Below are 228,895 nucleotides of genomic sequence, written 5' to 3' on the forward strand. Positions count from 1 at the left end.
CACCTCAATGCTCGGAACACCACATTCGTCTACGCATCCCTCGCATCGCAGCCCGAACTCGAACGGATGAAGGCGAAGATGGGCTGGCACCACATCCCTTGGTACACAATGACCGACGATTTCGCCAAGGACTTCGGCGTCGACGACTGGCACGGCACGACGGCGTTCATCCGCGACGGCGACCGGGTGTTCAAGACGTACTTCATCAACGGCCGCGGGGATGAGGTGTTTGTCAACACCTGGAACCTCCTGGACATGACGGCCCTTGGACGCCAGGAGGATTGGGAAGACTCACCGGAGGGTTATCCACAGACCCCGCCGTACGAATGGTGGAGCTGGCACGACACCTACGCCGAGCACACCCCGTGGCGGTGGTTCGGCGATCCCGACCCTAATGACCCCAACGATCAGCGCCCGCCGCGCAAGGACAGCTAGGTGACGACCGCGGCGATCCGCGCGGCCACGTCGGCGGCCACTTCCAGCACGTCGGGATCCTCCGCCGCCAGATAGCGATCGTGAGTGCGGTCATATACCGCGCCTGCGATCGCTCCGTGGTCGGCGGCCAGCTCGACATATTCGACCGGCCACTCGTTGTCGTCAAGCGTCGCCGCGAACGACCGACTCACCTCGGCAGGCACCACATCATCGGCGGTGCCATGCAGCAGGGTGAACGCCGAGGGCTCCGGCGGCAACTTCGTCGGCAGCGGGGCCCCGGTGATCGGATTACGTGCAATGAACGCGCCGGCAAGGCAGATGGTATGGGCGACAGGCACATCGAGTCGGCGCGCGGATATGGCCAATCCGGCCGCTGCGGCACCACCCAGCGACCACCCGACCAGAACTAGCCCGCTGGAGCCGAGGCCCTCCCGCGTGAAATCAACCGATGCGAGCAAGTCGCTGCGTCCGCCGTCGTCGGCGTGTGAGTTCCAGTCCGGCACCGCCACTGTGAGCCCGTGACCGGCGACCAATTCGGCGAGCGGTCGCATCGCACCGCGGGCGTCGGTCTGCGCGCCGTGCCACATCAAGACAGAAGGCGCTCCCTCGCCGAACACATCGACGGCTCGGCCCGGGGCGTAATTCAGCGTCTGCATAGCCGGAGTCTGCCCACGCGACGCCGCCGTTAACCCCGCCGGCGGGTCTCCTGTGTGTAGGCGGCCCATGTCTGCGCCTCGCTGGGCAGTGGCAGGTAGGTGTGGCCGCATTCCAGGAGCCAGGCGCCAGGGCCAGCCATCCGGGTCAACCGGAAGCGATTGCAGTATCGACAGTGCGCCATGATCCAACTCCTTTCGTTCGGCGACGTGCTCGTGTGAAACCACGGTATGGAGCCGAAGGACCCGTCGAAACGGGCGATGAACCCCTCCTGCACGGGCGCACCCGGGGCGTTCGCGTGGGCGCGACGTTGGGGGATTAGGGGATGTTATTTAGTGCCGAAGATGCGGTCCCCGGCGTCGCCGAGACCCGGAAGGATGTAGCCGTGCTCGTCGAGTTGGCGATCGATCGCGGCCGTGTAGATCGGCACGTCGGGATGGGCGGTCTGCATGGCGTCAAGGCCCTCGGGACAGGTGAGCAGGCAGACGAACTTGATCGACTTCGGGCCGCATTCCTTCAGGCGGTCCACCGCTGCCACGGCTGAGTTACCCGTTGCCAGCATCGGATCGACCACCACCACGTCACGTTCCTGGAGTTCACCGGGCATCTTGAAGTAATACTCAACGGCAACAAGTGTTTTGGGATCGCGATACAGGCCAATGTGCCCGACGCGGGCCCCGGGCACCACGGTCAGCATGCCGTCCAAAATTCCGCTGCCTGCCCGCAGGATCGAGACGAACACCAGCTTCTTACCGTCGATGACCATTCCGGTGGTGCTTTCCAGCGGAGTGTCGATCTCTATTTCGTGCATCGGCATGTCCCTGAGCACCTCGTAGGCCATCAAGGCCGACAGCTCGTGCAAAAGCAACCGAAAACTATTGGTGGAGGCGTCTTTACGACGCATCAGGGTGAGCTTGTGCTGAACCAGGGGATGGTCGATCAGATGAACGCCTGCCATGGCTTCAGAAAACCGTCCCGTCGCTTACGACCGACAGTGGGGGACGACCGTCCCGCAGGCGCGCGGCGATCGCGCGGCCCGCTGCCCATGTTCCGCCTTCGAGCACGCACGCCAGCGGCATCTGCTCAGCGTTCACGCCCAGGCGCTCGCGCACCAGCGGGGCCAGTTCGTCCAGAAGCGCCACCGTCAGGGCTCGCCACTCCACCACCAGTTCATCGCCGACATTCCAGGGCTGCTCCGCCCAGCCCGGGTCGCGCAGCCGCAACACACCGGTGTCGAGCAGCAGGCCGCCATTGCGGTACTCAGGCAGGCCGGTCAACGCGTCCAGATTCTCGACGCGGACGCCCGCCCATTCGAAGGGCTCCAGTAGCGAGTACGTCAGCCACTGTGACAGCTTGTGGAACGGCATCCAACCCTGCGTCAGCCCCGGCCCGGGCAGCGCGTCATGGCGCCAGCAGTCGCCGAGCGCCTGGTCGCCAATGCTGTTGTCCGCCAACCAGATCCCTGAGAGCGACGCGAGCACCCGACTGAGAATGTCGTGCGCGGCGATCCTGTTTCCTTCAGTGAGGTCGAACAGATCACTCGGCCGACCGTGTGGGCCCAGCGCATCGCCAAGCCTGTGCAACACCGACACCCGACCGTCCACACCGACCAGCGGATTCGTGGGTCGGCACTGGAAGGCCTCGGCCAGCCGCTCGGCCGTCACGCCGCGTAGGCCGGCGGCATCCGCCTGCGACGGCCGCGCCGCATCGGTGGAGAAAAGTCCGCTGCAGAACGCGTGCCAGCTCGCCACACCCAGCCCCTCGGATCGGCTGAAGCGCTGCCCGGTAGAGGTCTCCAGGTATGACCAATCCGGCCCGGCACCTGCGTCAAGCAGCACGCTGACGACGGTCAGATCGACCATGGCCGGGCCGTCCAGCTCGGCCTTGCGCTGCACGCCGCCGGCCTCGAAGTGCCGCCAGCGGCTGTGAAACGGGATGTGCAGATCCGGGTAGCGCGCCAGGGTCAGGTCGGCGACTTCGGCCGCCGCCCCGGCCAAAGAGCCGTCGTCGACCTCGAACCAGGGGGAGTCGCCTGCCCGCGCGCGGTGCAACAGGAACCGCGCGCGCTCACGGATCGCAACGGTGCTGCGCAACACCGCCGCCGCGCCTGCCGGCTTGCTTGTGTCGTGCTCGACGTCGACGCCCGCGAGGCTCATCCGTCGAGCTCCCGGCCCTTGACCTTGCGCAGTTCCTCGATGTCGGGCACCGGCCCGGGGGTGAAATAGCCGGCCGCCATCTTGGCGTCGATTTCCACCCGCGCGTCGGCGGGGATCAAGTCGTCGGGGATGTTCACCCGTTCACCAACCTCGATTCCGGAACCGGTGATCGCGTCGTACTTCATATTGCTCATCGAGACCAGGCGGTGAATCTTGCGGATGCCCAGCCAGTGCAGTACGTCGGGCATCAACTCCTGGAACCGCATGTCCTGGACACCCGCCACGCACTCGGTGCGCGCGAAGTAGGCCTCGGCGGTATCGCCGCCGACTTGGCGCTTGCGGGCGTTGTAGACGAGGAACTTGGTCACCTCGCCCAGCGCGCGGCCCTCCTTGCGGGAATAGGCCACCAACCCGACGCCGCCACGCTGGGCGCCCAGGATGCACTCCTCGATGGCATGCGTCAGGTACGGCCGGCAGGTGCAGATGTCCGATCCGAATACGTCCGAGCCGTTGCACTCGTCGTGCACGCGCGCGGTCAATTCCACAGTGGGGTCACCCAGGTCGCGGCCGTTGCCGAAGATGTAGATGGTCTGTCCGCCGATCGGCGGCAGGAACACCTCGAGGTCCGAGCGTGTGACGAGTTCGGGATACATGCCGCCGGTCTCTTCGAACAGCACTCGGCGCAGATCCGTTTCGCTGCAGCCGAATCGGTGGGCCACCCCGGGCAGGTACCACACGGGCTCGACAGCCGCCTTGGTGACCAGCGCGGCACCGGTGGGCAGCAAGATCCGGCCGTCGGGGACCAGGCGTCCCTTCTGAACGGCGTCGATGACCTCCGGCACGATCACATGTGCCTTGGTGATCGCGATGGTCGGGCGGATGTCGTAGCCCTCGGCCAAGGCCGGAGCGAATACGTCGGCCACCATCGCACCCCACGGATCGAGGCTGACGATCTTCTCCGGCTCACTCCACTGCGGGTACGGGCCGATGATGTCGGTGGGCGACGTGTCGGTGAGGTCCGCCTTGTGCTGACGCGACAACGCGCCTGAGGCCACCGCCAACGCCCGGTACACGCTGTAGGACCCGCTGTGCGTGCCGATCACATTGCGATGGGCACGCGTGGTGGTTGTGCCGATGAGCGGTCCGCGCTCGGCCGCGGTCGGCGCACCCCAGCGAATCGGTGGGGCGTCAAGACCGCCGCTGTGAGACGTCAGGCGGATATGGCCGGAGGCGCTGTTCGACTTGGCAGGCGACGGCGCGGCGGCGCCAGGTTCAGCAGACATAGTCGTCCTCCGTCAAGAAGGCGCAAGCATATCCACTCTGCCTGCTCGCCGCTGTTCTTGCAGATGCGCAACCGGCGGCAAACAATACGCGTACCATCGGCACATGCTGCGGGAGGACCTCTCCGGCCGGTTCGACTACCTGTTCGAGCCGCTGGAAGTCGACAAGTCGGCCGGTGACGGACTCGACGAGGATCCCAGCGCGCCCGCAACGAACGCCGACGAGGGTCGCTGGTCGCGCCGAATAGTGCTGACGGGCGTCGTCGTAGCAACTCTTGCGGCGGCCGCCGCCACGGCGGTCGTAATGCTTCAGCCGGCCCAGCCCGCCCCGCCGATCGTCACGCCGACCGACGCCACACCAATCTCGACACCGATGTCGACACCGACATCTCCGGTACTGCCCAGCCCCACGCCCGCCGCGACGGAACCGCCGGTTCCCGTCTTGCCTGCGACGGTCAGTACCTCCGCGGCGCAGGCGCCGACTGCGACTCCGACCGGTCAGCAGCCACCACCACCGCAGCCTGCGGAGCAGCCGACCACCATTGCCACCGAGCCTGCCGCCACGATGCCGCCCGCCCCGACGACGCGCGCCCCGATCAGCGTCAGCCCCGAAACGCGCACGCCGTTTCCGAATCAGCCGACGCCCGGCAACAACAACCAACGCGGCGGGCTACTCGGCGGACTGCTTTAGCTGACGGCCCGCGACACACCGGTTCGCAGGAATCGCACAGCATTCCGGTCGCGCGAATCGGGCGACCGCGCTGATATTCTGCCAAGCGCCGGTAGGTATAACTGCTGGCAGCCTGACCCGAAACTGCAGAGTCCCTCACGAAAAGAGTTTTGTGCGCACCGGAGAGATCAAAGCCCTATCCGGCTTGCGCATCGTTGCTGCAGTGTGGGTGGTGTTGTTCCACTTCCGGCCGTGGCTCGAGGTTTCGGCGCCCGGCTTTCGATCAGCGCTCGCCCCGGTCATCAACTGCGGCGCACAGGGCGTCGACCTGTTCTTCATGCTCAGCGGGTTCGTGTTGACGTGGAACTATCTCGACCGGATGGGCGAGTCGTTCTCGATCAAGGCCACGCTGCACTTCTTGTGGCTGCGGCTGGCCAGGGTGTGGCCCGTTTACGTGGTGACCCTTCACCTCGCATTGGCGTGGATCATCTTCACGCTCTATGTCGGTCATCTGCCCTCACCGGTCGCAGACCAGCTCAGCGCCGTCAGCTATGCCCGTCAGGTGTTGCTCGTCCAGTTGTGGTTCCAGCCATTCTTCGACGGGTCGAGCTGGGACGGACCCGCCTGGTCAATCAGCGCGGAGTGGTTGGCGTATCTGCTGTTCGGGGTGTTGATTCTCGCGGTTTTCCGCATCTCGAGGGCGACCAGGGTCAGAGGCTTGCTATGGCTGGCCGTCGCCGCGTGCCTGCCACCCGCACTGCTCCTGCTGGCGACCGGTCACTTCTACACGCCATGGAGCTGGCTCCCTCGGATCGTCATGCAGTTCACCGCCGGCGCGCTGGCCTGCGCGGCGGTCCGCAAGATGGAGCTCTCGGACGCGGGCCGACGTCGAGCCGGCTACGTGTCGCTGGCGCTGTCCGTCGGCATCATCGGGATCCTGTACTTCCTCGACGCGCATCCAATCCCCAAGGTGTCGGACTCCAGCGGGCTCGTCGACGTGCTCTTCGTGCCGCTGGTGGCCTCATTGGCGGTCGGCATGGGCAGTCTGCCGAGGCTCCTGTCGACCCGAGTGATGGTGTACGGCGGGTACATCTCATTCAGCCTGTACATGGTGCACGAGTTGGTGCACACCGCGTGGAACTGGTTCACGGCGCAATTCGAGATCGTCCTGACGCCCGGCTGGTCGGCCAAGCTGATCATGGTTGGCGTGTTCGCCGTCGCGCTCCTCGGTGCGGTACTTCTGTACCACTTCGTCGAAGAACCGGCCCGCATCTGGATGCGCAGGATGGTCAAGGAGCGGCATCTTCCAGTTGCCGATCCGCACTCAGAGGCGCTCGACCCGGCGCAGAGCAAGCTGCAAACCATCCATGGCCCACGACAAGTGGCTGCCAACGCCGTCACCGCGCGCGCGGGCTGAGTCATGATACAGAGCCCAATTCCGCTGTCCGCGATGACAATGCAGCAATTGAATAACGCCTTGCGCACGATTTCGTCCGCGCAGGCGTTTTTGGAAATTGGGCCGTAAGCTGTTCCGGTGAGTCGTCTGGTCACGTTCGCGGTCGCGATCGCTCTGCTCATCGGCCTTGTCAATGCCGGATCAACAACGGTGAGGCACAACGACATAGTGTCGTCGGACGCCTCGCTGAACCGCATCGCAGTGGTCGGGGACTCGTATACGACCGGTGGCGAACTCGGCGGGCTCGGCTCGAAAGGCTGGACCACTCGGGCCTGGCAGCTGTTGGCGCGCCAAGGCATAGCGGTTGCTCCCGACGTGGCCGCCGAGGGGGGAGCGGGGTACGGCACCCGCGGAAATCACGGCAGCGTGTTCGAGGACCTCACCGCCGACGTCGTCAAGCCCGACGATGCGCTGGTGGTGTTCTTCGGCTCCCGCAACGACCAAGGCGTCGACCCGACGCAGCTGTCGGTCCTGGCGTGGGGCACTTACCAATTGGCCCGTCGCACAGCGCCATCGGCTAAATTCCTGGTGATCGGACCGCCGTGGCCGACGGCTGACCCGCCTGACGCTGTACTGCGGATCCGCGATGCCCTCAAATACCAGGCCGGCGTCGCGGGCGCGACGTTCATCGACCCGATCGCCCAGGGTTGGTTCGTCGGCAGGCCCGAGTTGATCGGCAAGGACGGTGTGCACCCGACCGACGCGGGCCACGCCTACATGGCCGAGAAGATCGCGCCGCTGATCGGCGCACAGCTGGCCCGACAGATTTAGAAAGAACAACACCCCGCAAGCCGGATTGACTTGCGGGGTGCTGTCTTTGGTTGATCAGGCCAGGTCGAACCGGTCGTTGTTCATGACCTTGACCCACGCGGCGACGAAGTCCTCGACGAACTTGTCCTTGCTGTCGTCCTGCGCGTAGACCTCGGCGATGCCACGAAGCACGGAGTTCGAACCGAACACCAGGTCGTTGGCGGTGGCCGTCCACTTGATCGCACCCGACGAACGGTCCCGTCCCTCGTACACGTTCTCCGACGTTTCCGACGGCTTCCATTCGGTGCTCATGTCGAGCAGATTGAGGAAGAAGTCGTTGGACAGAACGCCCGGCCTGTCGGTGAACACGCCGTGCTTGCTACCGCCGTGGTTCACATTCAGCGCGCGCAATCCACCGATCAGCACGGCCAATTCAGGAGCCGTCAGGTTGAGCATGTAGGCCCGCTCGACCAAAAGCTGCTCCAGCGGCGCCTTCTCACCCGGCCGCGAGAAGTTGCGGAAGCCGTCCGCGCGCGGTTCGAGCACCGCGAACGAGTCCACGTCGGTCTGCTCCTGCGACGCGTCGGTGCGGCCTGGTGCGAAGTGCACGTCGATCTCGAAGCCGGCGTCGCGCGCCGCCTTCTCGACCGCCGCGGAGCCACCGAGCACGATCACGTCGGCCAGCGAAACCTTCTTGCCGCCAGTTGCCGAGCTGTTGAAGTCCTGCTGGATCCTCTCGAGCACAGGCAGCACCTGAGCCAGCTCCGAAGGCTCGTTGGCCTCCCAGTTCTTCTGCGGCTCAAGGCGAATCCGCGCACCGTTGGCGCCACCGCGCTTGTCCGTGCCGCGGAAACTGGAGGCCGACGACCACGCCGTCTTGACCAACTGCTGCACGGTCAGGCCGGAGTCGAGCAGCTTGGCCTTCAGCGACGCGACGTCAGACTCGTCGATCAGCTCATGATCGACGGCAGGCACCGGGTCCTGCCACAGTTGCGGCTCTGCGACCCAGGGACCGAGGTAGCGCTCGATCGGACCCATGTCGCGGTGCATCAGCTTGTACCACGCCTTGGCGAACGCCTCGTTGAGCTCCTCAGGATGCTCGAGCCAGCGCCGGGTGATCTCGCCGTAGATCGGGTCGACCCGCATCGAGATGTCGGTGACGAGCATCGTCGGCTTGCGGTTCGGACCGCCGAACGGGTCGGGAATCGTCGCCTCGGCGTCCTTGGCCTCGAACTGCCAGGCACCGGCCGGGCTCTTGGTCAGCTCCCACTCGTGGCCGTAGAGGATTTCGAGGTACGCGTTGCTCCACTTCGTCGGCGTGTTGGTCCACACCACCTCCAAGCCACTGGTGATCGTGTCACCGGCCTTGCCGGAGCCGAACGGGCACTTCCAGCCCAGGCCCTGCTGCTCGATGGGGGCGCCCTCGGGTTCGGGCCCCATGCCGTCGTCGGGGCCCGCGCCGTGCGTCTTGCCGAGAGTGTGGCCGCCGACGATCAGCGCCGCGGTCTCCTCGTCGTTCATCGCCATCCGGCCGAACGTCTCGCGGATGTCATGCGCGGCTGCCAGCGGATCCGGCTTGCCTTCCGGCCCTTCGGGATTGACGTAGATCAGGCCCATGGTGGTGGCGCCGAACGGCTCGGCCAGCTTGCGATCGCTGTCGTTGGTCCCGCCATAGCGCTGGTCGGTGCCGAGCCAGGTGTCTTCCTGGCCCCACAGCATCTCCTCGGGCTCCCAGATGTCCTCGCGGCCGAACGCGAACCCGAACGTCTTGAAGCCAGCCGACTCGAGCGCGGCGTTTCCGGCGTAGGCGATCAGGTCGGCCCAGGAGATCTTGTTGCCGTACTTCTGCTTCACCGGCCACAGGAGCCGACGCGCCTTGTCCAGGTTCGCGTTGTCGGGCCAGCTGTTGAGCGGGGCGAAGCGCTGCGCGCCCTGCCCGGCGCCGCCGCGGCCGTCGAAGATCCGGTAGGTGCCGGCCGCGTGCCAGCTCATCCGGATGAACAGGCCCGCGTAGCTGCCGTAGTCGGCAGGCCACCAGTCCTGCGAGGTGTTGACCACCTCGATGACGTCGCGCTTGAACGCCTCGACGTCGAGCTTCTTGAACTCCTCGGCGTAGTTGAAGTCCTCACCGAGCGGGTTGCCTTTCTCGTTCTGCTTGTGCAGCACGGAAACGTCGACCTGCTCCGGCCACCAATCCCTGTTGGTCAGCGGAGCGTGCGTCTTCGGCTTCGGCGAATCGATAGCCGGGTTCTCGCTCTCGCTATGACTAGCCGTCTTGGCGTCGTCGTGCGGTGGGCGAGCGTCAGATGTATCAGATGACACAGCATTCCTTCCGGGGGTGGGTGTTACGGGCTGTGATCACGGGTGTGATCGCGCTGTTTGGGAAGCCGAGCAGTCGGGGCACAGCCCCCAGTAGATGACTTCGGCCTCGTCGAGCACGAAGCCGTCCAACGCGCCTTCGTGGTCTGACGGAGTAAGGCACGGTGCCTCTCCGACCGCGCAGTCGACGTCGGCGATGACGCCGCACGACCGACAGACCACATGGTGGTGGTTGTCGCCGACGCGCGACTCGTATCGGGCGACGGAGCCCGACGGCTGGATTCGCCGGACCAACCCGGCTGCGGTCAACGCGGCGAGCACGTCATATACCGCCTGCCGCGACACGTCCGGCAAGCCCGACCGGACTGCGCCGAAGATCGACTCGGTGTCGGCATGCGGATGGGCGTGGACCGCTTCGAGCACCGCCAGGCGAGGGCGGGTCACCCGTAGATCAGCGGCACGTAGCTGATGCGCGTAATCGGGTGCCGGGGCCACGGCACCCAATATCGTCGCTTTTCTGGAACCAGTCAAGTCTTTCCGACGATGATTTCGCGAGTCGCGGCCAAGAAAGAATCGCGTCGATTCCATGGCTCCCACAGCGGACGTAGATACGGCATGGTGACCACAACATTTGCTGCACGCGAATCATACGGGCGCGCAAGGAATGACCGCGCGCCGACACATTCGACGTCCGTTTGGAAGGCATGCCATGGCCCTACTCGCCCCGCCGGCGCCCGTCGTCGCGCCGTCGCGTCCGCGCGACATATTTCTGCCTGGCGATGCCCGGCGACAGTCCCGGCTCGGTAGCCTGCGACGCCGACTGCGCTGGCCGCTGGGGATCTACACCACCCCGGTGGCAATCGTGTTTCTCTGGGAGATCCTCGCCCGGTCTGGTGTCCTCAAGCCGACGTACGCGCCCGCGCCATCCGACATCTTCAGCACGACCGTGGAACTGTGGCAGGACGGCGTACTCGGTCCCGATTTGACGATTTCATTGCAGCGGGCCGGGATTGGCCTCGGACTCGGCCTGGTCATCGGAATCGTGAGCGGCGTGCTCGGCGGCTTCCTGCGTACGGGCGAGTATCTGTTCAACGGTGTTGCACAGATACTCAACACGATCCCGCTGCTCGCGGTGTTACCGCTGTTTGTGGTGTGGTTCGGCATCGACGAACTGACGAAGGTCTTGTTGATTGCGTTCGGTGCCGGGGTGCCGATGTACCTGAACCTCTTCGCGGCGATCCGTGGCGTCGACCAACGCCTCATCGAAATGGCCCGCACCACCGGGGCGGGTCCATGGCGCATTGTCACCCGCGTGCTCGTACCCGGCGCGCTGCCCGGTTTCCTTGTCGGCCTACGCTTTTCACTGGCCTACAGCATCTTGGGCCTGGTCGCAGCGGAGACCGTCAACGCCGACGAGGGCCTCGGATTCTTGATCACTCAAGCCCAGACATATCTGCAGACCGACAAGGTTTTCGTCGGCCTGGTGATCTACTCGATTCTCGGCCTGCTGGCCGACCAGTTGGTCCGGATTCTCGAGCGGGTGCTGTTGCGGTGGCGGCCAAGCTATGAGGCGCGATGACCACCGCGCTGGGCACGCAGACGGGCGTCGTCGTCGAGCAGGTCGTCCGCAGATTCGGCGAACGCCTCGTCCTGGACCACCTCGACCTCGTCATCGACCACGACGAACTCGTCGTCCTCCTCGGGCCGTCCGGATGCGGTAAGAGCACCCTGCTTCGCCTGCTGGCGGGGTTGGACAAGCCAGACGGCGGTCGCATCGAGGTGCCCGTCAACCGTGCGATCGTGTTCCAGGGCGACCGACTACTGCCGTGGCAACGTGTGCTGCGCAACGTCACGTTGGGCCTGCGCGGCCCAGACGCCGACGAGCGGGCGCGCAAGGCACTCGCGGAAGTGAACCTTTCGGATCGTGAAAAGGCTTGGCCCAAGCAGCTTTCCGGCGGGGAAGCTCAGCGCGTCGCGTTGGCCCGCGCGCTGGTCACGCAGCCCGAGTTGGTGCTGCTCGACGAGCCGTTCGCAGCCCTTGACGCGATCACCCGGCTGAGAATGCATGATCTGGTGCGCGCGCTGCGCCGCCAGCACCACGCGTCCATGCTGCTCGTCACCCACGACGTCGACGAAGCCATCGCGCTTGCCGACCGCATCGTGGTGATGAGCAACGGACGTATCGGCGATGCGCATGCCGTCCACCTCTCAGCCGCCGAACGGGAGGCAAGCGTCGCTCGCGAAGAGTTACGCGCCGCGCTCTTGGTCGATCTCGGCCTCGCCAGCCGGCACTAATCCACTCACAGGAGAAGCTATGTCCCACAGATCTTTCCGTCTCACCGCCGCAGCTGCGCTGCTCACCGTGGCGAGTGTGCTTGCCGCCTGCTCTTCACCGAAAGGACCCGACGCACCACTGAGTAGCGCCGCGGGTTCGACGGCCGCCAACCACCCCGAGTGGAGCCAGTACACCTTCACCATCGGCGACAACGGCGGCGACGGTAACGAGGAACTGGCAAAGATCACGGGCGCGTTCAATGACGCGCCGTACAAGGTGAGGTTCGCTCGGTTCGACTACGGTCCACCACTCGTGCAGGCGGCGGCATCGGGCAATATCGACCTCGGGTCGGTGGGCGACGTTCCACCGATCACCGGCGCGGCAAAGCAATTCGGGTTCAAGATCATCGCCGTCCAGCGCGGTGCTGATGCCACCAAGGCGCCCGAGAACATCATCGTGCCGAAGGATTCGCCGATTCATACTCTCGCCGACTTGAAAGGCAATCGGATCGCGGTCCCGCAGGGCAGCTCCGCTCACGGCTTGGCGCTGCTTGCACTGAAGAGCGCAGGGCTGACGCCAAAAGATGTTGAGTTCGTCTACCTCAGCCCGGCCGCAGGCGGTACCGCCTTCAACACCGGCAAGGTGGACGCGTGGTCGATCTGGAACCCGCAATCCGCGCTCGCCGTCAAAGACGGCGCCCGGATCATCGCCAAGGGCGTGCCGCCTATCGACCAGGTCAACAACTACTACGTGGCCAGCGAGAAGTCGCTCAACGATCCAGTGCGGCGCGCTGCACTGGCCGACGTGCTCACCCGCGTCGCCCGCGAATTCAATTGGGCGCAGCAGAATCCGGACCAATACGCCAAGGCGATCGCCAAGGAGACCGGTGTTTCGCTCGAGGATGGGAGGGCGACCGTCGACGCGTATCCCTTCAAAATCACGCAGTTCCTACCCGAGGACCTGAAGGCTGAGCAGGCGCTGTCCGACGCGTTCTTCGAGGCCGGTGAACTCACGAAACAGGTCGACGTGAACACCATCGCCGACAACCTGCTGCCCGACGGCTTCGACAGCTCGAAGCTGACATGAGCGGACGTCGCGAGCTTCATCTCAACGCGTTCCTCATGGAGGCAGGCCATCATGAGGCGGCGTGGCGACTCCCGCAGAGCAATGCGCGCGCCGACTTCGACCTGAGGCACTGGATCGAATTGGCCCGACTGGCCGAAAATGCGAAGTTCGACTCGCTGTTCCTCGCCGACGGTCCGTCCTTGACGGGCACCGGTGCGTTCCGGCCACCAGGACAACTCGAGCCGCTGACCCTGCTGACCGCGCTGTCGCAACACACCAGCCGGATCGGTCTCATCGCCACGGTCTCGTCGACGTACAACGAGCCGTACAACCTGGCACGCAGGCTCGCATCCGTCGACCATGTCAGCGCCGGCCGGGCCGGCTGGAACATCGTCACCTCGGCTACGCCGGAGGAGGCTGCGAACTTCGGCCTCGATGACCGTCTCGATCATGCGTCCCGTTATGCGCGGGCTGATGAGTTCCTCACTGTTGCAAAAGCGTTGTGGGACAGCTGGGAACGCGACGCGGTCATCGGCGACAAAGCCTCGGGCCGGTATGCGGACGTGACGCGTTTGCATGCCATCGACCATCGCGGTGAATATTTCAAGGTCGCGGGCCCACTGAACGTGGAGCGGCCGCCGCAGGGTCATCCGCTGCTTGTGCAGGCGGGGTCCTCGGAGGATGGAAAGGGCTTCGCGGCGCGGCATGCGGAGGCGATCTTCACCGCACACCAAACCTACGAGCGGGCCGCCGACTTCTACGGCGACATCAAGGCACGCACGAAGGCCGCGGGTCGCGATCCCGATGGTGTGCTGGTGCTGCCGGGGATCGTCCCGATAATCGGTTCGACCGAGCGCGAAGCCCAGGAGTTGGCCCGGGAATTGGACGAGCTTCGGGTTCCAGAATACGGACTGTGGCAGTTGTCGAACATCCTCGAGGTCGACGCCTCGGAGTTCGACCTCGACAGTCCATTGCCCGCAACGGTTTTGGCGCGCCCGCACCTCGAAGGTGCACAGAGCCGGGCAGACCTGATCATCGAATTGGCGAACCGCGAAAGCCTGACTGTCCGCGAGACCCTGTCCCGGCTTGGGGGCGGACGCGGCCACTTCACCTTCGTCGGCACGCCAGACCAGGCCGTCGACACGATCGTCGCATGGTTCGAAGGTGGCGCGGCAGACGGATTCAACATCATGGCCGCCGCGCTACCGTCGGGACTGCAAACCTTCATCGACCACGTGCTGCCGATCCTGCGGCGAAAAGGACTGTTTCGCGAGGATTACGCGGGCACAACCCTGCGCGAGCACTACGGATTGCCGGTGCCCGTCAATCATTTTCACTGAGTAAGACGGCCGCTCGTTCGCGGAAGTAATGCCCTTCGTCCAAATCGTCGAGCAAGCCGACCTGCGTCGGCTGCCATCCCAACAATTCGCGCGTCTGCTCGCTCGACGCCGGGACGTCCAGCGAGAAGAACGTGCCAAGCCAACCGAAGTGATCGAGCGCCTTTTCCGCCGGAACCGAGGCGACGGGCACGCCGAGGTGCCGCCCGATGGCGGCCGCGATGTCGCGGACTGGAACCCCCTCGTCATCGATCGCGTGCAACCGAGCGCCCGAGGGTGCTGCCTCCAGTGCCAACCGAAACAGCCGAGCCGCATCGAGGCGATGCACGGAGGGCCAGCGGTTGGTGCCCTCACCGGGGTAGGCGGCGACGCCCTTCTCCCTGGCGATGTCGATCAAGCGCGGCACGAACCCGTGGTCGCCTTCACCATGCACCGAGGGTGGCAGTCGCAGCACTGAGACTCGCACCCCACGCGACGCGAACTCCAGCGCGGCGTGTTCGGAGAATCGGGGCGAGTCGGGCGAGGCAGCGTCGTCCTCCGTCATCGTCCGGCCAAGTCCGAAGCCGGCCAGCCCAGAGGTGACGACCAGCGGACGGTCCGATCCGGTCAGCACATCGCCGAGGGTGCCGATGGCGCGCCTGTCGAGTTCGGCGGCGCCGGCGTAGTCCGCGAAGTCGTGTTTGAAGGCCAGATGGATGACTCCGTCGGCGGACTGCGCACCCGCACGCAAACTCGCCATGTCCTCGAGATCGCCCAGGTGAACCTGCGCGCCCGCCGCCTCCAGCGCCCGAGCCGACGAGTCCGAGCGGGCCAGGCCGAGGACCTGATGACCTGCGGTGAGGAGCTCGGCAGTGACGGCCGAACCGACGAATCCGGACGCTCCTGTGACAAACACGCGCATTGCAACCTCCCATTGATGTCAGTAGCTGTCATCACGATAACGTCGATGACAGTCGCTGTCATTCCCATAAGATCGCGGAATGAGTCGGTGGGAGCCAAACGCCCGCGGTCGCCTCGAGGACGCGGCGCTGGATCTCTACACCGAGCGTGGGTTCGACCAGACGACGGTCGCGGAGATCGCCGAACGAGCGGGGTTGACCGAGCGAACGTACTTCCGACACTTCGCCGACAAACGGGAGGTGCTGTTCGGGGGGCAGGACGCGCTGATCCAGTTGATCACGACGCACATAGCCGAAGCCCCTGACTCGGCATCACCGATCGATATGGTGCGTGGCGCACTGCGTGGGGTCGGCGACATGCTTGCGGATCGCCGGGCGCACGCCCGTCGACGCCAAGCGGTCATCAACGCCAATCCCGGCCTGCAGGAGCGTGAGTTGATCAAGTTGGCTTCGCTCTCCGCTGCGATGGCGGAGGGTTTGCAACGCCGCGGCGTGGCGGAACGGACCGCAGCGCTCATTGCCGAAACGGCGATCGCGGTCTTCAAAGTGGCCTTCGCACGGTGGCTGGACGCCGGACGGGACAGCGACCTCAGCGAAGTCATCGGCGACTCGCTCGAAGACCTGAAGGCACTGACCGCCGGCGCATGACGACCGGCGTCGCTCACGTCTGAATTTGTCCCGGTTACACCAGTCCAAACCGGGGTGCCAAGAGCCGTCGGTGTTTGCCCATCATCGGAGACCGAATTCCGTTGACAACACAGGCAGTTCGCAGACTCGCTGAACTCTCCAAACGCGTCACCGCACAGTATTGTTCTCGGGGATGCAGGGACCCACGCGCGCCGCACGCGCCGAGTTCGACGACCTGGCGAGTTCGCTGGGCTCGTTCGGCCGGATCGGATGCTTCGTCGTGCGGCGGCCGCTTGCCGTCATCGGATTGTGGCTCGCGCTGGCCGTCGCGTTGTTCATCCTGCTGCCGCCGCTGGCGAAGATCGCGGGGGAGAAGCAGCCCGAGTTCCTCCCATCCGACGCGCCTGTCCTTGTCGCCAACAACGCGATGATCAAAGCCTTCGACGAATCGGACTCGCAGAACAGCCTGTTGGTCGTGCTGAGCAACGACAACGGCCTGGGTCCTGAACAGGAGGCCGTCTACCGCAAGCTCGTCGACAACCTTCGCGCCGACCATCAGTCCGTTGTCATGTTGCAGGACTTCATCACCACCCCGGCATTGCGCGACGTGGTCACGAGCAAGGACAACAAAGCGTGGTATCTACCGGTCGGGCTCGCAGGAGAACTCGCCACTCCACCCGCGGCTGAGGCGTACAAGAAAGCCGTCGAAATCGTCAAAGCGTCGACGGCGGGCACCACCCTCACCGCCCACCTGACCGGGCCGGCGGCAACGGTCGGTGACATGACAGCCGTCGGCGAACGCGACGTCCACGTGATCGAGATCGCCACCGCGCTCATGGTTTTGACGATTTTGTTGCTGGTCTACCGAAACCCACTCACCATGGCGCTGCCGCTGGTGATGATCGGCATATCACTTGTCGTGGCGCAACAGGTCATCGCGTGGCTGCTGGAGTTGGGCTTGACCATTTCGCCGCAGGCGATGGTGCTGGTCAGCGGAATGATGCTGGGAGCCGGCACGGATTATGCGGTCTTCCTCATCTCGCGCTACCACGAATATCTGCGGATGGGCGAGGAGTCGGACGCCGCGCTGGTACTGGCGCTTGGCTCGGTCGGCAAGGTGATCGCGGCGTCCGCGGGGACGGTCGCGATCACGTTCATGGGCATGACGTTTGCGAAGCTGGGCGTGTTCTCGACCATCGGGCCCGCGTTGGCCGTCACCATCCTTGTCGGGTTTCTCGCTTCGATCACGCTGTTGCCCGCGATGCTTGCGCTCGCCGGACGACGCGGGCTGTGCAAGCCCAGACGCGAACTGACCAGCCGGCTTTGGCGGCGCTCGGGAATTCGGATCGTGAAACATCCGGTCGGCCATCTGGTGGCCAGCCTCATCGTGTTGGCCGTGCTGGCCGGGTGCGTCGGCGCGATCAAGTTCAACTACGACGACCGCAAGAATCTGCCTGCCGACGTCGACAGCAATGTCGGCTACGCAGTGATGGCGCAACACTTTCCGGTCAACTCGAGCATCCAGCAGTTCATTCTGGTGCAGTCGCCCCGCGATCTGCGCAGCCCGAAGGCGCTGGCCGACCTGGAGCAGATGGCCCGCCGCGTCAGCCAGGTGCCAGGGATCGCCGCCGTCCGCGGTATCACGCGGCCCACCGGAGACACCCTCGAACAGGCCAAGGCCACTTTTCAGGCGGGCGCCGTCGGCGACAAACTCAGCGAGGCATCGACCGAGATCTCCAGCCGCGATGCCGATCTCGATCGGCTCACCGGCGGTGCGCACCAACTCGCTGACGCGCTCGGCGACGTCCGCAACGGTGTGCTGGACGCGATGACGTCCGTCAGCGGATTGACGAATGCGTTGGTCGAAATGCAGGCCCGCTACGGTCCCAACACGACGATCGCTGACATTGACCAGTCCGCGAGACTGGTCAAGAGCATGCGCGCGATGGGTGATGCGTTGGGCGTCAACCTCACTCAAGTCGACGACGTGTATCGGTGGGCGGTGCCCATGATGGCTGCACTCAACTTCAACCCGGTTTGCTCGATCGATCCGGCCTGCCAGAACTCGCGGGCGATACTGCAGCGCCTCATCACCGCGCACGACGACGGCTCGCTTCAGTCGCTGTCCGATCTGGCGCATCAGTTGCAGTCCGCCGATGGCACTCAGCCGGTGAGCACCACCGTCGGCGAGCTCCAACAAAAGCTCGAGGCCGCCACCGAGGCCGCGCAGAAGTTGGGACTCGACAAGCCCGACGGCATCAAACGCAAACTGGCCGAACTGCAGAACGGCGCCAACACGCTCGCCGACGCGAGTCGGCAACTCGCCGACGGGGTGCAGTTGCTGGTCGACCAGGTCCGCCAGATGGGACCCGGTCTCGGTGATGCCTCGTCGTTCCTGATGGCCATGCGCAACAACGCCCGAGAACCGTCGATGGCCGGCTTCTACATTCCGCCCCAGATCCTGACCAACAGCGAGTTCAAGACCGCGGCAACCATGTTCGTCTCGGCAGACGGCCACGCGGTGCGCTATCTCGTGCAGACCGACCTCGACCCATTCGGGACACAGGCGATGGACCAGGTCGGGCAAATCATGGACGCAGCGCGCAGCGCGCAGCCCAACACGGAACTGGCCGACGCAAAGATTTCGATCGCGGGCTTGCCCGCCGTGAACGCGGATATCCGCAACTACTACAACCACGACATGCAGTTCATCCTCACGATGACGATCCTCGTCGTGCTGTTGATCCTGATCGTGCTGCTGCGGGCCGTGGTCGCACCGCTCTATCTCATTGCCTCGGTGGCCATCTCGTTCATGTCGGCGCTTGGCATCGGCGTGGTCGTCTTCCAGTTCATCCTCGGCCAACACATCGCATGGAACGTGCCGGGTACGGCGTTCATTGTGCTGGTGGCAGTGGGAGCGGACTACAACCTGCTGTTGATATCCCGCATCCGCGACGAGGCCTCCCGCGGCATGCGTACGGCCGTGATCAGGACTGTCGGCGCGACCGGCGGGGTGATCACGTCCGCGGGCATCATCTTCGCCGCAAGCATGTTCGGCCTGACGTTCGGCAGCATCATGGGAATGGTCCAGGTGGGCTTCATCATCGGTGTCGGCTTGCTACTGGACACCTTCCTGGTCCGTACTGTGACCGTGCCCGCATTGGCGGTTCTGGTCGGCAAGGCGAACTGGTGGCCGTCTAAGAACCTCACCCCCCTGCACGGGGAGCTAAATCATTCTCGGCCCGCCAAAGCCGGGAACAGTGCCGATCGGGACGAGCGCAAGGACGATGACAAGACAGATGAAATGCCGCAGCGCTTTTGGCGTCGGCGGATGCTCGATCTCTGGTCTGCGCGCCGCAAAAACCAAATAGACGATCGCAACGTCATAGGAGATGACGACCAGCCAACGGGTCCAGTCGAAGCCGGTCAGGAACACCGGGACGACCAACAGCAGACCTGCGACCACCCATGCGAGACGGCCACGGAACTCGTCAACGAAGGCGCGCACCGGAACTCCTGACAGCGTGCTGATCCCGTAGACGGTGGTGAGAAGCGCCACTGCGCCGAACACCAGGGACATCGCGAGACCGACGACACCGATGTGCGCGACGATGCGCATCGCATCCACGATCCCGTAGTCGTAGATGGGCATGATGTTGCGGCACACCCAGTCGTGGTAGTCGGTCTGGCTCGGCTGTCCACCCATCACGTACTGCGCTAGCGTCGGCAGCGACGTAACCGACGCCAGCGGGTTCGGCATCGGGTGATGCGGTACCGCCGAACATAATTGGGAGGCGACGTCGTGACGGCCGAACGCCGCCACCACCACCGCCGTGAAAACGCCGGGCATGACGGCCAGCAGCACACCTCCACGCCGTGCGGACCCCAACGCACCACCTAGGACGACGATCGCCAGCACCGCGCCAAGCGCGAACTGCAGTCCGATCGCCTCGTGCACCAGCGTCAGAACCGCAATGACGACGCCGTAGGCCACACACCACGCCACCGCAATCGCCCGTGAGCGCGCGACCGCCACTGCCACGGTGAACACCGCCAGCGCGGCCGCACCGAACAGGTCAGGCCGCGCCGAGTACGCTGCGAACGGAATTCCGAAGGGCAGCAACGGAATCAGCATCGCGACCATCAGCCTGCGCTCGGACCGTCGCCGCGCGAACAGCACGACGCCTGTCACCAATGCCAGGCCGGCCAGGTATACGGCAGTCGACAGCCAGCGCAGTCCGAGCGAAACCGTGAAGTAGTGTCCGGGCGCCAGGCTGACCAGTTCGCCTGCGAGGCCGCGACGGACGAAGCCGAATGTGTAGTCGACGGCGTAATACGACATCCAATACACGTCGAGCGGAACGATATTGATCGCGAAGCACAACACTGCCGCCGACCAGATCGCGATCGTGACCGCGATGCCGACATACAGCAACGGATGCGCGCGCTGATTGGATTTGACGCTCAGGTTCACCATCACATTGCCCTAGTAGACGGTAGTTGCGGACAGATTCAGGTCGGCCAATGCGCCCTGCGCGAGCTCATGCGTCGATGGGGATGTGTTCGCCATGCCGCTGCCGTAGGCCACGACGGTCAGAAACCGGTTGCCGTTGATTGTTCCTGTGCCGCAGAACAACTGGCCGTGACTCTGCTCGATACGACTGCCAGTGATGCCCTGCTCGGCCAATCGCATGGACACCTCGCAGGCATCCTGTCCGTCGACCCGCCCAATCAGTACGTCGAGGCTACCCAGGTTGGAGCAGCCCGCGGGAAGCTGCCCGGACGCCATGGCGATGCCTTCGGTCTTGCGGACCAGCCATCGTGGTGTGAACGGGATGAGCGGAAGCGCGGCGAGCATTTCATTGGGTTGCTCGGCCAGCGACCTCAGCCGGGTCTTCACCTCTGCACGCACGTTGGCCATGTCGGCGGCCACCGTATGGCAGTCGACGTCGAGCGTGATCGAGGTCAACGCATTCGCACGGTCATCGTCACCACCGCGCTCGCTGACCGGGAGTACCACCGTCACGGTGCTGCCATCTGGGTGCACCCTGCCGACCCGGTGGGCGAGCCGAGCGGCGAACGCGACGAAAAGCGTGTTGCTGCTTCCGTTCAGTTCACCCGCGCGGGCATCCCACAACGCCGCGTCGGTCTGCATCGTCACCGATGGCAGCTCGAAATCGTCTCCAGCGACTTCGCGCGGCCGCGCCGCGGTAGAAGGGCTCGCAGGGGGACTGAGCCTCAGCAGGATCAGAAGAGTCGCGAGCAGGGCGCGAAGCACGGCAGGCAACGCCCGTACGGCATCGGCCAGGTCGTCTGACACCGCACGCCAGCGATCGCGTGAATTCGGCTGGGAATACGCGAAATCGCGGCGCTCACCTTTGACGGCTTCGGCGATCGCGGTTGCCAGGCCGAGTCCGTCGGCGACACAGTGTGACGCCACCAACGTGACCGCGCAGCCACCGTCACCAAGCGGCAGCAGGCCCAGGTGGAATGTCGGCCCCCACTCGGGGTCGACCTGCACCCGCGCGCGCTGCTCGAGCCATGCGCCGATCTCGGCCCGCGGCCGCTGCGTTGTGAGGGCGATGTCAGGTGATCGATCGTCGAGCACCCATCGATGCCTGCCGAACGGCAGTGGTGAACGCTCGATCCGGCGGCCAAGCAGTCCGTGTCCGAGATTACGGTTGAAAGCGCGCAATTCGTCGATATCGACGTCACGGTCGTATATCCAGGTGCACTGAACCACGCTGCCCTGACCCGTGGCCCGCAATCGGAGGTACGCGGCCTGATCGAGCAGCGCGAGCCTGCTCACCGGCAGCCCGCTTCTGCGGCAGCCCGATAGCCGCGGACCGCCGTCGGGCCGAAGACCGCGAGGAGCACCCCGGCCCATACCGTCGCCTGCGACAGCGGCCACAGCACCGGCCCGCCCTCTGCGAGCCCGCGCATCGCCTCGATCGTCGGCGACATCGGCTGAAGCCGTACCGCCGGCTGCAGCCACGAGGGGAACACTTCTGCGGGGGCCACCCCGGTGTTGAAGAACAACAGCACCACGCAACCCGCACCGAGCCACGTCACCATGGCCCGGCCGTCCGCACGGACGGCGATCGCGATGACTGCGGTCGCGACACCGACCGAGATCAGCACCGGCACAAGGACAAAGGGCACGGTAGCCTGCCAGCCGCCCGCGAAACGCAGACCAAGCGCGACACCGAATGCGGTGAGCACGACGGCCGAAGCGATGGTGCGGGTGGCCTCGGCGAGGAGTCGACCGGTCAACGGGCTGGCCCGATGAATCGGCAACACCCACAACCTCGTCAGCAGACCCGACTCCCGTTCGGCAGGCAATGCCAGGCCCGCGCCTAGCGTGCCGAAGACCGCACCGACCACGGCACACATCGGCACCAGGCCGTAGAGGCTGTCGCTTCCCGTCACGGCGAGCACGGCCTTGCCGACGAGCAGCTTGTAGATCACCAGTAGAAAAGTCGGGAACAACAATGCCTGCACCGCGACGATGGGGTCGCGTCGCCAGCGCCGTAGCAGCCGTCCCGCCTCCAGCGCGCTCTGCCGAATCATCATGCGCGCCTTTGCATGCGCAGGGCCAGGCTGCCGAAAACCGCCAACAGGGTCACGCACCACGCCGATGTCACCGCCAAGCCGACGGCCGTGATATGCCCGGCCGCGAGCCCGCGCAGAGTCTCGGTGACCTGCGATACCGGCTGATAGCGGACGAACGGACCGAGCCAAGCCGGAAACGATTCGGCAGGTGCGATGCCGGTGGAAAGCAGCACCAACACCAACTGGGGCAGTAGCAGCACTTGGCTGGAGGACTCCACCGAACCGATCCGTGAGCCAAGCGCGTCGGCACCAAGGCAGACCGCCATCGCGAACGCCAACACGATGAGCACGAACAGCACGGCACAGCCAAGACCGCCGACCATCCGGAAGCCGAATATCGACGCGACGACCACGCCGGCGACCAACGCGATCACCGCGCGGATCAAGCAGTAGAGCATCCGCGCGGCCAGCGGAATCATCGCGGAGATTGGAAGGGTGCGAAGCCGAACCCCGAATCCCGACAACCGATCCCGGGCGGCGCGATCGGCGGTTGTCATCGCGCCGAACAACATGGCCTGCACCACGACGACCGGAAGCACGTACTGCGGGTATGTGATGCCGCCGGTGTCGATGAGGTTGCCCAACGCCAGGGTGAACCCGAGGAAGCAACCGACGGGGGCCAGCACCGCGAACAGCAGGTCGGCGTCGCGCATGGTGCCCGACATCGTGCGCAGTGTGAGTGCCGCCAGAGCACTCATACGGTGACCGCCGGCGACGTCAGATTGAGGAACGCCTCGTCCAGAGACGGTCTGCGCAGCGAGATGTCGACCAGTTCGATGCCCAACCCATCGAGGCGGCGGAACACCTCTCCGAAGGTCACCACACCGTCGGGCGCAGGCACGGATACCGCTGCCGCCTGCTGATCGATCAGGGCATCGCAATCGGAGCCCGCGAAGTCGGCCAATGCCATTGCAATAGCGGACAAATGGACCGGATCAGCTGGAGTGACCTGGCAATAGCTGACGCCGACGCGGCACTTCAGATCATCGGCGGTGCCGCTGGCCACGATGCGACCGGAGTCCAGCACGATGATCGAGTCACTCAGGACGTCGGCCTCCTCGAGGTACTGCGTGGTGAGCAGCACGGTGACGTCCTGGTGACGCAAGGCCGATACCAAGTCCCAGACATCGCGGCGACTGCGCGGATCCAGACCGGTGGTCGGTTCGTCGAGGAACAGCACCCTGGGCGGAACGACCAGCGCGACGGCGATGTCGATGCGTCTGCGCATTCCGCCGGAGTACGTGGACACCCGTCGGTCGGCCGCGTGACCCATGCCAAACCGCTCGATGAGCTCGTCGGCCCGACGTCTGGCATGCCGGTGCCGCAGCCCGCGCAGCTTGCCGAACAGGGTCAGATTCTCACGGCCGGTGAGCAATTCGTCAAGCGCAGCGTACTGGCCCGTAACCCCGATGCACGCGCGAACCTCGCTTGACTGGCGCACCACATCGAATCCCGCAACGGCCGCGGACCCGGCAGTCGGCCGCAACAGCGTGGACAGGATGTTGATCGTTGTCGTCTTGCCTGCGCCGTTGTGACCGAGCAGCGCACAGACCGAGGCCCGCGGAACCGTGAAACTCACACCTTGCAGCGCCGATGAAGTCTTGCCGAATGACTTTGCCAGCTCACGGCATTCGATCGCAGCGTCAGGCATGCGCGAGCTGCTCGACGCCATCGGCCACCCGGGTGAACTCGGTTCGCATCGCCTCGACATAGCGCAGGACCGATTCACGGGCGACGTCGGTGCCGGGGTAGGCGACCACCAACTGCGTCTTGTCGCGCATGCGGTTCACCCACATGCACACCGCCTCTGACAGGCGGTTGTCTCCCCAGATCCCTATCCGCAGTCCGTCCCAATAATCACTGAACGGCAGCTTGCGAATGTCGATGTAGGACAGCATGGGAACCGGACGATCCGGCACTGCAAGCGGACCCGATGACGACGACTCCGGCATCTCGAGCAGATGGTAGTAGGGCACGGCGCCGAGAGTCGTGTTCAAGTCGAACGACGACTGCGCGGAGTTGACCACCTCTTCGAAGGGCGCGCCTGCCGTCGGAATCGCCAACGGCACGAAGCTCGCCAACCAGCCGACGGTGGTCGCGAATGCGGGGTCTCGCCGGTTGTCGAACGGGGTGAGTCCGAAGTACGTGCCTGCTCCGGTCAGTCGGTGTTCGGTGAGGGCCGCGCAGGCGAAAACGCCTCCGCTGAAGCGTGCGCCCGCGGCGCGGCAGGCCGCTTCGAAACGCCGTCCCTGGTCCTCGTCGATCAGGTCGAAGACGTCGATGGCTCCCGGTGTATCGGGAGTCGCCTCGCCGAGTTCCAGTGGAAAGGCCGGTAGCGCACCGCCGTTCGCGGCGACGAAATCTCGCCACGACCGGATCTGAGGTGACTGCTCGTCCAGAGCCGCGGTGTAGGCGCGCTGGTTGGTGCAGTAGTCGCGGTGGCTCGCCGCGGGCGTCAGCACGGCAGGTGCGCTCTGCAGGCTGGTGAAGTACGCCGTCTGGATGTCGAGGAAGATCACCCCTGCCGACATGCCGTCGGCTCGCAGGTGGTCGATCGCAATGTAGACGGTGAACCGGTCCTCGCCCTGGATGATGCCGAACGTGAAGCAGTCCCACTGCAGGGGATCGGGGGTGTCGAGCAGGAGCTTGCGGATCTGCGGGGGAGTCATCATGCCGTGATCGGTCGGGGCCAAGGTGATGGACTCGGGATCGTCGATGACGTAACGGTGAATCTCGTCGTTCTCGTCGAATGCGAACCGATCGTGGTAGGTGTCGTGCCGTCGCACATGAGTGTTGACGGCCTCGGTCATCGCGTGGATGTCACAGGTACCCGCGATCTCCCAGACACCGATGCACAACCGCGGGATGTCACGGCCAAGGCTCGTCTGTCGCCGGTAGTAGTGAAGGTGTTGCGATTGCTGATAGCTCGCGGGGGCCGGATGGCGTGCCGCCTGGGCGGCGCTCGCATAGCTCGCCGCGGTGGGGTACCAGGACACGACGGTGCCCTCGGCGGTCCAGTCGTCAACCGTGCCCAAGAACATGCGTTTTCCTTTCGTGTTCGTCAGCTCGTGACGACACTCCCGATGGCGTCGGCGTCACCGCAGAGGGTCTGCTGAATATCGTTGAGCGCCAGGGACAGTCGTTGTCCGCAAGGCAATGTCTGCCAGACCGCGCGAGCGAAGCCCGCCCGGCGATGCCACGCGGTGACCGTCAACCGGGCGCAGCCCCGCAATTGGCATGCGCGAGAAAATAGCAGGAATCAATCGCAATTGTGCAACTAGACATTGCAGATTCAGAGATCAAACATTACCGGCTAATACAGTGCCGTTTGCTGGATTTACGCCATTGCAGAATGGCCGGTTCACGCCAATTCTTGACGCGCCCGGCACTGCGATAACACGCGGCCGTCTGGTACGCAACAGCTATGCAGGCGAGATGTCGGAGGCGGTCAAAACCTTGCTGTCCAAGCAGATTTCAGCGACTTCATCAAGCTAGCGAGGCTAAGTTGACGCGCGTCACTATTGCCAACGACCGCGGTCGGCACTCCGGCGACCATGACATGCCCGGTTGTCGAATTCGTCCGCGATTGTAAACAGCATTATTGACGGTCAGCACAATTTTTGGAATGTGACCGTTATTTGCCGAATTGCGAGGCGCCCACGCGCGTCTCACCACACCCGAAAGATGCCAGTTGGGCACTTCAGCAAACTTTAGGAGATTTGTCTCCGCGTGCGCGGATCCGGCGTTTCGCGCGTGTGCGCGGGAGCCGCTGCGCCACAGTCGGATACGCGGTAGGCGACAGCCGTCGCCGATTCCTGCCTAGTCGAGCCGGACGTATCTCTCGGCGAACCGTCGCAGGATCGTCGGCGGATGCTCGACGCTCCGGTCGAGTGCTGCCAGCTTGAGTGACTCAGCGGTCTCCGGTGCGAAGTAGCCGTAGTCCTTGTAGACGTCGATGCGCGTGCAGATCCCGTCGGCGTCGAGTTCGGGGTGAAACTGCGTCGCATAGACGTTGTCACCGACGCGGAATGCCTGGATCGGACAGTCGGCCGAGTATGCGAGGGACGCCATATCCGACGGCAGCGCACTGGCACCTTCCTTATGGCCGCCGTAGGCGTCGAAGACGTCGGGCAGATCCGCGAACAGCGGGTCGTCTCGCCCCTGCTCGGTGAGTGTCACGGTCATGGCCCCGACCGGCTCGGGGTAGCTGCGGTCGACGGTCGCTCCGATGATCGAGCCGAGCGTGCCGACGCCATAGCAGCATCCGAGAAACGGGAAGTCGTGGTCGACGATCCGCGCGATCAGGGGGAGAAGTTCCGATTCGACCCGCAGCTGCGTCTGCGATTTCAACTCCGGTGGGTCGCTGACGTTGTACGGTCCGCCGCCGAGGATGATGCCGGACCAGTCGGCGAGGTCGATCTCGCCAAGGGGTCGATGTGTCAGCCGGATGCGCTGCATCCCGTCGGTGTCCAGACCCGCGAAGCGCATCATCGCCGCGTACTCGTCGTCGGCCGCTGCATCTTCGGCGCGAATCGACAACAGCAAGAACGGGGCGTGTCCGGCGTCGATTGACATGGTTCGCTAAATCTAGCGGCAGAAGTATGGGTGTTCATCGTTCTGACGGCGGGTACACCCTCATGTCGCGCATGCGAGCGATCACCGCTGTGCCGGTGATCCGCTGAGGCTGCCTCGGGCCCGTTCGGGGTTTGCTGAAAATTCTTAGTTGATCAGCAATACCGCCTTGCGCAGTGCTGCGGGGTTCCAAATATCGAAGACCGGCCAGTTTCTGCCAGCAGTTCTACACATCAGTTAATTAGCAAGCCGTTCTAGCCGCCACTTCTTAGAATTTGGTGTGATTTTGCTCTCGATGGTGGGTACCTCCGTCTCACAGGTAAAGAAGGGCTGACTCGGCGCCACGAGCACCGGGATCTGACGCAAGACGGAGACAGAGAAATGAGTCACGAAGGACTGACCCCCGACGAACTCCAAGCCGAGATGGGCATCGCACTGCCGGCCAAGGAGGTCGTATCGATCATCGATGTCAACGCCGACATCAACGTCGGCATCGACGCCGCGTCACCGATCGACTTGTCCGCGGCCGCCAACCTGAACGTGGCGGCGCCGATCCAGGCTGCCGCCGGCGCCAACGTGCTGACGTACGGCTCCGATGCCGATTCCACCGCAACACATTCGACGGGCGGCGGCATCGTCATCACGCAGACCATGGGCGATGTAACCGCCGACGCAACCTCGGTCCAGGACAGCGGCATCGATCAGTCCGGCGACACCAGCGACTCCGGTACTGGCACGGATACGGGCACCGGCACCGGCACCGACACTGGTACCGGCACCGATACGGGCACCGACACCGGGACCACCGTCGATACCAGTACGGCAGGGTTGACCGAGGGCGCTCTGCTGAACGTCGATGTGAACGTCGACCTCAACGCCGATCTCGCCGCGCCTATCGCCGGCGCAGTGGCTGCCAACGCGAACGTGGCGGCACCGATCAACGCCGGCGTCGCCGCCAACATCGGCTCGATCGACTCGACCGCCAACGCCGTGACCATCCAGGACGCCACCATCACGCAGACGATGACCGACGTCCATGCCACGGCGGATTCCGATCAGACATCGAACATCGCACAAGGCTCGGATACGACGGGCGGCAGCACCGCTGGTACGTCGAGCGCTGGCACCAGTGGTGGCACCTCGAGCACCGGCACTTCCGGCAGCGGCACGTCAGCCGGCTGACGCTGACACGAACCGTCCATGCTGCCAAACAAGACTGGGAGCACGAGCGTGACTGCGACGACCGAGCATGCCGGGCCATCGGGGGCGGTGCTGCGCCATGCCGACGGTGTCGAGCTGATTGGGGAAATGGCGGGATCTGGTTACAAGGTTCCGCCTTCCCTGGTCCGCCGCGCCGACGGGCAGACCATCCAATTGACCCCGCTGCTGTACGCGACGTTGCGGGAAATCGACGGCGAGCGCACCGCGGCCGAGGTGGCCGATTCGGTTTCCGAGTCAACCGGCCGAACGGTGACCGAGGACAACGTTCGGCACCTCGTCGACAAGCAACTGCGGCCGCTTGGCCTCTTGGTGGCCGAAGACGGCAGCCAACCGAAGACGAAGGTGCGAAACCCGTTGCTGGGCCTACGGTTTCGGTATGCCGTCACCGAACCCGAGCGCACGCGCCGGCTCACCGACCCGTTTCGATTCCTGTTCCGGCCGTGGATGGTCGTGCCCGTCCTCGCCGCGTTCGTCGGGGTGTGCTGGTGGGTGTTCTTCCGGAAAGGGTTGGCGCACGCCGCTTATGACGCCTTTGAGCGCCCCGGCCTGCTGATCCTCGTCTTCGCGGTCACGATCCTTTCGGCGGGCTTCCACGAATTTGGGCACGCCGCCGCGGCGCGCTACGGCGGTGCGACACCGGGAGTCATGGGCTTCGGTGTCTACCTCGTCTGGCCGGCGTTCTACACCGACGTCACCGACACGTATCGACTGGGGCGCGGGGGACGGGTACGCACCGACCTCGGTGGGCTCTACTTCAACGCAATCGTCGCGGTCGGCATCACCGGCTTGTGGTGGTGGTTGCAGTACGACGCCCTGCTCTTGGTCGTGGCAACGCAGATCCTCCAGATGGTCCGTCAACTCGGTCCGATGGTGCGGTTCGACGGCTATCACGTGCTGGCGGATCTCACCGGCGTGCCGGATCTCTACTCACGGATCAAGCCGACGCTGCTGGGCCTCCTACCGTGGCGGTGGGGCGACCCGCATGCGCGGATGCTCAAGCCATGGGCCCGCATCTTGGTGACCGTGTGGGTGATGCTCGTCGTGCCACTGCTGCTGTGCACGCTCGCGGGCGCCGTTCTTGCACTGCCTCGACTGATCGGCAGCGCGTGGTCGGCACTTGGCAGGCAAGCAGATGTGTTGACCACGGCATGGGCGGACGGCGACATGATTCAGGCCACCGCACGGGTGTTGGCGATCGTCGCGATCCTGATCCCGGTCGCCGGCGTCATCTACATGATCGTCCGGACAGCGCGACGAAGCGCGCTGTCCGCCTGGCAGGGCACGGCCGGCAAGCCTGTGATGCGCACTCTGGCAATGCTTCTCGGCGCGGTGGTGGTGACTGGTATCGCGTATGCGTGGTGGCCGGGTGAGGGCAATTACCGGCCTATTCAGCCGTGGGAGCGCGGCACGGTCGGAGACATCGCGTACGCGTTGGGCGTTGAGCGGCTGGGCCACCGGCAGGCCACGGCCACCCCGAGCCCTGCCGCGGCTTCTCGGCAACTCGTCAAGGGGCAGCGCGGCGTCATCTCGTCTGTGTGGGACACCCGTACCCCGCCGCCGACATTCACCCAGCCACAGCTTGCCGTCATCCTGATCCCCAAGGCGGTGCCTGGCGCTCAGGTCGGCGGCGGTGGCGGCAGCGTCGCGACCCCGACTACGACGGCCGACCCCGGCTGGGTCTTCCCGGTCAGCAAGCCCTTGGCTCCCGGGCCAGGTGACACTCAGGCATTGGCGGTCAACACGACCGATAACACCGTCGATTATGAGGCCGCCTTCGCCATGGTCTGGGTCGACGACAACGCCGACGCGATGAACGTCAACGAAGCGCAGGCCTACGCATCATGTGACTCGTGCGCGGCGGTTGCCGTTGCCTACCAAGTGGTCTTCGTCATCGAAAGCGACGAAACGGACAACAACGTGGCGGCGCCGGAAAACCTCGCCGGTGCACTCAACTACAACTGCGTCAACTGTCTGACCTACGCGCTCGCCGAGCAGGTGTTCATCACGCTCGACCGGCCTCTGACAGACGAGGAGATGGCAAGACTCGACGAAGTCTGGGCGAAGATCGACGACCTGGAGGCGCGAATCAACAACGATCAGTTGACTCTGGACCAGATCGACACGATCGATGACGAACTCGCGTCGTACACGACGCAGATCAAAGAGATCGTCGCGCCTGCGATGGCGACGTCGACCGCCCCGTCGACCGCGGTTCAAACAGCTGCACAGACGGCGGTCCAGTCTGCTCCGAGCACGGCGTCGACGGTGTCTGGAACCACGACGCAGCCGTCGACCGCCGTCACCACTGCGGCGCCCAGTCCATCGCCGACCGTGTCATCGACCGCTACCTCGAGCCCGTCGCCGACCTCGTCGACAAGCGCGCCGACATCGAGCGCGGTCTCGTCAGCGCCATCGAGCACGAGCGGCCCGACGGCGTCGACGGATCCGACGTCTGGTGCAACCTCTGGCTCCACCACCAACGGCACGACATCTGGCGGGTCCACATCTGGTGGGTCGACTTCTGGTGGAACGGCTTCGTCGCCGTAGCGGCAGAACTAATATTTTCGTTTGTGACAACCTCGTCACAGCACCTTCTGACGCACGATCGGGCACTGACCCGCGGGCAGGCCCGACGCATGAGCCGGCGCTTCGGGGATGTCGGCGTCGTGATTCCAGCGACACGACTGCGGCAGATATCCGCGGGGGCGCGTGCGGGCGAGGCTGAACTCACCGACGTCAGCTTTGCGATCGCGGCTACAGAGATACAGCGCGAGGAGCGGCAGGCCAAGCTGAAGCGCAACCAACGGCGGTTCGTGCGGTGGCTCATCGTCGCGGGCTTGGTGCTGCTCCTGCTCAACGCGCTGCTGTGCATGGCCTACGTGTTCTTCAGCATGGCCCTGAACGCCTATCCGTACTAGGGCGTTGAGGATCCACCAAGGGTGTCAGCGAATTCTGTGTGAGACACAGCAGCAGAAACTCTCATACGCAAGGAATTTCGGATGCCGACCACGACACCGCCGCGCCGGGCCGGTGCGAACTATGTCCATCTACGCGGTAGGCCCCTGGCGGCCATCACCACAGCCAGTCACTCGAGGTCCTGGATCAGTCACACTGGCAAATGGCTACCGGCACGGCTTCTGTTCGTCCTGACATTGTCGGGGATGCCGATACTGGCGATCTCGGTAGACGTATTCGGCGTTGTGCCACAACGTATTTCGGCGGTTGTTATCGTGGCGATGCTGGCAGGCGTGTTCGCGATCATGGCGATCTGGCCGCACCGCACCGACGTGATCGTTGGCCGGGCGCTCGTCGCAGGCATGGTGGCGTGCGCGGTGTACGACGCATTCCGGCTCTTCGCGGTGCACATCCTCGGTTGGATGGGCGACTTCATTCCAGCGATGGGCTCCTGGATCACCGGCGACGGGGACACGGCGGGCAGCGCCATTTTGGGTTACGTATGGCGCTACCTCGGTGACGGCGGCGGACTCGGCGTTGCGTTCTACCTCGTTGCGCTCGCAATTGGCCTTGACCGCTACCGTGCGCGCACCATCGTGCTGGCGGCCGTGGGCTACGCCGTGTTCCCGGTATGGGCCGGGCTGATCGCGACCGTGGCGCTCGCACCGCGCGGCGAGGAGCTGATGTTTCAGCTGACGCCGACCACGCTCACCACCACGCTCATCGGACATCTGATCTTCGGCGTCGTCCTCGGGTTTGCCTTCGTTCGCACGCAGCGCGATCGGCAGGCGGTCGGTTGGCCGTGGCCGCCGCTGCGCGAGCTGCTGGGCCGCTATCGGGCACGCCGTCTGCCGGTAGCATCACGCGGCCGACGGGCGACAACGAATTGAGAGATACCGCGCAAATCCTGCTCGATGTCGATGAGTCCGGCGGCAGTGAAAAACGTTGGGACAGTGCTGCGGTCGAAAACGCGGACCCCGCAGATGGTAGCGCCGAGTTCGAGTCCCTTGCGCAGCAGGAAGGATTCGCGGCCATAGGTTGTCATGACCGCGATGCGACCACCGGGGGAGAGTACCCGAACCATTTCATGAAGCACGGCGAGCGGCTCGGGCATCAGGTGCAGAGCGGCAAAGCAGCTGACCGCGTCGAATGCGTGGTCGTTGAACGGGAGATCGAGCGCATCACCGCGCATGTAGACAGCGCGCGAGCAGGCGTTGTCCCGCGCCGCGCGTTCCATCATCGGCACCGAGTTATCCAGGCCGACGACGAACCCGTCCCCGGCAAGTTGTTTCGCAAAGAACCCGGTGAAGTTGCCGGGACCGCAGGCGACGTCGAGAACTCGCTGCTGGCCTTTCAGACACAATGCAGCAGAGGCCCTTTCGCGCTCTGCGTCGATGGAGATCCCGTGCAAACTCAACGCCGCGACCATGATCGGGCGCCAGAGGTGTTGATAGATCGCGGCCACCGCCGGGCTGTTCATTGCGCGTTGCGCGAGGCTGCGCCCGGCGGGGGCGCTGCGCCCCAGCAGGTCGGTATAGCCGTCGCAATATCGCATCGACCGCAGCGCATCGTGGCGGATCAGTCCGCGCGCGAGCGCCGGTACCCATACTGCATCGGCTTCGGTTTCCGCCCCCGACCGTTCAACGGTCATAGTTGTGTCACGCAGCAGGTCGCCGAAAAGTTCACCGCATCGCGTCGTCGACTTTCGCAGGCCACCAAATTCGCGGGCCTATCACCGTGAACAGCGCCGGGATCAACACCGTGCGCACGACGAAGGTGTCGAGGAGGATGCCAAGTCCGACAATGACTCCCAGTTGTGTGAGCACTATCAACGGCAGCACCCCCAGCACGCAGAACACCGCTGCCATCACGATGCCTGCGCTGGTGATCACCGGCCCCGTGGCAGACACTGCCCGGATGATCCCGTCACGAGTCCCGTACTTGGGAGTCTCTTCCCGCGCACGGGTGACGAGAAAGATCGTGTAGTCCACACCGAGTGCGACGAGGAACAGCGCCGCGAAGAGAGGAGTGGTGTAGTCCAGCGCAGGCATGCCGAGCAGGTGCACACACGTCCAACCGCCTACTCCGAGAGCCGAAAGCGCGCTGAGCGCCATCACCGCGACCAACACCAATGGCGCCAAAGCCGCACGCAGTAGCGCATACAGCACGATCAGCACGACGGCGAGGATGGCCGGGATCAGCACGCGACGGTCGCGCAGGGCGGCGTCCCTGGCGTCAAGCGCCTGGGCGTCGGAGCCGCCGACCAGCGCTGTCGGTTCCACCGTTCTGACCGACTCCCGCAGCGCGGCAATCGTTTTGAATGCATCTGGCGACGCAGGGGCGGCGGCGACGATCACGTCCCATTGCGTCAGCCCCGCAATCGACGCCCCCGCCTCACTGACTGAGACCACTCCCGGCGACGTCGCGATGGCATGCGCAATCGCCTCGGCGCGATTACTGGCGCCGATCACCCGGGTTGGGTCGGTCAGGCCGCTTGGGAAGTGCGCCGAAAGCACTTCGTAGCCGGTGACCGATTCGGCCCGGACCCGGAATTGCTCGATCTGCGACAGACCGATCGGCAGACCGACCACACCCACGCCCAGCAACACGAGCACCGCAGAGGTCACCACCGAGACGCGACCGGCGTGATCTGCAACCCAGGCCGCGGTGCGGTGCCAGACGCCGGTGGTGGCAGCAGAAGGGTCTCCGCCGCGCGGGATGAACGGCCAGAACAGCCGACGACCGAAGACCCGTAACAACGGCGGCAACACCAGCAGCACGAACAACACGGCGATCAGGAGTCCGCACGCGGCATGCACTCCGAGGCTGCGTGTCGCCGGGGCGACACCGAAGACCAGAACGAGCAGAGCCAAGACGACCGTGGCGTTGCTGGCGACGATCGCGGGCCCGGCGCGGCTGACCGCGGCGCGCAGCGCATCGGCGTGATCATCGGTCTGCCTGAGTTCCTCGCGATAGCGCGAGATCAGCAGCAACGCGTAATTCGTGCCCGCGCCGAAGACCAGCACGCTGGTGATGCCGGACGTGGCTCCGTCGAACGGCAATTCGGTGAGGCGTGACACGACGGTGCCGACCGATGTCGACAATCCGTCGGCAAAACCTATGACGGCCAACGGAACAAGCCACAGAACCGGCGAGCGATAGGTGACGATCAGCAGCACCGCAACCACCGTCGCCGTGACAGCGAGCAGAGTGATGTTGGCATTGCTCATCGCGTTGGTGATGTCGGCGATGAACGCCGGGCCGCCGGTCAGGTGGACGGCGAGATCCCCCGGAGTGCCGGCCGCCGCGGCAGTACGAAGCGCGGTGATCATGTCGCGCAGCGCGAATCCGGAAAGCCCTGCAGCAAGGGGGACGGGCGTGACCGCGGCACTGCCGTCCTGCGACGTGGCCAGGGGCGGACCGACGGGGACCCCGGCACGCAACAGCACCCGCTGTCGGGCAGCTGCTGCGGCCGCCATGTCCGAAGCACTCAGTCGTGCACCATCGTGGCGAGATATCACCAGAATCGCCGGCTGTTGGTCTTGGCCGGGAAAGGCCGCCAACAATGCTGCCGCCCTGGCTGATTCGGCAGACGGCGGGAGTTGCAGCGGCGGCTTGTCGGCACCGGCGTTGGCCCCCGCGAGTGCGATGAAAACCCCGCCGCCGACCGCGATCAGCAGCGCGATCATCCAAGAGCGTCGGTGTGTGACGACTGCGGCCACGCGATCCCACCCGGCCATAAATGAACGGTAATGGACCGAGCTGCTCGCATCGGTGAACCTCGCGCCGGCGCCTGCCGTATCAGAGGTATGGACGCTTGCGACGCGACCGGCGCTGACGGACGCGCCAGCGTAACCGTCGACCGCAAAGGCATCATCCGGAAGTGGGGCGAGGCGGTCACCGATGTCGTCGGCTACTCAGCCGACGACGCGCTCGGCCAAAGCCTGGATGTCGTGATCCCACCGGCTCTTCGGCCCATGCACTGGTGGGGTTTCGACCAGGCCATGAAGTCAGGCCGGCTGAACAAGGAACTGTTCAAGGTCCCTGCCGTGTGCAAGGACGGACGCATCATCGTTGCGCACGCAACCATCGACTTGATCGCCGGCAAGGCCGGCACCGACGGCGCTGTGGTGACCTTCGTCGGCGTCGGGTCTCCCTGGCAGGGCAGGGCATGGCAAGCCGCCCTTGCGCCCGTCGATGCCGCACGCCGCCTCTGGCGCCGGGTGCGGCCCAGCCGCTAGTCCTCCTTGCGGATCAACCGGCCCAGCGCTTGGCGATCGGGCGCGAGCAGCTCGTCGATCCGTGGTTGGTTCACGTCGGCGACGATGATCTCGCCGACCTCCTGGTACACATCGCTGAAGATGCCGTGCGACTTCATCTTCTCGGTTTGGTAGATGTTGTCCTCGGTCGGCGTGACGTAGTAAACGATTTCCGGCTTGAAGCGGTGGATCAGCCACAGATGGATGACGTCCATCAGGCGCTTCTTGCGCAGCTTCTCGGCGAACGTGTTCTGGTCGCGCACAGTCAGAATGCTGCGACCGTGCCGGTCCTTGATGGGGTCGACGATCACGTTCGCGAGCTTCTCGTCCTCGCCGCCTTCGCGTTCTCCGAAGATGCCGAGTTCGAGGACGTCGGAACCGGGACGCGTCGGCCGCAACTGCACACGTAGCTTCTCGCCGATCTGGTTGTGCTCGCCCCACATCGCCAGCCACTCCTCGAGCAGCTTTTTGGGCACCTCGGTTTGCACCAGATGCTGATGCTGGGTTGAGCCCTTGCCCATCGCCTTGGTGGTCGCGGTGCGGCCGGACGACGCCGCCAGCGCGGCATCGCTGCGCGGCCCACCGACCAGGGTTTGCGGTGTCCGATAAGGCGATTCGACCAACCGCATCTTGCGCTGCAGACGCGCCAGCGCGAGCATGCCGTCCTGCCGCAGCGCGGTGGCGAACTCCTCGGAGGCGACACCGTCGACCTGGTGGCCGCCGTAGGTGATGAAGTTGAAGACGAAGCCCATCTTGCCGAGTTCCTCTGGGAACGCCCGCATTTCGTCGTCGGTCATACCGGTGGTGTCCCAGTTGAACGACGGGGATAGGTTGTACGCCAGCATCTGGTCGGGATACACGGCGTGGATCGCGTCGGCGAACTCGCGGGCATCCGCGAGATCGGCGGTCTTGGTCTCCATCCAGAGGATGTCGGCGAACGGCGCGGCCGCCAGCGATTTGGCGATGGCGTACGGGATGCCGCCGCGCACCTGGTAATAGCCCTCGGGCGTCTTGGCGAGCTCACAGTCCCAGCCCACCGCGGCGCCGAGTTCCCTCGCCTTTTCGCGGGCGGTGTACATCGGCGCCCGCTGTGCGAATTCTCGCCATTCGGCGACGCTCATCGCGGGCGGCTCGCCTTCACTCTCGCGGAACTCGAGCAGCTCGGCGACGGCCTCGCCGTAGGTCATCAGCCCGGCATCCACCTGCCAGGCGTCGACGAACTCCGACTCGACCTTGTCGAAGAGCGCATCGATCGAATTGTCGGCGCGGTCCTGGTAGGCCGAGGCGGCCTCGCTGACCGCGGCCGCGATGCCGTGGCGTTCCAGCCACGCGTCGGCGGCCGCGTATTCACCTTCGGGCAGCGCGTAGAGCAGGTGACCGTTGATCTCGCTGACACCCTGGTCGTAGAACCGCCGCACCATCGCCAGGAAGCAGGCCTTGTACGACGGAATCTTCAAGTTGGTGACACCCAGCAGGAAGGGCTGGTCGCGTTCATCGGCACGGCTGTCGGTGAGGTTGGCCGCCTCGGCGTCGGTGCGCGCAACGATGATGCCGGGCACCCTCATCACATCGAGCTGGAACCGAGCGGTGTTGAGCCGCTTGATCTGTTCGTCCGACGGAACCAGCACCTTGCCGCCCTGATGTCCGCACTTCTTGGTTCCTGGCCGCTGATCCTCGATGTGGTAACCGGGCACGCCCGCTTCTACGAAGCGACGAATCAGGTTGCGCACGTGAGGATCTCCGCCGTGGCCGGTGTCGGCATCGGCGATGATGAAGGGTCGGAAGTCGGTCGCGGGCGTGTTGGCACGCTGCTCGTCGGTCATCTGCAGGCGCAGGTACTGCTGATTGCGATCGGCGGTCAGAAGTGCGCGCACCAAGCCGGCTGCTTCCTCCGGTACCTGGCTCAACGGATAGCTGGCCAGATCGGGGCCCGGATCCTCGGTCGTCGACCCCTTTGCGGAGGTGGCCCAGCCGCCGAGGTAGATGCCCTCGATACCCATTCGCTTCATCGCCACTGCCTGGCCCGGCGAGTACGGGCCGAAGGTGGTGATGCTCTTCTTCTGGGCGAACAGTTCACGCAAGCGGGGATAGAAGGCTTCCGCGGCCTCCCGCGCCACCGTGTAGTCGGTGGGAATGGTGCCGCGTTGCTCGACTACCTGGCGTGCCGAATAGAGGCGAATGATCCCCTCGAACCGCGGGCTGTCGAAGTAGCGCTGCGTCTCGGCGACGGCGCGCTCGTAGGGTGTCTGCGGTGCTGCGTCCGCTTCGATGATGGCCATGGGTAAATGCTCCTCTTTGAGCCAATTCGCATCGCCGGCCCCCCGGTGGGCCGCTACAAGACCTGACGATACGGTGCGGCTTTCACCGGCGATGCGGTAATCAGCAAGCGCTGACTTCCGGCAAGATGGCAGACATGTACGGTCCGGCGCGGCGAGCGTCCTAGTGCAACGCGGCCAACTGCAGAATCTGCTGCTGACGCGCGTGCTCTCGCTGCGCATCATCGTCATCGTCGCGGCGCTGTCCGTCGTCGCCCTGGTCATCACGCTTGGCGCGTGGGTCTGGATCGGGGTGACCAACGACCAGTACAGCCAACTGGACCGGCGGCTCGACTCGGTGAGCAGTCTCGGCGACATCAGCAGCCTGCTGCGTAGCGCCCAGAACCAGACGCCCGACCAACTCACCCCGAACGGGGCTCTGGTGCGGACCGCACGCGTCGGGCGCGCCACGGTGTCGGTCCCGAGCGACATCGTGTTACCGCAGTTCGACAACGGCTACGCCAATACCACGATCAACGGCGTCGAGTACCGCGTCCGAACCTTCAACGCGGGGGTCGCCTCGATCGCCGTCGGTGCGCCGCTGGCCGAGACGCAGCACCGCATCGACGATCTTCACCGACGAGTCTTGTTGATCTGCAGCAGCGTGATCGTGGGCACCATCCTGGTTGGCTGGGTGATGTGGCTGATCATGATCAATCCGTTCCGGCTGCTGGCGCAGCAGGCGCGCGCCATCAACGCCCAGTCCAAACCCGACGAGGTGCAGGTGCGCGGCGTGCAGGAAGCAGTCGAGATCGCCGAGGCCGTCGAGGGAATGCTCGCCCGCATCGGTGACGAACAACAGCGCACCAGGGCTGCCCTTGAATCCGCCAGGGACTTCGCCGCGGTCGCCTCGCACGAGCTGCGCACGCCGCTGACGGCGATGCGCACGAACCTCGAGGTGTTGTCGACGCTTGACCTCAGCGATGAGCAACGCAAAGAGGTGGTTGGCGACATCATCCGGACGCAGAGCCGCATCGAAGCGACGCTCACGGCGCTCGAACGGCTGGCGCAAGGCGAGTTGACCACGGTTGACGACTTCGTCCCTGTCGACATCACCGAACTGCTCGATCGTGCCGCGCACGACGCGATGCGCAACTACCCGAATCTGCATGTGTCACTGGCCAGTTCCACCACGGTTCTCATGGTGGGGCTGCCCGCGGGCCTGCGGTTGGTGATCGACAACGCGATCACCAACGCCATCAAACACGGCGGGGCCACTGAAATCCGGCTGAGCGCTGAGAGTTCCAGCGACGGCGTCGAGATCGCCGTCGACGACAACGGCGACGGGGTGCCCGAAGATGAGCGAGCCGCGGTGTTCGAGCGGTTCTCGCGAGGGTCGACGGCGGCACGCTCGGGCTCCGGCCTCGGGCTCGCACTGGTGGCCCAGCAGGCCGAATTACACGGCGGCACTGCGGCATTGGAAGCCAGCGCGTTGGGCGGGGCGCGTCTCGTGCTGAGGTTGCCGGGTCCCAAGTAGCGACCTCAGGCCTGGAGCGCGTCCAGGTCACGCTCGGCATACAGTCGGTGGTGCCATTCCTCATTGAGCACGATGAGAAGGCATTCCTTCAGCGGGAAGTCCGCCAACCGCGGCCATCCGGGCTCCGAGCGGGTCACTTCGGTAGCAAGCTGCGCATCGGTCAGTGATTCCAGCAGCCGCCGGACCATGGCCTGGCGTTCGCGGCGGACGGTGAGGACTTCCTCGAGTGAGGGTTGTACGTCGCGGTCCCAAGGGATTCCGTCCCAGCCGGGTGCTTCGTCCCATGGCAGATCGAGCGGATGCCACGGCGAGGCGTTGCCGAGCGCCATCCGGCCTACCCAGGCCGCGCTGGCGAAGTTGAGGTGGCGCAACGTCTGAATGAAGGACCACTCGTCGTCGACGTTGTCGTGAAGCATGGCCGCCGGAAACGTCTTCGCCCGCGCCACGGTGCCCTTCCACAGTTGTTCGAGGATGGCCCACGCCTCGCGAAAGCCGTCGCTGTCGTCGGGGCGCATCTTCGCCCGCTGCGGCATCCGGCGATTCAGTTCGGCCTCGACGAGCGGGGCGATGTCGACGCCGTTGACGACGACGTTTTGCACCTCGCCGCTGATGTCGACGTCGACGAGCTCGACGCCACGCATCCGGCAGCCGCTGAAGTCGACTGCCCTCATCTCGGCGTTACGGAGACTGACGCGCTCGAATCGGGCTCCCGTCAGGTCCTGGTCGTGGAACGCGATCATGCACATCACGCTAGTGCGTGAAACAGCAACTACCTGAGCAATATTCGGCGATCGGTCACGGATCGTCACCGGGGTGGTCACGGTAGGGCAAAGAATCCCCGGCCGAGCTGGGAAGAAGCTGGGAGGTGGGAATCTTCTGTTGCAAGAGTGAATATAGTGACTGGTGTTAATTAGATAGTCGCCGCGGTCATGGATGCCCGCAAACCGCATATACGAGTTGGATGTGGCGGCCACGCCACAGGATGAAGGAAGCACGAATGAAACGCATCTGCGCCGTGATGATCGGGTTGGCATTGCTGATCGCGACGCCAGGTGTCGCGACTGCCGACGCAACGCATCAACAGGCGATCAACATCGTGATCCAGCGGGCACTTTCACAGCGGGGAGTGCCGTTCGCATATGGCGGAGGCAACGTCTCGGGCCCCAGCCTCGGCACTGTCGCGGTGGATGCCGCGGTCGATCCCGCCGCACCCGCCCTCGGGACCGCTCCGCTGACCGCGGCCACCCCGGCGCCCGCCACCGCGCCACTGCCCGCGAACGCCGGGGTCACGGGCCTCAGCCTTACCCCTGTGACGACTCCTGCACCTGCCGCTGAACAGCGGGTGAGCCGTGTCGGTTTCGATGCCTCCGGGCTGATCGTCTACGCATTCGCGGGCGCCGGAATCAAGATGCCGCGGTCCTCGGGCGAGCAGTACAAGGTCGGCCAGAAGGTGCTGCCGTCTCAGGCGCTTCCGGGCGACTTGCTGTTCTACGGACCCGACGGCAGCCAGAGTGTCGCGCTTTTCATTGGTAACGGTCAGATGGTCGAAGCGACTGACGCCGGGGTTGCGGTGTCGCCGGTCCGGACCAACAACATGGCTCCGTATCTGTCGCGGATCATCGCCTGAGGCGGGCGTTAACGCTTCTCTGTCTGCCCTGACGCAACGGCATCCGCCGCTTTCGTAGCAGCGGCGCCTGCGAGTCGGCCCGAGATCTCCGGCGCCATCATCGCGAGCCGTGCCAACAATCGCTGACGAAGCGGGGCCACTGAGATCTCTGACGTGTCGTGCTCGATCGCACGGACGACGGCGTCGGCGACCTGCTGCGGCGTTCCCGTTCCGAGGGCGGGTGGCGCTGCGGCACCGCTTTCGGCGAACATGCCTGCCTCGCGAATCAACCCCGGCGTGATGACCGAAACGCCAACACCGCTGCCGCGCAGGTCTTCTCGTAGATTCAGTGCGAAGCCACGCAGGCCGAACTTCGTGGCGGCGTATAGGGACGCCCGCGGCATGGCCGCGAAGCCCGAGATCGACGAGACGAACACGAAGTGCCCGCTGCCCCGCTCTTGCCAGCGGGGCAGCAACTCGCGTGTCATGCGCACCGGCGCCTCGAGGTTCACCCGAAGCGCGCGGCTGATGTCGTACTGACTGAAGCCATCAAGGCGCCCGGATGCGGGCAGTCCCGCATTGGCGACCAGCACGTCGATATCGCCGGCCTGCTCGAGCAACGACAACGACGCACCGTCGTCCGCGAGGTCAATCGCGATCGTGGTGTGCCCGCCTCCGGGCAGAGATCGCGCAAGCTTCACCAACTCCTCGGCCTTGCGAGAACTCAAGATGAGGCGTGCACCCCGCGCCGCCAACGCAGTTGCGATCGCCCTACCCAAACCGCCGGTCGCACCGGTCAGAAGTGCAGTTCTGCCCCCAAGGTCCATGTAGGTGAACCTACCTCCGGGCGACCGCGGATTCACAGGTTCAACAGCAGCACAATGGCTGTCGTCGCGAACACCAGTACCAGCGCGGCGACGGCGAGGAGGCCGACGACCGTCGCGGGCCGCAGCCGTCGCCGCGGTCGCGGCTCTGGCTCGGATAGACCCGACGTCTGCGCCGAATCCGGGGGAGTGGCACCGGGTGCGACGCCGCCGCCGGGCTCGAGACCGGGGGTTCGTGCCGGATCGGGGTCCGGGGGTTGGGCAGTCATACGACGACCGCATACCCCGTCGCACTTCCCCTACACCTGAGACCTCGTATTGCCTCTTACGCAAGGTGCGGCTCCAGTTCGGCAACCAGCTTCGCCTTACCGCCGAAGCCGATCACCCGGTGGATCTCCTTGCCGTCCTTGAACATGATCATGGCTGGGATGCCGCGGAAGTTGAATCGCTCCCAGATGCCGTCGAACTGGTCGACGTCGATCTTGCGTACCACGATCCGTCCGGCCCATTGTTCGGCGAGCGCGGCGAGCACCGGTGTCACCATGCGGCAAGGCCCGCACCACTCAGCCCAGAAGTCGACAAGCAACGGCACGCCGGTCGAGCTTTCTGCAGGGATGTCCTCGGGCGTGATGGGCGCCAACTGGTCACGGGCGACCAAGTACGCCTGCTTGTCCTTGGCCTCCTGCGCCCGAACGTCGGCCGGTACCGGCTCACCGTTCGAGCGCACCCAGCTCGTGATCTCTTCGAAGCGCGGGCCCGGTGCATCGGGCACCCCGCAGGCCTCGTTGATGGCGGTGTTGAGGTTTTGCAGTGCCTGGCCGAGTCGCTGACCGCTGCCTTCCAACCCGAAGGCGCGAACGGCGACGGTGTCGCCTGCCCGGTGCACCTCGGCATCCGCGAACAGCCGGATCATGTATTGCTCGTCGTCCGTCAGGGCCCACCGGATCGACATTTCGCGCAGTTGCGCCAACTCCCTGGCGGCGGCCTCGTCTTCCGACAGCCGTCTGCCATGCTCGCGCACGTACGCCGCAAACGGCTCGAATTCCGAAGACCCTGGACCCGCACCCAACTGCTCCCGCAGACCTCCGAGGAGCTGTTGGTAGATCTCGTCCTCGTTGGCGCCCTTTGCATCCAGGCTGAAGGCGGGCCAGTGGCCGACGACGACGCCGTCTCGTCGTTCGATCTGCACGCCCTCGAGCAGTTTGATCACGTACGAACCGTCACCGGTCAGTTGGACGGTGAACTCGTGATTGCTCTCCATGCGGACCTCCCCGAAGACAGTCCCACCCAGCGTGCCAGCCAATACCGATTTGGGCAAAGATCACATCGCCATGGGCACCGTTGCCGATCGGCGCCGCCAATATCGGCGCCTGGGTGCAAACCCTTGGGGCACAGTCGTTTCTAGTGAGAATCACTGCCCGCTGAAGATGAGCGCCAGGGCCTAACGACCTGTTAGCAGCTTCATCTCGGCCAGGTGCCGCGGCAGCGCGTCGATGTACTCGGCGAGCGCGGAGCGCTCCATCGAAACCACCGGCAACAGTGCATCGATGAGCGCATCGCGATCACGTGTGCCGTCCAGCAGCGGCAGCACGTGGCGGTCCAGCGGCGACAACAAATGTGTCTCGTGCCAAATGTTGAATGTCGAGGCCTGGGTCTCAGTGTCGCTCAGTTCCACCATCCGGCGCGCCGTCTCGTCGAGCCGCAGCGGTTCCGACGCCGGAGTCGGCGAGACCGGATCAAGCCGGTACCGCGACTGGCCCTGCAGGATCAGCACGCCCATCAGGTTCTCGACGACGTCAGACAGGCCGTCACTCGGGGTGAGGCCCGCGTCGACCAGTCGGCTGTGCACCGCATCGACGAGCTCTTGGCGTGACAACGTTGACGGCCACCGCTCGCTGAGCGCGTCGAGGGCAGCCTTGATGCCTGGGTCGTTGGTGAACAGCGTCGCACCGTCGGCTTCGCGGAACTCCTGTCGGGAGTTGTCGAGGCGAGTCGGCCCGTCGACGGGAGGAACCCACGCCGCGATGTGCAGGTCGCGGATGCGAGTTCGGTCGGGGTTGTACCGGATCTGCTGCTCACGTTCGGCGTGCACGAGCAGCGATTCCCGGAACATTCGGTTGACGACGAAATCGATGTACTGCTCCACCAGTACCTGCACCCCGCCGCACTTTTCGAGCAGGTGCTCTTCGACCTTGGGGCCGTAGTTGCCGGGAAACATCGCTTCGGGTCTGGCTTCTCCGAGGAACGCCAGGCCGTGCGCACGGGCACGCACCAGCATCTCGGAGAAGTAGCACGGCGAGTTGAACGTCTCGAGTTCTTCGTGCAACAGGTACGAATCTCCGAAACCCTCTGAGTGGGAACGGAATTCGGCAACAACTCGCGACAATACACCGTCGGAGGGCGCCACTTCCTCGAGGAAGTCGACCACGCCACGCGCCTCGCGCGCCTTCTCCGCGGGAGAAGTGGCGCCGCCGCTGGCCAGCAGCATGGCGTCGCGAAGGACCTCTTTGGTCTTCCATCCCGGATACACGTTGTAGCTCATGTAGGCCACTCCGTCGGGCGCCAGCAGCGTGCGGAAAGCGGCCAGCAGAGCTTCCTGCACGTCTTGGGGCACCCAGCTGTACACGCCGTGGGCGATGATGAAGTCGAATGGGCCCAAGGTCGTCAGGTCCATCTGCGCGATGTCACCCGCGACGAATTGCACATTGTCCAGGCCCAATGCGTCGACCTTCGCGCGGGCCAAGTCGACCTGCACCTGGGAGAGATCCAGCCCAACGACACGTGCTTGCGGATGCGCAGCGGCAAAGGGAACGATGTTTCCGCCTGTGGCACAGCCGATTTCGAGTACTCGGGCGGTGGATACGTCGGGTGTTGCCAAGCCGAAGAGATGCGCTACCGCGGCCAGCTGGCCCGGTGCGGACGGCGGAAACGAGACCGAGGTGTACGGCGTTGTGTCGTAGTCGGCCCGTAGCCGGTCGATAGCGTCGTCGACGTCGTCAGTTGGTTGAAGCACGCCAACATCGGATCACAGCCGTCTTAACAACAGGTGACGCGTCAGTACGCCCGGGCAACATACGCGAGGGCACCGGCATCGTTATCGGCGTCGGGTAGGGACCCATCGGCGCGCTGCAGGCATCGCACAGTGAGGCCGCTGGCGGCCAGGTCCTGCTCACCAGCCGTGCCGACCAGCTCCCACGGCAGCCGAGCGACGCCCGTCTGCGCGACCTCGCGCACCTCCTCGAGCGAGGCGCAGTCCGTGATTGCGGCTTCGCGGCGCGCCGTCGCCGCCGCGAACATGTCGTCCTGAATCTGGGACGTCAGCCGTTGTACCTCGTCTGCGACCTTGTCGATCCCGACCTTGACCTTCTCGCGGGTGTCGCGCCGGTAGCACAAGGCGGCGTTCTCGGCGACGTCGCGCGGCCCGATTTCCACCCGGATCGGTACACCTTGCAGGTCCCAGTCGGTGGCGCGCCACCCGAACGCCTGATCGGTGTTGTCATCCAACCGGGTGCGCACTCCGCGGCGGGTGAGCTCCTCGACCACGACGGAAGCGGCGCGACTGACGTCGCCATCGGTGTCCTTGACCACCACCACGACCGCCTGCACGGGTGCCAGCGCCGGCGGCAGCACCAACCCGTTGTCGTCGCCGTGGCACATGATCAGCCCGCCGAGCATCCGGGTGGACGCACCCCACGACGTGGTCCAGCACAACTGCGCCGCGCCTTCGGCATTGGAGTAGCTGATATTGAACGCGCGGCTGAACCTCTGGCCGAGCTCATGTGAGGTGGCCATCTGCAACGCCTTACCGTCGCGCATGATGCCCTCGCACGTCATCGTGTTCTCCGCGCCTGCGAAGCGCTCCTTGGCAGTCTTGCGGCCAACGATCACCGGCATCGCCAACACCCTGCGCAGGAAGTCCTGATACACGTCGTGCAGGATGCGGCGGGCATACTGCCGCGCATCGGCCTCCGTAGCGTGGGCGGTGTGGCCTTCCTGCCAGAGAAATTCGGTGGTGCGCAGGAAGATTCGGGGCCGCAGCTCCCATCGGACGACATTGGACCACTGGTTGAGAAGCAGCGGTAGATCGCGGTAGCTGTCCACCCATTTGGCCAGGTATTCGCCGATGACGGCCTCGCTTGTCGGGCGGATGGCCAGCGGTTCGGTCAGCTCCTTGCCGCCGCCGTGCGTGACGACCGCGAGCTCAGGGCTGAAGCCCTCGACATGCTCGGCCTCGCGCTCGAAGAAGTTCATCGGAATCAGCAGGGGGAAGTAGGCATTCAGCGCGCCCGCCGCCTTGATGCGCCCGTCGACCTCGGCCTGCATCCGCTCCCATATCGCGTAGCCAGTGGGCCGGATCACCATGGTCCCGCGGGCTGGGCCGTTCTCAGCCAGCTTCGCCTTGGTCAGCACCTCTTGGTACCAACGCGGGAAGTCGTCACGCTGAGGAGTCAGGACCGCCATACGCCAAGACTAAGGGCGGGGAAGAAGCGATATTTTCTGCCAGATCTTGTCGGAGAGCTCGGTCGTAAGGGTCTCGATGTAGGAGATGGTTTCGAGCACCACGCTGTCTGTGCTGTACTCACCGCACAGCGCGGCGGTTTTGGCGGTAAGGCTCAGCATTTCCGAGCAGTAACCCAGATAGTGGTAGAGCTGGTCGGCGTCGAGACCATGCACGATGCTCTGCTCGGTCGGCGTGTAGGTCGGACTGAGCTGCTCTGGATCCTTGGACAGCTGGTGCATGTCGATCACATGCGCCAGTGATCGCATCCGGTGCAGCAGCCGCAGCATCGTGCGCCGCTCCAAACGCTCGGGGAAGGCCCACAGGAAAACGACCGCGATCGCCGCGAACACCAGATCGTTGATGATGCTTTCGACGAGCGGCACCCAGTCCGCAGTGCGAGCCAGTCCGTCGATGACGACTGAGCGCAAGCTGTAAACGAGCGCCGCCAACGTGACCGCGACGATCGTGATGCTCACCCCGCGGGCCACCAGCGTGGTGCGTCGAAGTCGGTCGTGAGACTCTTCGGCCTGGCGCTGGACCGAAACGACCAAGTGTCCGAGGTCGCGGGCCGCCTTGGTCAAGCCACGCTCGCCGAACCGCGCTTGGATGCGGCGTTCCAGATGCCCGACGGTCGCAGCGACATGGTCAGCGGCTAGCTGGATCTCGTCGCCCGCCGGGCTCGTACGCGCCACGTCATGACTGTAAAGGGGCAGTAGCCTTCGTGACGTGAATCGTCGGCGGTGGTTCCCGTTCGCATTGGCGCTGATCGTTGCCACCGCGGGGGTGACCGCCGGACAGGCGGATGCCGATCCGAATGCACTGTGGACGATCGTTCACGACCAATGCGTCCCAGATCAGCAGGCCAGCGGCAACCCCGGCCCCTGCTCGCAGGTGAACATCGTCGCGGGGGAGCAGCGGGGGTATGCGGTACTCAAGGACCTCGTCGGTGCGACGCAATTCTTGCTGATCCCTACCGAGCGGATCCCCGGTATCGAGAGCCAAGTGCTTCTCGAGCCGGATGCGACGAACTATGTCGCATCTGCTTGGGACGCAAGGGGTTTCGTCGACGAGCGGGCAGGCGTCGACATTCCGCGCGACTGGATCAGCCTCGCGATCAACTCTGCGGTAGCGCGGTCGCAGAACCAGCTGCACATCCATATCGACTGTGTGCGCGCCGACATCCGGGACGCCGTGAAACGCCGGATCTCCGATGTCGGCCCGGATTGGGCGTCGTTTCCCGAACCACTGCGCGGACATCCATATCAGGCGATGGTCATTGACGGTGAGACGCTCGATTCAGCCAATCCGGTCCAGCTACTCGCGAAACACGCCGACGATATGGGACTCGAGACCCTTGTTGTGGTCGGCGCATATCTGCCCGATGGAAAACCGGGGTTCGTCCTGCTCGCAAGTCGCGCCGACCCGGCTGCGGGAAATCCAGGGGCAGGCGAGGAACTGCAGGATCACGCCGCCTGCCCGCCGCGCGGCCTATGGGGCAAGTAGCCGACGACGGTGACTGAACTGTGCGGCCCTGCCGAACGTGCCTTACGTGCAGGGTCCGCCACGACCGCGGACCCGGGACGGAGTTCACCGATGTCTTGGAAGATCGTCACGGCCGTCTGTTCGTCCGGCCTGATCATCGCCGGCGCCGCGGCGCTGGGAAGCGTGCCGGGAAATACGGGACCGCCGCTGTCGAACTCGACCACTACCACGAGCACAACGACCCCGCCGAGCACCATGCAACACTCGCCGGGATACATGGGCGGCTACTGACGGAGCCGCCAGTTGGACTACGCCAGCCGCGTGACGCGACCGGCGAAGCCCAGCGCGTGCTCATAGGTGTCGAGGTTGTCGCGTGAGATCTTCGCGTGGACAGGACGTTCCAGCAGGAACCGCAACACCGGGTTGTAGGCGTAGTACGTCTCGTGGAACGTGAGAATTGTTGTGCCGTCGGGTTGTTCCTCGAGTTCGTGATAACCCTCGGCTCGCGACCACAGCGGCTTGCCCACCGCGGTGTAACGCGACAGCCTGTTCAACTTCGCTTCGGTCACTGTTTCCCACGACCGGCCCTTGCCGCCGGACAGCAGATATTTGGGCACCTCGAAAATGCAGGTGCGCACCAAACCCTCACCCGCCTCGTCACCCTCGTTGAGGATCTCCATGCTGCCGGTGGGCCATTTGAGCACCCGCGGCTTCGGGGCGTTCGGCGGTACCGGGGGATGCAGTACCCGCCATACCCGTTTCGGGGGTGCGTCGATGTGAAATCGCACTGTGTAGGACTGCATTACGGTTCTCCCCAGGTATTCCAGAACGTGATGCTTTCCGCGGGCGGCCGCGCAGCCGGCCGGAAATCGGTGCCGATCGTGTAGGCAACCGGGAACAGCGCCGCCTGGGTCACGGTGTCGGGTATCCCGAGCAGATCGCCTACCTCGCGCTCCTTGGCCAAGTGCATTGTCGTCCACACCGATCCCAGACCGCGTGATCGCAGGGCCAGCAGGAAACTCCAGCCGGCAGGAATGATCGACGCCCATGCCGAGGCCGCCACAAGTTGGTTGGTTCCGTCGAAACGGGTTGTCAAACAAGGAATTACATGGACAGGTACCTTGGCCAGCGTCTCGGTCAGCCCGAACGCGCTCTCATACACGCGCCGGGTCTGGGCATCCGATGCGGTCGAGGCGGCCTGAGCCAGGTACTCGGCTCCGATGCTGCGGTAGATCTCGGCGATGGCGGCGCGCTTGTCCGCGTCGGTGACGATCACCCAGCGCCAGTCCTGCGCATTGCTCGCCGTAGGCGCCTGCATCGCGAGCCGCACGCACTCCAGGATCACGGCACGATCGACCGGCCGCGTCAGGTCGAGGCGCTTGCGCACCGACCGCGTGGTGGTGAGCAGTTCGTCGACCGAGGCGATGTCCACCGGTCAGACGTCGATCGGACAGGATTGGTCGACGCCGAGCACGGTCAGTGACCGCCCGAGGCCGAGGAACACGGCGATGCACAACGTCAGGTCGAGGATCTCTTCGTCGCTGAACGACTCCCGTACTCGCGCGAAGAAGGCGTCGTCAATCGAGGCGTGTGCGGTGGCGAACCGCTCGGCATACTCGATGGCCAGGCGCTGCCGCGACGTGTAGCTCGGATAGGTGGCGTAGTCGGCGACATTCTCGTAGAGATCGGGTGCGATGCCCGCGTCGAGCACGGAAGGCGCGCGGAAGTCCGAGCATGCGACGCAGTCGTTGATTTGGGCTATCCGCATCCTGGCGAGCTCGCGTTCATCGGCCGGAAGAATGCTTTCCTGGTACGCCCCGCGAATCATCCGCTCGACCATCGCGCCGAGCTGCGGCCGCAGGGTCCAGATCATCGCGGCTTCACCGCCGGGACCATCCGGCACATCAAGCCTTGCCATGAGCGAACTTCCTGCGCGTGAGGACCGTTACCCTTTTGAGGAAACCAGATTCTCAGCGTCGCTGTCCAGATGCAGCGGCTGCCCTTGGAGGTCTCGGCAGTGTTGTTCATGCATGAGGTGCACCACGTACGCGGGCGCACGGAAGACGCATTCGAGGCCGCTTACCGCGAGGGCTGGATGCCGCTGCTCGCCGCCGGGGAGGACGCCCGGCTGCTCTGGTACGCCAACCACGCCCACGGCAGCGGGCCCGCCTACACCGTCGTCACGGTGACCGCCGTCCGCGACGGCGCGTCATGGGAGCGTCTGGCCTTGCGGATCCAGCAGGGCGACCTTCGGCAATGGATGCGCGACCTCGACGAACTCCGCTACGACGTCGACGCGAAATTGCTTGTCCCGCTTGACTGGTCACCGATCAGGGACGTCGACTTCGACGAAGTACCGGTCGACGGCCGCGAACACGAGCTCACTTTGTACATGGAAGACACGATGTGGCCGTTTCCGAACAGGGTCGGCGAATACATCGAGCGCTGCGGCGAGGTGTACTCCAAGAGCCTGGATCGGCCCAACCCGCTGCTCACCATCGAGGCGGCGTTTCAGCCTGCCCTCGGCAGCCAGCGTCGCCGGGAAGTGTCCCTGATGCAACGAATCCACGACCCCCGGGCCCTTCTCCGGCTGCTGCAGACCGACATTCCACCCGAATACCGTGGACCGGGAACGTGGATGCACGACGCACTCGAATTGCGCGACCAGTGGACCAGCCGGCTGCTGCGGACATCGTCATGGTCACCCCTGCACTGAGGCACCCATGAACATCGGAACGATCATCGACGCGGCCGCAGCAGGCGATCCCGGTCGCAGCGCGCTGATCATCGACGAGCGCGTCATCAGTTACCGGGAACTGGCCACCGCCACCGAGAACTGTGCCGCGCGACTGGCCGACAAGGGATTGGCGGGCGAGCGCGTCGCCGTCGTCGACACCGGAAGCCTCCTGTCGATCGCGACGATGCTCGGCGCTGCGCGGATCGGCGCTGCTGCGGCACCGATGAACCCCGCCCTGACGCCGCCGGAATTACGCGCGCTGGTGTCGAACGCTGGTTGCGCCACGGTCGGCGTCGCGGGGGAACCATTTGCCGACCGACTCGTCGGGGCGGGCGTCTCCACGGTGTTCACCGACATTGATCTGCTGGGTGACGCCGACACGACACCGGTCGCCGTGGACGTTGATGACCTCGACGCGCTGGTCCTGTTCACCAGTGGCACGACGGGGCTGCCGAAATCCATCGCGATCTCGCAGCGACAGCTGAGCGCCCGAATCACCGGAATCACCACGCCTTTTCGCCCAGATGCGACACCCACTGTCAGCATGATGAGCGTCCCGTTCTTCCATGTCGGCGGTGCCATCGGGGTGCTCGGCAACTTGTATGCGGGCAACACCTATGTGATACAGCAGCGCTTCGACGCCGGACAGTGGCTGCGTCTGGCGCAGACACACCGGGTCACGACGACGTTCATGGTGCCGACGATGCTGCAGCGGATCCTCGACCATCCCGACTTCGACTCCACTGATCTGTCATCGTTGACCGCAATCGCATACGGAGCTGCCGCTGCACCTGTCACGCTGGTGCGCAGGGCGATGGCGGCGCTGCCGAATGTGGGGTTCGCCAACGTGTTTGGTCAGACTGAGACCTTGGGCGCCTACACGACGCTGCTGCCAGACGACCATCGCGACCCCAACCGGGTGGGGTCGGTGGGTCGGCCGTTGCCAGGCGTCGAGGTTCGCGTGGTTGACCCGGACACGGGAATCGACGTCGAAGCGGGTGGGGTCGGAGAGTTGTGGGTCAACACGACAGCACATATCGGTGAAGGTTGGCTACACACGGGCGATCTCGCGCGCCAGGACACGGATGGCTACATCTATCCCAGCGGCCGGTTGAAGGACACCATCAATCGTGGGGGAGAGAAGTTCGGGCCGATCGAGGTCGAAGAAGCCATTCGGACCCACCCCGCCGTCAGCGATGTTGCGGTCGCAGGAATCACCGATCACGAGATGGGCCAACGGGTAGGCGCCGCGGTGGTGACCGACTCCCCGCTGACGCTCGAGGAGCTGCGGTCGCATTGCCGCGAGTTGATCGCCTACTTCAAACTGCCGGAGCGGCTGAAGATCGTCGACCACATCCCGTACAACGACACCGGCAAGGTCAATCGCCGCCAACTCGCCGCGCTGATCGCCGACGAAACCTGAGGACCGGCAATGCTGTTCATTCATGAAACCCACAAGGTGGTCGGCACGCGCGAAGACGACTTCGAGGCCGCCTACCGCGACGGCTGGATGCCGACGCTCGCTCGCGACGACGATGCGCGACTTCTGTGGTACGCCAACCACGCTCACGGGTCCGGGCTGTCCTACAACGTCGTCACCATCACGGCAGTCACCGACGGCTCAGCCTGGGAGCGGCTAACTCACCGCGTTCAATCGGGAGATTTGCAACCGTGGATGCGCGAGCTGGACACCATGCGCCACGATGTCACCGGCAAGATCCTGCTGCCCGTTGAGTGGTCACCGCTGCAGGAGGTCGACTTCGAAAGCGTGCCAACGGATGGGTCGACTCATGCGTTGAGTCTGTTCATGGAGGACACCGGCTGGCCCGACGTCGCGCTGGACGATTACATCCGGTCGTGGGACGAGATCTACTACCGGCCGCTGTCCAAGACGTCGCAGATACTCGACATCCAAGCCTGCTTCCAGGTCGCGCATGGCAGCTACCGAAGGCGGGAAGCGATGCTGTGGCAGAAGATTTCGCCGGCCAATAACTACGCAACTCTCGTGCACCTGCTGACCTCTGACATCGCGCCCGAACACCGCGGCCCGGGCAGCTATATGTACGAGGCGCTCAAGTTCCGCGACCAGTGGGAGAGTCGGCTAATGCGGACCTCGGCATGGTCGCCTCTCTATTAGACGCAGAGGTTGAACAAGCAGACGCCGCCTGCGGGCTCCCACCCGCCGTTCCAGCCGCCTGGAATCGGGCCGCCCTGCCATGCGGGCGGCGCCCATCCGCCAGGACCCGGTCCGCCCCAGCCTGGTCCGTTCTGCCAGGGAGGCGGCGGTCCCTGGTGCCAGTCGACAGGCACCGCGCCCGGGCCGGGGTCAGCATTCGCGACACCCGCGCCGATTCCTACTGCGCCAGCGGCAAGTCCGCCCGCGATCGCCAGGCCGGCCACGATCTTTACATGTTTCATCGTCACTCCTAGTGCTTGTTCGGTTAGGACACAAAGACGATGTTCGTCAGCGAACTTAAGCTGCGACTGTGCGCGGATTCAGCATCTGCTATCTAATGCGGGCTGATCGTCGTAACATTGGTCGCGGTGACCTGAACTGCGCGAACCAACTATCGAGGTCCCCGACTTTCGGGGTATGCAGGCGCTCAACGCCTGGCTTGTCGGGCACGACCACGGGCTGCTACTGCAGGGCCCCGATCCCGACAGCGCCGAACCCATCATGCATGGCATCGTCGTCGACCAAGAGCCTGAGCCGAAAAGTCTTCTGCGCCGCTGGGATCCAGTGACGGTTTGGATCGAGCCGCCTCCCGATGACGACAGTGGTGTGCGCGAGCCCGTGCGGCCCGTGCCGCCGCTGCTGTCGAATCACGGCTATTTCGATGAGGATTCGTGATTTCGCCGTCATCCGAGAATGATCGGCAGCCTCACAGCGAGATCGCCGAGCGCAGCCGACTCTGCATCAGTTGGTGCACGACGACCGGTCCCGATCAACAGCGCATCGGTGTCGGAGAACGACGGCGGAAACACCGCAGTGGTGATCTTCTCCAGCATCTTCCGTGACCTCGCAAGGCCCTCCGCAGGTGGTCTGGGCGCATGGGGGAGGTAGGCGATCAGGTCGAGGTGATGCAGCGTCGACTCCATGACATAGGCGGAGAGGTAGTCGGCCGCGGTGAGAACTTGATCGCGGGTGAGGACACGACCGGCGGGATCGGCGAGGCCGGCAGCGCGCCCGGCAGCGGCGCCGACGTCGTCGAAATGGAACTTGAGCAGCCAGGGCTCCTGGTACGCGCCGGCCAACCGGACCGTGAGCGCATCGAGCGGGTCATCCCCGCGCGGCGGCTCGTCGGCGATGTCCCAGTAGGTCACTTCGTCGCGGGTGGGTTCGGCATCGGTCGGCGTCGCAAGTGTGATCAGCACATCCTGCGCGTCAATGATCAAGTGGCACACCAGGTCCCGTACCAGCCATCCGGTGCAGCCCGTCGGCTGCGTGAAGTCTTCGTCCGCGAGTCCGGCGACCACCGCGAGTAGCGCCGTCCATGACCGGGAGAAGTCGGTTACCTGTTGCATAGCGGGCAGCACCGGGCGTCGTCGACGTTGAGGTTGTGGAGATAAACCGCATGCCGTTGGCACATGGCGCGATCGGACCGCAGCCCGAGCGTCGACCACGCCGACCCCAACGGTTCCTGCGGACATGCCGAAGCGGGAAATCGTTCAATGAGTTGGCGGAATTCGGCGAGGCATGGCAGCAGGCGGTCGGGGCGCGGCTCGTAGTCGAGGACGTCCCAGCGCTGGCCTGCGATGGCACCGTCGACCGTCTTCAGAAGGAAGCGTTTGTGGTCATCGAACCGTTCGGCCGTCCACCCGAGGTCGGAAACGTCGAATCCGACGATGCCCAACCCGACTATGGACTGATCCCGTTCGGCGAGCGAGACAATGGTGGCGACTTCGGAGTCGGAGCGTGCCAGATCGGAGCCACTCAGCAGCAGGACGTCCAAGAACACTGAGGTCAGGCCGTTGCTCATCATCACGTCGCCGGCGACCGGGTCGTGATCGGCGCTGATGATGTTGCCCACGTCCACCATCCAACACGAATCCTCAACAGGCTCTCCAGTAACAACAGTGGCCAGTCGCCGATACTCCAGGGGAGGGCGAACCAGGTGACGTCGAACGCGGCGAGGCGCTAGCCTTGCTCGGAAGTCGGGTCCGGCGCTTCACGTGCTGCTCCTGAACGGGTGCGCGCAGGGCGCCACCAGAGAGGACTACCGGGTTATATGACCGAACGAATCCGCGTCACATCGGCGCCCAAAGTCTTGCGGACCGCCGTCGTGGGCGTATTCCTCGCCGGAGGAGCGCTGGCGATAGCCGGACCTGCCGCAGCCGATCCCGCGCCGCCCTGCTCGACGCCGACGCCATCTGGTCCGTGCACCCCGGCTCCCGGCCAACCGGTACTGACAACGGATGTACCGATCGCTGCTCCGCCACCCGCGCCCGCAGGCCCACCAACCGTGCCGGAGATCCAGAACCCGGTGTACGGCGCAGGTCAGACGCCCGGGCAGCTCGGATACCTGCGGGATATTTGGCACACCTTCCACAGCGGTAATCCGTTGGAGAACCTGACCGCCCCGGTCGAAGAGGCACCCGGGCCGCCGCCGGGCGCCGGTCCAGCGCCGCAGCTGCCGCCGGGATACATCTCGATTAATGCGCCGGAGTCGAATGGCCCACCGCCGCAGGGACCAGCGACCGGCGGGCCACCGCTGCCGCCGGGCTACTATCCGCTGAACGGGCCGCCGCCCCCGGGGTATCTCGACGCGCCGCCACCGGCCGATCCGGCCGCGCCGTCCACGATCCCGCCGGCTCCGCCGATCCCCTGACCGTGCAGGCGCGCTAGTCGCCCGTCCGCTCGAAGGTGTCTGTGAACGCGCCGCCGCCGGTGCATCCACCTCCAGCCGCGACGGTCTGATTGCCGCGCCCGGTCAGCACCGAGAGCGGATCGTCCAACTGTGCGGGCATCGGGTACTCCGCGGTGATGGTCACCTGTGCCGTACCGCCTGCCCCGCACATCGTGGTGCCCTGTTCGTCGCGAGTCCACTTGTCGTTTGCGAACATCAGCGTGACGGCGCCGTCGGGATTGTGAAACAGGCTCATGCACCGATCACCGGTGCGCAGGCAGTACGTGTTGGCGGTGAGAACGCTTCCGGGAGTGGCGTTGCCGTTCGCGAAGGTGGTCGTCTGCCGGTAGCTGCCGCGAAGTGCTTCGGCGGGGCTGACCGACCGCGGCGGTAGGACCCCCGGATCCGGAACCTTGTTGAGGTCAGGATCGCCGATCCGAGTGAATTTCACCGTCCGTTTGGCGGCACAGGCGCTGTTGGTGGACGCTCTGACCGACTCGCCGGACAGTGTCCCGTCGGGTTGCGGTTGCAACGTGAACACCACCCAGAGCTCAGCGGGTGCATCACCGCATTGTGCCGATGCCAGCCCTACGGCCACCCAAGTGCCGCCCACGCGATCGAAGGTGAGATTCGACAACAGCGCCATGCTGGCGCCGCTGACGTTGGCTGCGGTCGCCGTGCAACCGCTGGCGCCGCAGGCTGATCGGACGCTCCAATTACTGGTGGTTGCAGGTGCATTCGGGACCGGCTTGCCTTCAAGATCGCTGCCAGGTCCATAGTCGGCTCGATACGTTCCGGCGAAATCGTTGCCGTCCGTGGCTGCCGCCGGTGGTGCGGTGGTCTTGGGTTCGTTGTGTCCGGTGAGTGCGACGACGGCCACCACACCGCCCACAACGGCCAGCGTCACGATGAACACCAGCGCTCCGATCAGCACGCCATAGCGCCGGCCTGGCCGCTTCGCAGGTGGAACAGGCGGCGGCACATGCAGATTCGGGGCGCTCAACTGAGTCGGCATGAACCGCGACGGTCCGCTGTCGGGAGGCGGCGGGTATTGAGACCAACCGCCATGGCTCGGTGGAGCCGGCGGCATCGGGGGCGCGATGTTGGGCTGACTGGACGAAGCGATGACTTGTCTTGCGGCGGCGGCCATTTCAATCGCAGTCGGATAGCGGTCGGCGGGTTGCTTCGCGAGGCCGGTCGCGATCACCTGATCCAGAGCGGTCGGAACCGTTCGGCTCTTCTCCGAGGCTCTCGGCGGCGCGGTGAATATGTGGCCGCTGGCGACTTGTTCGAGGGTCTTGCCAGGGAAAGGTTGTTGTCCGGTGAGGCATTCGTAGAGCACGCACGCCAGCGCGTAAATGTCCGAGCTGGGGTGGATTTCGCCGGTGTTGAAGCGTTCGGGTGCCATGTAAGCCCATGTGCCGATCGCCGCACCGGTCACGGTCAGCCCGGTTTCCTCGGCGGTGCGGGCGATTCCGAAGTCGATGAGATAGGCGAAGTCGTTCTCGTCGATCAGGATGTTGGAGGGTTTGACGTCGCGGTGCACCAGCCCGGTTCGGTGCGCTCGTTGTAGCGCGGACGCGATCTGCTCGATGATCGCCACCGCGCGGCGCGGTTCGAGCGGGCCGGACTCGAGCAGGGTGTGCAGGTCGGTGCCTGCGATCAGCCGCATGGTCACATACAGCCGGCCGTCGATCTCGCCGACGTCGTATATGGGGACGACGTGCGGATCGTCGAGGCGTGCGGCCGCGCGGGCCTCGCGTCGGAACCGCTTTTCGTAGTCGGGGTCTTGGCTTATCTGAGGGAGCAGCATTTTCAGCGCGACGATGCGGTCGATTTCGCTGTCGTAGGCGCGCCATACCTCGCCCATCCCGCCGCGGCCCAGCAGTTCGATCAGCCGGTAGCGGCCAAATGGCGTCCCCTCCACGGGCTCACGATAACGGTCAGCGGGGTAGCTGTGGCGCGATAGGGATCGGTCAAGGGGCAGCCAGGTGCTGTCCTCGGACTCTCAGGAGCGACGCAGAATCCGGTCCTACCATCGCGGTAATGAAGATCGTTGGTCTGGAAGAACACTTCGCGATACCTGAGCTGATCGACGCCTGGCAGGCGCTGGAACCGCAATGGCAGGACGTCGGCATCCCCGATAGGGCTGACGACGAGCTCGGTCGGCGGCTGGTGGATCTCGACGGCGAACGGATCGCCGCGATGGACGACACGGGCCTCGACGTCTCTGTCGTCTCGATGACGACACCGGGATTGCAGAACCTCGAGCCGCGCGATGCCGTGGCGCTACAGGGCGTCTGCAATGACAGGCTCGCAGAAGCGATCCGTCGCCATCCCGATCGGCTGCAGGGTTTCGCGACGCTGGCGACGCCGACTCCGGATGCGGCGGCTGCCGAACTCGACAGGGCGGTACGCGAACTCGGGTTCAACGGCGCCATGTTGTATGGACGCACCAGAGAGCGCAATCTCGATCACCGCGACTTCTGGCCGATCTTCGAAGCGGCCGAAGCGCTCAAAGCGCCGTTGTATTTGCATCCGCAGCCGCCACCGCCTGGCGTGCGGGCGGCTTATTACAGCGGATTGGGCGACGAGGTCGACGCGGCGTTGGCCACACACGGGTACGGATGGCATTACGACGCCGGCCTGCAACTGCTTCGGCTCATCCTCGGCGGGGTGCTCGACCGGTTTCCCGGTCTGCAGCTCATCCTGGGGCACTGGGGCGAAGTGATGCTTTTCTATCTCGACCGCATCGACAGGATGACGGGCATCGCCGGCCTTGACCGGCCAGTGTCCGACTATGTCCGCGACAACGTCTTCGTCACGCCGGGAGGGGTGTTCAGCCAGCGCTACTTGCAGTGGACACTCGACGTCATCGGCGCCGACCGCATCCTGTTCGCCTCGGACTACCCCTATGTGATGGTGCCCGACGGGGGCAGCAGACGATTTCTCGATGAGGCCGCGATCAGCGAAACGGATCGAAAAATGATCGCTTCCGGCAACTGGGAGAAACTCTGCGCTGACATCCGACGGTGAGGACAAGCAGCCGGCACCAACGCAGGACGATCCGTTAGGTAAGGTGATTAAGTCGGCTAAGGATCCGTCTCAACCCTGGAGTCATGCTCATGACCTCGATCAAGACCACGCTGTCCGTCCTCGCGCTCGCGGGCGGGATCGCCGCAGCCGGCCTGGGCGGCGCTGCGCTCGCAGGCGCTGAGCCGCCCCCGCCGCCACCTGCGCCCGTCCTGGGTGAGGAGCCGCCTGCCTGGGCGCCGCCAAAGCCTGCTGAGGTTTGGGACGGTCAGCCCGTTGTGTGGTACTCGGGGTGGGGAGGTCGCTGGGGCGTGTGGATCAACGGTGGCTTCATCCCGCTGACGTCAAACCCCGTCACCGGCGGCGGCTAAGGGGCAGGGGAGGGCAGGTTAGATCTGCCAATCCTCGGTGCCGTCACCTTGCGTGGCCGGAACCGAGTTCGTGATCACGATCGGATCGCCGACGCCGAAGTTGTCGTAGAACCATTTCGCGTCCGTCGGGCTGATGTTGATGCAGCCGTGGCTGACATTGCGGATGCCCTGATCGGCCACCGACCACGGCGCACTGTGCACGTAGTTGCCACTGTTGTCGAACCGCACGGCGAGCTGAACATGAACCCGATACCCGTCCGGCGACGAGTTCGGGACTCCGTACGTTGCGGAGTCCATCACGACATCCAGGGACTTGTCCTGAACGTAGTAGGTGCCGTTGGGGGTATCGCGGCCAGGCTTGCCCATGGACATCGGGAATGTCTGTTCCACGATTCCGTCGCGGGTGACGGTCAATTGGTGAGTCTCGTTGTCGGCGACGGCCATTAGCGCATCCCCGGTGGCAAAACTCGACCGCGTACCACCGGCGTCGATGGTGACCGTCGTGTGGGCGGGCCAGAAATCGAAGGGCCGCCACCGCACTTGGGAGTCGTTCATCCAATAGAACTTGCCGGGCACAGGCGGATCCGAGGAAACGTGTATCGCTTGTTCGGCCATTGGACGGTCGGCGACGGGCGCATTGAAGCTGATCACGATCGGCTTGGCAATGCCGACGGTGGCGCCGTCGCTGGGCGAGACCGTCGGCGGCTCAAAAGGAGCCGCGCCGACGAACGGCGTCGGATCTTGCCCCTCGGGCGTCCCGAAGGGAATCGCGAACGGAATCGGGACAGGGGCCGCCTCGGGCTCATCCGATAACACCATGTGCTCGAGGACCTCAGGAGTGGGCATGGGATCGACCGGCGCAACATCGTCGGGATCTGCCAGCGCGCGCGGCATGGCGCCGGACGCGAGCAGCACCGCGACTGCGATCATCACAGTTGCGGTGCGGACACGAGGGGGCCCAATCGTCATAGACACTCCACACAGGGTTACGAACTTGTGCCACAGCGACGTCAAGGGCCGGTCTCGGTTCGGCAGCAAAGGTCGCCACTGACCACGAACCTGCCGCGGGAGTGCCTGCGCGCGTATGCGAACGGGCTTAGTCGGGCGCGAGAATTCGGATCAGAATCAAGTAGTGGAGTACTCGGTTCACAGCAGACGTCCAGAAGTACTGTTTCTTTGCACCGTCAAGAGCAACCAGCGCTACGCCCAACGGCGGTAAGGAGATTCGATGAGCGCGTCAGGTCAGCTCGGCCGCATCATTCATCACGACCCCAAGTCACGCGAGCACGCCTTCACCGCGGCCGCGGGGCGGCCGAAAAGCCATGTCCGGCATGCACTCAACGCGCCGCACGTCGACCAGTTCTTTCTGTCGGGCTGCGTCGGCTTCAGTGGTACGAACATGCTCAACACCACCGCGGGGATTCGCAGCCGTCGCAGGTTCAACGCCATCGTTCCGATCGGAAGGGCGGGCTCGAGCTACCTCGGCAACGACGACGGGATCCGCAACTACCACGAGGCCACGCTGCGTGATCCGTACCCCGGCCAGTACCCGCCCGACGACGAAGGCTCCAGCGCAATCGGATTGATGAAGTGGTGGAAAGCCGCCGGGATCATCTCGAGCTACGCCTGGACGTTCACATTCGACGCTTTCCTCGCGGCGCTGTCGCGGCAGCCGGTTCTGTGCGGAACCAATTGGTATGACGACATGATGTCCACCGGATCGGACGGCATCATCCACAGCACCGCGTCGGGCGAGAAGAGCGGCCATGAATACCTCGCCACCGAGATCATCCCGTCGAAGAAGCTGCTGGGCTTCGAGCAGAGCTGGGGCGAGCATCCGCACGGATTCGGCGACGGCGGAGGCCGTTTCTACATGTCGTATGACTTGGCGGAGGAACTCATAATTCATCAAGAAGGCGACGTCGCTGTACCGGAGCTGCTCTGAGGCCGGTGCTGCGCCGCCGTCAAGTGTCGCTTGACGGACTTGTAGTTGTCAAGTGATCATTGACACGTGCCTGATTCATTCACCGCGACGGGTCAGCAGCTTCATCGCCAACTCGGCCAAATGCTCGCCGCCCCCGTCCTGCGCGGCGACAACGATCCGCTCGAACGGGTCCGGGCAGCACACGAGGTTCAGGACCGGGCGGAGGCGTTGCTGGCCGCGGCCGTCCAGCACGCACGAGAGGCAGGCCGAACGTGGCAGGAGATCGGCGACGTGCTCGGGGTATCGCGTCAGGCCGTCTTCCAGCGTTACGGCAAACCCATCGATCCGCGAACCGGAGAAGTCATGAATACAAGCCCACTTCCTGGAGCCGACCAACTCGCGACGAGTGTCATCGATGATCTCGCTGCGGGCCGGTGGCCTGCTGTCAGCGCACGCTTCGACGCCACGATGCGCGAACGGCTCACCGACGAAGGGCTCGCCGAGGCATGGGCTCATATTGCGGGATTGGCTGGTGCCTACGAGAGCCACGGCGACACCGACGTCGTGCGCGCCGGCGACTTCACCATCACCAACACGCCATTGATGTTCGAGGCTGGTGATTTCGTCGCCCGCATCACTTTCCGTGACGATCGGACAATTGCCGGGCTGTACATTCTCAACCCCGATGTTGCCGGCGGCGCTGGTGGACCCGGCGCTAAGTGAGTCCGGGTGAGTCACTCAGTATTTCACTCGGAAGTTGCCGACCAGTTGGATCTTGTTGTTGTCGGGGTCGGTCACTGGGCAGAGTCGTACCCCTTTGTTGGCGGTGATGATTTCAGCCGCGTTGATCCCCAACTCGCGGAGTTCCCTAGCCCCGTCATCGATGTCGGACACGGCGAGGTTGAGCATTCCGTTGCCGGCACGCTGAGGATCCTCGGTGACCTGCACCCAGCCGCCGTTGGTGACCTGCCATTCGATGAGGTTTGGCATCGGATTGTTGTCAGGTTCGCGGCCGAATAGCTTTGTGTACCAGGATTTGCCGACCTCGATGTCGCTCACCGCGACGACTGCCAGCACGTAATCGACGTGAGCCATGATCAGTTCTCCTTAGCGGTTGTGGTGAACTCCGCGGCCAGGGCGTCCAGTTGCTCGGCGGTTCCGTGCTCACGCCATGCCGGTTGCTCTTGGTCGGGGAGGTAGATGCCGTGCTCGGTCAGCACGAGCAGAGTGCCGGCGTCTTCTTCTCGGAATTCGACGCTGGTGACCGAGACTGTGGACAGCCGGTCTCCGGTATGCAGGGTCGACGTCGTGAGAATCCGTTCATTGGTTGCGATCTCGGCGTAGCGCGCCTCGTAGATCAGCGGGCGGCCCTGCGGGTCGAATCCCTTGACGGTCTCGAGGCCGCCGACCGTGAAGTCTTGCGAGTGTTCTGCTCCTTGGGCCATCCATCGCTTGCGTGCCTCCGGATTTCCCCACGCTTCAAATACTTGCTCGATCGGGGCGGGGTAGCGGCGTTACAGCGTGAACGTCGAGTGCGTTACTTCCATGATCACTTTCCCTTCAGGTAGTCGTCGAGTTGATCAAGTTGCCGTTCCCATTCCGTGCGTTGACTGCTGAGCCAGCGTTCGGCGTCACGCAGCGCCTTCGGTTCGATCCGGCAACTGCGTACTCGGCCGACTTTCTCGGTGACGATGACGCCCGCGTCTTCCAGGACGTTGAGGTGCTGCATGACCGCAGGCAGGGACATCGCGAGGGGTTGGGCCAATGCCTTGACCGGCGCCGGCCGTTCGACAAGACGTTCCACGATCGCCCGACGGGTCGGGTCGGCAAGCGCATGAAAAATGCGGCCGACCTGGTCAAACCCGGATTGGTTAGGCACATGCTTAACTATTGTCGGCGATCGGAAGAAAGTCAAGCATTTACTTAACCATTCGGGCGAGGTTGGCCAACCACCCCGGCTGGCGCAATCGCGGCGGATCGTTGCATCCGGCGTGTTTGCCAGGTGCCGAGTGGGGGTACTTGGGAGCAGCGGCGAAAGCGGCAAAAGCCGACTTGTGCCAAAATCACGTCCGTGTAATTCATCCCCATTGTGGAGAACAGTTGGGGATAACCGCTGCGGTCGGTTGAGTAGCGGGCGGCAGCAGCCCGGAGCAGCGACGCCTTGCAACTGTCGGTGGGATAATTGCTGCGTGGCGCGCATGGAGAAATATGTGCCGGAGTCTGAGACCGGGACGGATGGCGTCGTACCCGGTGACCTCGATAAGGCCCTGCTTGGCGGAACGCCGCAGCGGGTGGGGCGGTTCGAATACCGGTATGACACCGACAGTTGGACCTGGTCAGACACGGTTGCCCGGATGCATGGCTACGAACCCGGCGAGGTTGTCCCGACGACCGAGCTAGTGCTGCGCCATAAGCATCCCGACGACCTCGTCAGGGTGAAGGCGTTGCTCAAACGCTCGTCGGCGCCATTCAGCAGCCGTCATCGCATCCGAACCGTCTCCGGCGAGGTCCGCAGCGTCGTAGTCGTGGGCGAGATCGTCACCGACACCAGCGGTGACGTAGTCGCCACTCGCGGGTTCTACATCGACGTCACAGAGTCGGTTGACGAGGAGTTGCAACGCGAACTCGGGGACAAGCTTGATGTGATTGTGGCCGATCGAGCCGTCATCGAGCAGGCCAAGGGCATGTTGATGGCCGTCTACAACGTGGATGCCAACGCGGCGTTCGACATTCTCCGTTGGCGGTCGCAAGAACTGAACATCAAACTGCACCACGTCGCCAGGGGAGTTGTTGAGAAAGTCCCCGCACTGCTGACTGACTCATCCCGCGGCCCGGTTGACCACTTTTTGATGACGATGAACTCCGACTGACTGATTTGAGTTTGACGCTGCAGTTGGTGGGGCAGGCTGTCCGCAGCGTCGGCGCTGTCGGTAGGTCACACCAAAGGTCCGGTGCGAGGCGTTCGGCGGGGTGACCCCTGGTTCAGCAGAGAGCCAGGCTTGTCGTCCGCCGACCTCGTTGACGATGGTTCCCGTGTTCACACTTTGTCGGCAGCAGCGCTGTTTAGGGGTTGGTCGCCCCACCCCACCAGATCGAAGAATGTGATGGGTGGAGAGCCGTTGATCAACTCGTGTAGGTGAGCAGGAAATGAGAAGGGAGGGGCCTTCATTGGGTTGGCTTGTGCATCTTGAGCGATCAGTCCGGCGATCGCGTAGCCAAGACTGTGACGTGGCCATGTTTGGTGGACCCGTGCTGCGAAGCCTGGTGGGAGTAGGTGCTTTTCCATCCCGTTGACATCCAGGCTGATGCCGAAATGTGCGACGGCTTGGTTGGGACCGAACCGGTCGGCCAATCCGACACTCGTGTGCAGAGCGATCGTTTCCCACACCGTGCGAGTTCGACCATCGGAAATCCCGCGCTCGCTGAGGAAGCGCGCCGCAACATCGGCTCCGTCGACCTCGAACCGCTGGTCGCCGCGACCGTAGTCGGTGACGCCGAGGTCATGCAGGATGCAGCCGAGGAACACCAGTTCGTCGTCATAGTCGACGTCTCTACGCAGGCCTTTAGCGGCTGCCAGTTCGCGGCCGAAAAGGTAACTGCGGACACAGTGGTTGGCGAGGAAATCGGGGGAGACGGCCGACACCAACTGCAGTGCTGCTGAACAGATTTCGGAGTCCGGGAGGTCCCAGCTGGACGGATTGCGGGGATCGCTTTGAATTGGGCCTTGCTTCAGGTTGCTCATACCGACACATTTCCGAAACGCGACCGGGTGGACTAGTGGCTAAATGGTCATCATGCGCACGATTTCGGACATACCGGGCAACTTCACCGACTCACTTAGCGTGACAGCGCAACGGGCGCCGGACCTCAGTTGTGGATGACATGGTTTCACACGATTGCGGAAACCTCGGCCCGCGTGGGTTGCTATGACGTTAATGCGGCGAGCGGCATGCGGTTTGGCTTCCGCGCGGCGGCCCGGCGCGGATCTGGTCGGGGCGGGATGACGCCGACTGCTGCTGTGGGTTGTTGAAGGGTGCGCGCCTACGGGAATTGAGCGACCGTGTCTTAATTGGGCGGAGCTAGGTCGAACGCGCGGCTCGTCCAACCGTGCGTCGGCTCGGAGACCTCGCGACCATCATCTGACAAGACAAACGTACGCACACGCCGATACCGTTGCGGCGGATCGTGAAAGGGCAACAGATCATCGCGGCGCGGGTCCGAGCTGCCGTAGGTAAGGAAGTTGGCGCGGCCCTGTGTCAGGCTCACGTCGTGGTTGGGTCCGCCGACTGTCTCGGCGTCGTCGTTGTCCGTGCCGTCGTCCTCCCACCAACAGACGTGGCATATGTCGCTGCACCCGCGCGCGTCCAGCGTCGCGTAGCCACAGCATGGGCACGCTTCGGCAGCCGGTGGCTCTCCGACGACCTCATCTACTGCGTCTACTGCGATTCCCAGTGTTCGCGCGTAGTCGCGCAGGAAGTCGTTGGTTGTGAGCCGATAGCGGGTGCGAAGCCACATCAGCAGCGCGCCGTCGTAGCGTGACGAGGAGGCCGGATGTTGCAACTCGCCCTCTTCGAGCTCTCGGCGAACGTCGTGGGACAGCGCAGACCAGGCGGAGTCCTCGCTCCAGTTCTCACCGCAGATCGTTTCGAGCTGCTCTTGGCGTTCGGCGGCGCTCAACCCGCCGAGCTCGATCTGGGCGATGTGCTCGATGATTGCATCCCTGGCGATGGTTCTCATATCTAGGCGACATCTGTTTCGGCTGATTCCCCCGGCGCGGTGGGTGTGATGTCAACTGGGCGTCCGAGGAGCTTGCCTTTGTGGAATATCGCACCGGCGCGGACCAGGGCGACCAGGTGCGGTGCGTTCACTGCACGCCACCGGGTTTGCGCAGTCTCAATCGGCTTGTAGGCCATAGCGATTCCCGCTGCACGGGCGTAACGCCGCTGCCAACATCGCCCTAGCGCCATCGCGGACGATCTCGTCAAGCAGCGACCGGCCGTCGTCAGTGTTGCCTTTGGACCGATCCACATCATGAACTACCGTATCGAGATCATCCTCGGGAAGGTGCGCCTCTTTCACATCATCCCACCCCGCGGGTCATCCACAACATCTGATCATTGCTCCGGACCTCATCGCCTAGCTCTGTCTTCGAGTTTCGAGGTCAGGCCGAAAGTCTCGACGAGTGTCAGCCAATCCGCGGCCGAGACCCAATATGCGGGTGGTTCTTGCCAATCCAGCGTTCCGACGCGCCATGCAAAGCGATCCGAACTCTCGCGCGGGACCCGCCCCCAACCCAGGCCGCGGGCAACGGGACATCCGATGCTCAGCATCTCCATATCTGGAATGCGCAGCACCAGCGCGACCCGGGGAAAGCGGCTACCCTTCTCGCCTTCTCGAAAGATCCAGTGTGCCGCTTGTGCCCTCACCTGGCCGAGCCGAGCCGAGCCGACAGAAGCACTGTTGTTGAGGTGAATCACCGAAATCGCATCTCTGCCGACGTCGACGGCAATTCTTGGGCTCGGTAGCGAGGCACTGAACCCGTACGCCGATCTTGGAATCAGCAGACACCTCGTGGGCACCTCGGGTTCAGGCGTTCGCGCATCCGGCCAATATCGCGGGCCGATCATCGCGAGAAGTGCTTCGAAATCTTCAGGCCACATCCATGCTTGGACACTGTTCGTGGGCGGGGCTTCGCGTCCTGTTCGCGCAGCCATGCGGTGATCCCGTCCGCCGAGAACAAAGCTCTGGGCGTCGCGCCACAGGTGAAGCGCGGTACCCGCCCTCATGCCGCTCCAGAAATCCCATGGGCCCAGCTGCGCATCGCCGAATGAGAGAACTTTTCCGCGATTGGGAGTGATGGTCAGTTGGTCCCCGGTCACCGAAATGACAATGTTCCGGCGAGGCGCTCGCCCGACGAGGTCGGGGAAGCCGAAATAGAGCACACACCCGCCGACCGCCCAGATGCCGATGGAGATTGCCAAGCTCGCATTCGCGTAGGTGTGGGGGACCACGGCATGCACAGCGACCGGCAACAACATCGACACCGCCCACATCCCGAAAACGAAAGCCACCATACGCCCGGAGCCCGCCGGGGCAGCGAATGCCAGGAACCGGGCGGACGTAGGCGCGACGTCGGGGCTAGCGGATGGCAGATCTGTACCGCGCCGCCCGTCAGCAAGCTGATGCTCGAGGTCGGCGATGCGTTTCTCGGAGTCGTCCGCGTCCATCAAAAAACGGTCCCCTCAACTCGTCCGCCCTGAACAAAATGGTGCTGGCCACGCATCGAGGGCGATCTAACCAACGCGCCAATCATGAAGATTCCCATGCAAATAACGCCAAGCGATGCCACGGCCGCGGTAATCCTTAACAAGGGCGAGGCATCAGGGCCCCTTGAGTTCGACGATGCGGTGGTTGCCGTCGTCGACGACATACACCTCGCCCGCTTCGGTCACCGCGACGCTGATCGGATGGCTCAGCCCGTCGAACGGCAGCACGGCGGGTTTGTCTGCGCCAGCCGACAGTCTCATTACTTGATTGCGTTGTCCGTCAACCACATACACATCGCCAGCGCTATCGACCGCGATATCGCTCACGCTCTGAAGGTCTGTGAAGGGTAGTTCCGTCGGACTGGTCGCCCCTATGGGCAACGCCAGCACGCGTTTGCGGTTGTTGTCACCCACATACAGCGTGCCCGCACTGTCGGTCGCCATGCCCCCGAGGCCGTCGATATCCTGAAATGGCAGTACGTGAGGCTGGGTCGACCCTGGTGCGTCCTTCACCACGTGAACGGGAATACAGCAGCCGCCGCCCGGCACCTCGCCACCGCCGATGACGCCGTATACATTCCCTGCGTCGTCCAGTGCCAGAATGTCGCCCCGAATACCGATATCGGGCATCGGCAGCACGGTCTGCTGGTCCGAAACGGGCGCCAACTTCACCAGACGACCGTGCAGCGGCCCGTCGCCGTTGACCCATACCGCGCCGGAGGGCCCAGCGAGCAGAGTGCTGCGCGTAAACGGCAGTGTCTTTTGGGTTTTCGATGCGGCCTCCCACTTGATCAGCCGGTTGCTCGTCGAGCCTTCGCCCGGCGAGATGTCGGTGACGTACACATTGCCCGCCGAGTCCACCACGACTTTGTCGGGCCGTTCCAGGCCCGTGAACGGGATCACGCTCTGCGCGGGTGCGGGATCGGGCGCAGGTGTGGGTGCCGAGGCGGACGCGGGTGTAGACGACACCGTCGACGGGGCGCTGCACGCTGTCGCGCCCAGAGTCCCAACGACGAACACCAAGACCGCCGTGATCACGCGGTGCATCAGCTTGTCGCCAACTTCACGACCTGACCGAAGCCGCTGTTGTCGACGACGTACACGTTGCCGGCGCCATCAACTGCCACATCTTCGGGTCCGTAGAGGACGGTGGACGGCACCGCGCTCTGGTCGTTCGATCCGGCCGCGACCTTCACCACTTGACTGTTCTTGCCGTCGATCACGTAGACGTCGCCTGCGGTGTCCACCGCGATACCGTCGGGGTATTCGAGGCCGGTCAACGGCAGGACAGTCTGAACGGTCGATCCAGCCGCCAACTTCACCACCCGATTGTTCGGGCCGTCGTTGACATAGACGCTGCCTGTGCTGTCCACCGCCACGGCGTTGGCCGACGTGGTACCGGTGAAGGGCACAGTCTGGTCGTTCGACCCAGCCGCCAACTTCACCACCTGGGTATCGCCGCCCCTGCTGTTGTTGGCGACGTACACGTTGCCGGCGGTATCGACCGCCACATCCTGAACGTGACTGAGGCCGGTGAACGGCAGCACCGTCTGCTCGTTCGATCCGACCGCCAACTTCACGACACGGCTGTCGGGGACGTTGAACTCGGTAGCGGCGGTGACATAGTCGGTGATGTAGACGTTCCCACCGGAGTCCACCGCAACAGCACCTGGGCTGTGCAGGCCGGTGAACGGCAGCACCGTCTGCTCGTTCGACCCGGCCGCCAGCTTCAGCACCCGGTCATTCCCGGTGTCGGTGAGATACACGTTGCCGGCCGCGTCCACTGCCACGCTGGTCGGATAGGTGAGGCCGGTGAACGGCAACACAGTTTGTCGGGCCGCAGGCGCATTCGAAGGAGTCGTTGCCTGCTTCGATACGGTAAAGGGCAGGTCCGCCTTGCCGATCTGAACAAGGTCATCGGGCACTACTGCGGTCGCCTGCACAGCGCCCTTGCCGTCGGTCATCGAAACGTCGAGCGCAACGCGGTATTTCAGCTTCACTTGCTTGCCCTTGGCCAGCGGCTGCATGTCGGTGAAGCCGCCGAGGTAGTCCGCGCCGGTGGTGATGACCGGATGCTCCAACGGGATCCAGCGCCCGGTGGCCGGGTCGTAGCGGTCGGCCGTGCCCTTGGGGAGCCCGCTTGGGTAGATCGCGCAGCTGCACTGCGTCAGCACGAAAACGACGCCGACCTTCGGGTAGTCCACCGGCGAGTTGTTGCACAACGTCACCTCGACCTCGGCCGGTTGGTCGCCGGGCTTGATGGTGCCCGACGGAATGCCGCTCAGCGATACAGGGATTCGGGCGTCCGGCGACACCGGGCGGTATTTCTCGGCGGTCGGCACCGGCTGCGTCTTCTGGTTGACCGTGCACTCACCGCCTCGCGCGGCTGAAGATGTGGTCGGGATGCTCGATGCTGCCTGTTCGTGACTCGTCGAGCATCCCGCGAGGGCAACGATCGCTGCGAGAGCAACGCTTAGCGCGAGCCGCGAACGGCCACTACTCATGGCCGCCTCGTTCACCGAGCAAGCCCGTGCCGGCGTTGACACCGACACTGCCGGCTGCGCAATGGCATCGAACATGCTGAGACGTCGACAATCGCCGCGCCCACAGCAGCGGTCACTCTGTTGTTCATGTACTTACTGTGCCCGACCGAGCCCGCCGCGGCCTATGGGGCGTTTGCCGCATATTTGCCTTGAGGTGCGGCCCGGTATTAGTCGCCCGAGCAAAACGATCCGAAGACGGCAGATAGCCAACCGTGTTCCTGGCGACGGCGGCCGGGCTGAGGTGTAATCAGCTGGGCCGAGCGGCCTGAATATCGGCGGCGGTCACGGAATGGCCTTTTCCGCAACGTATCTCGACGTCGATCGGCGCGCCGCACTCCTTGTGCGACAGCCTCACCCTGCCGCCGTCGGCACGCACCCACCTGTCACCCCAGCGCATCAAGGCGAGCAACGCCGGAAGGAAATCCTCGCCCTTGTCAGTGAGGTGGTAATCCTCTCTGCGGCGTTGACCGGGTTCGTGGTACGCCCGCTTCTCTAGAAGGCCCTCGTCCACGAGTTCCCGCAACCGCATGGCGGTGATCTTCTCGCTGAGCTTCGCCCGGCGCGAGAACTCCTCGAACCGGTGTGCCCCGTAGAACGCCTCCCGCAGTAACAACAGGCTGGCTCTGCGGCCGACGACATCGAGTGCCGCCGCCATGGAGCAGTCGTCCGCCTGCCAGGAGTCGCGGTCGCTGAGTCCGCCGGTGAGCGTCAAAGAGGTCATGTCGTCCATGCTGACATGCTGGCTTGCCTTAAGTAAAGTCAGCGGTCTAGTATCTGACTAGACAAAAGTATAGTCAGATGTGAGGAAATCGCGTGACCATTGAATTGCCGACGGACATCAACGGCGTTGATGCGCGTGACACCGAAGGGGAGGGCGGCGCCGCGGAGCGGGCCGCGTACCTGTTCGAGAACGACGCACAATTTCGTGCAGCCAGTCCACTTCGCGATGTGCTCGACGCGGCGCGGGAACCCGGTCTGCGACTGTCGCAGGTATTACAAACACTGGCCGAGGGCTATTCGGACCGTCCAGCGCTGGGCAGCCGGGTGGTCGAGACAATTCGGGACGACGCAACCGGCCGTACTGCCACGCGTCTTCTGCCGGCATTCGACACCATGTCCTATGGCGAGCTCTGGTCCAGAGTGCGGGCCGTCGCGAGCGCATGGCACCACGATTCGCAGGCTCCGATCGAGGCCGGTGATTTCGTCGCGACGATAGGCTTCTCCAGTGCCGACTACTTGACCATCGATCTGGTGTGCGGCTACCTCGGTCTGGTCGCAGTTCCGTTGCAACACAACACGTCCGCCTCGCGGTTGGTGCCCATCCTCGAAGAGACCACTCCGCGCGTTTTGGCAGTCAGCGCCGCCTATCTCGATTTGGCGGTGGAAGCAGTGCTGGGTGGCAAGTGGCTGTCACGGCTGGTCGTATTCGATTACCGGCCCGTCGATGACAATCACCGCGATCGCCTGAGGCAGGCTCGCGAAACTCTCGCTGGCGCAGGCATGGACGTCATCATCGAAACACTGCCCGACATCATCGCGCGCGGCGCTCAAGGCCCTGAAGCTCCGCTATACACCGGCGGACCCGACGACCGGCTCGCGATGATCCTGTACACCTCCGGCAGCACGGGCGCGCCCAAGGGAGCGATGTGGACCGAGCGGATGGTCGCAACACTCTGGACGATTCCCCTGAAATCCACCGAGTCGGTGGTCATCAATCTCAACTTCATGCCGCTGAACCACATGGGTGGGCGACTACCGCTGTCCGCGTCTTTCCAGACGGGCGGCACCAGCTACTTCGTCGCCGAAAGCGACCTGTCGACACTGTTCGAAGACTGGGCGCTGGTGCGTCCCACCGACCTCGGTCTCGTTCCTCGTGTTGTGGACATGCTCTACCAGCGTTATCAGCAGATCGTGGACGGGCTATCGGCTGATGGCTTCGATCGCGACACCGCCGACCAGGCGGCCAAGACCGAGATCCGCGAAACACTGCTCGGCGGAAGGGTTCTCGGCGGCTTTGTCAGCACCGCGCCGCTGGCCGCCGAGATGCGTGCGTTTCTGGAATCGTGCCTGCGGGCCGACATTGTCGATGCCTACGGTCTCACTGAGGTCGGCGCGGTGACCACCGATGGTCACGTCGTGCGGCCCCTTGTGCTGGACTACAAGTTGATCGATGTCCCCGAGCTGGGGTACTTCAGCACCGACCAACCCCATCCCCGCGGGGAACTTCTGGTCAAGAGCGCGGCTGCGATGCCCGGTTACTACAAACGCCCGGAGATCACTGCCGAGGTGTTCGACGCTGACGGCTATTACCGCACCGGCGATATCGTGGCCGAACTCGCACCCGATCGCCTGGCATATGTCGACCGCCGCAATAACGTCATCAAGCTCTCCCAAGGCGAATTCGTCGCGGTGGCCAACCTCGAAGCGGAGTTCGCGCGCACCCCGTTGATCCGGCAGATCTACGTCTACGGCAACAGTGAGCGCCCCTCACTGCTGGCGGTCGTCGTGCCCACCGAGGATGTGTTGGCAGCCCACAACGGCGCGGACGACGAGCTCAGGGCCGCAGTGCGCGCGGCGTTGTCGCAGACGGCGCGCGACGCCGACCTGCAACCCTATGAACTCCCGATCGACTTCCTGATCGAAACGAAACCGTTCAGCGCCGCGAACGGGCTGCTGTCGGGGGTGGGAAAGCTATTGCGCCCCAAGCTCAAAGAACGCTACGGAGCCGAGTTGGAAGCGCTCTACGACCGCGTCGATGCCGCGCGTGCCGATGAAGTGCGTGCTCTTAGAGACGCCGCGCAACACCAGCCGGTGGTCGATACCGTCATCCAGGCTGCGGCGGCCCTGCTCAGCGTTCCCACGACCGCGGTCACCCGCGATGACCACTTCATCGACCTCGGTGGTGATTCCCTTTCGGCGCTGACCTTTTCGAACCTGCTGCAGGAACTGTTCGGCATCGAAATGCCGGTGGGAACACTTGCCGGACCGACCACCAAGATCGGTGACATTGCGGCTTACCTTGAGCAGCAGGCGGGGGATGGGCCCGCCAGCCCGACCGCGGCAAGCGTGCATGACTCCGAGGCGGAAATCCGGGCAACTGATCTGAAACTGGACAAGTTCCTGCCCGAGCATCTCCTCGCCGAGGCGCGGGCGCTCCCACTACCTGACGATGCCGAACCCCAGACTGTGTTGTTGACCGGTGCCAACGGGTATCTGGGACGATTCCTGGCCTTGGAGTGGCTTCAGCGTCTTTCCGAGACCGGCGGAACGTTGATCTGCCTGCTTCGCGGTGCCGACGACGCATCCGCGCGGGCGCGCCTGGAGCAGATTTTCGACGATGGTGATGCTGAACTGAGTGCGCGCTTCCGCGCCTTGGCAGCTGAGCATCTCGAGGTCATCGCGGGCGATATCAGCTGGCCACAGCTCGGGTTGGGTACGCAAACATGGGAGGCTCTGGCCCAGCGTGTGGATCTCATCGTGCATCCCGCCGCTCTGGTGAATCACGTGCTGCCATATCGACAGTTGTTCGGCCCCAACGTTGTCGGAACCGCCGAGGTCATCGCGCTCGCGCTCAGCTCGCGCTTGAAACCGATCAACTACCTGTCCACAGTCTCGGTCGCGATGACCGTCGAGCCCGGACGCTTCGAGGAGGACGGTGACATTCGTGCCGTCAGCCCGATACGTTCAATCGACGACTCGTACGCCAACGGGTACGGCAACAGCAAGTGGGCAGGGGAGGTGCTGTTGCGGGAGGCTCACGACCTGTGCGGCCTTCCGGTCTCGGTGTTCCGGTCCGGGATGATCCTGGCTGACCGCCGGTACGACGGCCAACTCAACGTCTCCGATATGTTCACCCGGCTGATCTACAGTCTTGTCGTTACCGGGTTGGCCCCCGAATCCTTCTATCAGAGAACCGATTCAGGAGAGCGGCCCCGCTCGCACTATGACGGATTGCCTGTCGATTTCGTCGCCGAGTCGATCACGACGCTGGGTGCCGGTGCACGTCGCGGATTCCGTTCCTACGACGTGATGAACCCCCACGACGACGGCATCTCTCTGGATGTGTTCGTGGACTGGTTGATCGAGTCAGGGCATTCGATCAATCGGGTCGATGACTACGGAGATTGGCTCAACCGGTTCGGCACCGCGCTGCGATCGCTTCCCGACGCGCAGCGCCAGCACTCGGTGCTCCCGTTGCTGACAGCGTACAGCCGACCGGAGCACCCGTTGCTCGGCTCGCTGGCCCCAGCCGAGTCGTTCCGGAAAGCTGTGCAACAGAACAAGATCGGCGCAGAGCACGACATTCCGCACCTGTCCCGGCAACTGATCGCGAAGTACGTATCAGGCCTGCGCGGCCAGGGCCTGCTCCCGAACTGACTCGCACCACAACTACGACGTTAGGAAACAATTCGAATGGCAACTTCACGACCCGTCGCACTCGTCACCGGTGCCAACTCAGGTCTCGGCAAGTTCGCGGCCCGCGCGTTGATGGACGCGGGGTTCCAGGTGGTTGGGACAAGCCGTAAGACCTCGGGACTGGACCACAGCCAGGGGGTGACATTCATCGATCTCGACGTCACTCGTGACGAATCCGTCGCTGCAGCGGTCGAGGCGGTGATCGCACAGTTCGGGCGGATCGACGTGCTGGTCAACAACGCCGGCATGGGTCTGGCCGGAGCCAGTGAGGAGAACTCGATCGTCCAGACCCAAAAACTCTTCGACATCAACGTGTTTGGGGTCATCCGGATGACGAATGCCGTCCTGCCGCACATGCGCAGACAGGGCAGCGGACGCATCATCAACATCTCGTCGATCTTCGGATTGATGCCGGGGCCGTATATGGCCGCGTACAGTGCGACCAAGTACGCCGTCGAGGGCTACTCGGAGTCCGTCGATCACGAGGTGCGAGAGCACAACATCCGCGTGCTGCTGGTCGAGCCGCACGGCACCAGAACCGGTTTCGACGACAACACGACGGCACCGGATAATCCGCTGCCGGCCTATGAGCGCCAACGGGAAAGCTCCAAGCGGGCGGTTGCCGATCAGGTCAACAACGGCGATGACCCCCGCATCGTCGCCAAGGTGATCGTGGCCGCGGCAACGGATTCCACTCCCAAACTGCGTTATCCCGCGGGCAAGGCGCGCCAGCTCAGCGCGATGCGCCGCTTTGCTCCCCGCCGAATCTTCGACAAACAGTTGCGCAAGGCCCTCGGCGTTCGAGATGTGGCGGCCTAGAGCGTGTTCTCAGGCTCCTCTGTCGCGGTGCGGTCGTATTCCATCCTTGCGACCGCAACGTCGCGCGCATGTAGAAATGCCCATTCGCTCAGCTGGCCAAGGAGACGCTGCAGTCCGCGGCCGAGGTCTGTCAGCTCGTAATCCACCCGCGGCGGCACCACCGGATGCACGGTGCGGCTGATCAGTCCGTCGCGTTCCAGAGCGCGCAGTGTTCGGGTGAGCATTCGTTGGGAGACGAGACCGATGGACCGTTTGAGTTCCATGAAGCGCATGGGGCCGTCACCGAGCAGCGTGATGACCAACATCGACCATTTGTCGCCGATTCGGTCCAGCACATCCCGCACCGGGCAGGCCCCGAACTCCGTAACGGGCATCACTGACAGCCACTCGCTCAGGGGCCTTACCTGCGCGGTTACCGCGGTGTGACCGACGGACGCCGAAGTGCCTTCTTGCATGAGCTCTCCCAGTTCCTCACGATGAGGTCAGTATCCAACAGTAACCGATTGGGCTAAAGGAGCAAACCTTGACTGTCATTGGAATTACCGGCGCCTCAGGGACATTGGGCCGCCGCACAGCACAGTACGTCCTCGACGCACATCCGCCCCAGGATGTCGTGCTCTTCAGCCGCACACCGGCATCGCTGGCCGAGTACACGGCTGCCGGCGCGGAGGCGCGACAGGCGGACTTCAACCGACCAGACTCGCTGGTCGAATCGTTCAGCGGAGTCGATGTACTGCTGCTAATTTCCACCGATGCGGTGGGGCAGCGCCGTTCGCAACACGAAGCAGCTATAGCCGCGGCCGCCGCCGGCGGCGTCACACGCATCGCTTACACGTCACTTGCCAACGCGGACAAGGAGTTTCCTGCCAAGTTACGACCGCTGTCCGATGATCACGCCGCCACGGAGGAGGCGTTGCGCGCCGCCGGCCCGTCATGGACGCTACTGCGCAACGCGTTATATCTCGACGGTAGTGCCGATTCGTGGGCGCACGCTGTGACCACCGGAACGCTGATCACCAACAACGGGTCGGGTCGGCAGGCACCGATCACCCGCGAAGACTGCGCTGCGGCCGCGGCCGCCGTCCTGCTGACCGACGGACACGACGAGGCCGTCTACGAAATTGCCGGCCAGTGTCTGCTCGACGACGTAGCGATCGCCGCAGCGCTGACCGCGGTCCACGGCCGACCTGTCGAACCCGTCGGTGTGACCGACGACGACTACGAGAGCGGCCTCCTTGCGGCCGGGCTGCCCACCGAGATTGCGAGCATGCTGACCGGGTTCGGCCAAAGCATCCGCGCCGGTCTTCTCGAAACCCGGCTGGGCGACACCGAGAGACTGATCGGCCGCACTCCAACCAGCATCGAGCAGTTCCTCGCCGCACATCTGGAAAGCAACCCACAACGGCGGCAGTGACCGCACGTTGAAAATCCGATTGCCGATAAGCGGAGATGGCGAATTGCGTCGTACTCCAACGTGCACTATGGCGATTCAAGGACTGCAAGTGCTGCTAGGACCGATTTTTCGAGGACCTCGAGTTCGGCGTTGGAGACGGCGTGTCCCGTCGCGCGTTCCAGACGCCTCAACTCGAGCAACGGACCCAAGATGATTGCGGCGACCAGGTGGGCAGGCGCACCCTTCGCGAGTTGCTCGGAATCAAGCCAGCCGCGCAGTTCGGTGTTGAATCGTTCTGCAGCATCGCCCATCTCACCAAGTCGGCCAGTCGTTTCGATGAGAACGCCGAGCCCAGGATGGGCGCGACTCCATGCCCGGTCTGCCGCTGCTGCGGCCGCGTAGCCACGCTCGCGAAGCGCGGCAAGGAAGTCCGTGGACCAGGACCTCAACGCCTCGTCGGCGACAGCACCGCGCAGCTGATCCAGCGAGCCCAAGTGGTGGTAGATGCTGCCGACAGTCACACCGGACTGCTCGACGAGCGACCGTACAGTCAGCGCGTCAGGGCCGTCGCTGTCGATCATCAGCAACGCCGTCTGGAGCAGCCGCGTTGCCGTCGGATGGGGAGGCATCGTAGGGTAGCCTAACACTAATTAGAACGCTGCTCTAACAGAGGACTATCGATGGCCGCAACCGACGCGATGAAGTTCATGCCGTGGATCCAGTGGCTCGACCTTGACACAGAACTTGGCGACGACGGGTCCATGCGGTCGTCACTGCGGCGCCCCAAGCCCGAACACATCAACCACAACGGCCACGTCAACGCTGCAGTCGCCTATGGCGTCGCCGAGGTGGCCGGCGCCGGGGCAGCGGTCATGGCCGCCGGCGCCGCTGGTACCGGCGCCTATACCGTCATCCGCAGCGGCGCGATCGAGTACCGGCGGCCGGCGCGCGGAGGCATCACGGCCACCAGCAAGGTCGGTCCTGCAGTCGCTGCCGATGTTCAAAGAGCCCTGCAAGCCGGCGAAGGATGCGACATCGACGTCGATGTGTCACTCAACGACGCTGATGACACTGTGGTCGGGGTTTGCAAGTTCGTCGTCAGCCTTCGGCCACGCCGTCCCGATCGCTGAAAAGGACTGTGCTGCACCCAAAGACGAGGGAACCGGACGAGTGCCTAGGGGTTGGGAGTTCGGTTGCGAAACTTGGACCGCAACTTGACATAATGTGGCTTATCGGCGCTTGGGGTCTGAGGTGCGTTGAGTGAAAGTGCTGGCACCCCACCGATGAGCTGCATTGCCGCGGCGGGCCACGCAGATGTTCGGAATATCGGTCGCGCGTGGTTGCATGTATGCGCGCCAATGATTCGGCAGTTGGGTGAACCTTGAGCGTGCCGGCTGTCCATCGCCCTGAGATCCGCTTTCGACGACCGCTCCTCCCTCCGACGCATCCCCGTCGATACGTCACAGTGACGAATTACTTTGGGCCACAGTGCTATTGGTATCGGGCGCCGGTCGGATCCCGGATCGATCTCGACGACTGGGAGCACGCGCCATTCCTGGGCGGCGGCCGGCGCTCCGCCGGCCTTGCCCAATCGGGCTGCCGGAACTGCCCTACCGTCTGTTCCCCCGCATCGCCACCGATACGTCACGGTGACGAATTAACCTGAGGTGCAGGGCTTTTCAAACTCTGAGTGGACGGCACCACCGAGTCGTACCTTCTCGCTTGGTAGTTCGACGGTAGCGAAAACGTTACGGTGTTCAGATGCCGAGCAGCGATGAAACCCATCCGGACAATTGCCCGGGCGACCGCTACGCGGGCCTCGACGACGACGAACGTGCGCAAGCGATCGCCTATGAAGCCGAACGGCGCGATGGTCAGCGGCGCGGATGGCTGCTTTACGGTGAAGTGCCGACCCAACCCGGAACGGTTCTGACCTACCGTTCGATATGGGGCGCTGTGGCTGTCGTCGTAACGGCGTTCTTCGTGTTCGGTGCCGTCGTCCAGCATGCTCCGTTGATCGCCGCCGCCGGCGCCGTCTTAGGTATCGCGATGTTCGCCCGCGGCCGCGGACCGGCTCGACGTATCGAAGTGTCCGAACACGGCGATCTGATCATCTACGGCGGACTTTGGGGGCGAACGGTTCGCCTGACCGACTTCAACTGGGTGCGGGCCTACAAGACACTGCGCGGTGGGGCGACACCGTATAGGCCAGCATCAACGGTGGTGTTAGAGCACCGACCGGGACGCCATATGTTCAGCAAAACCATTGGGGTGTGGTTTCCAACGGTCTCCAGCCGCCGCGCCACCATAGTGCTGGCGTCGTTATGGCGTTGTCCCGCAATAGGACAACGAGTCAGTGACGACGCCCTGGTGGAGTTCATTCGGACCGCATGCCGCGACTCCGGCATGCGCGTCGCTGCGGGCAGCGGAGGGAAAATCTGGACCGCCGAAAGACCGGTATGAGCGGAGACTGGTTGTGCCGCGCCCATAATCATCGCTGTGCCCGCCGACGGGCGGACAACGTCATTACGCCTAAGGCGATACCGCCAAAGAGAAAGGGTGCGCCAAAGGCGCCGAAGGCGGTAGGCAGAAACCATATCTGCCAGTACTGGTCGATTCGCGCGTCCTGCGGGTTGGCCGGGTCGTAGCGGACCCGCACACGTTCTCCGACACTGAACGCCGGCGGGTTGGAGCCCAACTGGCTGGTGAACCGGGCGGGGGTACCGCTGGCTGGCCGGAATTCGACGATCGGAGCATAGCTTTTGCCGGTATCGGTGATGTCGACGACGGTGCCGTTTGCGTATCGGTCCGCCGAAATTGATTGGGCTATCACTGCAGCACTGATGCCACTGGCCAAGCCTGACGCCAGTCCGATCGAGGTGAACACGACAGCCAGAATCGCCGTGGCACTGCGGCGCTTTCGAACTCCCCTCTGCACGTCCCATTCCAGTTCCCGCAAGGAACTCGCCAATGATCCTCCGGCCGCTATGGGTTGGGCGCCGAAGGTACTGAGGCTTGCGATCCAGGCAGCATTGTCGCCGACGAAAAACCCGATATCGCCGGAAGACGTCTGGATGATCAGGTATTGCCGGCCGACCGTCCTGGTCGTCTTGAACACTTTGGCTTCCCGCACACCGGTGATGTCGGCGACTGGTACCTCGATCACCTTGCCGGTCAAGGTATGAAAGATCAGTCGCTTATCTGAGAGTGCGATCATCCCGTCGTTGTTCACGATCGGATAACCATCGATGGTCGCACCCCTGTAATTGCCCGGTTCAGGTGAACGGATCGTCGTCTCGCCCGCCATCTCGGACTCCAGCCGACTGGCAATGACCCGGCGGCGGTGCCGAACCCACACGAGGACCGAACTCGACACCATCATCAGCGCAGCCAGAACTCCAACGACCAGCACAACGACAAACACGCCTGTACTCATCTGTGCCACCTCTATCCGTTGTCCTCGCCATGACCAATCCCCACCATGCGACGACGGCCTTGGCAAATCCTAAAGAAGAGGACGAAGACGCTCTGCGACTTTGGGCTCACATGGAGGACGCTCTGACCGCAGCCGATGCGGACGATCTGTTTGGATTCCGCAGCTCTAATTTGAACTCCCCCGCCAATATGCCTGTCCCTCAATGTAATACGTCACAGTGACAGATTGGCCATGGCTAGAGCCCCAGCCTTCGCGCAGGATCAATTCGGTCAGGGCTCGCGATACCTCCGGGCTAGGCGCCCCCGAGAAATCGTCGTCGATGCGCGGCGAAACAAACGTTCCGGCGCGGATACTGCCTCCACTCCATAAAGAGGGCTGATCATCGCCAATTCGTCGTTTGATGAATTGGCGCCTCGCGCGACTTGACGCCAGGCTTTGGCGCAAATCTCAGACAGAACCCGCTGTGGGCGGCATGGTTAGTAAATGACGAGCCACAAGGTTCCGACCCCGAAAGAGATCAAGGCCGCCGCGCAGGCGGCAGCGGAGACCGCGCAGTCGGTCGCCAGCGGAGCCATGCGCATTCCGCCCGCGTCGATTCAACTAGCCAGCCAATTGCCGGACCTCATCGAGAACCTGGCGGTGGCTACCGAACGCCTCAACACGGCTATCGACCGCGCAGAACGATATCTGGCACTGGCCGACCCGATGATCCGAACGATGGATGCATTGCTGCCTCAGCTCGAAGCGCTTGTCGCGACGGGTAACGACGTCTACAACGCGGTGTCGTCACTGCCCGGCGCGTCAACCCTCAGTCGTTTTGCGACCGCAGGCACATCATCGGTAAGGAAAAAGCCGACGCGAGCTCGAACCACCGACAAGAAGGGTTGAGCCTGCCCCGTAAGAGGGCACCCCGTCAGCCTTCTCGTTGCGTCGAGCTCGCCCCGGCCAAGCCGTCAACTGCGTCGTAAAGGGCTGCGGCGAACCGTGTTTCGGTGAACTGCTCGGCGTGCTTGCGGATGGTGCCTGCGTCGAAATCCATTGTTTCAAATCGGTCGAGCGCCTCGGCAATCGCAGCCGGTTGCGGCTCGTCGAAATAGATTCCGGTGACAAGTTCGTCGACAGTGTCGAGGTAACCACCCCATCGCAGCGTTACCGACGGCTTTCCTTGGGCTGCGGCCTCGATCGGGGTCAGCCCGAAGTCTTCGTAGCTTGCCGCGATGAGGGCCTGGCACCGCCGGTAGAGCCAAGTGATTTGCGCATCGCGGAGTCCGGACAGCATCAACACATTCGGGGACGCGAGCGCGCCCAGGCGTTTTTCCTCTGGACCCGCCCCGACCACAACGAGCCGACGATCAGTCGCCGCGAACGCCCGAATCACGCGGTCGACGTTCTTGTACGGCAATAGCCGTGCTACACACAGATAGAACGTCCCATCGGGCTGCGACCAACGTCGAACGTCGTCGATTGGCTCCGCCGTGTCGCTCGCGTCTGCAACCGGTGAGTGCAGAATGTCGGCGCGGCGACCGTAGGCGCGTTCGATTCGGCGTTGTGTCAGAGTCGAATTCGCCAAGTAGACGTCCGCAGACAGCGCTGCGCGTCGATCCCATCGTTTGAGGTAGGGCGACATCGTCGTCAAGCCGATGCGTTCCGTCCAAGGCGCCGACTCGCCCAGATACTCTGCGGCCATGTAAAGCCAGTGCGCGGGCGTGTGGCAGAACACGAGCTTGTGACCCCGGGTCTGCATTCCGTGCGCCCAGCCGCTAGTGCTGATCACGACGACGTCGGCGTCGATGAACATCGATTGCGCGGCTGTCGCGAGGACTGGAAGCGCAACGCGGTGATGCCTGCGAAAGGGCGTAATCGAGTTCAGTCTCGACACCCGGATGTCGCGCTCGGCGAACTCGGGGTAGGTACGGGGCGGGTCGTAAAGCAACGTGTAAATCGGAGCGTCGGGGAAGGCGCGGCTCATGGACAAGACAACCCGCTCAGCACCGCCGCGCTGTGTCAGGTAGTCATGGGCGATCGCCACCCGCGGGCCGTCGGCCCCGTTGTAGCTGCGAGGTGAATTCACGCCTAATGCGAGACTCGATAGTCCGCCAGCGCCGGCGTCGTGCATCCGACGCGCCGCGCCTTCGGCGCGCCGAAACGGACAGCGGCCTTCTCGACGACAAACGCCTCGGCATACCTGCCGCGGCACTGGACCCCACGAAGCCTCAATATCGACAGGAACGCCATCTCGTCCCACCAGTCCCGGAAAGCCTGAGAGGGGTAGTGCTTTTCAAGCAATCGCACTTTGTCGTGGACGGTGGCGTCATCGAGCGTGTGGAACACCGTTGGCGCCGGAGTGTCGACATCGCACTTGACGATCTCGTATCCCATCACGAGGTGGTCGCGGAACTCCCCCGGTATCAGTTCGGCAAGTGTGCGGTGATCCGGGTGTGCGTCACGGCGTTGCGGAGCGAAGACGATGTCGGGCTCGCAACCCGCACGAAAACTCCCGACTGCGTTCTTCGTTCGGTCCCAGTGACCTTGCACCCGGGTATCGGGAAGGTCGAGCACTGATACCGAGACCGAAGCGCCGGGACAAAAGGCGGGCAGCGCCGAAAGCTCTTCGTCTTCGCGTTCCGTGCCTGCGCCCGTCAATACCAATGCGTGGACCGAGAGCCCGGGATTGGCTCTGGCCAATGTGAGCAGTGTGCCGCCCATGCCCAACGCAATGTCATCACAATGCGCGCCGAGCACGGCGATCTGACGTGTTTCACCCGTGAAGAGGTCTATCACTGGCAACGTTCCTGATCGAAGAAGGCTGTCTATCTGATGATTTCGGGTTTCTGTAGACAGACTTAGCACACTCTGTACCGCGCCGCGGCAACTTCGGCGAGCATGACGGCAACCCTGTGAGAAAGCTGCGAGCGGTCTTGCGGGCCCGGAAGCGTTCACTGTCAAGCGATTTGGTAAAACGAGACGCTGTCCTGGTGCGACAGCAAAATTAACGAAGAGGCTTCAAAACAATGCAGCAGGCTCTGCTCATGTTGAGGTACGGGTTGGCAAACACGGTGCCGTCAGCCGAAGTCGATTCGCACGATTGCACTGTCCGGCCAGACATTTCGATGGCGCATACGTCGTAGCTTCTCACCGAGCGTCAGATCTTCGTGAACGTTGGTGACGCCCGGGATCTTGAACATCGGGACGACGTTCCACTGCCAGCCATAGCGCCGATGCAGTGCCCGGTTGGCGGCTTCGGCCTCACCACCGGACAGAATCGTCGCCCGGCCTGCGAACGTCCTCGCGCCGCCGCGGACGCGACCGCGATGATCGCAAGCAGTCAGTTCGACGTCCGGACGCGCGGTCATCCGCTTGGTCTTCGGCCCGACCTTCGTTCGGAACACGACTGAACTTCCTTCGACCTCGAACCAGATCGGAGTGTCGATCGCCGTCCCGTCTCGCCGATAGGTCCGCAGCAGCGCATAGCGGGCGCCGGCCAACTCGCCAAGGACATCAACTTGATGAGGGTTCTTCTGCATGGTTCCAGTCAACGACTTAGAGTTGGCTCTAAGTCAAGCTCGATTCAAAGGAATAGCCATGACCGCCAGCCTGACGATCGGAGAACTCGCGCTTCAGGCCGACGTGGCAGCGACCACGCTGCGCTTCTACGAGAAGATCGGCCTCATCCACTCTCCCGCCCGCGTCGGCGGTCAACGCCGCTATGACGGCTCCATCGTCGCGCGCCTCGATGTCATTCGGCTGTGCAAGGCCGCCGGGTTCGCGCTCGACGAGATCCAGCTGTTGTTCGCCGACGACGCTCCCGGCCGGCCCGCCAGCCGGGCACTCGCCGAGACCAAGCTCGCCGAGATCGACGCACGAGTCGCCGAACTGAAACGCGCCAGGGAGATCATCGAATGGGGCATGCGATGCACATGCCCCTCGATTGACGACTGCACGTGCGGCATCCACGGCAACAAGGCCGTCAACGCTACGAGTTGACGCGGCGCAGGGCCAGTTCCTTGATCTCGTCGGGCAACGCATCGGCTTCGAGGACCAACGGCAATAACTCCGGTTCCAGTGTCAGCGCGCGGAATACCAGGCCGACCGTCACATCGTGATCCGGCCGATCGACCACCACGATGGGGTCTCCCGCCCGTACCGTTCCGCTTTCGATGACCCTGAGGTAGGCGCCTGGGGTCGCCGCCTTTGTGAACGTCTTGACCCACCCTCGAATCGACAACCAGGTTGCGAACGTCCGGCACGGGATACGCGGCCGCGTCACTTCGAGCACCAGGCCGTCGCTGCCGACCAGCCACCGCTCGCCGACGCGAGCACCGGTGACGTCGAGCCGTTGCGTGGTGAAGTTCTCGCCGAACTCACCGTTTTTGAGGTCGCGCTGTAGCTCTCGCTCCCAGGCGTCGAGATCCTCGCGGGCATACGCATAAACGGCTTGATCGTCACCGCCGTGGTATTGCTGGTCGCCGATGAAGTCGCCGAGCAGGCCACAGCCGAGGCCGCCGTGCATCGGTCCGGGGGCGCGGACGGTGATCGCGTCGTCGGTCGGCCGCTTGTCAATGCCGGTCCGCAATGACCCCTTGTCCGCATTCGGCCGCGGGTAGGCCAGATTGACCGTCAACACGTTCGCCACGGCTGGAGCCTACTTACCGACCCAGTCGCGCGCATATTCAATTTCGGCTACGGGCCGTTGTGAACCCAGTCGCGCGGACGTAGCCGCCATGTCGCTCGCGCATAATCGAGTTCCGAGTACGGCCATTGGGTGACGATCCGGCCGGTGGGCGAACGGTAATAGCTGTCGCACTGCGTCCAGATGGTGCGCTCCAGATCGGAGTTGACCTCTTCATTGAAGCGTTGCTCGGCTTCTGGACGCACGTCGATGAAGCCACCTCTGCGCGCAAGTCGGCTGACCGCACTGGCGACCAGGCGTGCGCCGGCCTCCAGGATGTAGATGATCGAATTCGCACCCTGGTTGGTGTTCGGGCCGTACAGCATGAAGAAGTTCGGAAATCCGCTCACCGCAACGCCCAGATACGCGCGAGGGTCCAAACCCCAGCGCTGGTGCAGCCGCTGGCCGCCGATGCCGATGACCTCGAGACCCGAGAGGTAGTTGCTCGTTTCGAACCCCGTCGCCAACACAATCGCGTCAACGTCGACCGCACCGCGGGATGTGATCACCGATGTGGCGGTGATCCGGTCGATCGGATTTGTCACAAGGTCCACGTGTGCGTGTTGCAGTGCCGTGTAATACTTTTCGCCGAGCAGCACGCGTTTGCACCGGAACGGATAGTGCGGTGTCAATGCCTCTCGCAGTGAGTCGTCCTCGACGTGGCGCCGCAGGAAGTTCTCCGAAATCTTCTGCACCGTGGCCAACCGCGGATGACCCGGTGTCAGCGCCGTGTTGTCGTGTTGCAGCTTCCACAGCCGCCAGCGTTCACGCAACGCCGCCCACGGGTGCCGGCGGAAGCGTGCCAGTTCCTCAACTGTGTACAGGCGGTCCTCCTTGGGCACCATCCACGGCGGAGTGCGCTGAAAGACTGTCAATTGCGCGGCCGTGGCGGCAAGTTCGGGAACCACCTGCACGCCGCTGGCGCCGGTGCCCACGACCGCCACGCGCTTGCCGGTCAGGTCGACGCTGGCGTCCCACTCAGCGGTGTGCATCAAGTCCCCGGCGAAATCGGCCAGCCCCTCGATATCGGGATACCGCACGGCACCGAACAATCCGACCGCGCTGACGACGACATCGGCGGCGATGGTTCTGCCGTCGGCCAGTTCGACTCCCCACCGTGACACCTGTTCGTCCCAGACCAATCTGTGCACGCGCGTGCCGAGCATCAAGTGCCGACGCAGATCGAAGTCGTCGGCGACTTTTTCCAGATAGGCGAGGATCTCCGGCTGGTAAGCGTAAGTGCGTGTCCAACCGCGGTTGGGGGCGAACGAGAATGAATACAGGTGGCTCTGGATATCGCAGGCCGCGCCGGGGTAAATGTTCTGCCTCCAGGTGCCGCCGACGCCGTCGGCGCGTTCAATGATCAGCAGATCGTCGATGCCCTTGCGCCGCAATGCGACTGCAGTCGCCAGTCCACCGAAACCCGCACCGATGATGACCACCTTCGGCGAACTGCGGTGGCGCAGCGCCCGCGCTCGACCGGCGAGGTATCGGCGGCGCGAACTCATCGAATCTCGAACCCCTCCGGCGTGCCGGTTGCCCTCGACGCCTCCAGGATGCTGGCGTACTCCGTCGGAGCACCGTAAAAGAAGCTGCCCTGGCGCGTCACGGCGTTCGCGTGGCCCTCCCGGTTGTAGTACCCGGGTGTGCAGGCCTTGGCCCGCCCGGCGCTGGCCGCCGAACGGTCGATCACCGTTTGGACCCAAGCATCCTCGGCGTCGGGCGAAGCCTCCATCTCGGTCACGTCGTGGCGCAGTGCCCAGGCGATCACCGCTGCGGTGTGACGCGCCTGCACGTCAAGCAGATACGGAAAGTTCACGGTGAAGCCGGCCTGAGCGATGCTGAGGATGAAACAGTTCGGGAAGCCGTTGACGCTCAGCCCGTGCAGCGTGCGAATCCCGTCGCGCCATTTGGCCGTGAGCGACAGGCGGTCTCGGCCGATGATCTCGAAACCGGTGCGTCGCGCGTAATCGGTGCCGACTTCGAAGCCGGTCGCGAAGATGAGGCAATCCACCGCGTGGTCGACGCCGTTGACGACGACACCATCGGGGGTGATCTTCTCAACACCCTTGCCCCGGGTGTCGACCAGTGTGACGTTGGCGCGGTTGAACGTGTGTAGATACGCATCGTGAAAGCACGGCCGTTTGCAGAAGTACCCGTACCACGGTTTGAGCGCTTCGGCGGTCGCACGGTCGGCGACGATCGAGTCGACTCGCGCCCTGATTTCCTCCATCTTGGCGAAGTCGGCCATTTCCACTGTGTGCAAACGCTGTTCGTCCGACATTCCTTCGATGCGGGTCTGCCGCATCACGAACAGCTTCTTGACGATGCTGGTCCATGCGTCGTCGACGAGATCCTCCTCGGCGGAACCGCCCGCCGTCAGCAGCTGGAAGTTCTCGATGCGTCGCTGCTGCCAGCCATCGCCCAGGCTCGCCGACCAGTTCGGATCGGTCGGCCGATTGCCACGGACGTCGACGGTAGACGGCGTGCGTTGAAACACCAGAAGGTGTTCCACCGCTTTGGCAAGGTGCGGCACGCACTGGATGGCGGTGGCGCCGGTCCCGATGATTCCTACGCGCTTATCCGACAGCTTCGCCAGATCGGCCCCGGTGTAGGAGTAGTCCCACCGACTGGTGTGAAACGCATGTCCGCTGAAGTCGGAGATGCCGTCGATGCCAGGAAGTTTCGGCTTCTGCAGGTACCCGTTGGCCATCGCCACAAAACGTGCCCGGATTGCGTCTCCGTGGTTGGTCGAGATGATCCAGCGGGAAAATTCTGCCTCCCAACGAATTTCATTGACCTCGGTCTGCAAGCAGATGTCCCGGTACAGATCGTAGTGTTCGGCGATGCGTCGACAGTGAGCGAAGATCTCCTCACCCTTGGCGTACTTCTCCGTCGGGATGTAGCCCAACTCCTCGAGCAGCGGCATGTACACATATGACTCGACGTCGCACGCGATGCCTGGATAACGGTTCCAGTACCAGGTGCCGCCGACGTCGGCGGCCTTGTCGATCAGCCTGATGCTCTGCACGCCCAATTCGCGCAGTCGAGCCCCGACAAGCAGCCCGCCGAACCCGGCGCCGACGATCGCGACGTCAACCTCATCGGACAACGGGTCGCGGGTGAAGTCCGGATCGCTCCAGGGGTCCTTCGCAAATCCGGCAAACGGGCCCGCGATCTCGACGTACTGCGCGATCCCGTCGGGCCGTAATCGCCGGTCCCGTTCAAAGGCGTATTTCTCCCGCAGAGCATCTGCATCGAATGCCACGCGGTGTCCTCCACCAAGGTCCAGCTAATTACCGTTCCTGCATCTTCAATCACATCGGCAGCCCTGGCAAGAGTCCTACCCTTGTTCTATGTCGCGTCGGCTGGTGGTGCTTGCGTTCGCGCTGCTGGTGCTCGGCGGACAGGGGCAGGCTTGGCGGCACCACCGGATCAGCCTGCCCCCACGATCCAGCTGCCCGCCGAGATCCCGACCGTCCAGCTTCCGGCGCCCATTCCCCCGGGCTGTTGTAGCGGTCAGGCCCCGACGTACTCCGCTAGGTGCTCGCCCGTGAGGGTGGAGCGGTCGGCGACGAGGTCGGCAGGGGTGCCCTCGAAGACGACGCGCCCGCCGTCGTGGCCGGCACCAGGGCCCAGGTCGATGATCCAGTCCGCGTGCGCCATCACCGCCTGATGATGTTCGATCACGATGACCGACTTACCTGAGTCCACGAGCCGATCGAGCAAGTCGAGCAGCTGCTCGACGTCGGCGAGGTGCAGGCCGCTGGTCGGCTCATCAAGGATGTACAGCTCCCCTTTATCGGCCATCTGCGCGGCGAGCTTGAGCCGCTGACGCTCGCCACCCGACAACGTGGTCAGCGGCTGGCCCAGTGACAGGTAGCCGAGGCCGACGTCGGCGAGTCGCTCGAGAACCTTCTGCGCGGCAGGCACTTTCGCGTCCGCCTCACCGAAGAAGGCCAGCGCGTCGGTCACCGACATCGCGAGCACCTCACTGATGTCGCGACCGCCCAGCTTGTACTCGAGCACGGATGCCTCAAACCTCTTGCCGTCACACACATCACATGGTGTCGCAACCCCGGCCATCATCGCCAGATCGGTGTAGACGACGCCTGCGCCGTTACAGTTCGGGCAGGCGCCCTCGGAGTTCGCGCTGAACAGTGCCGGCTTCACATCGTTTTGTTTGGCGAACGCCTTGCGGATGGGCTCGAGCAGTCCCGTGTACGTCGCCGGATTGCTGCGTCGGGAGCCGCGGATCGGCGTCTGATCCATCGCGACCACACCATCCAAGCCTGCGACAGATCCGTGGATCAGCGAACTCTTGCCCGAACCCGCAACGCCTGTCACGACGACCAGCACGCCCTGCGGGATGTCGACATCGACCTCCTGCAGGTTGTGGGCGCTCGCACCGCGGATCTTCAACGCGCCGTTGGGTTTCCGCACCGACTTCTTCAGCGTGGCGCGGTCGTCGAGGTGTCGTCCGGTGAGTGTGCCGCTGCGCCTCAGCCCCTCGACGGTGCCTTCGAAGACCACCTCGCCGCCCGCAGCGCCGGCCCCTGGGCCGAGGTCGACGACGTGGTCGGCGATCGCGATCGCCTCCGGCTTGTGCTCTACGACGAGCACGGTGTTGCCCTTGTCCCGTAACTGCAGCAGAAGGTCGTTCATCCGCTGAATGTCGTGCGGGTGCAGGCCGATCGTCGGCTCGTCGAAGACGTAAGTGATGTCGGTCAACGCCGACCCGAGGTGGCGAACCATCTTGACGCGCTGCGCCTCACCGCCCGACAGCGTTCCCGACGGCCGGTCGAGCGACAGGTAGCCGAGCCCGATTTCGACGAACGAGTCGAGGCTGTGTTGCAGCGCTGCCACCAGCGGCGCGACTCCGGGGTCATCGAGGCCCTTGACCCATTCGGCGAGGTCGCTGATTTGCATCGCGCAGGCCTCAGCGATGTTGGTGCCGTTGATCTTCGAAGACCGCGCCAGCTCGGAGAGCCGGGTGCCGTCACACTCCGGACAGGTGGTGAACGTGATCGCCCGGTCGACGAAGGCGCGGATGTGCGGCTGCATCGCGTCGACGTCCTTGGACAGCATCGATTTCTGGATCGTCGGGATCAAACCCGAATACGTCAGGTTGACGCCTTCGACCTTGATCTTCGTCGGCTCCTTGTACAGCAGGTCGTTCAATTCCTTTTTGGTGTACTTGCGGATCGGCTTGTCGGGATCGAAGAAGCCGCAGCCGCGAAAGATCCTGCCGTACCATCCCTCCATGCTGTAGCCGGGGATGGTCAGCGCGCCGTCGTTGAGCGACTTGCTGTCGTCATAGAGCGCCGACAAGTCGAAATCGTTGACCGCGCCCCGGCCCTCGCAGCGCGGGCACATGCCTCCGGTGATGGAGAAGCTTCGCCGCTCCTTCACGGTTTTGCCGCCCTTTTCCAGCGTGACGGCGCCTGCGCCGCTGATCGAGGCGACGTTGAACGAAAAGGCCTGGGGTGAACCGATGTGCGGCTTGCCCAGCCTGCTGTACAGGATGCGCAGCATCGCGTTCGCGTCGGTCGCGGTGCCGACAGTCGAACGAGGGTCAGTCCCCAGCCTGTCCTGGCCGACGATGATCGCTGTGGTCAGCCCGTCCAGGACGTCGACGTCGGGTCGCGCCAGCGTCGGCATGAAGCCCTGCACGAACGCGCTGTAGGTCTCATTGATCAGCCGCTGCGACTCCGCGGCGATCGTGTCGAATACCAACGAGCTCTTGCCCGACCCCGAGACGCCGGTGAATACCGTCAGGCGGCGTTTCGGGATCTCGATGCTGACGTCCTTGAGGTTGTTCTCGCGGGCGCCATGCACCCGGATCACTTCATGACTGTCAGCGGCATGCAGTGCAGGCGAGCGGGTGGACTTCGTTGCCATGCGTCAGCGCAGCTCCTGGATTCGGACCATGTTTCCGGCGGGGTCACGCAGCGCGCAGTCGCGAACGCCGTACGGCTGCTCCGTCGGCTCCTGGACCACCTCGACATCGCCGGCCTGCACGCGCTCGAATGTCGCGTCGAGGTCCTTGGTGGCCAGGTTGAGTTGGCCGTACGTGCCCTTGGCCATCATCTCTGCGATGAGGCGGCGCTCGTCGTCGGTGAGGCCCGGCGTGGCGGCGGGCGGGTAGAGCACGACATTCGTGTCGGGCTGGTTGGGCGGGCCGACGGTGATCCAGCGCATCTTGTCTCCTCCGACGTCGAGGCGGACCTCGAAGCCGAGGACGTCGCGATAGAACGCCAGGGATTCTTCCGGATCGTCGTGCGGCAACATGCTGGAGTGAATGGTGATGTCCATGTGCCTCACGGTAGATGCAGCCGAGCGGCGGGCGCTTCTCGATTCCTGATCGGTCTGGTGACCTGTTTCTCCACACATGACGGCATCCCGGGCGTCACGCCCGCGGTTTGTTCCCGATAAGCACTGGGCGGCATCCCGACCAACTCGGTGAAGCGGGTGCTGAACGTGCCCAACGACGAGCAGCCGACGGCGAAGCAAATCTCGGTCACGCTCATGTCGCTGCCTCGCAGCAGTGCCATCGCACGCTCGATGCGGCGCGTCATCAGATAGGAATACGGCGACTCCCCGTACGCGAGCTTGAACTGGCGCGACAGATGACCCGCCGACATGTTGACGCCGCGCGCCAATGCCTCGACATCCAATGGCTGTGCGTACTCGCGGTCCATCCGATCGCGGACGCGGCGCAGCAGTTTGAGGTCGCGTAGCCGCTGCGCATCCGGGGTCACACCCGGATCGTAACCTCGCGCGTCTACGTCCAGAATTCGTTCATGGGTTGCGCGTAACGGTCGTTGTCGGTCAGCGGCGGCAGTCCGAGTGAATCCTCGATGGTGCGCAGCAGGCTGTAATGGTCATAGCGGTCATCGGCGACGAACGCACCGTCGCGCATACCGCTAGCGACGGCGCCGGGCGACGGGATGACGACCGTGACGATGTGGTTGCCTTCGTTGCCGTTGCCCAGCGAAAGGTTGTTGTAGTCCTCGTCGAATGTGAGGAAGATGGCGCTCTTCTGCGTGGGGTCGTTCCACGTATCCGAATTCATGATGATGGGCAGCGTCTCCTGCAGCCATGCGTCGCCTGCCGCGACGTTGTACTGGTGTCCGCCAAGGAATTTCGGCGTGAGCTGGCTCAGCGCCCACTGGATGACTCCAGGCAGGGTGGTGGTTGGACCTTCCATGTTCGTCGCGTCGTCGGCGGCGAACCAGGCGAAATTGGGAGCCGAAGCGGGATAGGCGAGATCGGTTGCCATCTCTGACAGGTCGAACAGGTGGCTGTTCACTCGGGTCGGGTCGTCGTAGATGTCGTGGAAAGCGAGGAACGGCAGCCTGTCGGTGGGGGTGCTGTAGCCACCGCCACCCTCCATGTAACCGGCCCAGGTCTTGTGCGCCAACTCGATGTTGTCGGCCAGGTTCAGCGCGGGATCAAAGCAGTCGGCCGGGCAGTTGTAGTTGAGCCCGAAGTCCGAACCACCAATGATCGGATAGTAATTCGGGTCGCTCGGGTGAGTCAGCGCGTAGTAGTTCGACGCCAGCCCGTAGTTGCCAATCAGGGCGTTCAGGTACGGCGCGTTCGGGCTACCGACGATGTCGCTGAAGCCCTTGTTCTCCATGTAGACCATGAACACGTGATCGAGCGGGCCGACGTTCGAAGCCGGTCGTGTGAGTGGCGCCGGCGCCAGTCCCGCCGCACCGACTGTGAACGACAGGTTGTCGGCGTAGGCGTTGTTGTAGTTGCCCAGCACCGGGTTGCAGTCCTTCAGCGTCACCACCACACGGGCGGCGCGGGTGCCCACCGGGACGGTGCCTGCGGTATCGCGTTCGAGGAATCTGGTCAGGAACAAGCGATCGAGCACGCCGACGGGCCGGATCCCGCCGGTGCCGATCGTGTCTCCGTTGGCATTCAGGAACTCGACGCGGACAGAGGCCGCGGAGGGGTCGATGGTGAAGCCGCCGAGATCTCCGCTCAGCGTGTAAGGCACTGCGCCACCGTCGATCTCGGTTGCCGCGGCACTGAGGTTCACGGTCTGGCTGAGCGTGGACGTGGCAACGGGTCCACCGCCGAAGAATTGCTCACCGCTATCGGGTGGCGCGCAAGCCGCACTGGGGAATCCGAGAAATGCCGGGAACGTCGGCCCGGGAGAGGACGTCGGCCACGGGAAGCGGCGCGCAGTGCCGTATTCGATGACCGTCGGCGTGCCGGTCACCGTCCAGCCTGGCACGGTGACCGAGCTGTATCCGGACAACGAAGGGTCACCGAGTTCGGCGCCCGGATTCACCAGCAAGTTCGGGCCTACGACCGGTTGCACGGCGACGTGCTGGGCGGCTGTCGGCGAAAAGCCGAGCAGGGTCTGCTCGATCTCGCGTCGCGCGAACGCCAGCAGCGCCCACAGCGCCGGCTCATGAACGGGCGCAACGGGACCGGCGGTCATCGATGGCCCCAGCCCGGCCCACCCAAGCAGAGACGAGACGATATTCGTGACCACATTCAACGGCGCCAGCGGCCCGCTGAACGGTGCGGGATGCGGTTGCGGCGGAATCGTTGCGATTGAGTTGGCTGTCAACGTGATTGGCGATGCCACCGCGGCTGGTGCAGCGAGGCTCGAGGTGTGGACGTCGACGGTCGGCGCCGTGCTGGTGAGTCGAACTGCGCTCGGTGACTGCACTGTCGAGGTCGCTGCGACCGAGAGTTCTTTCGGCAGAGAGAATGTCGAGGCTGCCGTCGTCGTGCTTCGCGACGATGGCTTGACCGTCTTGCGGGTGCCACCTTTGGAGGACGTCGGGGGCGTGGTCGGGGCATCGTCGTCCCCGGCGGATGGGCTGCTCGTGGCCGCGGCGGGCTCGCCTTCGACCGTTGTCTGCGCCTCGGGCGTCGGTGCCTTCTCCGAAGACGTGGCATTCGACTCCGTCGACGAGGTCGACTCGACCGGCTTCGTCTTGTCCGTTGTCGAGGTGGACGAGGAATCGGCCGCACCAGTCGAGGCCGACGACGTGGTACTCGAGTCTGTTGGCGCTGCCAACGCCACCGCGGGCGTGGTGGCTACCGCCCAACCCACTCCCAGCGCGACAGCCAATGCGCCGACCCGGCCGACATAGGTGACGTGACCCATCACCGCTCCTTGTTCGATAGGGCAGTTCAGCGTCAAGAAATGTACGCCGCGGCCGATCAACGAGGGGCCGAACTGAAGCAATCGGAGGGCTTACCCGCCCGATCCCCTGGCGAAGATGCCGAATATCCGTCGGCAGGTCCGGCAAATATCGCTTTCATAGCCCGCGCACAGATGCCGTCCAGCGCAATTGTGGGGTGGCTCACTCGATCGATTCACCCACACGACATCGGTTCAAGATCACGTATGCTTCTGCGACCATGACGCAGCCGATCATCGAATATGGCGACCCACGCTTAATCGCCGAGCAGTTGGACGAATCCGGAGTGGTGTGTCTCGAGGATGCGGTTCCGCACGAATGGCTGGCTCAAGCGCGCGCCGACGTGCAGGATCGGCTGCTGAACCACGGCGTCCACGACCACTTCATTCGGTCGCCTCAAGGCGAAGAACACAGCGCCGCAGAGGCTTTCATCAACAGCTCTTCGGTGCTGTCGCTGCTGACGGACATTGTGCGCACCCGCTTCCCGGAAGGACCGGCCGAGCTGGAGCTGACCGGCTCGGCCCTGCGCGTGATCGCAGGCCCGCGCGGCGAAGGCGACGCGTATTGGTTTCATTACGACGCCAGTGTGGTCACGATGGTCGTCCCGATATTTCTGCCGAATGCCGAACAGGGCAACTCCGGGGAATTAGTGGGACTTTTCAATAAGCGCCCTTTCCGACGCTTTGTTCTCGCGAACATCATCGACAAAGCCGTCGGGCAAAGCCAGTTTTATCGCCGTCATATCTTGCGCCGTCTCGACGACAGCGACTATCTGCACAGAGTCGATATGGAAGTCGGCAATCTCTACCTGTTCTGGGGCTATCGCAGCCTACATGGCAACATGCCGTGCGAATCGGGCGCACTGCGCGCCACTCTGCTACTGCATTTCGGCCGCCCGCACGGCTCCAGCGACGCGTTGACGGCCGCGGTGCGGATCGGGCAGTCGCTGCGGACCCTCGGACAGAAGCGTGCAGGCACGGAGGTCACGGTCGGCGCGTACTGACCCCGATGAAAGCCGTTGACCTCGCGTGATTTGCCGCTGTCTCGCACGTGAGCGATAGCATCGAGGCGTGACTGAGCGCGAAGCCCCGCCGGATTGGGGCTTCGATCACCCGCAGGACCCGTACGACGCCGACGGGTGGTTCGGTGGTGGGCAGGTAGCCGAGCCAACTTTTGTGGACGACGTTCCCACCCCACCGCACGGTGAACCCGCAGTCCCGACCGTCGAAGCACCGTATGAAGCCCCGATCGAGGTCACTCCACCCCCTCCTCCGCAGCCACTGCGACGGGCTCCTTCCTCGACGGTCAACACGTGGACAGTGAACGGTCAGCTGCGCGCATCGGATACCAGCACCTTGACCTTCCGGGCTCCCCCGGAGCCGTGGTACCGCGCCAGACAGGCCAGGATCGCGCTGACCGTCGTCGCCGCCGCCGCAGTCCTTGCGCCCGTTGTCCTGCTCGCGTGGCCCGATAGCTCGTCGACGGCCCCCGGCCCGTCGACCTCGGTCGCACCTGCGCCATCAACCACTGCGCCTGCCCTCAGCAGTGCTGCACCCTCGCCGATCAACCTTCCGCCGCCACCACCACCCCCGCCTCCCCCGCCACCACCACCGCCGGAGCAAACCGGTTCGGCCCCGTCCTACAACGAGCCGTACTGGAGGCCGTCCGCTCCGGAGCCAACCAAGGGGCCGGACGTGGATGTGACCCGCGCACCGATCAGCGTGGCGCCAACGCCGCGACAATCACCGGGCACCAACTCGGCCAATCCCGGCGACGGCCGGAAGGGCTTCCACTGCGGCGGCTGGTGCTGACCGCCGGTCGCTATTCGTAGTTGAGACCCTTCAACAGCGTTCTCTGGGTCGAAAAGTCTATCTGCGCAGCGGGATTGGCTACTGCGGTGACCATGCCCGAGCCGAAGGCGCCTTGGGAGTCGAAAAGCGTCGCCGTGCCGACCGAAATCCCATCCGACGTCCAGTGCGAATCCGCTTGGATGGCGATCCAATCGTCAACAGGCAGCCGGGCGAGCGCAGCCGTCAGGTCACCGTTGATATAGCCGATGCCCTGCGTGCCGAGGTTGGTCACCAGACTCGTCGCTTCGGCGATCATCACGGCGCGGACGAACGGAGAATTCTCCTCTCCCGCAAGAACTTTGATGCCGTCGTTGAAGAAGCGCTTTCGGGAGTCGTTCTGATGGGCCGCCGGCGACCGTGTCCAGCCCGTTTCGTCGCTTCCGACAAAGGGAAGTACCGAATCGTCGGGCGGCGGCGGCGCTACGAGCGAGACGGGCGCCGTCCACTCACGACCGGGTGGCGCGGTTGAGCGTCGGTACTGCACCAGCGTGGCCCGAGTCACGGTGCGCCCCTCCTGCACTACATCGCATTCCGCGCTGCGCACCCGCCTTCCGTCGCGGACCACGCGCACGTCGATCGTCGTCGGCACATTGCGTGCCGCACGGAACAAATCTGCGGTGAATCGTGTCGGCATGAATTCCGGTGATCCGCAATTATTCTCGAGTTCGCGGGCGGCCAACCCGACGACGGCTGGCCCATTCAGATGGTCGTCGCCCCAGTGACTCTGCGCGAAGGGCGTTGGCACGTACGCGCCGCCCTCGGCCGATGTGAAGTGCGCCGGCTCGTTCGACATCCGAACATCGTCGCATAGCGCCTGATCGGCTACGTGTTGCGCCCGCCGTTGACGCCCAGAATCTGCCCTGTGATGTAACCGGCCTCATCAGAGATCAGGAAAGCGCATGCGGCAGCGATGTCTTCGGGTTTGCCCATCCGGCGGACTGGCGTTGCATCGATGGTCGCTTGGACATTGCCGAGCCTGCCGCGAGATTCCGCATTGCGCAGCATCGGCGTATCGATGAAGCCCGGCGGCACGGCATTCACCGTGACGCCCGCCGGTCCGTACTCCAGGGCCAGCGACTTGGTCAACCCGTTGACCGCCGACTTCGCTGCGACATAGTGCGACATGTACGCAGTGCCGGAATGGGTGCTCGACGACGAGATGTTGACGATCCGCCCCCAGCCCGCGTCGATCATGTCGGGCAGGACCGCCTGGATGCAGTGGAACACCCCGTTGAGGTTGACGTCCACCACCTTGCGCCACTCATCGAACGTGATGTCGGTGAAGCGCTTGAAACCGTCCAGGCCTGCCGCGTTGACCAGGATCGTGATCGGCCCAAGCTGCGCGCGGATGGCCGCCAACGCCTGATCGACCTGGGAGCGATCGGTCACGTCTGCGGTCTGCGCGAACTCGTCATCGGAGGCGGTCAGGTCGATCGTGGCCACGTGGTAGCCATCGGCCCGCAGCCGTTCCGCCACCGCCCGGCCGATACCCGAGCCGCCTCCTGTCACGACAGCCGTCTTCATCGATGTCTCTTCCTTCCCGAAATCGCTTGAATATCTTGGTAGTTGATGTCAACTGCGTCGTGGCGCCCGCAGGCCCAGCGTGCGACGGCCCGCATCCACCAGATGCTCTTGCAACGCCGCGTCATCGAAAGTGCCCCATGTCGGCCCCGCCGCACCGGCCATTCCGGCGAAGACCATGGCCGCCTTCACTTCGCCGGCGGGTCCCGGATCGACATCGGCCAGCAGGGCCAACTGTCGCTTGATCAGAACGCCCCATTCGGCACGCTCGATGAGCACTGCTGCGACGCTCGGGTCGGCCGCTAGCACCGCAACCAGTCCCCTGTTGCGCACCGTCAGCGCCGCGTAGCCGCTCAGCATGTGCTCCGCCCGTGAGTGCGCGGTACGCCTCGTCTCGGCAGAGTCCACGATGGTCCGCAACTCGGCGAGGATCGGTTCAAGGACAGCGGCCAGTAGTTGCTCACGGGTTCGAAAGTGGTGGTAGATAGCAGCTTTCGTGAATCCGAGTTCATCGGCGATCATCTGTAGCGAGGTGCCCGCGAAGCTGTGTCGGGTGAACAGGTCGACTGCGACCTCGATCAGTCGCGTCCGGGTGTCGGTGGTCTCCAACGCCGCTGTCGCCATCGCCAGCTCCTCAGGTTCGGCTTTACGATCGTATGGTACTGTACCGTCCATTCGTAAAGCTAGCTCCTTTACGATCGACTAGGCTCCACGAGCATCGCCCTATGAGCGACTTCCGGGCCTCGAACTCACCACTAGCCTGCGCGCCTGAGATGCCGGCCGAAGAACGGGCGCGCATCTTCGGTCGCGAAACTGGGTACCTGGCGATGCCCTCCCGGGAACGCACGCAACAGTTTCTCTTTCGAGGCGAAGGCGTCGAACAACGCCAGACCGTGTTCGCGGCCGATCTCCTGGTCATCCCACGGCAACAGGAACTCGATGGGCGCGGTGATCTGCTTCGCCGCTGCCCTCAGCGCGTCAGATTCGAACATCGCGCCGAAAACCGCAGCGGCGATGCGTGGTTCGGCTGCCGCCAACGGAATTCCGATGGCGGTCGCCAGCGTCATGCCGCAGTAGCCGACGCCGGATTCGGCGCCGATCTCTGGCAGAGTCAATAGGGCGTCGATGGTCGCCCGCCACTCCGGAACGGCACGTTCAGCCAGCGACGCGTTGAAGTCGATCAGGATCGGGCCGATTGGTTCTCCCGCCGAACGGGCCTGACGAAGCGCGGCGACCCACTGGTTGTCCTCGGCGTTTCGCGGCCGCTCACCGTGTCCGGGGGCATCGATTGCGGCCACCGCGAATCCACCGGTGGTTACCCAATAGTGAGCGCGGGACACTAGTCCGGGTGCCTTCTTGTGAAGACCCCCACCATGACCCATCAGGATCAAGGGCGCACCGTCGGATGACTCAGCGGGTGACCAGAGCACTCCGGTGACGTCGTCCAGGATGAAATCACGCTCGTCGATGCCGTTCGACGAAGTCTGTGAGTTGAAATGCATAGGTAGTTGCCTTTCGGGATTGCCTTGTTGTCCAGGCGCTCCCGGCGACCACCTACCTCAATCGCCTGACCGTGGAAAGACGAGGAGCACCCATTTCGGTACCGCATGCATGGGTTCTCACCTCCTCGATCGACGTCACGGTGTCCGAGAGGCTACCAACCGCTGTCCTTGCCCGCCAGTTCTTTTTCGGCTACGCAGCGACGGTGAGTACGCCGTCGGCCGTGGCCTCGACGCGCGTTCCGAAGCCGCTGCTCATCTCTACGATGCTGGCGTGCAACCACGCAGCGTCCCGCTCAGGCGCACGCTCGAGCCGCATCCTTCGCATTTTCACCGGCACCATACGCAGGACACTGTCCGACTTGTCGACAGAAGCGAAATGCAGCAGCCGCAACTCGTGGCGAAACGTTTCGTAGGTGGAGATGCCCTCGTAGTCGTCGATGGTGTCGCCACATCCGTACATGATCAGCTTTCCGCGGTATATCTCGATCGGCCTCGGATGGTGCGACGAATGGCCGTGCACCAGGTCGACGCCGGCGTCAATCAGCCTGTGCGCGAACCTGATCTGTGCGCTGTCGACGGCATAGCCCCAATTCGAGCCCCAGTGCAGCGAGACCACCGCGACGTCGTCGGGTCCCGTCAAGGCTGTCACTCGATCAGCGATCAGGTCGGCGCTGTCGTCGGTCATGTCCGGCACGTACGCAACTCCGGGCCGGTGTGCCGTCGCTGCCCATCCCGGTGGAATGCCGCTCGAACTCATGCCGCAGGATGCGATCACCACCCGCCCGACGGCAGCGGGGCGCTGCGCACTTTCGGCATCCAAACCCGCACCAGCACTGCGTATTCCGGCACGGTCGAGCGTTCGCAGCGTGTCCGTCAGCCCCTGATACCCGAAGTCGAGGATGTGGTTGTTGGCCAGCGCACAGACATCGGGCCGGATTGCCGTCAGACAGCCGATGTTGTCGGGATGCATCCGGTAATGCACCGCCTTTCCGCGGGCGAACTCACCGCCTGTGGTGATGCTCGTTTCCAGGTTCAGCAGTCGGACGTCGGGCGCGAACTGCTCGACGATTTCCAAAGCGTCGTCCCACGGCCATGAATACTCGATCGGCGCCGGGATCGGACCGTTTGTCCGCTCGGCAAGCGAAATATAGGTTCGCGCATCGGAAACCACGGATTCGCGCAGAGTCGGATCACCGGGATGCGGCAACAATTGATCGATCGCACGGCCGGTCATCACGTCGCCGGTGAGGAAGATGACCGTCACGACGACTCAGCGAGTGCCGGCCTGAGCGAGGTCGGCAACCGAGTTGATATTGGTCTCGTCGACGAACGACGGCCCCGTCAAAGTCGGCTGACCACCACCGATCACGTTCTTGTTGGTGAAGTACAGCCAAAGCGAGTCGACCGCGAGATATCCCTGCAGGAACGGCTGTTGGTCGATGGCCCACTCGATCCTGCCGTTCTTGATCGCGTCGACGACACCGGCGTTGGTGTCGAACGTCGCCACCTTGGCATAACTGTTCACTTCGGCGACAGCCTCCAAGGTGGCCAGCGCCACTGGGGCGCCGAGCGTGAGGACACGGTCGATGCTGAAGTCCTGCTGAAGCTTTGCCATCACCGCGCTCTTGACAGCGTCCTTGTCCACGCTGTCGACGTAGAGCTTCTGTGTCTTGCCCGCGAATCCGCTTGTCAGCCCGTCACATCGGGCTTCGAGCCCCACATGCCCCGGTTCGTGAATCACACAGAGCGCGTTCTGGGCGCCTTCGTGGGTGAAGCGTTCGCCCGCCGCCCGGCCGGCGATCGTCTCGTCTTGCCCGAAGTACTCCATCACGCCAAGCGCTTTCCAGTCGGCGATACCGGAGTTCACGACGACCAACGGAATGCCCGCGGCGATCGCGGCCTGGACCGCGGGCGTCATCACCACAGGGTCGGCCAGGGTGACCGCGATGCCTGCCACCTTTGCGCTCACCGCGGCCCGCACCAGGTTGGCCTGGGCCGCCGCGTCGGGATCGTGCGAGTACTGAAGTTCGACGTTGTCCTTGGCCGCTGCCGCCTCGGCGCCCCGACGGACCAGGTCCCAGAACGTGTCGCCCGGTGCCTGATGGGTGATGAGGGCGACGGTCATGCGGGCCGAGGTGCCGTTGTGAGCACTAGAGGTGGGTGGCGTCGAGCCATGTTCACCGCCGGAACAGGCCGCCACCGCAATCATCAGCACCGAGAGGATGTACGCAAACGACGTTCGGGCCATTGATTCGCCCCTCCCACGCGAGCCGGTGCGAGCCCGCCGCGCGACAGCAGGTCGCTCCCCAATCGTCGCAGCTAATCGGGCCGGCGTGGCGGGATTACCGAGAGCGATTCAGCTGCCAGATGCGGGTGGACAGCAGCGTCGCGAACGCACACCACGCTGGATAGGCGGCGAGAACACCGGCACGCGGACCACACGCTGCGACGGACCGTCGCGTGAGATCGGCACTGCTCACCGTCAGCGCGGCCGCCGCCACGGCCGACGTCCCGAGTTGGCGACGCGTGAAGAACAGCCACGTCCAACCGGCGTTGAGCGCGAGGTTGACGGCCAGCAGCCCGGCATAGGTGCGGGCCTGCCTGCGATTCGCGGCGCCGAGGTGGTCCAGCGTCGAGGCCGAAACGGCAGCGATGTCCGCGTAGAGCAACGGCCATACGACAGGAAAGGCCTGCCGCGGCGGCTGGAAGCTCGGCTTCTGCAGGCCGGCGTACCACGCTGACTCCGCGGGTCGGCTTGCCAACCCGCCTACCAGTGCCGTGACGAATGTAGCTGCAGCGGTGCTGACCAGTGTCTTCAAGCGCATGGCGAAATTTACCCCGAAGTCGATGTCACGAATCGCGGCGCTGCTCGCGTCTGGTGCATATCAACCGCCGACAAGAAAGGCAGAACGATGATCGAGATCCTGATTCTGGGCGCCGGTTACACCGGGATGGCCGCCACCGCAGGGCTGGTGGGGCGTCTGAAGGGTCGCGACGATGTTCACATCACGATCGTCAACCCGCAGACCCGGTTCACCGAACGCCTGCGCTTGCATCAGACCGCCTCCGGGCAGACCTTGGCCGATCTGCAGATTCCAGATCAGCTCGAGGGCACCGGCGTCGACTTCGTCCAGGGCTGGGTGACCGGCATCGACGCCGACGCGCAGAGCGTCCGCATCGATGACGCCTACCCGCTGCGCTACGACACGCTGATCTACGCCCTCGGCAGCGTCGCCGACACCGAAACGGTTCCCGGTGTTGACGAATTCGCCTACACCTTGAACAGCGCGCAGGACGCGATGCTGCTCGCCGACCATCTGCACCGCCTCACCGACGGCACCGTCGTCGTGGCAGGCGGCGGGCTCACCGGCATCGAGTCCGCGGCGGAGATCGCCGAACAGCATCCACAACTCGACGTCGTGCTGCTGAGCCGCCAGGTCCCCGGTTCGATGATGGGCGACAAGGCGCGGGCCCGACTGCACGCAGGCCTGGAGCGGCTTGGTGTGCGGGTGCGCGCCGGTGTCGACATCGTCAAGGTGATGTCCGACGGTGTGGCGCTGGACGACGGCGAGGTCGTCAATGCGCAGGCGGTGCTGTGGACGACGGGCGTGCGGGTGTCGCCGATCGCCGCGGCCGCCGGCTTCGACGTCGACGACCGTGGCCGCATCGTCACCGACGAGGCGCTGCGTTCGGTGTCACATCCCAACGTCTACGCCGTCGGGGACGCCGCCGCGATCCAGCAGGGCTACGGTGTCATCCACGGCACCTGCCAGAGCGGTATCCCGACCGCGCTGCATGCGGCGGCATCGATCGTCCGCGAGCTTAAAGGCAAGCAGCCCAAGAGGTTCCGCTTCGGTTACGTCCATCAGCCCGTCAGCCTGGGCCGCCACGACGGCGTCATCCAGTTCACCCACGCCGACGACACTCCGGGGCGGTTCTACTTGGCCGGCAGGTTCGCCGTCGCGTACAAAGAGACGGTGAGCTCCAACCCGTGGACCACATACCGCCTGCTCAAGGTGCTGCCAGCGCTAGGGGCGGCGACGTGGCGGCGCGGCGGCCGGATGACTCGATGAACGCCGACCAGCAGACGTTCGCCGACCACAGGACCTTGTTGTTCTCGATCGCCTACCGGATCCTCGGCTCGGCCGCGGATGCCGAGGACGTCGTCCAGGACGCCTGGTTCAAGTGGTCGGCGGACGACCGGTCACAGGTCTCCGATCCGAAGGCCTACCTTGCGCGCATCGTGTCGAACTTGTCGATGGAACGGCTGCGGTCCACCCGCCACCAACGTGAAACATACGTCGGCCCATGGCTTCCCGAGCCCATCCTCACCCAACCCGACGCCGCAGAGGACGTCGCCACCGCCGAATCCGTTTCGATGGCGATGCTCGTGGTGTTGGAGACACTGAGCCCGTTGGAGCGCGCGGTGTTCGTGCTCAAGGAAGTGTTCGCCTTCAGCTACGCCGAGATCGCTCACGCCGTCGAGCGGTCGGAATCTGCCGTGCGTCAGGCCGCCCATCGCGCCCGCGAACACGTGCAGGCACGCAGGCCCCGCTTTCAGGCCGACCGCGTCAAGAAACGCGAGGCCACCGAGCGGTTCTTCGCCGCCATCACCGGCGGTGACATCAACGAACTGATGGAGTTGCTCGCACCGGAGGTCACGCTGTGGACGGACGGCGGTGGCAAGGTCCGCCAGGCGATGCGACCGATCGTCGGTATCGACAACGTTGCGCGCTGGATCGCCGGTGCGAGTGCACGGCCCTATGAGGGGGTCGAAATCGCTGATATGGCAGCAGAAGTCGTCGAGATAAACGGCGGCCCCGGCATCCTGTTGACCGGTGCCGGTCGCGTCATCGCCACGCTGACCGTCGACCTGGACGCAGCCGGCCGCATCGTCACCGTGCACAACGTCGCCAACCCGGACAAGCTGCGTGCGGTCGCCGACGGGGTGAAGCACATCTACGTGGCGTCGTGACCGAATGGCAGGTGTGCACCGGAAGCGCCGCGGATTTGGACCTCGTGGGACCGCTGTGGGTGGCGGTTCATCATCAACACGCGCAGGTCATGCCGCACTTGGGGCCGTATGTCAGCGACGACGAAACCTGGCGCGTCAGGCGCGCGTTGTATGAGGAGTTGCTCGCCAAGCCCGACACCCTGCTGCTGCTCGCGTTGGACGGCGATACGGTCGTCGGCTACGGCCTCGCCCACGTGATGACGGTGGACGACAGCTGGATCGCGGACACCTGGGTCACCGGCACACGGATCGGTGAGATCGAATCCCTCAGTGTGCTACCGCAATACCGCGGCAGCGGGTTGGGTTCGGCGTTCCTGGAGCGGCTCGAGCAGCACCTGCAGGCGATCGGCGTCGAGGACATCATCCTGGGTGCACTGCCCGGCAACACCGATGCCATCCGACTCTACGAGCGACGCGGCTATCAGCCGACCTGGCTCTATCTGTCACGCTTCAAGGGCCGGAACTAACATGAGCCGGACAACGGCAGAGGGGGGAATCGGTGACCGCTGAACTCAAGTACCTGGAACTGCACGGCGACCGCATCGCATACCGGGATGCGGGCACCGGCGAGACCATCCTGTTGATCCACGGGATGGCGGGAAGTTCGGACACCTGGCGGGCGATGATCCCGCAGTTGGCCAAGAAGTACCGCGTCGTGGCGCCCGACCTGCTCGGTCACGGCCGATCGGACAAGCCGCGCGGGGACTACTCGCTTGGCGCGTTCGCGGTGTGGCTGCGGGATCTGCTCGACGAACTGGGTGTCACGCGCGCGACGATCGTCGGCCAGTCGCTCGGCGGCGGCGTGGCCATGCAGTTCGTGTATCAGCATCCGGACTACTGCCAACGGCTGGTGCTCATCAGCAGCGGCGGTCTCGGCCCCGACGTCGGATGGACGCTTCGGCTGTTGTCGGCCCCAGGCGCCGAACTGATCATGCCGATCATCGCGCCGCCGCCTGTGTTGAAGGCTGGGAACAAGCTGCGCTCCTGGTTCAGTTCGGTCGGTGTCCAGTCCCCGCGCGGCGCCGAAATATGGAGCGCCTACTCATCTTTCGCGGACTCACAGACGCGGCAAGCGTTCCTGCGAACGCTGCGGTCGGTGGTCGATTATCGCGGTCAGGCCGTGAGCGCGCTCAACCGGCTACACGTGGCGTCCGAGTTGCCCATCATGGCGATCTGGGGTGACAAAGACCAGATCATCCCGGTCTCTCATGCTTACGCGGCCCAGGAGGTGCGGCCGGAAAGCCGACTCGAGGTCCTCGAGGGCGTCGGCCACTTTCCCCAAGTCGAGCGGCCCGCCGAAGTGGTCGACCTGCTCGACGACTTCATCACCTCGACAAGCGAGACCGCGAACGGACCAATCGATAGCAGCCGTACAGCAGCGCAGCCACCGACAGATTGACGAAGTACGCGATGTCGGCGCCGTGCCACGCCTTGGCGATCGGCCCCTCGAACAGGGGCGCCGTGTCCATGAACGGGATCGCCACGGCGTAGGCGAGCACGAACGCGATCACCGCGGCCACCGCATCGCGGCGGTCGGTCGGTTCGGAAGCGGGGTCGACGGTGGCTCGTCCGCGTACCCGAAGCAGCCAGTCGATCACCACCACGGCGACGAACCCCGGAATCCAATAGCTGACCAACAACAGCACGTTCTGAAAGCGGGTGGCCGTGTCGGCGGCGTTCAGCCAGAGAATGAGCGGATAGGCCAGGGCCGCGACGATCACGGCCGACACTGGTCGCCGTACCCGCACACCGATCGTCTGCAGTGCCAGCGAGCCGCTGTAGTCGTTCATCACGCCCGAACCGATCGATGCCAGCGCGATGATCAGCAACGCCAGCCCGCCAAGTAGGCCGCCTCCCATCACCGTTCGGACACCCTCGGCCGTCTGCTCGGAAACGACGTTCCCCGCGGCGACGCCGATGCCCTGAATGAAGGTGTAGGCCAACACGATTCCGGCGAAGGTGAACCCGAACACCCTCGCACGCGACGAGTCGGCAGGCAGGTAGCGGCTGAAGTCGGCGGCGTAGCTGGCCCACGACACGGCCAGGCTGAAGGCGATGGTCACCTCGAACACGAACGCACCCGCCAGGTCTGCGCCTGCGACACTGGCAGGTGTGACGATCTGCTGCCCAGCAATGAGTTTCACTGCAAACACGACGAACGTAGTGAACAGCACGACGGTCAGCACCGCCTGCATCCGGTGGATGACCTCGTAGCCGAAGAACCCCGCAACGGCCTGCACGCCGAGCACGATCAACACCGCGAGCCAGAACGGGATGCCGAGCAGCAGCGACAGCGCCTGACCGCCGAACAGCCCCACGAGTGCGTCCCACGCGATGGTGCCCAGCCATTGCAGTACGGCGGGCAACACCACCCCGCCGCCGAATGCCATCCGTGAGTTCGGCAGCTGGCCGGTACCCGTGCGTGGGCCCCACGTCGACAGGTATCCGACGACGAGTGAACCGAGAACGGTCCCGATCACCATCGCGAGCAGACCGAGCCAGAAGCCGAGCCCCAGCACGATCGCCAGCGCGCCGGTGAACACGCCGGTCATGTTGACCTGCGGCGCGAACCACACCGTGAACAGCCGGGCGGGCGACCCGTAGCGCTGGTCTGCCGGGATGGGCGCGATGCCGTGCGTCTCGACGGACAGGTCCCCAGCCGCAGATGGTCGGTGGCCGGCGAACGTCGGCTCGGTCAAAGCACTGGAACTCATCCGTCCATTCGATCACGACCCACGTCGCGCTGACGCACTACTGTCGCCTGCATGCCGGAGCAGCGATCGATATGGGGTGGCGGCGTGGCTGGCTGGGGCGGCGGCGCCTACGACTTCGCCGTCGAACGCGAATGGCTTGCCAGGCCGGGCGGAGTGGTGCTGTGGGGCACCGACACCCGGATGCTCTACGACAGCTTCCACACGATCGGCGAGCTGGCTGACGGTGCCGCGGTTCTCGACGTCCCGTGTGGCGGCGGGGTCGCGCTGCGCGGGCTGCGACCAGACCAGGGCGTGCGCTACGTCGCCGCCGACATCTCCCCCGAGATGCTCGCGCGGGCTCGCGCCCGCGCCGCCGGCTTCGGGCATGACGACGTCGAGTTCGTGGAAGCCGATATCGAGCGAATGCCGTTCGACGACAACGAGTTCGACCTCTGCGTGTCGTTCAACGGTTTGCACTGCCTTCCCGACCCGGCAGCCGCAGTTCACGAAATCGCCCGCTGCCTGAAGCCGGGGGGTCGGCTGGTCGGCGACTCACTCGTACGCGGCGCCGGGTGGCGTCAGGACGTAGCGCTCAAGATCGGGCGACGGCTCGGGGTCTTCGGCGCCGGCGGCACGGTCGATGAACTGCGCGGTTGGCTCACCGACGCCGGCCTGAACGTCGACCGCCTCGATGTCTCCGGTGCGATCGCACATTTCACCGCGACGGCCGCATGACCACGCCCCAAACCCACACCACCGACGGCCGGCCGCGGGCTCGCGGGCTCGGCATCGACCTGCAAGGCCGGCCAGGACCGCTCAACGCGATCACCGACGTCCCCGGCATCGAGGTCGGCGTGACGACGTTGATCGAGGAATCGTCGGTGCGCACCGGAGTCACCGCGATCCTCCCCCGCGGCCGCGACGGTGTCGGGCAGCCCTGTGCGGCGGGCTGGTATTCGCTCAACGGCAACGGCGAGATGACCGGCACGACGTGGATTGACGAGGCCGGATCGTTCAATCTGCCTGTGGTGCTGTCGAATACGCATGCCGTCGGCGCCTGCCATACCGGCGTCATCAGCTGGGTCAACCGCGTCAACCCGCGGCTCGCCAAGCAATGGCTACTACCCGTCTGCGCGGAGACGTGGGACGGCTACCTCAACGACATCAACGGCGGCCACGTCCGCCCCGAACACGTCCAGGCGGCACTCGACACAGCGACCGCAGGCGCGGTGGCCGAGGGATCGGTCGGTGGCGGCACCGGGATGAACTGCTATGAGTTCAAGGGCGGCAACGGCACCGCGTCGCGACAGGTCACCTACGGGCGGCGAACGTTCACGGTCGGAGCATTTGTGCAGGCAAACTTCGGCTCCCGGTTCGAATTGACCGTTGCCGGAAGGCATTTGGGTCGCGACTTGCTCGACGACAATCCCCTGACTGACGACTGGTTCGAGGTCGACCTCGGCTTGAAGCCACCACCCGGTGCAGGGTCCGTCATCGCAATCGTTGCCACCGACGCCCCGCTACTGCCCGGCCAGTGCAAGGCCCTGGCGCGGCGCGTTCCGCTGGGCCTTGCCCGCACCGGGACAGCGGGCAGCCACTTCTCCGGTGACATCTTCCTGGCGTTCTCCACTGCGGAGGTGCCCGGCCTGGCCAGTGCGTTCCCGGTCGGGGCCGCCGGCTCCCCCGGCCAGGACGAGTTCGGCACGCTGAGGTTCGTACCGTGGGGCCGGATGGACGACCTCTACACCGCGGTGGTGCAGGCCGTCGAGGAAGCGGTGCTCAACGCGTTGGTGGTCAACCAGGACATGGTGGGCCGCGACGGACACCGCTCGCCGGCCCTTCCCCATGCTCGGCTGAAAGCGCTCTTGGCCCTCGGTCCATAATCGGAAGAACTGCTAACGATCGGAGCCGGGCGTGGTCGAGACCGACGCGAAACGCTCCGCCTTCGATCACCGGCTCGGGCGGCCCCGGCTACTGGTGGCGGGGCTCAGCGTCGTCGTTCTCACCGTCGCGGTCCTGCAGACCGCGGTCGTTCCGGTGCTCGGCATCATCGCCCATCAACTGAACGCGTCGACCGTTGCGGTCAGCTGGGCCGTCACCGCGAACCTTCTCGCCGCGGCCGCGGCCACCCCGCTGATCGGCCGGCTCGCTGACCTCCACAGCAAGAAGCGCGTGCTGCTGACCGTGCTCGTGATCGTGCTTGCGGGGTCGGTGCTGGCGGCGACGACGACGTCGCTGGCGCTGCTGATCGTCGCCCGGGTATTGCAGGCCGCGTCGTACGGGCTTTACCCGATCAGCATCGCGATCCTTCGTGAGGAGCTGCCCGAGGAGCGGATGGGCTCGGCGATGTCGGTGCTCTCCGGGACGCTGGGCTTCGGCGGCGGCACGGGCCTCGTGGTCGTCGGCCTGCTGATGAGCGGGCACGCCGGATATCACCGCGTGTTCTGGCTGACGACGGCGTTCACCGTCATCGTCATTGCGATCGCCGTGCTGGTCGTGCCCGCGCGGGACCGTAGTTCGACAGGAACCATCGACTGGCTCGGCGCTACTGGGCTGGCACTGGGTCTGTCGGTCGTGCTGCTGGCGATCACCCAGGGGCACTCGTGGGGCTGGACGTCGCCGGCCACGCTGGCGTGCGCGGTGTGCGGCGTCGTCGTGCTCGGCGCCTGGTGGTTCTGGGAGCGACGCGCCACGCAACCGCTGGTGTCGACCGAGATGATGACGCGGCGAGCGATCATGCTCACCAACCTCGCGACCGTTTTCGTCGGCATGGGGCTGTACTTCGCGTTCCTCGGGCTGACGCAATTCGTCCAAATCCCCCATGCCGCAGCGGGATACGGCTTTGGTGCCACCGTGCTCGAGGCCAGCGTCGTCTATCTGCTGCCGGGTGCGGTCACCGGCTTTCTGGTGGCCTTGGTCAGCGGCCGCTTCATCGACCGGTACGGGGCCCGGCCAGTGCTGATGACCGCGGCGGTGGCGGGCATCGCGGGCTTCCTGTTCATCGCGCTGGCTCACCATGCGCCGTGGCAGATCATCGTGGCCAGCATTCTGGCCAACGCCTACATCGCGCTCGGATACGGCGCGTTGCCCGCGCTCGTCGTCGCGGAGGTCGACGCCGGGGAGACAGGCGTTGCCACGAGCATGAACGCGATCGCAAGGACCGTCGGCAGCGCACTGGCCGCGGCCATGGTCGCGGTGCTGCTCGGCCGGACCTCTCACGGCGTGCCGATGGAGAGCAGCTTCGTCGCGATCTTCGTCGGCGGTGCGGTGACCGCAACCCTGGCGATGGTGTTGATCGCGTTCACGCGTCCGCGGCGCAGAGCTATCGAATCAGTTGAGGCGCGCTACGAATCTCGTGCCATGAACCACGAGTGGGGTTAACCGAGTGCCGCGAGATTCTCGACGGACTTGCGCACATCGGATTCCAGCACCTTAGCGACGAGTCGGCCGACGGGCGTGCTGAGCAGACCGCCGGATAGATCGGCGACGACTTGGAATGTCGACCCCGGCTTGTTGTCGCGCACGCAGAGCGTCAGCGCGATGCGGATACCGGGCCTGCCCCGGCCCACAATCTCGATCAACTTCGGTTCGTCGTACCGCGTGACGCGCCAGTGCACGGTGTTGCGGAAACCCTTGACTTTGATGCACGAGGATACGCAGGTACCTACCTCGATCTGCGGAGGAACCTCGCTGCGCCAGCCCGCGAAGATGGTGAGCCATTCATCGAAGCGACTCAGATCGGACGCCAAGGCCCATGCCTTTTCCGGACTGACAGCCGACGAGACCGAGACATCAACCTTTGCCATCTCACAGCACTACCCGAAGACGCGGGCCGGGTAAACGGCGTCGTCGGTTTCCACTGATCGCGGCCGCGCGGGCTGGGAGACTGGAGGCAATCGTCCCAGCGCATGTCCAGCCTCCTGTCAGTAGCCAGGCGGTGGCGGACGACGCCCGATTCAGCGGATTTTCTCAGTCTCAAGCACCGATGACGAAGGATTCCATTGTAAAAATGTAAATTCGTTGCGGAATCGCTTGCGCAGGACCGCCCGATCCGCGATTGTTTACCCACAGCTTCCCAGCTGTGTCTTGAGGAGGATTCGCCCTGACCGGCATACACACCACACCCGTCGAGCAAGCGGCGGGATCTGACGGGACCACCCGCCCCAAGGGCGGCCCAGTCATCGAGATCGACCACGTCACCAAGCGCTTCGGCGATTACGTCGCGGTGGCCGAAGCCGACTTCTCCATCGCATCGGGTGAGTTCTTCTCGATGCTGGGCCCCTCGGGCTGCGGGAAGACGACCACGCTGCGGATGATCGCGGGGTTCGAGACGCCCACCGAGGGTGCCATCCGGCTGGAAGGCGCCGACGTATCGCGGGTGCCGCCGCACAAGCGCAACGTCAACACGGTCTTCCAGCACTACGCGCTGTTCCCCCACATGACGGTGTGGGACAACGTCGCGTACGGACCGCGCAGTAAGAAGAAGGACAAAGCCGAAGTCAAAAAGCGGGTCGATGAGCTGCTGGAGATCGTGCGGCTGACCGACTTCGCCCAGCGCAAGCCCGCCCAGCTCTCCGGTGGCCAGCAGCAGCGCGTCGCGCTGGCCAGAGCGTTGGTGAACTACCCCAGCGCGCTTCTGCTCGACGAACCGCTGGGCGCCCTTGACCTCAAGTTGCGCCAGGTCATGCAGTTCGAGCTCAAACGCATCCAGCGCGAGGTCGGAATCACGTTCATCTACGTGACCCACGATCAAGAGGAAGCGCTGACCATGAGCGACCGGATCGCGGTGATGAACGCCGGCAACGTCGATCAGATCGGCACGCCGACCGAGATCTACGACCGCCCGTCGACGGTGTTCGTCGCCAGCTTCATCGGACAGGCCAACCTGTGGGCCGGTAAGCAAACCGGGCGCACCAACCGTGACTTCGTCGAAGTCGAGGTGCTCGGAACCACGCTCAAGGCCCGCCCCGGCGACACCACCATCGAACCCGGTGGGCAGGCGACGTTGATGGTCCGGCCGGAGCGGGTGCGGGTCTCGATGGATGCGCCCACCGGTGATGTCGCCACTGTGCGTGCGACGGTGAGCGATTTGACGTTCCAGGGCCCGGTGGTGCGGCTGTCGCTGACCGCGCCCGACGAGTCGACGATTCTCGCGCACATCGGCGCCGAGCAGGATTTGCCGATGCTGCGACCCGGCGACGAGGTGCATGTCAGTTGGGCGCCCGAGGCGTCGCTGGTGCTTCCAGCGGCCGACATCCCGACCACCGAGGATCTCGAGGAGATGCTCGACGACTCGTAAGCCTTGGCTGTAGTCAGTCCCCCTCCCCCCTTCATCGAAAGGCACAGTCGCCATGCCCCCCAACGAGTTTGATCCCCAGGTCCTCAATCGCCTTGTCGCCAACCGGACTTCGCGCCGGCGCTTCATCGGCGGCGGTGCCGCGGCCGCTGCCGCGCTGGCCGTCGGCGGCTCGTTCCTGGCCGCGTGTAGCTCGGACAACAAGTCCGCCACCGGCACCACGTCGACGCAATCGGGTCCGGCAAGCGGCACGCTGCGGATCTCCAACTGGCCGCTGTACATGGCCGACGGCTTCGTCGCCGAGTTCCAGAAGGCCACCGGCATCACGGTGGACTACAAGGAAGACTTGAACGACAACGAGCAGTGGTTCGCGAAGGTGAAGGAACCGTTGTCGCGTAAGCAGGACATCGGCGCCGATCTGGCGGTGCCGACGACGTTCATGGCCGTGCGCCTGCATGGCCTCGGCTGGCTCAACGACCTCGGTGACATTCCGAACAAGAAGAACATTCGCCAAGACCTTCTCGAGGCGAGCGTGGATCCGGGCCGCAAGTTCAGCGCGCCATACATGTCGGGCATGGTCGGGCTGGCCTACAACAGGGCCGCCACCAAACGCGACATCACCAAGATCGAGGACCTGTGGGATCCCGCATTCAAGGGTCGGGTCAGCCTGTTCTCCGACGCCCAGGACGGCCTCGGCATGATCATGATGTCGCAGGGCAACTCCATCGAGAACTCGAGCATGGAGACCGTCCAGAAGGCGATCGACCTGGTCAAGGAGCAGAAGGAGAAAGGCCAGATCCGCCGGTTCACCGGCAACGACTACGCCGACGACCTGGCTTCGGGCAATGTCGCTATCGCCCAAGCGTATTCGGGCGACGTGGTCCAACTGCAGGCCGACAATCCCGACCTTCACTTCGTCGTTCCGGAGGCGGGCGGGACCACGTTCGTCGACACGATGGTGATTCCCTACACCACGCAGAACCAGAAGGCTGCCGAGGCGTGGATCAACTACGTCTACGACCGGCCGAACTACGCCAAGCTCGTCGCTCACACCCAGTACGTGCCCGTGCTGTCTGACATGACCGACGAGCTGAACAAGATAGATCCGAAGCTGGCATCCAATCCGCTGATCAACCCGTCGAAGGAGACGCTGGCCAAGCTGAAGGGCTGGCCCGCACTCACCGACGAGCAGACCAAGCAGTACAACGACGCCTACGCCGCGGTCACCGGCGGCTGATCGATGGCAGGTGCAGCAACCAGCAATAGACAGCGGAGCAAGCTCGCCCCGTACTTGATGATCCTGCCCGCGCTGGTGTACCTCGGGATCTTCTTCGTGGTGCCGTTCTATTCGCTGGCGCGCACCTCGCTGTCGTCCTCGGGCGGCTCGGTGTATCTGCCGACGCTGGAGTTCAATTGGGACTTCGGCAACTACCTGCAGGCGTTCAGCCACTACCAGGATCAGATCATCCGGTCGTTCGTGTATGCGACAACCGCGACTCTGCTCTGTCTGCTGTTGGCGTTTCCGCTGGCGTACGTGATCGCATTCAAGGCGGGCCGCTACAAGAACCTGATCCTCGGATTGGTGATTCTGCCGTTCTTCGTGACCTTCCTGATCCGCACCATCGCGTGGAAAACCATTCTGGCCGACGACGGTTGGGTGGTTCAGGCGCTCGGGTCAGTGGGGTTGCTGCCCAGTGAGGGACGGCTGCTGTCGACGAGTTGGGCGGTCATCGGCGGCCTGACCTACAACTGGATCATCTTCATGATCCTGCCGCTGTATGTCAGCTTGGAGAAGATCGACCCGCGGCTGATCGAGGCGTCCAAAGACCTGTACTCGACGAACCGGCGCAGTTTCACGAAAGTGATCCTGCCGTTGGCCATGCCCGGTGTGCTGGCGGGCAGCCTGTTGGTGTTCATTCCCGCCTCGGGCGACTTCATCAACGCCGACTATCTCGGCAGTACCCAAACCACGATGATCGGCAACGTCATTCAGAAACAGTTCCTTGTCGTCAAGGACTACCCTGCCGCTGCCGCGCTCAGCATGGTCCTGATGTTGATCATCCTGGTCGGTGTGCTGCTTTACACCCGGGCTCTCGGCACCGAGGACCTGGTATGACAACCCAGGCAATGGCCGAGGTCGGCACCGCCGAGCCGAAAAAGGTCAAAGGCAGCCCCAAGTGGGGCGACCTGCTGTTGCGAATACTCGCGGGCCTGGTGCTGCTTTATCTGTTCCTGCCGATCTTCGTGATCGTGCTGTTCTCGTTCAACGACCCGAAAGGCAAGTTCAACTACTCCTGGCAGGGCTTCACGCTCAAGAACTGGGCTGATCCATTCAAGTACCCGCCGTTGACCGACGCGTTGAAGCTGTCGTTGAACGTGGCGGCGGTTTCGACGGCGGTCGCGTTGGTGCTCGGCTCACTGGTGGCCATCGCGCTTGTGCGCCAACGCTTCCGGGGCCAGACCGCGGTGGACACATTCTTGGTGATCCCGCTCACCGCTCCCGAGGTCGTGATGGGCGCGGCGCTGCTGACCCTGTTCCTCGACTTCGGCTGGGAAGCCGGATACACCACCATCGTCATCTCGCACATCGCCTTCGAGATCAGCTTCATCGCGATGACGGTGCGCGCGCGGATGCGCGGGTTCGACTGGACACTCGAGGACGCGTCCATGGACCTCGGCGCGAGCCCCGGCCGCACCTTCTTCAAAGTGACTCTGCCGCTGATCGTTCCGGGCATTGTGGCCGCAGGCATGCTGTCGTTCGCGTTGTCGCTCGACGACTTCATCATCACCTACTTCGTCAGCGGCTCGACGGTGACCTACCCGCTGTACGTCAACGCCGCCGTCAAGGCCGCGGTGCCCCCGCAGATCAACGTGCTGGCAACCGCGATCCTTGGCATCAGCCTGCTCCTGCTGGCCGTCGGAACGCTCTACCGACGCAAGCGAATCGAGGGTTGACCCTTCGAATAGCGCTGCGCGAGAACATATATTGCGACCAGCACTGTGGCAGACTCGGCGAGGACCGCGACCACGCCGAGGGGTTCAAACCAGTTGCCGACGTCGTCGGCCAGGCCCGGGAATCCGACCGCTCTGGTCGCGATATAGGCGGCCACCGCCAAACCACAAGTGATGGCGGCGACGGCATACAGCGCGGTGCTGTCCCAGGCCGGGGCCGCGATCGCGATGAGTAGGCACGCGACGATAAGCACGATGAATTCCACCCCGATATAGGGCACCTCGTGCAAGTGTTCGCTCAACACGGGCAGGTGGGCGGCTGCGCTGATCACCGATAGCCCGGCAAGCGGCCACCGCAGCGAGGACCGCAAAGGGACCCAGAGGAATTCGTCGGTCACATTCCCTCCATATGCAACGCGAACGCGTGCGCCAGATCGTTGTCGGGGACGAAGAACACGTGCATCATCAACGCCTGGCCGAGAAGCTTGTCGTGATAGTGCCAACGCATGATCGGGCCGCCGGGATCCGGCGGCGCCTGCGGATAGACCTCGTTTGCCGTGAACATCACGCCGACGACCTTCCACGCATTGTGGCCCTGGTACTCGTACATCAGCACCTCGGGTGCGGACGGATCGAGCACCTTGCCATCGTGGAGGTTGGCCTTGTTGGCGACGTGCACCATCGGCATCCGTTTCGGCTGCTGCCCCGCATCAACCGCCTGGATGAGCGCCGCGAGCCGGGGCTGCATCTGTTCAGCGTGCGCGATGCCGGCGTCGAGATCGAAACCAGCCGCCTTAGCGGCCGTGACGTCCGAATAGGCTGCGGTAGCAGACTCGCTGCGCGACAACAGATCCGCCGCCGCTGCCTGTTGCTCGGGGCTTGCCGACGCGACGTCGGGCAGATTGGGCAGCGTTGAGAATGCCTGACCGTATTGCTGCGCCCACGCTTTATGCGCCGGATCGGACTTACCCATCGAGGCGATCGCGGTGTGGTCGTGGTTGCCCTTCGTCGACTGCATTTGTGTGACGTCGCCGGCGATCTGATGCATATCTCCCCCACTTGCCGTGGCGGACATGCCGATTCCCACTCCCGCAGCGACGAGCAACGTCGCTGCGGTGCCCATGACGGCGAATCGGGCGCCCCGGCCCAGGGTTCGTGGCGGCGGAGGCGTGACGGGAAAGGAAGTTGTCGGGTTGTCGTCCTGGTACGGGTCCATGGCGTCGACCATCGGCGCTGCACCTGAAGACGACCTGAAGTCGCGGGCCGATGCGGCAGATCCTCAGTCGATCTTCAGGTTCGGTCAGGAAGCCAGAGGACGAACACCGCGCCACCACTACCTGGGGGCGGCGATTCACAGGTGACATCGCCACCGTGTGCCCGCGCGATGCCACGGGCGATGCTCAACCCCAGGCCGGCGCCTCGGCTTGTTCGATCCCGAGCGGTGTCGAGTCGGACCAGGCGGTCGAAGATCCGCTCCCGGTCGGCGAGGCGTACGCCTGGTCCCCCATCATGCACGGCGACACGCACACCGCCCGACCGCCGAGAGAGCACGACCCGAACTGTTCCCCCGGCTGGAGTGACGGCGCAGGCGTTGTTCAGTAGATTCGCGACGACCTGGCCAATCCGTGCCGCATCCACGGTCGTCGTGGTCGGTGGACCGTCGCAGAACAACGACAGCTCCGGATGCAGCAACCGGGCTCGCTCGACTTGTTCGGTGGCGATCTTCTGGATGTCGGCGGTGTCGTAGTGCAGGCTCAGGCCGCTGTCGATGCGAGCCATGTCCAACAGGTCGTCGATCAGACGACCGGCGTGGCGCGATTCGCGGCCGAGGACAAGCAACAGCCTCTGCCGAGTCTCGGGATCGGCGTCGACGGGTTGCTGCAGCACAGCCTCCACTGCCGCCCCGATGCCTGCGATCGGGGTGCGCAATTCGTGTGCTGCGTCGGAGACAAACCTGTGCATGCTGTCCCTTGCCGCCAACGCCCGCCGTTCGGCGCCTTCGAGCGCATCCAGCATGTCGTCGAAAGCCGTTGCAGTACGGCCGAGTTCGGTATCGGCCGGGGCAGGCCATAGCCGTTCACCGCGTTGTCCGCCCGCGACACCGCGAGCCAACCGCGTCATGGCGTCCAGCGGAGCCAGTGCGAACTTGGCCACCAACGGCACGATGACAGCAACGGCAACAAGTGCCGCTGCCGCGACGATGAGCAGGACACCCATCACGCGGGCGCGGGCCCCGGCGAGGAGCCGGCCGTCGGTTTCGAGAGTCAGCTGCGAACCGTTCAGCGGGCCACGTGGAGCTGACAGTTCGATGGTGACCTTCCGTGCCGTCTGCTCAATCTGGGCGCGGGCCGGCTGACCCAGGACACGACCGTCGGGCAGCACCAAGCTCGCGCGGACCGAACGTGTCTCGAGCCGATCTATCAACTCCTGCGGGGGCGTGTCGTGGGCGGCGAGTTCGCGCGCATATTGGGCCTGTTCCTTCAGCAGAGCGGTGACGGACCTGTTGACGATGATCGAGAAGGCCCCGTTGACGACGAGGATCAGCGCAACGAGAACAACGACGAACACGGCGATGACCGCGACGGTCACCCGCCGGCGCAGCGACACCGTGCCGAGACCAGAAGCGCGTCGCGCCGTCACGAGGCGCCGTCCCGCAACACATAGCCCATGCCTCGGACGGTGTGCAGCAGCCGTGGACCGTGCGCCTCGAGTTTGCGCCGCAGCGCGCTGATGAAGACTTCGACGAGATTCGGGTCGTAGGCGTCGAAACCCCATACCGCCGAAAGGATTTGTGTCTTGCTGAGGACCGATCCGCGGTGCTCGGCGAAATAGCACAGCAGCTTGAATTCGGTCGCCGTCAGTCCGATGGACACCTGACCGCGTCGCACCGTGACAGCGGCAGGGTCGATCACGAGATCACCGACGGTGAGGGCTGCGGGAATGCGCCCCATCCGTCGCAGCAGGGCATTGACGCGTGCGACGAGCTCGGCGAGGACAAACGGCTTGATGACGTAATCGTCGGCACCCGTTGTCAATCCGCGCAGCCGGTCTTCGACACCGTCGCGCGCGGTGAGCATGATGACCCCTGCGCTGGTTCGCGATCGAACCGTTTCCAGCAAGGCGAAACCGTCACGGCCCGGCAGCATCACGTCGAGAATCACGACGTCGGGCCGAAACTCGTCGAGATGCTGTTCCAGGTGTGCGCCGTCGGGACGCGTCAGGACGTCATGGCCGTCGGTGGCCAGTCCGGACTCCACCGCGATCCTGATCGCTTCCGCGTCCTCGATCAGCAGGACCCTTGTCATGCCCAGAGGCTAGTGCCTAACTGTCGAGGGTCACCGCGACCTTGACGCGGCCTCTCTCGTCCCGGCTGGCGATCGCGTGGCCCGTGCGGTCTTGGCCGTCGAGCTTGAGCAGCGTGATCGGGGCGCCTTCACCGAGGAAGTTGCGCCACCACGTCTTGTTGTCCGGCGACATCACGTTGATGACGATGCCGCGATCGCCGGAGCGCTGGTAGCCGACCGGCGTTTGAATCGTCTTGCCCGAACGACGTCCGACGTAGCGGATGTTGATCAGGCCGCGACGCACGACTGGCCCAACGACGGGCGCGTCGATCAAAGAGACGAACAGCTTGTTGACGATTCCAACGATGGGCGAATCGAAGATTCCAGATGCCATGAGGCCCAGCCTATGTCAGCCGACCTCGGCGGGCACCGGCTGCGTGCGGGCACCGGTGCGCGCTGCACCGATGCCTGCGGCTACCACGAAGCAGATGCCGACGGTGCCCGCCGGGCCGGGGATCTGGTGCAACACGATGAGTCCGACGATCATCGCGAATGCGGGTTCGAGTGCCATCAATGTGCCGAACGCGGCGGTGGTCAGCCGCCTCAACGCCATCAGTTCCAACGCGAACGGCACCACCGGAAGCAGGATCGCCAGGCCGATGCCGATCAGAAGGATGTCCGGTGTGATTCGGGGCAGCACTGCAGGGCCGACGACGATGGTCGCAACCAGACCGGCGACGGGCATCGAGACGGCAAGCGCGTTGATGCCGGAGACCTCATCGCCGGCGCGCTGGGTGAGCAGGATGTAGCCCGCCCAGCAGGCCGCCGCGCCGAGTGCGAACACGACACCGATCGGGTCGACGGTGCCGGCCCACGGTTCGGTCAACAGCACGACGCCGACGGCGGCGAGGCCCGGCCACACAAAGCGGTGGCTGCCTTTGCCATGTGCCACCGCGACGCCGAGCGGGCCGAGGAATTCCAGCGCGCTGGCCGTACCGAGCGGGATGCGATCGACCGCGGCCATGAAGAGCAGCGTGACGGCCGCGGTCACCACGCCGAGCAGCACGCACACGCGGAAGGTGGCCCAGGTGAACGACGCGAATCGCGGCCGGACGATGACGAGCATCAACACGCCGGCCCACGCGAGTCGCAGCCACGCCGCACCCTCGACGCCGATGCGGTCGATCAGCGTCACGGCGATCGCGAGGCCGACCTGGACGCACAGCATCGACCCCATCGCCATCAGGGCGCCGGTGCGGGCTTGAGTCGCGGCCATTCCTGCATTGAACGGGACGGCGACCGTTCACGTCCACTTAATTTTTCTGGACATACCGTTCACAAATCATGAACAATCTCTGGGATGGACACCCGTCGCCTGCAGCTGTTGTTGTCGCTGTCCCGCTTGGGTTCGATGCGGGCGGTCGCCGAGACGCACCACCTCACGACGTCCAGCGTGTCGCAACAGATCGCCGCTCTTGCGAAAGAAACCGGTGCCCAGTTGATCGAGCCGGAGGGACGACGCGTGCGGCTCACCCCGGCGGGGCAGCGATTGGCCGATCACGCCGTGACGATCCTGGCGGCCGTCGACAACGCCCGGCTGGACCTCGATCCCGACGCCGAACCGGCGGGCACCGTACGCGTTGGCGGTTTCGCGACAGGGATTCGCGTTTCGTTGTTGCCGATCGTGCGCGAGATGGCGGCGACCAATCCCCATGTCGAGGTGGCGATCAACGAGTACGAGCCCGTCGAGGCCTTCGAACTACTCGTCGACGACGACCTCGATCTGGCGATTACCTATGACTACAACCTTGCGCCCGCCTCCCCCGACCCTGTGCTGGAAACGCTGCCGCTGTGGTCCACCCCTTGGGGCTTGGGTGTGCAAAGTGCCACGGCAACAAGCGAACTCGCCGATCTCCGCGAGTACGCCGAGGCCACCTGGATTGTCAACTCACGCAACACCGCCGATGAAGACGCGGTACGCACCCTTGCGGCGCTGACTGGATTCACCCCTCGCATCGTCCATCAGATCGACAGTCTCGACCTGGTCGAGGAGTTGATCCTCGACGGGCAAGGGGTGGGCTTCTTACCGGTGAACCGCCCACTGCGCCATGGACTTACCATTCTCGGGCTCTCAGACCCCAACCTGATTCTCACCGCCTACGCTGTCGTGCGACGCGGCCGATCCAATTGGCCACCGCTTCGGACCATTCTCGACCGAATCCGTCCGGGGAGTCCATCACTGCCCCAAGAGGACTGGCCGCGGCCTACCGTGCACCCATAAAACGCTGACGGGATTCGAGTACTCCACTACTCGTGACATCCGGCGTTTCAACAGCTGAGATTGATTCGGTGTCGAATCAAAGTCGGGGGACACGATGTCGGTAGTACATGCAAGTAACGGATCTCTTTCGGTAAACGCCTATCGCGGTGACGCCAAGACACTGCTGGCTTTCGACGTCACCGATGCCGCACGCGAACATCTTGCGGGCTTCACGATCCTTGTGACACCACCAGGAGGCGATCCGTTCTACGTCTGGAACACGTTGCGCTTCGCCAAACCTGGCAACCACGCGCAGGATCGGAACGAGCCCGCCAACTCGAGCGTCAACGCACCGATCCACAAGTTCCGCTGGGTGCACGTCCCAGGACAAGCGCACCAGGGCTTGTCCCCGGCGTTCGGCACCTACCAATACACAGTGACTCCGCGCTACTTCGTCGACCGGAAGATGACGGCTCTGGACAACTCCCTCAGCTTGTCCGTCGACGTCGACGTCGCGCCTTTCGTCGCCGGCAATCTCCAAGTCGCGTTCACCCGCGGGTTCACGCAGTCGCAGGCCTTCGTTCGTCACTTTGGCATCAAGGCGCCAATTCAGCCGAAGAATGCCGACCTACTCTTCGACACCACGCAACAAGCGGGCACCAACGACAAGGGCGAACACTTCACATTCGCCCAGGAGTACGACTGGCTTGGCTTCACCGCACGCAAGTGCATCATCGATCTGCTGCAAGAAGTCGTCGACGACATCACGTTGACCCTCGATGTGTTCGCCTACGACCTCGGCGAGCCCGACGTGATGAAGCTGCTCATCCAACTGGGAGCCGACAATCGCGCACGGATCATCCTCGACAACGCGGCGCTGCATCACAATGCGGACAACACAAAGCGCGAGGACCAGTTCGAGCAGAGGTTCGCCGCAGCGGCCGGCGCCGGCGCGATCAAGCGCGGCAAATTCAGCCGCTACGCCCACGACAAGGTGTTCATCCTGTCCGATGCCACAGGCCCGAGGAAGGTTCTTACCGGATCCACCAATTTCTCGGTCACAGGCCTGTACGTCAACTCCAACCATGTCATGGTTTTCGACGACGGCGATGTGGCCGGCACCTACGCCGACGTATTCCAAGAGGCGTGGAATGACAACGTACGCATCGCGTTTGCCGATTCTCAATGGGCGCAGCGCCCATTCGAGTTCGGTGGTCCCGGTCGATCAATACCTCAGACATCCATCACGTTCTCGCCACATCGCCTGCCTGTCGCACAACAAATCATCGATGGCCTCGTCGAGCGCGTGGACGAGGAAGGCCAGCAGAACCCCGAAGTCGGGAGCGTGTTGTTCGCGGTCATGGAACTGCAATTCGACGACAAGACATCAAACCCCGTCTATGAAGCCCTCAACAGCATCCACACCAACCAGTCGATCTTCAGTTTCGGCATATCCGATTCGCCTCAGGGGATTTCGCTGTACCCGGTAGGTAGCAAAGAGGGTGTCCTGGTCACAGGCAAACCGGTACGCACGCAACTTCCGAAGCCGTTCAGTCAGGTACCAGGAGTCGGCGCTGGCCATCAGGTCCATCACAAGTTCGTGGTGTGCGGCTTCAACGGTCCGAACCCCGTCGTCTACTGCGGGTCATCGAATCTGGCTCTCAAAGGCGAGCAGGTCAACGGCGATAATCTCGTGGCCATCGCCGATGGTGAGGTAGCGACAGCGTTCGCGATCGAGGCATTGCTGCTCGTCGACCACTTCAACTTCCTCGACACGTTGTCGAAGGCGCCCAAAGCACCCACTGCCGCGGTGGCGGCGGCGGCCCCAGAGGCAGCCGCAGAGAAGGCTGAATGGTTCCTCGGTACGACCGACGCCTGGACCAACAAGTTCTTCGATCCCAACGATTTACACTTCGTCGATCGGGAGCTCTTCGCGCGGGCTTAGTCGTGTTTCGCTTCGTAGCGCAGCAGCACCGTGCCGCCCGGAAAGGTGCGGTTCTCCAACAGTCGCAGCGAGATCCATGACGGCAATGTCGGGAAGAACGGGATGCCGCCGCCGACGGCGGTGGGCGCCACCACGATCCGGTACTCGTCCACCAGCCCGGCCTGCACGATCGGTGCGGCCAGCGTCGCGCCCGCCACCTCCAACCTGCCGTCGGTTTCGGCCTTCAGCTTCGTCACCACTTCGACCGGGTCCCCGCGTTCCAGGCGGGAGTTCCAGTCGACGGACTGCAGGGTGCGCGAGAACACCACCTTTGGCATATCGCGCCAGACGTGGGCGAAGTCGACGATCAGCGGGGTGGCGTCCGGGGCCTTGTCGGCGGTCGGCCAGTACGCGGACATCAGTTCGTAGAGCCGTCGCCCGTAGAATGCCAGGGCGGTCTCCCGCTCGAAGTCATTCCAGTACTGGTGCAGTTCGTCGCTCGGTTCCGACCAGTCGATGCTGCCTTGTGCGTCGGCGATGTACCCGTCCACCGACACGTTGAAGCCATAGATGAGTCTGCCCATGCAGATCAGACTGCACCGGAAGGCAAAACTCATCGCGACGCCACAAGGGATATCGTCAATTCTCGTTTCGTAACCTCGGGCAATACCTCTTCACATGTGGAGGACATTGACGATCACATCTGCCTGCCTGAGCTTTCTGACGCTGGCCGCCGTGGCGCCACCCAGCGTCGCCGCCGCCCCATCCGGTTTCTCCAACTTCGGCAACGCGCAGGACACAATCAGCGCCCTGCAGGCCAAGGGGTACAACGTGATTCTGAACGGAGCTGCCGTCTACCCGTTGTCGGGCTGCAAGGTAACCGGGGTTGAGGGCCTCAACAATTCCAACATCGATTCATCGGGTTCGCGTATCGATCCGACACGGTTCGACACTGTATACGTCGATATCTCCTGCCGGGGCGGCTGATCGGCAATCGCGCTGTCCCCCAGGAAGATTGACAGCCCGCCGACGCGTGGCGCCACCGGCGGTGACCACCGCTATCCGGATTGGCACACCATCTATACGGACAACGCCGCGTGGGTGTATCGGATGTTGTTCACCTATGTCGGCAATCAACCCGACGCCGAGGACCTGACCGCCGAGGTGTTTCTGCGAGTGCTCAAACCGCTGCGGGTGACCGCGAGGATCACAGAGGTTCGCGGTTACCTGCGCGCCACGACACGCACGGTTCTGGCCGCGTATTGGCGCGACACGATGCGCTGCGCAACCACGTCGCTCGATGAGTTGGCCGACCAGCCCGACGTGGGCGAACAAAGCGTCGATACTGCTTTCGAACGAGCCCATCTGGTGCTCCAGGCACTGCCCGCGAACTACCGGCTGATCTTGGAACTCAGGTTCTTGCAGGGCCGTTCGATCAAGGACGCCGCCAGTCAGATGGGCGTCAGCGTCGGCAACGCCAAAGTGCTGCAACATCGCGCGCTGCGTCGAGCTGCGGCAATCAAGACGACGTGTAACCCGTGCACCTATCTCTAGAACGTGAAGGTCATACTCCGGCTCGCCGCTGCGAGCATCCTGCTGATCACGTCCTGCGCCGGCCATGCGTCCGACGCCACGCCAAGCCCGGCGCCAGTCACATTTCAGTCGGGCATGACACCAGGCATGTCCGGCATGACGCCCGGCATGCCCGGCATGCAGACACCACCACCCGCGCCGTCAGCGACCGCCCCTGCGAGCCCGGCGCCCCAGGGCGGAACAGCGGTGAACATCAGCGACTTCAAGTTCAATCCCGCAACGCTGACAGTGCCGGTCGGCACGACCGTGACCTGGACGAACCAAGACGAGGAGCCTCACACCGTGGCAGCCAAGGACGGCTCGTTTCACTCGCCAGGAATGGACACCCACGCCACCTACAGCTTCACCTTCACCACGCCAGGCTCTTATGACTACATCTGCTCGATCCATCCGTTCATGACCGGCACTGTGATGGTGACCAAATGAGCACCGAACATGATCCCACCGGCATGACCAGGCGTCAGCTCATCAGACACAGTGCATGGTTCGGCGCCGCAGTGGTTCTGACGGTCGCCGGCGGCGAAGTGATCTCACACATCGCCGGATCCGCGGACGCCGCACAGACTGCCAAGCCCGCCCTGCGATTCGCCCAAATCAGTGACAGCCACATCGGATTCAACGGTCCCGCGAACCCGAACGTCGCCGACACCTTCAACCAAGCCATCGGCCAGATCAACGGCCTCGGCTTCACACCGGATTTCGTCATCCACACCGGCGACCTGACCCACCTGGCGACGCCGGCGCAATTCGATCAGGTCAAGCAGATGCTGACCGATCTGAACACCCCACACGTCTTCACCGTCCCCGGCGAGCACGACTCGACAGATGATGCGGGACAGAAGTATCGCCAGGTGTTCGGCGCAGGCACTCGAGGCGACGGCTGGTACAGCTTCGACATCGCCGGCGTGCACCTCATCGGCCTCGTGAACACACTCAATTTGAAGAAGCTCGGGCATCTGGGCGCCGATCAACTCGAGTTCATCGAGAAGGATGTGGCCGGGCTGTCCAACGACACCCCGATCGTGGTGTTCAGCCACATCCCACTGTTCGCCATGTATCCCGACTGGGGGTGGGGCACCGACGATGCGGCACAAGCGTTGAGCTACCTCAAGCGCTTCTCCTCGGTCACCTGCCTCAATGGCCATGTGCACCAACTGTTTTCCAAAACGGAGGGCAATGTCACCTTTTACAGTGCGACCACAACGGCATATCCGCTGCCCGCGCCGGGCCAGGGTCCCGCGCCTAAACCGATGACGCTGCCCGCAGGAAAACTGCACGATGCCCTTGGCATCCGCGAGGTGAGTTACACCAAGGGCCAGCAGGCCCTCGCCCTGAAGGATGAGAAGCTCACATGACCGTCACCGACCTGGCCACCAGAATTGCACTGAGCGCGTCGCTAGCGGCCAGCGGCGTCGTGCACGCATATCTCTATGTCGACGGCTACCGCGGCATCCCGACGGTCGGCCCGGCATTTCTGCTGCAGGGCAGTGCCTTCTGCGCGCTGGCCGTATTGATTCTTGTCGGCGGACCGGCATGGCTGCGGTTGGCCGCGGCCATCGGTGCGGCAGGTTCGCTGGTTGCGTTCGCGCTGTCACGAACCGCTGGCCTCTTCGGCTTCACCGAAACAGGTTGGCAGCCAGCCCCCTACGCGATGATCAGTGTGGTCGCCGAGGTTCTCACCATCCTGCTCGTCGCTGCTGGCGCGTTGCGACGGCCGGCCGCCGACCGGCTACCCGCGTGAGCGGCTAGGAGGTCGATACCTCTTTCCGCTGGACTACGCGCTCGACGTCGCCGCGGCGGACGTTCACGGTGAAACGCTTCTCTCCCCAACCCGTGGCGAGAGCGAAGAAAACTGTCTTCGGTTTGCCAAGCACCGTGGTAGCTTCCACGGTTCCGACGGTGCCAGCTGGCACTTCGGGGACGTTCATGCCTTCGATCTGTCGTCGGGCGATGATGGAATCGCCTTTGCGATAGCGAATTTCAGTTACCTCCGCACTTGTCCGACCTCAAATGCTTGGGCTGAGCGAGTACCCGCTCGTGATCATGTTGTCAACATCGGCAGCGATGACGCAACCGATTTCTCAGCTTGCGGCCGCCGCCATCGACCGGCCCGGCGTCCGCACTGCGAGCATGCCGACAAGTCCGGCCGCCAACACCACACACAACCCGCCCATGCCGGCGCGGTCGCTGTCGAATACATCGATGAAGGTCGAAAACAACCATGGCGCAAGAAAAGACACGGCGCGACCGGTGGTAGTGAACAAACCGAACGCCACGCCCTCTTTGCCGTCGGCGGTCATCCGTAGCATCAGCGTGCGCGCCGAGGCCTGCACCGGGCCGATGAACAGGCACAGCAGCAGGCCGCACACCCAGAACGCCGCCGCGCCAGACAACGCCAGCAGCGTGAGCGCAACGGTGATCATCGCGATCAACGAACCGACAATCATCAGCTTGGAACCGAGCCTGTCGTCGAGCAGACCACCGAACACCGCGCCGACAGCAGCAATGATGCTGGCGCCGATACCGAACAACAGCACATTCGCGGCCGAGATGCCGTAGACCTTCACCCCCAGCACCGCACCGAACGTCGCCACCCCCGTCAGCCCGTCGCGGAACACCGCGCTGGCGAGCAGGTAGTAAACGACGTTGCGGTCGCGCCGCCATTCGCCGGTGATCTCGGACCACAGCGCGCGATATGCACCGAGGAAGCCCACGCGGGCCTTGGGCTCACCGGGTTCGGGCGCGGGCACGACGATGAACACCGGGAATGCGAACACGGCAAACCACACGGCCGCCAACAACACCGCTGCGCGCACATTCTGTCCGTCGTCACCAGGCAAGCCCAGCAGACCGTGGGTGTCGCCGTCACCGGAGATGAAGCCGAAATAGACGATCACCAGGAGGACGACACTGCCCAAAAAGCCCATGGCCAAACCGAATCCAGAGATCCGCCCAGGGCTGTCAGCCGTCGACACTTGTCGCAGCATCGCGTTGTACGGCACGGTCGCCAGGTCATTGCACGCCGCGGTGCAAGCCAGCAGCGCCAGGCCGGGCAGCAAGTAACGGTAGTCGTCGCGGATCAGGCTCATCGACGCCGTCATCAACACGACCGCGCCCGTCAACAGCGCGAGCACACGCTTGCGTCGCCAAGGGGCGTCGACCCAGACACCGGTCACCGGGGCCAACACGGCGACGACCAGACCCGCGAGAGCCAACGTCCGCCCCAGCCAACTGGCGGGACTCGTCTCGCCCGGCAGGTCATGACCGACACTGCTGGTCAGGTAGACCGAGAACACGAATGTCACCACGATGGCATTCACGCCCGTCGCGCCGAAGTCCCACAGCGCCCACGAGACTTGCGATCGCCGCCGGGTCGGCGCGGCCGACCGCGGATCGCTCATGACCGCCCACCATATACAGGCCGGGCGGAGACGGGGTCAGGCCGCGTCGAAGCGACTGCGGGTATCGACCGACCAGAGATGACCACAGTCGGGGCACTGCAGATGGACAAGTGTGCCCTCATTGCTCAGCAGGTACTGCCAATGCGTTGCGCAATTGCGGTCGCTACCGCAGTCACCACAACCGGCCGCGTGGTCGCAGCCGGGACAAGGAAGCCACGCCCGTCGCGAACTGTCGGCGGTCGGGTCAATCGGCAACACGATCCACCGCCCGATCGGGCAGCACACCTGCGCTGACCAGTTCGTCGTAGATGCGCTGCTGGTCTTCGTCGAGGCCGGAGTACAGCATGTCGTACGCCTTCTCTTCCTCTGCGAGCACTGCGATCGGGTCCCAGTCGTCCCCAATGGCCTCGAGTACGGCGGCGCGCCGTCGGGCCTCATCCAGCGTGAGGTCGTAAGAGAAATCCAAGTCGCGCATCGCGGTAGCGTTCCCGACGATCGTTGCCTTAGGCAATGATCTGGATCACAGCGCCGCCAAACACCGCTTCTGCCTGCGCAGATAGCCATCGTCATCCTGATCACAGAGTGGGACCTCTGTGTCCGAAATGAAAGGCCAGCCGAACGTCACTGTCCCAGCGTCAGCGGCTGGGCCGCGCGGTACTGCTCGAGCACCTGCGGCGCCGGGTCCGCGGTGTAGGACGCGGTCACGCCGACCGACCACGCGGGCGGCGAAGCCTGCTGCGACAGCGCCCACGCGGCCTGCCTGGCCGCGCCGAGCGCGACGTACTCGGCGGGCGTCGGCACATGCACCGGCGCCCCCAGAATCGCCGGCGCAATGCGCCGCACCGCCTCAGAACGCGCTCCCCCGCCGATCAGCAGGATGCGCTGCACATCGACACCATGCGCCGCGATCTTGTCGATGCAGTAGGCCATAGACGCGAGTAAACCCTCGACGGCTGCCCGAGCAATGTTGGCAGGCAACAGGTTACGAGTCGTCATGCCGTGCAGCGCGCCCGATGCGCCGGGGAGGTTCGGCGAGCGTTCGCCCTCCAGATACGGCACCAAGGTGAGGCCCTCTGCACCGACCGGCGCCGACAAGGCCAGCCGGTCCAGCTCGTCGAAGTCGACGCCGAGCATCGTGGTGACTGCAGCCAGCACGGGCGCGCCGTTGAGGGTGCACACCAGCGGCAGCTGCCGTCCAGTCGCGTCGGCAAAGCCGGCGACGATGCCGTCCCGGTCATGGGGTGCAGCCTCGCCCACCGCGCTGACCACTCCGGAAGTGCCGAGCGAGACGATGCAATCCCCTGTGCCGGCACCGAGGCCCAGCGCAGCCGCGGCGTTGTCGCCCGCTCCGGCGCCGAGCGCCGCGCCCGTCGACGTCTGTCCGGCGACGTCTCGGGGACCCAGCACCGCGGGCAGCGCGGGCCGTCGCCCCCGCATCGCCAACTCGAGCAGATCGGGCTGATAGCTGTCGGTCTCCGACGAGAAGTAGCCCGTGCCGCTGGCGTCGCTGCGATCGGTGCGCAGCGTGGCGATGTCCGTGGACCCGCTCAGCCGCCAGGTCAGCCAGTCGTGCGGCAGGCAGACAGCCGCGGTCGCGTCTGCGTGCGCAGACTCGTGGTCGGAGAGCCAGCGCAGTTTCGTCGCCGTGATGGCCGCGACCGGCACGACGCCGATCCGCTTGGCCCATTCGCCCGGGCCACCGAGTTCGTCGACGAGGTCGGCTGCCGCGTCGCTGGATCGAGTGTCGTTCCACAGCAACGCGTCTCGCACGACCTCGCCTGTGTCGTCGAGGCACACCATGCCGTGCTGTTGCGCGCCGACCGACACCGCCGCCACGTCGTCGAGGCCGCCGGCTGCACCGATACTCGCTTCCAATGCGGACCACCACAGCCGGGGGTCGATCTCGGTGCCGTCCGGGTGAGGTGAGGACGCCGATCGCACGATCTCTCCGGTATCGGCGTCACAGACGATCACCTTGCAGGACTGGGTGGACGAGTCGACGCCCGCAACGAGTGCCACGCCTGCGAAGCTACCCCGATGAGTTGGGCAGTGACGTGATGTCGTTGACGATGACCGACCCCAGGCTGGCAGAACTCGCTGCTGCGCTACGCCGTTTGATGTCAAACTTGCGATGTGGAGGACATCGAGCATCCCGAAGCCCAGAAATGGGATCGGGATCGAGATGAGACGGAAGCACAACGGCTGGACCGCAATTGGTCGAGCCTGCTTCAGGAGTTGCGGGTGGCCCAGACCGGGGTCCAATTGCTCACCGGGTTCCTGCTGACGCTGCCCTTCCAGCAGCGGTTCAGCCAGCTCGACGGCGTGATGCGCACGGTCTTCCTCGTGACATTCGGCTGCTCGGTCGGTGCCACCGTTTTGCTGGTGGCACCGGCCAGCATGCATCGGCTGCTGTTTCGCCGTCATCGCCTGAAGACGTTGGTGTCCGCCGCACACACCTACGCAATGGCCGGACTGCTGCTCCTGGGGGTGGCGCTCGGCGGGGTGGCTGTCGTCATCTTCGACGCCGTGCTGGGCGCGACGGAGGCGTGGATCGCGGGCGGCGTGACACTGCTGGCCGTGGCGGCGTTCTGGTACGCGATGCCACTGATCGGACGGCGGGACGACGACAACCGCTACTGACGTTTGCGTCATGGGGGCCGGGGGAACACAGCGCTCATGTTGATTCGACGAATTGCGCGCCCGATGTTGTCAGCGGTCTTCATCAGCCGCGGCGTCGATGCGCTCCGTAGCCCTAAACCAGCGGCCGACGCGGCCCGTCCCACCCTCGAAGGTCTGAGCAAGCTGCCCGATCCTGTCGGTACCAATATTCCGTCCAACGCTGAGACGGTCGCCCGCGTCAACGCCGCGGTGCAGATCGGCGGCGGGCTGCTGCTTGCCAGTGGCAAGCTGCCGCGTCTGGCGTCTGCCGCGCTGGCTTTCACGGTGATACCGGGAAGCCTTGGTGCGCATACCTTCTGGGGTGAGGCCGATCCGCATCGCAAGGCCGACGAACGTCGCGCGTTCTTCACCGACGTCAGCTTGATCGGCGGGTTGATCATCGCCGCCGTCGACACCGAGGGCAAACCGTCGCTCGGTTGGCGCGGTCGCCGCGCCGCGCGCAAGGTGTCCGAGGCCGTCGGCGCCGCCCTTCCCGTCGGCGCCGCGACGGGTGGTGCGTTGGCTGACAGCGCGCTCGCGGAAAAGGTGGGCCACGGTTTGGCGGTTGGCGCCGAGCGTGGCCGCGAACTGGCACACGTCGCCCGCGAACGCGGGGCGGAATGGGCCGAGGTCGCCCGGGAGCGCGCACCCGTGTTGGCCGAGGCGGCCCGCGAGCGCGGCGCAGAGTTGGCGGAAATCGCGCGCGAGCGCGCACCCGTGTTGGCCGAGGCGGCCCGCGAACGGGGTGCCGAGTGGGCGGACATTGCGCGTGAGCGTGCGCCCGAAATCGCCGAGGTGGCCCGCGATCGCGCCGGCGACTTCGCCGACACCGCGCGCACTCAGGTCAAGCAGCAACGACGGCGCTGGAGCTGACCCCAATGTCGTTGCGCGGCTGTTGAGATCGGGCCGCGCCGAACCGCTGGCGACCGCGCATTCGAGCGGTACATTTGCCGCATGACAAGTGGTGAGTACGGCGAACTCGGGAGCTATCCACCGCCAGGCGGCCAGGAGCCCGGCGGCGTCGTTGTGCGGGTTGGTGCACGGGTAGTCGACGGCATCGTCGTCAACATCGTCGCTGTCTTGCTTGCCCTCGCCGCAGGCTCACTTTCGAGCTATTGGGTCACCGGCCTGTTCTCCGGCCTGCTGATGTTCCTCTACTTCTTGGTGTTCGAGGCCGCCCAGGGTTGGACGCTCGGCAAGAAACTGCTCGGCCTGCGCGTCCACGGCCCAGGCGGGTCACCGAAACCAGACTTCCAACAGTCGGCGGTTCGCAACGTCTGGACGCTGTTGCCGATCATTCCGATCATCGGCGGCTTCCTGCTGTTCGTCGCTATCGTCGTGATAATTCTGACCGCCAACAGCAGCCCGACCAAACAGGGCAAGCACGACGAACTCGCGGGCGGCACCCAGGTCGTCAAAGGCTAGCTTGTCTCGTGAGCAGACGCCCGCGCTAGCGCGTCATATGAAGATGCCGAGAACCAGCACCAGCACCAGGCCCGTGACCGACAGCACGGTTTCCATGATCGACCAGGACTTGATGGTCTGACCCACGCTCATTCCGAAGAACTCCTTCACGAGCCAGAAGCCGGCGTCGTTGACGTGGGAGAAGAACAGCGAGCCGGCGCCGACCGCGAGCACGACCAATGACACCTGGCCGGTGCTCATGCCTTCCACCAGGCCCAGCATCAGCGACGACGCCGTGATGGTCGCGACTGTCGCGGAACCTGTTGCGAGCCGGATCAATACGGCCAGCACCCAGGCGAGGAGAATCGCCGAGACCCCGGTGCCCTTTGCCCAGTCCGCGAGCATGGTGCCGATACCGGTGTCCACCAGGACCTGCTTGAATCCGCCGCCGGCGGCGACGATCAGGATGATGCCCGCGACCGGAGGCAGCGAAGTCTCAAGGCATTTGACGATCTGATCGCGCGTCATCGCGGCCCCGCGGCCCAGCGTGAAGATGCCAACCACAACCGCGATCAACAACGCCACGAGCGGACGGCCGAGAATGTCGAAGGTCTGGCGCAGCAGATTGCCTTTGTCGTCGACGAAGATGTCGACCAACGCCTTACCCATCATCAAGCCGACCGGCAGAAGAACCGAAAACATAGTGATGCCGAAGCTGGGCCGTTGGCGCGCAACGCGGGTCGCGGTTTGGGTCGTCGCGCCCTCCCCCTCTGCGACGTCGGCAGCGGTAACCACTGAGCCACCGCCGTTGCTGGCGAAATCATCGGCCTCGAACCGATCAGGTACGTCGATGACCACCCAGCGCCCCGCCAGCCTGCCGAACAACGGGCCCGCCACGATGACCGTCGGGATTGCAACGAGCACACCGAGCGCCAGCGTGACGCCCAAATCGGCCTTCAGCAGGTCGATCGCGGTCAGCGGTCCTGGGTGCGGCGGCACCAGCCCGTGCATCGCGGAAAGCCCTGCCAGCGCGGGGATTCCGACGGTAATGAGGGAGAGCTGCGAACGCTTTGCGACCAAATAGATGACCGGCATCAGTAGCACCAGGCCGATCTCGAAGAACATCGGCAAACCAATGATGGCCCCCACCAAGGCCATTGCCCACGGCAGCGCGCGCGGCGAAGCGTGCCCCACGATGCTGTCGACTATCTCGTCGGCACCGCCGGAATCAGCGAGCAGCTTGGCGAACATCGCGCCAAGCGCGATCAGGATGCCCACTCCCGCCGCCGTGGTACCGAACCCGTCGCCGAAAGAGTCGAGCACATCTCCGACGTTCTCGCCCGCGACGATGCCGACGGTGATGGCGCCGAAAATCAATGCGAGGAAGGGATGCAGCTTGGCGATCGTGATCAGCACGACGATCAGCGCAATGCCGGCCAGCGCCGCGAGGATCAGCTGCCAGCCCGAGGCGACGGGTTCTGGCAGCTTGGTGTCGGCCGCCAGGACGGTGAGTGCGGGGGTCATCGGTTCTCCTGTTCGGTTGTGCGCGTGGCGGATAACGCGACGTAGTTGTCGACGATGGAATCGATGTTCTGGTCGACATCGATGGCGATGCCGCGTTCGTCGGCCTCGAGTGGTTCGAGTGTGGAAAATTGCGATGCCAGCAGAGAGGGCGGCATGAAGTGTCCGGGACGGCTGGCCTGCCGCTTGCCGATGACCTCGGGCGTTCCGGCCAGATGCAGGAATTCGACGTCGGTGCAATGGCGGCGCAACTGGTCACGGTATTTCCGCTTCAGCGCCGAGCAACTCATCACCCCGCCGTCGGCGCAATGCTCGGCGAGCCACTGCCCGATCGCCTCGAGCCACGGATAGCGATCGTCGTCGTCGAGCGGTTCACCGGCCGTCATCTTGGCGATGTTCGCAGGCGGATGAAAGTCATCGGCGTCCGCGAACGGCACCCGCAGGCGCTGCGCCAACGCCGCTCCGACGGTCGACTTACCTGAGCCAGAAACGCCCATGACGACGATTGGTGACGCCATCCCCTCCACCTACCCAGTTGTGCTTGCCGTCACACAGGATGCCTCAATGGTCATACGATTGCAACTCTGCAGCGCAATCATATGGTTTTAATAACGTCAGCAAACCTATGACAAGATGTATGCGTGACCAGCGAAGCAAACGTCGGCGCTCTGCACGGCAACTTGCTGACCGCGCTGGGCACGGCGATCGTTTCGGGCGACTGCCCACCCGGCCAGGTGCTCACGCTCGACGGCGTCAGCGCGCGGCACGGTGTGTCGCGAAGCGTCGCCCGTGAGGCGATCCGCGTGCTGGAGTCCATGGGCATGGTCGAGTCGCGCCGCCGGGTAGGCATCACGATTCAGCCGGCTCACAAGTGGAACGTCTTCGACCCCCGCCTGATCCGATGGCGGCTCGAGGCGGGTGATCGCGCCGCCCAGCTCGTTTCGCTTTCGGAGTTGCGGCGCGGTTTCGAGCCGGCAGCCGCCGCGCTTGCCGCCCGGCGCGCCGACCCGCATCAGTGTCGGATCATGGCGGCCGCGGTTTCGGACATGGTCGTGCACGGCCGCTCGGGTGACCTCGAGTCATATCTGTTGGCGGACAAGATCTTTCACCAGACCCTGCTGGAAGCCAGTGGCAACGAGATGTTTCGGGCGCTCAACGGGGTCGTAGCCGAGGTGTTGGCAGGGCGCACCCACCACGGAATGATGCCCGACCAACCGAATCCCGCTGCCATCGAGCTGCACGACCAGGTGGCTCGCGCGGTCCGCCTCCGAGACGAGGACGGCGCCGAACGCGCCATGCGGGCGATCATCGACGAAGCGGTATCGGCTGTGGCCGAAGAGTTTTCGGAACAGCCCTAGGGGCGCGGCGCGTAGCTGTACTTGATGCTGCCGCCGCTGACCGTCGTGACCGTCAAGGTGAACTGGGTACTTTCTGAGCCGGTGACAACCGTACATTCGACGGTGTTGCCCGGCTTGCCCTCGAGGTTTCCGGTGCACTCGACTCGATCGGGCCTGCGTCCTGATTGCTGCTCGAATTCGTCGAGCAGTGAACTCGCGACCTCCTCTTTGGTCAGCACCGGCACCACGTCGAAGTTCATCATCAAACCCTCGACGCTGCTCACTTCGACGGTGCGTCGCAGTTTGAGTCCGCCCGAGTCCACGTCGCAATGTGCGGTCGAGCCGACCTTGCCCTGCAGGCCCGATTCACATGACACCGAGGCGACCGGAGCGTGTGACGCGTCTGCGACGAGGCGTGAGACCGCCTTTTCGAGTTGCTCTTTGGAAAGCGCCGGGCTCATCTCGTAGTTGATCGTGTCCCCGTCGATGCTGATGACCGTGACGACCGGTTCGAAGCTGTTCGTCGGGCTCATCACCACCTCGCAGCGGGCCGTCTTGCCGACCTCGCCGATCAGGTCGTCCTTACACGTCACCGACTGTGGTCGTTGACCGGCCTTCTCCAGCCGACTGGCGACGTCGGCTTGCAGGGCGTCTTTGCCGACCGCAGGCTTGCCGCCCAGCCCGGCGTTCGCGTCGCAGCCCGAGACCAGCGCCCACACGGTTGCCAAGGCGCCAAGGGCTGGAATCACCGTATGCAATGGCCGCCTCCTGGACCGTTGCTGGTGTGCGCCCACTGGGCGATTGCAGGGACCATAGCAAGCTGGCTGGCGGCGTGATGGTTAACTGCAGAAGTGGCCAGACAACCTTCGCTCGCACGCCGCTTCTTTGATCGTTTCGAACCGGTACATGCAGTCACATATTTCTCGCCGGAAGCGCGAACGGCCCTCGACGGGCTGGGATTTCGCGGTTTCTGGATGGGTTACTTCGCCGCTCGGTCCGCGCCGTTCGGGGTGGTGTCACCACAGGTTGTCACCGCCGCGTTCTACAACTTCACTCCCGAGCGCGTCGCGAAGTCGTTGCTCTCGGCATGGGAGGTCTCGTCGCCGGCCGACGCACTGCGCGTCCGCGAGGAGTCCGCGGTAGAGGCGTTGCGCCGCTACGGCGTTACCGATGACGAGGCCGCGGCCGCAGCCGAACTGGCAGAGAAGGCCGCCCGCGGTGCGCCGCTCGACGGGCGGCCGTTGTTCGCGGCGAATGCGGCGCTGGAGTGGCCGGCCGACCCCGTTGCCAGGCTGTGGCATGCGGTCACGCACCTGCGCGAACACCGCGGCGACGGGCACATCGCGGTGCTTGTGGCACTTGGAGTGTCAGGGCGGGAGTGCAACGTGCTGCACGCCGCTGCGGGCCGGGTACCCACGGAGATGATCATGCGCGGCCGCGACTACGACGAGCAGCAGTGGGCGCACTACCGCGGGCTGCTGGCTGGCCGCGGGCTACTCGACGGCGACGGCGCGCTCACCGACGCTGGCCGAGAACTCAAGCAGCGCATCGAGGACAACACGGATCAGCTGGCGCTTTCGGCGCTCGAGGCGCTTGACGACGACGAGGTCGAACGGCTGTTCCAGGCGCTCACACCGATCACTCGGAAGGTGGTGGCTGCCGGCGACGTTCCCGCCGCGACGCCCATGGGACTCGGCCGTGACGATCTTGACGACAACAGCGCCCACCTCTCCTAGCGCGACGCCCCCTTTCCGCCGAGCGTGCGTGTCTGAACACTGACACGCCGCATTTTGGGTACATGTTGCGCACGCTCGCGGCACATTGAGAGACGTGATCGTGCTCAAGTCCGTCGCCCTTTTCGTTCTCGCCGCGCTGCTCGAGATCGGCGGCGCGTGGCTGGTCTGGCAAGGCGTGCGTGAGCATCGCGGATGGTTGTGGGCCGGTGCGGGCGTCATCGCGCTCGGCGCCTACGGGTTTGTCGCCGCGTTCCAGCCTGATGCCAACTTCGGACGAGTGCTGGCAGCGTATGGCGGGGTGTTCATCGCAGGCTCGCTGATCTGGGGAATGGTCGCCGACGGATTCCGGCCGGATCGATGGGACATCGCGGGAGCCGTTGTAAGCCTGATCGGCGTTGGCCTGCTGATGTACGCTCCCCGCTGATGCGGATCATCGTCACCGGCGCCAACAGCGGAGTCGGGAAAGCAACCGCCGCGTCGTTGGCCAAGGACGGCCACAGCGTGGTGATCGCCTGTCGAAACCTGGAAAAGGGCGAGCGGGCGGCCGCCGAAATGTCGGGCGACGTCGAAGTGGCTGAACTTGACCTAGCCGATCTTTCGAGTGTCCGGTCGTTCGCCGACTCGGTGGAATCCGTTGATGTGCTTGTGAACAACGCCGGTGTGATGAATCTGCCGCTGACGCGCACCACTGACGGCTTCGAGGCGCACATGGGCACCAACCATTTGGGTCATTTCGCGTTGACATGTCTGCTCGGCGACAAGATCACCGGCCGTGTCGTCTCGGTGGCGAGCGCTATGTACCACTTCGCGCGTATTCATTTCGACGACTTGAATTGGCACAGCCGGAAGTACTCGCGGACGGCGGCGTACTCGGAGTCGAAGTTGGCCAACCTACTGTTCGTGCGCGGACTCGTGGCCCGCGGCGTACGCGCATACGCGACGGATCCGGGTATGACCGACACCGGCATCACCCGAGGCATCGCGGCCGCTATGCCGGTCGCCGAACCGGTTACGGTGTGGCGTTTCTTGCACACTGCCGAGCAGGGCGCGCGGGCAAGCCTTCAGGCGGTGACGACCGATCTGCCAAGCGGGACGTATCTGGCGCCGAGGTTCAACCAGTGGGGTAAGCCGCGCGTCACGCACTTGCGCAAGAAGGCCCGCGATCCGGTAGCAGCCCGCCGGCTGTGGGAGCTGTCGGCCGACCTGACCGGTTGCGACTGGCCGAGCTGATTGCCGCGGAACGCTAGTGCTGGTTGCGGTTCCATTCCACCCAGCCGACGCCGCTGCGGCCGTCGTCAGTGGTGACCATCGCCCAGGCCCGCGGGAAGTGGCTGATCCGCCCGTCGGGGGCGGTGAGCAGCACGGGGGCGTGCCCGCGAATATCGACCGTAGCGGTCAAGTCGCCATAGGCGATCGTGGTCGCGGTCGGTAAGTCGTTGTCGCCGAACGTCTCCCGCGCCGTGACAGCCTGTAGTTCGGCAAGCGGCCGGCCGGGCTGTTGTACGTACCCGATGCCGAACGGCGGCGCGCCGGGAATGCGAATGTCCACGCCGTGCAGGTGCGTGCCGTCGTCGAGATGTAGTGCGCTCCACACCCAGTCCATTGCCCACCAATCGCGGACGCCCCACGAGTGGTCGCGCTGGGCGGGAACCGCGCGTACGGACACCTCGCTGCCGTCGACGATGAACGTCCCGGACACCGTGCAGGGAATCTCATACCGCGGCGTGATCCGGTACAGGTACGGCGTGCCCGCTGTCGTCCAGCCCAGATCGATCGCAACCTCGACGGGTCGGCCTGCCTCACCTCGCAGTAGCGCCGCCGGATCGTCGTATGCCTGCCCCTGTCCCCGCACCTGCACCTGGTAGGTACGCAGGGGGTCCGTCGCGACGAGCCTCAACTCATAGCCGTCGCCTCGTACCGCCGCCGGATCCTCAGGCAGCGCCGCCTCGAAATCGTTGATTGCCACAGTCGCCATGTCAGGACCGCACAGCAATGCGTTGACCCACGCCGTCTGCTGGTTGGGATACAGCCCAAGCCTGATCCAGCCGCCGACACCCTGATCCACGTCGGCGAAGTCGAAGTACCAACTCTCGTTCCAGAACGGTTCGTCGGTGCCCTCGTGCGGGCCCTCGTCGGCCGTCTCGGGTGTAAGCGGTTGCACCACAACAGGTTCGGGAAGGTTTGCCAGCGCATCACAGTCGAGCACATGCTGGCAGTGACGCTCCAGCATGACCATGAACATGTCGTCGCCGCGCTCGGTTCGTGCAACGAGCATGGACGAGACGATCGCCATCATGACGCCGAAGAAGCTCTGCCGCCGCACCCCTTCGCGCACGTCGTCGAGGCTGATCAAGGCGCCGAGCCTGTCGTGGTAGGCGCGCAACAGCGCGTCATAGTGATCGCGGCGCGGCTCGTCGGACAGCGCACATCCGAGGAAGTAAGCCACATCGGTCATGGCCGGGCCCCATGCCACCGTCTGCCAGTCCACCACGGTCAGCGGACGGTCGGCGCCCTGCTCACCGAACAGCATGTTGTCCAGCCGATAGTCGCCGTGCACCAGTCCGTGCGGCCGCTCGGGAGCGGATTCGCTTGCGACGTATGCGTCGAAGCTTGCGACCAGCCGCTCACACACGTCGCGATGCGCTGGAGCGATGCGGTCACGATATCGGTCGACGAATCCCGCATACAATTGGGCGATCAGCGCCTGGTTCATCGGGGACTGGCGATTGAGCCAGTCTGCTTTGGCCATTGCCGCATCGCCGAGCAGCGGCGCATGCACCCGGCCCAACTCTGACAGCGCCAGCTTGGCCTGTTCGACTGTCGCTCCGCGGATTTCGTCGCCGACGACGGCCGGGCCGGCATCGCCCAACAGCAGGTGAAACGCGCCGGTGTCGGTGTTGAAGGCCGCGTGATGGCATGGCGCGATCGGCCCGTCGATGCCCGGTGCGATATCGGTGTAGAACCGCACCTCTCGTTCGTACAGACCAAGAGCGAGGCCCGTCTGCCTGCTCACCGCGTCGGTGGCGGCGACCTTGAGCACCACTGACTTTGGGCCGTCGGCGCCATCGGCGTAGGACAGTGCTACGCGGTAGCACTCGCTCATCTGGCCCGTACCGATGCGCTCGAACGCGAAATCGCTCACCGGCACCCCGAGTGCGGTGGTCAGCCATTCGGCCGTCAGATCGGCGGGCCGCTCCACCACGTCAGTGGTGTGCACTGGTCGCCGATGTGTGAGATCCGGCCACGTCCAGTGCCGGGTTGCGGTCGAAGAACCCGAATGGCTTGAGCCAGAACGACACCACGTCGACCGGCATCACCGGCCAGTCCTCTGGCCGGGTGATGTGATGGATGCCGAAGACGTACCACATCACCACATCGGTGTTCTCGATCGACCGGTTTGCCAGCGTCCACCGGCCCAGCCCGTTGTCTTTCTTGGACTGGTTCACGAATTCGCCTGCAGGCCAGCGCTCGTCGGGGCAGTTCGGCGTCACCCACAGCGTGTGGCCGATCACGCTCGCACGTTCCAGAAGCGGTGATTCGGGATCGAACATCGGCGGAATCGCTCCGCTGGGGACCAATTTGTACGACGGGTGGGTGCCCAGACCGTTGACCACGTTGGTGTTGACCACCTTCCAGCAGCGTTGTGTCGCGAAGTTCACGTCCTGCTTCGCCTGGCTCTCGGTGCGCAGCGGCACATTGCGCACGACGAGCGAAAGTCCGTGCGGGTTATCGGGACCGACCGCTTCCGCGTGCGACTCGGTCATGTAGACGGTGTTGTCGCAGCCATCGATGTCCATGTCGAGGCGTGCGACTAAAAAGTGTTGATGGAACGGCGCATACGTGCGCTCGTCAATCAGGGTGCCGTTCGGATGCGCCTGCCCGGGTGCCAGCGGCGTGGTCACCATGATGCCGGTGGCCCGCACCTCGCATTCGATGTTGCCGTCCTGGTGTAGCCGCCAGTACACCAGGTATTCGTAGTTGGCGACGGTGACGTGAAACGAGATCGTCAGCCGACGCATCCGGCGCACCTCGGCGCCGATGTCGTGGTCGACGTGCTTCCACAGCACCGCGGCGTCTTCCTCGTGGATGCAGATCGCATTGGCGATCGTGTAGGGCTCGCCCTTGCTGTTGTGCAAAACCGCGTCCAGGTAACGGATCTCGCCAAGACAGTCGCAGCCGAGCTCCAACGAGGTGGTCATGAAGCCAAGGCCCCACTCGCCGATGTCGAAGGCGGTGCGCCGGTAATGATCGACCGACGGATCGCGGTAGGGCACGATCATCTCCGCGAACGACAAACGATGTGCCACTGAGCGATTCCGGTCGCCGTCGCGGTAGCGAACGGTGTGCAGCGTCATCCCCTCGCGGTGGTTGAAGCCGATGCGCAGCGACCAGTTCTGCCACTGCAGTTGGTGGCCGTCCAAGGTGAACGACGGCCCGTCTGGCTGGGCGATGTGCAACGGTTTGAGTGGATCGCGGCGCGATGCCGACCGAATGTGGTCCGGTATATGGCTCGGCACGTATTCGCCCATCACGCGGGGTCTCTCGACGCCGGTCTGAGAGAAAGGACCGGAGTCCTCGACCCGCAGCAGCTCCATCGAATTGAGATCGATCACGCAGTGCAGCCCGCTGATCAGGTTCGCGTACGGGTTGGCGCCGGGCACCGCCTTGAGCCAGGTGTCCGACCAGCCGAGCCGCCGGTCGCGCCACTGCGGCGGGGCCACGGCGTCGCCGAACGTCCACGTGTCGAAGAATACGAGGTCCATCTCGGTGATACCGCGTTTGGCCAGCGCCGCAATCAGGTCAGGATGGCTACGCAGCAACTGGTCGCACTCCACGAACTCATCGACGGTGAAGTTGGCCTGCACACCGGGAATGTGTTCGAACGATTCGACGCGGTTGTCGGTCAACGACACGAGGCTCTTGTACGTGGCGTTGACCGACCGCTGCAGACAGATCACCTCGGCCCGTCGCGCCGGAGGCGGCCCCCCGTCGTCGAACGACGTCAGTTCGGTCTTGCTCGGTTCGGCCAACTCGATCGACGCGTACCGCCAGCCGTCACCGACGCCGTGTTCGCGCTGCAGGATCGACGCGACCGCCAGAAACTCTTCGCCAGTGAGCGGATCCAGTGGATGAGCCACGGGATTACGCAATCACACCGGCGTCACGCCGCGCAGCCAATTCGGTGACGGCCTCAGCCCGTTGCCAGCGAGAAGCCTTCCCATGCCTGCCTGCGGTCGGCGTGTGGGTCGTATTCGACGTGGGGCCGCCGATCCAGCACCATCACCGCCCGGTCCTCGCTGTTGTATGCCGGCCAGTCCTGTCCCGGGACTCCGGTACGGGCGAAGGCACGCCAGCGGGTCTGCACGTCGTCGCTGACCCGCAACGTCGTCCGCCGGTCGGCCGCCGCCGTCAGCAGCCTGCCGAATGTCGTGCGGTAGACGTCGAACACCGCCAACAACTCGGTGGCGTGCGTCGCGCCGAACCCCGACCAGCGCAGCGTGCGCGGCGCGTAGTCGTAGCGGTAGAGGTAGGTCGGCGCGTGGCAGCTGTGCGCCTCGGCGATCTGCCACGCCGCCGAGCCGAATGCGAAGTCGCTGCCGAACTGAATGCATGCCGCAGGATTCGGGTAGCCCGGGTATGCGGCGGTAATGCGTTCGCGCTCACCGGGTTCCACCGCCGCCAACAGGCGCTCGATCGTCGGCTCGGTCATCGGCAGGAGATTCAGGAAACGGCCGAACAACCTGGCCTCCTCGGCATTGGTGCCGACGATGAGCGGCACGCGATGCGCGGTGCCCGCCCTCATCGCCTCGACCGGATCCAGCGGCAAGTATTCGGTCCCGCGAGTGGGCCCGGCGGCAAACGCGCCGAGCATCTCGCGCTGCCCCTGCCGCACCAGCTGCTCGAACGCGTTGACCAGGTCCGCCGGTCGCGCCGCCATCACCGCGCTGGCGCCGTCCTCCCTCCCCGCGCCCAGCAGCGAAGCGAACTTCGTTGCGTATTCCGCTGCGATCTCTGGGGAACGCACCATTCCCGCGGCCGGGCTCTCCGAAATCGCCTGGGCGAAAAGGCCTTTGGCGGCGGGCACCGCCAGCAGCGTGGCGACGGCGTGTGCGCCTGCGCTCTCGCCGAAGATCGTCACGTTGCCGGGGTCGCCGCCGAACACCTCGATGTTGTCGTGCACCCAGCGCAGCGCCATCACCAGGTCACGCAGGAACAGGTTGTCGTCGATGGTGATGTTCTGGTCGGACAGCGACGACAAGTCCAGACAGCCCAGCGCGTTGAGGCGGTAGTTCACCGAGACATACACACAACCCTTGCGCGCCAGCGCTGCGCCGTCGTAGACCGGTGTCGCCGAACTGCCCATGAAGTAGCCGCCGCCGTGAATGAACACCATGACCGGTAACGGCTGATCCGAAGGACGCTTGGGCGTGACGACGTTGAGCGTCAAACAGTCCTCACCCATCGGCTGGTATTTGCCGGGAGCGACCATCGTGTACATGCGTTGCTGCGGCGAGCAGTAGCCGAATCCGTGGCAGTACCGCACGCCCCGCCACGGCTCCACGGGCTGGGGCGCACGCAGACGCAGCGGCCCCACCGGCGGGCGCGCATACGGTATGGACCGCCACCGATTCACGCCGTCGCGGGTGAAGCCCTCGACCGTGCCCGACTCGATGGTTGCGCGGACAACATGCTCGTGCATGACTTCGACGGTATCGAAAGAGCCTCGCCGCCGCGCCTGGCCAGCGATTGCGTGTCGGGCCGCTAGCCTTGGCCGTTATGCGGATTGCTGCCCTGATCGCGGCGTCTGTGCTGGTGGCGGGGTGCTCACACACCGTGGCCGGGGAACAGTCGACGCCGTCGTTGACGGTCCCGCCGAGCACAACGCACGCCGCACCTTCAACGACTTCGCCCACCTCGACCACGGCTGCCAAGGCACCGGGGGCTGGAGCACCGATGCGCGATGTCATCGCGTGGGTTGAGGCGGGCGGGGCTGCCGACGCGACACAATTTCACTCCGCGACCCGCGACGGCGCGACGACAGATCTCGGCGACGACGTCGCGTTCGTCACGCCGTCGGGCAAGACCAACTGCATGACCGACGCGAAGTACAGCCAGGGCGCATTGGCGTGCCTGGTGGATCTGACGAATCCGCCGCCGCGGCCCGACGACGCCTACGGACAGTGGAAGGGCGGCTGGGTCGACTACGACGGCATGAGCGTGCAGATCGGTTCAGTGCACGGCGACCCCGGCCGCTTCACCGCGGGCTCGGGACCGGAACTCCCGTACGGCCAGTCGCTGGCGTTCGGCGACTACCGCTGCCGCAGCGACCAGGCCGGGTTGGTGTGCGTGAACTACGCACACCAGTCCGCGGCCAGGTTCAGCGACGCGGGCGTGCAGGTGTTCGGCTGTCTGCAACCGGCAACCGCTCCCCCGCAGATCGGCCAGATGTTCAGCTGCTGAGCACGGCCTCATGAGCCGGATAGGCGTGCACGATCACCGATGTGAGCTTCGGAATGCTATGGGCCAGTTCATGTTCGGCGCCGTGCGCGACAGCGTGCGCTTCGGCCAGGTTCAGTCCCGGATCGACGTCGAGTTCGGCGTCGGCTTCCAGCTGATGGCCAACCCAGCGCATCCTGACCCGTCGGACCGCGCGAACTCCTGGCCGGGCGGCCAACACCGTGACGGCGTTCTCGACCAGATCAGGGTCGACGCGATCCAGCAGCCTGCCGAAAACGTCGCGCGCCGCGAACACCAATACGACGACGATGACAGCAGCGATGACCAGCCCGACGATCGGGTCGGCCACCGGAAATCCCAGTGCCGCGCCGATGGCACCGGCGACCACCGCCAGCGACGTCAAACCGTCTGTGCGCGCATGCATTCCGTCGGCCCGCAGCGCCGCCGACCCGATTCGCTTGCCCACTCGAATCCGGTGAAGGGCAACCACTTCGTTGCCGAGGAATCCGACGATGCCTGCGGCTGCGACCCAGCCCAGATGCGCCAACGGGGTGGGATCGATCAGCCGGCGGATGGCCTCGACTGCGGCCACCACCGCCGAGATCCCGATCACCGCAACCACGAACAGCCCGGCCAGATCCTCGATTCGGCCAAACCCGTACGTGTAACGCCGGGTGGCGGCCCGGCGGCTCATCGAGAACGCGACCCACAGTGGGACCGCGGTCAGCGCGTCGGAGAAGTTGTGCACAGTGTCGGCGAACAACGCGACCGAGCCCGACAGCGCGACGATGACGCACTGCGCCGCCGCGGTGAGGCCGAGCACCACCAGGCTGATCTTCACCGCGCGGATACCCTCGGCGCTGTCGCGCATGGCGTCGTCGAGGCTGTTCGTGTGGTCATGACTGTGAGTGAGGCCCATCAGACCGCTCCCTCGTGCAGCACCCGCAGCTCGCCGTCGTCCAGGTGATGCGCGGGCACGCCGCCCGCCGCGTGTTCTGCGTTGTACACGGCGTCGGTGACGAGTTGGCGGACGTGATCGTTCTCCAGCCGGTAGATCACCTGGGTGCCCTCGCGCCGGGTTCGGACCAGCCGCGCCATCCGCAGCTTGGCCAGGTGCTGAGACACCGAGGGCCCCGGCTTGCCGACACGTGCGGCCAGGTCATTGACGGACAGCTCGCGGTCGGCGAGCGCCCAGAGCAGCTGAACGCGCGTGGAGTCCGACAGCATGCGGAACACCTCGACAACCAGATCGGCTTGCTCGTCGGCCAGCCGCCGGCCGCAGACCTTCTTATCTGCATTCATACGCAGATAATAGCGCGTGTCAGGCGACGCCCTTCTGCTTCAGCAGGGGCAGCACACCCTCGGCGAACCAGTAAGCCTCTTCCAGATGGGGATAGCCGGACAGGATGAACTCGTCGAAGCCAAGCGAGTGGTACTCGTAGATCAGGTTCGCAACCTCTTCGTGACTGCCTACCAGCGCCGTGCCCGCTCCGCCGCGGACCAGGCCGACGCCTGCCCACAGGTTCGGGTAGATCTCCAACTGGTCCACTCGGCCGCCGTGCAGTGCGGTCATCCGCCGCTGCCCCTCGGACTCCGACTTGGCATGCAGCTCAGTGGCTTTGGCGATTTGGTCCGGTGTCAGTTCGGCCAGCAATTCGTCGGCGACAGCCCAGGCCGCCGCGGAGGTGTCGCGGCTGATCGTATGCAGGCGGATACCGAACCGGACGCTGCGGCCCCGCTCTTCGGCCAGCTTGCGGACCGCCGCGATCTTGGCCGCCGCCGGCTGCGGCGGCTCGCCCCATGTCAGATAGACGTCAACGTACTCCGCGGCGATTGGCAGCGCGGCAGCCGAGGAGCCACCAAAGTAGATCTGCGGCAACGGATCCGGCGGCTCCGACACCCGCGCATCGGCAACCGAATAGTACTTGCCCTCGAAGTCGACGGAGTCCTGGCGCCACACGGAGTTCACGATGTGCAGGAACTCCCCCGTGCGGGCGTAGCGCTCGTCGTGACTGAGCCAGTCGCCGAAGCGGCGCTGCTCCAGATCGTCGCCACCGCTGACGATGTTGAGCAGCACACGCCCCTCCGAGAACCGCTGCAACGTCGCCGTCTGCTGCGCGGCCAGGGTCGGCGGCACCAAGCCTGGCCGGAACGCGACCAGAAACTTCAGCCGTTCGGTCTCGGCCAGCAGCGCCGACGCGGTCAGCCAGGCATCCTCACACCATGTTCCCGTCGGTGTGAGCACGCCCTCGTAGCCGAGGCGGTCGGCGGCCCGAGCCACCTCGGCCAGATACCGTCGGCTCGGGGGCCGATAGTTCGCAGGCAGCGTGTGGTGTGACGACGCGTGCGACGCGCCGACGATCGAGCGGCTGTCGCCGTTGGTGGGCAGGAACCAGAAGAATTTGGCTGGCACGTCGGGGCTCCTAATTGGTGCTGATGAACAAGGGGCGCAACACGTCGTTGAACCGGCGGTCCACCCAGTTGTCGAATTTCGGTGCGGGTGAAGCGATTTGGTTCGACGAGGCGAAGAGATCGGCCAGCTTTTGCTCGGATGCGACGATCTCGTCGTCCAACTCGGTGGGCAATCGCAAGCTCCGACCCTGCACCACCGCCGCGACCTTGGGATCCAGTCCGACCGCAGCGGCGTAGCTGTCCGCCCACTGTTGCGGGTGGTCCTTGGCCCACCGCGCCGCCTTCTCGTAGCGCACCAGCAGGTCGGCCAGCGCGGTGTTGCGCTTCGGGTCGGCAAGCGTCGCATCTGACGCGATACCGAACCAATACCCGTTGGTGACGTCTCTGGCCTGGCCGATGCTGCGCACGGGCAGCTGCGCGGCGGCCTGCGCGGTGTACGGATCCCAGATCGCCCAGGCGTCGGCCTGGTGCTGCCTGAACGCCGACAGCGCGTCGGCGGGCTGCAGGAACACCAGCTTGACGTCGGATGTCGAAAGCCCGGCCTTCTCCAGCTGACCCAGGATGTGGCCGTGTGCTGAGCTGCCCTTCCCGACGACGATGCTCTTGCCTCGCAGATCAGCGATCGACCGGATCGGCGAATCGGCATGCACCAGAATCTGATCGCCGTTTCCGCCGCCGTCGTATGCGGAGACGACCTTGACCTTCGCATTCGACGCCGTGCCGAAGATCGGCGGCGAGTTGCCGGTGATCGCGAAGTCGATCTTGCCTGCCGTGGCGGCCTCCACCTGCGGCGGGCCGGAGGTGAATGTCGAGAACGCGACTCGGTACGGCAGGTTGTCGAGTGCGCCCGCGGCCCGCAGCAGCGCTTCCGTTCCGCCCTTCTGATCGCCGACTTGCAGTGTGAGACCGGATAATTCGGACAGAGGGACCGTCGCCGGCGCCTGCTGGGCGCCCGCATTGTCCTGCCGTGACACACAGCCCGACAACAGTGCAACCGTCGCGAGCAGGATGACCAATGTTCTACGCATGAAATCCCTTGTCAGATCTGAACACCGAGCTGGTCGAGCAGCTCGATGCGATAACGCTCGGTCTCTGTCCCCACTGTGCGGGGGTGGTCGATTGTCAGCGTGTGGATCACCTGTCCGGCTTCGAGGACGACCACCCGGTCGGCCAGCGCGACCGCCTCGTCCACGTCGTGCGTCACGAGCAGCACCCCGAACCCGTGTTCACGCCACAGGTCGAGCAGCAGCGCACGCATGCTCAGCCGTGTCAGCGCGTCCAGCGCGCCGAACGGCTCGTCGAGCAGCAACAGCTCGGGTTCGGCCACCAACGCGCGTGCGAGCGAAACCCGTTGCGCCTGACCACCAGACAGCGTCAGTGGCCACGCGGCGGCACGGTCGGCCAGGCCGACATCTGCCAACGCTCGATCCGCGCGAGCCTGCGCATCGGTTCGCGGGATCGTGCTGCGCGTCAACCCGTAAACGACGTTGGTTCGGACGTCACGCCACGGGAACAGCCTTGGCTCCTGAAACGCCAGTGCCGGAGCCCCGGACACCACGCGCTCTCCGGTGTGACCGCTCGACAGGCCTGCCAACACGCGCAGCACGGTCGACTTACCTGAGCCGCTGCGTCCGATCAGCGCCACGATTTCGCCGCGCGCAACCCGGATAGACACGTCGGTGAGGACGTGATGGTCGCCGTACCACTTGTTCACATTCCGGAGTTCGCCCGCGACGGCGACGCGACGTTCGGCGGCAATGGTCATGTGCGATACCTCAATGCTCGACGTTCCAGCGTGCGGACGACGGCGTCGGTGCCGATGCCAAGAAGCGCGTAGACGATCAGCCCGAAGATGATGATGTCGATGCGCAGGAAGTCACGTGCGTTGTTGATCAGAAAGCCGATTCCCTTGTCGGCGTTGATCTGTTCGGCGACGATCAGCGTCAGCCACGCGATCGCCAGTGACTGCCGCAGGCCGACGAGGACCTGCGGAGCGGCGCTGGGCACGATGATGTTGCGGAACCTCTGCCACAGCGAAAAGCCGAGCACCTGGGCGGTTTCGAAGAGTTTCGGGTCGACCTGACGGATCGCCGAGAAGGTGTTCAGGTACAACGGGAAGCTCACACCGAGTGCGACCAGCAGCACCTTCGGCAACTCGCCGATGCCGAACCACACGATGAACAACGGGATCAAGCCGAGGTGCGGCAGCGCACGGATCATCTGCATCGGCGGGTCGACTGTCGCCTCGAGCCACCGCGACAAGCCAACGGCGGTGCCCAGCGCGACGCCGAGGAATCCGCCGAGAAGCAGGCCTTCGATCACCCGAATGCCCGATACCTTTAAGGCATCTGCCAGTTGACCGTTCTCGATCAACTCGACGCCGGCGTCGACTATCAATGACGGTGCGGGCAACACATCCTGCGGGATCAATCCAACGGCGCTGCCGAGCTGCCATACGCCCAACAGGACCAGCGGCGACAAGAGGCGGATCACCGCCCACTTGCGATGGGCCCACCGGCGGTTGACGGCAGGCGTGGTGGACGCCAACGGCACGGCCGGCTCGGCAGAGACAGTCACGGTGAGCCGACGCTACGCGTTGCGGTAGCTCCGCTGAAGGGTTTGATTCTGGGTGATGCAAAGACCAACGGCCCAGCCGGAACATCGAGCTGGGTCGTTGGGCGACAAAACCATTCGTTAACTGAGGCGGAAGGTTCCGTTGACCAGAGTCGGGGTGACATCGTGGTCGTTGATCGTGGACCTTGCCGTTTTGTTCTGCAGAAACTGGATCTGCGCGGCCTGCTGCAGCTGCCGCTTGTTGCGAACGCCGTTACGGAACTGCTGTTCGTTTAATTGCTGCAGTTCGGCCTGTTCGAAGTCGCGGCCGGTGATGCTGCCGGTGTTGAACTGAACGCCGATCGCGGTTCCGTCCGCACGCACCACCCACGATGCCCGCACACCTTCGAAAGCCGCGGTGTACATGCCGGCCACACCCGACACGGGCGCGGCGGTGAACTTGTAGGCGACGCCGTTCATCGTCAAATCACCTGCCACGTCTGAGCCGTTGAATTCCGCCTGCAGTGTGTCGCGGAAGCGCGACTTGATGTCGAGCCTGCCGTCGGCCTGGTTGCCGAAGAACCAGGCTTCATCGTCGGTGCCGTTGCAGGCATACGCGGCTATCGAAGTGCCGTCGACGGAGATGCCGATGGTCATCGTCTTGCCGTCGGCCGCCTTCATGTCGGCGACATACCTTGCCGACTGAGGAAACGGCTTGGCCGTCGCGGAGGACGGTGTGGTGATCGCCTCGGATGTGTTGGTCGCTTCGGTGTTCTTTGCGCCGGAGCATGCGGACAGGGCGCCAAGGGCGAGAAGCGCGCTGACACCCACCATCAGGGTGCGGAGGTGCTTTTTCATGTCACCAGCATGATTGGCTCACAGGCAACTCACATGAAGAATGTATGGAGATTGCGTGGAGATCTCAGACCGCAAGGAACGTCTCGACCTCGGCCAAGAACACCGGCCACGCAGGCTCGGTGGCGGTCAGCAGATGGTTGTTGCTGGACAACGCAACCAGCCTCGAATCGGGGATCAGCGCGGCCAACTCCTCGCCGAATCGCATGGGCACGCGGTGGTCGTCGCGAGAGTGCATGATCAACGCCGGGCAGGACACCTCCCGCGCCAGGTCGCGAACATCGATGCGGCCGAACTCCTCGAGAAACCTCACCGCGTTCTCCGGCGAGGTGGTGCGCCGTTGCAGCTGATCGAAGGCTGCCCAGTCCGCGCGGGTGCCGTCGGGCAGAAACTGGGCCGCGAACACCTGACGGAACGCGGGATCATCCCGCCCCCAGCCGACGCGGGCGAGGTCGAGATCCAAAGCCGCAGCCCGCTTTTCCTCGTCGCCGACCGCCCGCACCCCACGGCCGCGCGCATACGCTCCGCACAACACCAGATGGCTGACGCGCTCCGGGTGGCGGGCCGCGTAGGCCACTGCGACCGCGCCGCCTTGCGAAACGCCGAGCAACGGAAAGCGCTCAAGGCCAAGCGATTCGACCACTGACTCCAGGTCGGTCACCCAGTCGTCGAAAGTGAAATCGGTTGCATCCCAATCGGATAGGCCACAACCGCGTTCGTCGTATCGGATGAATCGATACTTCATCGACAGGTCGCGCACCCAGTGCTTCCACACCGGGCTTTCGATGTCATAGCCGAGGTGCGTCATCCAGTTAGCCGCCCGGACCAGCGGCGGCCCCTCCCCTGCCACCGCGTAGGCCAGCCGCACCCCGTCGGCGGCATGGCAGAACGCGATGTGCTGGCGCGGCGGCGCAGGCTCCGGTTCGGTCGCCGGATCTTCAGCGAGCGTGCCGACGAATTGGTAGCCGCGGCCGCGGATGGTCCTGATGTAGCGCTGCGATTCCCCGTCGTCGCCCAGTGCCCGCCGCGCGGCCTTGATACGGCTGGTCAACGCGGCCTCGCCGACGAAGCGGCCACCCCAGACGGTGTCGAACAGTTCTTCTTTCGTCACGAACCGATGCGCGTTGCGGACCAGTTCGGTGAGCACATCGAACACCTGGGGCTCTACGCGGATCACGTCATCGCCGGAACGCAGTTCGTAGCGCTGCGTGTCGAGAACAAAGGCGCCGAAGCGCCACACGCCGGCTTCTGGAGGTGATACGGACACCGCGTTCCCCATCTTGTCGTTGGCAATCGTAGAACGGGTGTCCGGCCCGCGGTGTTCACTGCGGAATCAGGTTGCTGGCTATCGCCAGCCGTCGGCCGCCTTCGCCGCCCGCATCAGCGCGTCGCACAACTCGCGGAGCTCAGCCCCGTCGGCCCCTTCTTCGATGGCGATCGCGACATCCTCGGCGGCGCATCTGACCTGGTAGACGCGGTCGGAGAGCTCGGAAGCCTCGTCGGCGGTCAGGACGACGGAATCGGGAGCCAGTGAGGTGCCCTTGACCATGGCACGCTGTTCGTACGCACGTTGCCGGCAGGACTGCCTGCAGTATTGCCTGCGCCTGCCGAGCCCGGCGTCGGCAACTTCACGACCACACCAGCGACAGGGCGAGGGCTTCAGACGACGTGCCACGGACAGACTGTAAACCGGTCCGCCCGCGGATCCCGGTATCATGAACGGTCGAGTCGGGAACTGCGCGCTGAGTTGCTGCGTTGAGTATCCGGACAAAATTGCGCTTATTGAGGAGTGATGACGATGGCTGATCGTGTCTTGAGGGGCAGTCGCCTCGGAGCCGTGAGCTACGAGACGGACCGCAACCACGACTTGGCGCCGCGTCAGGTCGCCCGGTACCGCACCGACAACGGCGAGGAGTTCGACGTTCCGTTTGCCGACGACGCCGAAATCCCCCACACCTGGCTGTGCCGCAACGGCATGGAAGGCACGCTGATCGAGGGCGATGCACCTGAGCCCAAGAAGACCAAGCCGCCGCGCACGCACTGGGACATGCTGCTCGAGCGCCGCTCGGTCGAGGAGCTTGAAGAGCTGCTCAAGGAGCGCCTCGATCTGATCAAGACGCGCCGCCGCGGCAGCTGACGCTCAGCGCGTAACACCAACGCCGCGGGCGCGATCCATGCGCCCGCGGAAACCCCATTCCGCGACCTTGAACAGGGCCTCGCGAATGTTGGATCCGCTCATCTTGGACTGGCCGAACTCACGTTCGGTGAACGTGATCGGCACCTCGACGACAATGAACCCGTTGTTGATCGCGCGCCAGGTCAGGTCGATCTGGAAGCAGTAGCCCTTCGAGTCGACCGCGGCCAGGTCGATCTTCTCCAGGACCTCTCGCCGGTAAGCGCGGTAGCCGGCCGTGATGTCGTGGATGTCGACGCCGAGCAGGATTCGCGAGTAGCCGTTGGCCGTGCGCGACAACACGAGCCGGCGACGGGGCCAGTTGCGCACCTCTCCGCCTGGCACATACCTCGACCCGATCACCAGGTCGGCGCCGCTGTCGATGGCGTCGAGGAGCCGATGCAGCTGTTCGGGCGGGTGACTACCGTCGGCGTCCATCTCGACGAGCACCGAGTACTCGCGATTCAGACCCCACGCGAAACCCGCCAGATAGGCGGCGCCGAGGCCGTCCTTGGCCGTCCGATGCATGACGTGAATCCGGTCCGTGTCGGCTAACGACAGCTCGTCAGCGAGGTCACCGGTGCCGTCCGGGCTGTTGTCGTCGACGATCAGGATGTGGACGTCCGGGCGCGCCGTGTGCACCCGTCCGACGATCAGCGGCAGATTCTCCCGCTCGTTGAACGTGGGGATGATGACCAGAGTGCGCTCACTCGGGCGCTGACCGGTGGTCATGGGACTCCTTATTGTTCCTTGCCGCGCCGGCGCGGCCGACGCACGAAACTCCCATTGTGCAGTATTGCGGTGATCACAGCGGCAACGCCGAGGACGACGAGCAGGCCCTGGACCCATGGCCCCCACTCCGTTGCGGGCGTGAGCTGCGTTTTCAGCCGTACCTGTGAGTCGAGGTAGGCGGGCTCGAAAAATGAGGTGCGAGCCAGCTCGCGCCCGTCTGGGGCGACGATCGCGCTGATCCCCGTGGTGCCCGCGACCACGACGTATCGGTCGTGTTCAACTGCGCGCAGCCTGGCGAAAGCGAGTTGCTGTTCGCTCATCGCCTCGGTGAACGTCGCGTTGTTGGCGGGCACCGTCAGCAGTTGGGCGCCGTTTTGCACCGACTCGCGCGCGGCTCGGTCGAAGATCACTTCCCAGCACGTCGTCACGCCGATTGGCACGCCTGCGGCGTTGACCACCCCGTTGCCGGTCCCTGGCACGAAGTACCCGGCCCGGTCCGCGTAGGACGACAGGTGCTTGAACAAGCCGCGCCATGGCAGGTACTCGCCGAACGGCTGGATGATCTGCTTGTCGTGCCGGTCCGCAGGCCCGGTCCCGGGGTTCCAGACGATCACCGAGTTGGTCGCGACCGGGTTGTCGGCGCTGTAGCCGGGGGCCGCGACGACACCGCCGACCAGGATCGGCGCGTTGATGGCCGCGGCGGCGGTGTTGATCTCGTCGCGGGCGTCCGGGTTGGTCAGCGGATCGATGTCGGAGGAGTTCTCCGGCCAGATGACGACCATCGGCTGCGGCGCGCGGCCCGCGTGCACGTCGTCGGACAGCTGCATCGTCTCGCGGACGTGGTTGTCGAGGACGGCGCGGCGCTGAGCGTTGAACTCAAGCCCCAGCCGCGGCACGTTGCCCTGCACGGCAGCGACTGTGATCGCCGGGTCGTCGCCTGCGCCGACGCCCGACTGCCGCACATGCGGCCACGCCAGCGCGGTGATCAGAAGGACTGCGCTGATGCACACGCCTGGAAGTACCACCACCGAGGGTGTCGCCGCCCGAGTGTCATTGTGACGCAACCACTTCACGACCGCGAAGGTCAACGCGGCGAGGCTGAACCCGACCAACGCCACCGCGAATGAGACCAGCGGAGCACCGCCGAATTGGGCAAGTGCCAGCAGCGGGCCGTCGGTTTGACTGAAACCCAGTACGCCCCAAGGGAATCCGCCGAAGGGTACGGTCGACTTGAGCCACTCCTGGGCTGCCCACAACGCGGCGAACCAGAACGGCCAGCCCGACAGCTGCCGGACGTAGACGGCTACCCAGCCGAACAGCGCAGGGAAAAGCGCCTCGAGTATGCACAGCGCGATCCACGGTATCGGCCCAACCAGCCCACTGATCCACGGCAGCAGCGGCAGATAGAACACCAACCCGAACAGGAACCCGTAGCCGAATCCTCCAGCACGCGTCGTGGTATCCCTGGTCAGCACCCAGGCGAGCAGGCCGAGCGCGACGAAGGCCATGAACCACCAGTTGAAGGGCGGGAAGCTGAGGCACAGCGCCACGCCTGCGACGATCGTCGCACCCAATTGGGCCAGCCGGTCCGCCACAGCAAGGCCGAATCGCTTTGCCCAGGAACGGATTCGGGCAGCCTTGTCCATCCGCTCGGACGGAACGAGCTCCGAGTAGTCCTCTCCTTCGACGGGCTCTTCGGTGTCGTCGACGATGGGCGGAAAAATGTCCGTGTCGTCGGCGGCGCGGGAGCGCGCGCGGCGGCGGGCCGGCTTAGCCATAAATGGCGGCACCCCGATGAACCGTCTGCCGACAGCGCGGCAGCGGGTCGTCGAGTCGCGGCAGCGCAGGCACCCGGGAGCGCTGGTCGGTCGACCACCGCTGCACCGCGTCGGCCGGTGCGCTGACTTCGAGGCCGTCGGCTTCCCAGATGGCATACGACGCAGGAGCGCCGGGAACAAGGGTTCCGGTGATCCCGTCGCGCGTGCCTCCCGCTCGCCATGCACCGCGCGTGGCAGCTGCGAACGCCGCCCGTACCGACACCGCGCTGCCCGGTGTGCGATGTCGGCTCGCGGCACGCACCGCCGCCCACGGATTCAAGTCCGTCACCGGGCTGTCCGAACCGAACGCGAGTGGCACGCCTTGGGATGCTAGCAGCGCAAACGCGTTCAACCTGGTGCCTCGGTCAAGCCCGAGACGTTGCACGTACATCCCGTCCTCGCCGCCCCACAGCGCATCGAAACTCGGCTGCATGCTGGCGAGCACGCCCCACGCTCCGAGCTTGCGGGCCTGGTCCTCGGTGACCATCTCGAGGTGCTCGAGCCGATGGCCGCAGCGCGCGACGGCGGGTGCGCCCAACTGGTCGACGACCCGCTCGAGTGCGGTGACGACCGCGGTGACCGCCGCATCACCGATGACATGGAAACCCGCGGCGATGCCCGCCTCGGTGCAGGCGCGAACGTGGGCTTCGATCGCGTCGACGTCGAGATACGCGTTGCCGCAACGGTCCGGGGCGTCCCGGTAGGGCTCGGTCAGCCACGCGGTCCGCGAACCCAGCGCTCCGTCGACGAACAGGTCGCCGGCCAACCCGCGGACCCCAGTGCGGTCGACGAGGTCACGGGCCTGCTTGGCCGTCGTGACGTGCTCGCCCCAGTAGCCGATGACCTCGACGCCGTGGTCGGTTTCGCGAATTTCGGTCCAGTCCTCGAGGCCGCCGATCTCGGGTCCCGCGCATTCGTGCACCGCGACAATGCCGAGTGCGGCGGCGGCGTCCAGCGCGGCGAGTCGGGCATCTCGTCGCTGCGCGGACGTCAGGCGGTCGCGGGCCGCAGCGCGAACCACGTGGTGTGCGTCGCTGGTCAGCGGCCGCTGTGGGTCGAATCCCGGCGCCTGCACAAGACCAGGGGCGAGTCGGCGCAGCGCGGTCGACGCCGCTGCCGAATGCACGTCGACGCGGGCCAGGTAGACCGGCCGGTCGCCGGCCGCACGGTCGAGGTCGTCGGTGCTGGGCGCGGTGTTCTCTGGCCAGCCGGATTCGTCCCATCCGTGGCCCCAGATGGGCCCGTCTGGATGTGTGCGGGCATAGTCACCGATGCGCTGCAGGCATTCCCTCAGCGAGGTGGCGGTGCGAAGGTCGAGCCCGGCCAACGTGAGCCCGGTCGCCGTCAGATGAACGTGGCTGTCGACGAATGCAGGCGCGACGAATCCACCGGCGAGGTCGACGATCTGCGCGTGCGGAAACTGTTGGCGCCCAACATCATCGGCGCCGACCCAGGCGATGACGCCATCGGTGACCGCCATCGCGGTGGCGTCGGGCATGGCCGGGCTGTGCACTCGCCCGTTGAGAAGGAGGGTGGTCACTTACTCGGGCTTGCGCTCCACGACGCGGTGGGGCTGGACGTCGATGACCTCGCCGTCGATGTAGTCGCCGCTGCCCGAGGCGTCATAGCCCCAGCCGGTGGCGGTGGCGCCCGTGGCCGCGGTGACGACCAACGGAACCCGCCGCGCGGCCATGGCCGCGACGAGCGGGCGACCCACGACGCGCGTCGGCGGCAACAGCAACAGCGTGCCCACCACGGAGCTGGCCAGACCAGGGATCACGACGAGCACGGTACCGAGCGCGACCAGCAGGCTGTCCGCTGCCGCGCCTTGAACCCGGGCAGCAGTCAGGCCCGACTGGAGCCGACGAAGGTGCCGCTTGACCTGCGACCCGGCCAGGCTCACTCCGACGAGCCAGGTCGCCAGCAGCGCCAGGATGGTCCAGCCGAAGCCGATCGTCGAGGTCAAAGCCACAATGACGGCCAACTCGACGACCACGTAGATCAGAAACAACCGCATCGCCATGTAGGGGAAACGTCCCCGGCACCGGCATGGTTCCGCGGCGTAATCGGGCCACCGACTCAGGCCGGTTGAACCTCTATTGCGCTGTGCACTTTGTCGATGCCGCCGCGCACGATCGCCTGCGGGATCCACCACCAGGCGTGCCACCAATAGCGCTTGGTCACCAGCTCGAAGGCACGGCGCGTTTCGGACTTCGGCAGGTTGCGGGCCACAGCCTCGACCGGTTCGCCCTTCGGCTTTCCAAGTGCGCTCGACGGCTGGATGGTGACGCGGGGCGTGTTGTTGATCCGCTTGGTCTTCCAGGAGCCGTCGTCGGTGACGATCAGCAGCTTGTCGCCCTTCGGCACGCCCCAGACTGGGGTCGGCTTGGGCGTGCCGTCCTTGGTGAACGTGGTCAGCAGCAGATATTTGGAGTTAGCGACGTCGCGAAAGGCGTCTGACATGGGATTATACCGCTTTCGATTCAGAAACGATGCAAGAGCTCGGTTACCCATGAAACCGATTTGCTAAACCGAGCGCAACTCCAGGGTCACGTTGTTCTTCAGGCCGCCGCGCAGCTTGGAGAAAACACCGAACGTCTTGCCGAGCAGCCCGTAGCGTTTCCCGATCGCGTCGTACGTTGCCCCGTTGGCGGACTTGTCCAGAATCGTCGCGACCGCCTCGACCGCCTCACCCTTCGGCTTGCCGACGCGGTCGCACGGCGCGATGGTCACTCGCGCCGTGTTGCGAATTCGCTTGACCTTCCACGACTTCTCCTGCGTGATCACGAGCAGCCGATCACCGTCGGGCGCCGCCCAAATCGCGGTGGGCTTGGGCCTGCCGTCTTTGGTGAAGGTGGTCAGCAGAATGTATTCGGACTTGGCGACTTCAGCGAAGGTGACGGACACAAGCCCAACCTAGCCTTCGAGTTCGCCTTCGGTCTCCAGAAGCACTTGGCGCAGCCCGTCGAGGGTGGCCTGCTCCGGTTGTGCCCACATCCCCCGGCCGGCGGCTTCCAGGAGTCGTTCCGCCATACCGTGCAGTGCCCACGGATTCGACTCGGCCATGAACTTGCGGTTGTCCTCGTCGAGTACGTATTCGGCCGAAAGGCGTTCGTACATCCAGTCGGCCATCACCCCTGCGGTCGCGTCGTACCCGAACAAGTAATCGACCGTGGCCGCCATTTCGAAGGCGCCCTTGTAGCCGTGCCGCCGCATTGCGTTCATCCAGCGCGGGTTGACGACACGCGCACGGAACACGCGGGTCGTCTCCTCCGAAAGCGTGCGGGTGCGCACCGCGTCGGGCCGGGTGTTGTCGCCGATGTAGGCTGCAGGCGACTTTCCAGTCAGCGCCCGCACGGTGGCGACCATGCCGCCGTGGTATTGGAAATAGTCGTCGGAGTCGGCGATGTCGTGCTCCCGCGTGTCGGTGTTCTTGGCGGCCACCGCGATCCGGCGATACTGCCGGTTCATGTCATCGGCGGCGGGTGCGCCATCCAGGCCACGGCCGTACGCGAAACCGCCCCACGCGGTGTAGACCTGGGCCAGGTCGGCGTCGTCGCGCCAGTTGCGGCTGTCGATCAGCTGCAGCAGGCCCGCCCCGTAAGTGCCCGGTTTGGAGCCGAAAATTCTTGTGGTAGAGCGGCGTTGGTCACCATGCTCGGCGAGGTCGACCTGCGAATGGGCGCGGACGTAGTTGTCATCGGCCGACTCGTCGAGACCCGCGACCAGTTGCACCGCGTCGTCCAACATAGTGACCACGTGGGGGAACGCATCCCGGAAGAAGCCCGAAATCCGCACGGTCACGTCGATGCGGGGCCGACCGAGTTCGGCCAGCGACATCGGTTCCAGATTGACCACCCGTCGCGACGCGTCGTCCCACACTGGCCTGACACCAAGCAGCGCAAGCACTTCGGCGATGTCGTCGCCCGCGGTGCGCATTGCCGAGGTACCCCACACCGAAAGCCCGACAGACTGTGGCCAGTGTCCGTAGTCGTCGCGGTACCGGGCCAATAGCGAATCCGCCATCGCCACACCGGTCTCCCACGCCAGCCGGGACGGCACCGCCTTCGGGTCGACGGAATAGAAGTTGCGGCCCGTCGGCAGCACATTGACCAGTCCGCGCAGCGGTGATCCCGACGGGCCAGACTCGATGAACTTGCCGTCGAGCGCCCGCAGGATCTGGTCGATCTCCCGCGCCGTCCCGGCCAGTCGCGGCACCACTTCGGTTGCCGCGAAACGCAGGATGTCGGCGACGGCGGCGTCCTCGGTCAGGGTGTCGACGATCGTTGCGTCCCAACCGGTTTTCTGCAGTGCGGCGACCAGTTCACGTGCGGCCGCCTCCGCCGCGTCCACCGCCGTGCGCTCGTCGGTGCCGTCTTCGGCCAGACCCAGCGCCTGACGCAGGCCGGGCACGGTCTGCTCGCCGCCGAACAACTGCCGCGCCCGCAGGATGGCCAGCACCAGGTCGAGTTCGACCTCACCGCTGGGCTTTTGGCCCAGCACATGCAGCCCGTCGCGGATTTGCACGTCCTTGATCTCGCACAGCCACCCGTCGACGTGCAGCAGCATGTCGTCGAATGAGTCGTCTTCGGGGCGCTCGTTGAGTCCAAGGTCGTGGTCCATCTTCGCAGCGCGCATCAGCGTCCAGATCTGCTGGCGGATCGCAGGCAGCTTGCCGGGGTCCAGGGCAGCGATCATGGCGTGCTCGTCGAGCAACTGCTCCAATCGCGCTATGTCACCGTATGTTTCGGCGCGCGCCATCGGCGGGATGAGATGGTCGACCAGGGTGGCATGTGCGCGCCGTTTGGCCTGGGTGCCCTCGCCTGGATCGTTGACCAGAAAGGGATAGATCAGTGGCAGGTCTGCCAGCGCAGCATCGGTACCGCACGCAGCGGACATGCCAAGCGTCTTGCCCGGCAGCCACTCCAGGTTGCCGTGCTTGCCGAGGTGCACGACCGCGTCGGCCCTGAATTCGGCCGCAATCCAGCGGTAGGCCGCCAGGTAGTGGTGGCTCGGCGGCAGATCCGGATCGTGGTAGATGGCAACGGGGTTCTCGCCGAATCCCCTCGGCGGCTGGACCATCAGCACGAGGTTGCCTGCCTGCAGCGCGGCGATCACGATCTCACCGTCGGGGTTTTGGGTTCTGTCCACGAACAGCTCCCCCGGCGGCTGGCCCCAATGCTTGACGACGGCTTCGGTGAGCTCGGTTGGCAATGTGGCGAACCAGTCGCGATAGTCCTTGGCCGACAACCGGATCGGGTTGCCCGTCAGTTGGCCATCGGTGAGCCAGGCCGGGTCCTGGCCGCCCCGCGCGATGAGTGCGTGCACCAGTGCGTCGCCGTCTTGGGCATCGACGCCGGGAATGTCGCCGATCGCATACCCGGCGTCACGCATGGCCCGCAGCAGCGCGACCGCACTGGCCGGAGTGTCAAGCCCGACGGCGTTTCCGATTCGGGCGTGCTTAGTCGGGTAAGCCGAGAACACCACCGCGATTCGTTTCTGCGGGGCAGGGATGGCCCGCAGCCGCGCGTGTTTGACGGCAAGCCCCGCAACGCGTGCGCAGCGCTCAGGGTCGGCGACGTAGGAGATCAGGCCCTCGTCGTCAATCTCCTTGAACGAGAACGGAACCGTGATGATGCGGCCGTCGAATTCGGGCACCGCGACCTGAGTGGCGACATCGAGCGGGGACATCCCGTCGTCGTTGTCCCGCCACTGCGTGCGTGAACTCGTCAGGCACAGACCCTGCAGGATCGGGATGTCCAGCGCGGCCAGATGCGCGACGTTCCAGCTGTCGTCGTTGCCGCCCGCGGTGACGGTGGCGGGCGTGGCACCGCCAGCGGCGAGCACGGTCGCCACCATCGCGTCCGCGGTGGCCAGCAGATCGAGCATGCCGGCGTCGGCGGTCCGCAGTGACGCGCAGTAGACGGGCAGCGGCCGACCGCCCGCCTGCTCGATGGCCCGGCACAGCGCCTCGATATAGCCGGTGTTGCCTGCGAGGTGCTGAGCTCGGTAGTAGAGCACTGCCACGGTCGGGCCGTCCGTGTCGGGCGTCGCGCGGTCGAGGATGCCCCAACTCGGGGTGGTTTCCGGAGGCGCGAAACCGAAGCCCGTCATCAACAACGTGTCGCACAGAAATGCGTACAGCTGGCGCAGGTTGGGTGTTCCACCCTGGGCGAGATAGATGTGCGATTGCAGTGCCACACCCGCGGGCGTCGTCGAATGGCCCATCAGGTCGGCGTCGGGCCCCTGCTCGCCGCTGACGACGACGGTCGGAACGCCGCTTGCCACGACGGTGTCGATGCCGTCCTGCCACGCGCGGTAGCCGCCCAGGATGCGGACTACGGCGATGTCCGCACCGTCCAACAGCTCGTCGAGTTCACCGTCAACCAACCGCGACGGGTTCGCCCACCGGTAGCTCGCCCCGCTCTCTCGGGCGGTGATCAGGTCGGTGTCGGACGTCGAGAGCAGCAGGACGATCGGATCGGGCACCCGTCATTACTACCCCAAGCTGGCCGCGGGCTGAGGCCTAGCTGCCGTTGCCCCAGCGGCCGTGCCATGTCTGCGGGTACGGCAGGCCGAGGCCGGCGATGAGTAACAGCACGAGTACGCCGAATGCGATTAGTGCGAACATCGTCGTTCCTTTCGTGACATTCGGTTACTACACACGCGTGTAGTAACCCGGAACTTACGGCGCTACCAGCCGGTAATGAGTGAGTTGTGTGCCACGGATCACGACGGGCGCCGGTGTGGCGAGCGTCACATCCGGCTTCGAATCGCAGCCATTTAAACCGTGTTGGAAGGGCTGCGGCCGGCGGACGATTCGGCGCATGACTGAACTCCTAGACGTGGTGAAACTCGGGGCCAACATCGGCGCCCGCATCGACGGTGTCCGACTGGCAGGCGATCTGAATGCCGAGACCATCGCGGCGATCAACGATGCACTCCTCGAGCACAAGGTGATCTTCTTCCGCGACCAGCACGACCTGGACGACGACGGCCAACTTGCCTTCGCCAGCCGGTTGGGCACACCCACCACCGCGCATCCGACCCTGTCCGAGGGCGAGACGGTGTTGCCGATCGATTCGCGCTACGACAAGGCCAACAGCTGGCACACCGATGTCACGTTCGTCGATCGCATTCCGAAAGCGTCTCTGCTGCGGGCAGTTTCCCTGCCAAGCTACGGCGGGACCACGACGTGGGCCTCCACCGAAGCGGCGTATGACCAATTGCCCGCGCCGCTGCGGATACTCACCGAGAACCTTTGGGCGGTGCACACCAATCAGTACGACTACGTCCGCGAGTACGCCGAGCCAAACGAGGCGCTGACAGACACAGTGCGCGAGTACCGGGAGGAGTTCGTCCGCGAGTACTACGAGACCGAACATCCGGTGGTGCGCGTTCATCCCGAAACCGGCAAGCGGGTGCTGCTGCTCGGCCACTTCATCAAACAGTTCGTCGGCCTTGGCTCCGCGGAGTCGGCAACCTTGTTCAACCTGCTACAGGCTCGAGTTACCAAGCTGGAGAACACGATTCGATGGAGTTGGCTGCCTGGCGATGTGGCCATTTGGGATAACCGCGCCACCCAGCATTATGCCGTCGCAGATTATGACGACCAGTACCGGCGGCTCAGCCGCGTCACGCTGGCCGGGGACATCCCCGTGGACATCCACGGCCAGCGCAGTCGCGCCGTCGTCGGCGACGCTACGCACTATTCGGAGGTGGTCAGCCCCATCGCCCTGGCGAGCTGACCTACAGCCGATCCATTTCGCGCCCGATCAGCGCGTTCTCCAGCCACAAGTGCCGCTTCGGATACACCGGCTTCGGCGGCTGCGCCGCACTGGCGAACCAGTCACCGACGGCAGCGGCCACGACGTGTGCGGTGCCGACCCACCCGCGGATCTTGGCGGGCGGCAATGCCACCGCTGCGGCCGTGCTGAAGAGCACCTGCTGTTCGGTGATCAGCGTTTGCGTTTCACTCGACGTCTGCGGCGAGGAGACGAGTCTCTCGCGACTCTCGTCGGGTTGTGGGCGATATGTCGTTGCCATGTCAGTCATTTCAGTTGCTCCCACCCTGTGTTCTCTTGGTGCCCGGCTGAGCCGAAGACCTCATGGGAGAAAATTAGCGCCGGTAACGGTATGTCTCACGCGTAGACGGGTACCTGATTATTCGGCTAATTCGCGAGCCGCTACCTAGGTACTTATCCGGGTACTTGTGACGCGGCTAGGCATCGGCATTGACGTGGGCATAAACCGAAGGCCCGCCGAGAGGTGATGGCGCAGGCTTGCCCCCGCCCCTGCCCCAGCAACTCCGGCGGGCTCTCGGCATGGTCAGAGCCTCATCATCTCCCGCGCCATGCGGGAGTCCTCGAGATAGTCCTGACGGGACGGATAGTGCCGCCGCTTCGGTTGGGTTGTGTTGTCGGCCTTCACGAACGCTGCCGTCAGGAAAGCCACGACCGCCCCGGTCCAGCGTCGGCCGGTCTGCTCCGGCTGCAACGGCACAGCCGCTGCGGTGGCGAACAGCACCTGCTGCTCGGTGATCAAGACCGGCGTACGCGGCGCCTCGACGGCTGCGCGCCGGCCGGCCACCTCCGGTGTTGCGCCGAAAGACGCTAGTAACTCGGTCATTTGGAATCCCCCCTGTTTTCGGTTGCTGCCGAACGGGTGGCCCGGCTGCTCGATGGGAAGAATTCTCGGCCGGTACTTAGCGACCCTCACGAGTATCCAACTACCTGTTTATCGCGCTCACCACCTACTCATGCATTTCACGCAAAGCCAGATGCACGCCTTATCTAGGCATGCATCCGATTTCAGCAATGTCGGCGGACACACTGTCAACGCTCAACATGTGCGCCGTACCGTGATGTGGTGGCCAGAACCCGCGACCGCGACGCCTGCCCTGGCGCGCTGCAACTGCACCAGGCGGCCGACGGTGCGCTGGCCCGGGTGCGGTTACCAGGCGGTGTGATCTCACCCGGACAGCTGGAGGCCCTCGCCAGAGCCGCGACGGAGTTCGCGTCGCCTGCCATGGAGCTCACGTCTCGCGGCAACATCCAACTGCGGGCCATCACCGACACCGCGTCGGTCGCCGAAATCGCCGCCGCCGCAGGCTTGTTGCCTTCGCAAACGCATGAGCGGGTACGCAACATCGTCGCCTCTCCACTGTCCGGTCGCATCGGAGGCATGACCGACATCCGCGCGTTGGTCACCGAATTGGATGAGGCGATCCAATCCGAGCCTGCGCTCGCGGAGTTGCCGGGCCGGTTCCTGTTCGGTATTGACGACGGCCACGCCGACATCTCGGGCCTCGCCGCCGATGCAGGGGCACATTTTCTCGACGAGACCACCGCGGCCCTGCTGCTGGGAGGCCGCGACACCGGCGTGCGACTTGACCGTTCCGACGTCGTTCCGGCATTGATCGCTGTCGCGACACGATTCGTCGACGATCGCGGAAAGGCCTGGCGCATAGCCGAAATGGCCGACAGCGCACCGCTGCTGGAGGGCTTCACTGCCGGCGCGGAAAACGGCGCGACGTGGCAGGCGGTGAACAGGCCGCCAGTCGGGTGGCTACCGCAGGACGACGGCCGCGTCACCCTCGGCGCGGCCGTGCCGCTTGGCGTGTTGCAGGCCAGGGTCGCCGAGTTTCTCGCGGCGATCGGCGCGCCGTTGGCGATCACCCCGTGGCGCTCCGTGCTGGTCTTCGACCTCGACGAAGGCGTTGCCGACACCGCGCTGCGCGTGTTGGCGCCGATGGATCTGGTGTTCGACGAGACTTCGCCCTGGCTGTCGGTCAGCGCGTGCACGGGCAGCCCCGGCTGCCCACATTCGGCCGCCGACGTCCGCGCCGACGCCACTGCCGCGCTCGACGACCCCGCCGAAGGGCATCGGCACTTCGTCGGCTGCGAACGCGCCTGCGGCAGCCCGCCCGTCGGTCAGATACTGATCGCCACCGGGGACGGTTATCAGCGCCGCGCGCGTTCGTAGTGCCTGCGGGCGCGATCGCGATTACCGCAGTCGGCGGCGCTGCACCATCGTCGGTTCCGCCGGTGACTGCTGTCCAGGAACAGCCAGCCGCATGCGACGTCGCCGCACGCCTTGACGCGGTCGCGTGAAATCTGCGTAAGCAAGTCGACGGCGGCGACAGCCAATCGATCGACCGGTGTGCACACCGTCGGCTGTCGATCGATCCACTCGATGCCGTCGTCGACGGCGCGAAGCTCCCTGCGCTGCAACGCAGTTCGGCATTCTGCGCCGATCGTCTGTAACGCCGCCTGCGTTCCGTCGGTCCACAGGGCGTGGAGCGCCTCCCGTAGCCGCCTGGCACGCGCGACTGCGCGCTCAGCAGAGTCGCTGTCTGACCGCATGGCGCGCACGAGTGCATCTGCTTCGGTGGCTGACACCACTCCTGCGTGGCGAGACCAGCCAACCAGATCGGAGTAGTTGCCGAGATTGTCGACGCGCCGCGCGTCGTCGCCCCGCCAAGCGACCGTGTTCACGAGGTCGATCACCGGGTGGCCCCCGCGCAGGGCGAGCTTGTCGGCGGCTGTCACGTATCTGATTCTAACAGTCAAATATGATGTTTATATGTTAGACACCGAGGGAATGCGATCGCCGATGACCACAATCGATCGAACGCATACCGCATCGCTGGGACTGGCCGCAGGCGCCATCAGTCTGTCGGCGTCTGCCGTGCTCCTCGGACTGGCAGCCACGAACCCGGCCACCGCATCCACCGCCAGGTGCCTGTTCGCCCTGCCGGTCGTCGCCGCGCTCGCCATCGCCGAGCGACGGCAGCACGGCGCGCTGAGCAGACGCGCGTGCGGCTGGGCGGGGTTGTGCGGTGTGCTGTTCGCGGCCGACATGTTGTGGTGGACGCAGTCGATTCCCGAGGTCGGCGCGGGCCTTTCGACAGTGTTGGTCAACGTTCAGGTCGCGCTGGTGCCACTGCTGGCGTGGCTGGTCGACGGCGAACGCGTCGGGGCGCGGTTCCTGTGGGCGCTGCCCGTCATCCTGGTCGGCGTGCTGTTGGCAGGCGGCATCTTCGAACACGGCGTCAGCGGCACCAACCCCACAGCGGGCACCGTGCATTCGGTAGCCGCCGCGCTCTGCTACTCCGGCTTCCTTTTCCTGCTACGTCGCGGCGGCCAGGACGGCCAACCGATGCAGACCTATGCGATCGTGCTCGCGTCGGCGGCGGCGGTCGCGATGGCGGTGGGCCTCGTCGCAGGCAACCTCGACGTCGCGCCCGGATGGTCCACCGCGGGCTGGCTGGTACTGGTCACCCTGACCGGGCAACTCCTCGGCTGGTTGTTGGTGGCCGTCTACACACCGAAGCTGCCGAGCGAGGTCAGCTCAGCGCTGCTGATGGTGATGCCGATCGGAGCCATCGTGCTCGGCGCGCTGGTACTCGGGGAGCGGCCCTCGCCGCTGCAGTTGGCAGGCTGCGCGCTGGTGCTGGTCGCGAGCTACGCCGGAACCGCCCGCCGCTAGTGTGAGCGGGTGCTCGACTACATCCGCGACGCCGCCGAGATCTACCGGCAGTCGTTCGCGACGATCCGCGCCGAGGCGGATCTCTCGCGGTTTCCCGACGACGTAGCTCGGGTGGTCGTTCGGCTGATCCACACCTGCGGGCAGGTCGACGTCGCCGAACACGTCGCGTTCAGCGGCGACGTCGTGGCCAAGGCCCACGCCGCGCTGGCCGCAGGAGCACCGATCTTGTGCGATTCCTCGATGGTGGCCGCGGGCATCACGAAATCCCGGCTGCCCGCCGACAACGAGGTGGTCTCGCTGGTGGCCGATCCGAGGGCACCCGCTCTGGCCGAGCGTCTGGGCTCGACGCGATCGGCGGCCGCGGTCGACTTGTGGGCCGACCGGCTAGGCGGTGCAGTAGTGGCGATCGGCAACGCCCCGACTGCGTTGTTTCGACTACTGGAGCTGATCGACGACGGCGCTGCCACCCCCGCCGCGGTGTTGGGCGGACCAGTCGGGTTCGTCGGCTCGGCGCAGTCGAAGCAGGAGCTGATCGACCGACCCCGGGGCATGGCGTATCTGGTGGTCAAGGGCCGCCGCGGCGGCAGCGCGATGGCGGCCGCGGCCGTAAACGCGATCGCGAGCGACACCGAATGAGCCCGGGCACGCTCTGGGGCGTTGGCCTCGGGCCCGGCGACCCCGAACTCGTGACGGTCAAGGCGGCCAGGGTGATCGGTGAGGCCGACGTCATCGCGTATCACAGCGCCCGGCACGGCCGCAGCATCGCGCGTGGCATCGCCGAACCGTACCTGCGGCCGGGCCAGATCGAGGAGCACCTCGTCTACCCGGTCACCACCGAGACCACCGACCATCCCGGCGGTTACGCCGGCGCGATGGAGGACTTCTACCGCGAGTCCGCCGACCGGATCGCCGCCCACCTCGAGGCGGGCCGCAACGTGGCGCTGCTCGCGGAGGGCGATCCGCTTTTCTACAGCTCGTACATGCATATGCACACCCGGCTGACGGAGCGCTTCGACGCCGTGATCATTCCCGGCGTGACTTCGGTCAGCGCGGCCTCGGCGGCAACGGGTACGCCGCTGGTGCAGGGCGATGAGGTGCTGACGATCCTGCCCGGCACGCTGCCCGTCGACGAGCTCAAGCGCCGACTCGCCGATACCGACGCCGCCGTGGTCCTCAAGCTTGGTCGCTCGTATCCTGCTGTGCGAGAAGCACTTTCGTCAGTCGGACGACTCGACGCGACGTTCTACGTGGAGCGGGCCAGCACAGCGAAGGAGCGAGTGCTGGCGGCAGGCGACGTCGAGGACGACACGGTGCCGTACTTCTCGTTGGCGATGCTGCCCGGTGCCACCGCGGCACCGGCGGTCCCACCGACAGGCAGTGTCGCCGTGGTCGGCCTTGGCCCCGGCGACAGCGACTGGGTGACGCCGCAGAGCCGCCGCGAGTTGGCCGCCGCCACCGACCTGATCGGCTACGGCCCCTACCTCGACCGGGTCGGCACCCGTGACGGCCAGCGCCGCCACCCCAGCGACAACACCGACGAGCCCGCACGCGCCCGGCTCGCTTGCACCCTGGCCCAGCAGGGGCACGCGGTCGCGGTGGTGTCGTCCGGGGATCCCGGCGTGTTCGCGATGGCAACCGCCGTGCTCGAGGAGGCCAAGCAATGGCCGGGCGTTGACGTTCGGGTGATCCCAGCGATGACGGCCGCGCAGGCCGTGGCGAGCCGGGTCGGCGCCCCGCTTGGCCACGACTATGCGGTCATCTCGCTGTCCGATCGGCTCAAACCGTGGGAGGTCATCGAGCAGCGCCTGACCGCCGCGGCGCAGGCCGATCTGGTCCTGGCGATCTACAACCCCGCCTCGAAGGCACGCACGTGGCAGGTCGGTGCGATGCGTGATCTGCTGCTGGCCCACCGTGATTCCAGCACCCCGGTGGTGATCGGTCGCGACGTGTCGGGCTCACGGGAACACGTGAAGGTGGTCAGGCTGGCCGACCTCGACCCCGCCGACGTCGACATGCGCTGCCTGTTGATCATCGGGTCGTCGCAGACCCAGTGGTACTCCGACGAATCCGGGGACAAAGTGTTCACGCCGCGCCGCTACCCCGAGTTGTGACTTCGCCGAAACTGTCGCAGGCTCGACTGCTAACGTGCCGCGCGTGACTGACATTCCACGCGGGCCCTCAGATGTAACGGCGGCATGGCTCGGTTCAGCACTGGGAGCCGACGTCCGCGAGGTCGACGTCACCCCGATCGGCACGGGCCAGACCGGCGCAACGTATCGGGTGACCGCGCACTATGCGACGTCCGCTGACCTGCCCGGCACGTTCGCGGTCAAGCTGCCCGCCCAGGACGATGCGGTCCGCGAACGCGTCGCGCTCGGCTACCGCTCCGAGGTCGAGTTCTACACCGACGTGGCCAAGCACATGCAGGTCCCGGTGCCCGGCTGTCACTACAGCGACATCAGCGACAGCGGAGCCGATTTCGTGCTGGTACTTGCCGATATGGCGCCTGCCGTGCAGGGCGATCAGATCGCGGGCTGCACGGCGGACGAGGCCCAACTCGCGGTGGACGCGATCGCCGGCCTGCACGGCCCGAGTTGGTGTGATCCGGCTTGGCTTGGGCTGGAGTCGATCTCGATGCCCAAGCCTGGCGATGAGGCCGCAGCGAAGGGACTCGGCGATGTGTCGGTGATGGCCGCCGACATCACCATCGAAAAGCTCGGCCCACGCATGAGCGCCGAGGACCGCGAAACCCTGCGCGCCGCCATGGGATTGGTGACGCCGTGGCTGTTGGCCGAGCCGCACCGGTTCTCACTCATGCACGGCGACTACCGGCTCGACAACCTGCTGTTCGATCCCGACCGCACCCGCATCACCGTGGTCGACTGGCAGACGATGGGGGTCGGCCTTCCGACTCGAGATCTCGCGTACTTCACCGCGACCAGCCTGGCCCCCGACATGCGGGCCAAGATCGAGCGGGACCTGGTCACCCGATATCACGACGCGCTATGGGGATACGGGGTGAGGGGTTATGACGCCGAGACCTGTTGGCGCGACTACCGTCTCGGCGTCGTCCAAGCACCGTTGATCAGCGCCCTCGGTTTTGCGTTCGCCGCCTCAACCGAACGCGGCGACGAAATGATGCTGACGATGTTCCACCGTGGCTGCCGCGCGATTCGGGAGCTGGAGACTCTGGAGCTGATCAACAGCTACTGACCCACTCGGCGGCCTCATCGACGGTGCTGACCGTCGTCACCCCCGGCGGCAACGGCGGGCGCTCCACCATCACCACCGCAACGCCCAGCGCCGAAGCCGCATCCAGTTTGGGTCGCGTCATCGCGCCCCCGCTGTTCTTGGTCACCAGGGCCTCGATGCGATGCTCCCGCAGCAGGGCCATCTCGTCGTCGTAGTGGTATGGCCCGCGTGACAACACGAGTTGGTGGCGAGCGGGCAGGGCCTCCGCATCCGGGGCGGTGACCGTGCGGATCAGGAACCATGCGTCGACGTCGACGAACGCGGCTGTGCCTGAGCGGCCGGTGGTCAGGAACACCCGCGAATAGTGCTCAGCGGCAATGGTTTCAGCGGCCTCGGTATCAGAGCCAACGACAAGCGCATCGCCGGGCTCCCACGCGGGTCTTGCCAGCACCAGATGCGGCACCCTCGCCTCGCCGCATGCCGCGGCGGCGTTGGCGGTGATGGTCGCGGCGTACGGATGAGTGGCATCGACGACGGCATCCACGCGAGCCTCGGACAGCCAGTGCCGCAGTCCCTCGACGCCGCCGAAACCGCCGATGCGGACTTCGCCGACCGGCAGGGCCGGATCGGGCACGCGCCCGGCCAGCGAGCTGATCACATCGACGCCGGGGTGCAGTCGGGCGGCGAGCGCCCTGGCCTCCGACGTGCCGCCCAGCAACAGCACGCGCATCAGTGCCGGCCTCTCCGCACCCGGTTCGAGGAGTACAGGTAGCTGTCGGAAAAGCCCTCGGCGGCAAGCACATCCCCGACGATGATGACCGCGGTTCGGGTGACTCCCGCGGCCTTCGTTTCCTCGGCGAGGTCGGCGAGCGTGCAGCGCAGCACGGTCTCCTGCGGCCAGCTGGCGAATGCCACTACCGCGCAAGGGGTTTCGGGCTGATAGCCACCCGCCAGCAGCTCCGGCACGATCGCGTCGATCTGCGCCGCCGACAGATGCAGCACCAGCGTCGAACCCGATGCCGACAGTGTCCGCAGATCCTCCCCCGGCGGCATCGCCGTCGACAGCGTCGCCACCCGCGTCAGCGTCACCGTTTGCACGACGCCCGGCACGGTGAGCTCACGGCCCAATACGGCCGCAGCCGCAGCGAATGCCGGTACGCCCGGCACGATTTCGTAGTCGACACCGAGCGCGTCGAGCTGACGGCATTGTTCGGCCAGCGCGCTGTAGATCGACGGATCACCCGAATGCAGGCGCGCGACGTCGAGGCCTGCGGCGTGTGCTTCGGCCAACTCGGTGATGATCTGGTCGAGTGTCAGCGGACCGGTGTCGATGACTCGGGCGTCGGGCGGGCACAGCGCCAACAGGTCCTCGGGCATGATGGAGCCCGCATACAGGCAGACCGGGCAGCGGCCGAGCAAGCGCTGACCGCGCACCGTGATCAGATCGGCGGCGCCGGGTCCCGCGCCGATGAAGTAGACGGTCATGGCTTGGTCACCGACCACTGGGTGACGGGCATCGCGGGTCGCCATCCGGTGAACTTTCCGACGGGCTCGCTGCGGTAGTGCTGGAACCGCCGAAGCTCGCCGCCGACGCGGGAATACCATTGGGCAAGAACGGCTTCGGACTCCGCCGTGACAGCGTTGACGACCAGCAGCCCGCCTGTCGGTAGCCGGTCATAGCAGGCTTCGAGCAGCCCTGGTTGGGTCACGCCACCGCCGATGAAGATCGCGGTCGGCCGCGGCACCCCGTCGACACCGCCGTCGCTCAACACGGCTTCGTCAAACGCCGCAGGCGCTTCACCGCGGACATCGACAACGACTCCGTGCTTCAAGGCGTTCTCGACGATGCGCTGCCGGCGATGCTCGTCGCGTTCGAATGCCACTGCTCGACAACCAGTCCCGCTGCGGCACCATTCGATCGCGATGCTGCCCGAGCCCGCGCCGACGTCCCACAGCCGCTCGCCCTTGTGCGGTGCCAGCGCGGCGAGGGTGACCGCCCGCATCGATTGTTTGGTGATCTGGCCGTCGTGCGCATACGCGTCGTCGGGCAGCACCGACAGCCGAGTGTCACCGGGCAGGTAGCGCACTGCCACCACGTTGAGGTCATCGACGTCGTCGGGCGGTTTCGCGGCCCACTCCCCGGCGGTGGCGTCGCGGCGGCGCTCGCCCGGCCCGCCGAGTTGCTCGAACACCGTCAGCTGAGAGTCGGCGCGCCCGGCGTCGGTGAGCAACCGCGCCAGCGCCGCCGGGCTGGCACCGTCACGGCACAGCACGACGGCCTGGCCGCCGCGCCGCAATGCGGTGTGCGGTTCCCCGATCATCAGGCTGATCACCTCGGTTTCCTGCACGGCCCAGCCCAGTCGCGCGCATGCCAACGTCACCGAAGACACATGCGGCAGCACCGTCACCGTGTCCGCGCCGAACAGTCTGATCAGCAGCGCCCCCACGCCGTGCAGCATCGGGTCTCCGCTGGCCACAACGTGCACATCGCCCTCGATGTTGCCGAGCGTCTCCACCATGCCGAGCATCGGCGATGACCATTGCCTGCGCTCCGCAGCGACGGTGTCGTCGAGCAGGTCAAGTTGGCGATGCGAGCCGTAAACAACTGTTGCCCTGCGTAATTCAGCAGCTGATGTCGGCGCAAGGCCCGCCATGCCGTCGGCCCCAATTCCCACCACCACGATCATCGCGGCATCCTCCGCCAGACGAATCGCGGCGTCATCCGGAACGCTGACGCCAGCACGCCCAGAGGTGCGGGCACCCAGACGGTGCGGCGGCCTTTGCGCAACGCGAGTGCCGCCGCGGTCGCGACCTGTGCGGGCGTACGCGAGAACGGCGCCGGCTCCATGCCCTCGGTCATCCGGCCGATCACGAAGCCGGGCCGCACGACCAACAGATGCACTCCGGTTCCGTGCAGGGCGTCGGCCAGCCCGCTGCAGAAACCGTCGAGCCCGAGTTTCGCCGAGCCGTAGACGTAGTTGGCTCTCCGCACCCGGGTGCCTGCGATCGACGAGAACGCGACAATGCGCCCCGACCCGGCGGCCCGCATCGAGTTGGCCAGCACGGTCAGCAGGCTGACTTGGGCGACGTAATCGGTGTGCACGATCGCGGCGGCGTGCATTGGGTCCTTCTCTGCGCGGGCCTGGTCGCCCAGGATGCCGAACGCCAGCACTGCGGTTCCGATAGGGCCGAGCTCGGCGACTATCGATTCGATCAGCGGAGCATGCGAGGCAAGGTCGTCGGCGTCGAATTCCCGGACGTGCACCGCGGCGGCGCCAGCGGCCCGCACGGCCGCGACCTCGTCGTCGAGCCTGTCGCCGCGACGGGCCGCCAGCACCACCGTCGCGTCGGCGGCCAGCCGCGTGGCCAGCTCCAGCCCGATCTCGCTGCGGCCGCCGAAGATCACCACCGGCCCAGCGTCCGTGTCCTTCACGGGCCTGATTATGTCCTGCGCTACCGTGAGCCTTGATGGCGAAGGCAACCACTAGGCTCACCAACGACGCGCTGGCGTTCCTCACCGAACGGCATTTGGCCATGTTGACGACCCTGCGCTCGGACAATTCCCCGCATGTGGTCGCGGTCGGGTTCACCTTCGATCCCAAGACCCACATCGCCAGGGTCATCACCACCGGCGGCTCCCAGAAAGCGGTGAATGCCCAGGAGCGCGGCGTCGCGGTGCTGAGCCAGGTCGACGGCGCGCGGTGGCTGTCACTGGAAGGCAAGTCGACCGTCAACACCGAGACCGAGGCCGTGCGTGACGCGGAACTGCGCTACGCGCAGCGGTATCGCACGCCGCGGGTCAACCCCAAGCGGGTGGTGATCGAGGTGCGCGTCGAGCGGGTGCTCGGGTCGTCCGACCTGCTCGACCGCGCCGAGGACTAAGTCGCGGGCACCACGATCAACTCGTGCGGTCGGTTGTTCACCGACAGCGCCCCGTCGTCGGTGACGACCACGATGTCCTCGATGCGGGCGCCCCACTGGCCAGGAAAGTAGATGCCGGGCTCGACGGAGAACGCCATGCCCGACTCGAGCGGCAGATCGTTGCCCGCCACGATGTACGGCTCTTCGTGGACGGACAGTCCGATACCGTGGCCGGTGCGGTGCACGAAGGCCTCCGCCAAGCCTTCGGCAGCGAGCACGTCGCGCGCGGCGGCGTCGACCTGTTCGGCGGTAACGCCGGGTCGCACGGCGTCGACCGCGGCCTGCTGGGCGCGTTGGAGCACGGCGTAGCGGCGCGCGACCTCTGGGTCGGGCTCCCCGATGCTGTACGTGCGCGTCGAGTCCGAGTTGTAACCGGGCTCGTACGGGCCACCGATGTCGACGACGACGATGTCGCCGGCCCGCAGCTCGCGGTCCGAACATTCGTGGTGCGGGTCGGCGCCATGCGGACCCGAACCGACGATGATGAACGCCGCCTCCGAATGTCCTTCGGCGACAATCGCTTCGGCGATGTCCGCGGCGACGTCGGCCTCGGTTCGGCCTGGCACCAGAAACTCCGGCACCCGGGCGTGCACCCGGTCGATCGCGGCACCGGCCTTGCGCAGCGCGTCCACCTCGGCGGCGTCCTTGAGCATCCGTAGTCGCCGCAGCACGTCGGTCGCCAACACCGGGACGACGCCGAGCACGTCGGCCAACGGCAGCAGATGCAGCGCGGGCATGGAATCGGTGACCGCAGTCGCTACGGGTGCGCCGCCAAGGGCGTCCGCCACCAACCGGTAGGGGTCGTCGCCGTCGACCCAGTCGCGTACGGCCAGACCGAGTTCGGTGACCGCGGATTCCTTGAGTGACGCGAGTTCGAGCCGGGGAACGACGATGGTGGGCTCGCCGGTGGCCGGCAATACCAGCGCGGTCAGCCGTTCAAAGGTCTGGGCACGCGAGCCGACGAGGTAGCGCAGGTCGTAGCCGGGCGTGATGACGAGACCGGCCAGCCCCGCATCGGCGGCCGCGGCCGCGGCGGCCCGGAGTCGTTGTGCATAGACATCGGTGCTGAATCGACTGGTCGCCATGTCATGAAGGCTAATCGTGGGTCGAATAGCTGGCGACCTCGATGAGATTGCCGTCGGGGTCGCGGCAGTAGTGCGATGTCATCGGGCCGAGCGCGCCGGTCTTCGGGACCGGGCCGGCGGTGATCGTCACACCGCACGCCCGCAGATGCGTGCCGATCTCGTCCGCGCTGAGGTCGGCGATGAAGCACAGGTCCAGCGAACCTGGCGCGTCGACGGCCCCGGTCTCCCAGTTCGGCGCACCGGTGGGACGCACGTTGATCTTCTGATTGCCGAAGACCAACGCAATCCGGTTGTCGCCGAAGACTTCCCGCCGCATGCCGAGCACGCGCACATACCAGTCGACGGTGGTCTCGACGTCGCGGCAGTTGAGCACCACGTGGTCGATGCGATCTACACCGAAGGGCATCTGTTTCTCCTATGTCAGCCGGCGGCCCACTCCTTGGCCCGCTCGATCTCGTCGAGGCCGAACAGCGCGAGCTCTCCAGGGACCATCCAAGCGAACGCGTGCAGCGCATGGGCAACCCAGTCTTTGTCGGAGACCACCGCAATTCGCTTAAACGCCGAATGATGGTGAATCAGTGCACCGAGGCCCAGCCTCAGGTCCTCAACCAGGCCGCCAGGTCCGAAGCCCTCGTAGTCGGGTTCGATGACCTCGACGATTCTGATCTCACCTGATTTCACGAGATCGTCCATCGCGGGCTTGAACTCGCGTAAGTCTTCACCGCGCAGGCGGCCCGAAACGCGGAAGCCGGTCACTCCCGCCGGCATGTCAGGCAACACTTCGATCATGGGTCCAGTGTGACCGTGCAGCCGCCGCTATCAGAACTGCCCGGGCTGGTAGTCGCCTGCGGGCCGCTGGAGGACGACGTTCTGAACCAACGCCTTTCGCTCAGCGCCGACGCGTTAGAGTCCGTACCCGTCGGCGCAATACGGTCACCGGCTGGGCCGCGTATTGCTTCTCGATCGCACGGGCTCCTGCGCGGAAGAATCCACGCACGCTATCGCTGACGCTCTTCTCGTCATCGCTGGTGACCGTGAACTGCGCCGTCCAGATCACGGTGCACCGGTGCGGTCGACCCTCGCGGATGCGTAGCTCGCCGCGAAAATCGGTGATCGGCAACTCGGCGGATGTGGCCTCATACCGATACAAGCGCTGCCCGGCGTCGCACTCGATCAACCGCTCCACCCATCGCAGTCCGTCGCGGGTCGCCAAAGTCCGCGTCGCGCCCGGCTCTTCGCCCTCCCCCTGAGATTCGGTCACCATCGGATGCCAGCGCGCGATGCTCTGAAACGAACCGAGCTCACGCCACATCGAATCCGCACTGCGGTAGACGTCGGCGAACACCTGCACCTGAGTCATGCCCTCGGATACCCGCCTGGTCCGTTCGCAACCCCTGGCAGGATGGCCCGCATGTCCTTAGTGCTGCTCGACGGCGCCAGCATGTGGTTTCGCTCGTATTTCGGTGTCCCCTCGTCGATCAAGGCGCCCGACGGGCGGCCAGTCAACGCGCTGCGCGGCTTTCTGGACGCCGTCGCGACGGTGATCACGCGTGAGCAGCCGACCCGGCTGGTGGTGTGCCGCGACGACGACTGGCGCCCGCAGTGGCGCGTCGACCTGATTCCGTCGTACAAGGCACACCGCGTCCTCGAGGAGAACCCCGATGGGCAACCCGACATCGAAGAAGTGCCCGACGAGTTGACCCCGCAGGTCGACATGATCATGGAGATGCTGGACGCCTTCGGCATTCCCACCGCGGGTGCGCCGGAGTGCGAGGCCGACGATGTGCTCGGCACGCTGGCCTCTCGGGAGCGCCGCGACCCAGTCGTCGTCGTCAGCGGTGACCGCGACCTGCTGCAGCTCGTGTGCGACGAGCCGGTTCAAGTCCGGGTCCTCTACCTCGGCCGCGGCCTCGCGAAGGCGACGAAATGGGGGCCCGTGGAAGTCGCCGAAACCTACGGTGTGCCCGTCGACCGCGCCGGACCGGCGTACGCCGAATTGGCGTTGCTGCGCGGCGATCCGTCCGACGGGCTGCCGGGGGTACCTGGCGTCGGCGAGAAGACGGCAGCCACCCTGCTCGCCCAGCATGGGTCGCTCGAGGCAATCTTGGCTGCCGCGCACGACCCGAAATCAAAGATGTCCAAGGCTTTTCGGACCAAACTGCTCGCGGCCACCGACTACATCGATGCCGCGGGACCCGTGGTGCGCGTCGCCACCGATGCCGACGTCAACTTCTCGACACCGTCCGACAGGCTGCCCCTAGCAGCCGAACATCCACGCAAAGTCGTGAAACTCGCCGAACAGTACGGGGTTACGTCGTCGATCGGCCGGCTACAGAAGGCGCTCGACGCGCTGCCCGGCTGACTACTTGGGTCGGCCGACCTCGTAGGTGCCCTTGTCGTCCTGGAACGTCACGGTTACTTGGCGCTTGGTCCCGTCGATGCTGACCTCGCAGTTGAAGGTGTCACCCTTTTTCACCGTGGGGCTGTTGCCGTCGTTGCACTTGACGTCCTTGACGTTCTTGGCGCCGTAGCCGTTGGCCTCGTCGGTGAGGATCTGCTGCACACCGGTCTGTGCGGCGTTGATGTCCAGTTTGGTGGTGACGAACCAGCCCGGCGTGAAGAAGCCCAGAACCACCACCGCCGCGATGACGATCACCACAAGCACACCGAGCACGCCGAGGATGACGCCAAGCGAACGCTTCGAACCTTCCTCGGCGGCCTGGCCGTAGGGCGGGAACTGTCCGTACTGGCCGGGCTGCTGGCCATATTGATCCGGCTGGCCGTACTGGCCGGGCTGTCCGTACTGCTGGCCGGGTTGCCCATAGGGCTGACCCGGCTGGCCGTACTGCTGGCCCGGTTGGCCGTACTGACCCGGATACGGCTGTGCGCTGTAGTCGGTTGGCTGCTGGCCGTACTGCTCGGTCGGCGCGTACTGCTGCGGCGGCTGGTACGCCGGGGGCTGGCCGCCCTGACCTGGCTGCTGGTACTGCGGATACTGCTGTTGCTGCGGGTCGTAGGCAGGCGGAGGTTGCCACGCGGGCACTGCGGTCGTAGGTTGCTCGGCCCCGGAGGTCGGCGGCTGCCACGGCTGGTTGGCCGACGGGTCGCTTGACGGCTGATCCTGGCCAGACTCCGGCTGGTGACCGGGCCACGGCTGCGTCGGATCAGATCCTTGCGGTCCGCTCATTTCTCTCCTTGCTCACGGGTCGCACTGCTGGCAGACACACTACCCGGCATCAACTGCCACGACGCCGCGTCGAATGTCGTTGATAGCGCGTTTCGCGGTGGCGCGCAGCGCAGGCGTCGGCGCGGCATTGCGCACCTGGTCAAGCAGGTCGAGGACCTGGCGGCACCATCGCACGAAATCGCCGGCCGACAACGGCGTGCCCGTGCCCGACGCGTCCGACGCCGCGAGTGCGGCGGTCAGATCACCGGTGGTGGCCCAGCGGTAGATCGCGGGAACGAAGCCGATCTCAGGCTCGCGGCTCTGCGTGATGCGGTGTCGCTGCTCGTCGGCCCGCAACTCGGTCCACAGCCGGCGAGTCGTGTTCAGGGCGCGGCGTAGTTTGCCCGTCGGCACCTCGGTCCCGTCGGGTGAGCCCGGCGCGTCGCCGCGGGATTCGTAGAGCACGGACGACACCACCGCGGCGAGTTCGGCCGGCTGGAGTCCCTCCCAGGTGCCGCTGCGCAGGCACTCGGCCACCAATAGGTCGCTCTCGCTGTAAATCCTGGCCAGTAGTCGTCCGTCGTCGGTCACCTTCGGGTCCGCGTCGGTGTCCTCGATGAAGCCGCGCTCGGTCAGGAGCACGACGATTCGATCGAACGTGCGCGCCAGCGAGTTGGTCGCCGCGGCGATCTTCTGCCGGATCTGTTCGTTGTCGCGTTCGATTCGCATATAACGTTCGGCGAGCCGCGCCTTGACTTCGCGCTCGGGCAGGTCGTGTGCCGGGTGGCGACGCATCTGCTCACGCAGGCCTGCCAGTTCGGGGTCGACGTCGCGCTCCTTGGCCGGGCCACTGCGTTTGTGTCGGGCCGACGGCACATCGAGCCCCTCCGACGCAGAGCGCAGCGCAGATGCGAGGTCGCGCCGCATCCGTGGATTGCGATGTTCGACGCGTTTGGGCAATTGCATGGAGCCCAGCGGGTCCGACGCACCCGAGTAATCGGCCGACGAAATCCGCCCAGCCCAACGGTGTTCGGTCAGCACGAGCGGTCGCGGGTCGTCGCTGTCGCGGTCGGCTTCGAGCACCACAGCCAGGCCGCCGCGGCGACCCTGGGTGATGGTGATGATGTCGCCGCGGCGCAGCGCGGCAAGCGCATCGTTGGCGGCTCTACGCCGCTGCAGCCGCGACGCCCGAGACTGCGCTCGTTCACGTTCGGAGATCTGCAGCCGCAGCCGCACGTATTCCAGAATGGGCGCGTCGCGGCCGCCGAGTTCACCTGCGATCTCGTCGAGTATCCGTTCGCCCCGCTCGACGGCGCGCACCAATCCGACCACCGATCGGTCGGCCTGGTATTGCGCGAACGAGCTTTCCAGCAGTTTGTGCGCCTGCGTGGGACCCATCTGGTTGACCAGGTTGATCGTCATGTTGTAGGTCGGCGCGAACGAACTGCGCAGCGGGAACGTGCGTGTCGACGCCAGCCCGGCGACCTCGGCCGGGTCGATGTCGGGATGCCACAGCACCACGGCGTGACCCTCGACGTCGATACCGCGCCTGCCGGCCCGGCCCGTCAGCTGCGTGTACTCCCCTGCCGTCAACGGCATGTGCTGCTCGCCGTTGTATTTGACCAACCGCTCGAGCAGCACCGTCCTAGCGGGCATGTTGATGCCCAAAGCCAGTGTCTCCGTTGCGAATACAGCTTTCACCAACCCAGCGGTGAACAACTCCTCGACAGTGTGGCGGAAGATGGGCAGCATCCCCGCGTGATGGGCGGCCAGGCCACGCAGCAGTCCCTCCCGCCATTCGTGATAGTCGAGCACCACCAGATCGGCTTCGTTGAGTTCGGCTGTGCGCCGGTCGATGATCTCAGCGATCCGGGCCCGCTCCTCGTCGGTGGTGAGCCGCAGCGACGAGCGCAGGCACTGCTTGACCGCCGCGTCGCATCCGACCCGGGAGAACACGAAAGTGATTGCGGGCAAAAGGCCTTCGCGGTCAAGCGTGCTGATCACATCGGGCCGGCCCGGCGGCCGGTAGATGCTCGGATGCGCCCTGCCGCGGCCGCGAGGCTGCCAGTCCGCCAGCCGGTCGGCTTCGCGACGGTTGGCGATGTGGCGCAGCAGTTCGGGGTCGACGAGGAGTTCGCGGCCCGACTTAGCGGCCTTGGACGCCCGGTAGTCGAACAGGTCGAACAGCCGCTTGCCCACCATCACGTGCTGCCACAACGGGACTGGGCGGTGTTCGTCGACGACGACGGTGGTGTCACCACGCACGGTTTGGATCCAGCCGCCGAATTCCTCGGCGTTGCTCACTGTGGCCGACAGGCTCACCAGTCGCACGTCGTCGGGCAGGTGCAGGATCACTTCCTCCCACACCGCACCGCGCATCCGGTCGGCCAGAAAATGCACCTCGTCCATCACGACATGCGAAAGACCATACAGTGCAGGCGAATTCGCATAGAGCATGTTGCGAAGAACTTCAGTCGTCATCACGACGACGTCGGCGTCGCCGTTGATGGACTGATCACCGGTGAGCAGGCCGATGCGCTCGGGCCCGTACCGGGCCACCAGATCGTTGTGCTTCTGGTTGCTCAGCGCCTTGATCGGCGTGGTGTAGAAGCACTTTCGGCCCGCCGCCAACGCCAGGTGCACCGCGAATTCGCCGACGACCGTCTTGCCTGCACCGGTCGGCGCGCACACCAGCACGCCGTGGCCGTTCTCCAACGCTCGGCAGGCCTGCTGCTGAAAGTCGTCCAGCGCGAACGACAATTGCTCGGCGAAGCTGGCGAGCTGGCTGCTAGGTGGCGTCGTCATCGACTATGACCCGGGCCGGTGCCGGCACAGCGCTCGGCTGTTCGAGAGCTTCGACAGCACCGATCGGTGCCGCCTGGTCATCGGGAACATCCTCGGCCGCCTCCCGCCTGGCCTTGCGCCGGTCGTGGACGCGGGCAAGCTGGATCGAAACCTCCAGTAGCAGTGACAATGCCAGCGCCAACGCCAACATCGAAAACGGGTCCGAGCCGGGCGTGGCGAACGCGGCGAAGACAAAGAGACCGAAGATCAGTCCGCGACGCCACGATTTCAATCGGGCGTAGGTCAGCACACCGACGAGGTTGAGCATGATGATCAGCAGTGGAAACTCGAAGCTGATCCCGAACACCAGCAGCAGATTGATCAAAAAGCCGAAGTACTGCTCACCCGAGAGCGCGGTGACCTGCACGTCGCTGCCAACGGTCAGCAGGAAGTGCAAGGCTTTCGCCAGTACGACGTAAGCGATGACGGCGCCCGTAATGAACAGCACCGCACCGACCCCCACGAAGGCGCTAGCGAACCGGCGCTCCTTCTTGTAGAGGCCGGGCGTGATGAACGCCCACAGCTGATACAGCCACACCGGGCAGGCCAGGACGACGCCGGCCATCAATGCCACTTTCAGCCGGAGCATGAACTGGTCGAACGGACCGGTGGCCAGCAGTCGGCACTCGCCGTCGGGCGCGATCGTGGCGCGCGCCGATGCGGGCAGCGAACAGTACGGGCCGCGCAGCCACTCTCCGAGGCTGTGGAACCCGAAGATGCTGTGGGTGTACCAGAAGAACCCGAGGGCCGTCGTCAGCGCGACGGCCGCCACCGCGATCAGCAGGCGGGTGCGTAGTTCGTGTAGATGCTCGACCAGCGACATGGTGCCGTCGGGGTTGACCCGCGACCGACGTCGACGAGGATCGAGCTTCTTGAAGATTCCGGGGGTCTGCACGGGCTACCTACGCCGCGTCATGATGCGGCCAGTGGGTTGGCGTTGGGCTAGGCCGGGCGGTGGTCCGACGGCTGCTCGGCCTGGGGAGCCGGGGGCGGCGGCGTGTCGACGCGTTCCGAGGCGATCGGCGTGGCAGGAGGCGCCGAGGCCTCAGGCTTGGAGTCCGACTGCATTTCCTTGATCTCGGACTTGAAGATCCGCATCGACTTGCCGAGCGAGCGCGCCGCGTCCGGGAGCTTCTTGGCACCGAAGAGCAGCACGAACACGGCGATAACGATTAACCAGTGCCAGGGTTGTAGACCACCCAATTTGGTCACCTCCAGACGTCTTGACCGAGTCTACCTGCCGGTGCTGTCCGCCCCGACCTCGTAGGCCTGCAGCGCCGCGGCGGCCGACTCCTGCACCTTCTGCGCCAGCGCCTCGGGCTCGAGCACACGCACCGCTGAGCCGAAGCCCAGCACGAATCGGGCCATCCACTCGTCGGACGCGTAAGTCATCGCGGCCTCGCAAGCGCCGTCGGGCAGTTCGCGGATCACCCGCAGCGGGTAGTAGTCGAACATCCACGAGGCGGAGCGGTCGATCCGCAAACGGGCCGACGGCAGCGACGGGTCGCCGTCGAACAGTGACGTGTCGGGCTCGGCCTGCACCGCCGGCTTCGGCGGGGCCGACGGCTCGTCGAGCACCTTGGCATCGACGATGCGGTCGAAGCGGAACAACCGCACGCCCTCTGCCGATCGGCACCAGGCCTCGAGGTAGCTGTGGTCTCCGACGAGCACCACGCGGATGGGGTCGACGGTGCGGCTGGACAGCATGTCGTGGGAGGCCGAGTAGTACTCGATCGTGAGCGCGCGGCCGTTGCGCACGGCGGCGCGGACGGCTGCGGCGGCTTCGCTTTCCACGGGGGCGGGCTCGTCGACGGCCGCCTCGGCGCCATGACCGAGGGTGCCTGCGGCGGACTCGATCTTGGCGATCGCGCTGCGGGCGGCCTCCGGGTCGACCATGCCGGGCACATCGAGCAGCGTGCGCAGGGCGACCAGGATGCCGGTGGCCTCCGGCGAGGTGAGCCGCAGCGGGTGGTCGATGCCGGCGGTGAACGTGACTTCGATTGTGTCACCGGAGAATTCGAAATCGATCAGGTCACCGGGACCGTAGCCGGGTAGCCCGCACATCCAGAGTTGGTTGAGGTCGTCGCGCAGTTGCTTGACGGTGACACCCAGGTCGGAGGCGGCCTCGGCGTACGTGATCCTGGGGTTGGCCTGGAAGTACGGCACCATGTTGAGCAACCGCACCAGGCGGGTGGAGACGGCGGTCACGCGGTCACCTCGCTTGCCTGTGCGCGAAGGCGAGCCAGCACATCGTCACGCAGGGATTGCGGCTCGAGCGCAACGGCATCCGGGCCGTAGCTGGCGATCTCGCGGGCCAGCGGGTCGGACATGCCGTACTCGACGGTGAGTTCGTCGCCATCGCGATCACCCAGCCTTCGTGGGCCAACGACGGTGCCGCGGCGCCGCAACGCTGTCGCACGCCCTGCGGCTACCCACACCCGGGCGCGGGTCCCGCCTGGAGGGTCGTTGACGACGCGGGCGACGATCTCGCGCAGATTGATGCCCTCGGGGCGCGTCACCGCGCCGGGCGGGCCGATGGGCGTGACGTGGTCGCCGATGCGGGACAGCCGGAAGGTGCGCGGGGCGTCGCGGTCGCGGTCGTGGCCGACCAGATACCAGCGGCCCCGGTCGGTGACGACGCCCCACGGCTCGACCGTGCGGGTGGTGTATGGGTCGCTGCGCGTGGGCCGATGCGGGAACTGCACGGCCTGGCCAGAATCGATGGCGGACAACAGAATTCCCAACACGTCTTCGGACCCGCGTAGTCCGGGCAGGACGGCGGTCGATGTGATCGCGATGCCGGAATCAGCCGCGTCGACGTCGACGCCCGCGGCGCGCAGCTTGAGCAGTGCACCCTGGGTGGCGGTGATGAGTTCGGGCGACTCCCACAGTTGGGTGGCAACGGCGACGGCAGCGGCCTCGTCGGCGGTCAACTCGACGGCGGGAAGCGCGTAAGCCTCGCGGTTGATGCGGTAGCCCTCGGTCGGGTCGAACTGCGATACCCGGCCGGTTTCCAGCGGGATCCCGAGATCGCGCAGTTCGTTCTTGTCGCGCTCGAACATGCGGGAGAACGCCTCGTCGCTGACACTGTCGGCGTAGCCGTAGACGGTTTCGCGGATCCGTTCGGCAGTGATGAAGGTCCGGGTGGACAGCAGTGCGATGACGAGGTTCATCAACCGCTCGACTTTGGAAATGCCCACTCGTAACACCTTAAGCGTTGAGGGCGCTGTCACTTCGCCGCGGAGCCCGCCAGCGCGTCGGAGATCAACACGCTGACGTGCTGCCAGTAGACCCAGTCGGCGATCGCCCCACGTTGAGCGGCCGCGTCGGGCGCGGTGTGCGCGCGGTAGAGCGCCTGTTCTTGTGCGTGGTCGGCGAAATTGACGAAGGCTTCCAGATGCGCGACCCCGCGTTCGGGGTTGGTGCTCATCATCGGCTTCATCACCTCGAACCACAGGTTGCTCGTCTCGTCGGCGGGCGGGTTCGTATCTGACGGTGCCGGCGGCAGCAACTCGGAGAGGGCGGTTGCGCTGACGCCCGCCAGGCGCGAGGCCGCTTCCGGCGCGATGACCGCTAACCGGTTGCGGCCCTGCATCTTTCCGCTGTCCGGTATGTCGTCGGATCGAAGGATGACCTTGGCGGTGCCGGGATCGAAATTCTTGAATTGGTCCTCGGTGGCGACGACGGCGCGCAGACGCAGGTTGTGGTGCTGGGCCCATCCTTGGACGGCGAGAATCGGATACGTCGCCCACTTGGCGCGCTCGCCGAGCGGGATGGATTCGTCGGCGCTGGCCATGCGGACCTGTTCGGGAAGGTTGACGCCGTCGGGGATGTAGCCGAGGCCGTAGCTGTTGGCGACGACGATTTGGCCGTCGTGCGTCAGTGCAGTCACCCAGAAGAAGCCGAAGTCGATGTTGGGTTCGGCGTTGAGGGCGGCACCGATGCGGCGGGCCAGCTGCAGCGGGTCGCTGCCGCCACCGGACTGGCGGCGCAAGGCGCCGGCGGTCGCGGCGGCAGCGATGGCATCGCGTTCGGCGCGTGCGGCCGAAACTGGTACTGGCGCAGGCGCTCCCACGGCGCTGGTGGCGCCGGCCGCGGAAGCCGGCGCGACGCCCGGTCCCATCGATGTGGGTGCAGGGGCCGCCGAGCCCGGCGGCGCCAAGGGTGCAGCCGGTGGAGGCGTGGGCGGCGGGCCGAGTGGCATCGACGGGCCCGGCGCGGGCGCGGGGGCCGGAGCGGCACCCACGGACGGAGCCGGGGGCGGCGCGACGTGGCCCGCGGGAGCACCAGCGGGAGCGGGTGCGCTGGGCGTCGGTGGAGGGGCGTCGGGAATGGGCGCCGGGCCTGGAGTCGGAGCCGGTGGAATTGGAGGCTGGGCGGCCATTGGTGTGTTGGCGACCTGCGGCGTGAACGGCGTCGTCTGCGGTGCCGTCCCGGTGGGCTGACCACCAGCTGCGGCTTGAGCGCCGTCCGTCGTGGGTGCGCCTTGACCACCAGAGGTGGGATGCACGGACGGACCGGGTGCGGAGCCCGTACTGCCGCTCGATGTCGACAGCGGCGAGCTGGGAGTGCCGACGCTCGGCGAGCCAGATGGGCCACCACCGACGCTGGGAGCGGACCCGCCCAGGTTCGGAGCGGCCGGCGCGGCACCAATGCCGGTGGGTGGAGACTCGACGACGGATGGACTTGGCACTGGCGGAGTACCGGTGGCGGCGCCGGCGTTTGCGCGTTGGTTTGACCAAGCCGAAACCGGCTGGGGTGTCGACCCGCCAGCGGCGGTAGCGGTCCTGTCCTCCGCGGTATTCCCTGCCTGATCGGACCGTGTCGACACGGGCTGAACTACAGGGCTCGAACCCGACGGGGGACCGCCCGCCGAGACTCCACGAACAGCGCCGCCTCCGGACGGATTCGCGGATGGGTCAGACCGGAGCAGCCGTGAAGGCGAACCCTCGCCGTCCTGCCGCTCACCGTTTCGACCGGGCTGCGCCGGTTGGTCAGCAGGCGACGCAGATATGTCCGGCTTCCATCCCAAACCTGCGGCGAGCGATTCGACGGTGCGAACGTTCTCGCTGTATTTCCGCTCTACAACGTTTCGAATAGCGACATCGGGATTGTGATTTGTCCTTGACGCCGTTTTTTCGATGTCCGCGATTTCCAGTTGGCCGGCCTCAACATTTGTCGTGATCGTGTCCTTGACGCTGGAAATGTTGGTCGCAGCGCTTCTACACCACTCGCGGGCATCCCATAGCTGCTGGCGATGCTCCTGCAGCGCCTTTGTAGCCACTTCCACAGCAGCGCTGGCTTTTGTCGCCGCGTCGCCGGACCAAACGTGCGGACCGTTGAAAATCGATGCTTGATGGTTTTGCCACTTGCTGAGGGTGGCGTCGACCTTCGACAGGATGCGATCCAGTTCGTTCGCGCGGTTGGTGTAGACATCTTCGTCCGTCTCGGGCCACGCTCCCGTCCTGGCCATTTCGCCGGCGTGCGGACCCGTCGGCTTAGCTTTACCCACTAGCGAGCCCCCGCCGCTTTGCACGCGGCATTAACCGACGACACCGCATAGCTAGCCGCTTCGGACAGGTACGAGTCTGCTGTTGTGTACGTCGGGAGAGCTTTGACGAATGCTCGTTGATATTGCGCGGCAAGCACTGCCATGTCCTCAAGAGTGAGGTTATCGCTACGCCTGCCGAGATTCTCGAGGTCATCTGCCTCGGCTGTCATTGTTGGCGCAACAGCATCATTCAGCGCCTTCAGCTCTGGTGTCCACTGAGTCGCTGGGATGTTCGGATCGGTAGCCCGCCAAGCGGCGGTATCGACGCTGAATTTATCGACAGTAGAAATCCACTCGGAACACACAGGGTTGGCTGACTTTAGAAACCGCTGCGGCTCAACGGGTTCGGCCAGTTGCGAAATCGATGTCGGAGCCGCGGCTTCGGGAATCAACGGCGCTAAAGGCTGCGCCGCTCGATTGTCGATCGCTGAGCAGACCATCGATAAGGTAGATGCAATACCGTCCGCTGTCCCTGCCAGATAGCGATCATCTGCCACATATGTCGGGATACGTTCGATGTGCGCGTCTGCGTAGGCAATGAACTGCCCGTACATCTCGCGCATTACCCGATGCGGAGTCACCTTCACGAGGTTGACTACCTGATCTGCCGCATCCTTCATGGCTTGACCTACAGTGTCGTACATGTTTCGCTGTTGCGACGTCCATGCACTGGCAGGAATTGTTTGGTCTCTATCGCCCCACTTTACGGAATCGCCCTTCGCGGCGTACTCATGAGAGACGCGCTGCCACGCTGCGCATGTCGGGTCGTCAGTGATAATCCCAACCGGGCCTTTGTCATTCGCGCTCGCGAAGTCTGAGCCGTTTCCGTTTGTCGGCGTGGGCGATTGACTGCCGCCTGAGTTCTTGCCGACCACCAATACCGTGATGACAACGGTCACCGCGATCACCGCAATCAGCGCGATACCGCCAAAGATCCACTTGCCCTTACCGCCACCGCTCGGCGGCGGACCCTGCGGAACCCACTGCGGCGTACCGCTCGGTGGCGGCCCCCATTGCGGGCCGCCCGCCGGCGGTTGCGCGCCCCACTGATTGGGAGGCTGGGGCACACTCATCGGCATACCTTCGCGTCACGAATGGTCATGTCACAGAACGCTTTCCGGACCTGACGTGGCCGGTCGCGTCGGCGCCGGCCTGTGCGGCTGCTGCGGCACCTCCGGTGCCGGCGTCGGCTGCGGTCCGGTCGTCGGCGCGCGCTCCGCAGTGCTCGGCCCCGCCGCACCATCCGAAGGTGCCTTCTGCTCGGGCGTTTCCTTGGCGGATTCTGCTTGCTTCGCCTCGTCGTGCGCCCGATCGTCCAGCTCTTCCGGATCGGCCTTTTCCCCTGCGCCGTCTGCCATTTGGCCGACCTGCTGCATCGCGCTCTGCACGCCCTGCATGATTCCTTGCGGAATCGACGCCGCCATGCCCGCCAACTGCATCGGTATCTGCGCGGCCTGCTGGGCCATCTGCATCGGCATGCCCATCATCTGGCCGAGCTGACCCGCCTGCTCGCCCGCGCCCGCGACTGGCGCCGCCGCACCCGCCGCACCAGCTGCGCCCGTTCCCCCGGCACCCGAACTCTCCGCGCCCTCGAGGTCAGCCAGCGCCTTGAGAACTTGGTCTGCAAGCTGTTGATCCATGCCCTCGTACTTGGCGGCGGCCTGAATGATGTTCTGCGCGGTCCGCAATGCATCGGCTTTCGTCACCGGCAGACCGGCGATCAATGGAGCCTCCATTGCCTGCGTGCGCGCATTGAGAATTGTCGACAGCGCGTCGGCACCCGTCGCCGTGAATGGCACCGGCGGCTGCGGAATATCGCCCGCCGCACTCAATAGGCCTTGGCCGCCGGTGGCCAGCGGCGCGGTGTCGACCCTGAGCTCTCCGGGCATCAGTCCAATCCCCCTGCCAAGTCGTGCTCGATAGCTGGCACCACGCCGTCCCCGAAGCTGCACCACCGACCTGCACCGTGAACGCCCAAGCGCGACCCACCACCAGGAGTCGCTACGACCGCACCCAGCAACCGTGCTCCAGCATCCGTCAGGCGCTCCGCAGCGGCGTCGCGCAGCCTCGTGAAAGTCACTCGACCACCTTCAGAAACACCCGAACAGCATCAATTCGCGACGGTTGCAATTCCGGCGCGCGCATTCGGCATTCCCTCCAGCAGTCGTGCAGCAAATGCTACCCGAGCCGCGAGGACGCCGACCGCGCCAATTTCTTGCTCTGGGGATACCTACATCGAGGCGATGAGCCGCTTAACGCGTTCGTCGACCGACCGGAACGGGTCCTTGCACAAAACGGTGCGTTGCGCTTGGTCGTTGAGCTTCAGATGCACCCAGTCGACGGTGAAGTCACGACCGGCTTCCTGCGCCGCGCTGATGAACTCGCCGCGCAGCTTCGCCCGCGTCGTCTGCGGCGGAGTGTTCACCGCCGCTTCGATCTCCTCGTCCGTCGTCACGCGTGACGCCAGGCCCTTGCGCTGAAGCAGGTCGAACACCCCGCGTCCCCGCTTGATGTCGTGATAGGCCAAATCCAACTGCGAGATCTTCGGATCGGACAGCTCCATGTTGTAGCGGTCCTGGTAGCGCTGGAACAGCTTGCGCTTGATGACCCAGTCGATCTCGGTGTCGACCTTCGCGAAGTCCTGGCTCTCGACCGCATCCAGTTGGCGCCCCCACAGGTCGACCACCTGCTCGATCTGCGAGTTCGGCTCCCTGGTCTGCAGGTACTCGACCGCGCGCTGGAAGTACTCCCGCTGGATGTCCAGCGCACTGGCCTGACGGCCGCCCGCCAGCCGCACCGGGCGTCGCCCGGTCAGATCGTGGCTCACCTCGCGGATGGCCCGGATCGGATTGTCCAGCGAGAAATCGCGGAACGGCACCCCGGCCTCGATCATCTCGAGCACCAGTGACGCGCTGCCCACCTTGAGCATCGTCGTTGACTCGCACATGTTGGAGTCCCCGACGATGACGTGCAGCCGCCGGTACTTCTCGGCGTCGGCGTGCGGTTCGTCGCGCGTGTTGATGATCGGCCGCGACCGCGTCGTCGCCGACGAGACGCCTTCCCAGATGTGCTCGGCGCGCTGCGACAGGCAGAACGTCGCCGCCTTCGGCGTCTGCAGCACCTTGCCTGCACCGCAGATCAGCTGCCGCGTCACCAGGAACGGCAGGAGCACATCGGAGATCCGCGAGAATTCACCCGCGCGGACGATCAGATAGTTCTCGTGGCAGCCGTAGGAGTTACCCGCCGAGTCGGTGTTGTTCTTGAACAAGTAGATATCGCCGCCGATGCCCTCGTCGGCCAGCCGCTGCTCGGCGTCGATCAGCAGGTCTTCGAGCACCCGCTCGCCGGCGCGGTCATGGGTGACCAACTGGGTCAGGTTGTCGCATTCAGCGGTGGCGTACTCGGGGTGGCTGCCCACATCGAGATACAACCGCGCACCGTTGCGTAAGAACACGTTCGAACTGCGGCCCCATGACACCACCCGCCGAAATAGGTAGCGGGCAACCTCGTCGGGGCTCAGCCGACGATGGCCATGGAACGTGCAGGTGACACCGAACTCTGTCTCGATGCCCATGATTCGTCGCTGCACGTAATCGAGACTACTTGCTGCTGCCCGGCCACGGCGGGCAAGCCGCGCCGTTGACAGTGGTTGGGGTTTCCGTCACGGTTCGCCGGCAACCCAAATGCATTGCTGAGGCTGCCCGGCGAGAAGCCGCCGTACCTGTGGATAACTTCGGCGCCCTCGCGTCCGAATCTGTCAGCATGAGGCATGGGGGGACGAACAGAGGTCGATCTGGGGCAGTTACGAGATGTCGCCGACCACGTCATGCAGGCCGCCGACGCAATCGCCGAAATGCGTTGGCCGACAATAAATCCCGATGATTTGGCCGGGTCAGAAGTCGGCCGTGTCGGTGCGCCGGCGCTCGTTGCTGCGCGACTGACAGACGTGGTCGCCAACATGCGGGGGTGGGCGCTGGCCGCCCACATGTCGGCGGACGCTTTCGAACGCGCCGACGGTCGCAACGGTCAGCGCCTGGGGTGAGGCGGCCGACCGTCTCGCAGGCCGAGGCGTGGCGGCCCGATGCGCTGCGCAGCCTCGCCGACGGCTGGGACGACGCGGCCCACCGCCTGACCGCGCACGCCGACACCGCCACGCGCGCAATCCGGGACACCAATTGGACGGGCAGCGCCGCCGACACCGCTCGGGACAACGCGCGCAGCATTGCCGTCGACGCCGACGAGGCCGCCCGCCACCTGGTCACCGCCTCGGTCGCCGCACAAGACGGCGCTGACCAGATCGCCTCCGCACAGTTGTCGGTGATGGAGAAAGTCGCCGAGGCCCGCGGGGGCGGATTCGAGGTCGCCGACGACGGAACTGCGTCGCTGCGTGCTACCCCATCGCCGCTGCTCATCGCGCTTTCAGGCGGCGACGCTGCCGTCGCGCACGACATGCTGACGGTGCGCGCCGAGGAGCTGACCAAACAGATCACCGCCGCGCTCGACCAACTCGGTGCTGCCGATGCAGACGCCGCCAGAGACATCGAGGCGGCATTCGCATCGACGCCGATCCCCCGCGCTGCAGCGACGGTTCCGGCAGGCGCAGGGCCAGTGCGGGCTTCCGACGTGGTGGCGGGCTGGCCCGCGATGAGTCAGGACCGCATCGGCGAGCAGATCGCCGCCATGACGCCAGCGCAACGGCAGCGACTGACCACGGACTTTCCCCTCCAGGTCGGCAACACCGACGGCGTGCCATGGGACATGCGCGCAGCCGCCAACCGCATCAACATCGCGCAGGCGATCGTCGACGGCCTCGATGATCCGACGGCCCAGCAGCGGACCGCCTTCTACCGCGGCCTGCTCGGCGAGATCGACGACCCGACGGGTAGTGGTCGGCGCGTCGAGCGGCAGATTCTGGCCTTCGATCCCGCCCGTGCCTCACTGGTCGAACTCAACGGCGACCTCGCGACGGCAAAGAGTGTGGCGGTTCTGGTCCCAGGTCTGAACACCACCATCGAGGGCTCGGCGGCCGACACTCGGACCGCGCGCCGTTTCGTGTCGGCAACCCACGGCGACGTCGCGACCATTACCTATCTGGGCGGCCCCTTTCCGCGAGGCAATCCAATCGCCGGTGTCGTCGATGCGGCCGACCCGCGGTATGCGCTCAATATGGCGCCACGGCTCGTCGCTTTCAGCGAAGACGTCGACCGCACCGTCGACGTCCCGGTGACCTACATCGGCCATTCGTACGGCGGGTCGATCGTGGGCACCGCCGAAGCATTCGGCCTGTCCGGCGACCGCGTGCTGTACGTGGCCGCAGCTGGCGCGGGTGTCGGTGTCGACGATCCGGGCGATTGGCACAACCGCAATCCGGATGTGCTGCGATTCTCGATGACAGCGCCGGGTGACTTCATTCAGGCCGTCCAAGGCATACCCGGCGGTCCGCACGGCGCCGACCCAGACGAGATGCCCGGCGTAATCCGTTTAGCCACAGGGCATTACGACGACGGACGGCTGATGGCAGGACCGCAGGCGCACAGCGACGTGCTCAACTGGCCGTCCGACGCATGGCGCAACATCCTGGCTGTCATCGCCGGTGACCGTGATCGAATCCAGGTCGCAGGGGTGAGTGCCGGTCAATAAGCGCGAATCAGCAAGTGTGGCAAACATTTTCGCTCGCAATGGCATGCTCCCCGCAGCCGTCCGACTGAAGTCACGAGACCTATACGGACAAAAACCAGCCAAATTCGGGCATGCGACGGCCAGAATGGGCCAATGTGGTCGCGCAGCTCGCCCGTCGACGGGTTTCGGCTCGCCTTCGACCGCTTCGGGACCAGAGGGGCGCCGCCCGTCGTACTGCTGCACGGCTGGCCCGGCAACCGACACGACTTCCGGAAGGTCGTTCCGATTCTCGGCGACATCGCCGACGTCGTCGTTCCGGATCTGCGCGGGTTCGGCGGTTCGGACAAACACGAGGTGGCCGTGCAGCACTTCTACAGCGCTACCGCCCAAGCCAGCAGCGTCATCGGGCTGATCAAGGAACTGGGCCTGTCGAACGTCATCCTCGCCGGCTATGACGTCGGCAGCCGCGTCGCACAGAGCGTCGCCAGGATGCATCCCGATCTGGTGCGCGGCCTCGTGCTATCTCCCCCGCTGCCCGGCGCAGGAGATCGCGTACTCACCGCGCACGCACAAAGCGAGTTCTGGTATCAGGCTTTCCACCAGCTTCCACTGGCCGCCGAGTTGATCGACGGCAACCCAGACGCTGTCCGAGAATACTTGCGGCACTTCTGGAATCATTGGTCCGGACCATACTTCGCGCTCTCTGAGGACGAACTGGACCGCCTGGTATCCGACTACGCGCTGTCGGGCGCCTTCACGGCTTCGATCGCGTGGTACCGCGCCGGCGCGGGCACGGTCGCCCAGTCACTCATCGAGTTGCCGCCCCACGGCGCCATCAAGATTCACGTGTCCACCGATGTGCTGTGGCCGCAGCATGATCCGCTGTTCCCCACCGAATGGGCGGACCGACTCGACGACTACTTCACCGATGCCCGGCTCCATATTGCTGCCGGCGCTGGGCATTTCACGCCGCTGGAATGTGCCGAGCAGTTCGCCGAACTCATCCTCGTTCAGCAGCCGACGTAGTTCACCGAAACGTTGACCGCGAGCCCGCCGGTCGACGTCTCCTTGTACTTCGAACTCATATCGCGCCCGGTGGCTCGCATGGTTTCGATAACCTCGTCGAGGCTGACGCGATGTTCGCCATCGCCGCGCAACGCCATGCGCGCCGCGTTGATCGCCTTGCCTGCTGATATCGCGTTGCGTTCGATACATGGGATCTGCACGAGCCCCGCGATCGGATCGCACGTCAACCCAAGGCTGTGCTCCATCGCGATCTCGGCCGCATTCTCAACCTGTTCCGGTGTGCCGCCAAGGATTTCGGCCAACCCGGCGGCCGCCATTGATGACGCTGAACCGACCTCGCCCTGACAGCCGACCTCGGCGCCGGAGATCGACGCCCGCTCCTTGTACAGCGACCCGATCGCCCCTGCGGTCAACAAGAACCGCACCGCCGTGTCGTCCGGGTTCGAGGTCCCCGCCTCCGTGTAGTGCACGGCATAGTGCAGCACCGCGGGAATGATCCCAGCCGCGCCGTTGGTCGGTGCGGTCACGATGCGCCCACCCGACGCGTTCTCCTCGTTGACGGCGAGCGCAACCAGGTTCACCCAGTCCTCGGCGAACCGCGGGTCGCGGTCGGGGTCTTCTTGGCTGAGACGGTCGTACCACTGCCCCGCCCGTCGGCGCACCTGCAGCGCGCCCGGCAGCAGACCAGTGCGGCTGATGCCGCGCTGCTCGCACTCCACCATGACATCGCGTAGGTGAAGCAACTCCGCGCGGATGTCCTCGACGCTGCGGGTACCGCATTCATGGGCGAGCATCACCTCGCTGATCGACCTGCCGGTGCCCGAAGCCAACGCGAGCAGTTCTGCCGCCGACGAGAACGAGGTGTCGTCGTCCTTCGCAGCGTCATCAGTTGCGGCCTCGCCCTCGGTGACCACAAACCCGCCACCGATGGAGTAGTAGGTCCGCCGATGCAGCGTGCTGTCGTCGGCCGCGAAGGCCGACAGCGTCATGCCGTTGGGGTGGAAGTCCAGCACCGTGCGGCTGTACAGCGCGATGTCGTCCTCGGACAATGCAATCGGCACTCGTCCGCCGAGCATGATCTTGCCCGCGTTGGCCAGCCGCAACCGCCCGGCTTCCACCTCCTCGGACTCGATCGTTTCGGGGCGATGTCCCTCGAGCCCCAGCAAGACCGCGGACAGGGTGCCATGGCCCCGACCGGTCGCCGCGAGTGACCCGTACAGCTCGACTCGTACGTCGGCCACCCGCGAGAGAACTCCCATCGCCTCGAGGTCGGCGACGAAGATCGCTGCCGCGCGCATCGGTCCGACGGTGTGGGAACTCGACGGGCCGATGCCGACCTTGAAGAGCTCGAAGACACTGATGGTCACTGACTGTCCCTCCCTGACTACAGCTGCGGGTAGAGCGGATGACGCTCGGCGAGCTCACCGACCGCCCGCGCCCACTTCGCGGTGTCGGTGTCCGGCGCGGCGATCAGGCACTGCGCGATCAGATCGGCGACGGCGGCGAAGTCCTCTGCTTCAAAACCGCGCGTCGCAAGCGCAGGCGTGCCGATGCGCAGCCCCGAAGTCACCATCGGCGGTCGAGGATCGAACGGAACGGCATTGCGGTTAACCGTGATTCCGATGGTCGCCAGCCTGTCCTCGGCCTGCCGTCCGTCGATCTCCGCGTTGCGCAGATCGACGAGTACCAGATGGACATCGGTGCCACCGGTGAGCACGGCGATTCCTGCATCGCGCACATCGGGCGCAGACAGCCGCTCGGCCATGAGCTTGGCTCCGTCGATGACGCGCTGTTGACGCTCGACGAAATCAGCCATGGCCGCCATCTTGAAGGCCACCGCCTTGGCCGCGATGACGTGCTCCAGCGGTCCGCCCTGCTGCCCGGGGAACACCGCCGAATTGATCTTCTTGGCGATGTCGGCGTCCTTCGTGAGGATGATGCCGCCGCGTGGGCCGCCGAGGGTCTTGTGCGTGGTGGACGTGACCACATGTGCGTGTGGCACCGGCGACGGGTGCAGCCCCGCCGCCACCAGCCCGGCGAAATGAGCCATGTCGACCATCAGGTATGCGCCGACCTCGTCGGCGATCTCCCTGAAGCGGGCGAAGTCCTGGTGCCGCGGGTAGGCCGACCAGCCGGCGATGATCATCTGAGGCCGGTGTTCGCGGGCCGCTTCGGCCACCTGATCCATGTCAATCAGGTAGTCGTCGCGCGAGACCCCATAGGCGGCAACGTTGTAGAGCTTGCCCGAGAAGTTCAGCCGCATTCCATGGGTGAGGTGACCGCCGCAGTCGAGCGAGAGCCCGAGGATGGTGTCGCCCGGCTTGAGCAGCGCATGCATGACCGCTGCGTTGGCCTGCGCACCGGAATGCGGCTGCACATTTGCGAACTCGGCCCCGAACAGGAACTTGACGCGGTCGATCGCCATCTGTTCGATCACGTCGACGTGCTCGCAGCCGCCGTAGTACCGCCGTCCCGGGTAACCCTCGGCGTACTTGTTGGTCAGCACCGAGCCCTGTGCCTCCATGACGGCCAGCGGCGCATGGTTCTCCGACGCGATCATCTCGAGGCCGGTGCGCTGGCGTTCTAGTTCCTTGCCAATCAACTCGGCGATCTCGGGATCGAAATCGGCAAGACGCTCGTCGAGGACGCTCATGTCGATGCTCCGTTCGTGGGGCTTGGGTATGAATACCAGATTGAAGATAACTGATATATCAGAGTGTGATCGGCATCATAGCTGCGTGCGGCTTTGACGGTCAAGGTTGGCCATTGCCGCCTTGTTACCAGCGAGTTTCGTTTGGGCGCTCCCCTTGACAGTGACATGGGACACGGTTCAGTCTGTTGCATGTAGAGGGTTCTATTGCGCAATACGCAACATCTAGGTAGCTGGCGAGAGGCCGAGTAGGTGGCGGAACACCTGAATATGTTCATCGCGGGCGAATGGCGCCCCGCGCTCGACGGCGCCCGCCGCGAGATCCGATGTCCGGCCGACGGCCAGCTGGTCGCACAGGCCGCCGAGGCGTCCGCTGAGGACACCTACGCCGCGATCGCTGCCGCGCGCGAGGCCTTCGACACGGGTCCGTGGCCTCAGATGCCGGAACGTGAGCGCGCCGACGTGTTGCGGCGCACCGCCGACCTGATCGATCGGGATCGCAAGGACTTCGTCCGCGCTGAAGCGCTCGACACCGGTAAGCGGATCGTCGAGGCCGAATACGACATGGACGACGTCACAGCGTGTTTGCGCTACTACTCGGGCGTCGGCGGCACCGAGGCCGGCCATGTCGTCGACACCGGTAAAGCGGATGCGATCAGCCGCCTGGTGTACGAGCCCGTCGGCGTCTGTGGACTGATCACGCCGTGGAATTACCCTCTGCTGCAAGCCAGTTGGAAGGTTGCGCCAGCGTTGTTGGCGGGCAACACGTTCATTCTCAAGCCGAGTGAGCTGACACCGTCAACCTCAGTGCTGCTGATGCGCGCGTTGGAGGAAGCGGGCCTGCCCGCCGGCGTCGCCAATCTCGTCCTAGGTGCCGGTCCTGCCGCCGGCGCGCCGCTTTCGGAACACCCTGACGTGGACATGGTTTCGTTCACCGGCGGTGTCCCTTCTGGCACCCGCGTGATGGCCGCCGCTGCCGCGACGATCAAACGTGTCGCGCTGGAACTCGGCGGGAAGAACCCCAACGTCGTCTTCGCCGACGCCGACTTCGAGACCGCGGTGGACTTCGCGCTCACCGCGGTCTTCCTGCATTCGGGACAGGTGTGTTCGGCGGGCGCCCGACTGATCGTCGAAGAGTCGCTGCACGATCGATTCGTCGATGAGGTGGTCCGGCGCGCCGAGCGGATCACCCTCGGCGGACCGTTCGATCCCGACGCCGAGACCGGTCCCCTGATCTCCGCGGCCCACCGCGACAAGGTCGAGGCGTACGTCGCTGCCGGACTCGCCGAGGGTGCGGTGCTGCGCTGCGGTGGCCGCCGACCCGATGAGCCCCACCTGCAGGACGGCTTCTTCTATCCCCCAACGATTCTGGATCGCTGCCACACGGGAATGACAGTGACGAAGGACGAGTCGTTCGGCCCGGTGCTGACGGTCGAAACCTTCACCGATGAAGACGACGCGGTGCGGATCGCCAACGACACCGAGTACGGGCTCGCCGGCGCGGTCTGGACCCAGGACGCCGGCAAGGCCCAGCGCGTTGCGCACCGGTTACGGCACGGGACGATCTGGATCAACGATTACCACCCCTACGTGCCCCAGGCCGAATGGGGCGGCATGAAGCGCTCCGGCAACGGCCGCGAACTCGGCCGGACCGGACTCGACGAGTACCGCGAGATCAAGCACATCTGGCAGAACACCAACCCGCGGCCCGAACGGTGGTTCCGCGGCTAATCCGCAAGCATCTCGAAATGACCGACAGCCCAATCAGTTAGGAGATTTCGGTGGCCATCCATACAGAGAGCGCGCCCACAGCGGTGGTCGCCCCGCCGTCCCCACGCCGCAGCGACGCGGAGCTCAGTGTCAACGGACTGTGGAAGGTCTTCGGTGCCAAAGCTTCTGACGTCGCATGCGACGACAGCATGGAGCGCCTGTCCGTCCAGGACATCAAGAAGAAGACGGGGTGCGCGGTTGCCGTTCGCGACGTCAGCTTCGACGTCGGTTGCGGCGAGGTGTTCGTCGTGATGGGGCTGTCGGGCTCTGGAAAGTCCACGCTCGTGCGGTGTCTGACGCGGCTCATCGAGCCGACCAAGGGCCAGGTGGTATTCCAGGGCACCGACATCATGTCCGCCGACGAGAACGCGCTGCGAGATCTGCGCCGCCGCAAGGTATCCATGGTCTTCCAGCACTTCGGATTGCTCCCCCACCGACGGGTGCTCGACAACGTCGCGTACGGCCTCGAAGTCAAGGGCACCCCGAAGAAGGAACGGCTACAGCGCGCTGGCGAGGTCACCGAACTGGTCGGCCTGGCGGGGTACGAGTACTCGTATCCGGATCAGCTGTCGGGCGGCATGAAGCAGCGCGTCGGACTGGCCCGCGCACTGGCCAGCGATCCGGACATGCTGCTGTTCGACGAGCCGTTCTCGGCGCTGGATCCGCTGATCCGGCGCGACATGCAGAACGAAGTGATCCGGCTGCACCACGAGATGGGCAAGACGATGGTGTTCATCACCCACGACCTGTCGGAGGCGCTCAAGCTCGGCGACCGAATCCTGATCATGCGCGACGGCGAGATGGTTCAAATCGGCACCGGCGACGAACTCGTCGGCGCGCCTGCCGACGACTACGTTCGCGAATTCGTCAGCGACGTACCGCGCTCACGGGTGCTGACCCTGAAGTGGATCATGCGGGAGAAGCGCGCCCATGACGCGCTCGACGGCCCAGAAATGGCGCCCACCACCGTGATCCGCGACGCCGTCGACCCCGTGCTGGCCGCGGACAAGCCGATCAAGGTGGTCGAGGACGGCAAGTTGCTCGGCGTGGTCGGCCGCAGCGAGATCCTCGCCGTGATCGGCCAGGTTGACGAGGGCGGCGCGTGATGGCGACCGCCACGTTAGGAGCACCCCCGGCGCCGGCGGCACCGGAGGAACACCGGAGCGTGTCGTCATGGTTCGCCGAACGCGGGCCTGTGCAGATGATCGCGGCCATCGGCGGGGTGCTCGTCCTCTGGCTCGCGCTGTTCGCCGTCCTACACGGCCGCTTCACTCTCGCCCTCGCGCCTGCCGAGACCAAACCGCTGCATGTGTGGCTCTCCGATCTGCAGACCAAGGTCGGTGAGGGCCGAAACACCAACCCGCTCTTCACCTATTTCTTCAATCCGATCCGGTCGGTGGTCGACACGTTCGGCACTGCGATCGCCGACCTGATCGCGCATCCGGTTGACGGGCGACCGGTGCCCTATATCGGATGGCTTGGCGTCGTGGTGCTGTTGACGTTCGTGGCCTGGGCACTGGGCAACTGGAAGGTCGGGCTGCTGACCCTGTGCGGCTTGTTGTTCATGGGGCTGCAGGGCCTCTGGCAGGACAGTATGGAGACGCTGGCACTGACCATCGCCGCGGTCGCGATATCACTGCTGATCGGAATTCCGCTTGGCATCTGGGCGGGCATATCCGATGGGTTCAACCGCGTGATCACACCCGTGCTCGATTTCATGCAGATTCTGCCGTCGTTCGTCTACCTCGCGCCGCTGACGCTGGCGTTCCTGATCGGACCTGCCGCAGCGATCATCGCGACGGTGATCTACGCGGCTCCTCCGGTGATTCGGCTTACCGCGCACGGCATTCGGTCGGTGCCGGCTGAGTCGCGTGAGGCCGTCGAGTCGCTGGGTGCCACGAGGCGACAGGAGTTGTTCGGGGCGCTGCTGCCGATGGCCAAGCGCACCATCGTCCTCGGCATCAACCAGACCATCATGGCCGCGCTGTCGATGGTGACGATCGCAGCACTGATCGCCGCGCCCGGCCTCGGCCAGGTCGTTGTCCAGGCGTTGTCGACTCAGGACGTCGGCACGGCCTTCAACGCCGGCTTGGCGATCGTGATCATGGCGATCATCCTGGACCGGACCACCACCGCCGCGAGCGAACGTGTCGAGACCCAACAGCGAAAGTCGGCTGGGCCCAGCAAGTATCGGCGACCAGGAATCGTGATCGGCGCCGTGGTAACAGCATTCGCGATCTGGCTGTCGTACACCTATCAGCTCGTCGCGATCTTTCCGTCATCGCTGCAAATCGGTTCAGTTCACCTCGGACTCGACGTCGGCAGTCCCATCATCAGCGCCGCGAATGCGGTAACCAAATGGGTCCAAGACGTTTTCGCCCCGTTGACCAACGGCATCAAGGACGTGGTGACGGCGGCGGCACTCGACCCGCTGCAGTCGCTGCTGGCCAGCTCACCGTGGTGGCTCGCCTTCGCGGCCATCACCGCTATCGCGGCAATCATCGGCGGCCGCTGGTCCGCACTGATCACCGCGGTGTGCCTGGCCCTGATCGCCTGGCCGCTGCAGCTGTGGCAGGCAACCATGGAAACCCTGGCCGCTGTGCTGGTGGCCACGGTGGTCGTGGTCATCCTTGGGGTCGTTGTCGGCATCTGGATGGGCCGAAGCACTACGACAGACAAAATCGTGCGCCCGTTCCTGGACGCCGCGCAGACGATGCCGTCATTCGTGTACCTGGTGCCGTTCCTGGCGTTGTTCTCGGCGTCGAGGTTCACCGGCATCGTCGCCGCGATCGTCTACGCCGCACCCGTGTCGATCAAGATCATGGCCGACGGGATTCGCGGTGTCTCCCCCGAGACCGTCGAAGCCGCGCGGTCGGTGGGGTCGAACACCTGGCAGGTGATCAGCAAGGTGCAACTGCCGATGGCCGTTCGGTCGCTGACGTTGGCCACGAACCAGGGCCTTATCTATGTGCTCTCCATGGTCGTGGTCGCCGGCCTGGTCGGCGGCGGCGCACTGGGATATCTGGTGGTGGCTGGATTCGCGCAGACCAGCCTGTTCGGCAAGGGCCTGGCCGCGGGTCTGGCAATCGTGCTGCTCGGCACGATCCTCGACCGCACAACCGCGGCAGCATCGAAACGGATTGGACGGGCGAGCGAATGAAACGAATTGCGATCGCGGCGGTGGCGCTCGCGCTGCTGATCTCGGGCTGCAACGCCACCAAGGTCTCAGATCTCCAGGCCCGCGGTGAGCTCAAGCCAGGTGCCAAACCCTGCGGCACCTTCAACCTGGCCATCAACTCCTGGGTCGGATACGAGGCCAACGCGGCAGTCATCACGTATCTCGCGGAGAACGTGTTGGGTTGCTTCGTCAAACAACGACACATCGCCGAACAGGTCTCCTGGCAGGGCATGTCGACCGGACAGGTGGATGCCATCCTGGAGAACTGGGGTCACGACGATCTGCGACAGCAGTACATCGACAACATGGGCGTCGCACAGAGCGCAGGCTCTACCGGCGTCAAGGGTCAGATCGGCTGGTACGTGCCGCCGTGGATGGTCGAGAAATATCCGGACATCACCGACTGGCGCAACCTGAACAAGTACGCCGACCTGTTCAAGACCTCGGAGTCCGGTGGCAAGGGGCAACTTCTCGACGGGGACCCGGCATACGTGACAAACGACGACGCGCTGGTGACGAACCTCGGCCTGAATTACAAGGTGGTACAGGGCGGTAGCGAAACCGCGCTGATCTCGAGCATCCGGCAGGCCCAGCAAGAGCGGAAGCCGTTACTCGCGTACTTCTACTCGCCACAGTGGTTGTTGAGCGAGGTCCCGATGGTCAAGATCAAGCTGCCGCCGTACACCGACGGCTGCGACGCTGATCCGGCCAAGATCGCGTGTGACTATCCGGACTACGACCTGGACAAGATCGTGTCCACCAAGTTCGCCGAGTCCGGCAGCCCGGCGTACACGCTGGTGAAGAACTTTCAGTGGACGGGCGAAGACCAGAACTCCGTCGCACGCTCCATTGCGATGGACGGCATGAGTGACGACGAGGCCGCCAAGAAGTTCATCGATGCGCACCCGCAGCTGGTCGCCAAGTGGCTGGCAGGGACCGGGGCGCAAAACGCGGCGTAACCCGGGGTAAAACCCGAGCTAGCGGCGGCAAAACTCGCGCTTCGCGGCACTTGACAAGGGCAGGCGATTTCCATCAAGCTGTTGCGTAATACGAATCACGTTTCATAATTAGATACAACTAGGTCACACCGGGGAGGTCACGCTCGTGCTCGAAATCTGTCCTCTGGCGGCCCTGCCTCGCGGTGAGGCGCGCAGGGTCGAAGCGGATCCACCGATCGCGGTGTTCCACACCGACGACGGTGAGGTGTTCGCAATCGACGACACCTGCACGCATCAGGACGCGTCGCTGGCCGACGGATGGCTCGAGGGCTGCGAGATCGAATGCCCGCTGCACGCCTCGCGTTTCAACCTGCGCACGGGCGCGGTCGACGCACCGCCTGCAAAGCTTCCGGTGCGCACTCACGAGGTGGCGATCGTCGACGGCGTGATCAACGTCGTCCTCAACGACGCCCCGCCCAACCTTCCTCCGGGCCTGACCACGCGCGCGGGCGGCGAGGCGGCGCAGTGAAAAGCGTTGCCATCGTTGGCGCCTCGCTGGCCGGGCTGTCGGCGGCCAGAGCGTTGCGCGCTCAAGGCTTCGACGGCGACCTGACGATCGTCGGCGGCGAAGGACGGCGCCCGTACGACCGACCGCCGCTGTCGAAGGAGTTTCTCGCAGGCGACATCGGCGAGGACGCGTTGGCCCTCGAAGCCGAGGACGACAACCTGGACGCCGAATGGCTACTCGGCGTGCACGCCACCCACCTCGACACCGGCGCGGCCTCGGTGCAGCTCGACGATGGCACCGCGATCCGGGCCGACGGCATTGTCATCGCGACCGGAGCGCGGGCACGCACATGGCCCGGTTCCGACGGCCTCGCCGGAGTGCACGTGTTACGGACCGTCGACGACGCCGTGGCGCTGCGCGACGAATTGCGTCCGGGAGCGCGCCTGGTGGTCATCGGCGCGGGCTTCATCGGTGCCGAAGTAGCTTCTACCGCAGCCAAATTGGGCCTGGACGTAACCGTGGTCGAGGCGGCGCTGGCGCCGCTGGCCGGCCCGCTCGGGGTGCAACTCGGCGCGGCCGTCGCACGGCTGCACACCGAACACGGCACGCGGCTGCTCTGCGGGGCCCCGGTCGCGGGACTGCTCGGCGACGATCGCGTCACCGGAATCGAGCTGGCCGACGGGCGCCGGCTCGCGGCCGACGTCGTGCTTGTCGGCATCGGCGCCGCGCCCAACGTCGAGTGGTTGCGCGGCAGCCCAATTGAACTCGCCAACGGCGTGGTGTGCGATGCCGGTGGGGCGACGTCGATTCCGAATGTCGTCGCGGTTGGCGACTGTGCGGCGTGGCACGAGCCCGCCGTCGGGTGGCCGCATCGTGTCGAGCACTGGACGGGCGCGTTGGAGAGGCCGGGTATTGCGGTGGCCACGCTGCTCGCGGGCGGACGGCACGACGGCCGTCCCGCTAAGCCCCCGTACTTCTGGTCCGATCAGTACGGCCGTCGCATCCAGTTCGCGGGCATCGCCCATACCGGCGATGAGATCACCTTCGAGGTGGGCAGCGTGCGCGACGCCAGCTTCCTCGCCGTGTACCGGCGTGGCGGCGAACCGGTCGCCGTACTAGGTCTGGACCAGCCGAAGCTGTTCACCCGCTGGCGTCGCCAGCTCACCGTCGTCCCCGTCCCCGCATGACTTCTATTTCCGCAGAGGAGATCTCGATGACCACCGTCGGCCTGCCGCAGAGCTTGATCTCGACGCTGCCCGGCAGCTACTACACCGACCCCACGATCTTCGCGATGGAACAAGCCCAGATCTTCGAGTCGATGTGGTTCTGCGCGGTGCGGTCCGCCGATCTCGACAAGCCCGGTGCGTTCAAGACGGTTCAGGTCGGCAACGAGAGCGTGCTCATCGCCCGCTCGCGCAGCGGCGAGGTGCGCGCGTTCTTCAACGTCTGCAGGCATCGCGGTGCGCAGTTGTGCACTGAAGAAAGCGGTGAAACCAAGCGCGCCTTCCAATGCCCTTACCACGCTTGGACTTACGACTTCGATGGCAAGCTGATCGCCGCACCGAACCTGACCAAGATGCCCGACATCGACCGGGTCGAATACGGGCTACGTCGCATCGCCATCGAGGAGTGGCTGGGCTACGTCTGGGTGTGCCTCGCCGACAATCCGCCCTCCTTCGACGACACCGTGCGCAAGGACGTCGGCGATCGACTCGGTGAAGTCGCCATGATCGACCACTACGACACCGAACGTCTGAGCGTCGGTCGCCGGATCCGCTATGACGTGAAGGCGAACTGGAAGCTCATCATCGAGAACTTCATGGAGTGCTACCACTGCGCGACCATTCACCCGGAGCTGACCGAGGTGCTGCCCGAGTTCGCCGATGGGTTGGCGGTGCAGTACCACGTCGGCCACGGCGCCGAATTCGCCGACGACGTCGAAGGATTCACCGTCGACGGGTCACAGGGACTCGACCAGATCCCCGGCGTCACCGCAGAGCAGGACCGGCGCTACTACGCGATCACGATCAAGCCGCAGGTGTTCGTCAACCTGGTGCCCGACCACGTCATCGTGCATCGGATGTTCCCGATGGCGGCGGACCGCACCGTCGTCGAGTGCGACTGGCTGTACCTACCGCACGTGGTGGAATCCGGAAAGGACGTCAGCCGCTCTGTCGAGTTGTTCCACCGGGTCAACGAGCAAGACTTCGCCGCATGTGAGCGCTGCCAGCCGGCGATGAGCTCACGCACCTACCGCGACGGCGGCGTGCTGGTGCCCAGTGAGCATCACATCGGCGAGTTCCACAACTGGCTGCAGGCGAAACTGACCAAATGACGGCTTCAGTCGAGGTGACCCATCCGCTGGCTGATCGCCGCTGCGGCGGCGACCACGTCGGGGGTCACCTCACGCATCCGGTCTTCGGTGAATCGGTAGACCGGACCCGAGACGGACAGCGCCGCGATCACGCCGCCGGTGTGGTCGCGGACCGGAGCGGCGACCGCGTTCAGCCCCTCCTCCAATTCCTCGACAGAGCACGCGTAACCGTCGCGCGCGGCAGCCTCGATCTGCGCCTCCAGCTCCCGCTGCGACGTGATCGTGTGCGGGGTCAGGCGGGCAAGTCCGGCCGCGGCCAACACCTTTCGGCGTTCCTCGGGTGCCATGTAGGCGAGCAGAATCTTGCCGCTCGAGGTGGCATGCAGCGGCGTCAGCTCACCGACCCAGTTGTGCGCGGCGACCGCACTCGGACCGCGGGCCTGGTCGATGTTGACGACGAAGTGCGAGCGACGGACCGCGATGTTGACGGTTTCGCCGACCTGCGAGGCGAGTTGCTCGCAGAGTGCCCGAGCCTGATGCGTGACGTCCAGTTGGCCGGGCACCGCACTGGCAAGCCTAAGGATGCCGAAGCCGAGCCGGTACTTACCGCGGTCCTGGGTCTGCTCGACCAGTTCGCGTTCCTCGAGCGCCGCGAGCAATCGGAACGCCGTCGACTTGTGCACGCCGATGTCGGCAGCGACCTCGCTGACGCCGGCCTCGCCACGCTGGGCCAGGATTTCCAGCACACTGATCGCGCGGTCGACAGACTGCACGCCTCCGGTGCTCTCGGCCCGTTCGTTGCTCATGGCGCAACTATACGAGACTTCGTTGCATATAGCGAAACTTGATGCGTATCACGCGCCACAGCCATAGCCTTTGAACACATCTGCAGGAGGACAGCGATGGCCCACAAAGATTCCACACGGTACGACTTCGTGATCGTCGGCGGCGGCTCGGCGGGCTGTGCACTCGCCAACCGCCTTTCGGCCGACCCGTCCAACAAGGTCCTGGTGCTGGAGGCGGGCCGCAACGATTCGTTGTGGGACGTGTTCGTGCATATGCCTGCGGCGCTTCCGTTCCCGATCGGAAGTCGTTTCTACGATTGGAAATACGAGTCCGAACCCGAGCCGCACATGGGTGGCCGGCGGATCTACCACGCCCGCGGCAAGGTGCTCGGCGGCTCGAGCAGCATCAACGGGATGATCTTTCAGCGCGGCAATCCGCTGGACTACGAGCGCTGGGGCGCCGACCCGGGGATGGGCAACTGGGACTTCGCACACTGCCTGCCCTACTTCAACAGGATGGAAAACTGCCTCGCCGCGACCCCCGACGATCCGTACCGCGGGCACGACGGTCCACTGGCCCTCGAGCGAGGACCGGCAACGAACCCGTTGTTCGAGGCGTTCTTCACCGCGGGCGAACAGGCCGGCTACCCGCGCACCGATGACGTAAACGGTTACCGCCAAGAGGGTTTCGCCAAATTCGACCGCAATATCCGCAATGGACGGCGGCTGTCGGCCGCCCGCGCCTATCTGCATCCGGTGATGAACCGGCCGAACCTCGACGTGCTCACCAGAGCCTTCGTCGAACGCGTGGTGTTCGAGGGCAAGCGCGCGGTCGGGGTCGACTATCGGCACGGGCTCGGCGGAACCAAGCGCGTCAACGCAGGCGAGGTCATCCTGTGCGGTGGCGCCATCAACAGCCCGCAACTGTTGCAGCTCTCGGGTGTCGGCAACGCCGCCGAGCTGCGCGCGCTCGGCATCGACGTCGTTCACGACCTGCCGGGTGTCGGCGAGAACCTGCAGGACCACCTCGAGGTCTACATCCAGTACGCGTGCAAGCAGCCGGTGACCATGCAGAAGTACATGAAGTGGCGCTACCGGCCGTGGATCGGTGCCAACTGGTTGTTCCTGCGCCGCGGCCCCGGCGCCACAAACCATTTCGAGGGCGGCGGCTTCGTGCGCAGCAATGACGACGTCGCATACCCGAACCTGATGTTCCACTTCCTTCCGATCGCCGTGCGCTATGACGGCTCCCAGCCGGAGGGCGGCGAGGGCTATCAGGTGCACGTCGGCCCGATGTACTCAGACGCCCGCGGCACGTGCAAGATCGTCAGCCGTGATCCGAAAGTGCATCCGGCGCTGCGGTTCAACTACCTGTCCACCGAACAGGACCGTCGGGAGTGGGTGGAATCCATTCGGGTGGCCCGCCATATCCTCAACCAACCGGCCATGGCCCCGTTCAACGGCGGTGAGGTTTCTCCTGGGCCGAGCGTGGAGACCGACGAACAGATCCTCGACTGGGTGGCCCGTGACGCCGAGACCGCGCTGCATCCGTCCTGCACCGCCAAGATGGGTACGGACGCGATGTCGGTCACCGATCCGGAGACGATGGGTGTGCATGGCGTCGAAGGCCTGAAAGTCGTTGACGCGTCGGTCATGCCGTACGTGACGAACGGCAACATCTACGCGCCGGTGATGATGGTCGCCGAAAAGGCGGCCGACCTGATTCTCGGCAACACACCTCTGGCGCCCGCGACGGTGCCGTTCTACCGGCACCAGCCCAAGCAGCAGCCCAGCGGCTCAGAACCCGTCGGCCGCAGCTGATTTCATGAGCACTCCGCGTGTCGTGATCATCGGCGCCGGGATCGTCGGCGCGAATCTGGCCGATGAACTCACCGCCCGGGGCTGGGATCGGGTCACCGTCGTCGAGCAGGGGCCGTTGCTGTTGAGCGGCGGCTCTTCTTCTCATGCGCCGGGCCTCGTCTTCCAGACCAACCCGTCCAAGGCGATGGCCGATATGGCCCGGTACACGGTCGAGAAGTTCCTCGACCTCGATCTCGACGGTCAGTGGTGCTTCAACCAGGTCGGTGGGCTGGAGGTGGCGACGACACCGGAACGGCTCGCCGAGTTGCACCGCCGCCAGGGCTGGGCGACATCGTGGGGCATCGAGGGCACCGTGCTCGACGCACAAGAGTGTGTGCGGATTCATCCGCTGCTCGACGAGTCGAAAATCCTTGGCGGACTGTATGTGCCGACCGACGGCCTCGCCAAGGCGGCGCGTGTGGTCGTTGCGCTGGTCCGGCGCGCCAAGGAGCGAGGCGCGGTGTTTCGCGACTCCACCAAGGTGACCGCGATTCAACACAGCGGCGGCCGCGTCACCGGTGTCACGACATCGGATGGGACGATTCCGGCAGACATTGTCGTGTCGTGTGCGGGATTCTGGGGCCCCGAGGTCGGCGCCATGGTCGGCATGGACGTCCCGCTGCTGCCGCTCGCGCACCAGTACGTCAAGACCGACCAGATTCCCCAACTCGTCGGCCGCAACACCGAAGCGGCCGAGGCCGGCCTGCCGATCCTGCGCCACCAAGACCAGGACCTGTACTTCCGCGAACTCGTCGATCGTCTGGGTATCGGGTCCTACGCCCATCGTCCGATGCCGGTGGACCTCCGCGAACTCGCCGGCTCTGACGACGTTTCCGAATCCAGCATGCCGTCGATGCTGCCCTTCACCGCCGACGACTTCACGGCCCCGTGGGAACAGTGCAAGCTGCTACTCCCCTGCCTCGAGGGCGCCAAGGTCGACAGCGGCTTCAACGGGATCTTCTCGTTCACCCCGGACGGTGGACCACTAATCGGCGAGTCTTCCGACGTTGCCGGATTCTGGATCGCCGAGGCGGTCTGGGTGACGCACTCGGCCGGCGTGGCTCGCGCCGTCGCGCAACTGTTGGTCGACGGGCGCAGTGAGACCGACGTGCACACCTGCGACGTGCACCGGTTCGAAGAAGTTCAGCTCGCACCGGACTACGTCAACGAGACGTCGCAACAGAATTTCATCGAGGTCTACGACATTCTGCATCCGCTGCAGCCGCGGCTGTCGCCTCGGGACTTGCGGGTCAGTCCCTTCCACGCGCGCCAGCAGGAGCTCGGCGCGGTGTTCCTGGAGAGTGGCGGCTGGGAGCGCCCGCATTGGTTTGAGGCCAATGCCGCACTGCTGCAACGGCTTCCGCTTGAGTGGAAGCCACCCGACCGTGACGCGTGGTCGGCGCAGTTTCACTCACCGATCGCGGCGGCCGAGGCGTGGCGCACCAGGACGTCGGTGGCGATGTATGACATGACCCCGCTCAAACGACTCGAAATCACCGGGGCAGGCGCGCTGCCGCTGCTGCAGCGGTTGACCACCGGCAAGATGGACAAGTCCGTCGGCTCGGTGACGTACACGCTGCTGCTCGACGACGCCGGCGGCATCCGCAGCGACCTCACGGTTGCCCGGTTGGCCGAAAGCCATTTCCAGGTCGGGGCCAACGGCAACATCGACCTGGACTACTTCCGCAGGCAGGCTTCGTCGGACGACAGCGTGCAGGTCCGCGACATCACCGGCGCGACGTGCTGCATCGGGCTGTGGGGGCCGCGCGCCCGCGACGTGGTCCAGGCCCTCAGCCGCGACGACTTCTCAAACGAGAATTTCAAGTACTTCCGCACGAAACCTGTTCGGATCGGCGGCATTCCGGTCACCGCGATGAGGCTGTCCTACGTCGGCGAGCTGGGCTGGGAGCTGTACACGAGCGCAGACTACGGCCTGCATCTCTGGGATGTGGTCTGGGCCGAAGGCGAAAAGCACGAGGTGATCGCCGCGGGCCGCGCCGCGTTCAACAGCCTGCGTATTGAAAAGGGCTACCGGTCGTGGGGTACCGATATGACGACCGAGCACAACCCGTATGAGGCCGGCCTCGGCTTCGCGGTGTCGGTGAAAAAGGCCGGCTTCGTCGGACACGCTGCGCTGCAGGGTGTTTCGGATGCGACGATTCGGCGCCGCCTGATGACTGTGGTGATCGACGACGGCGTGTCCGTGGTGATGGGTCAGGAGCCCGTCTTCCTCGATGGCAAGCCGGTCGGCTATGTCACCAGTGCCGCATACGGTCACACCGTCGGCGCACCGATCGCCTATGCCTGGCTGCCTGCGAGCGCGAAGGTAGGCACCCGCATCGAGATTCAATACTTCGACCGCCTTATCGCCGCCACCGTCGGGGCCGAACCGCTCGTCGACCCCGACATGACCCGAATCAGGTCCTGAGTCTCAGTGCCCTCGGGCGATCCATTCGGCGAGATGGGGCGCCTCCGTGCCGATCGTGGTGCCATCGCCGTGCCCGGTGTGCACCAGCGTCTCTTCGGGCAACGTGAACAGCCGGTCCCGAATCGAGTCCACGATTGTCGGGAAGTCCGAGAACGACCGTCCGGTGGCGCCGGGCCCACCGCTGAACAACGTGTCGCCGGAGAACAGGACGCCGGCCTCAGGCACGTAGAGGCAGCACGAACCGGGTGAATGACCAGGGGTCCTGATCACCTCGATCTCGGTGCCGGCCACGCCGATTCGCTGGCCGTCGTCCAGGCGCCAGTACGGCTCCTCGGGATGGGTCATCTTCCACAACACGTCGTCACCGGGATGCAGCAGGACCGGGCAGTGCAGCCGCTGACCGAGTTCCGGGGCGACGGTCACGTGATCGTTGTGGCCATGAGTGCAGACGACCGCGGTCACGTTGCGGCCTGCGACAGCGTCGACGATCGGCTGCGCCTGGTGTGCCGCGTCGATGACCACGACGTCGCTGTCGTCACCGACCAGCCAGATGTTGTTGTCGACCTCCCATGTGCCGCCGTCGAGTGCGAACGTTCCAGCTGTGACGACGCGTTCGATGCGCAGGCTCACAGCACGACCACCGAGCGCAGCACCTCGCCGCGGTGCATGGTGTCGAACGCCTCCTCGACCTGGTCTAGTTTGATGCGCTCACTCACGAACTTGTCCAGCGGCAGCCTGCCCTGCTCGTACAGGTCGACGAGCGCCGGGAAGTCACGCTCGGGCAGGCAATCGCCGTACCAGGACGACTTCAACGCCCCACCGCGGGAGAAGAAGTCGATCAGCGGCATCTCCAGCTTCATGTCGGGAGTGGGCACGCCGACGAGCACGACAGTGCCAGCAAGGTCACGGGCATAGAAGGCCTGCTTCCAGGTTTCCGGACGGCCAACCGCGTCGATGACGACGTCGGCACCGAAGCCGGCGGTCAGCTCCTGCACCGCCTCAACCGCGTCCACCTTCGACGAGTCGATGGTGTGCGTGGCGCCCAATTCCGTTGCCATCTGCAGCTTCTTGGGGTCGCGGTCGATGGCGATGATCGGTGACGCGCCCGCCAGCCGGGCGCCCGCGATCGCGGCGTCGCCCACTCCACCGCAGCCGATCACCGCGACCGAATCTCCCCGCGACACATTGCCCGTGTTCACCGCCGCGCCGAGACCGGCCATGACGCCGCAGCCGAGTAGGCCGACCACGGCGGGGTCGGCGTTCGGGTCAACCTTCGTGCATTGTCCTTCATGCACAAGGGTTTTCTCCGCAAAGGCACCGATACCGAGCGCCGGGGTCAACTCGGTGCCATCGGTCAACGTCATCGGTTGGCTGGCGTTGAAGGTGTCGAAGCAGTACCACGGCCGCCCGCGCCGGCACGCCCGGCAGTTGCCGCACACCGCCCGCCAGTTCAGCACGACGAAGTCGCCGACCTCGACGTGGGTGACCGCGCTGCCCGCCGCGTCGACGATGCCTGCCGCCTCGTGACCGAGCAGGAAGGGGAATTCGTCGTTGATTCCACCGTCGCGGTAGGTCAGATCCGTGTGGCAGACCCCGCACGCCTGGATCCGCACGACGACATCGTTCGGGCCGGGATCCGGGATGACGATGTCGACGAGTTCGACGGGCGCTCCCTTGCTGCGGGCGATGACGCCCTGCACCTGCTGTGGCATGAAGACCTTCCTGGTTTGGTAGTAAAGGGATTACAGTGCGAGGCAAAGCCTGTACGCGTCGAACACTGCCGCGTGAATGTTGCGGCTGGCCACGGCATCTCCGATGCGGAACAGCTGATAGCGGCCGTCCGGATTGCGCCGCACCTGCTGCGGTTGCAGGTCAAGAAGCGCCCGCTGGTCGACCTCGCCGAGGTTCGACGAGCCCGCCCGCAACGAGAAGTACAGCTCATCTGATGGCAGCGTGCCGTGCTCGACGACGATCTGGTCGACGATGCGTTGCCGGGTGACGTGCGCGTATTCGTTGTACAGATCGGCTTCCAGCCGGCCGTCCTTGCGGCGCACCGCGGTCAGCCGCTCGTTGAGCGTGACCCGCACGTCATGCTCGGCGAACACCTTGAAGTAGCCCGGGTAGTTGACCCCGCCGACATCGGGGGCCAAAACCCTTTCAGGCGTGACGAATTCGATCTTGGCGCCCGCGCGGGCCAGTACCTCTGCGGCATCGAGGCCCGGGTGCTGACCGTTGTCGTCGAACAGCAGCACGTCGCCCTTGGCCCGGAACGAGCCGCTCAACACGTCCCAGCCGTCGGAGACCAGTTGCGCTCCCTCGGTGAGGAATTTGGTGTTGGGCACGCCGCCGGTGGCGATCACGACCAGATCGGGATCTTCGGCGAGCACCTCATCAGCCTCGGCGTACGTGTTGTAGCGGATGTCGACGTCGAGATGTTTGCACTCTGCCAACCGCCAGTCGACGATGCCGATCAAGTCCCGCCGGCGCGGCGACGACGACGCGAGGCGAATCTGGCCGCCCGCCGCATCGCTGGCCTCCAGCACCACCACCTTGTGCCCTCGCAGACCGAGCACCCGCGCCGCCTCCAGGCCCGCGGGCCCGGCACCGACGACGACGGCCTTGCGCGGCGCGCCGGTGGCCGCCGGTACGTGGTGCGGCAACCGGTCTTCCCGACCGGTCGCGGGGTTGTGGATGCACTTGGCGTCGCGGGCCTGGTAGATCTCGTCGAGGCAGAGGCTGGCGCCGACGCACGGTCGGATCCGGTCCTCCTCACCCGCTTGGATTTTCGCGACGATGTGCGGATCTGCGATGTGCGCACGCGTCATCCCGACCAGATCGAGCAGGCCGTCACGGATGGCGTGGCGAGCGGTGGCCGCGTCGTTGATTCGGGACGCGTGCATCACGGGGACGCCGACCTGGCGTTTGATTTCCCCTGCGAATTCCAGATGGGGGGCAACCGGTGTGCCCATCGGTGGGATCGCCCGCGACAGCGCTTCGTCGCTGCCCATGTATCCGCGGATGATGCTGATGAAGTCGATGCCCTCTGCGACGACCTGATGTGCGATCGCGAGCGCCTCGTCGCGGCCGAGGCCGCCAGGCATCTCCTCGTCGAAGGACATCCGGATGCCGACGGCGAAGTCGGGGCCTGCGGCTTCACGCACCGCGCGAATCACGCGCAGCGGGAAGCTCATCCGGTTCTCCAGGCTGCCGCCGAACTCGTCGTCGCGGTGGTTGGTCAGCGGTGACCAGAACGCGTCGAGCAGGTGGGTGTAGGCCTCGATCTCAACCCCATCGAGCCCGGCCTCACGGCATCGTGCCGTCGCGTCGGCATACGCCGCCACGATGCGGTCCATATCCCATTCCTCGGCCACCTTGGGGAAAGCCCGGTGCGCGGGCTCGCGGAGCGGCGACGGATAGACCACCGGCAGCCAGTCGCCGTCGTAATTACTCGTGCGGCGGCCAAGGTGAGTGATCTGACACATCACGGCGGTCCCGTGTTCGTGCACGCCGTAGGCGAGTTCACGCAACCACGGCACGATCTCGTCCTTGTAGACGTGCATGTTGCCGAACGCAGCCGGACTGTCGGGCGCCACGACCGCGGACCCGCCGATCATGGTCAGGCCGATACCACCCTTCGCCTTCTCCTCGTGGTACAGCCGGTAGCGCTCCTTGGGCATGCCGTCCTCGGTGTACGACGGCTCGTGCGAGGTGCTGACCACCCGGTTGCGCAGGGTGAGATGCTTCAGCTCGAACGGCTGCAGCAAGGGGTCGATGAGTTGGCGGGTCATAGCGTGTACTCCTCGGCCGCGTCGAGCAGCCACTCAGCCAGATAACGGGCGAACGTCGAGCGCACCAGAATCCGGTAGTCGTCGCCGGAACTGTTGACCGCCAACAGGATGACGCCGGCCTGGCCGAGCATCGTCTCTGCCGCGGTGCCAGCGCCGAACGCCTGCGGATGCAGATCGAGGGCGCATCCCTTGGCCAACACGTCACGGCTATGGGTTCCGCTCAGCCGCAGCGTGGTGCGCTGCGCCGATACGTCGATCGCGGCGCCGCCGTGCGGGCCGACGGCATCCCGCAGCCGGGCTTCCAGCTCGGGTCCGCCCAGCGCGGTTCCCGTGATCAGCCACTCGTCGGGACCCAGCCAGATTACCGTGGTGTCAACGCTTTTCGCGTAGGTGGACGCGGTGGTCGGTAGTTCGACGCCGAGCGCCTCCGCCGCCGCCCGAACACCCGGCCCCGCGGGGTCGACCCGCAGATCGACCATCGTGACGAATGGCTCTTCCGCAATCGCAACCGAATTCGTCAGCTGCGCAAAGCGTGAGGCCCACGGCTGCAGCGGGCTCGTGCGTTCCAACGTGTCAGCCATCGCGGCGCGCTCCTTCCGGGTCGACCAGCACCGAACCGGTGACTTCCACCGGCACCAGGGTTCCCTCGACGGGCACGTGCAAAGTTTCGCCGATGCGGGACTGACCCGCTTTGACCAACGCCAGCGCGAAGGTGCGGCCGAGCTCGGCGCTGCGGTAGCTCGACGTGACATGCCCCAGCATCGGCACCGGTGGCGGCGGCAGTGCGTCGTCGTCGCAGAACTCGACGATCTGTGAGCCCTCGGGCAGCCGCGTGACCCGGTCGACCGGCAACAACCCAACGAGCTGCTTGCGCAACGGATTCTGGTTCTCGATCCTGCTGAACGAGCGCTTTCCGATGAAGTCGGGCTTCTTTTTCGACACCGCCCAGGCCATCCCGAGATCGTGCGGAGAGACGGTGCCGTCGGTGTCCTGTCCGATGATCGGGTAGCCCTTCTCTGCACGCAGCACGTGCATGGTCTCCGTGCCGTACGGGGTGATGCCGTAGCGGCGGCCCGCCTCGAGCAACCGCTCCCACACAGCGGGTGCGTGCCAGGTGTTCACATTGACCTCGTATGCGAGCTCACCGGAGAAACTGACACGTGCGACCCGAACCGGCACGCCGCCGAGGCTGGTGTCACGCCACGTCATGAACGGGAAAGCGTCATTGGACACGTCGAGATCGCCGAACACCGCGCCGATCACGTCGCGGGACCGCGGCCCGACGACCGGGAACGTCGCCAAGTGGTCGGTCACCGAGGTGAGCGCGACCTGCAGGTGCGGCCACTCCGTCTGCAGCCACTCCTCCATCCAGTCCAGGATCTTCGCCGCGCCACCGGTGGTGGTGTACACCAGGAAACGATCCTCAGCGGCCCGCAGCACGGTGCCGTCGTCGATCACCATTCCGTCCACACCACACATCACGCCGTACCGGATCGAGCCGACCTTGAGGCTGCTCATCAGGTTGGTGTAGACGCGATCCAGTAGCTCGGCGGCGTCACGGCCCTGGACGTCGATCTTGCCGAGGGTCGAGCCATCCAGGATGCCGACACCGCTACGGGCCGAGGCGCATTCGCGAAGTACCGCAGCGTCCATATCCTCGCCGGGATGTGGGTAATGCCGCGGTCGCTTCCACTGTCCGACATCCTCGAACACCGCGCCCTGCGCGACGTGCCAGTCGTGCAGCGCCGTCGTGCGGACTGGATCGAAAAGCGCACCGCGGTCGCGTCCGGCCAGCGCGGCGAACGCTACAGGCGTGTAAGGCGGCCGAAATGTGGTGGTGCCCAGCGCTTCGATGGGCAGGCCGAGCAATTCGGCGGTGATGCCGGAAGCGATCACCCCTGACGTCTTGCCCTGATCGTGCGCCGTCCCGATGGTGGTGTAGCGCTTGATGTGCTCGACCGACCGCATGCCGGCGCCAACTGCACGGGCGATCTCGGCGACCGTCGCGTCGCGCTGCACGTCGACGAACTGATCCTGCTCGCGACCGGGGACCCGCCATAAAACCAAGCCGGGGCTGACTGCCATGTCGGAAACCTCGGGCAGCGGATCCTGCGGCGTCAGTCCGAGCGCTGAGGCAGCCGAGTCGCGGCCTTCGCGCAGGCAACCCGCCAAGTCCATCACGCCGTTGGCCGAACCCGCGACGCTCACTCCGTCGAGGTGCTCGCCGGGAACGAAACCGCCAAGCGCCGGGTCGTAGCGCAGCACGCCGCGGGCTTGACTGAACAGGTGCACCGCCGGATTCCAGCCACCGCTGGCCAGCAGCGTGTCACACGGAACCGCCTCGGCTGCACCGACATTCTTGCCATCGAAGTCAGCCACCAAGGCTGCCACGATGCGGTCGCCGCCGCGGGTGCCTGTTACCACCGCGCCGGCACGCAGCGGGATGCTCCGCCGCTCGCACTCGCGCTGAAGATCTTCCGAAACGTCGGCACGGGCGTCGACAATCACCTCGATGCGCACCCCCGCGTCGGCGAGGTCGAAGGCCGCCGCGTAGGCGCTGTCGTTCGTGGTGAACACCACCGAAGACCGTCCGACCAGCACACCGTAGCGGTGCAGGAACGTCCGAGCGCTGTGCGCCAACATGATTCCAGGCAGGTCGTTGTCGGCGAACACGATGGGCCGCTCGTGGGCACCGGTCGCGATCAGCACATGACGCGCGCGGATCCGCCAGACCCGCTGACGGGACAACTTTGCGGGGGCTGCCGCGCCGAGGTGGTCGGTCCGTCGTTCGAGTGCGAGCACGAAGCCGTCGTCGTAGTGCCCGAACGCGGTGGTGCGCTGCAGGTGCCGCACCTCGGGATACGTCGCGAGCTCGTCGACAACGGCGCGCACCCATTCAGTCGCCGCCTCGGCACCGACGCGGTCGTCGGTGCCGAGCAATGAGCCGCCCGCCTCGGACTGCTCGTCGACCAACACCACCCGGGCGCCGGAGCGCGCAGCGGTCAGCGCGGCGGTCAGGCCAGCGGGGCCGGCACCGACGACCAGCAGGTCGGCGTGGGCATGCATCGCGTCGTAGCGCGCGGAATCGGCGATGTCGGCCAGCCGGCCCTGGCCAGGAAGACCGCGGGCGGCCAGACCGTCGTGCAGCTCGACCGTCGAAGCCAACAGCATCGGCTCGGGGAAGGGCGCCTCGATCTGCACCAGCCCGCCGGTGTCCTCGGCCCATGCGGCCGAAATGCCGCGTGGGCGGCCGAGTTTGACGCTGGTCGCGATCTTGTGCACGCCGTGGGCGAGCAGCGCCGACGCCAAGGTGTCACCGCGGTATCCGGTGTATGTGCGGCCGTCGAACGTGAACTCGTAGCCGGTGCCGCGGTCGATGCGGCCACCCGTCTCGGTGCGGTACGAAGCGGTCATGAGGTCACCGGCTTCTCTCCCATGCGGTAGACCGCGTGGAAGCGATAGGTCGCGGTGTCGCGCACTGCGTTGAACCAGCGACGGCATCCCGCGCTGTGCACCCACCGTTCGGCGAACATGCCTTTGGTGTTGGCACGAAAGAACACGTAGTGCGCCCACTGCTCGTCGGTCAGCGCGTATGGATCGTCGGGGTAAGCGACGTGCGCCTGCCCACCGTAATGGAATTCGGTCTCTTCCCGGGGCCCGCACCACGGGCATTGGATGAGTTGCATTGTCGTCCCAGCCTTTCGAAGATCAGTGCGCGACTGCAGCGGCGCCGTGTTCGTCGACCAAAGCCCCAGAAACAAAGCGGTCGAGGCTGAACGGGGCCGCATAGGGATGCGGCTCGTCGTTCGCGATGGTGTCGGCCAGACACCAGCCGATTCCCGGGGTGGCCTTGAAACCGCCTGTCCCCCAGCCACAGTTGAGGTAGAGATTGCGATACGGCGTGCGGCCGATGATCGGTGAGGCATCGGGGGTGGTGTCGACGATGCCGCCCCATGTCCGCAGCAGATGCGCGCGGGCGAAGATCGGGAACAGCTCGACTGCCGCGGCCATCTGCCGCTCGATGATGTGGAACGCGCCACGCTGCCCGTAGCCGTTGTACGAGTCGATGCCCGCGCCCATCACCAGCTCACCCTTGTGCGCCTGTGACACATAGACGTGCACCGCGTTGGACATCACGATGGTCGGGTGCACGGGCTCGAGGAGTTCGGAGACCAAGGCCTGCAACGGATGGCTCTGCAGCGGCACCCGGAAACCCAGCATGTCGGTGAGCACCGACGTGTGCCCGGCCGCGCACATCGCGACCTGCCCTGCCGCGATGTCGCCGAGCGTCGTGCTCACACCGGTGATTCGGTCGCCGTCGGTGGTGAAGCCGGTGACCTCGCAGCCCTGCAGCAGATCTACTCCGGCCGCATCGGCTCGACGCGCGAAACCCCAAGCGACGTAATCGTGTTTGGCGATACCGGCCCGCGGTTGGTACGTCGCGCCGAGCACCGGGTACCGCACGTCGGACGAGATGTTGACGATCGGGCAGATCTTCTTGACCTCGTCGGGTTCTAGCCACTCCGCGTCAACGCCGTTGAGCACGTTGGCTTCCACCCGGCGCACACTGTCGCGGACGTCCTGCAGGCTGTGGGCGAGGTTGAGCACGCCGCGCTGGCTGAACAGGATCGGGTAGCCGAGGTCTTCTTCCAGGCCCTCCCAGAGCTTGAGCGAGTGCTCGTAGATCTGCGCGCTCTCGTCCCACAGGTAGTTCGACCGAATGAGCGTGGTGTTGCGGGCCATGTTGCCGCCGGCGAGCCAGCCCTTCTCGAGCACGGCGACGTTGGTGATGCCGTGGTTTTTCACCAGGTAGTGCGCGGTCGCCAGGCCGTGGCCGCCGCCGCCGATGATGACGACGTCGTAGGACCGCTTCGGCTCGGGATTGCGCCAGAGGAAGTCGGGGTGATCGGGCAGGTGCGCGCCCGGCGCCTGTGGACTCACGCGGCTCTCCATCGGACAGTTGTTGTCTAACTGATATATCAGTTGTGGAGCACAGTATGGTACGTTGATGCACGCGGTCAAGGGTCAATTCGGACGGGAGATGACAATGAGCGTGGAGCTGGCCGAGACCGGCGACGGACCAACCCCGTCCAACGCCGACCTTGCCTACCAGATCATTCGCGAGCGGCTCATCATGCTCGACATCCGTCCAAGCGAGCCGATCAACGACGAGGCCCTGGCCCGCCAGCTCGGGTTCGGCCGCACCCCGGTGCGTGAGGCCCTCAAACGGCTCGAACGCGACAGGCTCGTCGTCGCCTATCCCCGCCGCGGCACGTTCGCCACGACCGTTGACATCACCGACCTGGCGCACATTCAGGAGATCCGCCGCCAACTCGAACCGGTGGTCGCCGCCCGCGCCGCGCGCACCGCACCGCTGGAAACCCGGAGGCAGCTAACGGCACTCGCCGACGAGATCTCCCGACTCGACCCCACCGACGATCCGCGGACGCTGCTGCGGTTGGACGTGCGGGTGCACACCGCGATCTACAAAGCCTCGGGCAACCCGTATCTGGAGGACGTGCTCGTGTGCCAGGACGCGCACGCGACGCGCATCTGGTGTCTGTTCCTCGACCGGCTGTCGCACGTCGCCGAACACGTCACCGAACACGTCGGGCTGCTGCGCGCGATCGTCGACGGCGACGAGGAGCTCGCGGCGAAGCTGGCATCCGAACACGTGATCGGCTTCGAACAAGCCGTGCGCGCAGTCCTTTAACGGCTGACACGCGGGGTCGTCGACCGCACGGGCATCCCGAATCGCGCCGGCACGCCGTCGCTGAACGCCACGTGATCCGGCGGCCGCCCGTTCAGTTCGCCGAGCCCGACCGAGGCGAGCAGACCGTCATCGGAGAACTCGACCAGCTCGGCCCGTCGCAACGCCCAGACCGGATGTTCGTTTGGCACATACCAACTGCGGCCGGCACGAAATGTGTGCGCACCCCACCGCGCGGTCAGGAAATGCTCGAGCGGCCCGCACGCCAACGAATCGGCGACCCGCACCTCGATGGCACTCGACGCGGTGACGCCCGGCCACCGAAGCGTCGATGTGTAGATGCGACGGTCGCCGCTGGACCGGTAGCTCATTCGCGCGAACCGGTAGGGCACGCCGACGATGCACCGACCGGCCGCGACCATGGCCAGCCGGTTGGCATCGAGGCTCAGAAAAACAACCCCACGCCGGCCCGTCGCATCCACCGAATACAGCCGGATGTTGGTCTCCAAAAACGTGCCGTACAGCGACATTTGAAACGGCACGACGCCGACGAAGCTGGCGCCCTCGAAGATGTCGGGCTCGGTGCCCGGCGGATACAGATGCGCGATGCTCGCCGGCTGGACCGCCCAGTGCAGGAACGACAGGTTGCGCCAGCGCTGCCGAAACAGTCGCGGCCAAGGCAGAATCGGCGCTTCTGGCGTCACCAATTCGGCCATGGCGGCCCGCTAGCCGTCCTCCGGCTTCGGCGCTTCCGAATCCTCTTCAGGCAGAACAGCTTCCAATGCAGCGCCGGTGATTCGTCGGAATGCCCTGCGTGGCCGGTTCGCGTCGAGGATCGCGACCTCCAGAGTCGCCGGCCCGAGCGTGCGCGCCTCGGTGCCGCCGTTGCTCCCGGCCTTCAGCGCGGCGACCGCAACCTTCACCGCGTCCGACAAGCCGAGGTTCTCCGAGTAGGACTCGTTGAGCGCCGTCGCTATCGGTTCGGTGGTGCCGCCCATCACCACGAAGTGTGGCTCGTCGGCGATTGAGCCGTCATAGGTGATCCGGTACAGCTCAGGCGGTTTGGTCTCGCCGAAGTGAGCGACCTCTGCCACGCACAACTCCACCTCGTACGGCTTGGCCTGTTCGGTGAAGATCGTGCCGAGGGTCTGCGCGTACACGTTGGCCAGCTGCCTGCCAGTCACATCTCGACGGTCGTAGGCGTAGCCGCGCGTATCGGCGAACTGGATGCCGCCTCGACGCAGGTTGTCGAACTCGTTGAACCGCCCGACGGCCGCGAACCCGACGCGGTCGTAGAGCTCGCTGACCTTTTGCAGCGATCGCGACGGGTTCTCCGCCACGAAGAGCACGCCACCGGAGTAGGCCAGCGCCACCACGCTACGGCCGCGGGCAATGCCCTTGCGCGCGAGCTCCGAACGCTCGCGCATCGCCTGTTCGGGCGAGATGAAGTATGGAAAGCTCACGAGTCTCCTCGCGCATCATGCGACTGCGCAGCACTATCGGGACCGAAAGTATCTTGGCGGGAGCGGCTTTCGATCACCTCGCGCGCCAGCCCCGCGATCCGACTCTCCGCTACATCCTCGGCACCCTCAGCACCCAGAATCACCGCGGTCGGATAAATCCCCCGAACCAGGTCCGGACCGCCCGTCGCCGAGTCGTCGTCGGCCGCGTCGTAGAGGGCTTCCACCGCCACCCGCAGCGCCGAATCCGCATCGGTCACTTGCGAATAGAGTTTCTTGATCGATGATTTCGCGAAGATCGAGCCCGATCCCACCGACTGATAGCCCTCTTCCTCGAGGTTCCAGCCACCGGCCGCGTCGAAAGACACGATCCGACCGGCGGCCTCGGGGTTCGGGTCGTCAAGGTCGTAGGCGGCCAACAGCGGCAGCGCCACGAAGCCCTGCAGAGCCGCACCGAGGTTGCCTCGCACCATCGTCGCCAACCGGTTGACCTTGCCGCGGAACGTCAGCGGCACGCCCTCGGTCTTCTCGTAGTGCTCGAGCTCGACCGCATACAGCCGGGCGAACTCCACCGCGATAGCCGCCGTGCCCGCGATCCCGGTCGCCGTGTAGTCGTCGGTGATGTACACCTTCTGCACGTCGCGGCCGGCGATCATGTTGCCCTGCGTGGACCGGCGATCGCCTGCCATCACGACGCCGCCGGGATATTTCAGCGCGACGATCGTCGTGCCGTGCGGCAGCGCGTCGCCGGGGCTCGCGGAGACAACCCGGTTGATGGGCAGAAGTTCGGGCGCCTGACGGCGCAGCAAGTCAGAAAAGGAGGACAAATCCACAGGGACGGAAGGAACTCCTGCTAGAGGTGACGGGACGGCCAGTTGTTCTCGGTGTGGCCAGGTCACTGGCCACCCTTCTGGACGTACGCACGCACGAAGTCCTCGGCGTTCTCTTCGAGGACGTCGTCGATCTCATCGAGCAGATCGTCGGTCTCCTCGGCCAGCTTCTCGCGACGCTCTTGCCCGGCGGCCGTGCTGCCAGTGAGGTCGTCGTCCTCGCCGCCGCCACCGCCGCGCTTGGTCTGCTCCTGAGCCATCGCTGCCTCCTGCTATCTCAAATCCCTGGCCGGATGGGCTCACAGCTGCCCGCCGGTTCCTCCACACTATCCCAGCGCGAACATTGTGTTGGGCTTGGCGAACTCGGTGTTTCCACCGAGCCGTGCGTGCGATTACTCAGAATTCTAGCCACCGGGTCGCTGCCACGCCTTCTCAGCAAACCGGCTATACCGGGGTCTGACCAGGCGTTACGCCTGCGGAGATCACTTATGCGGAGCTTTGACCAACGGCGCCGCCTTGGCCACCGCAGGCGCGGTGAGAACCACGGTGGTGGTTTGGGTCTCCCCCTCGGTCATGGTCGGCGGCAGCGTAAACGCTGAATAAATTCCACGCCCTGACGGGATCTGACTCGTCCCCTGAAATCCGTTGAGGGCCAGCGGCAAGGCGACCATCAAGCCGACCGCGGCCACCCCAAGGACCGCCCCGATCATCTTGCTCGACCGCGCCCGGCCGGTTGCTGTGTTGTGGGCCATCGCGTTTGCTCCGCCCTTTCTTTCCGAAACACCCGAACCGCGGGTACACACCAAAACCTATGGGTGGGTGCGTCAGAAAGAATCGGGTGATTCCCTAAACCGGGTCCCCCATTTTGTTGGGAGTTTGCTGAGCGGCTCCTGAGCGTCGGCTTAGGGAACGCCGCAAGGCAGCTGTGGCCCGCTATTGGGTGAGCTGTTCCACCAATTCGGCAGCGCTGTCGACCGAGTCGAGCAGGGCCCCGACGTGCGCCTTGCTGCCCCGCAGCGGCTCCAGGGTTGGAATCCGGACGAGCGAATCGCCGCCGAGATCGAAAATCACCGAGTCCCAGCTGGCCGCGGCGATGTCGGCGCCGAAGCGGCGCAGGCACTCGCCACGGAAGTACGCGCGGGTGTCGGTCGGCGGGTTGTCCACGGCGTCGAGCACCTGCTGCTCGGTGACGAGCCGCTTCATCGAGCCGCGCGCCACCAGGCGGTTGTACAAACCCTTGTCCAGCCGCACATCGGAGTACTGAAGATCGACCAGGTGCAGCCGCGGCGCGGACCAATTGAGGTTCTCCCGCTGCCGGAAGCCCTCCAGCAGCCGCAGCTTGGCCGGCCAGTCCAGGATCTCCGCGCACTCCATCGGGTCGCGCTCGAGCAGGTCGAGAATGTTCGCCCACGTCTCGACGATGTCGGCGGCGCGCGGATCGGGATCGCGGCTGTCGACCAGCTTGGCGACGCGGTCGAGGTAAATGCGTTGCAGCGCAAGGGCTGTCAGCTCACGACCGTCGGCGAGCGCGACAGTGGCGCGCAGCGACGGGTCGCGGCTGATGACGTGCACCGCGTGCACCGGGCGGGCCAGCGCGAGATCGGTCAGGTCCATGCCCTCTTCGATCAGGTCGAGCACCAACGCCGTGGCGCCGACCTTCAAATACGTCGACGTTTCTGCCAGGTTGGCGTCGCCGATGATCACGTGCAGCCTGCGGTACTTGTCGGCGTCGGCGTGCGGCTCGTCGCGGGTGTTGATGATGCCGCGCTTGAGCGTGGTCTCGAGGCCGACCTCGACCTCGATGTAGTCGGAGCGCTGCGACAGCTGGAAGCCTGGCTCGTCACCCGAGGGCCCGATGCCCACCCGGCCCGAGCCGGTGATGACCTGGCGCGAAACCAGGTGCGGGGTCAGGCCCGCGATCACCGCCGAGAACGGCGTCTGACGCGACATCAGATAGTTCTCGTGCGATCCGTAGGACGCGCCCTTGCCGTCGACATTGTTCTTGTAAAGCTGCAGCTTGGCAGCCCCTGGCACGCTCGCGACGTGGCGCGCCGCCGCCTCCATCACCCGCTCGCCGGCCTTGTCCCAGATCACCGCGTCCAGAGGGTCCGTGCATTCGGGTGCCGAGTACTCGGGATGGGCGTGGTCGACGTACAGCCGGGCGCCGTTGGTCAGGATCATGTTGGCCGCACCGACCTCGTCGGCGTCGACGACCGGCGGCGGGCCGGCAGAGCGGCTCAGATCGAATCCACGGGCGTCCCGAAGCGGCGACTCCACCTCGTAATCCCAGCGGGTGCGCTTGGCACGCTGGATGCCTGCGGCGGCCGCATAAGCGAGCACGGCTTGGGTCGACGTCAGGATCGGATTCGCGGTCGGGTCGGACGGCGAGGAAATGCCGTACTCGACCTCGGTTCCGATTATCCGTTGCATGTGGCCCAGCGTAGGGGACGCCTGGCAGTAACCTGCGACCGTGCCATCCGAGCAACGCGACGCGGCCGCTTCCCGGTTCGTTGCCGCGCTCGGTGCCACCATGGCCGGAGCCAACTACCCGGTGACGATGGTGCGCGCGGTGATGGAACAGACCGCCGTCGCGTACGGCCTCGACCACGAGTTTCTTGCGCTTCCCAACTATGTGCAGGTCGGCAGTTCTACCGGCGAGGGCATCTATATCGCCAATCCCGATTTCACTGTGCGCTACGACCAGTCCTTCCCGCTCGCCCAATTGGTGGCGCGTGCACCGTCGGGAACGATCAGTCCCGAAGACGGGATGGCCGAGCTCGACCGAATTCGCCACCTGGACAAGCGATTTCCGTTGTGGATCACCGTCGTGGGATACGCGGTGCAGAGCGTCGGGCTGGCACTGATCCTGCAGCCGACGCCGTGGAGCCTCTACGGTGCCGCATTCCTTGGTCTGCTGGTAGGCGGTCTGAGCGTGATCGGCCGACGCAACGAGTCGATCGGCTACATGCTCCCGACCGTCTGTGCGTTCCTGGTCGCGCTCATCGTGTTCTCGTTCGAGAACAGATGGCACGTCGGCACCGACAGCCTGCGCGCGCTCGCGGCGCCGCTCGCCACCTTCCTGCCCGGTGCGGCGATCACGCTCGCGGTGATCGAGCTGGCCACCCAGCATGTGGTGTCGGGGGCCAGCAGGTTGGTGGCGGGTTTCATGCAGATCGCGCAGTTGGCCTTCGGCATCCTGATCGCGGCGCAGATCGCGGGCATCGCCGATACCGACCTCGTCACCACCCAGTTCAACCGGCTCGGCCCGTGGGCGCCGTTCGTCGGGGTGCTGGTATACGGCTTCGGGATATGGCTGAACTTCGCTCCCCCGACGAAGTTCCTGCCGTGGATGGTGCTGATGCTGTACGTCGCGTACGGCGGCCAGTGGATCGGCAATGCAGTGCTCGGCAGCTATGCCAGCGGGTTCGGCGGTGGCCTGACGCTGATCCTGTTCGCGCTGGCGATCTCCCACCGGCCGAGCACACCGCCGACCATGTCGCTGGTGGTCCCGGGATTCTGGCTGCTGGTTCCCGGATCGCTTGGCTTCATGGGGGTCACGCAGTTGCTCGGCACCCACAGCACCGCGGTGTTCACGGCGACGCTGATCTCGATGATGTCGATCGCCGTCGGCGTGCAGACCGGGCTGCTGCTGTGGCGGGCCGCGATCCAACTGTCGTCGTCACCGAACAGGCGGGCGTTCCATGATTGACACGACGCAACGACGCGCGGCCGACGCGTGGTTCCTCGATCACGGTCTGCCCGCTGTATTGCGGCCGGGTGCCCTGGTCCGGCGGCTGTGGCCGCGGTCGGCGCCGGCGCTGGCCGGGTTCGCGGTCTTCATGGTCAACTCCGCGCTTGTCGTCGCGATCACCGGTAAGCACGCGATCGACATCGAGGGCAATCCCACGCGCTCGGAATGGTTTGTGCTGGCGCTGCTGGTGCTCGTGCTGCCGGTCGCGGTGTTGGTCGGCTGGTTGGTTTCGCGCATCGCGACGCTGCGCGGTCGGACGGTGGCGGCGACGGTCGCGGTGTCGCTGGCCGTCGCAGGCGGCGTCCTCGGCGGGCCAAGCCCCCGCGTGCTGGTGGATTTGATCTTCGAGGCCATCGTCATCGGGGCGATATTGGCGCTGACCGCGTCCGGCGCGGGCTCGATCCTTGGCTGGGCCGTGCAGATGACGACGTCGAATCTGGCCGCGGCGGGATCGATGGTGAGCCGCGCGCTGCCGCTGCTGTTGCTGACGATTCTGGTCTTCTTCAATTCCCCGGTGTGGCTGATGGCGGCCACCATCTCCCGGCCACGGTTGTGGCTCGCGCTGCTGTTCCTCATTCTGATCGCGGCGGTGTTCGTGGTCTCGGTGACGCGAGACGAAGTGAAGCCGATGATGGAGTCCGGTGAGCCGACTCGCGGCCAGTCAGAGCGGTTGGCGGGCACGCCATTCGAGACCATGGCCGATCCCCCGACCGCCCGGCCGTTGAGCCGCGTCGAGCAGGTCAACGTGATGTTCGTCGTCGCTGCAACGCAACTCACGCAGATCCTGATCATCGCGACGATGACGTCGCTGATCTTCCTGATCCTCGGCCTCATCCTGCTCTCCCCGGAACTGCTTGCGGCGTGGACACGTAACGGCCGCAGCGACGGGTCCGTGCTCGGCATGACGATCCCGGTGCCGGACTCGCTCATTCAGATCACGTTTTTCCTTGGCGCGCTGACGTTTATGTACATCAGCGCTCGGACCGTCAGCGATGCCGAATACCGCACCCGGTTCTTCGACCCGCTCATCGACGATGTGCAGTTGACGTTGCGGGCGCGCGACCGCTATCGCGCGGCCGTCGCTGCGGCCTGATTTTCGCCGTATCGGCGCGCTCTGCCGCCTACACCGCCGCAATCGCGCACAATGTTGCCCGTGTCCGACATGCGGCAGGTGCACGAATGGTTCTTACATCGCGGCCTGCCCCTGGTGCTGACCCGGCGGGTCCGCTCCCGGGCGCTTATCGAGCGCTCGGCTCCCCTTGTCAGCGGTGTCGGTGCGGTGATTTCGCTGACGATGCTGCTTGCCGAACTCACCGACGGCGATCCCGATTTCGGCTATGTGACTCGACTCGGTGTGCTGACGCTGCTGTTGGTCACCGCCCCCTTCGCGTTGTATCTGCTGCACCGCACCGGTACCACGCTCGGTGAGGCGGGCCGTCGCTCAGCGGCGCTGCTGGTGATGGCTCTCTTCGTTTTCGGACTCCCGTTCGCCGCCAGCGGTTTCTCGGGTTTCGCGGCCGCCGAGGCGGTCGGATTTGCACTCGTCGCGATCCTGGCGATCTGGTTGACGTATCTCGGCTTCGGCTCGATTGCGTTGTGGGCGTTCCGTTTTGCCTGGGTGCAGTTCGGAGCGCTCGGTACGCTGATGAGTCGCGCCCTGCCGCTGCTGATGATCACCGTCGTGGTGTATTTCACCGGTGAGCTGTGGCAGCTGGCGGCACGGCTGACGCGCCAAAGGCTTTGGCAGATCATTGGTTTCCTGTCTCTTGTCGCGATCGTGTTCGTCGTGACCACCATCAGGGACGAAGTGCAAGCGCTCCGCGAGGACCGCGCGGGCCAGACAGATCCGGGCAAGCTGCTCGCGGGCACACCGCTGGCGTCCCGAGCCGACCACCAGCCGGTGCGCACGCCGCTGTCGCTGGCAGAACAGGTGAATGTCGTTGCCGTGATGGTGGTGTCGCAGGCTATCCAGGTGGTGTTCTTCACCGCAGGCCTGTTCGCGTTCTTTCTCGCGCTCGGCATCGTCGCGGTGCCCGATGACGTCGCGGTGCTGTGGTCCGCAGAGCAAACCTGCGCCGTCGGTCAACCGCCCTGCCCGGGAACCTGGTTCGGCATCCACGTGCCCGTGCCGCAGACGGTCGTCCAGGTGTCGTTGTTCGTTGCGGTGTTGTCGGGGTTGTACTTCACCGTGAGCACGAGCGTCGACCCGATCTATCGCGAGCGGTTCTTCGACCCGCTGATCAGCGACGTGGCCGTGAGCCTGGCAGGGCGAGACGCTTACCTGGAAATGGAAAAGGACGAACCTTGACGGTCCGCGAGGGCTACCTTCCTAGCATGGCTGACGATGACGTCAATATGGTCGACGGTGTGTTCGGAAAGCGCTACGGAGAAGTGCTCCTGGTCCGCACCTCCGCGCAAGGACCCGAGGCGGCCGTGTACAACACCTTTCCCCTCAACGACTGCCCCGCCGACCTGTGGGACAAGCTCGATGCGCAGGCGATCGCACGCGAAAACCACGCCGTGGTTGCACTTCTCAATGGACCGCGCTACTGGCTGATGAGCAGCATCGGAAAGCAAGGACGAGATCCCCAGGAGCACAAGAGCTTCGGCGGCCTCGCGATGATGCGTCAGGCGACGGTGCAGCTCTCGTCGATGAATCCTGCGCCGTACCACGTGAATCGGGTCGATCGCAAGGCCATCTTCGTGTTCGATGCGGGCCGCGAGATCTACGAACTGATCGATCCGCAAGACCAGCGCTGGGTGATGCAGACTTACAGCCAGACCATTGACCACGGCCTCGCGCTCGCAGATCTGCCTGCCCTTGCGAGTCGACTCTCGTTACCGCAGGGCTGGCGCTACGAAGCCAGGACCCCGTCGACCCCGCTGCGCGTTGACACGACCACGACCGACGCGTGCGTGACCCAGGACGATCTCGCCAACAGCTACTCGCTGCAAACCGGCTACAGGTACTGACCCAGGTTCGACTCGGTGTCGATGGCGCGCGAGGCGCTCGACGACTTGCCGGTGACCAAGGTGCGGATGTACACGATCCGCTCGCCCTTCTTGCCCGAAATGCGTGCCCAGTCATCGGGATTGGTGGTGTTGGGCAGGTCCTCGTTCTCGGCGAACTCGTCGACGATCGAGTCGAGCAGATGCTGAATGCGCAGACCGGGCTGACCGGTCTCCAGCACCGACTTGATCGCGTTCTTCTTCGCACGGTCGACGACGTTCTGGATCATCGCGCCGGAGTTGAAGTCCTTGAAGTACATGACTTCCTTGTCACCGTTGGCGTAGGTGACCTCCAGGAACCGGTTGTCGTCGATCTCGGCGTACATCCGGTCGACGACCTTCTCGATCATCGCCCTGATGCATGCCGTGCGGTCGCCGCCGAACTCGGCCAGGTCGTCGGCGTGCACCGGCAGTTCCTCGGTCAGGTACTTCGAGAAAATGTCTTGTGCGGCTTCGGCATCCGGTCGCTCGATCTTGATCTTGACGTCCAGGCGGCCGGGTCGCAGGATCGCGGGGTCGATCATGTCCTCGCGGTTGGACGCGCCGATCACGATGACGTTCTCCAGGCCCTCGACACCGTCGATCTCCGAAAGCAACTGCGGAACGACCGTGGTCTCCACGTCCGACGAGACACCCGTGCCGCGGGTGCGGAAGATCGAGTCCATCTCGTCGAAGAACACGATCACAGGCGTGCCTTCGGAGGCCTTCTCGCGGGCCCGCTGGAAGATCAGCCGGATGTGACGCTCGGTCTCGCCGACGAACTTGTTGAGCAGCTCGGGGCCCTTGATGTTGAGGAAGTAGGACTTCGCCTCGCGGGCGTCGTCGCCGCGGACCTCGGCCATCTTCTTGGCCAGCGAGTTGGCCACCGCCTTGGCGATCAGCGTCTTACCGCAGCCGGGAGGGCCGTAGAGCAGCACGCCCTTCGGCGGCCGCAGCGAGTACTCGCGGTAGAGCTCCTTGTGCAGGAACGGCAGTTCGACCGCGTCGCGGATCTGTTCGATCTGCCTGCCGAGGCCGCCGATGTCGTTGTAGCTGACGTCGGGCACCTCTTCGAGCACCAGGTCCTCGACCTCGGCCTTGGGGATGCGCTCGAACGCATACCCGGCCTTGGTGTCCACCAGAAGCGAGTCGCCCGGCCGCAGCTTGCGCGGACGCAGGTCGTCCTCGTCTTCGTCCTCGAAGTCGTCGGGCAGGAACTCGGCGGAGACCAACGGCTCGGCGAGCCAGACGATGCGCTCCTCGTCGGCGTGGCCGACCACGAGCGCGCGGTGTCCGTCGGACAGGATCTCGCGCAGCGTGCTGATCTCTCCGACGGCCTCGAAGTTGCCGGCCTCGACAACGGTCAGCGCCTCGTTGAGGCGGACGGTCTGGCCCTGCTTGAGCGTCTTGGTGTCAATGTTCGGGGAGCACGTCAGGCGCATCTTGCGGCCGGAGGTGAACACGTCCACGGTGTCGTCGTCCTGCACGCCGAGGAGCACTCCGTAACCGCTCGGCGGCTGACCCAGCCGGTCGACCTCCTCGCGCAGCGCCAGCAACTGCTGACGGGCCTCTTTAAGAGTTTCCATTAGTTTGGCGTTGCGGGCCGCGAGCGAGTCGATCCGGGCCTCGAGCTGGTGCACATCGCGGGCGCTGCGCAGGCCGCTTTGCGGCCCTACGGCGTTCTCCAACTGCTCGCGCAGAAGCGCGGCTTCGCGTCGCAGTTCTTCCAACTCGGCGGCATCATCGCTGGACATCCCTGAATCGCGGGATGTCCCGTACGCTTCAGAACGCTCTGACTCATTCATGTTGCGCCCCTTCCCGCACCGGAAGTTGGTGCAGTAACAACTTCAACGCTACCGGCGATTCAGCCTTTGTGTGCGGTGTAGGAATTCGACACACCAGCAACACTTGTTAACCTCTCTGGTGAGTTGGGCCGATCGAAAGGACAATCGTGACCCTGAAATCCCTCGTTACCGGCGTGGCAGCAGCCGCTCTGGTCGGCGGTGCGGCGGCAGGTGTGACTTCCATTGCATCCCCCGCTGGATCCCAGGCGCCGGCCGTGCAACCGGTCGTGTGGGACATCCCGATGCCGCAGGCGCCGGCGCCGGACTTGCAGGCGCCACTGCTGCAGACCCTTCAGGCGCTCGGTGCGCCTGGCCTGTCTGCCAGCAAGGCCCCCTTCATCCAGGGCGGCATCGGCAGGATCGAAGGCCGGGTTGCCGACACCAAGTTGCGCGAGGCGCAGGCCGACGGCAAGTTCCCGCTGTCGTTCACCCTGGCCAACATCGACCAGAACGGTGACATCGTCACCGCCGACGTGACCGCAACAGCCGCCAACGGCGGGGTCGCGACGCAGAACATCCAGTTCGTGCCTGGCCCCAGCCCCACGGGCTGGCAGATGTCCAAGCAGTCACTCATGGCGTTGATGTCGGCTGTCGGCTAGGCCGTCAGTGCAACGCAGGAGTGCCGCAATCCTGGGCGCCGTCACGTTAGTGGCGGCGCTCGGGCTTAGCGGGTGTAGCGACGACGCGAGTTCGATACCCAGCCCGACACCGTTCCCGCTCAGCCGGCCCCCAACGGTTCCGCCTCCGCCGACCGAGACGGGCGCGCCGCTGCCGCCCGCGACCACGCTGACCGATCTGATGGGTCGACTGTCAGACCCCAACGTGCCCGGCGCCGACAAGGTCGGCCTCGTCCAATTCGGCACCCCCGCCGACGCG

General features: G+C 65.2%; 225 protein-coding genes and 3 pseudogenes (2 of these 228 running past the window's edge). 94 read left to right on the plus strand and 134 right to left on the minus strand.

Features of this window, described 5'->3' with window-relative positions:
- A protein-coding gene (locus GGC64_RS12420) for a DUF899 domain-containing protein (protein WP_192722820.1) crosses the window boundary here: on the plus strand, window positions 1-435 show its 3' portion. It extends 309 nt beyond the left edge of the window; 435 of the gene's 744 nt are visible here — the last part of the coding sequence; its start codon lies off the left edge, out of view; the stop codon is at window positions 433-435.
- Here the strand turns inward: GGC64_RS12420 and GGC64_RS12425 are convergent.
- The 4 genes from GGC64_RS12425 to GGC64_RS12440 all read right to left on the minus strand — a co-directional run bounded on the left by GGC64_RS12425 (window position 432) and on the right by GGC64_RS12440 (window position 4,528).
- Window positions 432-1,091, minus strand: coding sequence for an alpha/beta fold hydrolase (locus GGC64_RS12425; RefSeq protein WP_192722821.1), 660 nt, complete (start codon window positions 1,089-1,091; stop codon window positions 432-434). The genes GGC64_RS12420 and GGC64_RS12425 overlap by 4 nt on opposite strands.
- A 326-nt stretch (window positions 1,092-1,417) precedes the next feature.
- Window positions 1,418-2,047 (minus strand): uracil phosphoribosyltransferase, encoded by a 630-nt coding sequence (gene upp / locus GGC64_RS12430; RefSeq protein WP_192722822.1) that lies wholly within the window; start codon window positions 2,045-2,047, stop codon window positions 1,418-1,420.
- 4 nt (window positions 2,048-2,051) lie between these two features.
- A complete protein-coding gene (locus GGC64_RS12435) occupies window positions 2,052-3,245 on the minus strand; it encodes a URC4/urg3 family protein (RefSeq protein WP_192722823.1) in 1,194 nt (397 codons plus the stop codon).
- Window positions 3,242-4,528, minus strand: a complete 1,287-nt coding sequence (locus tag GGC64_RS12440; RefSeq protein WP_192722824.1) for a GTP cyclohydrolase II — start codon at window positions 4,526-4,528, stop codon at window positions 3,242-3,244. Before GGC64_RS12440 ends, GGC64_RS12435 begins: the two co-directional genes overlap by 4 nt.
- A 103-nt stretch (window positions 4,529-4,631) precedes the next feature.
- Here GGC64_RS12440 and GGC64_RS12445 point away from each other — a divergent pair, with 103 nt between their 5' ends.
- From GGC64_RS12445 to GGC64_RS12455, 3 genes are all read left to right on the plus strand, one after another.
- Complete coding sequence (locus GGC64_RS12445) at window positions 4,632-5,216, plus strand: hypothetical protein (protein WP_192722825.1); 585 nt, start codon at window positions 4,632-4,634, stop codon at window positions 5,214-5,216.
- A 151-nt stretch (window positions 5,217-5,367) separates the two neighbouring features.
- Window positions 5,368-6,612: an acyltransferase gene (locus tag GGC64_RS12450; protein WP_192722826.1), complete on the plus strand. Its 1,245-nt coding sequence runs from the start codon at window positions 5,368-5,370 to the stop codon at window positions 6,610-6,612.
- Window positions 6,613-6,729: 117 nt separating this feature from the next.
- Window positions 6,730-7,422, plus strand: a complete 693-nt coding sequence (locus GGC64_RS12455) for a GDSL lipase (protein ID WP_192722827.1) — start codon at window positions 6,730-6,732, stop codon at window positions 7,420-7,422.
- Between the two features lie 54 nt (window positions 7,423-7,476).
- Here GGC64_RS12455 and katG read toward each other — a convergent pair whose 3' ends face one another.
- A complete protein-coding gene (gene katG, locus GGC64_RS12460) occupies window positions 7,477-9,723 on the minus strand; it encodes a catalase/peroxidase HPI (protein ID WP_192722828.1) in 2,247 nt (748 codons plus the stop codon).
- Between the two features lie 36 nt (window positions 9,724-9,759).
- Window positions 9,760-10,215, minus strand: a complete 456-nt coding sequence (locus GGC64_RS12465) for a Fur family transcriptional regulator (protein ID WP_192722829.1) — start codon at window positions 10,213-10,215, stop codon at window positions 9,760-9,762.
- Window positions 10,216-10,429: 214 nt separating this feature from the next.
- Here GGC64_RS12465 and GGC64_RS12470 point away from each other — a divergent pair, with 214 nt between their 5' ends.
- Genes GGC64_RS12470 through GGC64_RS12485 form a run of 4 tightly spaced genes read left to right on the plus strand, consistent with a single transcriptional unit; the run spans window position 10,430 to window position 14,400 of the window.
- Window positions 10,430-11,299, plus strand: coding sequence for an ABC transporter permease (locus GGC64_RS12470; RefSeq protein ID WP_192722830.1), 870 nt, complete (start codon window positions 10,430-10,432; stop codon window positions 11,297-11,299).
- Window positions 11,296-12,015: an ABC transporter ATP-binding protein gene (locus GGC64_RS12475; RefSeq protein ID WP_192722831.1), complete on the plus strand. Its 720-nt coding sequence runs from the start codon at window positions 11,296-11,298 to the stop codon at window positions 12,013-12,015. The genes GGC64_RS12470 and GGC64_RS12475 overlap by 4 nt, the downstream gene beginning before the upstream one ends.
- A gap of 19 nt (window positions 12,016-12,034) precedes the next feature.
- On the plus strand, window positions 12,035-13,081 hold the full coding sequence (locus tag GGC64_RS12480; protein WP_192722832.1) for an ABC transporter substrate-binding protein: 1,047 nt from the start codon (window positions 12,035-12,037) through the stop codon (window positions 13,079-13,081).
- Window positions 13,078-14,400 (plus strand): LLM class flavin-dependent oxidoreductase, encoded by a 1,323-nt coding sequence (locus GGC64_RS12485; protein WP_192722833.1) that lies wholly within the window; start codon window positions 13,078-13,080, stop codon window positions 14,398-14,400. Before GGC64_RS12480 ends, GGC64_RS12485 begins: the two co-directional genes overlap by 4 nt.
- On the opposite strand, the gene GGC64_RS12490 is transcribed toward GGC64_RS12485, so the two are convergent.
- Entirely contained in the window at window positions 14,384-15,298 is a 915-nt protein-coding gene (locus tag GGC64_RS12490; RefSeq protein ID WP_192722834.1) for an SDR family oxidoreductase, read from the minus strand. The two genes, GGC64_RS12485 and GGC64_RS12490, sit on opposite strands and share 17 nt — an antisense overlap.
- A gap of 79 nt (window positions 15,299-15,377) precedes the next feature.
- Between GGC64_RS12490 and GGC64_RS12495 the strand changes: the two genes are divergently transcribed.
- Together GGC64_RS12495 and GGC64_RS12500 are read left to right on the plus strand one after the other, a co-directional pair.
- Window positions 15,378-15,944 (plus strand): TetR/AcrR family transcriptional regulator, encoded by a 567-nt coding sequence (locus GGC64_RS12495; RefSeq protein WP_192722835.1) that lies wholly within the window; start codon window positions 15,378-15,380, stop codon window positions 15,942-15,944.
- A gap of 172 nt (window positions 15,945-16,116) precedes the next feature.
- A pseudogene (locus GGC64_RS12500) lies at window positions 16,117-19,110 on the plus strand (RND family transporter); the annotation flags it as partial.
- A 39-nt stretch (window positions 19,111-19,149) separates the two neighbouring features.
- Here GGC64_RS12500 and GGC64_RS34670 read toward each other — a convergent pair.
- The 7 genes from GGC64_RS34670 to GGC64_RS12530 all read right to left on the minus strand — a co-directional run bounded on the left by GGC64_RS34670 (window position 19,150) and on the right by GGC64_RS12530 (window position 27,110).
- A complete protein-coding gene (locus GGC64_RS34670) occupies window positions 19,150-20,400 on the minus strand; it encodes a hypothetical protein (protein WP_225951714.1) in 1,251 nt (416 codons plus the stop codon).
- A gap of 9 nt (window positions 20,401-20,409) precedes the next feature.
- Entirely contained in the window at window positions 20,410-21,732 is a 1,323-nt protein-coding gene (locus tag GGC64_RS12505) for a hypothetical protein (RefSeq protein ID WP_192722837.1), read from the minus strand.
- On the minus strand, window positions 21,729-22,493 hold the full coding sequence (locus GGC64_RS12510; protein WP_225951715.1) for an ABC transporter permease: 765 nt from the start codon (window positions 22,491-22,493) through the stop codon (window positions 21,729-21,731). Before GGC64_RS12510 ends, GGC64_RS12505 begins: the two co-directional genes overlap by 4 nt.
- Entirely contained in the window at window positions 22,493-23,233 is a 741-nt protein-coding gene (locus tag GGC64_RS12515) for an ABC transporter permease (protein WP_192722839.1), read from the minus strand. The genes GGC64_RS12510 and GGC64_RS12515 overlap by 1 nt, the downstream gene beginning before the upstream one ends.
- The gene (locus tag GGC64_RS12520) at window positions 23,230-24,186 is read right to left on the minus strand and encodes an ATP-binding cassette domain-containing protein (protein WP_225951716.1); all 957 of its coding nucleotides are present in this window, start codon (window positions 24,184-24,186) and stop codon (window positions 23,230-23,232) included. The genes GGC64_RS12515 and GGC64_RS12520 overlap by 4 nt, the downstream gene beginning before the upstream one ends.
- Window positions 24,179-25,576: a condensation domain-containing protein gene (locus tag GGC64_RS12525; protein WP_192722840.1), complete on the minus strand. Its 1,398-nt coding sequence runs from the start codon at window positions 25,574-25,576 to the stop codon at window positions 24,179-24,181. The genes GGC64_RS12520 and GGC64_RS12525 overlap by 8 nt, the downstream gene beginning before the upstream one ends.
- Window positions 25,577-26,354: 778 nt before the next feature.
- Window positions 26,355-27,110, minus strand: coding sequence for a glutamine amidotransferase (locus tag GGC64_RS12530; RefSeq protein WP_192722841.1), 756 nt, complete (start codon window positions 27,108-27,110; stop codon window positions 26,355-26,357).
- A 378-nt stretch (window positions 27,111-27,488) separates the two neighbouring features.
- On the opposite strand from GGC64_RS12530, the gene GGC64_RS35150 reads away from it, so the two are divergent.
- From GGC64_RS35150 to GGC64_RS12550, 4 genes are all read left to right on the plus strand, one after another.
- A complete protein-coding gene (locus GGC64_RS35150) occupies window positions 27,489-28,289 on the plus strand; it encodes a peptidoglycan-binding protein (RefSeq protein WP_192722842.1) in 801 nt (266 codons plus the stop codon).
- A gap of 48 nt (window positions 28,290-28,337) precedes the next feature.
- Window positions 28,338-30,875 (plus strand): hypothetical protein, encoded by a 2,538-nt coding sequence (locus GGC64_RS12540; protein WP_192722843.1) that lies wholly within the window; start codon window positions 28,338-28,340, stop codon window positions 30,873-30,875.
- Window positions 30,876-30,898: 23 nt separating this feature from the next.
- Complete coding sequence (locus tag GGC64_RS12545; RefSeq protein ID WP_192722844.1) at window positions 30,899-31,246, plus strand: hypothetical protein; 348 nt, start codon at window positions 30,899-30,901, stop codon at window positions 31,244-31,246.
- An 81-nt stretch (window positions 31,247-31,327) separates the two neighbouring features.
- Complete coding sequence (locus GGC64_RS12550) at window positions 31,328-32,173, plus strand: hypothetical protein (protein WP_192722845.1); 846 nt, start codon at window positions 31,328-31,330, stop codon at window positions 32,171-32,173.
- Here the strand turns inward: GGC64_RS12550 and GGC64_RS12555 are convergent.
- Together GGC64_RS12555 and GGC64_RS12560 are read right to left on the minus strand one after the other, a co-directional pair.
- Window positions 32,116-32,934: a class I SAM-dependent methyltransferase gene (locus GGC64_RS12555; protein WP_192722846.1), complete on the minus strand. Its 819-nt coding sequence runs from the start codon at window positions 32,932-32,934 to the stop codon at window positions 32,116-32,118. The genes GGC64_RS12550 and GGC64_RS12555 overlap by 58 nt on opposite strands.
- Window positions 32,935-32,965: 31 nt before the next feature.
- Entirely contained in the window at window positions 32,966-35,023 is a 2,058-nt protein-coding gene (locus GGC64_RS12560; RefSeq protein WP_225951718.1) for an MMPL family transporter, read from the minus strand.
- Between the two features lie 69 nt (window positions 35,024-35,092).
- On the opposite strand from GGC64_RS12560, the gene GGC64_RS12565 reads away from it, so the two are divergent.
- Complete coding sequence (locus tag GGC64_RS12565) at window positions 35,093-35,524, plus strand: PAS domain S-box protein (protein ID WP_192722847.1); 432 nt, start codon at window positions 35,093-35,095, stop codon at window positions 35,522-35,524.
- Here the strand turns inward: GGC64_RS12565 and aceA are convergent.
- Window positions 35,521-37,821, minus strand: coding sequence for an isocitrate lyase ICL2 (gene aceA, locus GGC64_RS12570; RefSeq protein WP_192722848.1), 2,301 nt, complete (start codon window positions 37,819-37,821; stop codon window positions 35,521-35,523). The genes GGC64_RS12565 and aceA overlap by 4 nt on opposite strands.
- A 163-nt stretch (window positions 37,822-37,984) precedes the next feature.
- Here aceA and GGC64_RS12575 point away from each other — a divergent pair, with 163 nt between their 5' ends.
- Entirely contained in the window at window positions 37,985-39,334 is a 1,350-nt protein-coding gene (locus GGC64_RS12575; protein WP_192722849.1) for a HAMP domain-containing sensor histidine kinase, read from the plus strand.
- A gap of 5 nt (window positions 39,335-39,339) precedes the next feature.
- On the opposite strand, the gene GGC64_RS12580 is transcribed toward GGC64_RS12575, so the two are convergent.
- The gene (locus tag GGC64_RS12580; RefSeq protein ID WP_192722850.1) at window positions 39,340-40,074 is read right to left on the minus strand and encodes a DinB family protein; all 735 of its coding nucleotides are present in this window, start codon (window positions 40,072-40,074) and stop codon (window positions 39,340-39,342) included.
- Between the two features lie 257 nt (window positions 40,075-40,331).
- On the opposite strand from GGC64_RS12580, the gene ripD reads away from it, so the two are divergent.
- The gene (ripD, locus tag GGC64_RS12585; protein WP_192722851.1) at window positions 40,332-40,961 is read left to right on the plus strand and encodes an NlpC/P60 family peptidoglycan-binding protein RipD; all 630 of its coding nucleotides are present in this window, start codon (window positions 40,332-40,334) and stop codon (window positions 40,959-40,961) included.
- A gap of 8 nt (window positions 40,962-40,969) precedes the next feature.
- On the opposite strand, the gene GGC64_RS12590 is transcribed toward ripD, so the two are convergent.
- The 6 genes from GGC64_RS12590 to GGC64_RS12615 form a co-directional block, all read right to left on the minus strand.
- Complete coding sequence (locus tag GGC64_RS12590) at window positions 40,970-41,767, minus strand: SDR family oxidoreductase (RefSeq protein WP_192722852.1); 798 nt, start codon at window positions 41,765-41,767, stop codon at window positions 40,970-40,972.
- Between the two features lie 32 nt (window positions 41,768-41,799).
- Window positions 41,800-42,033 carry a DUF6480 family protein gene (locus GGC64_RS12595; protein WP_192722853.1) on the minus strand — a complete coding sequence of 78 codons (234 nt, stop codon included), beginning with the start codon at window positions 42,031-42,033 and terminating at the stop codon, window positions 41,800-41,802.
- Between the two features lie 56 nt (window positions 42,034-42,089).
- Window positions 42,090-43,025: a thioredoxin domain-containing protein gene (locus GGC64_RS34680; protein ID WP_225951719.1), complete on the minus strand. Its 936-nt coding sequence runs from the start codon at window positions 43,023-43,025 to the stop codon at window positions 42,090-42,092.
- 180 nt (window positions 43,026-43,205) lie between these two features.
- Window positions 43,206-44,777, minus strand: coding sequence for a class I SAM-dependent methyltransferase (locus tag GGC64_RS12605; RefSeq protein ID WP_192722854.1), 1,572 nt, complete (start codon window positions 44,775-44,777; stop codon window positions 43,206-43,208).
- Between the two features lie 41 nt (window positions 44,778-44,818).
- Window positions 44,819-46,225 carry a proline--tRNA ligase gene (gene proS / locus GGC64_RS12610; protein ID WP_192722855.1) on the minus strand — a complete coding sequence of 469 codons (1,407 nt, stop codon included), beginning with the start codon at window positions 46,223-46,225 and terminating at the stop codon, window positions 44,819-44,821.
- A 9-nt stretch (window positions 46,226-46,234) separates the two neighbouring features.
- On the minus strand, window positions 46,235-46,957 hold the full coding sequence (locus GGC64_RS12615) for a hypothetical protein (RefSeq protein WP_225951720.1): 723 nt from the start codon (window positions 46,955-46,957) through the stop codon (window positions 46,235-46,237).
- Between the two features lie 34 nt (window positions 46,958-46,991).
- Here GGC64_RS12615 and GGC64_RS12620 point away from each other — a divergent pair, with 34 nt between their 5' ends.
- Both GGC64_RS12620 and GGC64_RS12625 read left to right on the plus strand, forming a co-directional pair.
- Window positions 46,992-47,768, plus strand: a complete 777-nt coding sequence (locus GGC64_RS12620) for a CDP-diacylglycerol diphosphatase (protein WP_192722856.1) — start codon at window positions 46,992-46,994, stop codon at window positions 47,766-47,768.
- 90 nt (window positions 47,769-47,858) lie between these two features.
- Entirely contained in the window at window positions 47,859-48,038 is a 180-nt protein-coding gene (locus GGC64_RS12625) for a hypothetical protein (protein WP_192722857.1), read from the plus strand.
- Window positions 48,039-48,055: 17 nt separating this feature from the next.
- Here the strand turns inward: GGC64_RS12625 and GGC64_RS12630 are convergent, their stop codons facing one another.
- The 3 genes from GGC64_RS12630 to GGC64_RS12640 are packed head-to-tail and all read right to left on the minus strand — an operon-like array spanning window position 48,056 to window position 49,665.
- A complete protein-coding gene (locus tag GGC64_RS12630) occupies window positions 48,056-48,550 on the minus strand; it encodes an SRPBCC family protein (protein WP_192722858.1) in 495 nt (164 codons plus the stop codon).
- Window positions 48,550-49,179, minus strand: coding sequence for a nitroreductase family protein (locus GGC64_RS12635; RefSeq protein WP_192722859.1), 630 nt, complete (start codon window positions 49,177-49,179; stop codon window positions 48,550-48,552). Before GGC64_RS12635 ends, GGC64_RS12630 begins: the two co-directional genes overlap by 1 nt.
- 3 nt (window positions 49,180-49,182) lie before the next feature.
- Window positions 49,183-49,665: a carboxymuconolactone decarboxylase family protein gene (locus GGC64_RS12640; protein WP_192722860.1), complete on the minus strand. Its 483-nt coding sequence runs from the start codon at window positions 49,663-49,665 to the stop codon at window positions 49,183-49,185.
- Window positions 49,666-49,734: 69 nt separating this feature from the next.
- Here GGC64_RS12640 and GGC64_RS12645 point away from each other — a divergent pair, with 69 nt between their 5' ends.
- From GGC64_RS12645 to GGC64_RS12655, 3 genes are read left to right on the plus strand one after another with little or no spacing between them, the layout of a single operon-like run.
- Window positions 49,735-50,463, plus strand: a complete 729-nt coding sequence (locus GGC64_RS12645) for a hypothetical protein (protein WP_225951721.1) — start codon at window positions 49,735-49,737, stop codon at window positions 50,461-50,463.
- A gap of 7 nt (window positions 50,464-50,470) precedes the next feature.
- Window positions 50,471-51,907 carry a class I adenylate-forming enzyme family protein gene (locus GGC64_RS12650; protein WP_192722861.1) on the plus strand — a complete coding sequence of 479 codons (1,437 nt, stop codon included), beginning with the start codon at window positions 50,471-50,473 and terminating at the stop codon, window positions 51,905-51,907.
- Window positions 51,908-51,925: 18 nt separating this feature from the next.
- A complete protein-coding gene (locus GGC64_RS12655; RefSeq protein ID WP_370582162.1) occupies window positions 51,926-52,621 on the plus strand; it encodes a hypothetical protein in 696 nt (231 codons plus the stop codon).
- Here the strand turns inward: GGC64_RS12655 and GGC64_RS12660 are convergent.
- Window positions 52,618-52,902: a hypothetical protein gene (locus GGC64_RS12660; protein ID WP_192722863.1), complete on the minus strand. Its 285-nt coding sequence runs from the start codon at window positions 52,900-52,902 to the stop codon at window positions 52,618-52,620. The two genes, GGC64_RS12655 and GGC64_RS12660, sit on opposite strands and share 4 nt — an antisense overlap.
- A 175-nt stretch (window positions 52,903-53,077) precedes the next feature.
- On the opposite strand from GGC64_RS12660, the gene GGC64_RS12665 reads away from it, so the two are divergent.
- Window positions 53,078-53,335 (plus strand): hypothetical protein, encoded by a 258-nt coding sequence (locus GGC64_RS12665; protein ID WP_192722864.1) that lies wholly within the window; start codon window positions 53,078-53,080, stop codon window positions 53,333-53,335.
- An 8-nt stretch (window positions 53,336-53,343) separates the two neighbouring features.
- On the opposite strand, the gene GGC64_RS12670 is transcribed toward GGC64_RS12665, so the two are convergent.
- The gene (locus tag GGC64_RS12670; protein WP_192722865.1) at window positions 53,344-54,009 is read right to left on the minus strand and encodes a maleylpyruvate isomerase N-terminal domain-containing protein; all 666 of its coding nucleotides are present in this window, start codon (window positions 54,007-54,009) and stop codon (window positions 53,344-53,346) included.
- Window positions 53,997-54,515 (minus strand): hypothetical protein, encoded by a 519-nt coding sequence (locus GGC64_RS12675; RefSeq protein ID WP_192722866.1) that lies wholly within the window; start codon window positions 54,513-54,515, stop codon window positions 53,997-53,999. The genes GGC64_RS12670 and GGC64_RS12675 overlap by 13 nt, the downstream gene beginning before the upstream one ends.
- Before the next feature lie 198 nt (window positions 54,516-54,713).
- Here GGC64_RS12675 and GGC64_RS12680 point away from each other — a divergent pair, with 198 nt between their 5' ends.
- On the plus strand, window positions 54,714-55,313 hold the full coding sequence (locus tag GGC64_RS12680) for a hypothetical protein (protein WP_192722867.1): 600 nt from the start codon (window positions 54,714-54,716) through the stop codon (window positions 55,311-55,313).
- Between the two features lie 13 nt (window positions 55,314-55,326).
- Here GGC64_RS12680 and GGC64_RS12685 read toward each other — a convergent pair whose 3' ends face one another.
- Window positions 55,327-57,258 carry a serine/threonine-protein kinase gene (locus tag GGC64_RS12685; RefSeq protein WP_192722868.1) on the minus strand — a complete coding sequence of 644 codons (1,932 nt, stop codon included), beginning with the start codon at window positions 57,256-57,258 and terminating at the stop codon, window positions 55,327-55,329.
- A 119-nt stretch (window positions 57,259-57,377) separates the two neighbouring features.
- Between GGC64_RS12685 and GGC64_RS12690 the strand changes: the two genes are divergently transcribed.
- Together GGC64_RS12690 and GGC64_RS12695 are read left to right on the plus strand one after the other, a co-directional pair.
- Window positions 57,378-58,367 carry an amidohydrolase family protein gene (locus tag GGC64_RS12690; RefSeq protein ID WP_192722869.1) on the plus strand — a complete coding sequence of 330 codons (990 nt, stop codon included), beginning with the start codon at window positions 57,378-57,380 and terminating at the stop codon, window positions 58,365-58,367.
- 89 nt (window positions 58,368-58,456) lie between these two features.
- Window positions 58,457-58,735 (plus strand): hypothetical protein, encoded by a 279-nt coding sequence (locus GGC64_RS12695; RefSeq protein ID WP_192723859.1) that lies wholly within the window; start codon window positions 58,457-58,459, stop codon window positions 58,733-58,735.
- An 18-nt stretch (window positions 58,736-58,753) separates the two neighbouring features.
- Here the strand turns inward: GGC64_RS12695 and GGC64_RS12700 are convergent, their stop codons facing one another.
- Window positions 58,754-59,704: an Ig-like domain-containing protein gene (locus tag GGC64_RS12700; protein WP_192722870.1), complete on the minus strand. Its 951-nt coding sequence runs from the start codon at window positions 59,702-59,704 to the stop codon at window positions 58,754-58,756.
- Window positions 59,705-59,963: 259 nt separating this feature from the next.
- Between GGC64_RS12700 and GGC64_RS12705 the strand changes: the two genes are divergently transcribed.
- Both GGC64_RS12705 and GGC64_RS12710 read left to right on the plus strand, forming a co-directional pair.
- Window positions 59,964-60,680, plus strand: coding sequence for a hypothetical protein (locus GGC64_RS12705; protein ID WP_192722871.1), 717 nt, complete (start codon window positions 59,964-59,966; stop codon window positions 60,678-60,680).
- 66 nt (window positions 60,681-60,746) lie between these two features.
- Window positions 60,747-61,382 (plus strand): DUF3887 domain-containing protein, encoded by a 636-nt coding sequence (locus GGC64_RS12710; RefSeq protein ID WP_370582078.1) that lies wholly within the window; start codon window positions 60,747-60,749, stop codon window positions 61,380-61,382.
- Window positions 61,383-61,397: 15 nt separating this feature from the next.
- On the opposite strand, the gene GGC64_RS12715 is transcribed toward GGC64_RS12710, so the two are convergent.
- From GGC64_RS12715 to GGC64_RS12725, 3 genes are read right to left on the minus strand one after another with little or no spacing between them, the layout of a single operon-like run.
- On the minus strand, window positions 61,398-61,754 hold the full coding sequence (locus GGC64_RS12715; RefSeq protein WP_192722872.1) for a VOC family protein: 357 nt from the start codon (window positions 61,752-61,754) through the stop codon (window positions 61,398-61,400).
- Between the two features lie 2 nt (window positions 61,755-61,756).
- Window positions 61,757-62,155, minus strand: coding sequence for an SRPBCC domain-containing protein (locus tag GGC64_RS12720; protein ID WP_370582163.1), 399 nt, complete (start codon window positions 62,153-62,155; stop codon window positions 61,757-61,759).
- 53 nt (window positions 62,156-62,208) lie between these two features.
- Window positions 62,209-62,538: a metalloregulator ArsR/SmtB family transcription factor gene (locus tag GGC64_RS12725; protein WP_192722873.1), complete on the minus strand. Its 330-nt coding sequence runs from the start codon at window positions 62,536-62,538 to the stop codon at window positions 62,209-62,211.
- 319 nt (window positions 62,539-62,857) lie between these two features.
- On the opposite strand from GGC64_RS12725, the gene GGC64_RS12730 reads away from it, so the two are divergent.
- Entirely contained in the window at window positions 62,858-63,529 is a 672-nt protein-coding gene (locus GGC64_RS12730) for a PAS and ANTAR domain-containing protein (protein ID WP_225951856.1), read from the plus strand.
- A gap of 167 nt (window positions 63,530-63,696) precedes the next feature.
- On the opposite strand, the gene GGC64_RS12735 is transcribed toward GGC64_RS12730, so the two are convergent.
- From GGC64_RS12735 to GGC64_RS12765, 7 genes and pseudogenes are all read right to left on the minus strand, one after another.
- On the minus strand, window positions 63,697-64,401 hold the full coding sequence (locus tag GGC64_RS12735) for an HD domain-containing protein (RefSeq protein ID WP_192722875.1): 705 nt from the start codon (window positions 64,399-64,401) through the stop codon (window positions 63,697-63,699).
- Between the two features lie 323 nt (window positions 64,402-64,724).
- Window positions 64,725-65,396, minus strand: a complete 672-nt coding sequence (locus tag GGC64_RS12740) for a CPCC family cysteine-rich protein (RefSeq protein ID WP_225951723.1) — start codon at window positions 65,394-65,396, stop codon at window positions 64,725-64,727.
- A 2-nt stretch (window positions 65,397-65,398) separates the two neighbouring features.
- Window positions 65,399-65,593: pseudogene (locus tag GGC64_RS12745) on the minus strand (IS256 family transposase); the annotation flags it as partial.
- A 195-nt stretch (window positions 65,594-65,788) separates the two neighbouring features.
- Window positions 65,789-66,886, minus strand: a complete 1,098-nt coding sequence (locus GGC64_RS12750; RefSeq protein ID WP_192722876.1) for a hypothetical protein — start codon at window positions 66,884-66,886, stop codon at window positions 65,789-65,791.
- 153 nt (window positions 66,887-67,039) lie between these two features.
- A complete protein-coding gene (locus GGC64_RS35285) occupies window positions 67,040-67,963 on the minus strand; it encodes a hypothetical protein (RefSeq protein WP_192722877.1) in 924 nt (307 codons plus the stop codon).
- 8 nt (window positions 67,964-67,971) lie between these two features.
- Window positions 67,972-68,781: pseudogene (locus tag GGC64_RS35290) on the minus strand (NHL repeat-containing protein); the annotation flags it as partial.
- A gap of 934 nt (window positions 68,782-69,715) precedes the next feature.
- Window positions 69,716-70,189, minus strand: coding sequence for a helix-turn-helix domain-containing protein (locus GGC64_RS12765; RefSeq protein ID WP_192722879.1), 474 nt, complete (start codon window positions 70,187-70,189; stop codon window positions 69,716-69,718).
- 116 nt (window positions 70,190-70,305) lie between these two features.
- Between GGC64_RS12765 and car the strand changes: the two genes are divergently transcribed.
- A complete protein-coding gene (gene car, locus GGC64_RS12770) occupies window positions 70,306-73,845 on the plus strand; it encodes a carboxylic acid reductase (RefSeq protein ID WP_370582164.1) in 3,540 nt (1,179 codons plus the stop codon).
- 36 nt (window positions 73,846-73,881) lie between these two features.
- A complete protein-coding gene (locus GGC64_RS12775; protein WP_192722881.1) occupies window positions 73,882-74,703 on the plus strand; it encodes an oxidoreductase in 822 nt (273 codons plus the stop codon).
- Here the strand turns inward: GGC64_RS12775 and GGC64_RS12780 are convergent.
- A complete protein-coding gene (locus GGC64_RS12780) occupies window positions 74,700-75,077 on the minus strand; it encodes a helix-turn-helix domain-containing protein (protein ID WP_225951859.1) in 378 nt (125 codons plus the stop codon). The genes GGC64_RS12775 and GGC64_RS12780 overlap by 4 nt on opposite strands.
- Before the next feature lie 149 nt (window positions 75,078-75,226).
- Here GGC64_RS12780 and GGC64_RS12785 point away from each other — a divergent pair, with 149 nt between their 5' ends.
- Complete coding sequence (locus tag GGC64_RS12785; RefSeq protein WP_192722883.1) at window positions 75,227-76,117, plus strand: NAD(P)H-binding protein; 891 nt, start codon at window positions 75,227-75,229, stop codon at window positions 76,115-76,117.
- Window positions 76,118-76,182: 65 nt separating this feature from the next.
- Here the strand turns inward: GGC64_RS12785 and GGC64_RS12790 are convergent, their stop codons facing one another.
- Complete coding sequence (locus GGC64_RS12790) at window positions 76,183-76,725, minus strand: TetR/AcrR family transcriptional regulator (RefSeq protein WP_192722884.1); 543 nt, start codon at window positions 76,723-76,725, stop codon at window positions 76,183-76,185.
- A 51-nt stretch (window positions 76,726-76,776) separates the two neighbouring features.
- Here GGC64_RS12790 and GGC64_RS12795 point away from each other — a divergent pair, with 51 nt between their 5' ends.
- Both GGC64_RS12795 and GGC64_RS12800 read left to right on the plus strand, forming a co-directional pair.
- Entirely contained in the window at window positions 76,777-77,226 is a 450-nt protein-coding gene (locus tag GGC64_RS12795) for a YiiD C-terminal domain-containing protein (protein WP_192722885.1), read from the plus strand.
- 631 nt (window positions 77,227-77,857) lie between these two features.
- A complete protein-coding gene (locus tag GGC64_RS12800; RefSeq protein ID WP_192722886.1) occupies window positions 77,858-78,559 on the plus strand; it encodes a hypothetical protein in 702 nt (233 codons plus the stop codon).
- A 28-nt stretch (window positions 78,560-78,587) separates the two neighbouring features.
- Here the strand turns inward: GGC64_RS12800 and GGC64_RS12805 are convergent, their stop codons facing one another.
- Window positions 78,588-79,403, minus strand: a complete 816-nt coding sequence (locus GGC64_RS12805) for a DUF3592 domain-containing protein (protein ID WP_192722887.1) — start codon at window positions 79,401-79,403, stop codon at window positions 78,588-78,590.
- Window positions 79,404-80,015: 612 nt separating this feature from the next.
- Between GGC64_RS12805 and GGC64_RS12810 the strand changes: the two genes are divergently transcribed.
- On the plus strand, window positions 80,016-80,420 hold the full coding sequence (locus GGC64_RS12810) for a hypothetical protein (protein ID WP_192722888.1): 405 nt from the start codon (window positions 80,016-80,018) through the stop codon (window positions 80,418-80,420).
- A gap of 25 nt (window positions 80,421-80,445) precedes the next feature.
- On the opposite strand, the gene GGC64_RS12815 is transcribed toward GGC64_RS12810, so the two are convergent.
- The 3 genes from GGC64_RS12815 to GGC64_RS12825 form a co-directional block, all read right to left on the minus strand.
- Window positions 80,446-81,603, minus strand: coding sequence for a glycosyltransferase (locus GGC64_RS12815; RefSeq protein ID WP_370582079.1), 1,158 nt, complete (start codon window positions 81,601-81,603; stop codon window positions 80,446-80,448).
- 2 nt (window positions 81,604-81,605) lie between these two features.
- Window positions 81,606-82,313 (minus strand): PIG-L family deacetylase, encoded by a 708-nt coding sequence (locus tag GGC64_RS12820; protein WP_192722890.1) that lies wholly within the window; start codon window positions 82,311-82,313, stop codon window positions 81,606-81,608.
- A gap of 281 nt (window positions 82,314-82,594) precedes the next feature.
- Entirely contained in the window at window positions 82,595-83,056 is a 462-nt protein-coding gene (locus GGC64_RS12825) for a PPOX class F420-dependent oxidoreductase (protein ID WP_192722891.1), read from the minus strand.
- Between the two features lie 58 nt (window positions 83,057-83,114).
- Here GGC64_RS12825 and GGC64_RS12830 point away from each other — a divergent pair, with 58 nt between their 5' ends.
- Window positions 83,115-83,516, plus strand: coding sequence for a MerR family transcriptional regulator (locus GGC64_RS12830; RefSeq protein ID WP_192722892.1), 402 nt, complete (start codon window positions 83,115-83,117; stop codon window positions 83,514-83,516).
- Here GGC64_RS12830 and GGC64_RS12835 read toward each other — a convergent pair.
- From GGC64_RS12835 to GGC64_RS12865, 7 genes are all read right to left on the minus strand, one after another.
- Complete coding sequence (locus GGC64_RS12835) at window positions 83,506-84,165, minus strand: MOSC domain-containing protein (RefSeq protein WP_192722893.1); 660 nt, start codon at window positions 84,163-84,165, stop codon at window positions 83,506-83,508. The two genes, GGC64_RS12830 and GGC64_RS12835, sit on opposite strands and share 11 nt — an antisense overlap.
- 47 nt (window positions 84,166-84,212) lie before the next feature.
- On the minus strand, window positions 84,213-85,709 hold the full coding sequence (locus GGC64_RS12840) for an NAD(P)/FAD-dependent oxidoreductase (RefSeq protein WP_192722894.1): 1,497 nt from the start codon (window positions 85,707-85,709) through the stop codon (window positions 84,213-84,215).
- The gene (locus GGC64_RS12845; RefSeq protein ID WP_192722895.1) at window positions 85,706-87,469 is read right to left on the minus strand and encodes an NAD(P)/FAD-dependent oxidoreductase; all 1,764 of its coding nucleotides are present in this window, start codon (window positions 87,467-87,469) and stop codon (window positions 85,706-85,708) included. Before GGC64_RS12845 ends, GGC64_RS12840 begins: the two co-directional genes overlap by 4 nt.
- Window positions 87,470-87,720: 251 nt before the next feature.
- The gene (locus GGC64_RS12850) at window positions 87,721-90,102 is read right to left on the minus strand and encodes an excinuclease ABC subunit UvrA (protein ID WP_192722896.1); all 2,382 of its coding nucleotides are present in this window, start codon (window positions 90,100-90,102) and stop codon (window positions 87,721-87,723) included.
- 3 nt (window positions 90,103-90,105) lie between these two features.
- The gene (locus tag GGC64_RS12855) at window positions 90,106-90,516 is read right to left on the minus strand and encodes a VOC family protein (protein ID WP_192722897.1); all 411 of its coding nucleotides are present in this window, start codon (window positions 90,514-90,516) and stop codon (window positions 90,106-90,108) included.
- 5 nt (window positions 90,517-90,521) lie between these two features.
- Window positions 90,522-90,902, minus strand: coding sequence for a helix-turn-helix transcriptional regulator (locus GGC64_RS12860; protein ID WP_225951863.1), 381 nt, complete (start codon window positions 90,900-90,902; stop codon window positions 90,522-90,524).
- 83 nt (window positions 90,903-90,985) lie between these two features.
- Window positions 90,986-92,662, minus strand: a complete 1,677-nt coding sequence (locus tag GGC64_RS12865; protein ID WP_192722899.1) for an alkaline phosphatase family protein — start codon at window positions 92,660-92,662, stop codon at window positions 90,986-90,988.
- Between the two features lie 46 nt (window positions 92,663-92,708).
- Here GGC64_RS12865 and GGC64_RS12870 point away from each other — a divergent pair, with 46 nt between their 5' ends.
- From GGC64_RS12870 to GGC64_RS12880, 3 genes are all read left to right on the plus strand, one after another.
- Window positions 92,709-93,326 (plus strand): hypothetical protein, encoded by a 618-nt coding sequence (locus tag GGC64_RS12870; protein ID WP_192722900.1) that lies wholly within the window; start codon window positions 92,709-92,711, stop codon window positions 93,324-93,326.
- A 271-nt stretch (window positions 93,327-93,597) separates the two neighbouring features.
- Window positions 93,598-94,380: a hypothetical protein gene (locus GGC64_RS12875; RefSeq protein WP_192722901.1), complete on the plus strand. Its 783-nt coding sequence runs from the start codon at window positions 93,598-93,600 to the stop codon at window positions 94,378-94,380.
- Between the two features lie 67 nt (window positions 94,381-94,447).
- Window positions 94,448-95,188: a hypothetical protein gene (locus GGC64_RS12880; protein ID WP_192722902.1), complete on the plus strand. Its 741-nt coding sequence runs from the start codon at window positions 94,448-94,450 to the stop codon at window positions 95,186-95,188.
- A gap of 10 nt (window positions 95,189-95,198) precedes the next feature.
- Here the strand turns inward: GGC64_RS12880 and GGC64_RS12885 are convergent, their stop codons facing one another.
- The 7 genes from GGC64_RS12885 to GGC64_RS12915 form a co-directional block, all read right to left on the minus strand.
- Window positions 95,199-96,020 carry an acyl-CoA thioesterase domain-containing protein gene (locus GGC64_RS12885; RefSeq protein WP_192722903.1) on the minus strand — a complete coding sequence of 274 codons (822 nt, stop codon included), beginning with the start codon at window positions 96,018-96,020 and terminating at the stop codon, window positions 95,199-95,201.
- A 29-nt stretch (window positions 96,021-96,049) separates the two neighbouring features.
- On the minus strand, window positions 96,050-96,751 hold the full coding sequence (locus tag GGC64_RS12890; RefSeq protein WP_192722904.1) for an SDR family NAD(P)-dependent oxidoreductase: 702 nt from the start codon (window positions 96,749-96,751) through the stop codon (window positions 96,050-96,052).
- A gap of 48 nt (window positions 96,752-96,799) precedes the next feature.
- The gene (locus GGC64_RS12895) at window positions 96,800-97,372 is read right to left on the minus strand and encodes a TetR/AcrR family transcriptional regulator (RefSeq protein ID WP_192722905.1); all 573 of its coding nucleotides are present in this window, start codon (window positions 97,370-97,372) and stop codon (window positions 96,800-96,802) included.
- Window positions 97,373-97,503: 131 nt separating this feature from the next.
- Window positions 97,504-98,250, minus strand: coding sequence for an alpha/beta hydrolase (locus GGC64_RS12900; RefSeq protein ID WP_192722906.1), 747 nt, complete (start codon window positions 98,248-98,250; stop codon window positions 97,504-97,506).
- Window positions 98,251-98,440: 190 nt separating this feature from the next.
- Window positions 98,441-99,514 (minus strand): CapA family protein, encoded by a 1,074-nt coding sequence (locus tag GGC64_RS12905; RefSeq protein ID WP_192722907.1) that lies wholly within the window; start codon window positions 99,512-99,514, stop codon window positions 98,441-98,443.
- Window positions 99,515-99,520: 6 nt separating this feature from the next.
- Complete coding sequence (locus GGC64_RS12910; protein ID WP_192722908.1) at window positions 99,521-100,498, minus strand: sugar ABC transporter substrate-binding protein; 978 nt, start codon at window positions 100,496-100,498, stop codon at window positions 99,521-99,523.
- 94 nt (window positions 100,499-100,592) lie between these two features.
- Window positions 100,593-101,075 (minus strand): TspO/MBR family protein, encoded by a 483-nt coding sequence (locus GGC64_RS12915; RefSeq protein ID WP_192722909.1) that lies wholly within the window; start codon window positions 101,073-101,075, stop codon window positions 100,593-100,595.
- 87 nt (window positions 101,076-101,162) lie between these two features.
- Here GGC64_RS12915 and GGC64_RS12920 point away from each other — a divergent pair, with 87 nt between their 5' ends.
- The 4 genes from GGC64_RS12920 to GGC64_RS12935 are packed head-to-tail and all read left to right on the plus strand — an operon-like array spanning window position 101,163 to window position 104,663.
- Entirely contained in the window at window positions 101,163-102,323 is a 1,161-nt protein-coding gene (locus GGC64_RS12920; protein ID WP_192722910.1) for an NAD(P)/FAD-dependent oxidoreductase, read from the plus strand.
- Window positions 102,320-103,225: an RNA polymerase sigma-70 factor gene (locus tag GGC64_RS12925; protein ID WP_192722911.1), complete on the plus strand. Its 906-nt coding sequence runs from the start codon at window positions 102,320-102,322 to the stop codon at window positions 103,223-103,225. Before GGC64_RS12920 ends, GGC64_RS12925 begins: the two co-directional genes overlap by 4 nt.
- The gene (locus tag GGC64_RS12930; RefSeq protein WP_192722912.1) at window positions 103,222-103,731 is read left to right on the plus strand and encodes a GNAT family N-acetyltransferase; all 510 of its coding nucleotides are present in this window, start codon (window positions 103,222-103,224) and stop codon (window positions 103,729-103,731) included. Before GGC64_RS12925 ends, GGC64_RS12930 begins: the two co-directional genes overlap by 4 nt.
- 32 nt (window positions 103,732-103,763) lie before the next feature.
- A complete protein-coding gene (locus GGC64_RS12935) occupies window positions 103,764-104,663 on the plus strand; it encodes an alpha/beta fold hydrolase (RefSeq protein ID WP_192722913.1) in 900 nt (299 codons plus the stop codon).
- Here GGC64_RS12935 and GGC64_RS12940 read toward each other — a convergent pair.
- A complete protein-coding gene (locus GGC64_RS12940) occupies window positions 104,590-105,978 on the minus strand; it encodes a cytosine permease (protein ID WP_192722914.1) in 1,389 nt (462 codons plus the stop codon). The genes GGC64_RS12935 and GGC64_RS12940 overlap by 74 nt on opposite strands.
- Before the next feature lie 51 nt (window positions 105,979-106,029).
- On the opposite strand from GGC64_RS12940, the gene GGC64_RS12945 reads away from it, so the two are divergent.
- The 3 genes from GGC64_RS12945 to GGC64_RS12955 are packed head-to-tail and all read left to right on the plus strand — an operon-like array spanning window position 106,030 to window position 109,338.
- A complete protein-coding gene (locus tag GGC64_RS12945; protein ID WP_192722915.1) occupies window positions 106,030-106,692 on the plus strand; it encodes a class I SAM-dependent methyltransferase in 663 nt (220 codons plus the stop codon).
- Window positions 106,689-107,840 carry a P1 family peptidase gene (locus GGC64_RS12950; protein WP_192722916.1) on the plus strand — a complete coding sequence of 384 codons (1,152 nt, stop codon included), beginning with the start codon at window positions 106,689-106,691 and terminating at the stop codon, window positions 107,838-107,840. Before GGC64_RS12945 ends, GGC64_RS12950 begins: the two co-directional genes overlap by 4 nt.
- A 31-nt stretch (window positions 107,841-107,871) precedes the next feature.
- Window positions 107,872-109,338, plus strand: coding sequence for an MFS transporter (locus GGC64_RS12955; protein WP_192722917.1), 1,467 nt, complete (start codon window positions 107,872-107,874; stop codon window positions 109,336-109,338).
- On the opposite strand, the gene GGC64_RS12960 is transcribed toward GGC64_RS12955, so the two are convergent.
- Window positions 109,335-109,763, minus strand: coding sequence for an SRPBCC family protein (locus GGC64_RS12960; protein WP_192722918.1), 429 nt, complete (start codon window positions 109,761-109,763; stop codon window positions 109,335-109,337). The genes GGC64_RS12955 and GGC64_RS12960 overlap by 4 nt on opposite strands.
- A 296-nt stretch (window positions 109,764-110,059) precedes the next feature.
- On the opposite strand from GGC64_RS12960, the gene GGC64_RS12965 reads away from it, so the two are divergent.
- Genes GGC64_RS12965 through GGC64_RS12980 form a run of 4 tightly spaced genes read left to right on the plus strand, consistent with a single transcriptional unit; the run spans window position 110,060 to window position 114,208 of the window.
- Entirely contained in the window at window positions 110,060-111,256 is a 1,197-nt protein-coding gene (locus GGC64_RS12965; RefSeq protein ID WP_225951868.1) for an ABC transporter ATP-binding protein, read from the plus strand.
- A gap of 52 nt (window positions 111,257-111,308) precedes the next feature.
- Window positions 111,309-112,490 carry a spermidine/putrescine ABC transporter substrate-binding protein gene (locus GGC64_RS12970; protein ID WP_192722919.1) on the plus strand — a complete coding sequence of 394 codons (1,182 nt, stop codon included), beginning with the start codon at window positions 111,309-111,311 and terminating at the stop codon, window positions 112,488-112,490.
- Window positions 112,491-112,493: 3 nt separating this feature from the next.
- Entirely contained in the window at window positions 112,494-113,369 is an 876-nt protein-coding gene (locus GGC64_RS12975; protein WP_192722920.1) for an ABC transporter permease, read from the plus strand.
- Window positions 113,366-114,208: an ABC transporter permease gene (locus GGC64_RS12980; RefSeq protein WP_192722921.1), complete on the plus strand. Its 843-nt coding sequence runs from the start codon at window positions 113,366-113,368 to the stop codon at window positions 114,206-114,208. The genes GGC64_RS12975 and GGC64_RS12980 overlap by 4 nt, the downstream gene beginning before the upstream one ends.
- Here GGC64_RS12980 and GGC64_RS12985 read toward each other — a convergent pair.
- The 6 genes from GGC64_RS12985 to GGC64_RS13010 all read right to left on the minus strand — a co-directional run bounded on the left by GGC64_RS12985 (window position 114,181) and on the right by GGC64_RS13010 (window position 118,765).
- The gene (locus GGC64_RS12985; RefSeq protein WP_192722922.1) at window positions 114,181-114,603 is read right to left on the minus strand and encodes a hypothetical protein; all 423 of its coding nucleotides are present in this window, start codon (window positions 114,601-114,603) and stop codon (window positions 114,181-114,183) included. The genes GGC64_RS12980 and GGC64_RS12985 overlap by 28 nt on opposite strands.
- Window positions 114,600-115,433, minus strand: coding sequence for a hypothetical protein (locus GGC64_RS12990; RefSeq protein WP_192722923.1), 834 nt, complete (start codon window positions 115,431-115,433; stop codon window positions 114,600-114,602). The genes GGC64_RS12985 and GGC64_RS12990 overlap by 4 nt, the downstream gene beginning before the upstream one ends.
- Window positions 115,434-115,495: 62 nt before the next feature.
- Window positions 115,496-116,845: a HAMP domain-containing sensor histidine kinase gene (locus GGC64_RS12995; RefSeq protein WP_192722924.1), complete on the minus strand. Its 1,350-nt coding sequence runs from the start codon at window positions 116,843-116,845 to the stop codon at window positions 115,496-115,498.
- Window positions 116,842-117,510: a response regulator transcription factor gene (locus GGC64_RS13000; RefSeq protein WP_192722925.1), complete on the minus strand. Its 669-nt coding sequence runs from the start codon at window positions 117,508-117,510 to the stop codon at window positions 116,842-116,844. The genes GGC64_RS12995 and GGC64_RS13000 overlap by 4 nt, the downstream gene beginning before the upstream one ends.
- 16 nt (window positions 117,511-117,526) lie before the next feature.
- Complete coding sequence (locus GGC64_RS13005; RefSeq protein ID WP_192722926.1) at window positions 117,527-117,883, minus strand: nitroreductase/quinone reductase family protein; 357 nt, start codon at window positions 117,881-117,883, stop codon at window positions 117,527-117,529.
- 15 nt (window positions 117,884-117,898) lie between these two features.
- Complete coding sequence (locus GGC64_RS13010) at window positions 117,899-118,765, minus strand: DMT family transporter (RefSeq protein ID WP_192722927.1); 867 nt, start codon at window positions 118,763-118,765, stop codon at window positions 117,899-117,901.
- Between the two features lie 84 nt (window positions 118,766-118,849).
- On the opposite strand from GGC64_RS13010, the gene GGC64_RS13015 reads away from it, so the two are divergent.
- Both GGC64_RS13015 and GGC64_RS13020 read left to right on the plus strand, forming a co-directional pair.
- Complete coding sequence (locus GGC64_RS13015; protein WP_192722928.1) at window positions 118,850-119,770, plus strand: LysR family transcriptional regulator; 921 nt, start codon at window positions 118,850-118,852, stop codon at window positions 119,768-119,770.
- A 94-nt stretch (window positions 119,771-119,864) separates the two neighbouring features.
- Complete coding sequence (locus GGC64_RS13020) at window positions 119,865-121,694, plus strand: phospholipase D-like domain-containing protein (protein ID WP_192722929.1); 1,830 nt, start codon at window positions 119,865-119,867, stop codon at window positions 121,692-121,694.
- On the opposite strand, the gene GGC64_RS13025 is transcribed toward GGC64_RS13020, so the two are convergent.
- Complete coding sequence (locus GGC64_RS13025; protein WP_192722930.1) at window positions 121,691-122,257, minus strand: dihydrofolate reductase family protein; 567 nt, start codon at window positions 122,255-122,257, stop codon at window positions 121,691-121,693. The two genes, GGC64_RS13020 and GGC64_RS13025, sit on opposite strands and share 4 nt — an antisense overlap.
- A 106-nt stretch (window positions 122,258-122,363) precedes the next feature.
- On the opposite strand from GGC64_RS13025, the gene GGC64_RS13030 reads away from it, so the two are divergent.
- Genes GGC64_RS13030 through GGC64_RS13050 form a run of 5 tightly spaced genes read left to right on the plus strand, consistent with a single transcriptional unit; the run spans window position 122,364 to window position 125,007 of the window.
- Window positions 122,364-122,660 (plus strand): hypothetical protein, encoded by a 297-nt coding sequence (locus GGC64_RS13030; RefSeq protein ID WP_225951724.1) that lies wholly within the window; start codon window positions 122,364-122,366, stop codon window positions 122,658-122,660.
- Window positions 122,661-122,666: 6 nt separating this feature from the next.
- Window positions 122,667-123,227 carry an RNA polymerase sigma factor gene (locus GGC64_RS13035; RefSeq protein ID WP_370582166.1) on the plus strand — a complete coding sequence of 187 codons (561 nt, stop codon included), beginning with the start codon at window positions 122,667-122,669 and terminating at the stop codon, window positions 123,225-123,227.
- A gap of 3 nt (window positions 123,228-123,230) precedes the next feature.
- Window positions 123,231-123,692, plus strand: coding sequence for a cupredoxin family copper-binding protein (locus tag GGC64_RS13040; protein ID WP_192722933.1), 462 nt, complete (start codon window positions 123,231-123,233; stop codon window positions 123,690-123,692).
- Window positions 123,689-124,621 (plus strand): metallophosphoesterase, encoded by a 933-nt coding sequence (locus GGC64_RS13045; protein ID WP_192722934.1) that lies wholly within the window; start codon window positions 123,689-123,691, stop codon window positions 124,619-124,621. The genes GGC64_RS13040 and GGC64_RS13045 overlap by 4 nt, the downstream gene beginning before the upstream one ends.
- Complete coding sequence (locus GGC64_RS13050; RefSeq protein ID WP_192722935.1) at window positions 124,618-125,007, plus strand: hypothetical protein; 390 nt, start codon at window positions 124,618-124,620, stop codon at window positions 125,005-125,007. Before GGC64_RS13045 ends, GGC64_RS13050 begins: the two co-directional genes overlap by 4 nt.
- Window positions 125,008-125,347: 340 nt before the next feature.
- Here the strand turns inward: GGC64_RS13050 and GGC64_RS13055 are convergent, their stop codons facing one another.
- From GGC64_RS13055 to xylB, 3 genes are all read right to left on the minus strand, one after another.
- Complete coding sequence (locus tag GGC64_RS13055) at window positions 125,348-126,667, minus strand: MFS transporter (protein WP_192722936.1); 1,320 nt, start codon at window positions 126,665-126,667, stop codon at window positions 125,348-125,350.
- A 244-nt stretch (window positions 126,668-126,911) separates the two neighbouring features.
- Window positions 126,912-127,142: a DUF6400 family protein gene (locus GGC64_RS13060; RefSeq protein WP_192722937.1), complete on the minus strand. Its 231-nt coding sequence runs from the start codon at window positions 127,140-127,142 to the stop codon at window positions 126,912-126,914.
- A gap of 146 nt (window positions 127,143-127,288) precedes the next feature.
- Window positions 127,289-128,686 carry a xylulokinase gene (gene xylB / locus GGC64_RS13065; protein ID WP_192722938.1) on the minus strand — a complete coding sequence of 466 codons (1,398 nt, stop codon included), beginning with the start codon at window positions 128,684-128,686 and terminating at the stop codon, window positions 127,289-127,291.
- A gap of 114 nt (window positions 128,687-128,800) precedes the next feature.
- Here xylB and GGC64_RS13070 point away from each other — a divergent pair, with 114 nt between their 5' ends.
- From GGC64_RS13070 to GGC64_RS13080, 3 genes are all read left to right on the plus strand, one after another.
- Window positions 128,801-129,307, plus strand: coding sequence for a DUF6328 family protein (locus tag GGC64_RS13070; protein ID WP_192722939.1), 507 nt, complete (start codon window positions 128,801-128,803; stop codon window positions 129,305-129,307).
- Between the two features lie 36 nt (window positions 129,308-129,343).
- Complete coding sequence (locus GGC64_RS13075) at window positions 129,344-130,198, plus strand: DoxX family membrane protein (protein ID WP_192722940.1); 855 nt, start codon at window positions 129,344-129,346, stop codon at window positions 130,196-130,198.
- A gap of 81 nt (window positions 130,199-130,279) precedes the next feature.
- Window positions 130,280-130,750 carry an RDD family protein gene (locus GGC64_RS13080; RefSeq protein ID WP_192722941.1) on the plus strand — a complete coding sequence of 157 codons (471 nt, stop codon included), beginning with the start codon at window positions 130,280-130,282 and terminating at the stop codon, window positions 130,748-130,750.
- 33 nt (window positions 130,751-130,783) lie between these two features.
- Here GGC64_RS13080 and GGC64_RS13085 read toward each other — a convergent pair whose 3' ends face one another.
- Together GGC64_RS13085 and GGC64_RS13090 are read right to left on the minus strand one after the other, a co-directional pair.
- Entirely contained in the window at window positions 130,784-132,253 is a 1,470-nt protein-coding gene (locus tag GGC64_RS13085) for a GntP family permease (RefSeq protein WP_192722942.1), read from the minus strand.
- On the minus strand, window positions 132,250-132,768 hold the full coding sequence (locus tag GGC64_RS13090) for a gluconokinase (protein ID WP_192722943.1): 519 nt from the start codon (window positions 132,766-132,768) through the stop codon (window positions 132,250-132,252). Before GGC64_RS13090 ends, GGC64_RS13085 begins: the two co-directional genes overlap by 4 nt.
- Before the next feature lie 123 nt (window positions 132,769-132,891).
- On the opposite strand from GGC64_RS13090, the gene GGC64_RS13095 reads away from it, so the two are divergent.
- Window positions 132,892-133,608 carry an FCD domain-containing protein gene (locus GGC64_RS13095; protein ID WP_192722944.1) on the plus strand — a complete coding sequence of 239 codons (717 nt, stop codon included), beginning with the start codon at window positions 132,892-132,894 and terminating at the stop codon, window positions 133,606-133,608.
- On the opposite strand, the gene GGC64_RS13100 is transcribed toward GGC64_RS13095, so the two are convergent.
- Entirely contained in the window at window positions 133,605-134,306 is a 702-nt protein-coding gene (locus GGC64_RS13100) for a DUF4333 domain-containing protein (protein WP_370582167.1), read from the minus strand. The two genes, GGC64_RS13095 and GGC64_RS13100, sit on opposite strands and share 4 nt — an antisense overlap.
- A 132-nt stretch (window positions 134,307-134,438) precedes the next feature.
- Here GGC64_RS13100 and GGC64_RS13105 point away from each other — a divergent pair, with 132 nt between their 5' ends.
- The 3 genes from GGC64_RS13105 (at window position 134,439) to GGC64_RS13115 (ending at window position 136,553) form a co-directional block, all read left to right on the plus strand.
- Entirely contained in the window at window positions 134,439-135,323 is an 885-nt protein-coding gene (locus GGC64_RS13105; protein ID WP_192722946.1) for a hypothetical protein, read from the plus strand.
- Between the two features lie 97 nt (window positions 135,324-135,420).
- Window positions 135,421-135,747, plus strand: coding sequence for a YnfA family protein (locus GGC64_RS13110; RefSeq protein WP_192723863.1), 327 nt, complete (start codon window positions 135,421-135,423; stop codon window positions 135,745-135,747).
- The gene (locus GGC64_RS13115; protein WP_192722947.1) at window positions 135,747-136,553 is read left to right on the plus strand and encodes an SDR family NAD(P)-dependent oxidoreductase; all 807 of its coding nucleotides are present in this window, start codon (window positions 135,747-135,749) and stop codon (window positions 136,551-136,553) included. The genes GGC64_RS13110 and GGC64_RS13115 overlap by 1 nt, the downstream gene beginning before the upstream one ends.
- A gap of 13 nt (window positions 136,554-136,566) precedes the next feature.
- On the opposite strand, the gene GGC64_RS13120 is transcribed toward GGC64_RS13115, so the two are convergent.
- From GGC64_RS13120 to GGC64_RS13130, 3 genes are read right to left on the minus strand one after another with little or no spacing between them, the layout of a single operon-like run.
- Window positions 136,567-138,540 (minus strand): phosphotransferase, encoded by a 1,974-nt coding sequence (locus GGC64_RS13120; protein ID WP_192722948.1) that lies wholly within the window; start codon window positions 138,538-138,540, stop codon window positions 136,567-136,569.
- Window positions 138,527-140,461 carry a primary-amine oxidase gene (locus tag GGC64_RS13125; RefSeq protein WP_192722949.1) on the minus strand — a complete coding sequence of 645 codons (1,935 nt, stop codon included), beginning with the start codon at window positions 140,459-140,461 and terminating at the stop codon, window positions 138,527-138,529. Before GGC64_RS13125 ends, GGC64_RS13120 begins: the two co-directional genes overlap by 14 nt.
- A gap of 53 nt (window positions 140,462-140,514) precedes the next feature.
- Window positions 140,515-142,023, minus strand: a complete 1,509-nt coding sequence (locus GGC64_RS13130) for a carboxylesterase/lipase family protein (protein WP_192722950.1) — start codon at window positions 142,021-142,023, stop codon at window positions 140,515-140,517.
- 77 nt (window positions 142,024-142,100) lie between these two features.
- Between GGC64_RS13130 and GGC64_RS13135 the strand changes: the two genes are divergently transcribed.
- Complete coding sequence (locus GGC64_RS13135; RefSeq protein WP_192722951.1) at window positions 142,101-142,784, plus strand: hypothetical protein; 684 nt, start codon at window positions 142,101-142,103, stop codon at window positions 142,782-142,784.
- On the opposite strand, the gene GGC64_RS13140 is transcribed toward GGC64_RS13135, so the two are convergent.
- From GGC64_RS13140 to GGC64_RS13180, 9 genes are all read right to left on the minus strand, one after another.
- Complete coding sequence (locus GGC64_RS13140) at window positions 142,774-143,700, minus strand: cation diffusion facilitator family transporter (RefSeq protein WP_192722952.1); 927 nt, start codon at window positions 143,698-143,700, stop codon at window positions 142,774-142,776. The genes GGC64_RS13135 and GGC64_RS13140 overlap by 11 nt on opposite strands.
- Window positions 143,700-144,083: a metalloregulator ArsR/SmtB family transcription factor gene (locus tag GGC64_RS13145; RefSeq protein WP_192722953.1), complete on the minus strand. Its 384-nt coding sequence runs from the start codon at window positions 144,081-144,083 to the stop codon at window positions 143,700-143,702. Before GGC64_RS13145 ends, GGC64_RS13140 begins: the two co-directional genes overlap by 1 nt.
- 19 nt (window positions 144,084-144,102) lie before the next feature.
- Entirely contained in the window at window positions 144,103-145,194 is a 1,092-nt protein-coding gene (locus GGC64_RS13150) for an LLM class flavin-dependent oxidoreductase (RefSeq protein ID WP_192722954.1), read from the minus strand.
- Between the two features lie 10 nt (window positions 145,195-145,204).
- Entirely contained in the window at window positions 145,205-146,221 is a 1,017-nt protein-coding gene (locus GGC64_RS13155) for an ABC transporter substrate-binding protein (protein ID WP_192722955.1), read from the minus strand.
- Window positions 146,222-146,232: 11 nt separating this feature from the next.
- Complete coding sequence (locus GGC64_RS13160; protein WP_192722956.1) at window positions 146,233-146,958, minus strand: ABC transporter ATP-binding protein; 726 nt, start codon at window positions 146,956-146,958, stop codon at window positions 146,233-146,235.
- Window positions 146,955-147,740 (minus strand): ABC transporter permease, encoded by a 786-nt coding sequence (locus GGC64_RS13165; protein WP_225951876.1) that lies wholly within the window; start codon window positions 147,738-147,740, stop codon window positions 146,955-146,957. The genes GGC64_RS13160 and GGC64_RS13165 overlap by 4 nt, the downstream gene beginning before the upstream one ends.
- A 147-nt stretch (window positions 147,741-147,887) precedes the next feature.
- Window positions 147,888-148,604, minus strand: a complete 717-nt coding sequence (locus GGC64_RS13170) for a hypothetical protein (RefSeq protein ID WP_192722957.1) — start codon at window positions 148,602-148,604, stop codon at window positions 147,888-147,890.
- A 64-nt stretch (window positions 148,605-148,668) separates the two neighbouring features.
- A complete protein-coding gene (locus GGC64_RS13175) occupies window positions 148,669-149,880 on the minus strand; it encodes an alpha/beta fold hydrolase (protein ID WP_192722958.1) in 1,212 nt (403 codons plus the stop codon).
- A 66-nt stretch (window positions 149,881-149,946) separates the two neighbouring features.
- Window positions 149,947-150,276 carry a hypothetical protein gene (locus tag GGC64_RS13180; protein ID WP_192722959.1) on the minus strand — a complete coding sequence of 110 codons (330 nt, stop codon included), beginning with the start codon at window positions 150,274-150,276 and terminating at the stop codon, window positions 149,947-149,949.
- A gap of 123 nt (window positions 150,277-150,399) precedes the next feature.
- Between GGC64_RS13180 and GGC64_RS13185 the strand changes: the two genes are divergently transcribed.
- Complete coding sequence (locus tag GGC64_RS13185; RefSeq protein WP_015307550.1) at window positions 150,400-150,738, plus strand: RNA polymerase-binding protein RbpA; 339 nt, start codon at window positions 150,400-150,402, stop codon at window positions 150,736-150,738.
- Between the two features lie 3 nt (window positions 150,739-150,741).
- On the opposite strand, the gene GGC64_RS13190 is transcribed toward GGC64_RS13185, so the two are convergent.
- From GGC64_RS13190 to cobN, 7 genes are all read right to left on the minus strand, one after another.
- Window positions 150,742-151,506 (minus strand): polyprenol monophosphomannose synthase, encoded by a 765-nt coding sequence (locus GGC64_RS13190; RefSeq protein WP_192722960.1) that lies wholly within the window; start codon window positions 151,504-151,506, stop codon window positions 150,742-150,744.
- 8 nt (window positions 151,507-151,514) lie between these two features.
- Window positions 151,515-153,284, minus strand: coding sequence for an apolipoprotein N-acyltransferase (gene lnt / locus GGC64_RS13195; RefSeq protein WP_192722961.1), 1,770 nt, complete (start codon window positions 153,282-153,284; stop codon window positions 151,515-151,517).
- Entirely contained in the window at window positions 153,277-154,863 is a 1,587-nt protein-coding gene (locus GGC64_RS13200) for an amidohydrolase (RefSeq protein ID WP_192722962.1), read from the minus strand. Before GGC64_RS13200 ends, lnt begins: the two co-directional genes overlap by 8 nt.
- On the minus strand, window positions 154,864-155,346 hold the full coding sequence (locus GGC64_RS13205; RefSeq protein ID WP_192722963.1) for an FxsA family protein: 483 nt from the start codon (window positions 155,344-155,346) through the stop codon (window positions 154,864-154,866).
- Window positions 155,347-155,402: 56 nt separating this feature from the next.
- Window positions 155,403-155,786, minus strand: coding sequence for a PPOX class F420-dependent oxidoreductase (locus tag GGC64_RS13210; protein ID WP_192722964.1), 384 nt, complete (start codon window positions 155,784-155,786; stop codon window positions 155,403-155,405).
- A gap of 63 nt (window positions 155,787-155,849) precedes the next feature.
- Window positions 155,850-156,230, minus strand: a complete 381-nt coding sequence (locus tag GGC64_RS13215) for a PPOX class F420-dependent oxidoreductase (protein ID WP_192722965.1) — start codon at window positions 156,228-156,230, stop codon at window positions 155,850-155,852.
- Window positions 156,231-156,239: 9 nt separating this feature from the next.
- Window positions 156,240-159,812, minus strand: coding sequence for a cobaltochelatase subunit CobN (cobN, locus tag GGC64_RS13220; protein ID WP_192722966.1), 3,573 nt, complete (start codon window positions 159,810-159,812; stop codon window positions 156,240-156,242).
- Between the two features lie 338 nt (window positions 159,813-160,150).
- Here cobN and GGC64_RS13225 point away from each other — a divergent pair, with 338 nt between their 5' ends.
- Window positions 160,151-161,071, plus strand: coding sequence for a TauD/TfdA family dioxygenase (locus GGC64_RS13225; protein ID WP_192722967.1), 921 nt, complete (start codon window positions 160,151-160,153; stop codon window positions 161,069-161,071).
- A 1-nt stretch (window position 161,072) separates the two neighbouring features.
- On the opposite strand, the gene GGC64_RS13230 is transcribed toward GGC64_RS13225, so the two are convergent.
- Window positions 161,073-161,378: a hypothetical protein gene (locus tag GGC64_RS13230; RefSeq protein ID WP_192722968.1), complete on the minus strand. Its 306-nt coding sequence runs from the start codon at window positions 161,376-161,378 to the stop codon at window positions 161,073-161,075.
- A 273-nt stretch (window positions 161,379-161,651) separates the two neighbouring features.
- Window positions 161,652-161,951 carry a hypothetical protein gene (locus GGC64_RS13235; RefSeq protein WP_192722969.1) on the minus strand — a complete coding sequence of 100 codons (300 nt, stop codon included), beginning with the start codon at window positions 161,949-161,951 and terminating at the stop codon, window positions 161,652-161,654.
- Between the two features lie 240 nt (window positions 161,952-162,191).
- On the opposite strand from GGC64_RS13235, the gene cobG reads away from it, so the two are divergent.
- Window positions 162,192-163,307: a precorrin-3B synthase gene (gene cobG / locus GGC64_RS13240; RefSeq protein WP_192722970.1), complete on the plus strand. Its 1,116-nt coding sequence runs from the start codon at window positions 162,192-162,194 to the stop codon at window positions 163,305-163,307.
- Here the strand turns inward: cobG and GGC64_RS13245 are convergent.
- On the minus strand, window positions 163,286-163,873 hold the full coding sequence (locus GGC64_RS13245; RefSeq protein WP_192722971.1) for an ABATE domain-containing protein: 588 nt from the start codon (window positions 163,871-163,873) through the stop codon (window positions 163,286-163,288). The genes cobG and GGC64_RS13245 overlap by 22 nt on opposite strands.
- Window positions 163,874-163,937: 64 nt before the next feature.
- Here GGC64_RS13245 and GGC64_RS13250 point away from each other — a divergent pair, with 64 nt between their 5' ends.
- From GGC64_RS13250 to GGC64_RS13265, 4 genes are read left to right on the plus strand one after another with little or no spacing between them, the layout of a single operon-like run.
- Window positions 163,938-164,813: a DMT family transporter gene (locus GGC64_RS13250; protein ID WP_192722972.1), complete on the plus strand. Its 876-nt coding sequence runs from the start codon at window positions 163,938-163,940 to the stop codon at window positions 164,811-164,813.
- Between the two features lie 9 nt (window positions 164,814-164,822).
- Window positions 164,823-165,449 (plus strand): precorrin-8X methylmutase, encoded by a 627-nt coding sequence (locus GGC64_RS13255; protein ID WP_192722973.1) that lies wholly within the window; start codon window positions 164,823-164,825, stop codon window positions 165,447-165,449.
- Window positions 165,446-166,924, plus strand: coding sequence for a precorrin-2 C(20)-methyltransferase (locus tag GGC64_RS13260; protein ID WP_192722974.1), 1,479 nt, complete (start codon window positions 165,446-165,448; stop codon window positions 166,922-166,924). The genes GGC64_RS13255 and GGC64_RS13260 overlap by 4 nt, the downstream gene beginning before the upstream one ends.
- A gap of 43 nt (window positions 166,925-166,967) precedes the next feature.
- On the plus strand, window positions 166,968-168,026 hold the full coding sequence (locus GGC64_RS13265) for an aminoglycoside phosphotransferase family protein (protein ID WP_192722975.1): 1,059 nt from the start codon (window positions 166,968-166,970) through the stop codon (window positions 168,024-168,026).
- Here GGC64_RS13265 and GGC64_RS13270 read toward each other — a convergent pair.
- Genes GGC64_RS13270 through GGC64_RS13285 form a run of 4 tightly spaced genes read right to left on the minus strand, consistent with a single transcriptional unit; the run spans window position 168,013 to window position 171,438 of the window.
- The gene (locus GGC64_RS13270; protein ID WP_192722976.1) at window positions 168,013-168,735 is read right to left on the minus strand and encodes a cobalt-precorrin-6A reductase; all 723 of its coding nucleotides are present in this window, start codon (window positions 168,733-168,735) and stop codon (window positions 168,013-168,015) included. The genes GGC64_RS13265 and GGC64_RS13270 overlap by 14 nt on opposite strands.
- Window positions 168,735-169,490, minus strand: coding sequence for a precorrin-4 C(11)-methyltransferase (gene cobM, locus GGC64_RS13275; protein ID WP_192723865.1), 756 nt, complete (start codon window positions 169,488-169,490; stop codon window positions 168,735-168,737). The genes GGC64_RS13270 and cobM overlap by 1 nt, the downstream gene beginning before the upstream one ends.
- Window positions 169,487-170,692, minus strand: a complete 1,206-nt coding sequence (cbiE, locus tag GGC64_RS13280) for a precorrin-6y C5,15-methyltransferase (decarboxylating) subunit CbiE (RefSeq protein WP_192722977.1) — start codon at window positions 170,690-170,692, stop codon at window positions 169,487-169,489. The genes cobM and cbiE overlap by 4 nt, the downstream gene beginning before the upstream one ends.
- Window positions 170,689-171,438 (minus strand): SDR family NAD(P)-dependent oxidoreductase, encoded by a 750-nt coding sequence (locus GGC64_RS13285; protein ID WP_192722978.1) that lies wholly within the window; start codon window positions 171,436-171,438, stop codon window positions 170,689-170,691. The genes cbiE and GGC64_RS13285 overlap by 4 nt, the downstream gene beginning before the upstream one ends.
- Window positions 171,439-171,473: 35 nt before the next feature.
- Between GGC64_RS13285 and GGC64_RS13290 the strand changes: the two genes are divergently transcribed.
- A complete protein-coding gene (locus GGC64_RS13290) occupies window positions 171,474-171,887 on the plus strand; it encodes a F420-dependent biliverdin reductase (protein WP_192722979.1) in 414 nt (137 codons plus the stop codon).
- Here the strand turns inward: GGC64_RS13290 and GGC64_RS13295 are convergent.
- The 4 genes from GGC64_RS13295 to GGC64_RS13310 all read right to left on the minus strand — a co-directional run bounded on the left by GGC64_RS13295 (window position 171,884) and on the right by GGC64_RS13310 (window position 174,371).
- The gene (locus tag GGC64_RS13295; RefSeq protein ID WP_192722980.1) at window positions 171,884-173,011 is read right to left on the minus strand and encodes a Xaa-Pro peptidase family protein; all 1,128 of its coding nucleotides are present in this window, start codon (window positions 173,009-173,011) and stop codon (window positions 171,884-171,886) included. The genes GGC64_RS13290 and GGC64_RS13295 overlap by 4 nt on opposite strands.
- 10 nt (window positions 173,012-173,021) lie before the next feature.
- On the minus strand, window positions 173,022-173,417 hold the full coding sequence (locus GGC64_RS13300; protein ID WP_192722981.1) for a VOC family protein: 396 nt from the start codon (window positions 173,415-173,417) through the stop codon (window positions 173,022-173,024).
- Between the two features lie 14 nt (window positions 173,418-173,431).
- Window positions 173,432-173,800, minus strand: coding sequence for an STAS/SEC14 domain-containing protein (locus GGC64_RS13305; protein ID WP_192722982.1), 369 nt, complete (start codon window positions 173,798-173,800; stop codon window positions 173,432-173,434).
- A gap of 100 nt (window positions 173,801-173,900) precedes the next feature.
- Window positions 173,901-174,371: an SRPBCC family protein gene (locus tag GGC64_RS13310; RefSeq protein ID WP_192722983.1), complete on the minus strand. Its 471-nt coding sequence runs from the start codon at window positions 174,369-174,371 to the stop codon at window positions 173,901-173,903.
- A gap of 51 nt (window positions 174,372-174,422) precedes the next feature.
- Between GGC64_RS13310 and GGC64_RS13315 the strand changes: the two genes are divergently transcribed.
- Window positions 174,423-175,373: a 5'-3' exonuclease gene (locus GGC64_RS13315; RefSeq protein WP_192722984.1), complete on the plus strand. Its 951-nt coding sequence runs from the start codon at window positions 174,423-174,425 to the stop codon at window positions 175,371-175,373.
- Here GGC64_RS13315 and GGC64_RS13320 read toward each other — a convergent pair whose 3' ends face one another.
- From GGC64_RS13320 to GGC64_RS34690, 7 genes are read right to left on the minus strand one after another with little or no spacing between them, the layout of a single operon-like run.
- On the minus strand, window positions 175,374-176,198 hold the full coding sequence (locus tag GGC64_RS13320; RefSeq protein WP_192722985.1) for a DUF4333 domain-containing protein: 825 nt from the start codon (window positions 176,196-176,198) through the stop codon (window positions 175,374-175,376).
- Window positions 176,199-176,237: 39 nt separating this feature from the next.
- The gene (locus tag GGC64_RS13325; RefSeq protein WP_192722986.1) at window positions 176,238-178,982 is read right to left on the minus strand and encodes an RNA helicase; all 2,745 of its coding nucleotides are present in this window, start codon (window positions 178,980-178,982) and stop codon (window positions 176,238-176,240) included.
- Window positions 178,966-179,916, minus strand: coding sequence for a twin-arginine translocase subunit TatC (gene tatC, locus GGC64_RS13330; protein ID WP_192722987.1), 951 nt, complete (start codon window positions 179,914-179,916; stop codon window positions 178,966-178,968). The genes GGC64_RS13325 and tatC overlap by 17 nt, the downstream gene beginning before the upstream one ends.
- A gap of 47 nt (window positions 179,917-179,963) precedes the next feature.
- Window positions 179,964-180,224 carry a Sec-independent protein translocase subunit TatA gene (tatA, locus tag GGC64_RS13335; RefSeq protein ID WP_192723866.1) on the minus strand — a complete coding sequence of 87 codons (261 nt, stop codon included), beginning with the start codon at window positions 180,222-180,224 and terminating at the stop codon, window positions 179,964-179,966.
- 30 nt (window positions 180,225-180,254) lie between these two features.
- On the minus strand, window positions 180,255-181,229 hold the full coding sequence (locus GGC64_RS13340) for a YafY family protein (protein ID WP_192722988.1): 975 nt from the start codon (window positions 181,227-181,229) through the stop codon (window positions 180,255-180,257).
- On the minus strand, window positions 181,226-182,221 hold the full coding sequence (locus GGC64_RS13345; RefSeq protein ID WP_192722989.1) for a YafY family protein: 996 nt from the start codon (window positions 182,219-182,221) through the stop codon (window positions 181,226-181,228). The genes GGC64_RS13340 and GGC64_RS13345 overlap by 4 nt, the downstream gene beginning before the upstream one ends.
- Window positions 182,222-182,250: 29 nt before the next feature.
- Window positions 182,251-183,015, minus strand: a complete 765-nt coding sequence (locus GGC64_RS34690) for a secretion protein EccK (protein ID WP_225951730.1) — start codon at window positions 183,013-183,015, stop codon at window positions 182,251-182,253.
- A 25-nt stretch (window positions 183,016-183,040) separates the two neighbouring features.
- On the opposite strand from GGC64_RS34690, the gene GGC64_RS34695 reads away from it, so the two are divergent.
- Window positions 183,041-183,466, plus strand: coding sequence for a hypothetical protein (locus GGC64_RS34695; RefSeq protein ID WP_225951731.1), 426 nt, complete (start codon window positions 183,041-183,043; stop codon window positions 183,464-183,466).
- A 1,066-nt stretch (window positions 183,467-184,532) separates the two neighbouring features.
- On the opposite strand, the gene GGC64_RS13355 is transcribed toward GGC64_RS34695, so the two are convergent.
- The 3 genes from GGC64_RS13355 to pafA all read right to left on the minus strand — a co-directional run bounded on the left by GGC64_RS13355 (window position 184,533) and on the right by pafA (window position 188,161).
- Window positions 184,533-185,645, minus strand: a complete 1,113-nt coding sequence (locus GGC64_RS13355) for a hypothetical protein (protein ID WP_192722991.1) — start codon at window positions 185,643-185,645, stop codon at window positions 184,533-184,535.
- Window positions 185,646-185,675: 30 nt separating this feature from the next.
- Window positions 185,676-186,461 carry a hypothetical protein gene (locus tag GGC64_RS13360; RefSeq protein ID WP_225951732.1) on the minus strand — a complete coding sequence of 262 codons (786 nt, stop codon included), beginning with the start codon at window positions 186,459-186,461 and terminating at the stop codon, window positions 185,676-185,678.
- A 341-nt stretch (window positions 186,462-186,802) separates the two neighbouring features.
- Window positions 186,803-188,161, minus strand: coding sequence for a Pup--protein ligase (pafA, locus tag GGC64_RS13365; RefSeq protein ID WP_192722992.1), 1,359 nt, complete (start codon window positions 188,159-188,161; stop codon window positions 186,803-186,805).
- A 180-nt stretch (window positions 188,162-188,341) separates the two neighbouring features.
- On the opposite strand from pafA, the gene GGC64_RS13370 reads away from it, so the two are divergent.
- From GGC64_RS13370 to GGC64_RS13380, 3 genes are all read left to right on the plus strand, one after another.
- A complete protein-coding gene (locus GGC64_RS13370) occupies window positions 188,342-188,614 on the plus strand; it encodes a hypothetical protein (protein ID WP_192722993.1) in 273 nt (90 codons plus the stop codon).
- On the plus strand, window positions 188,611-190,212 hold the full coding sequence (locus GGC64_RS13375) for an alpha/beta hydrolase (protein ID WP_192722994.1): 1,602 nt from the start codon (window positions 188,611-188,613) through the stop codon (window positions 190,210-190,212). Before GGC64_RS13370 ends, GGC64_RS13375 begins: the two co-directional genes overlap by 4 nt.
- Before the next feature lie 132 nt (window positions 190,213-190,344).
- Window positions 190,345-191,217 (plus strand): alpha/beta fold hydrolase, encoded by an 873-nt coding sequence (locus GGC64_RS13380; protein ID WP_192722995.1) that lies wholly within the window; start codon window positions 190,345-190,347, stop codon window positions 191,215-191,217.
- On the opposite strand, the gene GGC64_RS13385 is transcribed toward GGC64_RS13380, so the two are convergent.
- Together GGC64_RS13385 and glyA are read right to left on the minus strand one after the other, a co-directional pair.
- Entirely contained in the window at window positions 191,202-192,584 is a 1,383-nt protein-coding gene (locus GGC64_RS13385) for an L-serine ammonia-lyase (protein ID WP_192722996.1), read from the minus strand. The genes GGC64_RS13380 and GGC64_RS13385 overlap by 16 nt on opposite strands.
- A 17-nt stretch (window positions 192,585-192,601) precedes the next feature.
- Window positions 192,602-193,870, minus strand: coding sequence for a serine hydroxymethyltransferase (gene glyA / locus GGC64_RS13390; RefSeq protein ID WP_192722997.1), 1,269 nt, complete (start codon window positions 193,868-193,870; stop codon window positions 192,602-192,604).
- Between the two features lie 267 nt (window positions 193,871-194,137).
- Between glyA and GGC64_RS13395 the strand changes: the two genes are divergently transcribed.
- The 7 genes from GGC64_RS13395 to GGC64_RS13425 all read left to right on the plus strand — a co-directional run bounded on the left by GGC64_RS13395 (window position 194,138) and on the right by GGC64_RS13425 (window position 202,596).
- Window positions 194,138-195,598, plus strand: coding sequence for an aldehyde dehydrogenase family protein (locus tag GGC64_RS13395; protein ID WP_192723868.1), 1,461 nt, complete (start codon window positions 194,138-194,140; stop codon window positions 195,596-195,598).
- Between the two features lie 50 nt (window positions 195,599-195,648).
- A complete protein-coding gene (locus tag GGC64_RS13400) occupies window positions 195,649-196,743 on the plus strand; it encodes a glycine betaine/L-proline ABC transporter ATP-binding protein (RefSeq protein ID WP_192722998.1) in 1,095 nt (364 codons plus the stop codon).
- A gap of 59 nt (window positions 196,744-196,802) precedes the next feature.
- Entirely contained in the window at window positions 196,803-198,797 is a 1,995-nt protein-coding gene (locus tag GGC64_RS13405) for an ABC transporter permease subunit (RefSeq protein WP_370582080.1), read from the plus strand.
- Window positions 198,794-199,774, plus strand: a complete 981-nt coding sequence (locus GGC64_RS13410; protein WP_192723000.1) for an ABC transporter substrate-binding protein — start codon at window positions 198,794-198,796, stop codon at window positions 199,772-199,774. Before GGC64_RS13405 ends, GGC64_RS13410 begins: the two co-directional genes overlap by 4 nt.
- Window positions 199,775-199,919: 145 nt before the next feature.
- Window positions 199,920-200,282, plus strand: coding sequence for a bifunctional 3-phenylpropionate/cinnamic acid dioxygenase ferredoxin subunit (locus GGC64_RS13415; RefSeq protein ID WP_192723001.1), 363 nt, complete (start codon window positions 199,920-199,922; stop codon window positions 200,280-200,282).
- Window positions 200,279-201,448 (plus strand): FAD-dependent oxidoreductase, encoded by a 1,170-nt coding sequence (locus GGC64_RS13420; RefSeq protein ID WP_192723002.1) that lies wholly within the window; start codon window positions 200,279-200,281, stop codon window positions 201,446-201,448. The genes GGC64_RS13415 and GGC64_RS13420 overlap by 4 nt, the downstream gene beginning before the upstream one ends.
- The gene (locus GGC64_RS13425; protein WP_225951733.1) at window positions 201,445-202,596 is read left to right on the plus strand and encodes an aromatic ring-hydroxylating dioxygenase subunit alpha; all 1,152 of its coding nucleotides are present in this window, start codon (window positions 201,445-201,447) and stop codon (window positions 202,594-202,596) included. Before GGC64_RS13420 ends, GGC64_RS13425 begins: the two co-directional genes overlap by 4 nt.
- A 5-nt stretch (window positions 202,597-202,601) precedes the next feature.
- Here GGC64_RS13425 and GGC64_RS13430 read toward each other — a convergent pair whose 3' ends face one another.
- Window positions 202,602-203,381: an IclR family transcriptional regulator gene (locus tag GGC64_RS13430; protein ID WP_192723003.1), complete on the minus strand. Its 780-nt coding sequence runs from the start codon at window positions 203,379-203,381 to the stop codon at window positions 202,602-202,604.
- Between the two features lie 96 nt (window positions 203,382-203,477).
- Between GGC64_RS13430 and betA the strand changes: the two genes are divergently transcribed.
- The gene (betA, locus tag GGC64_RS13435; RefSeq protein ID WP_192723004.1) at window positions 203,478-205,181 is read left to right on the plus strand and encodes a choline dehydrogenase; all 1,704 of its coding nucleotides are present in this window, start codon (window positions 203,478-203,480) and stop codon (window positions 205,179-205,181) included.
- Between the two features lie 4 nt (window positions 205,182-205,185).
- Window positions 205,186-207,648 (plus strand): FAD-dependent oxidoreductase, encoded by a 2,463-nt coding sequence (locus GGC64_RS13440; protein ID WP_192723005.1) that lies wholly within the window; start codon window positions 205,186-205,188, stop codon window positions 207,646-207,648.
- Window positions 207,649-207,651: 3 nt separating this feature from the next.
- On the opposite strand, the gene GGC64_RS13445 is transcribed toward GGC64_RS13440, so the two are convergent.
- From GGC64_RS13445 to GGC64_RS13475, 7 genes are read right to left on the minus strand one after another with little or no spacing between them, the layout of a single operon-like run.
- Window positions 207,652-208,278 (minus strand): MBL fold metallo-hydrolase, encoded by a 627-nt coding sequence (locus tag GGC64_RS13445; protein WP_192723006.1) that lies wholly within the window; start codon window positions 208,276-208,278, stop codon window positions 207,652-207,654.
- A complete protein-coding gene (locus GGC64_RS13450) occupies window positions 208,275-209,360 on the minus strand; it encodes an S-(hydroxymethyl)mycothiol dehydrogenase (RefSeq protein WP_192723007.1) in 1,086 nt (361 codons plus the stop codon). The genes GGC64_RS13445 and GGC64_RS13450 overlap by 4 nt, the downstream gene beginning before the upstream one ends.
- Before the next feature lie 30 nt (window positions 209,361-209,390).
- Entirely contained in the window at window positions 209,391-211,436 is a 2,046-nt protein-coding gene (locus GGC64_RS13455; protein WP_192723008.1) for an NADH:flavin oxidoreductase, read from the minus strand.
- On the minus strand, window positions 211,433-212,017 hold the full coding sequence (locus GGC64_RS13460) for a sarcosine oxidase subunit gamma (protein ID WP_192723009.1): 585 nt from the start codon (window positions 212,015-212,017) through the stop codon (window positions 211,433-211,435). The genes GGC64_RS13455 and GGC64_RS13460 overlap by 4 nt, the downstream gene beginning before the upstream one ends.
- Complete coding sequence (locus GGC64_RS13465; protein WP_192723010.1) at window positions 212,010-214,850, minus strand: 2Fe-2S iron-sulfur cluster-binding protein; 2,841 nt, start codon at window positions 214,848-214,850, stop codon at window positions 212,010-212,012. Before GGC64_RS13465 ends, GGC64_RS13460 begins: the two co-directional genes overlap by 8 nt.
- Window positions 214,847-215,122: a sarcosine oxidase subunit delta gene (locus GGC64_RS13470; protein ID WP_192723011.1), complete on the minus strand. Its 276-nt coding sequence runs from the start codon at window positions 215,120-215,122 to the stop codon at window positions 214,847-214,849. Before GGC64_RS13470 ends, GGC64_RS13465 begins: the two co-directional genes overlap by 4 nt.
- A gap of 22 nt (window positions 215,123-215,144) precedes the next feature.
- Window positions 215,145-216,377, minus strand: a complete 1,233-nt coding sequence (locus GGC64_RS13475) for a sarcosine oxidase subunit beta family protein (RefSeq protein WP_370582081.1) — start codon at window positions 216,375-216,377, stop codon at window positions 215,145-215,147.
- Between the two features lie 106 nt (window positions 216,378-216,483).
- On the opposite strand from GGC64_RS13475, the gene GGC64_RS13480 reads away from it, so the two are divergent.
- Window positions 216,484-217,149 (plus strand): GntR family transcriptional regulator, encoded by a 666-nt coding sequence (locus tag GGC64_RS13480; RefSeq protein WP_192723013.1) that lies wholly within the window; start codon window positions 216,484-216,486, stop codon window positions 217,147-217,149.
- On the opposite strand, the gene GGC64_RS13485 is transcribed toward GGC64_RS13480, so the two are convergent.
- The 6 genes from GGC64_RS13485 to dop form a co-directional block, all read right to left on the minus strand.
- Complete coding sequence (locus GGC64_RS13485; RefSeq protein ID WP_192723014.1) at window positions 217,146-217,862, minus strand: YqjF family protein; 717 nt, start codon at window positions 217,860-217,862, stop codon at window positions 217,146-217,148. The genes GGC64_RS13480 and GGC64_RS13485 overlap by 4 nt on opposite strands.
- Before the next feature lie 9 nt (window positions 217,863-217,871).
- Window positions 217,872-218,609 carry a proteasome subunit alpha gene (gene prcA / locus GGC64_RS13490; protein WP_192723015.1) on the minus strand — a complete coding sequence of 246 codons (738 nt, stop codon included), beginning with the start codon at window positions 218,607-218,609 and terminating at the stop codon, window positions 217,872-217,874.
- Window positions 218,606-219,505, minus strand: a complete 900-nt coding sequence (gene prcB, locus GGC64_RS13495) for a proteasome subunit beta (RefSeq protein WP_192723016.1) — start codon at window positions 219,503-219,505, stop codon at window positions 218,606-218,608. Before prcB ends, prcA begins: the two co-directional genes overlap by 4 nt.
- On the minus strand, window positions 219,502-219,696 hold the full coding sequence (locus GGC64_RS13500) for a ubiquitin-like protein Pup (RefSeq protein ID WP_003887572.1): 195 nt from the start codon (window positions 219,694-219,696) through the stop codon (window positions 219,502-219,504). The genes prcB and GGC64_RS13500 overlap by 4 nt, the downstream gene beginning before the upstream one ends.
- Before the next feature lie 222 nt (window positions 219,697-219,918).
- Complete coding sequence (locus tag GGC64_RS13505; RefSeq protein WP_192723017.1) at window positions 219,919-220,188, minus strand: hypothetical protein; 270 nt, start codon at window positions 220,186-220,188, stop codon at window positions 219,919-219,921.
- A gap of 181 nt (window positions 220,189-220,369) precedes the next feature.
- The gene (gene dop / locus GGC64_RS13510; RefSeq protein ID WP_192723018.1) at window positions 220,370-221,866 is read right to left on the minus strand and encodes a pup deamidase/depupylase; all 1,497 of its coding nucleotides are present in this window, start codon (window positions 221,864-221,866) and stop codon (window positions 220,370-220,372) included.
- A 40-nt stretch (window positions 221,867-221,906) separates the two neighbouring features.
- Between dop and GGC64_RS13515 the strand changes: the two genes are divergently transcribed.
- From GGC64_RS13515 to GGC64_RS13530, 4 genes are read left to right on the plus strand one after another with little or no spacing between them, the layout of a single operon-like run.
- Window positions 221,907-223,145 carry a threonine/serine exporter family protein gene (locus GGC64_RS13515; RefSeq protein WP_192723019.1) on the plus strand — a complete coding sequence of 413 codons (1,239 nt, stop codon included), beginning with the start codon at window positions 221,907-221,909 and terminating at the stop codon, window positions 223,143-223,145.
- A complete protein-coding gene (locus tag GGC64_RS13520) occupies window positions 223,138-224,280 on the plus strand; it encodes a hypothetical protein (RefSeq protein WP_192723020.1) in 1,143 nt (380 codons plus the stop codon). The genes GGC64_RS13515 and GGC64_RS13520 overlap by 8 nt, the downstream gene beginning before the upstream one ends.
- A gap of 51 nt (window positions 224,281-224,331) precedes the next feature.
- Window positions 224,332-225,495 carry a hypothetical protein gene (locus GGC64_RS13525; RefSeq protein ID WP_192723021.1) on the plus strand — a complete coding sequence of 388 codons (1,164 nt, stop codon included), beginning with the start codon at window positions 224,332-224,334 and terminating at the stop codon, window positions 225,493-225,495.
- Between the two features lie 26 nt (window positions 225,496-225,521).
- Complete coding sequence (locus tag GGC64_RS13530; protein WP_370582082.1) at window positions 225,522-226,160, plus strand: hypothetical protein; 639 nt, start codon at window positions 225,522-225,524, stop codon at window positions 226,158-226,160.
- On the opposite strand, the gene arc is transcribed toward GGC64_RS13530, so the two are convergent.
- Window positions 226,148-227,980 carry a proteasome ATPase gene (arc, locus tag GGC64_RS13535; protein WP_192723022.1) on the minus strand — a complete coding sequence of 611 codons (1,833 nt, stop codon included), beginning with the start codon at window positions 227,978-227,980 and terminating at the stop codon, window positions 226,148-226,150. The two genes, GGC64_RS13530 and arc, sit on opposite strands and share 13 nt — an antisense overlap.
- A gap of 146 nt (window positions 227,981-228,126) precedes the next feature.
- On the opposite strand from arc, the gene GGC64_RS13540 reads away from it, so the two are divergent.
- Together GGC64_RS13540 and GGC64_RS13545 are read left to right on the plus strand one after the other, a co-directional pair.
- Window positions 228,127-228,618, plus strand: a complete 492-nt coding sequence (locus GGC64_RS13540) for a hypothetical protein (RefSeq protein WP_192723023.1) — start codon at window positions 228,127-228,129, stop codon at window positions 228,616-228,618.
- Window positions 228,619-228,625: 7 nt separating this feature from the next.
- Window positions 228,626-228,895: the beginning of a hypothetical protein gene (locus GGC64_RS13545; RefSeq protein WP_192723024.1), read on the plus strand. It continues 285 nt past the right edge of the window; the window shows 270 of its 555 coding nt (coding positions 1-270); its start codon is at window positions 228,626-228,628; the stop codon falls past the right edge of the window.

Source organism: Mycobacterium sp. OAS707 (genome assembly GCF_014873705.1).
In the GTDB taxonomy this organism is placed as follows: Bacteria; Actinomycetota; Actinomycetes; order Mycobacteriales; family Mycobacteriaceae; genus Mycobacterium.

Bases quoted from the DNA above. Each gene is read 5' to 3' on its own strand.
- GGC64_RS12425 (WP_192722821.1), bottom strand. From the start codon at position 1,091: ATGCAGACGCTGAATTACGCCCCGGGCCGAGCCGTCGATGTGTTCGGC.
- upp (WP_192722822.1), bottom strand. From the start codon at position 2,047: ATGGCAGGCGTTCATCTGATCGACCATCCCCTGGTTCAGCACAAGCTC.
- GGC64_RS12435 (WP_192722823.1), bottom strand. From the start codon at position 3,245: ATGAGCCTCGCGGGCGTCGACGTCGAGCACGACACAAGCAAGCCGGCA.
- GGC64_RS12440 (WP_192722824.1), bottom strand. From the start codon at position 4,528: ATGTCTGCTGAACCTGGCGCCGCCGCGCCGTCGCCTGCCAAGTCGAAC.
- GGC64_RS12445 (WP_192722825.1), top strand. From the start codon at position 4,632: ATGCTGCGGGAGGACCTCTCCGGCCGGTTCGACTACCTGTTCGAGCCG.
- GGC64_RS12470 (WP_192722830.1), top strand. From the start codon at position 10,430: ATGGCCCTACTCGCCCCGCCGGCGCCCGTCGTCGCGCCGTCGCGTCCG.
- GGC64_RS12475 (WP_192722831.1), top strand. From the start codon at position 11,296: ATGACCACCGCGCTGGGCACGCAGACGGGCGTCGTCGTCGAGCAGGTC.
- GGC64_RS12480 (WP_192722832.1), top strand. From the start codon at position 12,035: ATGTCCCACAGATCTTTCCGTCTCACCGCCGCAGCTGCGCTGCTCACC.
- GGC64_RS12485 (WP_192722833.1), top strand. From the start codon at position 13,078: ATGAGCGGACGTCGCGAGCTTCATCTCAACGCGTTCCTCATGGAGGCA.
- GGC64_RS12490 (WP_192722834.1), bottom strand. From the start codon at position 15,298: ATGCGCGTGTTTGTCACAGGAGCGTCCGGATTCGTCGGTTCGGCCGTC.
- GGC64_RS12495 (WP_192722835.1), top strand. From the start codon at position 15,378: ATGAGTCGGTGGGAGCCAAACGCCCGCGGTCGCCTCGAGGACGCGGCG.
- GGC64_RS34670 (WP_225951714.1), bottom strand. From the start codon at position 20,400: ATGGTGAACCTGAGCGTCAAATCCAATCAGCGCGCGCATCCGTTGCTG.
- GGC64_RS12510 (WP_225951715.1), bottom strand. From the start codon at position 22,493: ATGATTCGGCAGAGCGCGCTGGAGGCGGGACGGCTGCTACGGCGCTGG.
- GGC64_RS12515 (WP_192722839.1), bottom strand. From the start codon at position 23,233: ATGAGTGCTCTGGCGGCACTCACACTGCGCACGATGTCGGGCACCATG.
- GGC64_RS12520 (WP_225951716.1), bottom strand. From the start codon at position 24,186: ATGCCTGACGCTGCGATCGAATGCCGTGAGCTGGCAAAGTCATTCGGC.
- GGC64_RS12525 (WP_192722840.1), bottom strand. From the start codon at position 25,576: ATGTTCTTGGGCACGGTTGACGACTGGACCGCCGAGGGCACCGTCGTG.
- GGC64_RS12530 (WP_192722841.1), bottom strand. From the start codon at position 27,110: ATGTCAATCGACGCCGGACACGCCCCGTTCTTGCTGTTGTCGATTCGC.
- GGC64_RS35150 (WP_192722842.1), top strand. From the start codon at position 27,489: ATGAGTCACGAAGGACTGACCCCCGACGAACTCCAAGCCGAGATGGGC.
- GGC64_RS12550 (WP_192722845.1), top strand. From the start codon at position 31,328: ATGCCGACCACGACACCGCCGCGCCGGGCCGGTGCGAACTATGTCCAT.
- GGC64_RS12555 (WP_192722846.1), bottom strand. From the start codon at position 32,934: ATGACCGTTGAACGGTCGGGGGCGGAAACCGAAGCCGATGCAGTATGG.
- GGC64_RS12560 (WP_225951718.1), bottom strand. From the start codon at position 35,023: ATGGCCGGGTGGGATCGCGTGGCCGCAGTCGTCACACACCGACGCTCT.
- GGC64_RS12565 (WP_192722847.1), top strand. From the start codon at position 35,093: ATGGACGCTTGCGACGCGACCGGCGCTGACGGACGCGCCAGCGTAACC.
- aceA (WP_192722848.1), bottom strand. From the start codon at position 37,821: ATGGCCATCATCGAAGCGGACGCAGCACCGCAGACACCCTACGAGCGC.
- GGC64_RS12580 (WP_192722850.1), bottom strand. From the start codon at position 40,074: ATGATCGCGTTCCACGACCAGGACCTGACGGGAGCCCGATTCGAGCGC.
- ripD (WP_192722851.1), top strand. From the start codon at position 40,332: ATGAAACGCATCTGCGCCGTGATGATCGGGTTGGCATTGCTGATCGCG.
- GGC64_RS12590 (WP_192722852.1), bottom strand. From the start codon at position 41,767: ATGGACCTTGGGGGCAGAACTGCACTTCTGACCGGTGCGACCGGCGGT.
- GGC64_RS12595 (WP_192722853.1), bottom strand. From the start codon at position 42,033: ATGACTGCCCAACCCCCGGACCCCGATCCGGCACGAACCCCCGGTCTC.
- GGC64_RS34680 (WP_225951719.1), bottom strand. From the start codon at position 43,025: ATGGAGAGCAATCACGAGTTCACCGTCCAACTGACCGGTGACGGTTCG.
- proS (WP_192722855.1), bottom strand. From the start codon at position 46,225: ATGGCGGTCCTGACTCCTCAGCGTGACGACTTCCCGCGTTGGTACCAA.
- GGC64_RS12625 (WP_192722857.1), top strand. From the start codon at position 47,859: ATGTCTTGGAAGATCGTCACGGCCGTCTGTTCGTCCGGCCTGATCATC.
- GGC64_RS12630 (WP_192722858.1), bottom strand. From the start codon at position 48,550: ATGCAGTCCTACACAGTGCGATTTCACATCGACGCACCCCCGAAACGG.
- GGC64_RS12640 (WP_192722860.1), bottom strand. From the start codon at position 49,665: ATGGCAAGGCTTGATGTGCCGGATGGTCCCGGCGGTGAAGCCGCGATG.
- GGC64_RS12645 (WP_225951721.1), top strand. From the start codon at position 49,735: ATGCAGCGGCTGCCCTTGGAGGTCTCGGCAGTGTTGTTCATGCATGAG.
- GGC64_RS12650 (WP_192722861.1), top strand. From the start codon at position 50,471: ATGAACATCGGAACGATCATCGACGCGGCCGCAGCAGGCGATCCCGGT.
- GGC64_RS12660 (WP_192722863.1), bottom strand. From the start codon at position 52,902: ATGAAACATGTAAAGATCGTGGCCGGCCTGGCGATCGCGGGCGGACTT.
- GGC64_RS12665 (WP_192722864.1), top strand. From the start codon at position 53,078: ATGCAGGCGCTCAACGCCTGGCTTGTCGGGCACGACCACGGGCTGCTA.
- GGC64_RS12670 (WP_192722865.1), bottom strand. From the start codon at position 54,009: ATGCAACAGGTAACCGACTTCTCCCGGTCATGGACGGCGCTACTCGCG.
- GGC64_RS12680 (WP_192722867.1), top strand. From the start codon at position 54,714: ATGACCGAACGAATCCGCGTCACATCGGCGCCCAAAGTCTTGCGGACC.
- GGC64_RS12690 (WP_192722869.1), top strand. From the start codon at position 57,378: ATGAAGATCGTTGGTCTGGAAGAACACTTCGCGATACCTGAGCTGATC.
- GGC64_RS12695 (WP_192723859.1), top strand. From the start codon at position 58,457: ATGACCTCGATCAAGACCACGCTGTCCGTCCTCGCGCTCGCGGGCGGG.
- GGC64_RS12700 (WP_192722870.1), bottom strand. From the start codon at position 59,704: ATGACGATTGGGCCCCCTCGTGTCCGCACCGCAACTGTGATGATCGCA.
- GGC64_RS12705 (WP_192722871.1), top strand. From the start codon at position 59,964: ATGAGCGCGTCAGGTCAGCTCGGCCGCATCATTCATCACGACCCCAAG.
- GGC64_RS12715 (WP_192722872.1), bottom strand. From the start codon at position 61,754: ATGGCTCACGTCGATTACGTGCTGGCAGTCGTCGCGGTGAGCGACATC.
- GGC64_RS12730 (WP_225951856.1), top strand. From the start codon at position 62,858: ATGGAGAAATATGTGCCGGAGTCTGAGACCGGGACGGATGGCGTCGTA.
- GGC64_RS12735 (WP_192722875.1), bottom strand. From the start codon at position 64,401: ATGAGCAACCTGAAGCAAGGCCCAATTCAAAGCGATCCCCGCAATCCG.
- GGC64_RS12740 (WP_225951723.1), bottom strand. From the start codon at position 65,396: ATGAGAACCATCGCCAGGGATGCAATCATCGAGCACATCGCCCAGATC.
- GGC64_RS12750 (WP_192722876.1), bottom strand. From the start codon at position 66,886: ATGGACGCGGACGACTCCGAGAAACGCATCGCCGACCTCGAGCATCAG.
- GGC64_RS12765 (WP_192722879.1), bottom strand. From the start codon at position 70,189: ATGACCTCTTTGACGCTCACCGGCGGACTCAGCGACCGCGACTCCTGG.
- GGC64_RS12775 (WP_192722881.1), top strand. From the start codon at position 73,882: ATGGCAACTTCACGACCCGTCGCACTCGTCACCGGTGCCAACTCAGGT.
- GGC64_RS12780 (WP_225951859.1), bottom strand. From the start codon at position 75,077: ATGCCCGTTACGGAGTTCGGGGCCTGCCCGGTGCGGGATGTGCTGGAC.
- GGC64_RS12790 (WP_192722884.1), bottom strand. From the start codon at position 76,725: ATGCCTCCCCATCCGACGGCAACGCGGCTGCTCCAGACGGCGTTGCTG.
- GGC64_RS12795 (WP_192722885.1), top strand. From the start codon at position 76,777: ATGGCCGCAACCGACGCGATGAAGTTCATGCCGTGGATCCAGTGGCTC.
- GGC64_RS12800 (WP_192722886.1), top strand. From the start codon at position 77,858: ATGCCGAGCAGCGATGAAACCCATCCGGACAATTGCCCGGGCGACCGC.
- GGC64_RS12805 (WP_192722887.1), bottom strand. From the start codon at position 79,403: ATGGCGGGCGAGACGACGATCCGTTCACCTGAACCGGGCAATTACAGG.
- GGC64_RS12810 (WP_192722888.1), top strand. From the start codon at position 80,016: ATGACGAGCCACAAGGTTCCGACCCCGAAAGAGATCAAGGCCGCCGCG.
- GGC64_RS12825 (WP_192722891.1), bottom strand. From the start codon at position 83,056: ATGCAGAAGAACCCTCATCAAGTTGATGTCCTTGGCGAGTTGGCCGGC.
- GGC64_RS12830 (WP_192722892.1), top strand. From the start codon at position 83,115: ATGACCGCCAGCCTGACGATCGGAGAACTCGCGCTTCAGGCCGACGTG.
- GGC64_RS12840 (WP_192722894.1), bottom strand. From the start codon at position 85,709: ATGAGTTCGCGCCGCCGATACCTCGCCGGTCGAGCGCGGGCGCTGCGC.
- GGC64_RS12850 (WP_192722896.1), bottom strand. From the start codon at position 90,102: ATGGCAACGAAGTCCACCCGCTCGCCTGCACTGCATGCCGCTGACAGT.
- GGC64_RS12855 (WP_192722897.1), bottom strand. From the start codon at position 90,516: ATGGACATCACCATTCACTCCAGCATGTTGCCGCACGACGATCCGGAA.
- GGC64_RS12860 (WP_225951863.1), bottom strand. From the start codon at position 90,902: ATGGACCGCGAGTACGCACAGCCATTGGATGTCGAGGCATTGGCGCGC.
- GGC64_RS12865 (WP_192722899.1), bottom strand. From the start codon at position 92,662: ATGACCGCCGGTCCCGTTGCGCCCGTTCATGAGCCGGCGCTGTGGGCG.
- GGC64_RS12875 (WP_192722901.1), top strand. From the start codon at position 93,598: ATGACGCAGCCGATCATCGAATATGGCGACCCACGCTTAATCGCCGAG.
- GGC64_RS12885 (WP_192722903.1), bottom strand. From the start codon at position 96,020: ATGTCGAACGAGCCGGCGCACTTCACATCGGCCGAGGGCGGCGCGTAC.
- GGC64_RS12890 (WP_192722904.1), bottom strand. From the start codon at position 96,751: ATGAAGACGGCTGTCGTGACAGGAGGCGGCTCGGGTATCGGCCGGGCG.
- GGC64_RS12895 (WP_192722905.1), bottom strand. From the start codon at position 97,372: ATGGCGACAGCGGCGTTGGAGACCACCGACACCCGGACGCGACTGATC.
- GGC64_RS12900 (WP_192722906.1), bottom strand. From the start codon at position 98,250: ATGCATTTCAACTCACAGACTTCGTCGAACGGCATCGACGAGCGTGAT.
- GGC64_RS12910 (WP_192722908.1), bottom strand. From the start codon at position 100,498: ATGGCCCGAACGTCGTTTGCGTACATCCTCTCGGTGCTGATGATTGCG.
- GGC64_RS12915 (WP_192722909.1), bottom strand. From the start codon at position 101,075: ATGCGCTTGAAGACACTGGTCAGCACCGCTGCAGCTACATTCGTCACG.
- GGC64_RS12920 (WP_192722910.1), top strand. From the start codon at position 101,163: ATGATCGAGATCCTGATTCTGGGCGCCGGTTACACCGGGATGGCCGCC.
- GGC64_RS12925 (WP_192722911.1), top strand. From the start codon at position 102,320: ATGAACGCCGACCAGCAGACGTTCGCCGACCACAGGACCTTGTTGTTC.
- GGC64_RS12940 (WP_192722914.1), bottom strand. From the start codon at position 105,978: ATGAGTTCCAGTGCTTTGACCGAGCCGACGTTCGCCGGCCACCGACCA.
- GGC64_RS12945 (WP_192722915.1), top strand. From the start codon at position 106,030: ATGCCGGAGCAGCGATCGATATGGGGTGGCGGCGTGGCTGGCTGGGGC.
- GGC64_RS12950 (WP_192722916.1), top strand. From the start codon at position 106,689: ATGACCACGCCCCAAACCCACACCACCGACGGCCGGCCGCGGGCTCGC.
- GGC64_RS12960 (WP_192722918.1), bottom strand. From the start codon at position 109,763: ATGGCAAAGGTTGATGTCTCGGTCTCGTCGGCTGTCAGTCCGGAAAAG.
- GGC64_RS12970 (WP_192722919.1), top strand. From the start codon at position 111,309: ATGCCCCCCAACGAGTTTGATCCCCAGGTCCTCAATCGCCTTGTCGCC.
- GGC64_RS12975 (WP_192722920.1), top strand. From the start codon at position 112,494: ATGGCAGGTGCAGCAACCAGCAATAGACAGCGGAGCAAGCTCGCCCCG.
- GGC64_RS12980 (WP_192722921.1), top strand. From the start codon at position 113,366: ATGACAACCCAGGCAATGGCCGAGGTCGGCACCGCCGAGCCGAAAAAG.
- GGC64_RS12990 (WP_192722923.1), bottom strand. From the start codon at position 115,433: ATGGTCGACGCCATGGACCCGTACCAGGACGACAACCCGACAACTTCC.
- GGC64_RS13000 (WP_192722925.1), bottom strand. From the start codon at position 117,510: ATGACAAGGGTCCTGCTGATCGAGGACGCGGAAGCGATCAGGATCGCG.
- GGC64_RS13005 (WP_192722926.1), bottom strand. From the start codon at position 117,883: ATGGCATCTGGAATCTTCGATTCGCCCATCGTTGGAATCGTCAACAAG.
- GGC64_RS13010 (WP_192722927.1), bottom strand. From the start codon at position 118,765: ATGGCCGCGACTCAAGCCCGCACCGGCGCCCTGATGGCGATGGGGTCG.
- GGC64_RS13015 (WP_192722928.1), top strand. From the start codon at position 118,850: ATGGACACCCGTCGCCTGCAGCTGTTGTTGTCGCTGTCCCGCTTGGGT.
- GGC64_RS13020 (WP_192722929.1), top strand. From the start codon at position 119,865: ATGTCGGTAGTACATGCAAGTAACGGATCTCTTTCGGTAAACGCCTAT.
- GGC64_RS13025 (WP_192722930.1), bottom strand. From the start codon at position 122,257: ATGGGCAGACTCATCTATGGCTTCAACGTGTCGGTGGACGGGTACATC.
- GGC64_RS13045 (WP_192722934.1), top strand. From the start codon at position 123,689: ATGAGCACCGAACATGATCCCACCGGCATGACCAGGCGTCAGCTCATC.
- GGC64_RS13050 (WP_192722935.1), top strand. From the start codon at position 124,618: ATGACCGTCACCGACCTGGCCACCAGAATTGCACTGAGCGCGTCGCTA.
- GGC64_RS13055 (WP_192722936.1), bottom strand. From the start codon at position 126,667: ATGAGCGATCCGCGGTCGGCCGCGCCGACCCGGCGGCGATCGCAAGTC.
- GGC64_RS13060 (WP_192722937.1), bottom strand. From the start codon at position 127,142: ATGCGCGACTTGGATTTCTCTTACGACCTCACGCTGGATGAGGCCCGA.
- GGC64_RS13075 (WP_192722940.1), top strand. From the start codon at position 129,344: ATGTTGATTCGACGAATTGCGCGCCCGATGTTGTCAGCGGTCTTCATC.
- GGC64_RS13080 (WP_192722941.1), top strand. From the start codon at position 130,280: ATGACAAGTGGTGAGTACGGCGAACTCGGGAGCTATCCACCGCCAGGC.
- GGC64_RS13085 (WP_192722942.1), bottom strand. From the start codon at position 132,253: ATGACCCCCGCACTCACCGTCCTGGCGGCCGACACCAAGCTGCCAGAA.
- GGC64_RS13090 (WP_192722943.1), bottom strand. From the start codon at position 132,768: ATGGCGTCACCAATCGTCGTCATGGGCGTTTCTGGCTCAGGTAAGTCG.
- GGC64_RS13115 (WP_192722947.1), top strand. From the start codon at position 135,747: ATGCGGATCATCGTCACCGGCGCCAACAGCGGAGTCGGGAAAGCAACC.
- GGC64_RS13130 (WP_192722950.1), bottom strand. From the start codon at position 142,023: ATGCACGAGCATGTTGTCCGCGCAACCATCGAGTCGGGCACGGTCGAG.
- GGC64_RS13135 (WP_192722951.1), top strand. From the start codon at position 142,101: ATGCGGATTGCTGCCCTGATCGCGGCGTCTGTGCTGGTGGCGGGGTGC.
- GGC64_RS13140 (WP_192722952.1), bottom strand. From the start codon at position 143,700: ATGGGCCTCACTCACAGTCATGACCACACGAACAGCCTCGACGACGCC.
- GGC64_RS13145 (WP_192722953.1), bottom strand. From the start codon at position 144,083: ATGAATGCAGATAAGAAGGTCTGCGGCCGGCGGCTGGCCGACGAGCAA.
- GGC64_RS13155 (WP_192722955.1), bottom strand. From the start codon at position 146,221: ATGCGTAGAACATTGGTCATCCTGCTCGCGACGGTTGCACTGTTGTCG.
- GGC64_RS13160 (WP_192722956.1), bottom strand. From the start codon at position 146,958: ATGACCATTGCCGCCGAACGTCGCGTCGCCGTCGCGGGCGAACTCCGG.
- GGC64_RS13170 (WP_192722957.1), bottom strand. From the start codon at position 148,604: ATGAAAAAGCACCTCCGCACCCTGATGGTGGGTGTCAGCGCGCTTCTC.
- GGC64_RS13175 (WP_192722958.1), bottom strand. From the start codon at position 149,880: ATGGGGAACGCGGTGTCCGTATCACCTCCAGAAGCCGGCGTGTGGCGC.
- GGC64_RS13185 (WP_015307550.1), top strand. From the start codon at position 150,400: ATGGCTGATCGTGTCTTGAGGGGCAGTCGCCTCGGAGCCGTGAGCTAC.
- GGC64_RS13190 (WP_192722960.1), bottom strand. From the start codon at position 151,506: ATGACCACCGGTCAGCGCCCGAGTGAGCGCACTCTGGTCATCATCCCC.
- lnt (WP_192722961.1), bottom strand. From the start codon at position 153,284: ATGGCTAAGCCGGCCCGCCGCCGCGCGCGCTCCCGCGCCGCCGACGAC.
- GGC64_RS13205 (WP_192722963.1), bottom strand. From the start codon at position 155,346: ATGGCGATGCGGTTGTTTCTGATCTACGTGGTCGTCGAGTTGGCCGTC.
- GGC64_RS13210 (WP_192722964.1), bottom strand. From the start codon at position 155,786: ATGTCAGACGCCTTTCGCGACGTCGCTAACTCCAAATATCTGCTGCTG.
- GGC64_RS13225 (WP_192722967.1), top strand. From the start codon at position 160,151: ATGACTGAACTCCTAGACGTGGTGAAACTCGGGGCCAACATCGGCGCC.
- GGC64_RS13230 (WP_192722968.1), bottom strand. From the start codon at position 161,378: ATGACTGACATGGCAACGACATATCGCCCACAACCCGACGAGAGTCGC.
- GGC64_RS13235 (WP_192722969.1), bottom strand. From the start codon at position 161,951: ATGACCGAGTTACTAGCGTCTTTCGGCGCAACACCGGAGGTGGCCGGC.
- GGC64_RS13250 (WP_192722972.1), top strand. From the start codon at position 163,938: ATGACCACAATCGATCGAACGCATACCGCATCGCTGGGACTGGCCGCA.
- GGC64_RS13260 (WP_192722974.1), top strand. From the start codon at position 165,446: ATGAGCCCGGGCACGCTCTGGGGCGTTGGCCTCGGGCCCGGCGACCCC.
- GGC64_RS13270 (WP_192722976.1), bottom strand. From the start codon at position 168,735: ATGCGCGTGCTGTTGCTGGGCGGCACGTCGGAGGCCAGGGCGCTCGCC.
- cobM (WP_192723865.1), bottom strand. From the start codon at position 169,490: ATGACCGTCTACTTCATCGGCGCGGGACCCGGCGCCGCCGATCTGATC.
- cbiE (WP_192722977.1), bottom strand. From the start codon at position 170,692: ATGATCGTGGTGGTGGGAATTGGGGCCGACGGCATGGCGGGCCTTGCG.
- GGC64_RS13290 (WP_192722979.1), top strand. From the start codon at position 171,474: ATGGCGAAGGCAACCACTAGGCTCACCAACGACGCGCTGGCGTTCCTC.
- GGC64_RS13295 (WP_192722980.1), bottom strand. From the start codon at position 173,011: ATGGCGACCAGTCGATTCAGCACCGATGTCTATGCACAACGACTCCGG.
- GGC64_RS13300 (WP_192722981.1), bottom strand. From the start codon at position 173,417: ATGCCCTTCGGTGTAGATCGCATCGACCACGTGGTGCTCAACTGCCGC.
- GGC64_RS13305 (WP_192722982.1), bottom strand. From the start codon at position 173,800: ATGATCGAAGTGTTGCCTGACATGCCGGCGGGAGTGACCGGCTTCCGC.
- GGC64_RS13310 (WP_192722983.1), bottom strand. From the start codon at position 174,371: ATGACTCAGGTGCAGGTGTTCGCCGACGTCTACCGCAGTGCGGATTCG.
- GGC64_RS13315 (WP_192722984.1), top strand. From the start codon at position 174,423: ATGTCCTTAGTGCTGCTCGACGGCGCCAGCATGTGGTTTCGCTCGTAT.
- GGC64_RS13320 (WP_192722985.1), bottom strand. From the start codon at position 176,198: ATGAGCGGACCGCAAGGATCTGATCCGACGCAGCCGTGGCCCGGTCAC.
- GGC64_RS13325 (WP_192722986.1), bottom strand. From the start codon at position 178,982: ATGACGACGCCACCTAGCAGCCAGCTCGCCAGCTTCGCCGAGCAATTG.
- GGC64_RS34695 (WP_225951731.1), top strand. From the start codon at position 183,041: ATGGCATCGCGTTCGGCGCGTGCGGCCGAAACTGGTACTGGCGCAGGC.
- GGC64_RS13355 (WP_192722991.1), bottom strand. From the start codon at position 185,645: ATGAGTGTGCCCCAGCCTCCCAATCAGTGGGGCGCGCAACCGCCGGCG.
- GGC64_RS13360 (WP_225951732.1), bottom strand. From the start codon at position 186,461: ATGCCCGGAGAGCTCAGGGTCGACACCGCGCCGCTGGCCACCGGCGGC.
- GGC64_RS13370 (WP_192722993.1), top strand. From the start codon at position 188,342: ATGGGGGGACGAACAGAGGTCGATCTGGGGCAGTTACGAGATGTCGCC.
- GGC64_RS13380 (WP_192722995.1), top strand. From the start codon at position 190,345: ATGTGGTCGCGCAGCTCGCCCGTCGACGGGTTTCGGCTCGCCTTCGAC.
- glyA (WP_192722997.1), bottom strand. From the start codon at position 193,870: ATGAGCGTCCTCGACGAGCGTCTTGCCGATTTCGATCCCGAGATCGCC.
- GGC64_RS13395 (WP_192723868.1), top strand. From the start codon at position 194,138: ATGTTCATCGCGGGCGAATGGCGCCCCGCGCTCGACGGCGCCCGCCGC.
- GGC64_RS13410 (WP_192723000.1), top strand. From the start codon at position 198,794: ATGAAACGAATTGCGATCGCGGCGGTGGCGCTCGCGCTGCTGATCTCG.
- GGC64_RS13425 (WP_225951733.1), top strand. From the start codon at position 201,445: ATGACTTCTATTTCCGCAGAGGAGATCTCGATGACCACCGTCGGCCTG.
- GGC64_RS13430 (WP_192723003.1), bottom strand. From the start codon at position 203,381: ATGAGCAACGAACGGGCCGAGAGCACCGGAGGCGTGCAGTCTGTCGAC.
- betA (WP_192723004.1), top strand. From the start codon at position 203,478: ATGGCCCACAAAGATTCCACACGGTACGACTTCGTGATCGTCGGCGGC.
- GGC64_RS13440 (WP_192723005.1), top strand. From the start codon at position 205,186: ATGAGCACTCCGCGTGTCGTGATCATCGGCGCCGGGATCGTCGGCGCG.
- GGC64_RS13450 (WP_192723007.1), bottom strand. From the start codon at position 209,360: ATGCCACAGCAGGTGCAGGGCGTCATCGCCCGCAGCAAGGGAGCGCCC.
- GGC64_RS13455 (WP_192723008.1), bottom strand. From the start codon at position 211,436: ATGACCCGCCAACTCATCGACCCCTTGCTGCAGCCGTTCGAGCTGAAG.
- GGC64_RS13460 (WP_192723009.1), bottom strand. From the start codon at position 212,017: ATGGCTGACACGTTGGAACGCACGAGCCCGCTGCAGCCGTGGGCCTCA.
- GGC64_RS13465 (WP_192723010.1), bottom strand. From the start codon at position 214,850: ATGACCGCTTCGTACCGCACCGAGACGGGTGGCCGCATCGACCGCGGC.
- GGC64_RS13470 (WP_192723011.1), bottom strand. From the start codon at position 215,122: ATGCAACTCATCCAATGCCCGTGGTGCGGGCCCCGGGAAGAGACCGAA.
- GGC64_RS13480 (WP_192723013.1), top strand. From the start codon at position 216,484: ATGAGCGTGGAGCTGGCCGAGACCGGCGACGGACCAACCCCGTCCAAC.
- GGC64_RS13485 (WP_192723014.1), bottom strand. From the start codon at position 217,862: ATGGCCGAATTGGTGACGCCAGAAGCGCCGATTCTGCCTTGGCCGCGA.
- GGC64_RS13500 (WP_003887572.1), bottom strand. From the start codon at position 219,696: ATGGCTCAGGAGCAGACCAAGCGCGGCGGTGGCGGCGGCGAGGACGAC.
- GGC64_RS13505 (WP_192723017.1), bottom strand. From the start codon at position 220,188: ATGGCCCACAACACAGCAACCGGCCGGGCGCGGTCGAGCAAGATGATC.
- dop (WP_192723018.1), bottom strand. From the start codon at position 221,866: ATGCAACGGATAATCGGAACCGAGGTCGAGTACGGCATTTCCTCGCCG.
- GGC64_RS13520 (WP_192723020.1), top strand. From the start codon at position 223,138: ATGATTGACACGACGCAACGACGCGCGGCCGACGCGTGGTTCCTCGAT.
- GGC64_RS13525 (WP_192723021.1), top strand. From the start codon at position 224,332: ATGTTGCCCGTGTCCGACATGCGGCAGGTGCACGAATGGTTCTTACAT.
- GGC64_RS13530 (WP_370582082.1), top strand. From the start codon at position 225,522: ATGGCTGACGATGACGTCAATATGGTCGACGGTGTGTTCGGAAAGCGC.
- arc (WP_192723022.1), bottom strand. From the start codon at position 227,980: ATGAATGAGTCAGAGCGTTCTGAAGCGTACGGGACATCCCGCGATTCA.